The sequence below is a fragment of the Fervidobacterium islandicum genome, assembly GCF_000767275.3.
Taxonomy (GTDB): domain Bacteria; phylum Thermotogota; class Thermotogae; order Thermotogales; family Fervidobacteriaceae; genus Fervidobacterium; species Fervidobacterium islandicum.
On the sequence record NZ_CP014334.2, the window covers coordinates 1062230 to 1292915 of the forward strand.

At 40.7% G+C, this 230686-nt stretch carries 211 protein-coding genes, 9 tRNA genes and 1 other RNA gene (2 of these 221 cut by a window edge); 102 read left to right on the top strand and 119 right to left on the bottom strand.

From position 1 onward, the window contains the following. The 4 genes from gyrA to NA23_RS05030 form a co-directional block, all read right to left on the bottom strand. A protein-coding gene (gene gyrA, locus NA23_RS05015) for a DNA gyrase subunit A (protein WP_084384117.1) crosses the window boundary here: on the bottom strand, positions 1–968 show its beginning. The gene continues 1483 nt to the left of window position 1, outside the view; 968 of the gene's 2451 nt are visible here — the first part of the coding sequence; its start codon is at positions 966–968; the stop codon falls past the left edge of the window. Positions 969–1048: 80 nt separating this feature from the next. Further along, a complete protein-coding gene (gene metG / locus NA23_RS05020) occupies positions 1049–3016 on the bottom strand; it encodes a methionine--tRNA ligase (protein ID WP_033190865.1) in 1968 nt (655 codons plus the stop codon). A 174-nt stretch (positions 3017–3190) separates the two neighbouring features. Continuing rightward, entirely contained in the window at positions 3191–4993 is a 1803-nt protein-coding gene (locus NA23_RS05025) for a 5'-nucleotidase C-terminal domain-containing protein (protein WP_033190864.1), read from the bottom strand. Beyond that, positions 4990–5589 carry a thymidine kinase gene (locus tag NA23_RS05030; RefSeq protein WP_033190863.1) on the bottom strand — a complete coding sequence of 200 codons (600 nt, stop codon included), beginning with the start codon at positions 5587–5589 and terminating at the stop codon, positions 4990–4992. The genes NA23_RS05025 and NA23_RS05030 overlap by 4 nt, the downstream gene beginning before the upstream one ends. A 184-nt stretch (positions 5590–5773) precedes the next feature. On the opposite strand from NA23_RS05030, the gene NA23_RS05035 reads away from it, so the two are divergent. The 10 genes from NA23_RS05035 (at position 5774) to NA23_RS05080 (ending at position 14340) form a co-directional block, all read left to right on the top strand. Continuing rightward, positions 5774–6610, top strand: coding sequence for a TatD family hydrolase (locus NA23_RS05035; RefSeq protein WP_033190862.1), 837 nt, complete (start codon positions 5774–5776; stop codon positions 6608–6610). Further along, positions 6607–7170, top strand: a complete 564-nt coding sequence (gene ruvA, locus NA23_RS05040; protein ID WP_033190861.1) for a Holliday junction branch migration protein RuvA — start codon at positions 6607–6609, stop codon at positions 7168–7170. The genes NA23_RS05035 and ruvA overlap by 4 nt, the downstream gene beginning before the upstream one ends. Before the next feature lie 109 nt (positions 7171–7279). Further along, positions 7280–7762: a hypothetical protein gene (locus NA23_RS05045; protein WP_236938623.1), complete on the top strand. Its 483-nt coding sequence runs from the start codon at positions 7280–7282 to the stop codon at positions 7760–7762. A gap of 43 nt (positions 7763–7805) precedes the next feature. Then, the gene (locus NA23_RS05050; protein ID WP_033190859.1) at positions 7806–8135 is read left to right on the top strand and encodes an iron-sulfur-binding hydrogenase; all 330 of its coding nucleotides are present in this window, start codon (positions 7806–7808) and stop codon (positions 8133–8135) included. A gap of 21 nt (positions 8136–8156) precedes the next feature. Then, entirely contained in the window at positions 8157–8849 is a 693-nt protein-coding gene (locus NA23_RS05055; protein ID WP_052107017.1) for a PHP-associated domain-containing protein, read from the top strand. After that, positions 8837–9382: an ATP-binding protein gene (locus tag NA23_RS05060; RefSeq protein ID WP_033190858.1), complete on the top strand. Its 546-nt coding sequence runs from the start codon at positions 8837–8839 to the stop codon at positions 9380–9382. Before NA23_RS05055 ends, NA23_RS05060 begins: the two co-directional genes overlap by 13 nt. Before the next feature lie 32 nt (positions 9383–9414). Continuing rightward, entirely contained in the window at positions 9415–11625 is a 2211-nt protein-coding gene (locus NA23_RS05065) for a BamA/OMP85 family outer membrane protein (protein WP_033190857.1), read from the top strand. A gap of 23 nt (positions 11626–11648) precedes the next feature. Then, positions 11649–12272, top strand: coding sequence for an N-glycosylase/DNA lyase (locus NA23_RS05070; RefSeq protein ID WP_033190856.1), 624 nt, complete (start codon positions 11649–11651; stop codon positions 12270–12272). Between the two features lie 34 nt (positions 12273–12306). Further along, positions 12307–13218, top strand: a complete 912-nt coding sequence (gene ftcD / locus NA23_RS05075; protein WP_033190855.1) for a glutamate formimidoyltransferase — start codon at positions 12307–12309, stop codon at positions 13216–13218. A 168-nt stretch (positions 13219–13386) separates the two neighbouring features. Then, positions 13387–14340 (top strand): aldo/keto reductase, encoded by a 954-nt coding sequence (locus NA23_RS05080; protein ID WP_033190854.1) that lies wholly within the window; start codon positions 13387–13389, stop codon positions 14338–14340. Positions 14341–14392: 52 nt separating this feature from the next. Here the strand turns inward: NA23_RS05080 and NA23_RS05085 are convergent, their stop codons facing one another. Further along, on the bottom strand, positions 14393–17500 hold the full coding sequence (locus NA23_RS05085; protein WP_033190853.1) for an alpha-mannosidase: 3108 nt from the start codon (positions 17498–17500) through the stop codon (positions 14393–14395). A 273-nt stretch (positions 17501–17773) separates the two neighbouring features. Between NA23_RS05085 and NA23_RS05090 the strand changes: the two genes are divergently transcribed. Both NA23_RS05090 and NA23_RS05095 read left to right on the top strand, forming a co-directional pair. Next, entirely contained in the window at positions 17774–18460 is a 687-nt protein-coding gene (locus NA23_RS05090) for an N-acetylmannosamine-6-phosphate 2-epimerase (RefSeq protein WP_033190852.1), read from the top strand. Beyond that, positions 18457–19128, top strand: a complete 672-nt coding sequence (locus NA23_RS05095) for an FAD-dependent oxidoreductase (RefSeq protein ID WP_236938627.1) — start codon at positions 18457–18459, stop codon at positions 19126–19128. The genes NA23_RS05090 and NA23_RS05095 overlap by 4 nt, the downstream gene beginning before the upstream one ends. Here the strand turns inward: NA23_RS05095 and NA23_RS05100 are convergent. Further along, complete coding sequence (locus NA23_RS05100) at positions 19115–20314, bottom strand: IS110 family RNA-guided transposase (RefSeq protein WP_236938321.1); 1200 nt, start codon at positions 20312–20314, stop codon at positions 19115–19117. The genes NA23_RS05095 and NA23_RS05100 overlap by 14 nt on opposite strands. Before the next feature lie 204 nt (positions 20315–20518). On the opposite strand from NA23_RS05100, the gene NA23_RS05105 reads away from it, so the two are divergent. From NA23_RS05105 to NA23_RS05170, 14 genes are all read left to right on the top strand, one after another. Beyond that, a complete protein-coding gene (locus NA23_RS05105) occupies positions 20519–21166 on the top strand; it encodes an FAD-dependent oxidoreductase (RefSeq protein ID WP_084384045.1) in 648 nt (215 codons plus the stop codon). Continuing rightward, positions 21163–22410 (top strand): ABC transporter substrate-binding protein, encoded by a 1248-nt coding sequence (locus NA23_RS05110; RefSeq protein ID WP_033191741.1) that lies wholly within the window; start codon positions 21163–21165, stop codon positions 22408–22410. Before NA23_RS05105 ends, NA23_RS05110 begins: the two co-directional genes overlap by 4 nt. Before the next feature lie 229 nt (positions 22411–22639). Continuing rightward, positions 22640–23347, top strand: a complete 708-nt coding sequence (locus tag NA23_RS05115; protein ID WP_236938634.1) for a carbohydrate ABC transporter permease — start codon at positions 22640–22642, stop codon at positions 23345–23347. A 7-nt stretch (positions 23348–23354) separates the two neighbouring features. Next, positions 23355–24182, top strand: coding sequence for a carbohydrate ABC transporter permease (locus NA23_RS05120; RefSeq protein WP_033192770.1), 828 nt, complete (start codon positions 23355–23357; stop codon positions 24180–24182). Between the two features lie 42 nt (positions 24183–24224). Continuing rightward, the gene (locus NA23_RS05125; RefSeq protein WP_033192771.1) at positions 24225–27128 is read left to right on the top strand and encodes a family 10 glycosylhydrolase; all 2904 of its coding nucleotides are present in this window, start codon (positions 24225–24227) and stop codon (positions 27126–27128) included. A 110-nt stretch (positions 27129–27238) separates the two neighbouring features. Then, positions 27239–28741 carry a DUF4127 family protein gene (locus NA23_RS05130; RefSeq protein WP_033191746.1) on the top strand — a complete coding sequence of 501 codons (1503 nt, stop codon included), beginning with the start codon at positions 27239–27241 and terminating at the stop codon, positions 28739–28741. A 28-nt stretch (positions 28742–28769) separates the two neighbouring features. After that, entirely contained in the window at positions 28770–29666 is an 897-nt protein-coding gene (locus NA23_RS05135) for an ROK family protein (protein WP_033191747.1), read from the top strand. Then, on the top strand, positions 29659–30495 hold the full coding sequence (locus NA23_RS05140; protein ID WP_033191748.1) for a MurR/RpiR family transcriptional regulator: 837 nt from the start codon (positions 29659–29661) through the stop codon (positions 30493–30495). The genes NA23_RS05135 and NA23_RS05140 overlap by 8 nt, the downstream gene beginning before the upstream one ends. Before the next feature lie 668 nt (positions 30496–31163). Next, positions 31164–32612, top strand: coding sequence for a SpoIID/LytB domain-containing protein (locus NA23_RS05145; protein WP_052107151.1), 1449 nt, complete (start codon positions 31164–31166; stop codon positions 32610–32612). A gap of 306 nt (positions 32613–32918) precedes the next feature. Further along, the gene (locus NA23_RS05150; protein ID WP_033191749.1) at positions 32919–34508 is read left to right on the top strand and encodes an ABC transporter substrate-binding protein; all 1590 of its coding nucleotides are present in this window, start codon (positions 32919–32921) and stop codon (positions 34506–34508) included. Between the two features lie 157 nt (positions 34509–34665). Then, positions 34666–35649 (top strand): ABC transporter permease, encoded by a 984-nt coding sequence (locus tag NA23_RS05155; RefSeq protein WP_236938637.1) that lies wholly within the window; start codon positions 34666–34668, stop codon positions 35647–35649. A 5-nt stretch (positions 35650–35654) separates the two neighbouring features. After that, on the top strand, positions 35655–36461 hold the full coding sequence (locus NA23_RS05160; protein ID WP_033191751.1) for an ABC transporter permease: 807 nt from the start codon (positions 35655–35657) through the stop codon (positions 36459–36461). A gap of 36 nt (positions 36462–36497) precedes the next feature. Beyond that, positions 36498–37451, top strand: a complete 954-nt coding sequence (locus NA23_RS05165) for an ABC transporter ATP-binding protein (RefSeq protein ID WP_052107152.1) — start codon at positions 36498–36500, stop codon at positions 37449–37451. Next, positions 37436–38383 carry an ABC transporter ATP-binding protein gene (locus NA23_RS05170; RefSeq protein ID WP_033191753.1) on the top strand — a complete coding sequence of 316 codons (948 nt, stop codon included), beginning with the start codon at positions 37436–37438 and terminating at the stop codon, positions 38381–38383. Before NA23_RS05165 ends, NA23_RS05170 begins: the two co-directional genes overlap by 16 nt. Here NA23_RS05170 and NA23_RS05175 read toward each other — a convergent pair whose 3' ends face one another. Genes NA23_RS05175 through NA23_RS05195 form a run of 5 tightly spaced genes read right to left on the bottom strand, consistent with a single transcriptional unit; the run spans position 38384 to position 43603 of the window. After that, positions 38384–39259: a BadF/BadG/BcrA/BcrD ATPase family protein gene (locus tag NA23_RS05175; protein ID WP_033191754.1), complete on the bottom strand. Its 876-nt coding sequence runs from the start codon at positions 39257–39259 to the stop codon at positions 38384–38386. 21 nt (positions 39260–39280) lie between these two features. Then, a complete protein-coding gene (locus NA23_RS05180; protein WP_231882341.1) occupies positions 39281–40000 on the bottom strand; it encodes a GntR family transcriptional regulator in 720 nt (239 codons plus the stop codon). Next, positions 39997–40962 carry an N-acetylmuramic acid 6-phosphate etherase gene (gene murQ, locus NA23_RS05185; protein WP_052107154.1) on the bottom strand — a complete coding sequence of 322 codons (966 nt, stop codon included), beginning with the start codon at positions 40960–40962 and terminating at the stop codon, positions 39997–39999. Before murQ ends, NA23_RS05180 begins: the two co-directional genes overlap by 4 nt. Continuing rightward, positions 40959–42461, bottom strand: a complete 1503-nt coding sequence (gene nagZ, locus NA23_RS05190; RefSeq protein ID WP_033191755.1) for a beta-N-acetylhexosaminidase — start codon at positions 42459–42461, stop codon at positions 40959–40961. Before nagZ ends, murQ begins: the two co-directional genes overlap by 4 nt. 47 nt (positions 42462–42508) lie before the next feature. Further along, a complete protein-coding gene (locus tag NA23_RS05195; RefSeq protein WP_033191756.1) occupies positions 42509–43603 on the bottom strand; it encodes an exo-beta-N-acetylmuramidase NamZ family protein in 1095 nt (364 codons plus the stop codon). Between the two features lie 218 nt (positions 43604–43821). On the opposite strand from NA23_RS05195, the gene NA23_RS05200 reads away from it, so the two are divergent. The 11 genes from NA23_RS05200 to NA23_RS05250 all read left to right on the top strand — a co-directional run bounded on the left by NA23_RS05200 (position 43822) and on the right by NA23_RS05250 (position 55259). Next, a complete protein-coding gene (locus NA23_RS05200; protein ID WP_033191757.1) occupies positions 43822–45594 on the top strand; it encodes an ABC transporter substrate-binding protein in 1773 nt (590 codons plus the stop codon). 81 nt (positions 45595–45675) lie between these two features. Beyond that, positions 45676–46653, top strand: coding sequence for an ABC transporter permease (locus NA23_RS05205; RefSeq protein ID WP_231882343.1), 978 nt, complete (start codon positions 45676–45678; stop codon positions 46651–46653). 12 nt (positions 46654–46665) lie between these two features. Continuing rightward, on the top strand, positions 46666–47745 hold the full coding sequence (locus NA23_RS05210; RefSeq protein ID WP_033191758.1) for an ABC transporter permease: 1080 nt from the start codon (positions 46666–46668) through the stop codon (positions 47743–47745). Positions 47746–47757: 12 nt separating this feature from the next. Next, on the top strand, positions 47758–48756 hold the full coding sequence (locus NA23_RS05215; protein ID WP_084384047.1) for an ABC transporter ATP-binding protein: 999 nt from the start codon (positions 47758–47760) through the stop codon (positions 48754–48756). Positions 48757–48786: 30 nt separating this feature from the next. Then, on the top strand, positions 48787–49785 hold the full coding sequence (locus NA23_RS05220) for an ABC transporter ATP-binding protein (RefSeq protein ID WP_033191759.1): 999 nt from the start codon (positions 48787–48789) through the stop codon (positions 49783–49785). 37 nt (positions 49786–49822) lie between these two features. Then, the gene (locus NA23_RS05225) at positions 49823–50830 is read left to right on the top strand and encodes a serine hydrolase domain-containing protein (RefSeq protein ID WP_033191760.1); all 1008 of its coding nucleotides are present in this window, start codon (positions 49823–49825) and stop codon (positions 50828–50830) included. Between the two features lie 19 nt (positions 50831–50849). Continuing rightward, on the top strand, positions 50850–51986 hold the full coding sequence (locus tag NA23_RS05230; protein ID WP_231882349.1) for an anhydro-N-acetylmuramic acid kinase: 1137 nt from the start codon (positions 50850–50852) through the stop codon (positions 51984–51986). A 26-nt stretch (positions 51987–52012) separates the two neighbouring features. Further along, positions 52013–52948: an SIS domain-containing protein gene (locus tag NA23_RS05235; protein WP_033191761.1), complete on the top strand. Its 936-nt coding sequence runs from the start codon at positions 52013–52015 to the stop codon at positions 52946–52948. A 34-nt stretch (positions 52949–52982) separates the two neighbouring features. Beyond that, a complete protein-coding gene (nagA, locus tag NA23_RS05240) occupies positions 52983–54038 on the top strand; it encodes an N-acetylglucosamine-6-phosphate deacetylase (RefSeq protein WP_033191762.1) in 1056 nt (351 codons plus the stop codon). A 70-nt stretch (positions 54039–54108) separates the two neighbouring features. Beyond that, entirely contained in the window at positions 54109–54315 is a 207-nt protein-coding gene (locus NA23_RS05245) for a DUF6485 family protein (RefSeq protein WP_014451575.1), read from the top strand. After that, complete coding sequence (locus NA23_RS05250; RefSeq protein WP_145974449.1) at positions 54315–55259, top strand: AAA family ATPase; 945 nt, start codon at positions 54315–54317, stop codon at positions 55257–55259. Before NA23_RS05245 ends, NA23_RS05250 begins: the two co-directional genes overlap by 1 nt. Before the next feature lies 1 nt (position 55260). Here the strand turns inward: NA23_RS05250 and NA23_RS05255 are convergent, their stop codons facing one another. After that, positions 55261–56718, bottom strand: a complete 1458-nt coding sequence (locus NA23_RS05255) for a hypothetical protein (RefSeq protein ID WP_033191763.1) — start codon at positions 56716–56718, stop codon at positions 55261–55263. Between the two features lie 25 nt (positions 56719–56743). After that, complete coding sequence (locus NA23_RS05260) at positions 56744–58027, bottom strand: DUF58 domain-containing protein (RefSeq protein ID WP_033191764.1); 1284 nt, start codon at positions 58025–58027, stop codon at positions 56744–56746. A gap of 199 nt (positions 58028–58226) precedes the next feature. Between NA23_RS05260 and NA23_RS05265 the strand changes: the two genes are divergently transcribed. From NA23_RS05265 to NA23_RS05295, 7 genes are all read left to right on the top strand, one after another. Then, complete coding sequence (locus tag NA23_RS05265) at positions 58227–60818, top strand: WD40 repeat domain-containing protein (protein ID WP_033191765.1); 2592 nt, start codon at positions 58227–58229, stop codon at positions 60816–60818. Between the two features lie 32 nt (positions 60819–60850). Next, entirely contained in the window at positions 60851–61387 is a 537-nt protein-coding gene (locus tag NA23_RS05270; RefSeq protein WP_033191766.1) for an NUDIX domain-containing protein, read from the top strand. Further along, on the top strand, positions 61387–61980 hold the full coding sequence (locus NA23_RS05275; protein WP_033191767.1) for a hypothetical protein: 594 nt from the start codon (positions 61387–61389) through the stop codon (positions 61978–61980). Before NA23_RS05270 ends, NA23_RS05275 begins: the two co-directional genes overlap by 1 nt. 31 nt (positions 61981–62011) lie before the next feature. Continuing rightward, positions 62012–62419, top strand: a complete 408-nt coding sequence (gene fliS / locus NA23_RS05280; RefSeq protein ID WP_033191768.1) for a flagellar export chaperone FliS — start codon at positions 62012–62014, stop codon at positions 62417–62419. Positions 62420–62456: 37 nt separating this feature from the next. Then, positions 62457–62669 carry a hypothetical protein gene (locus tag NA23_RS05285; RefSeq protein ID WP_033191769.1) on the top strand — a complete coding sequence of 71 codons (213 nt, stop codon included), beginning with the start codon at positions 62457–62459 and terminating at the stop codon, positions 62667–62669. A 76-nt stretch (positions 62670–62745) separates the two neighbouring features. Beyond that, a complete protein-coding gene (locus NA23_RS05290; protein WP_033191770.1) occupies positions 62746–63201 on the top strand; it encodes a chemotaxis protein CheW in 456 nt (151 codons plus the stop codon). A gap of 95 nt (positions 63202–63296) precedes the next feature. Further along, positions 63297–63371: transfer RNA gene (locus tag NA23_RS05295), tRNA-Val, on the top strand. 38 nt (positions 63372–63409) lie between these two features. Here the strand turns inward: NA23_RS05295 and NA23_RS05300 are convergent. From NA23_RS05300 to fliF, 13 genes are all read right to left on the bottom strand, one after another. Further along, complete coding sequence (locus tag NA23_RS05300) at positions 63410–64678, bottom strand: DUF5693 family protein (protein WP_033191771.1); 1269 nt, start codon at positions 64676–64678, stop codon at positions 63410–63412. Positions 64679–64680: 2 nt separating this feature from the next. Next, positions 64681–65598: an RluA family pseudouridine synthase gene (locus NA23_RS05305; protein ID WP_249476968.1), complete on the bottom strand. Its 918-nt coding sequence runs from the start codon at positions 65596–65598 to the stop codon at positions 64681–64683. A 58-nt stretch (positions 65599–65656) separates the two neighbouring features. After that, a complete protein-coding gene (mtnN, locus tag NA23_RS05310; protein WP_033191772.1) occupies positions 65657–66304 on the bottom strand; it encodes a 5'-methylthioadenosine/S-adenosylhomocysteine nucleosidase in 648 nt (215 codons plus the stop codon). Between the two features lie 100 nt (positions 66305–66404). Next, entirely contained in the window at positions 66405–66872 is a 468-nt protein-coding gene (locus tag NA23_RS05315) for a chemotaxis protein CheX (protein WP_033191773.1), read from the bottom strand. Then, entirely contained in the window at positions 66865–67677 is an 813-nt protein-coding gene (locus tag NA23_RS05320) for a GTPase (protein WP_033191774.1), read from the bottom strand. The genes NA23_RS05315 and NA23_RS05320 overlap by 8 nt, the downstream gene beginning before the upstream one ends. A 29-nt stretch (positions 67678–67706) precedes the next feature. Then, on the bottom strand, positions 67707–68411 hold the full coding sequence (gene pyrH / locus NA23_RS05325; protein WP_033191775.1) for a UMP kinase: 705 nt from the start codon (positions 68409–68411) through the stop codon (positions 67707–67709). A gap of 3 nt (positions 68412–68414) precedes the next feature. Beyond that, entirely contained in the window at positions 68415–70874 is a 2460-nt protein-coding gene (locus NA23_RS05330) for an AAA family ATPase (protein ID WP_033191776.1), read from the bottom strand. Continuing rightward, positions 70865–71413 carry a hypothetical protein gene (locus NA23_RS05335; protein WP_033191777.1) on the bottom strand — a complete coding sequence of 183 codons (549 nt, stop codon included), beginning with the start codon at positions 71411–71413 and terminating at the stop codon, positions 70865–70867. The genes NA23_RS05330 and NA23_RS05335 overlap by 10 nt, the downstream gene beginning before the upstream one ends. Positions 71414–71584: 171 nt before the next feature. Continuing rightward, a complete protein-coding gene (locus NA23_RS05340; RefSeq protein ID WP_033190915.1) occupies positions 71585–72514 on the bottom strand; it encodes a DDE-type integrase/transposase/recombinase in 930 nt (309 codons plus the stop codon). Between the two features lie 89 nt (positions 72515–72603). Continuing rightward, complete coding sequence (locus NA23_RS05345) at positions 72604–73737, bottom strand: PhoH family protein (protein ID WP_084384049.1); 1134 nt, start codon at positions 73735–73737, stop codon at positions 72604–72606. Then, positions 73737–74306 carry a 3'-5' exonuclease gene (locus NA23_RS05350; RefSeq protein WP_033191778.1) on the bottom strand — a complete coding sequence of 190 codons (570 nt, stop codon included), beginning with the start codon at positions 74304–74306 and terminating at the stop codon, positions 73737–73739. The genes NA23_RS05345 and NA23_RS05350 overlap by 1 nt, the downstream gene beginning before the upstream one ends. 66 nt (positions 74307–74372) lie before the next feature. After that, positions 74373–75377, bottom strand: a complete 1005-nt coding sequence (gene fliG / locus NA23_RS05355; RefSeq protein ID WP_033191779.1) for a flagellar motor switch protein FliG — start codon at positions 75375–75377, stop codon at positions 74373–74375. Between the two features lie 4 nt (positions 75378–75381). Continuing rightward, positions 75382–76989 (bottom strand): flagellar basal-body MS-ring/collar protein FliF, encoded by a 1608-nt coding sequence (gene fliF, locus NA23_RS05360; protein ID WP_033191780.1) that lies wholly within the window; start codon positions 76987–76989, stop codon positions 75382–75384. Between the two features lie 127 nt (positions 76990–77116). Between fliF and NA23_RS05365 the strand changes: the two genes are divergently transcribed. The 9 genes from NA23_RS05365 (at position 77117) to NA23_RS05405 (ending at position 91156) form a co-directional block, all read left to right on the top strand. After that, complete coding sequence (locus NA23_RS05365) at positions 77117–77659, top strand: YceD family protein (RefSeq protein WP_033191781.1); 543 nt, start codon at positions 77117–77119, stop codon at positions 77657–77659. A gap of 2 nt (positions 77660–77661) precedes the next feature. Then, complete coding sequence (gene rpmF / locus NA23_RS05370; protein ID WP_014451598.1) at positions 77662–77844, top strand: 50S ribosomal protein L32; 183 nt, start codon at positions 77662–77664, stop codon at positions 77842–77844. After that, positions 77841–78842: a phosphate acyltransferase PlsX gene (gene plsX / locus NA23_RS05375; RefSeq protein ID WP_033191782.1), complete on the top strand. Its 1002-nt coding sequence runs from the start codon at positions 77841–77843 to the stop codon at positions 78840–78842. The genes rpmF and plsX overlap by 4 nt, the downstream gene beginning before the upstream one ends. A gap of 4 nt (positions 78843–78846) precedes the next feature. After that, a complete protein-coding gene (glmS, locus tag NA23_RS05380) occupies positions 78847–80658 on the top strand; it encodes a glutamine--fructose-6-phosphate transaminase (isomerizing) (protein WP_033191783.1) in 1812 nt (603 codons plus the stop codon). 220 nt (positions 80659–80878) lie between these two features. Continuing rightward, on the top strand, positions 80879–83983 hold the full coding sequence (locus NA23_RS05385) for a DUF499 family protein (RefSeq protein ID WP_033191784.1): 3105 nt from the start codon (positions 80879–80881) through the stop codon (positions 83981–83983). Then, positions 83980–84558, top strand: coding sequence for a DUF3780 domain-containing protein (locus NA23_RS05390; RefSeq protein ID WP_033191785.1), 579 nt, complete (start codon positions 83980–83982; stop codon positions 84556–84558). The genes NA23_RS05385 and NA23_RS05390 overlap by 4 nt, the downstream gene beginning before the upstream one ends. 20 nt (positions 84559–84578) lie before the next feature. Further along, the gene (locus tag NA23_RS05395) at positions 84579–87476 is read left to right on the top strand and encodes an anti-phage-associated DUF1156 domain-containing protein (protein WP_203225706.1); all 2898 of its coding nucleotides are present in this window, start codon (positions 84579–84581) and stop codon (positions 87474–87476) included. Between the two features lie 46 nt (positions 87477–87522). Next, entirely contained in the window at positions 87523–90246 is a 2724-nt protein-coding gene (locus NA23_RS05400) for a phospholipase D-like domain-containing anti-phage protein (protein WP_033191787.1), read from the top strand. A 70-nt stretch (positions 90247–90316) separates the two neighbouring features. Next, a complete protein-coding gene (locus NA23_RS05405) occupies positions 90317–91156 on the top strand; it encodes a hypothetical protein (protein WP_033191788.1) in 840 nt (279 codons plus the stop codon). A gap of 167 nt (positions 91157–91323) precedes the next feature. Here the strand turns inward: NA23_RS05405 and NA23_RS05410 are convergent, their stop codons facing one another. Next, positions 91324–92523: an IS110 family RNA-guided transposase gene (locus NA23_RS05410; protein ID WP_236938321.1), complete on the bottom strand. Its 1200-nt coding sequence runs from the start codon at positions 92521–92523 to the stop codon at positions 91324–91326. Positions 92524–92734: 211 nt separating this feature from the next. Here NA23_RS05410 and clpX point away from each other — a divergent pair, with 211 nt between their 5' ends. The 3 genes from clpX to NA23_RS05425 are packed head-to-tail and all read left to right on the top strand — an operon-like array spanning position 92735 to position 96168. Next, positions 92735–93967 carry an ATP-dependent Clp protease ATP-binding subunit ClpX gene (gene clpX, locus NA23_RS05415; RefSeq protein ID WP_033191789.1) on the top strand — a complete coding sequence of 411 codons (1233 nt, stop codon included), beginning with the start codon at positions 92735–92737 and terminating at the stop codon, positions 93965–93967. A gap of 41 nt (positions 93968–94008) precedes the next feature. After that, complete coding sequence (tsaD, locus tag NA23_RS05420; RefSeq protein ID WP_033191790.1) at positions 94009–95025, top strand: tRNA (adenosine(37)-N6)-threonylcarbamoyltransferase complex transferase subunit TsaD; 1017 nt, start codon at positions 94009–94011, stop codon at positions 95023–95025. Positions 95026–95052: 27 nt separating this feature from the next. After that, positions 95053–96168, top strand: a complete 1116-nt coding sequence (locus NA23_RS05425) for a hypothetical protein (protein ID WP_033191791.1) — start codon at positions 95053–95055, stop codon at positions 96166–96168. Here NA23_RS05425 and NA23_RS05430 read toward each other — a convergent pair. Then, positions 96124–96576 (bottom strand): rod-binding protein, encoded by a 453-nt coding sequence (locus NA23_RS05430; RefSeq protein WP_052107155.1) that lies wholly within the window; start codon positions 96574–96576, stop codon positions 96124–96126. The two genes, NA23_RS05425 and NA23_RS05430, sit on opposite strands and share 45 nt — an antisense overlap. Before the next feature lie 127 nt (positions 96577–96703). On the opposite strand from NA23_RS05430, the gene NA23_RS05435 reads away from it, so the two are divergent. Further along, complete coding sequence (locus NA23_RS05435) at positions 96704–97633, top strand: DDE-type integrase/transposase/recombinase (protein ID WP_033191792.1); 930 nt, start codon at positions 96704–96706, stop codon at positions 97631–97633. Positions 97634–97655: 22 nt separating this feature from the next. On the opposite strand, the gene NA23_RS05440 is transcribed toward NA23_RS05435, so the two are convergent. The 25 genes from NA23_RS05440 to rpe form a co-directional block, all read right to left on the bottom strand. Beyond that, entirely contained in the window at positions 97656–98651 is a 996-nt protein-coding gene (locus tag NA23_RS05440) for a flagellar basal body P-ring protein FlgI (protein WP_407918641.1), read from the bottom strand. Positions 98652–98716: 65 nt separating this feature from the next. Then, complete coding sequence (locus NA23_RS05445) at positions 98717–99340, bottom strand: flagellar basal body L-ring protein FlgH (RefSeq protein ID WP_236938322.1); 624 nt, start codon at positions 99338–99340, stop codon at positions 98717–98719. A 3-nt stretch (positions 99341–99343) separates the two neighbouring features. Beyond that, the gene (gene flgA / locus NA23_RS05450; RefSeq protein WP_249476971.1) at positions 99344–100273 is read right to left on the bottom strand and encodes a flagellar basal body P-ring formation chaperone FlgA; all 930 of its coding nucleotides are present in this window, start codon (positions 100271–100273) and stop codon (positions 99344–99346) included. A gap of 328 nt (positions 100274–100601) precedes the next feature. Further along, entirely contained in the window at positions 100602–102536 is a 1935-nt protein-coding gene (gyrB, locus tag NA23_RS05455) for a DNA topoisomerase (ATP-hydrolyzing) subunit B (RefSeq protein ID WP_275060683.1), read from the bottom strand. Between the two features lie 36 nt (positions 102537–102572). Beyond that, positions 102573–102863 (bottom strand): DciA family protein, encoded by a 291-nt coding sequence (locus NA23_RS05460; protein WP_033191794.1) that lies wholly within the window; start codon positions 102861–102863, stop codon positions 102573–102575. Further along, complete coding sequence (locus tag NA23_RS05465; protein ID WP_236938324.1) at positions 102851–103600, bottom strand: aminotransferase class IV; 750 nt, start codon at positions 103598–103600, stop codon at positions 102851–102853. Before NA23_RS05465 ends, NA23_RS05460 begins: the two co-directional genes overlap by 13 nt. After that, positions 103572–104870, bottom strand: coding sequence for a tRNA (N(6)-L-threonylcarbamoyladenosine(37)-C(2))-methylthiotransferase MtaB (gene mtaB / locus NA23_RS05470; RefSeq protein ID WP_033191796.1), 1299 nt, complete (start codon positions 104868–104870; stop codon positions 103572–103574). Before mtaB ends, NA23_RS05465 begins: the two co-directional genes overlap by 29 nt. A gap of 36 nt (positions 104871–104906) precedes the next feature. After that, complete coding sequence (locus NA23_RS05475; protein ID WP_033191797.1) at positions 104907–105377, bottom strand: CBS domain-containing protein; 471 nt, start codon at positions 105375–105377, stop codon at positions 104907–104909. A 2-nt stretch (positions 105378–105379) separates the two neighbouring features. Further along, positions 105380–106333 (bottom strand): 1-phosphofructokinase family hexose kinase, encoded by a 954-nt coding sequence (locus NA23_RS05480; protein ID WP_033191798.1) that lies wholly within the window; start codon positions 106331–106333, stop codon positions 105380–105382. 3 nt (positions 106334–106336) lie between these two features. Continuing rightward, positions 106337–107029, bottom strand: a complete 693-nt coding sequence (locus NA23_RS05485; RefSeq protein WP_249476973.1) for an ATP-binding cassette domain-containing protein — start codon at positions 107027–107029, stop codon at positions 106337–106339. Between the two features lie 10 nt (positions 107030–107039). Continuing rightward, on the bottom strand, positions 107040–107291 hold the full coding sequence (locus NA23_RS05490) for a hypothetical protein (RefSeq protein WP_249476976.1): 252 nt from the start codon (positions 107289–107291) through the stop codon (positions 107040–107042). A 94-nt stretch (positions 107292–107385) separates the two neighbouring features. After that, the gene (aspC, locus tag NA23_RS05495) at positions 107386–108516 is read right to left on the bottom strand and encodes an aspartate aminotransferase (RefSeq protein WP_033191801.1); all 1131 of its coding nucleotides are present in this window, start codon (positions 108514–108516) and stop codon (positions 107386–107388) included. A gap of 30 nt (positions 108517–108546) precedes the next feature. Then, a complete protein-coding gene (gene gcvPB, locus NA23_RS05500) occupies positions 108547–109980 on the bottom strand; it encodes an aminomethyl-transferring glycine dehydrogenase subunit GcvPB (RefSeq protein ID WP_033191802.1) in 1434 nt (477 codons plus the stop codon). Beyond that, positions 109977–111302 carry an aminomethyl-transferring glycine dehydrogenase subunit GcvPA gene (gene gcvPA, locus NA23_RS05505; RefSeq protein WP_033191803.1) on the bottom strand — a complete coding sequence of 442 codons (1326 nt, stop codon included), beginning with the start codon at positions 111300–111302 and terminating at the stop codon, positions 109977–109979. The genes gcvPB and gcvPA overlap by 4 nt, the downstream gene beginning before the upstream one ends. A 24-nt stretch (positions 111303–111326) precedes the next feature. After that, positions 111327–112619 carry a glycine cleavage system aminomethyltransferase GcvT gene (gene gcvT / locus NA23_RS05510; protein ID WP_084384050.1) on the bottom strand — a complete coding sequence of 431 codons (1293 nt, stop codon included), beginning with the start codon at positions 112617–112619 and terminating at the stop codon, positions 111327–111329. Positions 112620–112708: 89 nt separating this feature from the next. Continuing rightward, positions 112709–114001: a nicotinate phosphoribosyltransferase gene (locus NA23_RS05515; RefSeq protein ID WP_033192612.1), complete on the bottom strand. Its 1293-nt coding sequence runs from the start codon at positions 113999–114001 to the stop codon at positions 112709–112711. Between the two features lie 16 nt (positions 114002–114017). Beyond that, positions 114018–115811 carry a TIGR03960 family B12-binding radical SAM protein gene (locus NA23_RS05520; RefSeq protein WP_145974450.1) on the bottom strand — a complete coding sequence of 598 codons (1794 nt, stop codon included), beginning with the start codon at positions 115809–115811 and terminating at the stop codon, positions 114018–114020. A gap of 125 nt (positions 115812–115936) precedes the next feature. Further along, positions 115937–116929: a hypothetical protein gene (locus NA23_RS05525; RefSeq protein WP_033191804.1), complete on the bottom strand. Its 993-nt coding sequence runs from the start codon at positions 116927–116929 to the stop codon at positions 115937–115939. A 164-nt stretch (positions 116930–117093) separates the two neighbouring features. Further along, positions 117094–118206, bottom strand: coding sequence for a hypothetical protein (locus NA23_RS05530; protein WP_052107157.1), 1113 nt, complete (start codon positions 118204–118206; stop codon positions 117094–117096). 99 nt (positions 118207–118305) lie between these two features. Next, positions 118306–119019, bottom strand: a complete 714-nt coding sequence (locus NA23_RS05535; RefSeq protein ID WP_033191805.1) for a rhomboid family intramembrane serine protease — start codon at positions 119017–119019, stop codon at positions 118306–118308. Positions 119020–119061: 42 nt separating this feature from the next. Continuing rightward, a complete protein-coding gene (locus NA23_RS05540; protein ID WP_033191806.1) occupies positions 119062–119424 on the bottom strand; it encodes a YbaB/EbfC family nucleoid-associated protein in 363 nt (120 codons plus the stop codon). A gap of 36 nt (positions 119425–119460) precedes the next feature. After that, complete coding sequence (locus NA23_RS05545) at positions 119461–120528, bottom strand: FAD:protein FMN transferase (protein ID WP_033192615.1); 1068 nt, start codon at positions 120526–120528, stop codon at positions 119461–119463. Continuing rightward, positions 120498–121538, bottom strand: coding sequence for an AmmeMemoRadiSam system radical SAM enzyme (gene amrS / locus NA23_RS05550; protein ID WP_084384051.1), 1041 nt, complete (start codon positions 121536–121538; stop codon positions 120498–120500). Before amrS ends, NA23_RS05545 begins: the two co-directional genes overlap by 31 nt. A gap of 21 nt (positions 121539–121559) precedes the next feature. Further along, a complete protein-coding gene (locus tag NA23_RS05555; RefSeq protein WP_236938326.1) occupies positions 121560–124070 on the bottom strand; it encodes a DNA polymerase III subunit alpha in 2511 nt (836 codons plus the stop codon). Between the two features lie 129 nt (positions 124071–124199). Then, the gene (rpe, locus tag NA23_RS05560) at positions 124200–124856 is read right to left on the bottom strand and encodes a ribulose-phosphate 3-epimerase (protein WP_033191807.1); all 657 of its coding nucleotides are present in this window, start codon (positions 124854–124856) and stop codon (positions 124200–124202) included. A gap of 357 nt (positions 124857–125213) precedes the next feature. On the opposite strand from rpe, the gene NA23_RS05565 reads away from it, so the two are divergent. The 3 genes from NA23_RS05565 to ybeY are packed head-to-tail and all read left to right on the top strand — an operon-like array spanning position 125214 to position 128062. Beyond that, positions 125214–126140 carry a PhoH family protein gene (locus NA23_RS05565; protein ID WP_052107280.1) on the top strand — a complete coding sequence of 309 codons (927 nt, stop codon included), beginning with the start codon at positions 125214–125216 and terminating at the stop codon, positions 126138–126140. A gap of 42 nt (positions 126141–126182) precedes the next feature. Next, entirely contained in the window at positions 126183–127568 is a 1386-nt protein-coding gene (locus NA23_RS05570) for an HDIG domain-containing metalloprotein (RefSeq protein WP_052107158.1), read from the top strand. A gap of 29 nt (positions 127569–127597) precedes the next feature. After that, entirely contained in the window at positions 127598–128062 is a 465-nt protein-coding gene (ybeY, locus tag NA23_RS05575; protein ID WP_052107159.1) for an rRNA maturation RNase YbeY, read from the top strand. 7 nt (positions 128063–128069) lie between these two features. Here the strand turns inward: ybeY and NA23_RS05580 are convergent, their stop codons facing one another. Then, positions 128070–128810 carry an MBL fold metallo-hydrolase gene (locus NA23_RS05580; protein WP_033191809.1) on the bottom strand — a complete coding sequence of 247 codons (741 nt, stop codon included), beginning with the start codon at positions 128808–128810 and terminating at the stop codon, positions 128070–128072. 84 nt (positions 128811–128894) lie between these two features. Here NA23_RS05580 and NA23_RS05585 point away from each other — a divergent pair, with 84 nt between their 5' ends. Then, positions 128895–129875, top strand: coding sequence for a polysaccharide pyruvyl transferase family protein (locus tag NA23_RS05585; protein WP_033191810.1), 981 nt, complete (start codon positions 128895–128897; stop codon positions 129873–129875). Between the two features lie 68 nt (positions 129876–129943). On the opposite strand, the gene nuoF (NA23_RS05590) is transcribed toward NA23_RS05585, so the two are convergent. The 7 genes from nuoF (NA23_RS05590) to NA23_RS05620 all read right to left on the bottom strand — a co-directional run bounded on the left by nuoF (NA23_RS05590) (position 129944) and on the right by NA23_RS05620 (position 136345). Beyond that, positions 129944–131557 (bottom strand): NADH-quinone oxidoreductase subunit NuoF, encoded by a 1614-nt coding sequence (gene nuoF / locus NA23_RS05590; RefSeq protein ID WP_033191811.1) that lies wholly within the window; start codon positions 131555–131557, stop codon positions 129944–129946. After that, positions 131554–132039 (bottom strand): NADH-quinone oxidoreductase subunit NuoE family protein, encoded by a 486-nt coding sequence (locus tag NA23_RS05595; RefSeq protein WP_090221907.1) that lies wholly within the window; start codon positions 132037–132039, stop codon positions 131554–131556. Before NA23_RS05595 ends, nuoF (NA23_RS05590) begins: the two co-directional genes overlap by 4 nt. A gap of 99 nt (positions 132040–132138) precedes the next feature. Continuing rightward, complete coding sequence (gene nuoF, locus NA23_RS05600) at positions 132139–133968, bottom strand: NADH-quinone oxidoreductase subunit NuoF (RefSeq protein ID WP_033191812.1); 1830 nt, start codon at positions 133966–133968, stop codon at positions 132139–132141. A gap of 161 nt (positions 133969–134129) precedes the next feature. Further along, a complete protein-coding gene (locus NA23_RS05605; RefSeq protein ID WP_033191813.1) occupies positions 134130–134507 on the bottom strand; it encodes a (2Fe-2S) ferredoxin domain-containing protein in 378 nt (125 codons plus the stop codon). Next, the gene (locus tag NA23_RS05610) at positions 134504–134998 is read right to left on the bottom strand and encodes an NADH-quinone oxidoreductase subunit NuoE family protein (RefSeq protein ID WP_084384052.1); all 495 of its coding nucleotides are present in this window, start codon (positions 134996–134998) and stop codon (positions 134504–134506) included. Before NA23_RS05610 ends, NA23_RS05605 begins: the two co-directional genes overlap by 4 nt. A 196-nt stretch (positions 134999–135194) precedes the next feature. Next, positions 135195–136055: a DMT family transporter gene (locus NA23_RS05615; protein ID WP_052107160.1), complete on the bottom strand. Its 861-nt coding sequence runs from the start codon at positions 136053–136055 to the stop codon at positions 135195–135197. A gap of 23 nt (positions 136056–136078) precedes the next feature. Beyond that, positions 136079–136345, bottom strand: a complete 267-nt coding sequence (locus NA23_RS05620) for a cupin domain-containing protein (protein WP_033191815.1) — start codon at positions 136343–136345, stop codon at positions 136079–136081. 127 nt (positions 136346–136472) lie between these two features. On the opposite strand from NA23_RS05620, the gene NA23_RS05625 reads away from it, so the two are divergent. The 3 genes from NA23_RS05625 (at position 136473) to NA23_RS05635 (ending at position 139852) form a co-directional block, all read left to right on the top strand. Then, positions 136473–137402: a DDE-type integrase/transposase/recombinase gene (locus NA23_RS05625; RefSeq protein WP_033190915.1), complete on the top strand. Its 930-nt coding sequence runs from the start codon at positions 136473–136475 to the stop codon at positions 137400–137402. 278 nt (positions 137403–137680) lie between these two features. Next, positions 137681–139039, top strand: a complete 1359-nt coding sequence (locus tag NA23_RS05630) for an FAD-dependent oxidoreductase (protein WP_033191816.1) — start codon at positions 137681–137683, stop codon at positions 139037–139039. Between the two features lie 147 nt (positions 139040–139186). Then, complete coding sequence (locus NA23_RS05635; RefSeq protein WP_052107161.1) at positions 139187–139852, top strand: pyroglutamyl-peptidase I; 666 nt, start codon at positions 139187–139189, stop codon at positions 139850–139852. Here the strand turns inward: NA23_RS05635 and NA23_RS05640 are convergent. Next, on the bottom strand, positions 139845–141209 hold the full coding sequence (locus NA23_RS05640) for a response regulator (RefSeq protein WP_033191817.1): 1365 nt from the start codon (positions 141207–141209) through the stop codon (positions 139845–139847). The two genes, NA23_RS05635 and NA23_RS05640, sit on opposite strands and share 8 nt — an antisense overlap. 112 nt (positions 141210–141321) lie before the next feature. On the opposite strand from NA23_RS05640, the gene aglA reads away from it, so the two are divergent. After that, a complete protein-coding gene (gene aglA, locus NA23_RS05645; protein ID WP_033191818.1) occupies positions 141322–142731 on the top strand; it encodes an alpha-glucosidase AglA in 1410 nt (469 codons plus the stop codon). 35 nt (positions 142732–142766) lie between these two features. Here aglA and NA23_RS05650 read toward each other — a convergent pair whose 3' ends face one another. From NA23_RS05650 to NA23_RS05660, 3 genes are read right to left on the bottom strand one after another with little or no spacing between them, the layout of a single operon-like run. Beyond that, positions 142767–144311, bottom strand: a complete 1545-nt coding sequence (locus tag NA23_RS05650) for an AAA family ATPase (RefSeq protein ID WP_033191819.1) — start codon at positions 144309–144311, stop codon at positions 142767–142769. A 28-nt stretch (positions 144312–144339) separates the two neighbouring features. After that, a complete protein-coding gene (locus NA23_RS05655; protein WP_033191820.1) occupies positions 144340–144735 on the bottom strand; it encodes a cytidine deaminase in 396 nt (131 codons plus the stop codon). Beyond that, entirely contained in the window at positions 144725–146056 is a 1332-nt protein-coding gene (locus tag NA23_RS05660; RefSeq protein WP_033191821.1) for a hemolysin family protein, read from the bottom strand. Before NA23_RS05660 ends, NA23_RS05655 begins: the two co-directional genes overlap by 11 nt. A gap of 92 nt (positions 146057–146148) precedes the next feature. Here NA23_RS05660 and NA23_RS05665 point away from each other — a divergent pair, with 92 nt between their 5' ends. After that, positions 146149–147777, top strand: a complete 1629-nt coding sequence (locus NA23_RS05665) for a sensor domain-containing diguanylate cyclase (protein WP_236938327.1) — start codon at positions 146149–146151, stop codon at positions 147775–147777. 1 nt (position 147778) lies between these two features. Here NA23_RS05665 and NA23_RS05670 read toward each other — a convergent pair whose 3' ends face one another. From NA23_RS05670 to NA23_RS05700, 7 genes are all read right to left on the bottom strand, one after another. Then, a complete protein-coding gene (locus NA23_RS05670) occupies positions 147779–148858 on the bottom strand; it encodes an iron-containing alcohol dehydrogenase family protein (RefSeq protein WP_033191822.1) in 1080 nt (359 codons plus the stop codon). A 118-nt stretch (positions 148859–148976) separates the two neighbouring features. After that, on the bottom strand, positions 148977–150500 hold the full coding sequence (locus tag NA23_RS05675; protein ID WP_052107162.1) for an S-layer homology domain-containing protein: 1524 nt from the start codon (positions 150498–150500) through the stop codon (positions 148977–148979). Positions 150501–150568: 68 nt separating this feature from the next. Next, positions 150569–151606, bottom strand: a complete 1038-nt coding sequence (locus NA23_RS05680) for a protein-glutamate methylesterase/protein-glutamine glutaminase (protein ID WP_090222797.1) — start codon at positions 151604–151606, stop codon at positions 150569–150571. Continuing rightward, positions 151588–152103: a diacylglycerol kinase family protein gene (locus tag NA23_RS05685; RefSeq protein WP_236938328.1), complete on the bottom strand. Its 516-nt coding sequence runs from the start codon at positions 152101–152103 to the stop codon at positions 151588–151590. Before NA23_RS05685 ends, NA23_RS05680 begins: the two co-directional genes overlap by 19 nt. Beyond that, on the bottom strand, positions 152027–152623 hold the full coding sequence (locus NA23_RS05690) for a 2-oxoacid:ferredoxin oxidoreductase subunit gamma family protein (protein WP_033191824.1): 597 nt from the start codon (positions 152621–152623) through the stop codon (positions 152027–152029). The genes NA23_RS05685 and NA23_RS05690 overlap by 77 nt, the downstream gene beginning before the upstream one ends. 2 nt (positions 152624–152625) lie before the next feature. Beyond that, positions 152626–153450: a 2-oxoacid:ferredoxin oxidoreductase subunit beta gene (locus tag NA23_RS05695; protein ID WP_033191825.1), complete on the bottom strand. Its 825-nt coding sequence runs from the start codon at positions 153448–153450 to the stop codon at positions 152626–152628. Next, entirely contained in the window at positions 153440–153943 is a 504-nt protein-coding gene (locus NA23_RS05700; protein ID WP_033191826.1) for a deoxycytidylate deaminase, read from the bottom strand. Before NA23_RS05700 ends, NA23_RS05695 begins: the two co-directional genes overlap by 11 nt. Positions 153944–154053: 110 nt before the next feature. On the opposite strand from NA23_RS05700, the gene NA23_RS05705 reads away from it, so the two are divergent. Genes NA23_RS05705 through ndk form a run of 4 tightly spaced genes read left to right on the top strand, consistent with a single transcriptional unit; the run spans position 154054 to position 157554 of the window. Continuing rightward, positions 154054–154512, top strand: a complete 459-nt coding sequence (locus tag NA23_RS05705; protein ID WP_033191827.1) for a methylated-DNA--[protein]-cysteine S-methyltransferase — start codon at positions 154054–154056, stop codon at positions 154510–154512. After that, positions 154509–156572, top strand: a complete 2064-nt coding sequence (locus tag NA23_RS05710; RefSeq protein ID WP_033191828.1) for a transglycosylase domain-containing protein — start codon at positions 154509–154511, stop codon at positions 156570–156572. Before NA23_RS05705 ends, NA23_RS05710 begins: the two co-directional genes overlap by 4 nt. A 23-nt stretch (positions 156573–156595) precedes the next feature. Continuing rightward, on the top strand, positions 156596–157129 hold the full coding sequence (locus tag NA23_RS05715) for a hypothetical protein (RefSeq protein ID WP_033191829.1): 534 nt from the start codon (positions 156596–156598) through the stop codon (positions 157127–157129). Further along, entirely contained in the window at positions 157111–157554 is a 444-nt protein-coding gene (ndk, locus tag NA23_RS05720; protein ID WP_033191830.1) for a nucleoside-diphosphate kinase, read from the top strand. The genes NA23_RS05715 and ndk overlap by 19 nt, the downstream gene beginning before the upstream one ends. Before the next feature lie 257 nt (positions 157555–157811). On the opposite strand, the gene NA23_RS05725 is transcribed toward ndk, so the two are convergent. Further along, on the bottom strand, positions 157812–159317 hold the full coding sequence (locus NA23_RS05725) for a sensor domain-containing diguanylate cyclase (protein WP_052107164.1): 1506 nt from the start codon (positions 159315–159317) through the stop codon (positions 157812–157814). A 275-nt stretch (positions 159318–159592) separates the two neighbouring features. Beyond that, on the bottom strand, positions 159593–161209 hold the full coding sequence (locus NA23_RS05730) for a Na+/H+ antiporter NhaC family protein (RefSeq protein ID WP_033191831.1): 1617 nt from the start codon (positions 161207–161209) through the stop codon (positions 159593–159595). Positions 161210–161437: 228 nt separating this feature from the next. Here NA23_RS05730 and NA23_RS05735 point away from each other — a divergent pair, with 228 nt between their 5' ends. Both NA23_RS05735 and NA23_RS05740 read left to right on the top strand, forming a co-directional pair. Next, on the top strand, positions 161438–161917 hold the full coding sequence (locus NA23_RS05735; RefSeq protein ID WP_033191832.1) for a ferritin-like domain-containing protein: 480 nt from the start codon (positions 161438–161440) through the stop codon (positions 161915–161917). Positions 161918–161990: 73 nt separating this feature from the next. Continuing rightward, positions 161991–163052: a CapA family protein gene (locus NA23_RS05740; RefSeq protein WP_052107165.1), complete on the top strand. Its 1062-nt coding sequence runs from the start codon at positions 161991–161993 to the stop codon at positions 163050–163052. Between the two features lie 99 nt (positions 163053–163151). Here NA23_RS05740 and NA23_RS05745 read toward each other — a convergent pair. Next, a tRNA-Asn gene (locus tag NA23_RS05745) sits at positions 163152–163227 on the bottom strand. Positions 163228–163492: 265 nt separating this feature from the next. Here NA23_RS05745 and NA23_RS05750 point away from each other — a divergent pair. Next, on the top strand, positions 163493–163699 hold the full coding sequence (locus NA23_RS05750; RefSeq protein WP_033191833.1) for an FmdB family zinc ribbon protein: 207 nt from the start codon (positions 163493–163495) through the stop codon (positions 163697–163699). Positions 163700–163761: 62 nt separating this feature from the next. On the opposite strand, the gene NA23_RS05755 is transcribed toward NA23_RS05750, so the two are convergent. After that, a complete protein-coding gene (locus NA23_RS05755) occupies positions 163762–163962 on the bottom strand; it encodes a cold shock domain-containing protein (RefSeq protein WP_033191834.1) in 201 nt (66 codons plus the stop codon). Positions 163963–164141: 179 nt separating this feature from the next. Next, positions 164142–164342, bottom strand: a complete 201-nt coding sequence (locus NA23_RS05760) for a cold shock domain-containing protein (protein ID WP_014451689.1) — start codon at positions 164340–164342, stop codon at positions 164142–164144. Positions 164343–164563: 221 nt separating this feature from the next. On the opposite strand from NA23_RS05760, the gene NA23_RS05765 reads away from it, so the two are divergent. From NA23_RS05765 to NA23_RS05800, 8 genes are all read left to right on the top strand, one after another. Then, positions 164564–166444, top strand: a complete 1881-nt coding sequence (locus tag NA23_RS05765) for a putative glycoside hydrolase (protein WP_052107166.1) — start codon at positions 164564–164566, stop codon at positions 166442–166444. Positions 166445–166525: 81 nt separating this feature from the next. Further along, positions 166526–166774 carry a S4 domain-containing protein gene (locus NA23_RS05770; RefSeq protein WP_033191835.1) on the top strand — a complete coding sequence of 83 codons (249 nt, stop codon included), beginning with the start codon at positions 166526–166528 and terminating at the stop codon, positions 166772–166774. Continuing rightward, positions 166758–169082, top strand: coding sequence for a diguanylate cyclase domain-containing protein (locus NA23_RS05775; RefSeq protein ID WP_033191836.1), 2325 nt, complete (start codon positions 166758–166760; stop codon positions 169080–169082). Before NA23_RS05770 ends, NA23_RS05775 begins: the two co-directional genes overlap by 17 nt. A gap of 49 nt (positions 169083–169131) precedes the next feature. Further along, the gene (locus NA23_RS05780) at positions 169132–170910 is read left to right on the top strand and encodes an ABC transporter ATP-binding protein (protein ID WP_052107282.1); all 1779 of its coding nucleotides are present in this window, start codon (positions 169132–169134) and stop codon (positions 170908–170910) included. A gap of 2 nt (positions 170911–170912) precedes the next feature. Further along, entirely contained in the window at positions 170913–171809 is an 897-nt protein-coding gene (gene lipS2 / locus NA23_RS05785; RefSeq protein WP_033191837.1) for a LipS2 family lipoyl synthase, read from the top strand. A 70-nt stretch (positions 171810–171879) separates the two neighbouring features. Continuing rightward, positions 171880–172653, top strand: coding sequence for a flagellar biosynthetic protein FliR (locus tag NA23_RS05790; RefSeq protein WP_033192630.1), 774 nt, complete (start codon positions 171880–171882; stop codon positions 172651–172653). After that, complete coding sequence (gene flhB / locus NA23_RS05795; protein WP_033191838.1) at positions 172584–173741, top strand: flagellar biosynthesis protein FlhB; 1158 nt, start codon at positions 172584–172586, stop codon at positions 173739–173741. The genes NA23_RS05790 and flhB overlap by 70 nt, the downstream gene beginning before the upstream one ends. A 37-nt stretch (positions 173742–173778) precedes the next feature. Next, entirely contained in the window at positions 173779–174591 is an 813-nt protein-coding gene (locus NA23_RS05800; protein WP_145974452.1) for a hypothetical protein, read from the top strand. Between the two features lie 5 nt (positions 174592–174596). On the opposite strand, the gene NA23_RS05805 is transcribed toward NA23_RS05800, so the two are convergent. Genes NA23_RS05805 through NA23_RS05815 form a run of 3 tightly spaced genes read right to left on the bottom strand, consistent with a single transcriptional unit; the run spans position 174597 to position 178554 of the window. Then, positions 174597–175229 (bottom strand): lysoplasmalogenase, encoded by a 633-nt coding sequence (locus NA23_RS05805; protein WP_033191840.1) that lies wholly within the window; start codon positions 175227–175229, stop codon positions 174597–174599. 53 nt (positions 175230–175282) lie between these two features. After that, a complete protein-coding gene (locus NA23_RS05810) occupies positions 175283–177088 on the bottom strand; it encodes a 5'-nucleotidase C-terminal domain-containing protein (RefSeq protein ID WP_033191841.1) in 1806 nt (601 codons plus the stop codon). Between the two features lie 47 nt (positions 177089–177135). Continuing rightward, on the bottom strand, positions 177136–178554 hold the full coding sequence (locus NA23_RS05815; RefSeq protein WP_033191842.1) for a hypothetical protein: 1419 nt from the start codon (positions 178552–178554) through the stop codon (positions 177136–177138). Between the two features lie 331 nt (positions 178555–178885). Here NA23_RS05815 and NA23_RS05820 point away from each other — a divergent pair, with 331 nt between their 5' ends. Genes NA23_RS05820 through NA23_RS05830 form a run of 3 tightly spaced genes read left to right on the top strand, consistent with a single transcriptional unit; the run spans position 178886 to position 181862 of the window. Further along, complete coding sequence (locus NA23_RS05820; RefSeq protein ID WP_033191843.1) at positions 178886–180025, top strand: acyl-CoA dehydrogenase; 1140 nt, start codon at positions 178886–178888, stop codon at positions 180023–180025. A 9-nt stretch (positions 180026–180034) separates the two neighbouring features. After that, on the top strand, positions 180035–180826 hold the full coding sequence (locus tag NA23_RS05825; RefSeq protein WP_084384055.1) for an electron transfer flavoprotein subunit beta/FixA family protein: 792 nt from the start codon (positions 180035–180037) through the stop codon (positions 180824–180826). Between the two features lie 31 nt (positions 180827–180857). Continuing rightward, positions 180858–181862 (top strand): electron transfer flavoprotein subunit alpha/FixB family protein, encoded by a 1005-nt coding sequence (locus tag NA23_RS05830; protein ID WP_033191844.1) that lies wholly within the window; start codon positions 180858–180860, stop codon positions 181860–181862. Positions 181863–181914: 52 nt separating this feature from the next. Here the strand turns inward: NA23_RS05830 and NA23_RS05835 are convergent, their stop codons facing one another. Beyond that, the gene (locus NA23_RS05835; RefSeq protein WP_052107168.1) at positions 181915–183120 is read right to left on the bottom strand and encodes an MFS transporter; all 1206 of its coding nucleotides are present in this window, start codon (positions 183118–183120) and stop codon (positions 181915–181917) included. 186 nt (positions 183121–183306) lie between these two features. On the opposite strand from NA23_RS05835, the gene NA23_RS05840 reads away from it, so the two are divergent. Further along, positions 183307–184869, top strand: coding sequence for an FGGY-family carbohydrate kinase (locus tag NA23_RS05840; RefSeq protein WP_033191845.1), 1563 nt, complete (start codon positions 183307–183309; stop codon positions 184867–184869). Positions 184870–185014: 145 nt separating this feature from the next. Beyond that, the gene (locus NA23_RS05845) at positions 185015–186334 is read left to right on the top strand and encodes a S8 family peptidase (protein WP_033191846.1); all 1320 of its coding nucleotides are present in this window, start codon (positions 185015–185017) and stop codon (positions 186332–186334) included. Positions 186335–186379: 45 nt separating this feature from the next. On the opposite strand, the gene NA23_RS05850 is transcribed toward NA23_RS05845, so the two are convergent. Continuing rightward, entirely contained in the window at positions 186380–186625 is a 246-nt protein-coding gene (locus NA23_RS05850; RefSeq protein ID WP_033191847.1) for a DUF3783 domain-containing protein, read from the bottom strand. A gap of 116 nt (positions 186626–186741) precedes the next feature. On the opposite strand from NA23_RS05850, the gene NA23_RS05855 reads away from it, so the two are divergent. Beyond that, on the top strand, positions 186742–187818 hold the full coding sequence (locus NA23_RS05855) for a glycosyltransferase family 2 protein (protein ID WP_033191848.1): 1077 nt from the start codon (positions 186742–186744) through the stop codon (positions 187816–187818). Next, the gene (locus tag NA23_RS05860) at positions 187811–188458 is read left to right on the top strand and encodes a glycerol-3-phosphate acyltransferase (RefSeq protein WP_249476978.1); all 648 of its coding nucleotides are present in this window, start codon (positions 187811–187813) and stop codon (positions 188456–188458) included. Before NA23_RS05855 ends, NA23_RS05860 begins: the two co-directional genes overlap by 8 nt. Here the strand turns inward: NA23_RS05860 and NA23_RS05865 are convergent. Further along, complete coding sequence (locus NA23_RS05865; RefSeq protein ID WP_033190929.1) at positions 188448–189377, bottom strand: DDE-type integrase/transposase/recombinase; 930 nt, start codon at positions 189375–189377, stop codon at positions 188448–188450. The genes NA23_RS05860 and NA23_RS05865 overlap by 11 nt on opposite strands. 127 nt (positions 189378–189504) lie before the next feature. Between NA23_RS05865 and NA23_RS05870 the strand changes: the two genes are divergently transcribed. The 4 genes from NA23_RS05870 to NA23_RS05885 are packed head-to-tail and all read left to right on the top strand — an operon-like array spanning position 189505 to position 193593. Further along, positions 189505–190488, top strand: a complete 984-nt coding sequence (locus tag NA23_RS05870; RefSeq protein WP_033191851.1) for an aromatic ring-hydroxylating oxygenase subunit alpha — start codon at positions 189505–189507, stop codon at positions 190486–190488. 27 nt (positions 190489–190515) lie between these two features. Beyond that, a complete protein-coding gene (locus tag NA23_RS05875) occupies positions 190516–190998 on the top strand; it encodes a nuclear transport factor 2 family protein (RefSeq protein ID WP_052107170.1) in 483 nt (160 codons plus the stop codon). Continuing rightward, positions 190995–191975, top strand: coding sequence for an SDR family NAD(P)-dependent oxidoreductase (locus NA23_RS05880; RefSeq protein WP_033191852.1), 981 nt, complete (start codon positions 190995–190997; stop codon positions 191973–191975). Before NA23_RS05875 ends, NA23_RS05880 begins: the two co-directional genes overlap by 4 nt. Positions 191976–191988: 13 nt before the next feature. Continuing rightward, complete coding sequence (locus tag NA23_RS05885) at positions 191989–193593, top strand: phytoene desaturase family protein (RefSeq protein ID WP_033191853.1); 1605 nt, start codon at positions 191989–191991, stop codon at positions 193591–193593. 154 nt (positions 193594–193747) lie between these two features. On the opposite strand, the gene NA23_RS05890 is transcribed toward NA23_RS05885, so the two are convergent. Further along, the gene (locus NA23_RS05890; RefSeq protein WP_011994508.1) at positions 193748–194896 is read right to left on the bottom strand and encodes an IS110 family RNA-guided transposase; all 1149 of its coding nucleotides are present in this window, start codon (positions 194894–194896) and stop codon (positions 193748–193750) included. Positions 194897–195134: 238 nt separating this feature from the next. Between NA23_RS05890 and NA23_RS05895 the strand changes: the two genes are divergently transcribed. Beyond that, positions 195135–195962: an SDH family Clp fold serine proteinase gene (locus NA23_RS05895; protein WP_033191854.1), complete on the top strand. Its 828-nt coding sequence runs from the start codon at positions 195135–195137 to the stop codon at positions 195960–195962. 44 nt (positions 195963–196006) lie between these two features. On the opposite strand, the gene NA23_RS05900 is transcribed toward NA23_RS05895, so the two are convergent. The 21 genes from NA23_RS05900 to NA23_RS06000 all read right to left on the bottom strand — a co-directional run bounded on the left by NA23_RS05900 (position 196007) and on the right by NA23_RS06000 (position 211913). Beyond that, entirely contained in the window at positions 196007–198640 is a 2634-nt protein-coding gene (locus NA23_RS05900) for a hypothetical protein (RefSeq protein WP_033191855.1), read from the bottom strand. A 40-nt stretch (positions 198641–198680) separates the two neighbouring features. After that, positions 198681–199532 (bottom strand): ABC transporter ATP-binding protein, encoded by an 852-nt coding sequence (locus NA23_RS05905; RefSeq protein ID WP_236938329.1) that lies wholly within the window; start codon positions 199530–199532, stop codon positions 198681–198683. A 3-nt stretch (positions 199533–199535) separates the two neighbouring features. Further along, a complete protein-coding gene (locus tag NA23_RS05910; protein WP_052107171.1) occupies positions 199536–200126 on the bottom strand; it encodes a hypothetical protein in 591 nt (196 codons plus the stop codon). Then, the gene (locus tag NA23_RS05915; RefSeq protein WP_052107172.1) at positions 200119–200520 is read right to left on the bottom strand and encodes a GntR family transcriptional regulator; all 402 of its coding nucleotides are present in this window, start codon (positions 200518–200520) and stop codon (positions 200119–200121) included. Before NA23_RS05915 ends, NA23_RS05910 begins: the two co-directional genes overlap by 8 nt. Continuing rightward, positions 200517–201464 carry a hypothetical protein gene (locus NA23_RS05920; RefSeq protein ID WP_033191856.1) on the bottom strand — a complete coding sequence of 316 codons (948 nt, stop codon included), beginning with the start codon at positions 201462–201464 and terminating at the stop codon, positions 200517–200519. The genes NA23_RS05915 and NA23_RS05920 overlap by 4 nt, the downstream gene beginning before the upstream one ends. 252 nt (positions 201465–201716) lie before the next feature. After that, positions 201717–202424 carry a 50S ribosomal protein L1 gene (gene rplA / locus NA23_RS05925; RefSeq protein WP_033191857.1) on the bottom strand — a complete coding sequence of 236 codons (708 nt, stop codon included), beginning with the start codon at positions 202422–202424 and terminating at the stop codon, positions 201717–201719. A gap of 23 nt (positions 202425–202447) precedes the next feature. Beyond that, positions 202448–202873 (bottom strand): 50S ribosomal protein L11, encoded by a 426-nt coding sequence (gene rplK / locus NA23_RS05930; protein ID WP_033191858.1) that lies wholly within the window; start codon positions 202871–202873, stop codon positions 202448–202450. A 78-nt stretch (positions 202874–202951) separates the two neighbouring features. Next, positions 202952–204019 (bottom strand): transcription termination/antitermination protein NusG, encoded by a 1068-nt coding sequence (gene nusG, locus NA23_RS05935; protein WP_033191859.1) that lies wholly within the window; start codon positions 204017–204019, stop codon positions 202952–202954. 12 nt (positions 204020–204031) lie between these two features. Continuing rightward, the gene (gene secE / locus NA23_RS05940) at positions 204032–204220 is read right to left on the bottom strand and encodes a preprotein translocase subunit SecE (protein ID WP_033191860.1); all 189 of its coding nucleotides are present in this window, start codon (positions 204218–204220) and stop codon (positions 204032–204034) included. A gap of 72 nt (positions 204221–204292) precedes the next feature. Next, positions 204293–204368: transfer RNA gene (locus tag NA23_RS05945), tRNA-Trp, on the bottom strand. Positions 204369–204412: 44 nt separating this feature from the next. Then, positions 204413–204562 (bottom strand): 50S ribosomal protein L33, encoded by a 150-nt coding sequence (rpmG, locus tag NA23_RS05950; RefSeq protein WP_033191861.1) that lies wholly within the window; start codon positions 204560–204562, stop codon positions 204413–204415. A 29-nt stretch (positions 204563–204591) separates the two neighbouring features. Beyond that, positions 204592–204678 (bottom strand) — tRNA-Tyr (locus NA23_RS05955). Between the two features lie 14 nt (positions 204679–204692). Further along, positions 204693–204769 (bottom strand) — tRNA-Thr (locus NA23_RS05960). A gap of 514 nt (positions 204770–205283) precedes the next feature. Then, complete coding sequence (locus NA23_RS05965; RefSeq protein ID WP_176759509.1) at positions 205284–206735, bottom strand: outer membrane protein assembly factor BamB family protein; 1452 nt, start codon at positions 206733–206735, stop codon at positions 205284–205286. A 300-nt stretch (positions 206736–207035) separates the two neighbouring features. Beyond that, the gene (locus tag NA23_RS05970; RefSeq protein WP_033191862.1) at positions 207036–207461 is read right to left on the bottom strand and encodes an OsmC family protein; all 426 of its coding nucleotides are present in this window, start codon (positions 207459–207461) and stop codon (positions 207036–207038) included. Between the two features lie 27 nt (positions 207462–207488). Next, on the bottom strand, positions 207489–208136 hold the full coding sequence (locus NA23_RS05975; RefSeq protein WP_033191863.1) for a cytochrome c biogenesis CcdA family protein: 648 nt from the start codon (positions 208134–208136) through the stop codon (positions 207489–207491). Positions 208137–208156: 20 nt separating this feature from the next. Beyond that, positions 208157–208840, bottom strand: a complete 684-nt coding sequence (locus NA23_RS05980) for a thioredoxin family protein (RefSeq protein ID WP_090223166.1) — start codon at positions 208838–208840, stop codon at positions 208157–208159. A 179-nt stretch (positions 208841–209019) separates the two neighbouring features. Continuing rightward, positions 209020–209262 carry a glutaredoxin family protein gene (locus NA23_RS05985; RefSeq protein WP_014451717.1) on the bottom strand — a complete coding sequence of 81 codons (243 nt, stop codon included), beginning with the start codon at positions 209260–209262 and terminating at the stop codon, positions 209020–209022. Between the two features lie 41 nt (positions 209263–209303). Beyond that, positions 209304–210260, bottom strand: coding sequence for a thioredoxin-disulfide reductase (gene trxB, locus NA23_RS05990; protein WP_033191864.1), 957 nt, complete (start codon positions 210258–210260; stop codon positions 209304–209306). Between the two features lie 114 nt (positions 210261–210374). Then, on the bottom strand, positions 210375–211025 hold the full coding sequence (gene pdo / locus NA23_RS05995) for a protein disulfide oxidoreductase (protein WP_033191865.1): 651 nt from the start codon (positions 211023–211025) through the stop codon (positions 210375–210377). A 129-nt stretch (positions 211026–211154) separates the two neighbouring features. Further along, complete coding sequence (locus NA23_RS06000; RefSeq protein WP_033191866.1) at positions 211155–211913, bottom strand: alpha/beta hydrolase; 759 nt, start codon at positions 211911–211913, stop codon at positions 211155–211157. Between the two features lie 127 nt (positions 211914–212040). Between NA23_RS06000 and NA23_RS06005 the strand changes: the two genes are divergently transcribed. Further along, positions 212041–212970 carry a DDE-type integrase/transposase/recombinase gene (locus NA23_RS06005; RefSeq protein WP_033190913.1) on the top strand — a complete coding sequence of 310 codons (930 nt, stop codon included), beginning with the start codon at positions 212041–212043 and terminating at the stop codon, positions 212968–212970. A gap of 69 nt (positions 212971–213039) precedes the next feature. Here the strand turns inward: NA23_RS06005 and NA23_RS06010 are convergent, their stop codons facing one another. The 4 genes from NA23_RS06010 to NA23_RS06025 are packed head-to-tail and all read right to left on the bottom strand — an operon-like array spanning position 213040 to position 215933. After that, positions 213040–213858 carry a metal ABC transporter permease gene (locus NA23_RS06010; RefSeq protein WP_033191867.1) on the bottom strand — a complete coding sequence of 273 codons (819 nt, stop codon included), beginning with the start codon at positions 213856–213858 and terminating at the stop codon, positions 213040–213042. A 17-nt stretch (positions 213859–213875) separates the two neighbouring features. Beyond that, entirely contained in the window at positions 213876–214640 is a 765-nt protein-coding gene (locus NA23_RS06015; RefSeq protein WP_052107174.1) for a metal ABC transporter ATP-binding protein, read from the bottom strand. Beyond that, positions 214630–215517, bottom strand: coding sequence for a metal ABC transporter substrate-binding protein (locus tag NA23_RS06020; protein WP_052107175.1), 888 nt, complete (start codon positions 215515–215517; stop codon positions 214630–214632). The genes NA23_RS06015 and NA23_RS06020 overlap by 11 nt, the downstream gene beginning before the upstream one ends. A 20-nt stretch (positions 215518–215537) precedes the next feature. Then, positions 215538–215933, bottom strand: coding sequence for a Fur family transcriptional regulator (locus NA23_RS06025; RefSeq protein ID WP_052107176.1), 396 nt, complete (start codon positions 215931–215933; stop codon positions 215538–215540). A gap of 265 nt (positions 215934–216198) precedes the next feature. On the opposite strand from NA23_RS06025, the gene NA23_RS06030 reads away from it, so the two are divergent. From NA23_RS06030 to NA23_RS06060, 7 genes are all read left to right on the top strand, one after another. Then, positions 216199–216274, top strand: a tRNA-Lys gene (locus NA23_RS06030). Between the two features lie 10 nt (positions 216275–216284). Beyond that, a tRNA-Leu gene (locus tag NA23_RS06035) sits at positions 216285–216374 on the top strand. A gap of 16 nt (positions 216375–216390) precedes the next feature. Further along, a tRNA-Gly gene (locus tag NA23_RS06040) sits at positions 216391–216465 on the top strand. 148 nt (positions 216466–216613) lie between these two features. Then, positions 216614–216701, top strand: a tRNA-Leu gene (locus tag NA23_RS06045). A gap of 141 nt (positions 216702–216842) precedes the next feature. Beyond that, positions 216843–217203, top strand: a transfer-messenger RNA (tmRNA) gene (gene ssrA, locus NA23_RS06050). 144 nt (positions 217204–217347) lie between these two features. Then, a complete protein-coding gene (bglX, locus tag NA23_RS06055; RefSeq protein WP_275060697.1) occupies positions 217348–219564 on the top strand; it encodes a beta-glucosidase BglX in 2217 nt (738 codons plus the stop codon). Between the two features lie 43 nt (positions 219565–219607). Further along, positions 219608–220561 (top strand): radical SAM/SPASM domain-containing protein, encoded by a 954-nt coding sequence (locus tag NA23_RS06060; protein WP_052107177.1) that lies wholly within the window; start codon positions 219608–219610, stop codon positions 220559–220561. Between the two features lie 85 nt (positions 220562–220646). On the opposite strand, the gene NA23_RS06065 is transcribed toward NA23_RS06060, so the two are convergent. The 6 genes from NA23_RS06065 to NA23_RS06090 form a co-directional block, all read right to left on the bottom strand. Further along, complete coding sequence (locus tag NA23_RS06065) at positions 220647–221621, bottom strand: thiamine pyrophosphate-dependent enzyme (protein WP_033191869.1); 975 nt, start codon at positions 221619–221621, stop codon at positions 220647–220649. 13 nt (positions 221622–221634) lie between these two features. Beyond that, on the bottom strand, positions 221635–222804 hold the full coding sequence (gene porA, locus NA23_RS06070) for a pyruvate synthase subunit PorA (protein ID WP_033191870.1): 1170 nt from the start codon (positions 222802–222804) through the stop codon (positions 221635–221637). A gap of 12 nt (positions 222805–222816) precedes the next feature. Beyond that, on the bottom strand, positions 222817–223167 hold the full coding sequence (locus tag NA23_RS06075; protein WP_033191871.1) for a 4Fe-4S binding protein: 351 nt from the start codon (positions 223165–223167) through the stop codon (positions 222817–222819). Then, positions 223160–223735: a 2-oxoacid:acceptor oxidoreductase subunit gamma family protein gene (locus tag NA23_RS06080; protein ID WP_033191872.1), complete on the bottom strand. Its 576-nt coding sequence runs from the start codon at positions 223733–223735 to the stop codon at positions 223160–223162. The genes NA23_RS06075 and NA23_RS06080 overlap by 8 nt, the downstream gene beginning before the upstream one ends. Before the next feature lie 146 nt (positions 223736–223881). Next, a complete protein-coding gene (locus NA23_RS06085) occupies positions 223882–225483 on the bottom strand; it encodes a glycoside hydrolase family 57 protein (protein ID WP_033191873.1) in 1602 nt (533 codons plus the stop codon). Between the two features lie 2 nt (positions 225484–225485). Continuing rightward, positions 225486–226277 (bottom strand): DUF4912 domain-containing protein, encoded by a 792-nt coding sequence (locus NA23_RS06090; protein WP_033191874.1) that lies wholly within the window; start codon positions 226275–226277, stop codon positions 225486–225488. A gap of 128 nt (positions 226278–226405) precedes the next feature. Here NA23_RS06090 and NA23_RS06095 point away from each other — a divergent pair, with 128 nt between their 5' ends. After that, positions 226406–227335 (top strand): DDE-type integrase/transposase/recombinase, encoded by a 930-nt coding sequence (locus tag NA23_RS06095; protein ID WP_249476980.1) that lies wholly within the window; start codon positions 226406–226408, stop codon positions 227333–227335. 285 nt (positions 227336–227620) lie between these two features. Here NA23_RS06095 and NA23_RS06100 read toward each other — a convergent pair whose 3' ends face one another. The 4 genes from NA23_RS06100 to NA23_RS06115 all read right to left on the bottom strand — a co-directional run. Next, positions 227621–228403 carry an ATP-binding cassette domain-containing protein gene (locus tag NA23_RS06100; protein ID WP_084384059.1) on the bottom strand — a complete coding sequence of 261 codons (783 nt, stop codon included), beginning with the start codon at positions 228401–228403 and terminating at the stop codon, positions 227621–227623. Then, positions 228400–229050 carry an amino acid ABC transporter permease gene (locus tag NA23_RS06105; RefSeq protein WP_033191875.1) on the bottom strand — a complete coding sequence of 217 codons (651 nt, stop codon included), beginning with the start codon at positions 229048–229050 and terminating at the stop codon, positions 228400–228402. The genes NA23_RS06100 and NA23_RS06105 overlap by 4 nt, the downstream gene beginning before the upstream one ends. A gap of 109 nt (positions 229051–229159) precedes the next feature. After that, the gene (locus NA23_RS06110) at positions 229160–229912 is read right to left on the bottom strand and encodes a basic amino acid ABC transporter substrate-binding protein (RefSeq protein WP_033191876.1); all 753 of its coding nucleotides are present in this window, start codon (positions 229910–229912) and stop codon (positions 229160–229162) included. 144 nt (positions 229913–230056) lie between these two features. After that, positions 230057–230686 carry the 3' portion of a hypothetical protein gene (locus NA23_RS06115; protein WP_033191877.1) on the bottom strand. Its footprint extends 162 nt past the window's final position, so 630 of the gene's 792 nt are visible here — the last part of the coding sequence; its start codon lies off the right edge, out of view; the stop codon is at positions 230057–230059.

Here is a 230686-nt window from a genome sequence, read left to right on the forward strand (position 1 = left end):
AGATTGTTTAAGATGACATCCTCATTTATGTCTTCCGGAAATTCAATGACGATCCTAAGTCCTTCTTTATCACTTTCATCCCTCAAGTCCTTTACAGGAACTTCTTCTTCTTGCAGATAACTTGCAATCTGATTTATCAAGTCGGCTTTACTTACACCATAAGGAATCTCAGTGATGATAATAGACTTTTTCTTCTTGTCCTGTTTAATCTCTACCTTTCCCCTAACTGTGAAGCTTCCCTTTCCGGTAACGTACATTTCCCTAATACCGGACTTACCTATTATGATTCCACCTGTTGGGAAGTCCGGACCTTTTATCACGTCTATTAACTCTTCTATGGATATATCTGGTTTTTTAATAACTGCGATTATTGCATCAACTACGTCGTTTAGATTGTGCGTTGGTATGCTCGTTGCCATTCCGACTGCAATACCACTTGCGCCATTTAGAAGTAGATTTGGTATCTTTGATGGCAGCACTTCTGGTTCTTGCAGTGAACCATCGAAGTTATCAAGCATGCGCACCGTTGATTTATCAATGTCCTCAAGCATTTCTTCGGCAATCTTGTGTAGCCTCGCCTCGGTGTACCTCATCGCAGCGGGTGGATCGCGGTCAACAGAACCGAAATTTCCTTGACCTTCAACAAGAGGGTATCTCATTGACCAGGGCTGGGCCATTCTCACAAGAGCTTCGTATATCGCAGCATCACCATGCGGGTGGTACTTACCCATGACTTCACCAACGATACGCGCTGACTTCTTAAATGGCTTGTTATGGAGCAATCCAAGTTCATACATTGAGTACAGTATCCTTCGTTGAACCGGCTTAAGCCCATCCCTTACATCCGGTATGGCTCGACCGATGATAACGCTCATTGAGTAGCTCAAGTAAGACTTAACAAGCTCTTCTTCCAGTATGCGTTCTATCACGTTTGAATTGTTATTCTCGTTGGATTCATTGCTGGGCAACGTTTCTTTTACTTCTTTTTCGTCCACTGGAAATTACCTCCCTATAGTTTTACCTATTTAATTGAAAAATTTCATTTTAACTAAGAAATCTTTGCCCCCGGTTCTATTTCACTTGAGACTGTTAGCAATGTAAGCTTATCGTTTTTCTTCGCAGCAAGAAGCATACCTCTTGATTCAATTCCCATAAGCTTTGCTGGTTTTAAATTCGCAACGACAACTATCAATTTCCCTACGAGTTCTTCTGGTTTGTAGAACTGAGCAATCCCAGCAACAATCTGCCTTGTTCCAAGTTCACCAAGGTCAATCTGCAACTTGACTAATTTTTCAGATTTTTCAACTTTTTCTGCTGCTAACACCTTTGCAACTCTCAGGTCTACTTTTTTGAAATAATCTATATCTATAAGTTCCTCCACAGACACAACATTTTCACTTCCAACCTGACCGGCAACCTTTTCCTGTTTTTCCATAGTTTTCTCCCCCTGTTTTTGAGGTTGTTGTACTTTTTCAGGTTCTTTTTGCGTCTTTTCTATCTTCTTAAAAAGAGGTTCGCCGTGGATAACTTCGTTACCTTTAAGTATGTTCCAGCCTTCTAAGAGCTTTTCTGAGAACGCTTCACTTACTGAAAGTCTACTATAAATTTCCTTTGAAGAATTTGGCATCACGCAAGACACCAGAGTTGCTACTTTGAATATACTCTCGGTAACGAGCGAAAGAATCGTCCCAAGCCTTTCTTTATTACCTTCCTTAGCAAGTACCCACGGCTTTGTCTCATCGAAGTACTTGTTCAAATCGCCAATGAACTGCCATAGCACGTCGAGAGCTTCGGTAATTCTGTATTTATCCATAAGTTCGATGTACATTCGTTTTGTTTTCTCATAGTTTTCTACCAAATTCTTGTCTATTTCTTCCAGTTCGCCAATTCCTGGGATTTGTGAATCGAAATGTTTTACGATCATCGCCAAGGTTCGATGTAATAGATTTCCGTAATCGTTTGCAAGGTCTGAATTGAGCCTTTTGATCAGGTTTTCCTCTGAGAAATCGCCATCTTTACCGAACATAATGTCCCTGACAAGGTAGTACCTAACAACGTCATTACCATACTTTTTGACGTATTCCCTAGGATCTATCGCATTTCCAAGCGACTTACTTATCTTCTGACCATTTACTGTCAGCCAACCGTGTGCGAAAATTTTCTTTGGCAATGGTAGTCCAACAGACATAAGCATTGCAGGCCAAATCAGGCTATGAAACCTGTTGATCTCCTTACCAATAAGATGCACATCAGCAGGCCACCACTTGTTGAAAGATTCCATATCATCTGGATACCCTATTGCAGAGACGTAATTTATCAGAGCATCAACCCAAACATATATCACGTGCTCTGGATCATCTGGCATAGGAATGCCCCATTTCAATGTCGTACGTGTAATCGAAAGGTCTTTCAACCCGGATTCAAGAATCTTTAGCATCTCGTTTCGGCGGAAGTCAGGTTCGACAAAATCCGGATTTTCCCTGAAATGTTTTAAAAGTGCGTCATTGTATTTGGACAGTCTAAAGAAGTAATTTTCCTCTTTAATCAATTGCACCTCACGTTTACAAGATGGACATACGTGTTTACCATCTTCTGTGTGTTCGAGCTCGTCTTCATTCCAATATGTCTCACAAGGTACACAGTACCAGCCTTCATAGGTTCCTTTGTACACGTCTCCGTTTTCCATCATCTTGGCAACAAAGTACTGCACGGTTTTCATATGGTTTTCATCGGTTGTTCTGATGAAATAATCGTTGGTAATCTCGAGTTCTCTCCAAAGTTCTTTAAACTTTTGAGCTAGTTCATCGCACAGCTGTTGTGGTTCAACGCCTTTCTCCCTTGCAGCTTGTGCTATTTTCTGCCCATGTTCATCGGTTCCCGTTAAATAAAAAACATCGTAACCCATCATTCTCTTAAAACGAGCAAAGATGTCTCCGACAATAGTTGTATAAGAGCTTCCAATGTGCGGTTCTGCATTAACATAGTAAATAGGGGTGGTAATATAGAATTTCTTCACATCTGGCACCTCCAAAAAATTGGTTTTCTAAGATTCTTAAATTATTATACCACACCTTACGTAAACGTGTGTGAAGCTTGTGAAAACATACAAGGCTCTTCGTATTAAAAACGCGAGGTGGAAAAACCGTTGGCTCCACCTCGCGTCTGTTTGCTTTTTCTCGGAAATATTCGATTATTTCGCTTCAAATAGCTCCTTCAAAGGCGGTATAAGATCCAGATACTTCTTGTAGTAAACAATTTCCCAACCGGGTCGAATAAGGTTTGGGTTTTTGATAATAGGGTTGAGTGTCATGAGTTCAACAATAGCAAGCGGTAATTCTTCATCTGAAGTTGCGACGCCCAGTCTATAAGCTATCTGGGCTAATGTATCGCCCGGTTTCACAGTATAAGCAAGCTGTACTAATGAAACCCTGTTATTGTCTTCCTTGATGTTCAAAACGTTTCCATCCAAGATTTTCTTAATCTGTGCAAAAAGAATATTCTGAACAGGCACTTCAAGCTCGCTCAGCACTGTTCCATCAATAATCGCATTTTGACCATAGGTCCTTATCGTTGGAATGGAAACAACAAACACATCGTTATCATCAACTGGTTTACCCATGAATTCCAGTTTTCTCACATCTTTCTTGTTCAATACGACCTCGTAATTTATGTTCTCAAATATATCGTAAATCCATGGAGAACTTACAAGTGATTTTTCAAAAATAACCTTACCATCCTTAAATGAGAGCAAAGTTAAACCGTTCTTGATAATATCCTTTACTTGCTTCCCTGTTAACCGCAGTGTCTTCACCGTGGTTGTCTTACCAACAATGGCATAAAGATCCTTCCTTGTAATATCACCTTCAACAAAACCTTCGAAATTTGGGCTAAATACATTCCATATTCCTATGTGAGATTTTGTATATTCAATTATCGATTTATTAACAAGCTCTGTAATTAAAGAATCTTCTAAAATAGCCATGTATTTGTTGAATCCTATCGTTTCTGTTGAATTCAAAACAGGCTCGTTCAACCATTTTTCAACTTGTGGTTCAAACTGTTGAGCCCAGCTTAACACATTCTCTACTGGTTTTATTTTTCCTACGTTGACATTCTGTATTGATACCTTGCTGATTTTCCATTTACCAGCCTTTTGTGAAAGTGTTATATCTATTCGATTAACAGAGGCTCCTTCGCTACCCGGAAGCGAAAACACTTTGTTCTCTTTATTGACATTTGCATAGACAATCGCTTGATTACCAAAAAGGAAAATATCCACATCTTTGCCAAATTCCTTAATCAATACGTCACCGATGTTGAGTCTGCTTTGTAATGCTATTTGCTTTCCAGTAACTGGATCGTAGTTTATTCCACCGCTGGTTGCAAGGATGATAATATCTGGAGCAACTTCAGTTTTTAAGGTCTGTATTGTTGTTCTGATTTTACTGATGTAGTCTGAAGAGACCAAATTTCCATATGGTGGAACAACTCCAATCGTAGCAACCTTTACACCTTTTGAGAAAACTTTAACATAATAATTTTTGACAAAATCGAATTTATTAGTCAAATTAGCAGCAAGAACATACGGTTTTAGACTTTTTAAGGTGTTTTCAAATTGTTTTCGCTCAAGTCCTAGTTCAAATGTACCAGGGACAAACACATCGTACCCGATCTGGTTAAACAAAGAAACAACGGGATTCTCAAGGATATTTTTTTCCACAAAATAATCACCGAAAGGGCTACCATAAAACAAGTTTCCGGTATCGACTAGCAACAAATCTGAATTTGCCTGACGGAGCTGGTTAACGTAAGAGTATATCTGCACTAGACCTTTTGATTCATAAGTGTTTGTGAAGTAATTAAAAGGTAGGACATTTCCATAAACGTTCGCCGTATGGATAATGGATACCGTAGCTGAAGTGGTCTGGGCGAAAACAAAAACCGCAAAAAGTGTTAGGATCGACAGTATAACAATAATCCTACTTTTTCTCATGCTCTTCCCTCCTTGTTATCTCTGATTTCACCATTTTTCTCATACCTTTCGTAACACTCCTTACAAACGGCAATGTATTTATCCTTTCCACCTACATCGAAAACACCACCGTTACTTTTCAGCTTGTACGATAGTGTTGCTTTGTACTCACCACACACCTCGCAGACTGCCTTTTTCTTGATAACTTCGTCAGCCAAAGCCATTAATTTTGCTGTCGTCTCAAAAGGTTCCCACAAATAGCTCATGTCCAGTCCGGCACAATAAACATCCACTCCATCCAAGGCTATTTTCTTAACTATAACGGCCAGTTCTGCATCAAAAAAGTGGACCTCGTCTATAAAGACCGCATCCGGCTTGTCTTTCAGCGTCTGATAATACTCGAACAACTCCTTTGTGTCCTTCACAACTCGCGCAGGCATTTTGTGAAATTTGTGAGTTACAACATCATCCGCACTGTAACGTGTATCAATCGCCGGTTTGAAAATGAGCGTTTTTTTCCTACCAATTTCATAAATCTCAGCAAAATTAAGAAGTTCTGTCGTCTTACCAGAGTACATGGGACCTGTGATTACTGTTAATTTTCCTACAGCGGTCATAACTAATAAGGCACTCCCCCTGTTTTTGATAATCTACTTTTTGAATGGTTTTTATCGAGCTTCTTTAAATATATTACCATAAAATTTGATTTTTGTCGACAAAGTTACAAAGCCTCGTTTCTTAAAACTTATCAAACTAACTTTTTATCTGGTATAATTATAGCAGGAAAAGGAGGAATAACCAATGGATCAAGGAAGGAAAATAATTGATACGCATGCGCATTTACATATGCCCCACTTCAAAGCTGATTTTCGTGATGTTTTAACGAGAACTGCACAACTGCACTTTGTGCTTAATGTTTCAACAAGCTTGCAAGACATGGAACCATGTATCTCCATTTCAAACAGCTTACCAAATACCTACGTAGCAATAGGAATCCATCCTCATGATTCGAAAGAAGCACACGAAATCGGCACAAAGTATCTGGATATTCTTGAAGAAAAGGCAACAAAAATAAATAGGATCATCGCAATAGGCGAAATAGGATTAGATTATTTCAGGAATATTTCACCTGTCGATATTCAGAAAAAAGTTTTCGCAGACCAACTTGCACTGGCATTGGAGTTGCATTTACCGGTAATTTTGCATATCAGAGATGCGTACGAAGATACATATGATATCCTTAAGGCATTTTCTTCAGAAGATTTAAAAGGGATAGTACATGCGTTCGGTGCTGATGAAACTTGGGCAAAAAGGTTTGTGAAGCTTGGATTTAAACTTGGTATTGGAGGTCCCATTACATATCCAAAGAACGAAATGCTAAGAAACGTGGTCAAAATAATAGGAAGGGAAAATATTGTCCCCGAAACAGATTGTCCTTACTTACCACCGCAACAGTATCGAGGTAAGCGAAACGAACCAATTTATGTTTCATACGTATATGACGAACTTGAAAGGATATTTGGCTCCGATGTTTCGGAAACGATGTGGAGTAACGTAAAAGAAATCTTCCGTGATATTATAAGCGATAAATTGTTCAAGGTTGAACAACAAGAACCACTCGGAGATGATGCAAAATGATAGAGCAAATTCGAGGAAGGTTCTTAGGTCGTAGCGAAGGGAAGGTCCTTGTTGACGTAGGAAATATCGTACTGGGAATTATCTGCGATGCAGAAAGCTTTTCCGAAACTACCGAAGGTGAAGAAGTTGTTGTGTATACAAAACTGATAGTCTCACAGGAAGATATGAGTATATACGGGTTCAATTCAAAGGAAAAAAGAGATGTATTCGAAAAGCTCATAAAGGTATCTAAGTTGGGACCTAAGAGCGCAATAAAGATCCTTTCATCAGCAAGTATAGAACTTCTGTCAACTGCAATAGCAAACGGCGACATCGAAAGACTATCTTCGATCCCTGGAATTGGTAAAAAGACTGCTGAAAGGATAGTTGCCGAACTCAAAGATGAGTTTGAACCTATGCAGGTTGATGAGGTATCACTCGAAGCAATCGAAGCTCTTGTATCGCTTGGATATGCAAAATCACAAGCTCAAAATGCTGTAAAACATGCAAGGAAAGAATTTCCAGACGCTTCCTTATCCAAGCTGATAAAAGAGTCACTCAAGATTTTATCGAAGATGTGAAGAAAAATACTGTAGGCAAGAATGTCTAGAAGAAAGAAGGTATCGTTATGGGGTAAGTCCTGTTGGTGGAATTTCAGCTACAAATTCACCAAGTGTGGTCAACCCCGTTTTGGGTTATAAATTAGACCCTGGAGAACCAGGAGTTCCATTTGGCGCACCGGCAAGTCAAAGTTTTCTGAGAGTGATTAGTCAGGAATTTGCCAACTATATGGACTTTAAAAAGCAAGCTGCCGAACAAGGTGGATTCATTGTATACGGTGGCATATACCTTGATGTTCAAAAGCGTGGTTCGTTCCTTGCAGCAGTTGCCGGTAAAACCAAAGTACTTATCTATGTTCCGGGGCAGAGGGATAACGGCCATTCGAACGAAAATCAGCAAGGCAACATAGGTGAAGACTCCGATATAAAGAGAAGTGAAATCGAAAGGAAAATAGATGAATTGTATAGGAAACTCCAACAAACGGTTGACCCTACGGAGCGGGAAAAATTGTTCCAACAAATACTCTTACTCACGATGGCTATTAATGCACTTATGGCGGGCATGAGGATTCCTGAACTGCTCGTCGGAATGCTTTTAAACACAACGGTTTAGAGTAACGATATTCCGTGAAAAAACAACAGGGGGAGGGGCATTTGTGAAAATCTCAGAAATAGCAAAGGTCATAGGTTTAAGAGAGGTAGTTTTCTGCAATGATTATGAAATCGAACACTGTTACGTTGGTGACTTATTAAGCGTTGTTATGCGTTCAGCACAGCAAAACACTATTTGGCTTACAGTTCAGAGCCATGTGAACATTATAGCTGTAGCTGCACTGACGGGTATTAAGGCGATCGTACTGTGCGAAGGACTAGATTTTACTCCGGATACAATAGAAAAGGCTAAAGAAGAAGGTATCAACCTTTACTCTTCTTTAGAAAGTTCTTACATACTGGCTGGGAAGATTTACGAACTCGGCATTCGTTAATTGTGAATAGTGGTCGAAAAAATGTATAGAGCCGATCTGCATGTTCATTCTTGCTTATCTCCCTGTGCGGAACTTACAATGGTCCCTTCGGTAGTGTGCAACTCTGAATTGGAGGTATTTTCTATTACCGATCATAACTCCGCACGAAATGTTGCGGTTTTTACTTTTTTATGCAAAGACAAAATTATTGTTCCTGGTATTGAAATTCACACATTGGAAGACGTTCACTTATTGGGTTATTTCCCAAGCATCGAGGATGCATTAGCTGTTTCAGAATTTGTGGAAGATATGCTTCCAAAATTCGAATACGACCCAGAAAAATATGGTTACGAAATAGTTTTAGATAAGAACGAAACGTTCGTTGGAGCTCTGGATTATTACCTTGGTTTTCCTACGAATCTAACAATTGATGATGCCTTGGAACTGATTAAGCAACACAACGGGCTTGCAGTACTCGCACACGTTGACAGGAAGTTCGGTGCAATTCAGCAACTTGGAATGGTTCCGCCTAACGTTAAGTATGTGGAGGTACGAAAAAGAGAAGTAGCCTTAGAATTGAGAGCTCAGGGATTCGTTGTGTTAACTTCTTCTGATGCTCACACACCAGATGAAGTGGGTTCGAGGAAAGTGTACTTTGATGAAAAACCAAAGAGTGCAGAAGACGTGTTACAGTTAATCCGGGAAAGGAGGTTCAAAACAATTTGGGACTTATAACACTGTCTGACCACGTGCACGATATAGCTGAAAACTCGATAAATGCTGGAGCAAAGAATGTTAGATTGCTAATCAAAGAAACGGATGATACTTTTTATTTTTCCATCGAGGATGACGCAGGCGGAATCAGACCAGATATACTCGAAAAAATATTCGATCCGTTTGTCACAACACGAAAAAAAGAGATACGAAAGGTTGGACTTGGCTTACCGTTCTTAAAGCAGTCTGCAGAAGCAACGGGCGGATATGTTAAAGTGAGCTCAGAATACGGCAAAGGTACGAAAACTGAGGCACTGTTTTACAAGTCCCATATCGATTGTCAACCAGTTGGGAACTTGGTTGATACCTTTCTTGTACTTCTGCTCAACCAAGATATCAACTGGGACATCCAAAGATGTTACAACCAAGACTGCTACGAAATCTCTTCCAAGACTGTAAAAGAGTACTTTGGAATCTTGGATACACCAGAAAAGATAAAGACATTGTCGGAGCTGCTTGCAGAACTTGAAAATTCAATTATGAATTACCAATAACTTTACAAAACTCAAAAGGGGAGGAAAAAAACATGCGAAGAAAACTCGTTCTGATTGGTTTAACTCTACTTTTTATCTTCTTAAGTGCAACACTACTTGGTTTCGTATTAAACGACGTAAGGTTCGAAGGATTAAGGACCATCGAGAAAGATGAGCTTGCACAAGCTTACAGTACGTACATAGGAAAGGATATAAACATGTACGCGGTCGAAGATATAATCTCCAATCTCGAAGAACTCGGATATTTTGAAGATGTTCAATACAACCTTGAAAGCGTACAAGGTAAGGAAAATGAGAAGGTCCTTGTTATCAAAGTTGTGGAAAACGAACCTGTCACAAAAGTTTCGCTTGAAATCGCCGGCCCGGGAATTATATCAAAAGAAACGTTGCAAAGTTCAATAACGATCCAGGAAGGTAAGGCTTTTAGTTTCAACAAATTCTGGGAGAGTATAAACAATATAGCAAAAATATATTCTGACAATGGATACATAGTTGCAACACCAAAATCGGAAGATAAGACGTTTGCTTTTGTCTACGTTTCCGGTCGTATTGATGGTAAAAACGTCTTGTTCAAGGTGACCGAGTACGTACTTTACGATGTAAAATTTGAAATTCTAAGTGATGACGAACAATTCAAAGCAGAGTTTAAGAAAATTGAAAACCAAGTTAGCTTATCGAAGTACAAAGATTACACACAAAAGAACATACTTTTGAAAATCTTCGATAGCCCCAGGAATTATGTACCAAACCTACAAAAAAGGCAAGAATTTTTCCAATTTCTTTCTAAATACGTGTACTTTAAGGTAATTGACATTTCATCATCTGAGATAGAAACAGATACTCCTGCAAAGGAACTTGTAGTCACGGTAACAGACAACACCGTTGTAACTCAGCCAGTTCAACTGAAAGGAATCAGAACCAAGGGTAACACCATTTTTACTGAAAAGGAACTTGTTGGAGAACCAAAAGAAGGTGTGTACACAAACTTTCAAATTTTGAAAGCTATACAGGCCGTAAAAGACAAATATGACAAGGCAGGCTATTACGTCAACCTGAATTTGGAGGCAGGCAGTGACGGCTATTTGTACATAGTGGTAACCGAAACAAAGGTTAAGGACGTAAAGATACTTGGAAACGATCGAACTAAGACTTACGTCTTTGACGATCTCATTGCCGTTAAACCTGGGGATTATCTAAACCGCAACCAACTTCAAGCAACATACATCGAACTAAAGAAGAGTAATTTCTTTAAAGACGTGAACCTCAACATCGAGCCTTTAGACACATCTAATGTTAACGTAGTTGTGGCGGTTTTGGAAAAGGACAAGAAATTCGATTTTCAAGGTGGTATTACTTGGGGACCTGTGAATGATAGACCTTGGTATGAAGGATTTGCTGGTGTCCTCTCACTGTCCTCCACAAATCCTTTTGGTTACGGTGAAAACTTCTCTGTATCATTGATGAAAGCACTTTCTAATACAAATCTATCGTTAAGTTTTGGAATTAGAAAACCCTTTGAAATGCCTCTTGGCTTTACATCCTCTATATCGTTCAATCAAGAGACAGAGGAAGGAACAACTACGACAAAATGGAGCACTTCAGCAGGAATCAGTACGTTAAAACTTCCAATTGGTCAGTTTTCCTTAAGCACAAGCTATTCCGAAACAACGGTTTCGTCTGAAACAGTTCTCACAACAAAAACACTGAGTCTGACAGGAACTTACATCTATGAAACCCTTGATAATCTCTATGTTCCTATGAAAGGTTATTCGCTTACATTAAGTGGAACGAAATACTTCCCGTTCTCAGAACAAGGTTCGGATGCTGTTAGTTACTTCGCCGAAGTTACTTACCACTTCCCGTTATCAGAAACTATTTCATTAGCAACTCGAATTTACAACTCTCAGGTTTTCCAAACATCGGGAGCACCAATCAGTTTTAGCCTCGCAGGTCCGTACCAAGTAAGAGGAGCGAAAAGTGACGAGAAAGGGACAGTTCTTGTGCTGAACAACAACGAAATCCGATTCAAAGAAGCAGATCAGATATTCTATTTCTCACTCTTTTACGACATCGGTTTTGTTGGCCAAGACTATTCGTTCGACAATCTTAAATCATCCACCGGTTTAGAACTCGGATTGGTTTTGCCAATGTTTGGCTTGGTCCGAGTCGGCGTGGGATTACAAATCTTACCGACATTTTCTCCAAATTTCAACACGTACTTCATACTCGGCCAAACATTCTAAAATACCTTGGAGGTTTTCAAAGAATGAGTGTTAACGAATTGCTTAAGAACCTTGAGCGAATTAGAGAAGAAGCAAAGCCTCTTGTCGAGTCGAGATGGAGAGAGTTTGAAAAGCTGAGAAGGGAAGGATCTGAGGAAGACTTGTTTTCAGAGCTATGTTTTTGCATTCTAACAGCGAATTGGAGTGCCCAGGGTGGTATAAAGACTCAAAAAATCATCGGAAATGGATTTGTGTATATGTCAAAGGAAGAACTAGTCGCCAAATTACGTGAAGTTGGGCATAGGTACCCTGAAGCACGAGCAGAGTACATAGTCTCAAACAGATGGCTCTTTGGAAAACTCAAGGAATTGATACAACAAGAAGATCCAAGAGAATACATAGTAAAGAACGTAAAAGGACTTGGCTGGAAGGAAAGCTCGCACTTTCTACGTAACGTTGCGTACACCAACTATGCCATCCTTGATAAGCATGTCCTAAGGGTTATGAACAAGCACAGCTTAATCGAAGAGATACCAAAAGGATGGACGAAAAAACGATATTTAGATTACGAAGAACGTCTTAGAAAGGTTGCAGAGATGTTTGGAGAGCACTTAGGGAAGTTTGACCTCTACCTGTGGTATATGATAAAAAAGACAGTGGACAAGTAAACAATACTGTCTAATTAAAGAAGGGGGAATTTCGATGAAACTAATTGAGAGCGTTCCAAATTTCAGCGAGGGTAGAAGGGAAGAAATTGTAAGACAGATTATTGAAGAAGCAAGCAAATATCCAAAAGTAAAAGTACTCGACTGGTCGATGGACAAAGACCATAATAGGTCTGTTGTTACGCTCGTCGGTGAGCCCGAGCAAGTTCTTAACGCACTTTTTGATATGACAAAGAAAGCAGCCGAACTCATAGACCTGCGTTACCACAAAGGCGAACATCCAAGGATGGGAGCCACGGACGTTATTCCTCTTGTTCCACTAATTGGAACAACTATGCAAGAATGTGTGGAGTGGTCTAAGCAACTTGGCAAAAGAATAGGCGAAGAACTTGGGATCCCCGTTTATCTATACGAACGCAGTGCAACAAGACCAGAGAGGGAGAACCTTTCTGAAATCAGAAAAGGCGAATTTGAAGGTTTCTTTGAAAAAATCAAAGACCCAAAATGGAAACCAGATTTCGGACCAGATCGAGTTCATGAAACGGCAGGTGTCACTGCTGTTGGAGCAAGGGAATTCCTAATTGCGTTCAACGTAAATCTTGGAACAAACAACATAGAGATTGCCGACAAAATAGCAAAGGCAGTAAGACACATCAGCGGTGGATACAGATACGTTAAAGCGATGGGTGTGGAATTGAAAGAAAAGGGTATCGTACAGGTATCTATGAATTTAACAAATTACAAAAAATCACCAATCTTCAGAGTCTTCGAGACTATAAAACGTGAAGCAGCAAGGTACGGAGTCCCAGTTGTTGGAAGTGAAATTATAGGCATGGTCCCTTTACAAGCTATTGTTGACACATTCGCATGGTATTTGCAAATTGACGATTTTGGAACAAACAGGGTTATAGAAGAAAGGCTACTTAACGAATTAACAAAAGAAGAATAAAAGCACTAAACTGCGTTAATTCACAATCTCTAAAACCATATTTTTAACGGGAGATGCACTTGCATCTCCCGTTTGTTTTGTGATATAATATCACTGAAAGGTTCGTGATTCGAACTTTTTTCTTTGTATAATCTTAGTTTTTGCACAAAAGAGATGGAGGTGAGAATTATGGAGTACAGAAAAGTAGGCAAGTGGGGTTTGAGAATCAGCGAGGTTTCACTTGGAACATGGCTAACATTTGGTAGTCAACTGGATCTCAAAGCAACACGAGAAGTAGTTAGATACGCGGTCTCAAGCGGAATAAATTTTATCGACACCGCCGAAGCGTATGCAAATGGAATTGCTGAATCTATACTTGGGATAATACTAAAAGAGTACAAAAGAGAAGATTTAGTTGTTTCCACAAAAATTTTCTGGGGTGGAGATGGTCCAAATGATAAAGGACTTTCCAGAAAGCATCTACTAGAAGGTATTTGGAATTCTTTGAAGAGATTGCAGCTGGATTACGTAGATATAGTGTACTGCCACAGACCGGATCCAGAAGTTCCAATGGAAGAGGTTGTCTGGACAATGGATCAGATTTTGCGAAGTGGTCTTGCGTTTTACTGGGGCACAAGCGAATGGAGTGCTGAAGAAATAGAGAAAGCACATCAGGTTGCAAAAGAACTTAATTGCATACCACCAGTTGTTGAACAACCTCAGTACAACCTTATATTCAAAGATAGAGTCGAGAAAGAATACGCCCCAATTTACGAAAAATACGGAATGGGACTGACCACGTGGAGCCCACTTGCTTCAGGTGTACTTACCGGTAAGTATTTGGAGGGTATCCCGCAAGGTTCAAGACTTGACAGGTGGCCATGGCTAAAACAAGTCATGGAGGAACGCGGCATTTTTGGTGAAGAAACAACGAATAAGATTAAGAGACTCAAACAAATCGCTGACAACCTCGGTGTTACAATGTCTCAGCTCTCCATAGCTTGGTGTCTCAAAAATCCGCACGTAAGTAGTGTGATACTCGGTGTGAGCTCACTTGAGCAACTTAAAGAAAATATAAAAGCTGTAGAAGTTAAAGATAAGATAACTGATGAAATTTACAGAGAACTCTCGTCACTATTTTAATCACGAAAAATGATTAATCAAAGCAGTAAGGCCGCGCTAATGCGCGGCTTTTTTATTCAATCACCAAGGTATAAATCTTGAAAGGTTCATACTCAATCTTGACACTCCCACCACACACTTCCAAATCCTTTTTCGCGTTTTCCAAAATATCTGTTAGGTATGCTTTAGAGAAAAGAAACTTCGGAACTACTTCTAATTCACCTGATGAGCCAACTTGCTCGCATATCCTTACAATTTTCTTCTCGCCTATTTTTCTGTAAGAAAGCACTTTGAAATTATCTGACTTAATATCTAACAAATTCTTCGGTTGACTTAGCAAACCTTCAAATATAATTATTCGCTTATTGAATTTGTCCGCTCTCTGGACAATATCCTTGACATCGCAAGTACCATGAAGATATATAGCGTAGGAAAATTCTTGTTTTCCTTCATCATTGTAAAAATCGGGATATATTCCTGCCTTTAGGACCGTTAGCTCTATAGTCGAACCTTCAACAGAATGACCGTATTTACCATCGTTTATTATCGATACACCAAAATCGTACTGAGAAATATCTACCCATCTGTGCGCCAACACCTCAAAACGTGCTTTTTCAAAGTTCGTATTCCTATGCGTAGCCCTTTCAATGTATCCTCCATCGATATCAAATTTGGCAATTCTGGAAAGTACGTTTGTTGGGAATTTCACTTTCAGTACAGTCCTTCTTTGGTGCCAATCCACAAACGTTCTTATAACGACCTCTTCGTTATCATTTCCAATGATAAAGAATTGCTCAACTACTGAACCTTCAACGCTGTACGTTGCTTTCAAAACTTTCCTCAGCTCATTATCCTCAACTACAGAAACGTCGTCTGCTTTCAAAATCTTTTCTGAAAAACGAGAACGATAATCTATATCCCAGTTGTCCCAGTAAGCCGGAACATCCTTGTACAAAGCCATCAAATTGCCTTTCCCTTTAAATGCGGATTTTCTTAGATGTTTGTTGTAAATTTGCAAAGAACCGTCGTTGAATATATCAACCTTCAGATGCATATTTTCTACATGATAGCCCCTTTCGTTTCTTGAAATCATGAACGTCGTGTTGTTAGATGGAATTGATTCATTAGGATTTCTGACATTATCAAGGTTATCAACATTCAGCGTTGCAAATCCCAAAGGTTCAATAAACACGTCGTCACCAATCAGCTTGTAAAAATACTTACCGTCGTACGTACGAGCCTTTCTTAAAGGCTTACCGTTGAAATCGAGCTCCAGACTCCTTTCTAATTCAAATTCAATTCCTTGCTCAAAAGAAGAGGTATTGAAAAGTGTAATGTATCCACTGGATGATGCTTTATTTCCAGAAACTGTGCTTTCCTGAAGTTCTTTACAGCGTGAGATAATATAACTCAGCTCGTTATTAGTTGTCTCGTAGACCTCGTGTATTGCAGAACCTGGGAGAATGTCGTGAAACTCATTCCGAAGCAGTATTTTCCATAGCTTGTCAATCTCTTGTTGCAACTCACCATCGTATAAAGCATTCAAGATCTCAGTAATTCTTAAGTATTCTTCAGCAATTTTGTGCAAACGTTTTGTCCTGCTTTGTGAAGTCAGCGTACCACGATGGAGTTCCAAATAAAGTTCACCGTCCCATGTTGGCAAATTCTCGGCGGAAAAATCTTCTTTCAGTTTTTCAAAGAAATTCTCCGCTGTCGAGTACTCTACATCTGGTATCCCAGGGATCTCCTTCAGCGCATAGTAATTCTCACACATTTCTTCCGTCGGTCCACCACCACCATCACCGTAACCAAACGTTAAGAAGACCTTGTCGGTCAGTTCCTTCTGGCGAAAATTCTGCCAAGTGTTTATGATTGACTTTGCACTAATTCTTCCATTATAACCTTCCTCTAAGTTCTTGTAATTGTAATAGACTACCTCAGTCCCATCAATCCCACGCCATTTGCATATGTCGTAAGGGAAATCATTCGATTCATTCCAATTGAGTTTTGTCGTCACAAAAAATTCTATTCCTGATTCTTTCAAAACCTGGGGTAACACCCATGAAAATCCAAATACATCAGGCAACCAAGCCACTTTTGAAAACCTTCCAAAATGCTCTTCAAAGAACTTCTGACCGTAGTAGAACTGTCTGATAAGAGACTCTACGCTTGGGATATTGCAATCCGACTCAACCCACATACCTCCAACTGGTTCCCACTGACCCTTGTTTACTAAATCCTTTATTTGCTCAAAAAGTTCTGGATAACTTTCCTTCAAGTCTTCATACATCTGAGCAGACGACTGAATAAATACAAAATCTTTGTATCTTTTCGCCAGTTGAACAGCATTTGCAAATGTTCTGACGATCTTTCGTTTAGTTTCCTCAACAGGCCAAAGCCAAGCATAATCGATATGTGCGTGCCCAGCTAAGTAAACCTTTCCTATCATGGGAAATCTTATCGATGCATTCAAAAGCTTTGAAATTAACTCTTTGTAAGCATTTAACAGAGATTCCCTAACGTCTTTTCGCCACATTCGGTACAACGTTGGAATTATAGGTGGTTCCCAAACGCTAGAGACTATGTGTTTAGCTGACTCATTTCTATTTAGTCCGTGTAAGTAGTTTTCCGTGTCACGAGGAATCTCTATTGTATGTAGACATTTGTCTAACGAGTCTATTAAGAACGTAGCCAGACCTTCATCCGCACTTTCTTGTACTACTTCGACAACGTTTCTAAAAAATCTTACTGCTCCTAACATATCGGCATCGTAGAAAATTAAAAAGCCCTCACTAAATACGGGTTCCGATTTGGTTCCGAAAAGCCCCCTTGGCATTGTTTCAACAATTATTTCGTGCTTCTCACCATCGCAAAATTGAGTTAGGTTTACTTCTCTGTGGTATTCGTTTATCTCTCCAAAAGGTTTTCCATCAATTCTAACAAGAGATTCTCCACCAAACCAACCACGCAAGTAACACACATGGGAATTCTCTGATGGTTTTATCTGAAATTCCGTTGAGAAAACTGCAGGATAGCTCATATCATTCCACTCATAAGGAAGATTTATTGACTTCGTGTTGTGTTTCCAACTCAGTTCTTCAACTTTGACCACACAATACGGCATCAGCTCATCAAGTAGTTTGTAAAATCTTGAGCATTCGATTTGTCTTTTTCTGTACATAGCAATCGCTCCCCTTTCTTCAACAATTAAATCAGCTTCACTTTATCAAAATTATATACTTTTGGAAGAATAATTTCCCATAGCATGATTGGAAAGAAAAAAGAGATAACTTTAGACAAAGATTGATTTCAATTCTTTTATTCTTTTTTCACAGATTCCCACCTATTTTCTCAGAAAAAACAGATTTTTTGGAAATGATTTCCAATGATAAAATTTTTTTGGAGAATATTTCAATTTTGTCTTCGCAATTGCTCAAACGAAAGGGTGGTGCAGTTGGCAAAAATACAACGTGGGATTATCTTGAGTGTTCAATTGGAACCTACAGATCCCATTACGGACCCATGCTTTGTCCTAAGCATGGCGAAAATTGCTGAAAGCGTAGGAGCGGTAGCTATAAGAACCAATGGTAGGGAGCACGTCAAAATTTTGAAGGGAAAAATAAATATTCCCATTATAGGCTTGGTTAAGAACAGGGCGTATGAAGCATATATAACTCCAACTTTTGAGGACGTCAAAGAAGTAGTAAGCGCTGGTTGTGATGTAGTAGCTATAGATTGCACCCGTCGCAAGCGCCCTGTTTCTGTAGAAGATTTATTCAGCATGGTGAGAACTAGGTTTCCCCATGTAGAGATTATAGCTGATATAGCAGATGAATTTGATGCAGAACGAGTTCTACCTTTAAAGCCGGACTATCTGGCAACAACCCTCAGCGGATATACGGACTATACAAAAAACGTTAAACTGCCAAATATAGAGCTTGTAAAAAGGTTATCTTCGTTTTCTCCAGTTCCTGTAATTGCTGAAGGTGGTTATTCAAATGAAGAAGAGATTACACAAGCACTTATTGCTGGTGCGTACGCAGTTGTTGTTGGAACAGCAATAACAAGACCATGGATAATGTTGTCCAAACTCGTCGAAACATTCAGGAGTACCAATGGCTCGAGGAGTGAAAAGAGATGACACTTGAATATGATGTTACCGTGTTTGGTGCAGGCCTCGCAGGTGTAAGTGCAGCAGTAACGGCTCAGCGACTTGGGAAAAAGGTAATCTTAATCGAACAAAGCTCAGTCGTTGGTGGCAATGCAACTGCAGGACTTGTTAATCCATTCATGAGGTTCTGGCTTGATAACCAGTTGCTGTGTGGAGATTTCTTCGAAGAGTTAATTACAGATCTAAGAAAACGAGATGGAATAATCGAAAATTGTTTTGACTCTGAGGTACTGCGATTAGTATTGATGGAAAAACTGCAAAGTGTGGATATCCTTTTCAGAGCGATACCTATATCGGTAAGAGACAGCAAGGATGAAAAGTCCGGACTAAAAAGAATTGAAAAAGTTGTGGTTAAAACAGCGTTAGGAAACGAGTATGAAATTCATTCTAAGCTTTTTGTTGATGCGACAGGTGATGGTAGTTTTTCTTACCTTGCAGGCTGTTCATACGATTCTGGAGATGAGACAACACATGAAAACCAAGGGACAACTCTCATGTTCACATTAGCGAACGTAGACTTTGAGAAAGTACGTGAATATGTGAGAAGAGAGCCCGAAAACTTTTTCAAATGGGTTTCACCAAACTCGAAAGTTTTGTCCGTAGGAGGATACTTTAAGGAGTCAACTATGCAAAATTAAATTTTTGTTTTGAGTGTGAGATAGCATAATCAATATTGAACTTCTCTTTCTTTCTCAACATTGCGTACAACGTTCGCAATAACTTGTGTACTACTGACATTATCGCTTTTTTGTACGGTATACCTTGCTGCCTTTTTCGTTCATAGTATGTTCGGAAATATTCGTTGTGAATCACTACACTCACTGCCATTAGCCATAGTATTCGTCTTAGGTGGGCATTGCCCCTTTTCGATATGTGTCCTTCTACTTTGCTTTTGCCTGATTGGGCAATGCTTGGATCGAGTCCACAATACGCAATGAGTTTTTTGTATGTACTAAATCTTGAGATATCTCCAACTTCTGCCAAGAAATGCATCGCGCTGTTTTCACCAATACCTGGTATTGACGTGAGTATCTCGATATCAAGGTTTATCGCACTACATTCGCAATATTCTTTCATCATCTTGTCGTATTCTTCAAGCTGTTGCTGTAAAAATTGTAGTTCTTTGATATTTTGCACAAGAATCTTTTCTTTCATCGGCCAATATTGAGCAATCGAGTTATTAGCGAGTTCTTTAAGTTTTTGAGCATTAAGTTTTGTACTTCTGCCACGGTCTTTGGAAAAGAACACATCCAGATTACGAGCCTTTTGAATAGCCTTGGCAGAAGGGAAATGAGAAAGAAGATTGAGGATAGTGTCACTGTAGATATTGGTAACTCTTTCGAGTTCAGGGAAAAGAACGTTGAGCAGTTTTTCGATATTGTCTTTAACTTTTGCGATGCGGTGGATAATGTTTTCGCGTGCTCTGACAATATCACGAAGCTCAGAGTTGACAAAAGCAGAAGAAGGAATTTGATGTTGTAGGTAAAACAAAGCAGTAGCGATAATGCGAGCATCGATTTTGTCGGTTTTGGTCTTTCGAAGAGAAGCAAAGTTTTTAACAGTTAGAGGATTAAAAACAGCGCAAGCAAAGTCGTTGGAAGAAAGGAAAGCCAGAAGGTTGAGATGATAACAGCCAGTAGATTCCATAGCGATGATGATGGATTGTTTTGGGAAGGCAGAGAGTTTGTTTGCGAAGGAGGAAAAGCCTTGCTGGGACATATCGAAAGAAGATTCGAAGATGATGGAACTGGGATTAGAGATAGCGCAGACGTTGAACTTATCCTTGGAAACATCGATGCCGACGAAAACAGGGAAGTTATCCATGAAAAATCCTCCTTTCGAATGATGAGGGCAGGGAGCCTGCTGAACCAATCCTCCATGCTGACGAGGGCTGAAAGCCCAACCAACTAATCATGGTTAAAGGCAGGCAACAGACTCCTTAAATGGCTTAAAAGCCAAGGTGACATAAGTTGTCCTGCCCTCAATTTTTTTAAGCTAAATTATTTATACCATATTTTTATGTAGGAGGTGAGAAAAGCAAAGGAAGATGGACTCAACTATCCGGTTGACTATTTCTTCTTCAACCAACTACCTGGAACTGGTAGAGTAACAGTTAACACGACTCACGTATGGGTCAAAACAACTGATGATTTTGAAATCTCGAAAGCACTAAAGGATCTTCACAAACAGGTTGAAACAGTGTACACATTTGCAAAAAGATATGTGCCCGGATTTGAAAACTGTTACGTTGAAAAGATAGCCACTTATCTTGGCGTCAGGGAGAGTCGCCGTATTCGGGGTTTATATACCTTCTCCGAAGACGATGTTATTAGAAAAAGCAGATTTGAGGATGGGGTTGTTAAAGCTGTTTATGGCATCGATGTTCACAAAAAGATTCAAACCAGCAACTCAAAAAACACCTCTGAAGTTCCCAGATACGAAGACTATTACGAGATACCATTAAGATCACTGATTTCCAAAGATTTCGTGAACCTGGGTATAGTTGGTCGAAATTTCTCGGGAACATTTTTAGGTCAATCCGCAGCTCGAATAATGGCAACATGCACGGACATGGGTGAAGCAATCGGACGTGCGGCTGGTATGGTAAATACTAGTTTTCATGAAATTATAAGGTCAAGAATGCTAGACAATGAAAAAGGGAGGGGTTCGGAATGAAAAAGGTATTTTTGGTGCTGTTGGTTCTTATCACTGCAATTGGTTTTGCTAAAACTATCACGTTGGAATTCTGGACACTTTCTTTAAGTCCAACGTTTGACGAATACTTAAAAGCGATGATTGCTGATTTTGAAAAAAACAATCCTGGTATTAAAATCAATTGGCTTGATATACCTTATGCTTCAGCAGTTCAAAAGTTAACAGCGGCTATTGCGGCTGGGCAAGGTCCTGATGTTGTGAACTTGAACACAACTTGGGCTGTTGACTTTGCAATTCAAGGTGCAATATTGCCCATAGATAATTTAATTCCCCCAGTCACCATTAAACAATACTGGGAAAAGCTTTGGAACGCAACAGTAGTAAATGGTAAAGCTTATGCGTTTCCGTGGTATGCATCCATCCCGATATTAATGTACAATAAAGACTTGTTCAAAAAGGCAGGGCTCGATCCAAATAAACCTCCAAAGACTTGGGATGAAGTTTTGGAGTATTCGAGAATTATAAGGGCTAAATTGGATATATACGGTTTCGAGCCAAATATAATCGCCATTGATGAACTTCTCTTGGAAGGTGTTCCTATAGTAACACCAGACGGCAAAAAGGCAGCTTTCAACACTCCAGAAGCGGTTGCCCGACTGGAATGGTTCCAAAAAGCATACAGAGAGAATTTGATGCCAAGGTCGCTTGGCGGTTATGGTGAAGGTAGAGAGTTCTATCAGCAAGGTAAGATAGTTATGTATCCAGCAGGGTTGACAATGCTAAAACACATAGAAGTTAATAGTCCGAATATATTCAAGGTTACGGATGTGGCACCACACCCCGTTGGAAAAGCTGGGATAATAAAGGTCTCATTGATGAACCTTGTGATTCCCGTTACTTGCAAATATCCAAAGGAAGCGGCAAAATTTGCTGCTCATGTAACTTCACCGAAATGGCAGATAGAGTTTAGTAAGTACGCTACAGTATTACCTTCAACCGTGCAAGGCTTGGAAACAAGTGAATATTTCAGACAAAGAGTTAAAGCAGGCGACCTTAACGCTAAAGCTATGTACATGGCAAGTCTTTCCATGAAAAATGCAGTAGATCTTAATGCTCCAAGTGTTATAGGTGTTCCAGCTAGTAAACTCCCAGATGTCAGAAAGGTTCTTCAGGACTATTGGATGAAGGCAATTAAAGGCGAACTTACAGCAAAAGAAGCGCTGAGCTTGGCCGAAAAAGAAGTCAATGCAATATTAGCAAAATAAACGCAATCTCATGGCAATTTAGTGTGGGGGGTGCCCCCCACATTTGCTAAGTTTATGTGGGGTGATAAATTTGCGAGCAAGGAAGAGACAAACGATTATAATTGCTGTACTTTTTCTCTTCGTGCCTTTGACTCTTTTGTGTATATTTACCTATTATCCAATAATAAGAGGAATAATACTATCTTTTAGCGACTATAATATGTTTACTAAGAAGACAACCTGGGTAGGTTTGAGAAACTATAAAGAAATATTTCAAAACAAATACTTTTACGAAGCACTTCGAAATATCTTTAAATACCTGATCGTGGTTCCTCTTATACAGTTTACCGCAATACTTACAGCTGTACTTGTAAATCAAGACATTCCTGGAATCAAATTCTTTCGAACTCTTTTCTATGTTCCGGTGATAACTGGGTCAGTTATTGTTAGTATGACTTGGCGCTGGATCTACAACGTTGATGGCTTATTAAACAGTTTTCTGCTGTCCACAGGTGTAATAAAAGAACCAATTATGTGGTTAACTGACGAACGGTTCGCACTCTATAGTGTTATGTTTGTAACGTTTTGGAGGGGTATTGGTTACTACATGGTCATTTACCTCGCAGGTCTTCAAAATATACCAAGTGAGCTGTACGAAGCAGCAAGAATAGACGGAGCAAATGCTAGGCAGATTCTAGCAAGAATCACATTACCGCTTCTCAGACCTACCATGTTGTTCTGCTTCACGATTTCCAGCTTGGCTGCTCTTAAGGTATTTGAAGAAGTGTTCCTAATGACTCAAGGTGGTTCCGGAACAACAACGATGATGTATTTGATTTACGATTACGCTTTTGTCAGATTTAAATTTGGACTTTCGACCGCAACCTCCGTGGTTTTCGCAGGTATTCTAATAGTATTCACAGCTATCAATTTCAAATTCTTTGGACCAAAGAGGTGATATAACCATGACAGTGAAAAAAATAATTAGAGTGATTCTTAGTTATATCATTCTGATAGCTTTAGGTATATTTTTCACCTTCCCATTCATTTGGGTACTATCAACGTCATTTAAAGGTCCAGGTGAGAATCTGTTTACTTGGCCGCCAAAATTTATACCGCAAAATCCAACGTTAGAAAACTATGTAACCGTATTTAGGAAAGTTCCGATGATAAGATACTTTCTGAATACGATAATCATAACCTCCTTGGGTGTGATTTTTCAAGTCATTTTAGCAGCACTCGCTGCTTATCCCCTAGCACGACTTGAGTGGAAAGGGAAAGACCTTGTCTTTAAGTTCATCCTTCTTCCCCTTTTAATACCTATGGAAGGCGCTCTAATCGTTAACTTTATTACTATATTGAAAATGGGTTTGTATGACAGGTACTTGGCCGTTGTTCTTCCAAGTGCTGTATCAATTTTTGGTATATTTCTAATGCGACAACATTATCTGTCAGTACCAGCAGAACTTGAGGATGCTGCAAGAATTGATGGGTGTAATGAATTCCAAGTCTTTTGGAAGATAACATTTCCATTAGTTAGACCAGCAACTGCTGCCCTTGCAATATTTGCTTTCACTGCATATTGGAACTCCCTGCTCTGGCCACTCATCGTTCTCAGAACACCTACGAAGTATCCTATCCAAGTAGGATTGTCTCAGCTGAGTAGTACGTTCGAACCCAACTTCAGAACTGCATCAGCTGCGATGGTCATTGCAATGATACCTATTTTAACATTCTTCTACCTTACTCAGAGATACTTCATAGAAGGTTACAAGGGCGCAATAATTGAGTAATAAAACACCTAACTCAGTTAAGGTAGGGGGAGTGAACAGGATATGAAGTGGGCTTATAAGGTATTTGTACACTTGTTGCTTTGGTTAATTCCTGGAATAATTTTAGCTATTCCTTCTATCGGGATCCTCTACTCACCAACAACAGAAAGTTATTACACCAAACCTACTTACGACAATATAATCCGTGGGGTGCTTAGTGTATTAGACTACGGTAAGCTCGAATACGAGGTCATCAATACAAGCAAAGTTACAAGTATACCAGATAACATAAAGGTCCTTATAGACCCTTCAAATGGTGCCATTTCAGATAGCGAAATTAACCTTGTCGAATCTTACCTTATGAAAGGCGGAAAACTCATAGCCTGTTACGAAAGCGGTCTCAAAGACGCGCAGGCTAAGAACAGGAGTAACTTCGCATACTCAAAATTCTTAGGTGTTAAGTTCGTTTCTTGGGATAGCGGAAAGTACTTCGTCATGAAGCCTACGCAAACAGGGGTCTCTGTTTTTAAAACGGACAAGAATATACCTTTGTCGAGAGGCTTCACTTTTGTCATAGATCTGACACAAAATGCAACACCTCTGGCTATTTGGTATACAAAAGATGGAAAGATTTCAAACGAAAAGTATCCGGCTGCTGCGGTTCTTTCACCTTTTGGTGTTTATTTTGGCGAGAACATATTCCTTCAAACCTCGACCAACGATGAACTTAAATCTTTGGTGCTCAATACCATCGGTTACTTACTTGAAGAACCTATATCAAACGTTAATCCTGTGTTTTATCTTAAAGCCTCATTGGACGAAAAAATTGCGACATTTGAAACCAGACTATTGGAAAGTAGAAAAAAGATTCCAAAAACGCAACTATACAAGATGCAGGAAATGCTTTGGGAGATAAAAGATGCATCAAAAAAAGCATCTGATTTATCAGAGTTGAAAAAGCTCCAAAAGATGGTCGATTTGCTTGAGATACAACTCTTACCACAGTACAATGTCCAGTTAAGAGGTATCTGGTTTGATAGTTACGCAATCAGAGATTGTGAAACACCGGAAAAGTTGCGCAAACAGATTCGAGAACTCCACGAGCTTGGATTCAACGCTATCTTTCCTGAAGTTATCTACAAAGGAATGACAATTTCTCCGAAGATTTCCAGATTTCCTCAAGACCCAGCTTTTCAGGACTGGAAAGAAGACCCATTGCAGGTTATAGTTGACGAAGCCAAGAAACTAGGGATGGAGGTTCATGCGTGGTGTTGGATCTACGCTGTTGCGTCCGGAGGTATCAAAACTCCGTTCATGGATGCTCATCCAGAGTGGATTGAGAAGGACAAATATGGTAGTATCTTTTCAAAAAACAACACCGCATGGTTATCGCATGCAAATCCAGAAGTAAGAGACTACCTTATTAACACTTTGCTGGAAGTGATACAAAAATACGACGTAGACGGTATAAATCTGGATTACATACGGTACGATGGTGATGAATTTGGATACGACGAATTCGCTGTGAAAAGGTTTAAAGAAGAGACAGGAATAGATCCATTTACCATTGAGAAGTACAGTAAAGAAAGCGTTATATGGCAAATGTGGCGTGAGGAGAACGTAAATACATTTGTGAGAGAATTCTACAGTAAAGCTAAGAAAATTAAAAACAACTTAGTCATCAGTGCGGCAGTATACCCAACACTTAGTGGTGCTCGCATGGAGAAAAAACAAAACTGGGAATACTGGGTAAAGAGTGGATATTTAGATCTTCTCATCCCAATGGATTACAGAAATTCGGCCGAAGATCTCAAGATACTCTTTGATATGCAGTCTGAGTATAAAAAAGATGTTTACCTTTGCCCTGGTTTGCAACTGATATCTTTGGACGAACCTAAGAAAGTCATCGATCAAATCGCCTTAACAAACAACTACTTCAAATCCGGATTTGTTCTCTTTTCTGTCTCTCACATAAAGAAATTTTCAAATGACTATGAGTATTTCAGAGTGGTTATGTCAAAGCACGCCGTAACCCCATTCAAAGGTATAGATGTACTACTTGATTCATTTGCTGATACTTTGATGGATGATATTAGTATATTCACCGAAAACGACTCACTCAAAGAGGACATTAATTTCATCTTTTCAGAATTTGAAAAGATCAAGAAAAGCAGTAATTACGCCGACCTGGTCGAAAAAATATCAAATGGCATCTTCACAATATCGGACAACGTAAAGGATCCAACTCTGGCTCTAAGCGCTATAGATTCCCTAAGCTGGATGCTCGAAATCGCATACCCGGCTGCAAATAAATTAAAGCCAAAAAGCTCATTCATTCCCCAAAAACCTAAAGAAATGGTAGTAGTGGAAAACATTGTTCCAATACCGAAATTAGAAGTCAAACAAGGTAAAGCAACCCTTAGTAGAAATCTCGAAGAGTGGAAAGATGCTGAGACAAGCGGTCAATTCCTTATGTACGATACCGGCCAGAGAGCGGATGTATCAAGTTATGCTAAGGTCATGTACGATGATGAAAACCTGTACGTGCTTTTTGTTTGTAAAGAACCTGATTTTAGCTCAGTTAAAGTTGTTTCTGGTCCACGCGACACCCGCACTTACTTGGGGGATTCTGTAGAAGTGTTCATTCTCAAGGATGAAAGAACTAATTCCTACTACCACTTTGTCGTTGGTTTCGACGGTACCATCTATGACGAACTGGGATACGATAGTAAATGGAACGGTGATATTGTGGCAACAACTTGGAGAGAAATTGATGCGTGGTATGTGGAAATAAAAATTAACATGAATTATTTGGGAATGTCTTTGAAAGATACTTCCGAACTAAAGGCAAACTTCTGCAGAAACCGCTGGAAAGGCAATATTCCCTTTTATTATACTTGGAGTGTTACTTATGGTTCATTCCACACACCTGAAAGATTTGGGAAACTTATATTTCAAAGAAAGTAATGACTCCAAAATCTTCACTTAATAACTTTAGAAAGGAGGTGTTCGGTACACGTCCCAGTTTGTAAAACTTAAAACATAGACTAACGTGGGGGCCGTGTACAGCTCTATAAATGAGAGTATTATTTCTTCCACTAGATGAAAGATTTTGCACTAAAGACTACTTCATTCACCTTTGCTCGTCTGTTGGTATAGATGTAATTTTTCCCGAGCATTTTGGGTTAAAAAAAACACCGGCAGACGTTGAATATTTAGCTAACTGGTTGGTACAAAACTCTCTTGGTTGCGATTTTGCAGTGCTATCTTTGGATATGCTCTTGCATGGCGGACTGGTCCCATCGAGGTTGGATTATACCCAAGAAGAGACATTAATTAAACGCTTGAATGTTCTGTCACTTGTGAAAAAACAAAACGGCAATCTAAAAATATACGCAACGAAGACTGTTACAAGAATACCTACGTACAACTCTATGGAAGAAGAACCAGACTACTGGGTTTACTTTGGTAAAGCTCTATATGAGTATTCCACAAGCCTTGCCAGTGGGCATAATATTAAAGAGCACAATATTCCTCAATGGATAATTCAAGACTTTTTGTGGAGACGAAGGAGGAACTTACAGACCACCAAGGAAGCTATCAACCTTGTGAAAGCAGGTGTTATAGACTTCTTAAGCATAATGCTTGATGACAACTCCGAAGGTAGTCTTGTCTACAAAGAAGCGTGTGAACTCGAACAGCTGGTTGCACAATTGGGCTTAAACGAGAAGGTACAAATAAGAAACGGTGCAGACGAAGCTTCGTTAAGTCTAATTTCAAAATGTCTCTGCGACCATTTCCGCCTTCAGCCAAGGTTTAAAGTCATCTATCGAAAGCCAGAATATGCTTATCTTGTGCCCCCGTATCATAGCGATGAACTGGACACGTCTACCAAAAGCCACATTTTAGGAGCTGGTGGACATCCTGTCGACTTAGAATCTGAGTTTGATATTTTGCTTTACGTGAACAATTTTGAACCGGACGAACCAAGAGAAGCACCTTTTCAGAAAGAATCGATTCAGAATTTAGAACGCAGCGAACATGCTGAATTAGTAAAATGGATCGACCTTGCTTACGAACAAAACAAGATAATAGCAATTGCAGATGTAAGATACGCGAATGGTTCGGATAATTCTTTAGTTGAAAGGATATTGGAAAAACCAATAAATTGGGAACTTACAACTTACTACGGCTGGAACACTGCAGGTAACACGCTTGGCTCAACGTGTGCACATTCAGTATTGTTGTATCTCAGCAAAAAGGGTTTTCTTCAAATAGACAAAGAGAAACTGGAGAAATATCAGTCAATACTTCTATTAGAACACTGGGGCTACCAAGCTAATGTCCGAAAGATGCTCTATGAGGAGGTCAGAAGACGTAACCAAGATATAAATTCATGTCTTTCAATGATTAAAGATGAAGAATGGGCTAAGAGGTTCGTCGAGAAAAATCTCGAAGTGTACATGGACAGAATAAACCAATCTTTAAAAAAGAACTGGAAATACTCAGTCTTTTTCCCATGGCATCGTCCTTTTGAAATAGGCATAGTGCTTATCGATACTAAGCAGGTGGTTGGTTAGATGTTGACAAGGAAGGGGACATTAGTAAATGGAAAAGAAAATCATTGCAGTTGATATTGGCGGAACTACCGTTAAAGGCGCAGTATTTTCCAAAAATAAAATACAAAAAAAGGTTGTTAAGAACACATCTAGGGTAGATCCGCTAAACACGACAATAAAGATCATTGAACAGTTAATGGAAAATGACAAAGAGATATCAGCCATCGGTATTGCAACAGCAGGAAGAGTCAATTCAACGACAGGTGAAATCCTGTACGCTACACCAAACCTAGAGAACTGGATGGGTAGGAACATCAAACAAGAGCTGGAAACCCTCTTTGGTATACCAACTTATGTTATAAATGATGCTAAAGCAGCTACACTGGCAGAAGCCTTTACTCGTAAAGTGCGATCGCTAGTTTTTCTAACCATAGGAACAGGATTAGGCGGGGGAGTCTTTATTGATGGTAAATTGGTAAATGGAACTTTGTGGGAAGCTGGGGAAATTGGGCATACCATACTTTATCCAAATGGTCGAAAATGTAACTGTGGCAAGAGAGGTTGCGCAGAGCAGTACATATCTATGAAAGTTCTCCACAGGTACGCAAAAATCCCCTTAGCTGAAAGGAATCAGTTGCTTGCCGGTTTCATAAACAACGAAGAAAAAGTGTTAGCTGCAGTTGAAAAATTGTGCGGTAACCTGGCGATGTTGATTGATAAAATATTTCTCATCATAGACCCAGAAATTGTAGTCGTTGGCGGAGGATTTTCAGAGCTTGGAGAAATGGCCTTGCATATACTTAGGAACAAGCTGATAGAGTATTCGTCTAAATCTCTTTATCATCCAACTCAGGTCGAACTCAGCATCTTTCAAAACGACGCTGGGCTTATTGGTGCTTCTCTTTTCGCTGCAACGCAGTATGAGGAGGTAGTATATCATGGTTGAAGATATCTTGACGCGTTTAAGTTACCAACCCGGTGCTCTGACTAAAAAGGAAAAAATAATAGCACAGTACGTCATAGAGAACGGTGAAGAGGTTGTGCATATGAGCATCACAGAACTTTCTGATTTATTGAACGTTGGTGAAGGCACTATCGTTAGATTTTGTCAAAAACTCGGCTTTGAAGGATTTCATTCTTTCAAAATATTTCTTGCAAAAAGTTTACCAAATAACAAAAACGAGGCAGAATCCTTTTCTTCTGAGGACCTGCTTTTGCAAATAAAAACGAATCACATTAATACTATTGTACAAACGTACGAATTACTCAGTTCGTCCAAGGAAGTCCTAAGCAAGTGTGCCGAAATAATTTCGCAATGCAAAAAGCTTTACACAGTAGGTGTTGGTGCATCTGGAGCAACAGCATTGGATGCATACTACAAATTTATGCGAATAGGTATTGATACGTTCTTTTCCCAAGACACCCACTTAGTAGCTATGGCACTTGCCACCTCCACTTCGAATGATGTCCTTCTTGCCTTTTCTCAAAGCGGGTCAACATCTGTGATCGTAGATCTGGCGAAAATGGCAAAGGACAATAACACAAAAATTGTTGCCGTAACGGGACATAAGAGATCTCCTCTTGCAGAAGTCGCTGATTATGTTTTACTTACGCCTATTCGCGAAGCACCATTTGAAAGCGGTGCGATAAGATCGAAAATTTCTCAGCTACATGTCTTAGAAGCTCTATTTGAAATGACTAAGCGGAATATAAAAGAAAGGGCAAACCACTATATACAACAAACTGCTCGCGCTGTTGAAAGGTGGATTTACTAGCAGATTTACACATGCAGAGTATTTCCGAGGTTCTAAGTATCGTTTGTAGAAAACAAGTGAAAAATGTGCAAAACTAAAGAAATTTGTGATAACTGATTTTCTTGCAGTTTGTTTGCTAAAGGAAGATCTTATGAGCATTTTCTTATGATATGGTCTCTTGATAAAATGATATAGCAAATGGACATTATAGCACACATTTGCTATTAATGACATATCAAATTGGACGTGACGAAATGTAGTGTCTTCATTCTTTTAGCATTGGTATTATCTGCACTTACAAAACATGCTGAAACAAATTTTTATTTTAAACTAGGCACAAAGAAAAGTAGTTAATTAGATAATGTTTTAAGGTAAAAGCAATAGGCATATCAATAACTTAAAAACAGATTTTTAACCGTTGATTCTAAGGAAAATGAGATCATCTTAGCGTATCAGACGATGCTGATAGTAAACGCCACATGATTAAGGTAATAATAAGCACTTTGTATGTAGTTTGAATAGCTCGACATAGTACAACGTTTTGATCCGTAACGAATGAGAGAGGTATAACTGATTTCTTATGAAGCTACACCGGTCCAAAGAGTTCCAACCGTTTTGTGTTCTCGATTAATAAGCGACGCTTTATTGTAAAGGGTAAGAATATAACAATAAGAAAGGGGGTAGCGAGGATGACACGGTGTGTAAAGGTTTTATTTTTGTTTGCGATTCTTGTACAGGTAGTTTCGTTTGCTTCAACGTCTCCAACACGTATTTCGGTACTCTTAAGCGTCGAACTCGACTCATCCGGGGCTTCAAAAGGTTATCTTTTTAGCGTGGTAAAGTTCGAGTGTCTCAGTTCTGTCAAAGTAAACGATAGCGCGTTCTCAGCTGGGGACATAATTGAAATAACAACAAACCAAGGCGGTCTCATAGTAAATGGTAACGCTGTAGGAGTTGATACATTAGTTCTAAAAGGTACTGTGAAGTTACTATCAGCAAAGCGAGCACTCGGAGTACCACAGTACTCAGACACAATATATGTTAAATTTGTCAATGGAAAGATTGCGTTAATTAACGAACTGGAATTAGAGAATTATGTAGAGTTAGTTGTTCCAAGCGAGGTACCATCATGGTTTGAGAAGGAGGCGATTAAAGCTCAAGCTGTTTTGGCAAGAAGCAGAGCGGTGGCAGACGTTTTGAGCGGGCCGAAAGAAAAGTTCTTCGGAGCTCACTGTGATGACAGTACAAATAGCCAGGTTTTCAACAATCAGATAGTTAGCAATATAATTAAGGTTGCAGTTTCCGAAACGACTGGTGAAATTTTAGTTATCGACGGTAAACCAATGGATACGATAGTGTATTTTTCAACATCTGCTGGATTCACTTCAAACAGTGAGGAAGTTTGGAGCGACGCAAAGGGCAAATTCCCAGGTGAACCGATACCTTATCTAAGGTCAAAGCCACAGTTCTCAAAACTTATTGTAAATGAAGTAAACGAAGTATTTTGGGATAAATTCTTCAGATCTTTCTGGGGCCTTGAAAAAGAACTTTGCGATTTTTATGACCGAGAGTCTCCATGGTTTCGATGGAAAGTAACTATGACCAGAGAGGAACTCGAGGTTTCAATTAGTAAAGGTCTTGTTGCAAGGGAAAAGGCCGACCTTACCTTAGGGTTCGATGCCATTAGAACAGTTGAAGGAAGGCTAATAGACGTAAATGATCCAAACTTCTCCATAGGAGAGCTGAAAGACTTACAGGTCATGAAACGAGGGCAAGGTGGCGTCGTTATGACTCTCAGAATTATAGCAGAAAGCGGAATCTACGATGTCGACAAAGAATATAACATACGTTTCGTTATAAGACCTACAAAAGCAATAACCGGTATGCCAAAAGACATAAACCTTGAAAGGCACGACGGAAGTCTTGTTTCCAACTATTCCATTCTCCCCAGCGGGTATTTCACGTTTGTAATAGAGAAATTCGAAGGAAAGATAAAGCAGATCACATTTTACGGTGGTGGAAACGGCCATGGTGTTGGTATGAGTCAGTACGGCGCAAATTATCTCGCTAAAAATGGCAAGAACTATCAAGAGATCATTCGTACATTCTACGAAGGTGAAATAGAAAAAGCGTTTTAAGTTCAAAAGCTTTTCTTGAAAAGTAAGATTTCACAACAGTTTGTAAGGGGCTTCGGCCCCATTTTTTTACGGCGTGCACCTTTTATTTTCTGCTAGTTAGTTCTTCTTGTAATCAAAATTTTAAGAAATTTGGAAAAAATAGGAGACTTGAAGGTATAAATGGCAGAAAGTCCGCATTTTTCGATTTCAGGAATAGAAATAGTGAAAATTTGGAGATTGTATAATCTGGTCAAAATATGATAGTATATTATAACAAATTGTGCCGTACGAGTTATATGCCATATCATTTTTAAAGAGGTGAGAAGTATGAAAAGGTTTTATGCGATTCTGACACTGTTGGTACTGATGGTAACTATTTCACTTGGTGCAGAACTTTCCATGATAATTTCTGTCACAGGTCCATTCCAGAGGAACTTTAACCCGTATTTTGCAGGTGCTACCGGCTACGTTGCAGCAGGTTTCATTTACGAAACATTGATATATGCGAACACAAAAACAGGAGATTTTGTACCTTGGCTGGCATCAGAGTTTAAATGGGGTGCTGGCTACAAAGAAATTACTTTCAAATTGCGCAGAGGAGTCAAGTGGTCAGACGGAACATCTTTTACAGCAGATGACGTGATATTCACATTCGAAACGCTGAAAAAATTCCCTGCACTTGATGTTCCGGGCGTTTGGAAAGGTGGACTGGCTGAGGTTGTAAAAGTCGACGACTATACCGTGAAATTAAAACTCTCAACAGTAAACACACTCTATTTGTATAGCGTTGCGGGAGTTTACATACTTCCAAAGCACATTTGGAGCAAAGTTGAAGATCCATCAAAGTTCACCAATGAAAATCCTGTTGGAACAGGAGCTTATCTACTCGATAACTTTTCCACGCAGGTTATAACGTTGAAGAAGAACCCAAACTACTGGAATGCTGCAAACGTAAAAGTTGATTCGATAAGAATACCCGCGTTCAGCGGCAACGAAAGTGCACAGTTGGCAGTTGCAAACGGTGAAATCGACTGGGCTGGTATTAACTTCCCACAGATCGAGAAACTTGTTCAGCAGAGGAAAGAACTGAACTATTGGTTTGCAGAGGGTAATCCAGTGTTCTTGTTCTTTAATCTTGCAAAAGACCCATTCAAGGATGCGACCTTGAGGAAAGCATTTGCATATGCAATTAATACTGACATGTTGATCAAAATCGGAATGACCGGTTATGCTGCGCCAGTGAATCCGGTTGTTATTAAGTCTGGATACGAGTATCTGATAAGCGAAGATTTGAAGAATTTGTGGTGGAAGTATGACCCAAAGACTGCAGAGAAGCTTTTTGCTCAGGCCGGTTTCAAGAAAGGAAAAGATGGAATTCTTGCGAAGGGTAATATTAAGCTTAGTTACGAATTATTAGTTCCAGCAGGATGGACAGACTGGATCGCCGTCTGTGAGTTGCTATCACAACAAATGGCGAACTACGGAGTTGAGCTAAGAGTTACACCTATAGATTACGGTGAATATTTGCAAAGAATTCGGAACAAGAACTTCGACGTAGTTCTGAGCTGGTCAAATTACGGCGCTACTCCGTACAATTTTTACGATAACCATCTGAACTCTGCAAATGCATACGTTGGTAGTAACAGAGGCGGATGGATAGATAAGACAACCGACGAACTTTTGGCGAAGATAAAGGAAACAGCAGACATATCTGCAAGGAAGGTTATCATGTCAAGGTTACAAAGAATCCTTCTTGAAAACGTACCAGCTGTTCCTTTGTATTACAATCCAGTTTGGTTCATTTACTCGACGAAGAACTTTACAGGCTGGCCAAATGAAAAAAAGCCTTACGTAGAACCAAGAATTACCGGTATGGATAAAATTTACCTCATCATGAACTTGGAACCTGTTAAATAATAAAATGAGTTGATAATTTTTGAAATTCTAAAAGGATTTTCATCAAATTAACAGCAACGCACGATAATTACTTCCTGCTGTTGACTCAGGGATTTTGTAAGAAACTCGACAGTGCGTTGCTGTTTTTATAAAGAAATCTTGTCTTGAGGTAAGGAAGGTGAGAGGTTTGAAGTACGTTGCCAACAGATTGTTTTTCTTTGTTATAACTCTTTTCTTCGCTCTCACGATTAATTTTATTCTTCCCAGGCTTATGCCAGGTGACCCTGCAGAAAGGATCCTTTCACGCTTTGGTCCAAACGTGGACGAAAAAGCTATAGAGGCAATGAGAATAGCCCTTGGTGTAGAAAAAGATAAAAATTTATTATCACAGTTCGTTGATTACTTAAAAAACACGATCACAGGGAACTTCGGTATATCTTATCTTCACTATCCCGTCCCGGTGTCACAGGTTCTGAAAAGTTCCATCCCGTGGACTCTGGGATTAGTCGGAACCTCAACAATTTTGAGCTTCTTGCTTGGAACTTTTCTTGGTATATATGCAGGATGGAATAGAGATAAACTGAGTGGCTCTGCGTTACTGGTATTTTCACTTTCGTTAAGAGCAATTCCATACTTCTGGTTAGCGATGATAATATTGTACATTTTCGGCTATAAACTTGGATGGTTCCCGTTATCGAATGCTTACTCTACAACAGAGATTCTAACAGGTTTCAGTTTAGTCTTAAGTGTAATATACCACGCGATACTGCCTAGTATAACACTTATCGTTGCATCCCTTGGAAGCTGGATACTGACAATGAGAAACAACATGGTGTCTGTTCTTGCAGAAGATTTCATCACCCTAGCGGAAGCAAAAGGTTTGGACGAGAGATATATAATGGTGCACTACGCGGCAAGAAATGCAATATTGCCAAGTATTACTGCATTTGGTATATCACTCGGTTTCGTCGTCAGTGGAGCCCTATTAACAGAGATAGTGTATTCATATCCAGGTGTAGGTTATCAACTTTACAGAGCTGTCCTTAGCCAGGATTTCCCGTTAATACAGGCTATATTCTTCTTTATTTCTCTCTCTGTGCTTTTAGCGAACCTCATCATGGACTTTGTCTATGCCTTTTTGGATCCACGTGTTAGGGGGTAGTTACCGTGAAGTGGAAAATAGGGATTGCTATTATTCTCACGTTCATACTTATGGGAATCTTCGCACCTTTTCTTACAAAGTACGAGCCAAATAAAACGGTTGGAATGCCATACCAACCACCAACCCGGGAGCATCCGCTGGGAACTGACAGAATGGGGCGTGATATACTCTCTCAGGTCTTCTACGGTGCTCGCCTTTCTCTCACGATAGGCATTTCTACAGGTTTGATAATGACAACAATAGCAACTACCGTCGGTATGATAGCGGGTTATTACGGTGGTATTGTAGATAGAATCTTGTCAACTCTAACTGATATATTTCTTGTTATCCCAGGATTGCCGTTAATGATCGTAATAAGTTCGTACATGCGCGTGAGAGGACCTCTGATGGTGATTTTGGTCATAGCGTTCACAAGCTGGGGTTCTGGTGCAAGGATTATCAGGTCTCAAATGTTATCGCTCAAGAATAGGGAGTTCGCTCTTGCTTCAAAGGTTATCGGCGAGAATGATTTCTACACAATATTCGTTGAATTGCTTCCGAACATGCTTTCGCTCGTTGCCTCTATTTTTTTCAGTTCCGTTCTTTATGCGATAATCGGCGAAGCTTCTTTGTCTTTCTTGGGCCTCAGTGATGTGAGTAAAATTACGTGGGGGACGATGTTATATTGGGCGCAGAATGCAAACGCGTTGTTAAACGGCATGTGGTATTGGGTTCTTGCCCCTGGGCTTTGCATACTACTCCTTGGTACAGCGTTCGCACTTATCAGTTTTTCGATAGATGAAATCACAAATCCAAGGCTAAGGGCCAGATAAGGTGGAAAGAATAAAGAATTGAGTAGAGGTGATACTGTGTTTGAAATAAAAGAGCTCAACGCTGGATATGAGTTCAGGAATAGGTTCGTACACGCTGTTAGAAATGTCTCACTTACTGTCGAAGAAGGGGACTTCTATGGGATCGCAGGCGAGTCAGGTTGCGGAAAATCTACGTTAGTGCTTGCCGCACTGAAATTGCTAAAAAAACCTGGAAAAATACTGTCCGGTCAGGTTTTGCTGGATGGTGTAGACGTTCTGTCTTTACCGGACGAAACGTTAAGAAAAATACGATGGAAGAGGCTTTCACTGGTTACACAGAGTTCTATGAATTCGCTGAACCCTGTCAAAAGGATAAAAGACCAAATGGCGGATGTGCTAATTAGGAACCATGGTTTTTCGAAAAGTGATGCATATAACTTGGTAAAAGAGAAATTGCAGTTGGTTGGGATTACCGCTGACCGCATGGAAAGTTATCCGCACCAGTTGTCTGGTGGCATGAGGCAACGTGTAGTTATTGCCATGGCACTGCTCTTATCACCGAGCGTTGTTGTAATGGATGAGCCGACAACAGCTCTCGATGTTGTGGTGCAAAGGTCTATACTTCAGCAAATCGAAGAGCTTAGAAAAAAGGAAAATTTTTCAACAATTTTTATCACACATGATATATCTCTATTATTCGAGCTTGCGAGTAAGATATCAATCATGTACGCAGGAGAACTTGTCGAGATCGGCCTTGCCAGAGATGTTTACACAAGACCGATGCATCCCTACACAAAAGGGCTTATCGAAGCATTACCAAGCATTTCAAAAGATTTGGATTCCTACAAGAGCATACCTGGTCGACCTGTCGACCTAGCAATACCAATACAAGGATGCCCATTCAAGGAACGATGTCCTTACGCTTTCGAACGTTGTGCAGTTGAAAAACCGCAGATGAGATACATTGAACTCGACGGAAATGGCAGGTGGGTTTCGTGTCATCTGTACTGAAGGTAGAAAACCTAAAGAAAGAATTTTCAATTAGAAAGGGATTTAATATACTTACAGTAAAAGCACTTAGAGGTGTCGATCTGGACCTTAAAGAAAATGAGATAGTCTCAATAGTTGGGGAAAGTGGATGTGGCAAGACCACCCTACTAAGAGTTTTGGCAAGGATATATGAACCAACAGCTGGAAAGATTTTCCTATTTGGTAGAGAATTACCTAAAAAGTTTGGAAGGAAAGAGGAACTCGAATTCAGAAAGAACGTACAAATGGTTTTTCAAGATCCCTTTGCCTCTCTCAACCCCACAAAAACCATTGCACATATGTTGGAAAGGCCTCTGAAGATTCATAAGATACAAAATAAGCAGCAAGTTATCGAGGATGTACTCCACGAAGTTGAACTGACACCTGTTGAGAGCTACCTGGAAAAGTATCCACATGAGCTTTCTGGGGGGCAAAGGCAACGCGTTGTGTTTGCGCGAGCTATTATAACTAAACCGAGAATAATCTTGGCAGACGAACCAACTTCTATGTTAGATGTCTCCATAAAGTCAGGTATTTTAAATCTGATGTTGAAACTTAGGAATGACTATAAGATAGCATTCCTACATGTTACGCATGACCTAGCCGCAGCAAAATATGTATCCGATAGGATAATGGTTATGTACGCAGGTATCGTCGTTGAAGAAGGCAATGCAAAAGAAGTCGTGAATAACCCACTGCATCCTTACACAAAATTGTTGAAAGAGGCGGCACCCGACCCTGAAAAAGTTTCGGCCACCAATTTTATCGATGCAGGTGAACCTCCGAGTTTGATAAATCCCCCGCCTGGATGTCCTTTCGCACCACGATGTAAGTTCGCCAGACCTGAATGTAGCAAAGAGGTAGATTTTGTGGAAGTTGAAGGAAGAAAAGTTAGGTGTGTGCTTTATAGATAGTTAATGAGGTTCTTCCGCACAGAACTTCACGTTGAGTGCCAGCTCAACGTGAAGTTTTTTATCAACAACCTCGGTATTGAAATCTTCGAGCTTTTGCTGAAAAGTGTTTTTGAAATACTCATTCTTGAACATTCCACCGAAGAGGTATATATCCTTAATGTTCTCTTTCTTAGCAAGTTGACGTACTTTTAACGTAAAACGGTTTACCTGGGACTCGATAACGTGTTTTGTAAGATCAGTCAACGGTATCGAAGATGCAAACGATGCGATTTTCGATTTGAAGTCCTTTCTCAGTTGTAGATTCGTCAATTCATATGGTGACGAAAAACCGTAGAAAAACTTTAGGCTATCAAAAACAGGGTCGTAGTCGTGTATACCGTCGATATAATCACAGTATCGTTCTATTATTTCCAAGACAATTCTAAAAGCTCCCGCTTCGTCTCCGAATAGATGGCCCCATCCACCTACACGTGTTCCTCTATTCGAAATAGCAATGCTGCCTGTGCCGCAAATGACAATTATCCCTGGCTTTTCTCTCAACAACAAAAGTCTAAGCGCTTCTATATCGGATAATACAATAACATGCACTTTGAAAAGGGCTTTCACAAGATTTTCGAAATTTTTCTTTCTCTTCTCATTGCCCGCCCCTGATACCGAGCATATAACTGTGCTTATATCATTCTGCGTTTCAAAAAAATGATTAATTCGATTTTTTATTTCATTCAAAACAATCAACTGTTGCTTAATTGTAGTTGCAGTTAAGTTAAGACCATATTCAACAATGGATTCGTAAACAATTTTGTTGTTTTGACTTTCCAGTAAGCAAAACTTTGTGGTCGTTCCCCCACCGTCTATTGACAAGACCAGCTTTGACATTACTATCAAACCTCTTTTTCTTCATTTCCGGATAACTCTGAATTTGTATTCGTCTCCTCTGTATACTGACAGAACATATTCAACACATTTGCCTGTCTCGGTGTACGTGTATCTTTTTCTCAGTATCGCACACTCACCATGTTTGATGTTCAAAAGTTGTGCTTCCTCTTTTGAAACCTTAGTAACTTCAAGGATCTCTTCTGCGTAAGAAAGCATGATTGAAAGTTCGTCTTGCAAAAAGTGGTAAAGCGAAGAAGTTTCCATGTCTTTGTGGAGAATATTGAGTATCCTGAGATCTACAGAAGGGTTTAGATACGCCGATTCTATCGCTATAGGTTTACCATCGATGTACCTGACACGTTTTAACAGAACTACCAAGGTTCCGGCTGGTAAACCGAACTGCTCTTGAGCTTCCAGAGGAACACTCACGAGCTTGTTTTCCAAAACTTTCGAGCTTACTTTCTTTCCTTTCATCTCGTCCGTGAAACCCGTCAGCCTGGTCAATTCTTCTTCACTCTCTACTCTCTTGATAAAAGTACCACTGCCTTTGGAACGAACAATCAAACCTTCGCGTCTGAGCTGTTCTAACGCATTCCTTACCGTGATCCTACTTGCCTTGAACTCTTTGCACAACTCCATTTCAGGAGGTAGTTTTCCATCTTTATAATACCCGTTAAGAATCCTTGTTCTTAACTCGGAATAAATCTTGTAATACAAAGGAAGCGCAGGGTTGTTTATCAAGATCTCTCCTCCTTTTTAATATTTTGAGCTTCTTCTACTTGGCTTGTGCTTATGTGTCTCATCACATGTGTAATACTACCGTAGTTTTCCAAAAGAACTTCACATTCGTTTTTGGATTTTCCAGTTAATATCATTAAGATAGCTACTTTCGTATTATTATCGGCAATTTTCAGATGTTCAGAAGCAGTTCTGTAATCCACACCCGTTACTTTCACAATTATTCGGATCGCCCTTTCTTTCAGCTTTTCATTGAGAACAAGAACGTCAACCATCTGATTTTTGTAAACTTTCCCAAGCTTAACCATCGTTGTCGTACTAATCATATTCAAAACCATCTTCTGCGATGTTCCAGCCTTCATCCTTGTACTGCCGGCTATTACCTCTGGGCCTGTTTTAATTGAAATCACGATGTCCGCATACTCCGCTAAGGCTGGTTTTGAAACGTTGCAAATTAAAACCGTTCTGGCGCCATGTTCTCTTGCAACATCGAGCACACCTCCTACGTAAGGTGTTCTTCCACTTGCTGTAATACCTATGACTACATCTCTACTCGATATAGTAACTTTTCGAGCATCCTCCCTACCAAGTTCGAAGTTGTCCTCAACAGCTTCGACTGATCTTTTCAAAGCTTCCTCGCCTCCAGCAATTAATGGAACAAATACATCAGGTGGCATTCCGAAGGTGGGAACCACTTCAACTGCGTCGAGATAGCCTATCCGACCGCTTGTTCCCGCACCCGCGTATATTACTCTTCCCTTATCCTTTATCGCTTCAACGCAAAAGTCGACGACTTTCGCAATTTTATCAAGAACCTCCGAAACAGCCAATGCAACCTTCCTGTCCTCATCGTTTATTATCCTCAATATGCTGAGTGTGTCAAGTTGGTCTATGTTTTCTGTCAAAGGATTTGGTTTCTCTGTTTCCAGTTCTTCAAAGGATGACTTTTTTGAAAAATTTATCATAAAAGCACCTCTCTTTCTTTAAAAGGTAGAATTCCTGTAGCTTTTACTTTACCAGTTAAAACTTTCAGAAGAGCTTCTTGCTGTACCACAAGGTTTCCGTACGTAGCTATCGAATTTCTAACAAGCAGTGCATCGTAAGGATTTCTCAGAGCAACCAAAAGAACGTTGGCATATTTCTCCAGTTCCATAATAATCTGTTTGAGAACGTCGCTTCGATAGGCATCGTAAGTGAATAACAAAATATGTTTTCCTTTCATCTCCTCTAAACTTGGCAAATTTTTCTCAGAGAACCACGAATACCTTACAGTGAAGTGTTTTGCCAGTTCCAGAACAATCTTCGGTACATTGTCATCCGGATTATCGCTGACAGGCGAGAACGGTGGGTTGACCATTGTAAGTATAGCATCTACCTCATTCAAAGGAATCTCCAAATTCTCTTGTCGAACGAATGTAACCGACCTTTCTGCAACTGTTTTCATTAAACTTTGATGTTCCTCGCAATTTACAATCTCAATTGATGGACGGTTTATATTCTGGACAGACTCTATAACTCTTATAACCTTTTCAAGTGTTTTAGATAATTTTGTCCTTAATGTCTGGTCACGATTTACAATTTCTTTGAAACCTTTAAACGCACGCAGCTGTAACTCTGGTTCATGGCAGATGGCCAACACATCGTTTCCAGCATCAAATGCCAACTTTACCCTATCTTCAACAGAGAATTTGCTCACACCACCCATCAACAAATCGTCAGACACTATAAGGCCCTGAAAGTTTAGCACCTTTCTGGCAATTCCTTGTACAACCTCTTTTGACAACGATGCAGGAAGTGCGTCACTTTGGATCGAACGTACGTAAACGTGCGACGGCATTAGTGCATCAGCGTTTAATCTTTTAAAAGGTAATAAGTCGAAGCTGAAAAGTTCATCGTACGACTTGTCGAGAACTGGTAAATCGTAATGAGGATCGACAGAAACACTACCAAGCCCTGGAAAGTGTTTTAAGCAGGTCACGACATTTGCATTTCTTGAACCTTCTAAGAATGCTGAGGCAAAAGCTATTACAGTACTGGCATCGTCCCCGAAAGACCTCGTACCTATCACAGGATTGAACGGATCGGTGTTGATATCGACAACCGGTGCCAAGTTAAAATCGATACCTACCGCCTTTAATTCTAAGGACATTGCATTTACTGCACGCTCAACTAATTGAGGATCACCGGTTGCAGCACAAGCCATGGCACTTGGCAACGTTGAAAAACCGTCCTTGAGTCTGAGAACACTACCACCTTCCTGGTCTACGGCAAAAACAGGACGGTAACCGAGAAAATTTGAAATATCCTCCGTTAATTTCTTTACTTGTTCCGGCGTTGAGATATTTCTTGAAAAAAGAATAACAAATCCAGGTCTAATTTCATTCAGGAGCTTTTTTGTTTCTTTGGTTAGCTCTTTTCCGTATATTCCTATCATAAAAACCTTGCCTGCATCTGCTTCCAACATAGTTTTCCACCCACTACTCACGAGATTAATTTGTTCTTTTCCTTGTACTAATCTTCGTTTTTGTAGAGGAGCACATCAGATATGAATTCAAAATAGTCATTCAAATTAAAATTCAGTAACTGATCCTTGCTTTCCATAAAATTCTCGACACCAGCAAGCATGTCTATCCTCTTATTGTTCACCTCAAATTCTTCGTAGCCTTGCAAGTATTCAAGAATAGCAACTGCTACTTCGAAAAAATTATCTTCCGGACTGGGAACAAATTCCAAACCGTTACAAACTTGATACGCATACTCTCGGAACTGCGGAATGAATTGCCTTTTTCTAAAGAGCATATTCGGAAACTTACCCTTAAGATAAGTGTACATTTCATCTTCGTCCAACCAAGGAGCACCGATGAATTCAAAAGGTTTAGTTGTACCCCTACCAACACTGAGGTTGGTAGCCTCAAAAAGACACAACCCAGCATAACAAATAAGTGAAGAAAAAGTTGGTAAGTTTGGGGACGGAACATTCCAAAAAGTATCAATTTTTGAAAAGTCTTCTCCGCTCCAGCCGACACATTTGATAATATCGATTTCCACGTCAAGTCCAAAGAACTTTTTATAGTACAGTGCCAATTCACCTGTTGAAAGACCATATCTAACTGGCAGCTCATAAGCGCCTACAATAGAATTAAGTGTTTGTGGAATCCTTGGACCGAAAAACCTCCTGCCAAGCGGATTAAATCTATCGAGCACTACTAATTTCTTTCTACACTTTGCACACGCCTTAACAACCTCAGACAGCGCATAGATGAAAGTGTAGTATCGTAAACCTACGTCTTGAATGTCGTAAATAACCACATCTACATCGTGTAACAAATCACAGTCCAAGGTGAACCTGGAACCGTAAATACTTGTGACCGGGATCCTGTAGCGAGGATGTATGAAATCCTCTATCTTTTGCCCATCAGCATTTAAGAACAATCCGTGCTCTGGAGTAAAAATTCTAACAACTTTTATTGCAGAGCGCATCAGTATGTCAAGCAAATGTTCCCCTTTTTGATTTACTGATGAGTAGTTAATTACGAGCGCTATATTGGATGCTTTGAGTTTTTCAATGTCTAATACATCGATACCGTTTAAAACTCTTTTCTTCATGACATCACCCATTCGAAAGGACTTATTTAAGAAGCTATATAAATGATATAACAAAGAAGCATATGTACAATATGTTGTTTTTATGATATTACAGCAAATATTGGCAAATAATATTCCTTAAGTGATCTATTCTACAGCTTTCTCATTTTTTCTGATTTTGCAAAAAACAAACAAAGTTCTATAATTTTGGTGGACACTTCCAAGGGGGTGAGTAGAGTATGAGAAAGTTGCTTGTATGGTTTTTGGTAGTTCTATCGGTTGTATTACTTGCCACAGAATTCTTCACCGAAGACAAGATGCTATGCAGTTCCTCACAACCGAAGACCGGAGGAACACTTAGATTGGCTTTAGCTTCAACACCAGAGTCCTTCCTTCTGTATGGTTCGCTGGATAGCTCAGCGTACACTGTTATAATGGGACCTCTTATGTCGCCACTTGTCGAGTACCACCCAATAACAAACGAGATTAGACCCGGGCTTGCCAAGTCTTGGACAGTCTCCAGTGATGGTAAGCAGGTTTGGTTCTACTTAAGGGATGCGTTATGGTCTGACGGAAAACCAATCACAGCAGACGATGTCATATTCACCATGCAGTATTTTGTGATGAACAAATATGCGCGTGGTAACTCAGTTGACAGATTTACGATCCCCGACGAAAAAGGTGTAAACAAGCCAATCACATGGACAAAGATAAACAACAAGGTTGTCAGAGCTGAACTCCCATCACCATACGGTGCGTTTTTAACAGTTTTGACAGCTGTTTACATCTATCCAAAGCATAAACTCGAACCTCTGATTGATAAGAACGATTTAGCTTCTGTGAACAAACTCTGGCTAACTAACGTTTCGCCGTCTGAAATCGTTGTAAACGGTCCTTACAAGTTGTCGCAGGTAATTGTGGACCAAAAAATTGTTTTGGAAAGGAATCCGTATTTCTGGAAGAAGGATCCATATGGTAACCAGCTACCGTACTTCGACAAGCTCGAGTACTTAATCATTAAAGACCCAGAAATTAGGCTTGCTAAGTTTATAGCCGGCGAAATTGACTACATGGCCATATCTGCCGCAGACTACCCAAGACTCAAGCAAATTGAGGTTGCAGGGAATGCTCCTTATGTGACATTCGCTTCTAAACCAGTCGGTTCTACACCAAGCCCTGTACATATCTCGTTCAATTTTGACACAGCAAACCCCAAACTGAGAGAGATATTTAGGAAGCTTGAATTCAGAGAGGCTATGGAATATGCTCTGAACAGGAACAGAATAATTGAGGAAGTTTACAACGGGCTTGCTATTCCAGGCGGTGGTCTCATGCTGCCAACTAACAAGGCGTTCTACAACCCAAAAGTGGAACAGCTCATGAGACCGTTTGATTTGAAAAAAGCAGCCAGCATTCTTGACTCACTTGGACTTGTCGACAAGAACAAAGATGGCCTTAGAGACTTTCCAGATGGCACAACTTTCGAATTCACAATTTTGGTGCAGAATCAACCAAAGGATTATCAACAAATCGCGTACATATTTAGCGAAGAACTGAAGAAAATAGGTGTGAAAACAAATCTCCAGATACTTGATTCCTCGGTCGTTGGGCAGATGTTTGGAGCTGGTAACTTTGAATGCGGTATCAGGGCTTTCGGAAATCAACCAGATCCGCAGTTAAGAAAGGCTATATGGCAACCTGGCCAGCAACTGTACTACTGGCACTATTCTACAATGAACAGAAACACAAATCCTCCATCACCTGTTTTCTCGGAGATGTTTGATTGGGAGAAGCGGATTTGGGAAATCTTTGAAAAAGCCCAGATAGAAATGAATCCGAAGAAGCGAAAGGCGCTCTACGATGAATGGCAGGAATTATACTACAAATACTTGCCGGTCATATTCGTCGCGAGACAGATGAACTTCTTTGGTGCTCATAAATCTCTTGGAAACGTTGTTCAGTCACCCGAAGGACTACCTACTTTCACTGTCTGGACAACCTTCAGAAAATGATTACTCCTTGACAAAAATCATCACAAGCGAGTGGGAGCTTTGCTCCCCTCGCTTTTTAAAATTCCACACGGGGGGAACAAGATGGAGAACCTGGTTAGCTTTATCGTACGAAGGATATTGATAATGATACCAATGATGGTTATAGTGTCGATAATATGTTTCACGATCACCGAGCTCCAACCTGGAGATTTCCTTTCACAGTATCTCGATAACCCAAGAATTTCACCTGAACAGATCGAAGCTTTAAAGCGTGAACTCGGGCTTGATAAACCAGCGTATTACAGGTACTTTTTGTGGGTCAGGAACATCGTTACAAAGCTCGATTTTGGTTATAGTTTTTCCTATCAGCGACCTGTCTTTGAGTTAATTTGGGAGAGAATGGGTTGGACTGTAGGAATATCGCTAATGACCATTCTTCTTCAATGGCTTATCGCTATACCCCTTGGTATCTTTTCAGCATTTCGTCCTTACAGCTTCTGGGATTACACATTCGCTGTCATAGCCTTCATAGGTATATCAATACCGGAATTCTTTTTAGCCTTGATCTTGATGTACTTCGCTTTAAATGCAGGATATACGTACATAGGGGGCCTATTTTCTCCTGAATTTATCGGAGCACCCTGGTCGCTTGCCAAATTTATAGACTTGTTAAAGCATCTTTGGATACCGCTGATAGTGATAGGTGTGAGTGGTGTAGGTGGGTTATACCGCATCATGAGAGCGAACTTGCTGGACACCATCGGTTCACCTTTCATAACAGCACTAAGGGCAAGAGGTTTGGACGAAGCTGTGATAAAAAGACACGCAGTTAAGAACGCACTTAATCCATTGGTAAGTATTGCGGGTATGGAGCTGCCAAATGTTTTTAGTGGCACTATCATAGCCTCAATCGTCTTAAACCTTCCAACAATAGGTCCATTTTTTTACAACGCGCTTTTGAATCACGACCAATACTTGGTTATGTCGTTTCTGATGTTTATAGCGTTCATAACACAGATAGGCAATTTGTTGGCTGATATAGCTTTGGCGCTCCTGGATCCAAGAATAAGGATAGCGTAAGGGGTGGAAGTAATGATTTCGAAGAGGATCATAAGACAATTTAAAAAACATAGACTTGGCGTCTTTGGTTTTTGGGTGGTGGTGATACTTTATGTGGTAATGATATTCAGCGATTTCATAGCACCATATAGCTACCAAACAACACACTCGAAATTTTCCTACGCTCCTCCCTCAAAGATACATTTTTATCACGAAGGCAAGTTTGTAGGTCCATTCGTTTATGGAGTAAAAAAAGAACGCGATCCTGTGACGTTCCTCCTGAAATTTGAGGAAGACAAGACTCAGATGTATAGGATTAAACTCTTTGTAAGAGGGGAAGAATACAGCTTTTTTGGTATAAAAAGCAACATACATCTCTTTGGTTTGGAAGCAGATCCCCAGGAAGCGATGCTCCTTCTCTTTGGCGCAGACAGATTCGGACGTGACCTTTTTTCCCGCACACTTATAGGTTCGAAGGTTTCTCTCACTGCGTGTTTACTTGGAACTTTTATCAGTTTGGTTATCGGTGCAATAATTGGTGCAATTTCTGGGTACTACGGCGGATGGGTCGATATTATCATACAAAGGATAATTGAGGTATTACGGTCCTTCCCACGAATTCCACTGTGGCTCGCACTTTCTGTTATATTGCCACCAAATTGGCCTAGTACATGGGTTTATTTCGGAATAATAATCGTTTTGTCGTTTATAGGATGGATGGGTGTTGCGAGAGTAGTTCGCGGGATGACACTTAGTTTAAAAGAAAAGGAGTTCGTAGTAGCTGCAAAGGTATGCGGTGTTAAAGACTTTAAGATTATAACAAAGCACATAATACCTAACTTATCCAGTTATTTGATAGTTGTCGCAACCCTGTCAATTCCAGGAATGATACTTGGTGAAAGTACCATAAGTTTCCTCGGGCTTGGAATTAAAGAACCAATGACGAGCTGGGGTCTTCTTTTAAAGGATGCACAATCACTGTCAGAAATAGCGATTCACCCTTGGTTAATCATTCCAGGAGCTTTCATAATGATTTCCGTACTCGCATTCAACTTCATGGGTGACGGTTTAAGGGATGCTATTGATCCCTACAGAACCGTCGAAAAGGTGTAAGAGGTGTTCAGCATGGAGACTATCAACCAAAAAGCGGAAATGCTGGAAAATGTGCTTGAAGTTGAAAACTTAAAAGTTCATTTTCGAACCCCTGAGGGTATTGTGAGAGCAGTCAATGGAATATCTTTCACGCTCAAAAAGCAAGAAACGCTGGCCCTAGTTGGAGAATCTGGTTGTGGGAAAAGCGTTACCGCTCAGGCGATAATGGGATTACTAAAATCTCCGCCTGCGATAATTTCCGGAGAAATCAAATTTAGATCTAAACCAATCACCGAGACGATGTTAATCAGCAGCATACGGGGTAAAAATATAACAATGGTTTTCCAAGAACCTATGTCGTCTTTCGATCCTCTTTACACGATTGGATATCAAATCGCTGAAGTAGTCGAAAAACATCTTGGTATAAAGAAGAAGGACTCAAAAGAGCTTATTATTTCAATGCTGAGGAGGGTACATATCCCTGATGCAGAACGTCGTTACAATGAATATCCTCATCAAATGAGCGGAGGAATGCTTCAAAGAATAATGATAGCCTTGGCGCTTATAACAAACCCGGAGATCCTAATTGCAGACGAGCCAACCACAGCTTTAGATGTAACCATACAGGCGCAGGTACTAAAACTGATGAACGAACTGAAACAAGAGATGAAAATGTCCACGATATTTATTACGCACGACCTTGGAATTGTTGCGGAGATCGCAGACCGAGTGATTGTCATGTATGCTGGTAGGATTGTGGAGCAAGGAAGCGTCTACGACATATTTGAATCTCCGTTACATCCTTACACAAAAGGGTTGCTTGAGTCAAAAATCAAATCTGCCATAAGAGGTAGGGAATTACCCTACATCCCCGGATTTGTTCCGTCTTCAACGCAGATACCCGAAGGTTGTCCATTCCACCCAAGATGCAAATATGCAATGAATATTTGCAGAAAACAAGAACCTGGTACTTTCGAGCTGGGTTCTCATGTTGTTAGTTGTCATCTTTATGCTGAAGAAAACAGAGCTTAAAGCTTGCAGAGCTTCGCGAGGTGAAAACAAATGAATTTTGATAGTCCTCAAAACAAGATAATTGATTTGGTGAATCTCAAGAAGTATTTCCCAATAAGAGCGGGCGTTTTTTTACAAATAAAGGGTTGGGTAAAAGCTCTTGAAAATGTTTCTCTGTCAATTCAAAAAGATACAGTGATTGGAGTTGTGGGTGAATCAGGGTGTGGTAAGACAACTTTAGCAAAGCTGATCGTTAAAATCCATGAACCTACTGAGGGGAAGATTCTGTTCTTCAAAGACGAAAAAGAATACGATGTTACACGCAAACTTGGAGATGTGAGTTCCGCTTTCAGAAGAGACATTCAGATGATATACCAAAATCCGTTTGATTCACTTGATCCGAGAATGAGCATATATGAAGTCATCGCAGAACCACTGCGAGCACATCGCATTTTTGAAAACAGGAAAGAAGAGCAAGAGTACGTAAAAGAACTTATGCAAAAAGTAGGTTTAAACCCAGATATGTTGAGTCGATATCCTCACGAATTCTCAGGCGGTCAAAGACAGAGAATAGCCATCGCACGTGCTATTGCTTTAAAACCAAGACTGATAGTTTGCGATGAACCGACCTCCGCGCTGGATGTATCGGTTCAAAACCAGATAATCAATTTACTTGCCAGCCTGAGGTCCGAGTATCATATGAGCTACCTGTTCATCTCACATAACTTAGACGTTGTAAGATATTTGAGTGATCGGATTTACATTATGTACCTTGGGAATGTGGTTGAAGAGGGAAACTCAGACGAAGTATTTTCAAGACCTCTTCATCCCTACACCATCTCTTTGATGCAAGCTATTCCAGACTGGAACCCAAAAGCTCGGAAATTTCATAAATTGACACTCGAGGGAGAGCCACCAAGTCCAATAAATCCACCTTCCGGTTGTCCGTTCCATCCACGTTGTCCATACGCTCAAGACGTATGCAAAAAAGAAAAACCTCAACCAACAGGAGTCGAACACAAAGTGGCTTGTCATTTTCCACAAGGATAGATCTTGAAAACAGTTATAGTCAGAAGGAGTGTTAGAAATGAGTAAAACGAATTTTTGGAAGAGGGTTGACGAGATTATATACTCAGGCATTGACGAGAAAGTGTTTCCAGGTGCAGTTCTGTTAGTAGGAGATCTTAACGGTGTCATTTACGAAAAGGCTTACGGCACGTTAGATGAAGAAACTCCTGTGGAACTTTCAACCTTGTACGATTTGGCAAGCATTACAAAAGTCATAGCAACGACGACCGCTGTCATGAAACTTCTCGAAGAAGGTCGCCTTACATTAAGCGATAGTGTGGGACTTTTTCTCGATGTGCCTGAGGAAAAGGCAAAGGTCACGATATTTGAATTACTAACGCACACTTCAGGTATTCAGCCTTACAGTGACCTGTGGAGAATATTAAGAGGAGAGCAATTAAAGAATGAAGTGATACGCATACAGCCAACTTGTCGCGGTAAGATGCAGTACTCATGCTTGAACTTTATTACATTGATGGCCATCGTTGAACAGATAACCAGTCAAAGTTTTGATACCTATGTACTAAGTTTGCTCGACCTACCGAATACTTTGTTCAGACCTCGGGAAGTAGAGAGATGTGCCCCCACAAGTGTGAGAGACGGAAAAAGGTTAAGGGGCGAACCCGACGATGAGTTGGCTTATTACATGGGCGGTGTTAGTGGAAATGCTGGTTTATTTTCAACCGCAAGGGACATACACACATACGTTCTTCGACTCCTCAAAGGTGAGTATGTTACAAAAAACGTTTTAAAACTTTTCACTGAAACACTTGTCCAAGATCCATCCGATCCGAATACCAAAAGACACTTGGGATGGATGGCCCCAGTTAAAGGAGGAAGCTCAGGGGATTTTGGCAACGAGCGAATGTTTGGGCATACTGGCTTCACAGGTACCAGCCTCTGGATAACTCCAGAAGGTCTTCATGTAATCTTGTTAACAAACAAATGTTTTTACGATCGCTGGGACCAGCGTATACAAAGAATAAGGATGCTTGTACATAACGTTATCTTTGCAAATTTGTTGTGAGATTGCTGGGGGTGAATGGTTGGAAAAATTGGTCAAATTGTGGGATTGGAGTAAATTCTTGCAAGATTTAGAAAAACCAGAACACACAATTTTGGGTCTGATGTCCGGAACATCTGCTGATGGACTGGATATCGCCAACGTTACTTTTAAGTACGAGGATAATAACTTAACGTTTCAAATCAAGAAAGCGGTCACCGTTTCGTACGAAAAAGAATTTCAAAAGAGAATTTTGGAATCATACGACAAAAGATTGGCGGATGTTGAGTACGTTACCCGCATCAATTTTGAGTTGGCTAGACTTCATGCACGTATGGTGAAAGACTTAAATTTGAACTTTGATTTTATCGCATACCACGGTCAGACTGTGTACCACTTACCTTCGGAAGGTGCGACTCTTCAGTTAGGCGAAGCCGACGTGCTTGCCGTAGAGCTGGGTAAACCTGTGGTATTTGATTTTAGAAAGAAAGACGTGGCACTTGGTGGCCAAGGTGCGCCCATAAGCGCTTATTTCGATTCTTTGTTTTTAATAAGAGACGAACAGACTGCGGTCCTCAACGTTGGTGGGATTTCTAACATAACAACGCTTAACAGTGATGGAAACCTAATAGCTTTCGATACCGGACCGGGGAATTGTCTGGTGGACTTGGTCTGTCAAAAATATTTTAATGTGAAGTACGATGTGAACGGTGAAATATCAGGTCAAGGTAACCTTGACGAGAATTTACTCAAAATCTTTATGGAACAAGACAGAGTTTACGCGGAAAAGAAGCCCCCGAAAACAACGGGTCGTGAAGTTTACAACGACGAATTCTTAAATAACGCACTTGCCAAAGCAGGGAAAATTGATTACTTGGACTTACTAAGAACACTTGTAAGGTTTACCGCACAAAGCATCGAAAAAAACATTAGATTACATGCACTTCAAGTAAAAAGATTGGTTGTTGTTGGAGGAGGTGCTTACAATAGGACGCTAACAAATGATTTAAGAGACTTAGGTTTCGAAATCATCGTTCCAGATGAAACGCTGATCAACTTTAGAGAAGCAATCGCTATTGCACTACTTGGCGAACTCTTCTTGAGGGGACTTGCACACTATAGTACGGTCACCGGAGCTATCAAACCTTCGGTTCTTGGTAAGTTAGCACTTCCAGTTTAAATTTGAAACTTCGGAGGGATTTAAGCATGTCGAGTTTCAAGACTTACGATGAAATAACGAAAGTAGGCAAGCTCTTTGAAATCGTCGATGAGTTAACACCCCCACAGTTTGAAAGTGGAAAAAGATACATATTCATAGGCTGTGGTAGTTCGTATAACGCCGGACTAATAGTATCGGAAGTTATGACCAGGTACGGTTTCACTGCAAAAGCCATAACAGCCGGTGAGGTATTGATCAAAGAAATGGTCGAAGAGTTAGTTAGTAATTTTGACCATGCCATTTTGATTTCCCGAACAGGTTTTACAACCGAGACAGTAAAGGTTGCTGAAATGCTGAAGGGAAGGATTCGAACGCTTGGAGTCACATGCGATAAGAACACGCCGTTAGCTGCTGCTTGTGACTCAACGTACGAACTGGATTTCGCTCATGAAGAATCCGTAATCATGACCGCAAGTTTTTCGGCAATACTTAGGCTCTTTTTGAACGCTATTAAGCAAATTGACGTCAACCCTGAAGAATATCTTAAGAAATTCGATGAAAAGACCTCCGAGCAGATAGTTTCTAACAAGAGCCATTTTGTGTTCTTGGGTTATCGAGAACGTTACTATATGGCCAGAGAGAGTGCTTTGAAGGTCCAAGAGCTATCGCTTGATCACACCGAATTTCACGAAACACTCGAGTATCGTCACGGTCCGATCGCACTACTTTCCGAAAAATCCCACGTTGTGATTTTCTCCGAATTCCGAAATCCAAGTCCACTTGAAGAAGATTTAGCTAATGACATCATCAACCGTGGGGCGAGTGCTGAAATTATAACCTCATGCACGGACGAATCGCTTTTTGAAGTACAGGTTCTAAATTTATACAGCCAAATTCTAGGATACAAACGGGCCATACACAAAGGTCTGAACCCTGACAAACCTCACGGACTCACAAAGTTTGTCTCACTTGAAGACTTATGAATAAATCAAAAATTCGATGAAAAGGAGTGAACATATGATAATTGAAAACGTTCTGATAGTAGATCCGTTGGACGGTGAATACGTAGGCAGTGTGGAGTTTGAAGACGTAATTTTAGACGTTAAGAAATCAAATAAATCAACTTATGATAATATCCTCATGCCAGCGTTTGTTGACCCACATATACATGGGATAAAAGGTATCGACACGATGACGGCTTCACAAGAAGATTTCAAAAAGTTCAAAGAACTCGAAGCTCTGGAAGGAGTTTGGTATTTTCAACCAACAACAGTTACATGCCCTTTAACCAAATTGAGTGAAATTAACCTTCCTTCGGACTTGAAGCTGCACATAGAAGGCCCGTTCATAGCCAGTAAAAGAAAAGGCGCACACAACGAAGCGTATATTCAACCGCCACCAAGGGATGTTCATGAACTTGAAAGATATCTTCCTTTATCCTACATTGGAATGATAACCGTTGCTCCGGAATACGACACCTTTATGGAATTTGCCAGAAGCTGTGAAGTGAAAGGCATCAGAATATCGTTAGGGCATTCCGATGCGACTTTTGAGCAGGTCAAATCGGCGTTTGAGAATGGTTTCAAAAGGATCACACACTTTCCAAATGCACTCAGCCCGCTACATCACAGAGAACTCGGTGTGACAGGTGCAGGATTGTTGTTGGATTTCACACTAGAGATTATAGCAGACGGCATTCATTGTTCACCAGATTTTGTGAGATTGGTTTACAAAATCAAAGGTGCACAGCGAATAATACTTGTAACAGATAGCATAAGTGCAGCCGGACTAAAAGATGGCAGTTACATGCTTGGAGACCTGCATGTAAGAGTTGAGAACGGTATAGCTAAACTCCACGACGGAACGTTGGCTGGAAGCACTTTGAGATTTTCTCAGGCTATAAAGAACTTTGTGAAGTTCACGGATTGTTCGCTAAAAGAATTAGCCATGGTCAGTTCATACAACGCCTGCAAAGACCTGAATTTGAACGGTGGCAGGATAAAAAAAGGACACCCCGCAAAGCTAATCCTACTTGATAAAGATTTGAACATCAAGAAGGTCTGGAATTTCTGAGTGGTGTGAGTTATAATTTATTGTAGACTTGGTAAATAAATTGGAAAAACAGCAAACGGGGGGAATTTCGATGCCAGCAGGATGTCCATCTTTGGAAAAGAACCTCAAAAATTGTACCTGCACATACCTTTCGTGTGATAAACGAGGAAAGTGTTGCGAGTGCGTGGCATACCACAGAAGCCTCGGAGAAATCCCGGGTTGCTTTTTCACCAAAGAAGGAGAGCGCACTTGGGATAGGTCTATAGAAAACTTCATCAGGGATAGGGGAAGAAAATAATGGAGAAAACTCAAAAGAAGTTGCACGAAAGAGTTATCGAAAACGTTGAGAAAGTTATCAAGGGCAAAAGTGAGCAGATAAAAATCGTGCTCGCTGCCATGTATGCGGGCGGTCACGTTCTGTTGGAAGACGTTCCCGGTGTTGGTAAAACCATACTTGCCCGGTCACTTGCAATATCTCTTGGCCTTAACTTTAAGCGCGTACAATTCACACCAGATTTACTTCCCACGGATTTGACAGGTTTGTCAATTTACGACAGGAAGACGGAAACGTTTGTTTTTAGAGAAGGCCCTGTATTTACCGATATTCTTTTAGCTGATGAAATCAACCGTGCTACACCAAGAACGCAATCGGCACTATTAGAGGCTATGGCGGAAAGGCAGGTCACGGTGGATGGTGTAACACATAAATTGTCAAACAACTTCTTCGTAATAGCGACACAAAATCCAATAGAATACGAAGGAACTTTTCCGCTTCCGGAAGCCCAGCTAGATAGATTTACAATAAGAATAAGTCTTGGGTATCCTGACAAAGAAAGCGAGATGGAAATCCTTGAATCTCAAAAAGTGAGGCATCCCATTGATGAATTGAAAGCGGTTGGAACATCAGAAGAATTTTCGAACGAGAAACTTAGAGTTAGAGAAGTCAAGATAAGTCAAGAAGTCAAGGAATACATCGTAAATATCGTCGATGCAACAAGGCGTCATGAATCGCTTAAGTATGGTTCGAGTCCGAGAGGAAGCCTTGCATTAATGCATGTCAGCATGGCGTGGGCGTATATCAACGGAAGGGACTTCGTGCTTCCAGATGATGTGAAGAAAGTAGCCCCATATGTTTTGATTCATAGAATTATTCAAAACACGGAATCGAAGATTCTAAGAGAAGCAAAAGAAGACATTCTAAACGACATTCTTGAAAAAGTACCGGTTGTTGTGGAAAAATAAATCATTTGTCTTGCTTTGAAAGTATTCGTTGAAACAATTTATCTGCGTGTTCAACAAGCTTGATGAAGTCCGACTTTATGTTCTCTATATCTTTTTGCGTTACCTCTATCTTAAACGCATACTCCACATCGACGTACTTGACAGTTAAATCCCTGAGTTCTGGAATATCAAACTTATCCAAAAGTTCATAAGGCGTTAAATGGTCGAGACCTTTGAAGAGATTTTGCCTAACAAAATGGTACGCATGGTGCACAAACTCGGCCCCAGAAAGAGTGAGAATTTCGTCGTACGAAAGATGGGTTTGATAGACTACTGGTTGATTTACAAGCGTATTCTCGGTTTGTTCTTCCTCGGTAGTTTTTTGAATTAGGAAATCGTAGTACAGCTTTCCAAGAAGTAATACGGCAAAAAGGCCTGAAACAGTTGCCAAAATCTGGAAAATGAAAAGAGCGTCATCAAAATTGGTTTTAGGTGAGGTTGCTGATGTTCTTACTTCTTCTGGGATAACTACACTCGTTGCATGACCTTGTTGGTAAGACGAATTACCAGCCATAGATTCAGATTCCAATGTGCCTTGTGACTTTAGATTGCCGATGATATCAAAAATCGTGGGGGCAAGCACAAACATGAAAAAGAGCAAAACAACCACAGTAACCCAAAAACTGGAAATTATCGACCTTCTTTGGTCTTTCGGAGCCTTCATTGTGATAGTTAAAACATAGAGCAAACCTATCGTTATAGCTACCATCGACAAAGTTTCTAACAACTTGAATAATCTCTCTCTTGCTAAATTTTCTATTTTCTCAACGAAACTTGGATTGTTGCCCTCAGCAGTTTCAGATACTTGATTGGAAAGATTCTTACTACCGTTAACTGGAACTCTTATGGTGTACTCTTCTTTTTGCTGGGCAGAATTCTCAGATACAGCACCTTCTCTCGATTGCACTACCTTGACTATGTCAAATCTCACATCAGGGAGTGGTAGTAAAAGGAATACAACGAATATAACTATAATGAGACTCACCTTTTTCGCACGCAATTTGTCCTCGAAAATGTTCTTGAATTGCGGAAGGTCTGCAAAATTAAGTAGCACGAAGGAAATGACGAAGATGAAAGACAGATAATGGTTAAAAAATGCCAGCGCTGAAAAATAAAGTGCTATCGTCAACCATCTGTTTTGAATCCGCTCTTTAATGCTTAAAGCCAAAAGAACTATCACGAATAGATATTTTATGGAATCTGTTTTAAAAAAAGAAAGTGCGTACAGTGCTGAAAGAGCAAGAAAAATTCGAGAGATTATTTTAGATTTCAATAGAGCGTAAATAGCAAGCAACATGGTGAGGACCCAAAAATGCAAGTCCCCAAACAGTTCAGCACTTGGCATAGTTAACGAAAGGATTATCGAGGCCAAAATTAATATATTTCTTAGTGTTTCATTCATCTTCTTGTACTTTCCCATCATTTCACCTCAGTTAAGTTCTGAACTAAATCTGTGCACTGTCCGTGAGTTTCAACAAGCCTTCCATAAAGCTCGTATTTTCATGCCACACTTGAACGATAACATTTTCTTCCCGCAAGACCTTCGCGTACTGGTACAATTCCCTTATTTCAATCGGAACGTCAAAATACGACTTGAACTTCTTACTCGTTGCCTCTCTGTATCCATATGGCATAATCAAAACGATAACTCTTCCGCACCTTGTCCTTAATCTCAGCAGGCGGTCAACCTCAGACTTTGTTAAGAACATACCTATTAACAAGACCGTATCCGTTGGTTGAACAACATCTATGATGTGCTCTAAGAGTTCAGAAGTGTACTGTTCATTTTCGAGTGTTCCTTCGACTTCCGCCAAGTAATCGAAGTAAAGTACGTAATCTGCAAATGAAAGGTCGTACGTCCCCTTTGCATGAGATATCAGCAAATTTGTTTTTTCGTGCCTGTCAGAGAAGTACTTAAGTAGTCCTGCAGTCGCTTTTATTGCTTCTTCTTGGTACTTTTTGTGTATGAACTCCCAAGCCGCTTTTGAATATATGCCAGCAGGGAGGTTTAAATCAAGAAGAATGTAATTCCTTGTTGTTCCTACGTATTCGTACTCTTTAACCATCAATTCTCCCATCTTAGCACTTTGCTTCCAGTGGATCCTATTTAGTGGCTCACGTTCGTACTCTCGCACATTTCTGATATATGATATATCCTCAACAAGCTTGTGTTTGCTCTTCACAACAGGGAGCATTTCCAAAATCCTTTCCACCTCAGCTTCAGCGTGTTCAAGTCTTGGAAAGACCTTAACTTTGAAAGGTGTCGGTTCTGTGATTAGAATTTGGAACAAACCTGTGAAACTTTCAATTTTTATCGTGTAATACCCTAAGTCTTTCGTTCCACGTGTTCCAAAGAACGTGTCAAATGCAAGTGAAACGCGTTCATTAGAATTTATGACAAGACGCACAGGAGCTTTCTTAACAACTGCTGGCGGAACAACTTCTACGGTCAGTGCCTTTTTACTTTCGGAAGAGATTGTTATCACTACATCAAATCGTTCATTGATAAACACACGCGTTCTCCCAGCAACGTCGGTCTTCAGCGCTTTGGAATGGAATTTCAGGGCCAAGTAGTCGAAAATCACCCAACCTGATAAGATATCAAGTAACCACACGTATTTGTTGTAAACAAAAGCGCTCAGAATAACTGAAAGAATGATTATAACATAAAACGCCGGACTCACCTTTGACCATGTTCTTCGATTTTCCTTCTTTTCCGTGCTTTTCATATTCTCCGCAACCTCGCATCAAGTTATTGTTTGCGCACTTTTAATAATATTAAACCACGGTTTTTCCAAAGTTCAAACATACAAAATAGATAAGTTTTCGCCATAGATGGGAGTATAATAGTGATAAAGAATAGTTTGCGCAAATCACATTTCAACGTTGCGTGGCGACTCATATATTAGTCACAAAGGAAGTGAAAGTTTGAAAGCTATTCTCTTCTATATCGGATTATTCAGTGTCTTATTCTTTGAAATGTTCCAGAATGTAGTTTTTACATTAGACTTTACTCTTTACGGTCACAGCTCTGCGGTTTGGGATTTGAAAATCGATAACGACAAGCTTTATTCAGTTGGTGCAGATGGAACACTAAAAGTGTGGAACAAAGAGCTCCTGCCACTACAGAGTATCACAACTCACGGTAGTTGGGCAAGGTGCGTTACCGTTAACGACAAATACGTTGCTGTAGGAGGCTATAAGCCTGATAACACGATCAAGATTTACGATAAACATACGATGAAGCTACTCCACACTCTGAAAGGGCACGCTGGCTCGGTCTTTTCTCTCAATTTTCATAACACCATGCTTATCTCGGCTGGTTCTGACAATACAATAATCATCTGGAAGGATTTCAAATTGTTCAAATCTCTTAAAATCCACGACGGATGGATTAGAAAAATTGTCGTCTTCGGTAACTACCTCATCTCAGGTGATGAGAACGGAAGAATCGCTTTTTCTTCACTCGAAGACTTCAATCTCAAGCAGTCCTTCGAATTTGGTTCACAGGTGCTATCACTTCACGCGTTTAAAAATGTTTTGTATTCTGGGTTTTCTGATGGTTCAATGTACAGATTTCGTATAGAAAAGAACACAATAAGAGCTGAGAAGGTTTTATCTTTTCAATCCGCTGTTCAATCGATAGTTGATGATGGGAAATTTTTGTACGTATCAGTTGGAGGTAAAGTTATAGTTCTCAGCGGCGAGAAAAACATTCTAAAAGTAGTGAAAGATTTGGACGTTTCTGTTTCGGAGATCACAGCATTGCAGATAACTGACAACATGATATTTGCTTCGAACAGGGAAGGAGAAATACTCAAGTACTCAACTGACGGAAAATATATAAAAAAAGCTCCCAAGCATTTTTTGTCATCTGCGAAAATTCACGCAAACAAAGATACACTTGTTGCTGGTAGAGAAGATGGAACTATTGAAAGCTACAACGTATTCAGCGGTTTGATGAGGTGGAACTACAAGAATGACGGTAGTTTGAGATGTATCCTCGCACTGAATGAATCAGTTATCGTTGGAGATGCGCTTGGGAAATTGCTTGTATTAAGAAATGGCAAAGTCGAAGGCTCCTTTAGCAACGAAGATGCGATTATAAGTTGTGTCCCTGACCTTTCAGGAAAGAACGTAATCTACCTTGGCAGCCGTGGAAAGATCTTAACTTTGGAAAACATCAATGACAAATGGACACTGAAGACGATTTCGAAAATTCCAGAAGAATGGGCCACGTCAATATACGTTGATGGAGAAATCCTTTACTTTGGCACCAATATCGGTAATGTTTACGTGCTTGACAAAAAGAATTACCAAGCGAAATTGATAAAGTTTTATCCCAGCGCTGTTGTAAAGATCGCCAAAACTGGCAATCATATTTTTGTCTTCTATTTTGATGGGACATATGCTTTGTTTGATGGTAAGTCTTGGAACGTTCAAAGAAGTGACGTATTTCCTCTGTACAGCGGGTTGGTTGCAGATTCACAGATGTACTTAGGTGGTTCGAAATTGAGAATTGGCAACGACACTTTGGAATTCGAAGCCTTTGTAGTTGACCTTGCAAATTTACCGGGAACTCGTCACAGTTTCTTTGCAAGCTTATCAAACGGTGTTGTTCTTCAAATTGAAAATGGGAATGTAGTTCGAAGATTTTCAGGTCAATTAGGTGCAATTTCAACAATTTACGCAAATGGTGTGGTTGCTTGCGGTCATGAAGACGGAAAGGTGACATTGTGGACTTACAATGTTAAGCAAAACACATTTCAGTTAACGATGGTCCTTGATGACCACATTGATTCAGTGAAGAGTGTTGCAAGCTACAAAAACTATGTAATATCTGCTTCGAACGATAGAACTATTAAGATATGGGATTTCAAAACCGGAAAGCTGGTCAATATGCTTATAGGTCATAGTGGTTATGTGTGGAGTATATTAGTAGTTGGTGATATACTTGTAAGTGGTGGGTGGGATGGAAAAGTCATCTTGTGGGATTTGAAGACCTTTCAAAAGCTGAAAACTTACGAATTCCCAAAACTTTCTTTCACCGATATTTTTGCTCTGTCGGAAGAGGAGATATATTTAACAACACTGGAAGGTTTCGTTGTTAGGATTTACAAAGGTCAAACGAAGAAGGTTAAAATCTCCGAACAAACCTTATGGTCTATTGACAGTAACTACGTGGGCAATTTGGCATCATCTAAAGTCAGGATATACACTGCTGGTTGGGATGGCAGGGTGTATATTCTCGATAAGGAACTAAAGAAAATTGGTGAATTCAGATGTCATAACTCGACTATATTTAAAGTCATACATTTTGACCAAAAACTTTTCACAGCTGGGACTGACAATCTGATTAAAGTATGGGACTTGACTGGAGATGAACCAAAAAATATTGGTGTTCATTCGAAATTCCGGCAGTCGATACTCTCCGTTGCACTTTCGAAAACGCTTGGAAAATTGATAACAACCGATGGTAAGAATCTAGTTTCTGTGGATTTGGGAGACATTCCTAAATAAAAACAAATAAAGTATGGGAGGTAAAGACAGCTATGGAAAGGACGATAACAACAGAGGTGATTTTCAACGGCATGTTGCTTACAGTACTGAGAGATGAAGTAGTTTTAGAAAACGGTGCGATGAGTATTCGCGAACATGTTCTTCATCCCGGTGCGGTCGCGGTGGTTCCTGTAACAAGCGATGGAAAAGTTATTCTTGTTGAGCAATATCGGTATCCGATAAAGCAAAAGCTCTTGGAAATTCCCGCTGGAAAATTTGACAAACCAGGTGAAGATGTATTAGAATGCGCTAAGCGCGAGCTGGCAGAGGAGACTGGATATACGGCAAGAAAGTACACGTATTTGGGTTATATTTACACGACACCTGGTTTTTCAAACGAAATCATTCATCTTTACCTTGCACAAGACCTGGTTCCCGGAGATTCGAATCCAGACGAAGACGAAATTCTTGAAGTTCGAATTGAGGATTTGGAAGAGGTCGTGAAGAAATGTATAAATGGGGAGATAACGGATGCAAAAACAGTAGCTGGAGTACTGAGAGCATACTTCAAGTTAAGAGGTGAAAAGTGATGGTAAGAGTTGTTGTAAACGGTGAAGAGAAACTTTTCAGCGCACAGGATTTTGAGAATTTTGGTACACTTTTGAAAGTTCTCTTGTCGGAAGGTCAAGTTCTAAAGAGCCTAAAAATCAACGGTAAAGAAATACCTGTTGCTTATGTGGAAGAACTCAAAAACGCAAGATTGGATGAAGAATTGTTAATAGAAGTCGAAACGCAAGATGCGGTTTCTTTTTTGGAAGATACACTTCTAGATGTGTTAGGTTACATCCAGCATGTTAAAGAACTTCTGCCACAAGTAGCAAGTAGCATAATAACAGGAAGCGAAGCTGGTTGGAAAGCGATAAAAGACCTTTCGGAAGGTTTAGCGGCGATCGAAAACCTCCGGGGCTCAACGGTCCAAATAACGAAGCTCAACGAAACAGAATTAGCTCTTTCAACGGAAAGAACAGAAGTATCGAATATTCTCAGAGAACTTTTGGAAGCACTCGATAAAAGGGACGCATTTGAAATCTCTGATATTGTAGAGAACAAAATCCCCATTGTTTTAGATTACTACATAGAGTATTTCTCAAAAGTATTGGAGGCAATAGGGAAAGTAAACTAATTCTCAATACGTTTTGAAGGAGGTATCCTGAATGGATTACATGGAACAAATGGTTTTAACCGCAAGTCCTGCAAAGCTTATCGAATTGCTTTTACAAAAAGCAATAAGTGTAATTGATGAAGCAAAGAACTTCATAGACTCAAAAGACTACAACAACGCAAATGCCAAGATCGTCAGGGCGCAGGATATAATTATGGAACTCAATCTCTCGCTTGATATGGAAAAAGGTGGAGAGATAGCCAAGAACTTGAGAGCACTTTACAACTATATGTACAGAACACTTGTTGAAGCCAACATCAAAAAAGATAAGAAAATGCTCGATGATGTCAAAGTCTTGCTTGAAGACCTACTTTCAACCTGGCGAGAAGCTATGAAACTGGCCGGAAGTACTGCCAGCCAAATAGATGTCAATAAACCAAAGATAAACCTCACATATTAACCATTTTTGAAAAACCATAAAGAGAAAGGTGTGTCGAATGAAAATCTCGTACATCATTTCGAATGTACTTTTTATTGCTTTTGTTGTCAGTCTGCTGGTAGCCATAATATTTTTCGAAATAGGGCTAAGGGCTTTCAGAAAACAGAACGAAAGGAAGTCAAAAGAGAGCAATTCGCTAGGTTTTAGATGGCTTTTATACGCAGGAGTATTGCTCCTGTTATCTATTGTTTTTTCGTTGATAAAGTTTTAAGAATCCTTTGTTGGTGTTCACTGAAAGATGTAGTATAATAGATATACGACCAGAAAAATGAGTTGGGGGTGAGTTTATGGAACTCAAGTTCCTCACTTTTTATTTAGGTGAAGAAGTGTTCGCAATCAACATTATGAAGGTTGAACGTGTTAAGGAGTACGAAAAGACTACGAAAATACCGAACATTGCAGATTACGTTGAAGGAATAATAAATTTAATGGGCGAAATTGTTCCTATAATCAATCTAAGGAAGAAGTTTTTGATGGAGGATTTTGAAAACAAGGAGAAATCGAAAATTATAGTAGTTAAGCTTGAAAATGGTAAGAAGGTTGGCTTCCTAGTGGATGATGTGAGGGAAGTTCTAACCGTTACCGAAGATACGATAGATGAACCTCCAGCACATGTGGCAGGAATGGCAAATGCAAAATTCATCTCAGGTGTCATCAAATTGGAAAATGAAATGGTACTAACTCTCGAAGTTGATAATCTGCTAACTAGCGAAGAAAAGATTGCCTTGGCAAACATAGGCTGACAAAACCTTGTTGAAAGCAGTAGAGTATTTCAACCGGGGACTTGCAAAAATCCGAAGTTATGATAAAATCTATGTTGCGCTTAGCAATTACAAGTGGGTGTGTAGCTCAGTGGAAGAGCACTTCCCTCACGAGGAAGGGGTCGTAGGTTCAATTCCTACCACACCCACCAAAAAGAGCGGCTAAAAGAGCCGCTCTTTTTTCTTATTTTCATTTCTTGTTTGTCCAAACAAGCCAAAGACTTCTCATTACAGAGAAAAGCAGATATATGACCAAAGTAACAAGCACAGTTGTAATTTCCCTGTAAAACACAGTGTATATGGGCGTTTTAACATGACAGAACGAATTGAATATCGATATAAACCCAAATGTACCGAAAAATGTTAAAACTCCGCTTATGAATTCATTCTCAACATCGTTTGCAATAAAAAACATCGGTAGGAAGAAAAGTTCCTTGAACCTTGGTCGTATAATAAATATGTTTTCAAGAGTTAATCTTATTTTTTCTTCGAAATCAAGCACGTATCCGTAATTCCCACTACGCATAAGCATATAGGTTATAGCCACTGCGCCAAGTACGCCCGCTGTTATAACATGCCATCGTTTTATACTATGTTTCTGGTACATGTTTCTAAATATGAGAAGACCAACGATTAGCGGCAAAGTGACTAAAGAGATTTTAACCCCCCGATAGACTTCCAAATCGTTCAAATATTCGTACGAATATAGTGAAAAGTTGGTGAGCAGTCCTAATACGAAAATATTAGCAACCTTCGTGAACTTGTTGTTGGATGCAAAGTACGCGGCCAATGTACCTAAAATGCTCATAACGGAAACAAACAACCAGTAATTGTTGAAAAAGGCAAAAGCAAGTATACTGAACGGTGCTTGTAAGCCAACGTAGATTCCAAGCAACACTCCGAAGACTTTCGAATTCCAACTGGTATTATCCGGACTAGGAACTTCCGAGGAAACCTGGAAAAAGTCTTTGAACGATTTTAATGCCTCGTCAACAACTTTCGATCTTGGTAAGACTATGACCTCAATACTTCTTTCCACCACCGCACGCCAGAGACGTTTGAAAAGCGAGAACGAATCGTATCTTGGTAACTCTTTCGGTTTCACATAATGTACTTTCACTATTTTCTTGTAACCAGTAATCTTGTAGAAAGCTCGGACAAAATTGGGGTCTCCATAAAACTCCATTATTCCAACATACCGTTCGCCTATCTTTTTGTAAAATTCTTCAGGTTTTTCTTCGACCCCTTCCAAAGGTATCACGAGTCTCACATCGTCGTTAATCTTCTCATGACCTGTGTAAAACAGTATCGAAGGATCATCGGTGAAAAAAACGGAAACAGTCAAATTATTCTTATCGTTTGGTATTCTAAGAAGTACGAGAACTGAAACCAAGAGTGCGAAAACGGTGAGAACTATGTTGATATATTTCTCGTTCCTCGGAAAGAGGGGAAGCTTCAAAATTAATCACCTTCCGCTTCTAAGAGTTTCAAAACAAGCTTTAAATCCTGGCTCAGACTAGCTTCAAACCTGTAATGCTTCCCATGGAAATCAAAAGACATAGACTTGCAATGCAAAAAATGTCTTTTCAAGTTGTACTTTTTTGAAAAGGCTCTGTTCAGCCTAAAATCACCGTAGTCGTTGTCACAAACTATCGGGAATCCTTTTGCTGCTAGGTGTTTACGAATTTGATGCTTCCTCCCAGTTTCTATGCTCACGTCAAGCAATGTCAAACTTATATCTTTCCCGTCAAGTTTTGTTCTAAATTTCCGAACGGGTTTTATATGTGTTATTGCTTCCTGACCGTCAACAGGTATGTCTATTCTCTCCATTCTTGGGGAACCGAAAGCTAAAGCAACGTAGTTCTTTTCCACATCGCGTGAAGAAATTTTCTCGCTGAGTTCCCTTGCGACTTGTCTATTTTTCGCAACGATCAGAACACCTGATGTCTCCTTGTCGAGTCTGTGCACAAGAAAAGGTTCAAATCCCTTCTGTGAACCATAGTACTTTAACCCTTCTATAAGCGACGGTTTATTAATGTTTTTCCCCGGATGAACAGAGATACCAGCTGGTTTGTTAACGACTAGGATATCTTCATCTTCAAAAAGGATATCCAAGCTAATCTTTGCAGGTTTTATTTCTTTATATTCGCGAGTGTATTTCGAGAGGTCTTCATTTCTAACTTCAACCCTATCGCCAATTTCTAATTTCGCAGATGGTTCTTTAACACGCTTTTCGTTAAGATATACTTTCCCTGTTCTTATCAGTTTGTATATTACACTGAGCGGAACATTTTTCAAAGCATTTCTCAAAAACTTATCGATCCTTGAGAAGTAATTATCCTGGTCAACTATCCAAGAACTTTGCACTGTATTTTTCAAAGAATTTTCCTTGCTTTGAGGTGTTTTATCCATGCTTCACACTTGCTCCTTCCCAGTTTCACAACAAATGCTTATCGAGTAATTCTGAAATAATGGCAGAGGGCAAACTCGAGAATTTTCTGAAATTCTGCTCATATTCGATCTGAGCTTGCTCTTCACTTGTGTCAACTATAACCTTCAGTGCGCAAAACTCAACACCGTTTTGATAGCACACCTTCGCTATAGCTGCACTATCCATATCAACTGCGAACGCCCCGTACTTTTCGTACAACTTAGTCTTAGTCTCCCTATCACTTACTATGACGTCACCACTTACAATTGGTCCAAAGTTTATCTTATCGTAAACATCCGATATTTTTTCTAAGAGCTTAGACGAACTCTCTATCTTAAGTGTGGTGTAAGATTGAAAATCATGTTCGTAAAAAACCGTCCCACAGACTAAATCTCCAATCTTCAATTGTGGATGGATAGCCCCCGCCGAACCACAGTGTATAATGTAGCTTGGCCTAAACTTGTCGATTATGGCTTGTGCTATCATGGCACTCTCGACCTTACCAACAAAACCGTATATCGTAACCACTTCATTACCCCCAACTATGCCTCTCGAAAAGTTCCTTTTCACCAATTCACCATTTTCAAGTAGAGGTAACATTTCGCGGAAAACACCAATTATCTCCTCTTTTAGAACGCCAGTAACAACAACCATAAAATTCACCTCGATTAACTTTCGACGTGCACACAGACTCTATTCAAATAATTCAAAATCGGTATATCATACAACCACCTTTGTAGTGCACCTAAGATACCTACTTTCCACCTCTAATAGCGATGTGCAATTCCACATCTTCAGTAACAAACAAGCTAACTGGTAGCTTTATTATTAAACCTTCCGCAGTTATTTTCATGTCTCTACCGGTTATCACTGTAGGAGGTGTAATATCAATTTTATATCCAAGTTTTTCAAGATTCATCGCGATGCTTCCAGACGTCATGTTACCAAGTTCACCTATAGCGCTTAGTGAAAGTTCGTCAAGTGTGTTATATTCCATCATCATCATTTTTGAGACTATTTTTAACGCTGTTTCTTCATTGAACGAATAAACAAAGTTACCTTCGATATCTCCCATAAAACCTATCACGGTCACTATATTGTACTTTGGTGTGATGTCTTTAACAGCCTGAGGCTTTCCAAATTGCGCCTGCATTTGTAGAACGGACTCGTAAGTTCCTTGTGCCGCTGCCAGAACTGAGTTAACGATCCTCACATCAACCATCTCTTAACACCTCCCAAAATCTTTCAAATTGCGTATCATAAGTTAACTTCCCATGCTTTCCTTCTGAAACTTCTTTAAAGAAGAGGATTTTTGCTCTCTCGTAATCAATTTGCCCACCTTTCTTTAACAGTCCACGGGAACGTCCAAATTCTTCCAAGAATTGGTACAAATCTTTCTGGACTCCAGAAGCTAATGCGTAAACGCTGAATGCATGATCAAAAATTTCATCATCGATGTTCTCCAGAGGCAGCGAACCAATAAGCAAAAGCTTTGCTGCAATATCTTTTGAAAATATCTCAGAGAACAAAATTCCCGGAGAATCCAAAACTGTGAATCCCTCAACGTTAACCCACTGAACACCACGTGTGATACCGGGTTGTGCACCAGTTTTCGCTTTATGCTTACCCAGTATTTTATTTATTATCGTTGACTTTCCAACATTAGGAACACCAACAACCGCTATCCTCGGATTTGCGTACTTTGTAGGAATCGACTTTAGAAAGTTTAACAGTTCTCTTCTGTTCGTCTCTTTATTTACCAACAAAGTCGGGTAAGATTTCGATATTTCAGAAACCCATTCCTTGTTGTACTTTGGATCTGCTAAATCGGATTTATTGAGCAAAAAAACACACTGCTTGTCTTTAAAAATCTTCAGCTCAAAGCTCGTCGTTGCAACGGGGGCACGTGCATCAAGAACGATAATAACGATATCTATCTTCTTAAGATTCTCCTTGATCTGCCTTTTCGCCTTTTGAACATGACCTGGATACCATGCTTTGACGTGTTCATTTGGTTGATGTACCATTTAACCCTTCCTTCCTCTGCTCTCTTCTCTTATTTACTTGGTATAACAAGCGTTCCTACGTTCTCACCACGGATTGCTCTAAGTAAGTTGTTATCCTCAAAAAAGTTCATAACAAGAATTTTCATCTGGTACCTTTTGCAGATAGAAAACGCCTCTGTATCCATTATTTTCAAATTCTTCTCGATGGCTTCGTCGTAAGTGATAACATTGTATTTTACGGCATCGTTGTAAATTTTCGGATCCTTGTCGTAAATTCCGGAAACTTTTGTACCCTTTATCAACAGTTCCGCTTTCATCTCAACGGCCCTTAGCGCTGCACCAGTATCCGTTGTAAAGAACGGGTTGCTTGTCCCGCCTGCAAAAATAACAATGTATCCTGCATCGAAGTAGAGATCTATATCGTCGTAATTTATCAACTTCACACTTGGCAAAGTAACAATCTGAGAAACAACGACAGTTTTAATTCCTTCGTTCTCAAATCTATCCTTCAAATAAAGTGCATTGATAACCGTTCCGAGCATACCTATTTGGTCTGATATCGTTGGCCTCAATCCTTCGAAATCTCTACCTCTAAAAAGGTTACCCGCACCAATCACAATTCCCAGTTTCACACCGTACTCAGAAACGGACTTTATCTCCTTGATTAGATAATTGACGTGTTCCTCACTAAACCCTTTTTGCGCTTCCCCACTGAGTACCTCCCCACTAAGCTTTAAAAGAACCCGCTTGTACATCTATCATCCCTCCAAGAGTATGACGTTTTTCTTGTTACTGAAAAATTCAAGTATTCTTCTATCGCTTGTTAAAAGTATTATCTGCCTTAATTCAGCTTCTTCATCCAGATACTTGCACACCCTTTCTAACCTTTCATCATCTAAGCGAATCAACGTGTTATCTATAACTAACGGTAAGCCATCGTCGTAAAAGGCCTTATAAAGTGCGTTCTTTATACAGAACACCATAAGGTCTTTCGTAGAACCGCTCAAGAATTCCTCCGGATTCTTCATATCACCCTCAACAATCAGTCTCACGGACAGATCTGGTAGGACTAAGAATTTCTTTTCAGCACCGGCAAGCCTTGTAAATAATCGAGCAAACTCATCACTGAATAACTTATGGTAGTTTTCAACAAAGCTCATAAGTCTTTCGTTGAGGAATCTATTTACCTCCGGTATTTCGTTGATTATGCTGGACATTATCCATGCTTTCAACTTAAGCTCATCTAACTTTCGGAGTAACTGCTGAAGGTGGCTGGAATCAACATCAATGCTCTGGTAGAGTCCTTTAACTTCTTCAAGTTCTCTTAGGAGAGAATCCTTTAGTGAGGAAAGTTCACGAAGCGTTGCCTTCGTCTCGCTTATCGAAGGTTGAACGTCTTCGTTCTCTTTTTCTTCCAGTGCCTTTTGTAATTCAGTAGTTAACGTCTTTTTCGTACCTTTGAGTTCCTGATAACGCTCAAATTGAGACTTGAAGTTTTCGACATCTTCTTTGGTTATTCCAAACCTATTTAAAATCTCATCAAGCGCTTCTGCAATTGCTTTGTATTCTTTTTGAATCGATAGATACTCTCCGCGCAATTGTGAAAGTTTTCTTTCAAGTGATTCTTTCTCGTATACGATTTCCTGAACCTCACTAAATATTCTTTGCAGATTCTCAACAGCTGAAACTATCATCTGCGCCGCACCTGATACTCCAAATTTATTGAGCTCTCTTATGATCTCTTGTTCTATATCTTTCAGCTCATTGAGTTGCCTTTGCCTTTCTAAATTCTGCGCTCTCCATTCTAAGAACTCTGTGTATTTTTTTCTTAGTTGTCTGATATTCGTTATACCGTATCCAGAAAGTACCTTCCAGATGGATGGTTGCTGTGGCTGGTTCATCGAAATCTCGACTAAGCGTTCTTGAAGGATCTCCACAAGCGCTGTTTTTCTTTTCCAGTTCAACATAAGAAACACTGCAACTGCAAGGAAAACAGCTGCAGGGACATACATGAAAATAGAAATACTCTTGAAAAGAAGTCCAAGGACAAACAACACAACACCAGCACTGGCAGAAACTATCGACAAATCCTTCGAGTACTTAGATATCTGTTCATTCCTTTCTATTTCGTTCTGCAAACTCATTTTTGTAGATTCGATCTCACTAAGAGCTTCTCTGAATCTCTGCTCTTCTTCCTCTGCCCGTTCCAAGATGTTCTCATTTTCCAGGAAAAACCTCCAAAGTGGATCTTCATCGGTCATATTTCCAACTCGCTCACTATACATCTTAGCAAGTAGTGAAAGGTGCTTTAATCGAAGTCCGACGCTTTCCAAATCATCAATGGAAGAAGCTCCAAGTTGCCTAAGCCTTTCTTCTATATCCTTGTTCTTCTTCTGAATCACTTCGTTCACTTTCTTTTCCTCGAACTCCAATGTTTCCAGTTGAGCTTTGATGGAGTTCAACCTGTAAATGAGATTTTGAGCTTCCTCAACGGCACCAATATCAACTGATTCAATCCATGAATATTTCGACAATTCCAATTCAACAACCTCAATATTTCGCCTTAGTTGCGATATTTTAGCCTCAAGCTCTGATTTTCTGGTAGTTCTCAATTCTTCCAGTCTGTTCTCTAAGTTCACAATCTGCTGTTGAACATCTTTGATACGCCTCTGTAAATTTTGTACCTTCAGGAACAAGGAGTTCTTTCTTTTTATATTCTCCCCAATAATCGATATCTTTTCTTCTGTGTCCCTAATTTGTCCTGAAATAACATTAAGGCAGCTATTCATGTCAAGCGTTTGAATTCTCTTTATCGCTTCTCTCAGAATACGACCTTCAGAGGTTTTCTCGGTCTTTTTCTTAAGTCTGCTTTCCAAAATTCCCCTGTCTATTTTCACTGTTTCAAGTTCATCATCCTCCATTAAGAATGCCACGTTTTCAATTAAATTCAGGTCGTACTTTTGCACCTCTCCACTGTCTTCACCAAACACATAAGTCCCGTCAGAAGTTTCAAGATAACCACCGAAAACTTCATGCCCCCAGGGTTTAAATTTGATCGCCTCGTTTGTAGGCTTTGAGAGTGTGTATAGCAAAAACTTTGCCAGCGTGGTCTTCCCACTCTCATTTGGACCATACACAACATTCAATCCGGGTCCAAATTTGAATGCTGCATTGATAAACTTTCCAAAGCCATCTATGTGGGCTTTTTTTATAAGCATATTTCTTCACCCCTGATGAGCTTCAGGACAAAGTATCTCTGGTTAGTTGTTCTTAATGAGCTCGTAATTTCTGATTCAAAAAAGTTCCTTGGCATAATCTCAACTTTTAGTGCCTTAAATTTATCTTCCAGATCGCGCTCGGTAAGGTTTTCGAGCAAGTAAAAACATTTAGTGTATTCGCATTTAAGATTTTTCTCGTCTTCGACGTTTACCAATCCTATCGTTTCAACATTATCGACAACTGCAACCTTCCCATCAACTCGGATATGAGGTAGGTTATTAACAGGAGAACTATCGAATTCCACAGGTTCTTTTCCAAAGTCTAATTCAAAGTCCTCAAAGATATTCCCCAGAATTTTGTAGACTTCTTCCAGCACACCAAAACGTCCAAGTGCGTTGTAAAATACGAACTTGGAACCTGCGTACATCTTTGATAGCTGCACCAAGAAGTTCAGCTTGCACTGAAATATCTGTTCTTGAAAATCCGAAAATCCCTCGTAATATTCGAAAAGTGAAATGTTGTTGACCTCTACAACCACCGTTTATTCCTCCCAACGGAATATTTTCGTTAAAAACTACAGCAATTCAGCAGCAAGGCTTGCTAATTCTGACCTTTCACCTTTCTTCAAGAAAACGTGGGCAGCTATTGGCTTCCCTAGAAATCTCGAGGCTGCGTAAACTAAACCATTGCTACTTTCGTCCAGATGCTGTTAACTTGTAGTGATGGAAGACAATAGAACACTCATAACACGCGCAATATCATTCCCGTTCAGTTTCAAGAGATTTCTCACTACACAAAAGCTGTTTACGTACATTGGAAGATTGTCAATATTCTTAAATCCACGCTTGGCTCGTACAAAGTCTTGGAATAACGAAAATTTAGATTCACATTGATTGTTCTGCCCAAGTCTCACAACTATATGGTTGATATTCTTGTATAGTATCTTCACTGCACCATATGCACCAAGTCCATCTGTAATTAGTTCGATTGTTCTTTCGTTGTTACCAAAGAACTTCTCTAACAATATCTTCACTTGACCCATATCGCGATATTTGGATACATGCCAAGCAACAATGAGATTCGTCTCATGGTCAACTAAGAACCAAACATAGTACTTTTTGGATTTAAACAAAACGACAGTTTCATCACCATGGACTTTGAAAGCATCTACAGGAACGAGGATGGAAAAGAAACAAGACAACTTAAGGATCCACTTGTAGATAGCGACATGAGAGACTTTGATATTAAGTGAGTCTCTGATGGAACGCAAGGACACAGCTTTGAAATAAAGGACGAAGGCTTTAAGGACAATAAAGATAGGGAAACGGAAGAACTTGAAAGAGTCGAAAGGAAGAGGGACAAATTGAGGTAAGTTAGTTGGGATTTCGTCTCTGGTATGGCAAGAACGGCAACGGAACTTAACGAAGGCTTTTTTGATTTTGTGGATTTGCATAGTTTTTCCACAGACAGGGCATTTAGGATAAGGGAAAGAGAAGAGCTTGTGTTTTTTTGAATGAACAAGTCTGAAAGTGCGCTTACAGTCTTTGCAAAAGTATTGTTGGTTACCGTACTTATCATGACCGTTTTTGTAGATGTTGGTAGAGCCGCATTTGGGGCAAGAGACTACAGAATTTTGCATAGTGGAGTACCTCCTTTTTGTGAGAATTGATGGTGGGGGGTGTTCCACTAATAAGAAGATAATACGGTTTTTGGAAATTTTCAATACTTTTAGTTAACAGCATCTTCGTCCAAATAGGGAGTGTCTATTTGATACGGATCGCCTGTCAAAACAACTTTTGTACCTTCTCCAGCTCGTGTGAGTATTGTCTTGACTTCCAACGGAGTTAAATTTTGTGCTTCATCAATGATTATGAACTGCTTAGGTATAGACCTCCCTCTTATGTATGTTAAAGCCTCAAGTTCTATTATTTCCTTTTTCATCAAATCCTTTAAACTTACGCTGTTAAGTCTGCACAGATATTCGAGGTTGTCCATAACTCCACTCATCCAAGGCGAGATCTTCTCCTCAAGGGCACCTGGAAGGTATCCGATGTCCTTCCCTCCCATAGGGATGAGTGGCCTTGCAACAATCACGCGTTCGTACACACCTTCCACAAGCGTCTTTTCTAATGCTGCGGCAAGTGCAAGAAACGTTTTTCCAGTCCCGGCTATACCGATCAGAGAGACAAGTTTTAACTCATCGTTGATCAACGCATCTAACGCAAAGAGTTGTTCCTTGTTCCTGGGAGTAATACCAAAGATTTTCATCTTCGAATTTATCTCAACAAAGTCTTGCCCATCAAATCTGAAATATCCTTCGTTACACTCAATATACTCATTGACGTACAAACCGGGAATGTTCAGCTTTGATAAAGAATCAGCTGAGATGTAACCTACAGGCAACATAGAAAGGTCGCTTTTGTCTGTTAAATAGTCTTCTGCATCCAAACCGATTGCCAAAGCTTTCAAACGCAGGCTTATATCTTTTGAAACTATTATGGTAGGTTCTGTCCTGGTAGTTCTTAGAAACATTGCATAACTTAATATCCAGTTGTCAACGTACTTTTCAAATAAAAATTTTACCTGATGCCTATCAAAATCGCTCTCACTCAGTACTGGGATTATCAACCGTCCACCGTTGTTCAACTTAACACCGTCGTGCAAATTTCCCCTGTTTCGAAGCTCTTCCAAAACTCTTATCGCTGCCCTTGCACTTCTTCCAACTCGCCCTTGTTCCTTTTTCAGCTTATCCAACTCTTCAATAACAGGAAGTGGCACAAAAACGTTGTTATCCTCAAATGAATATATAGCCTCTGGATCGTGTATTAAAACATTTGTATCAAGCACGTAATTTTTCACCATCAATATTCCCTCCCCATCCACCGTCTTAGAAACTCGTGGATCCTTTCCCAACCAAAAATATCGAAAAACCTAATGAATACGCTTGCTGTCACCATTGCATCATCGTACGCTCGATGTGTAACCTTTTGTTGGATGCCCATCTCTAATGCCAACGTTTCAAGCTTTTTTCCTCTGCCGTACAACGTCTTTGAAATCTCCAAGGTATCTATGTAGTAAACATCCAACGGCAATTGCCCAACTTCTTTAGCCGCATAATCAAGAAATGTCAAATCAAAGCGCGCATTGTGGAAAACAAGTATAGTGTCCCTGGAATATTTTCTAACAACAGCCAGCACCTCGTCTAGTCCTGGTGCGCTTTGAATGTCCCTTGTAGAAATTTTGTGCACACTCTGCGCGTAAGTTTGTATACTTACTTTCGGGTTCACCAGGGATGTGTAAATCCACTCTTTTACAATCTTGCCCTTGTATATTGGAATTATTGCAATTTCAATAATACGATCCCCACCGGATGGATCAATACCTGTGGTCTCTATATCAACCGCGCAGTACACATTGTCATCCCATGTCACAACTCAGTTCTCCTCTTCTTTTTGATTCGAAGGTTTCTAGCATTCTTATTAACTCGGAAACACAAACTAAGTGATTAGCTCTTCTCCTCCACCTCTGGCAATCACGATTTCTCCAGCCTCTTCGAGTCTTCTTATTATGTTTATAATCTTTTGCTGCGCTTCCTCAACATCTTTCACTCGAACGGGACCCATGAACTCTATTTCGTCTTTGAGCAGCTGTTGAGCACGTTTAGACATGTTATTGAATATCTTTTGCTTTAGCTCTTCAGAAGCTCCTTTTAAAGCTACTGCAAGGTCTTGCATGTTCACTTCCCTCAAAACAAGCTGAACGGACCTATCGTCGAGTTTCAGTATGTCCTCGAAGACGAACATTCTTCTTCTGATCTCTTCGGCTAATTCAGGTGCCTCATAAGTAAGTCTCTCCATAATATTTTTCTCAGTCGACCTATCTAAGTTGTTCATAATCTCAGCTGCTGTGTCCAAACCGCCAACTGCACTGAGCGTTTGCGTCGCAACACCGGCAAACTTCTTCTCAAGCAACTTTTCCACTTCTTTAACAACGTCCGGAGACGCACGCTCCAAAAGTGATATCCTCTTAATAACTTCGAGCTGTAGATTTTCGGGAAGCGCACCTAAGACTTGAGCGGCAATTCGCGGGTCAAGGAAACTGAGAACAAGAGCAATTGTTTGTGGGTGCTCAGACTGTAGGAAGTTCACGATTTGAACAACATCAGCATTTCGCATGAATTCGAATGGCTTCACGGACAAATTCGATACAAGCCTTTCGATTATCTGCATAGCCTTTTCAGGTCCAAAAGCTTTTATAAGCATCTCCTTTGCGTAATCAATACCGCCACTTATTATCATTTCCCGTGCTTTGGTGAGGTTTTGGAATTCTTCCAAGACAGCTTTGCGTTCCTCGTTTGTCACCTTACCAAGATTGGCTATCTCTATGGTTAACATCTCAACTTCCGACTCATCAAGGTTCTTAAGCACTTTTGCCGCCCTTTCTGGTCCCATCGTCACCAATAGTATGGCTGCCTTACGCCTTCCTGTTAACTTTCCAGCCATAATCTCATCCTTTCTCCGCTATCCAGACTTTCAAAACCGTGGCCACATCTTCAGGTGTTGTCTCAGCAACTTGTTGTAAGTAGGCCTTGAGTTGTTCCAAAAGTGCTTCTTCCTCTGCACCTGCTGGTATTTCCTCTTCCGTAATTGCTTCCAAAGTTCGTTGTGCTTCTTCCTGAAGTGCCCTGTACCTTTGTTCCATCAATTTTCTTGCCTTTACTTTCTTGAGTTGTATCAGCCCAAGGTAGGTTGCAAAGAATATAAGAACAGACGCTAACAATATAAGAATAAGTCGAGTTCTCAGTTTCTGCAATTCTGTGGTGGTTTGAATTTGCTTGTAGAATTCCTCTTGAATTTCCCTGCTGAACGGTAAGAACGCAACTGCATATGTCACAGAACCTTCCGGTGTATTCGCATCTATGCTCTTTTGAATGATCGAGCTAATGAGCTTCTCAACTTGGTCTTTTGAAGCTTTCTCGAGGACGGTAGATGAGGAATCAATAATCACAGAAAGCGTAATATTTTCTATCTCTCCTTCCGAATTTTTCACAATATTTTCAACTATCTGGTTGAGTTCGTAGTTAATTATTTCATGGCTCTTTTGATAAGAAGTTTGACCTGAAGAAGAAGTTGTTTCATAGGTTGTTGGGGGGATATTCGATTCAGTTCCAACAGGTCCACCTGTTGTCGGCTGGTTCGTTGAGAATTCCTGCTCGGTTTCTTTACTTCTCACAAGTCCCTCTTTCTTGTTCGGTGCGGTATACGTAGTTATTTGTTTTTCTATCTTCTCCCAGTTCAACCTAATATCGGGAATAACCTCAACACGTCCTGGTCCAAAGACATTCTCCAGAGGGATTTTTATCTTTTGCTTGTAATAATTCTCTAAATTCACCTTCAACTCCATCTTCGTTGAGGCAAGCGCAGTAGAAGTATCCAAATTAACCAAACTCGTCAAATCTTGCCCTCTTTGGTCGATTACCTTGATATTCTCCGGTTTAATTCCCTCGACGGCTCCTTGAACCAGCGAAACAATTCCCCTTACTTGTTCTTTCGTCAAAGAGTAACCTGGCTTCATCACAACCATGACCGAAGCTCTTGGTTCGGACATCTCGCCACGGACGTAGTAAGTATACTTTGGTAAAGTCAGAACCACCCTTGCGCTGTCAACACCTTGAATTGTAGAAATCGTTCTTTCTAGTTCACCTTGAAGTGCAATTTGGTACCTGACCTGCTTATCAAAACTCGTTGCGCCAAGACTCGTCTGGTCTAAAATCTCAAACCCACGCGTCGTACCAGAAAGTACCCCGGCAGATGCAAGACGCATACGTACTTCGTAGACATTGTAATTTGAAGGTATCAATATCCTGTTGCCTGCTTCTACTTTATACGGAATTCCCAAAGATTCAAGTTGTTGCAGAACAGGTCCTGCATCTTCCTCGCTCTTAGCTGTAAGCAGTAGCACATACTTGGGAGCATTAATAATAGTAAGAAAAATTATGGCCATTATAACCGAAACGGCCACGATACCAATTATCAACTTTTGAGATTTTGGCAGTTCCTTCCACTTCTGAGGTAGCTTTGTAAACCAGTCCAAGAATTTCCTAAACCAATCCATAGACTCACCACCAAAAGATAATTATACCACACAATCGACGAAAATTTACACTAAAGTAAAGATTTTTGTATTAACAAAACGGAAAAAGGTACTATAATTATAGTACCAAAGTTTTGAGGTGATTGCAATGTGGAAAGTTAATTTGAAAGATCTGATAAAAGAACGCAGAAGAGTGATAGAAGGTATATACGCTCCAGAGTTCGTGGAGCTCCACACGGGGACATACAAAGTTCTACACGGTGGTTTCAAAGTGAAAATGGTCCTTACCTACGCCGATAACAAAGTACTGCTTGGTGGTTACGCTCGTGGTTATGTTGAGCGACCATGCGACCGATGTTTAAAACTTTCAGAAATGTACATTGACGGAATTATAGAAGCAGTGTATACTTTTGAGAAGAAACCTCTCCAAAAGAACGAGGAACTTAAAGATCTATCTAACGAAATCTTACTGGTTGGTGATATAATAGACCTTGAGGAACGAATCGTTGAAGGTATTGTCAGTAGTGCACCTGACGTTTTCGTTTGCAGTCCAGATTGTAAAGGTCTTTGTCCATATTGTGGTGCAGATTTGAATGAGGAACCGGAACATAAATGCAAAGCTTCTGAAGAAAAAAACATCGATCCAAGGTTTGAAATATTACTGAAAATAAAGCATACACAGGAGGGATAAGTATGGCAGTACCAAAGCAGAAGCGTTCAAGAAGCAGAACACATCACAAAAGAGCCAAGATTTACAGAGCTTTCAGCGTTGCAGTAACAACATGCCCAAACTGTGGAGCACCAAAACAACCACACAGAGTCTGTTTGAATTGCGGTTACTACGGAAAGAAGCAGGTGTTTGAGGTAGCGAAATGATTCGCGTAGCCTTGGATGTAATGGGTGGAGACAAAGCGCCGGAAGAAATAAAAGCCGGCGCTTTAATGTTTGCCGAAGAACTGAAAAAAGCTAAGAAAAACATCCATCTAATACTGATCGGTACAGAAAGCGCTTTATCCGATCTGAGAAATCACAGACTTTCAGACTACTTTACGCTGGAAATCGTAAGAGACTACCTCCCTATGGATATAAAGCCCACCGAAGCGCTTCGTAGAAAAGAAAGTTCCATGTACATTGGTGCTCAACTGCTCAAAGAACATAAAGTAGATGCATTTGTAAGTGCCGGTAATACAGGAGCACTACTTGCTTACGCAACACTTGTCGTTGGCAGATTGAGCGGAATAGACCGCCCGGCTTTGGCAGTTCCCATCCCATCTCTCAATGGCTTTACAGTTTTGATAGACGGCGGGGCGAATGCGGAAGTTCGTCCAGATTACTTAGTGCAGTTTGCTGCAATGGGTGTAGAATACGCAAGGACACTTGGAAAAAGTTCTCCCAAGGTTGGACTACTGAACGTTGGAACTGAAGAGAACAAAGGTACCGATATGCATAAATTAGCCTATCAGATGTTAAGAGAAAAACTCGGTCCCGCATTCCACGGAAACGTTGAAGGGAATGATATAAACCTTGGGACTGTTGATGTTGTTGTTACGGATGGATTCACTGGGAACGTTGCGCTGAAAACAATGGAAGGTGTGGCAAAGCTTATCTCTCACACAATAAAATCGGAAGCAAAGAAAGGCATTGATGGTTTGATTGGTGCTTTACTTTTTTCCCGAGTTTTGAAAAAACTAAAGCAAAAGTTGGATCCAAGAACCTACGGGGGAACATTTTTCTTGGGAGTAGATGGAATAGTAGTTAAGGCTCACGGGAATTCCGATAGAGTGGCTATAAAAAATGCACTGAAAGTTGCGGTGCAAGGTGTAGAAAAAGATTTAATTAAGAATTTGGAAGCTCAATTAGAGAGGTGGAAGTAATCCCATGTGTGGAATCGTTGGAATTATCGGCCACGAATTCAAAGTTTCTGAACTCATCGAAGGACTGAAAAAATTAGAATACAGAGGTTACGATTCAGCAGGTATAGCAGCAACAAACGGTAACCAAATGATAGTGACAAAAAGTGTTGGTCGAGTTGATGCTTTAAAAACCGTTATCGAAGAGGAGAAAGTAGTAAAAAGTGGTATAGCGCATACAAGATGGGCAACTCACGGAGCGCCAAACGATACAAACGCACATCCGCACACAGACTGTAGTGGAAAAATCGCCGTCGTGCATAACGGCATTATCGAAAACTACCAGGAACTCAAAACAGAACTCATCAAAAAAGGTCACAAATTCAGATCCGAAACTGACACAGAAGTAATAGGTCACTTAGTGGAAGAACATTTCAAAGGTGATTTATTCCAAGCTGTGCTTGATACCTTGAAAATACTTAAAGGTGCATTCGCAATCGCTGTTATTCATTCAGATATGCCCAACATCATGGTTGGTGCAAGAAAAGGTAGTCCTTTAGTAGTGGGATGTAACGATAAATACTGTGTATTGGCATCGGACGTCACACCAATAATCAAATACACACGCGACGTCATATTCCTCGAAGACGGAGATGTGGTCTACATCGAAGGAAATAAACTAAAAATCACGGACTTTTCCGGGAACACAGTTATCAGAAAGCACACGCACATCACTTGGGACGAATCAGCAGCGGAAAAAGGCGGATTCAAGCACTTCATGTTGAAAGAAATTAACGAAATTCCAGAAGCAATAGAAAGCGCTCTCGTTGGAAGAGTAGAATCAGACTACACTCCTTCCTTACACGAACTTGACGAGTTCAATTTAGAAAAGGTAAAGAGAATACTTCTGGTTGCGTGTGGAACGAGTTACCACGCCGGACTTGTCTTTAAGTACTTTGCTGAAAAATACTTGGATGTTGATGTTTTAATAGACGTAGCTTCAGAATTCAGATACAGACCTATTAGGCTTACCGAAGACACGATAACAATTGCCATATCCCAATCTGGAGAAACTGCAGACACCCTTGAAAGCATTAGGGCCGTTAAAAAGGCTGGTGGAAAGGTCATAGCCATTTCCAACGTAGTCGGTTCAACAATCACGAGAGAGAGTGACGTAACACTCTACATGAACGCAGGTCCTGAAATTGGTGTTGCCGCATCAAAGACATACGTGAATCAGCTCATAGTACTTTATCTCATAGGGCTCTACATGATAAAAAAACGCGGCTTGTGGCGGCAGGAACATGGCGAGATAGTCAAACAAATTGTTGAATCGCCGAAAACACTTAAAGGAATAATATCCAATAAAGGCATAGAGACTGTAGCAGACAATTACAAAAACTATCATCACTTCATGTACATAGGCAGAGGCATAAACACCGCAACAGCGCTCGAAGGAGCTCTTAAATTGAAAGAAATCAGTTACATAAACGCCGTTGGTTACCCCGCCGGTGAGTTAAAACATGGCCCAATCGCACTTTTGGATCCCAAGTTCCCCGTTTTCGCAGTGGCACCGAAAGATAGCCTGTATGAAAAAATGAGAAGCAACATAGAAGAAACTCGCGCAAGAAACGCAAGAATAGTGGCAGTTGCTACCCAAGGTGACGAAGAGATAAAGAAGATAGCACACGATGTTATCTACGTACCAGAAGCACACGAAGACCTTTATCCTTTGATTTTTGCTCCTGTCATTCAACTCTTTGCTTACTACATCGCCGACAAACGCGGATACGACCCAGACAAGCCGAGAAACCTTGCCAAGAGTGTGACTGTGGAGTAGAATTCTACACTGAAACGAATTAACTAAAAGATAGTAAAAAGGGATAAGACGGCTAAAGCCTCTTATCCCTTTTTGTTTTCAAGGTGCAAGGTACGTAGGTTGGAAAGAAAAAGAGCTACAACGACTTCTGACAAAAAATCTAAGGATCTTTAACGAATTTATTATGCTGATATGTTATAATTTGTTATAGAAAACCACACGAAAGGTGGTGGGTGGGACGATGAGAACTCTTTACGAACTTTGCGTACCGCGTGAGAGCGTCTTTGACGAAACTAAGCGAGACGACGTTTTGGATTTAAGTGACTTAATCGAAAACAGAATAGACCCCTACCGATTCTTCGAAGAAACTTACATAACGGATGGTATGAGGGTATTATTCGACACAGCATTTAAACGCTTCCACAGACAGACCGCGGCTGGTGTCATCAAACTGAGGCAGAGCATGGGTGGTGGTAAGACCCACAACATGATCGCTCTCGGTCTTTTAGCAAGATATCCTGATCTTAGAGAAAAAGTCCTGGGAGACAAATTCAAAGACAGCCCGCTTGGTAGGATAAAAGTTGTCGCTTTTACCGGTAGAGAAAGCGATGCTCCGTACGGCATTTGGGGTGCGATCGCTGAACAACTTGGAAAACGTGAGATGTTTAAAGATTACTACTCACCCTTACAGGCACCAGGTCAGAGTGCCTGGGTGAACCTCTTAAGAGGCGAGCCTCTTCTGATTCTTCTTGACGAACTGCCACCGTACTTGGAGAATGCCAAAGCAAAACTAATCGGTGAGTCGAATTTAGCAGTCGTCACCACCACGGCACTGGCAAACCTTTTCAATGCCTTGAACAAGGAAGAGCTTTCCAATGTGTGTCTTGTTATTTCAGACCTGCGAGCCGTCTATGAAAGCGGAAGTGAACTTTTACAATCCTCATTCAGAGAACTTGAAAACGAAGTTAACCGATTAGCCATAGAAATCGAGCCGGTTAGTTTGTCTACGGATGAAATCTATCACATCCTCAGAAAAAGACTTTTCAAACAACTACCTTCTGAAGAAGAAATAAACGAAGTAGCACTTGCTTACAAAAAGGCAGTGATAGAAGCAAAACAGATGGGTTATACCAACCTCGCGCCTGATCAAATCTACAATTGGATTAAAGAATCCTATCCCTTCCATCCCTCACTAAGAGACCTGTACGCAAGGTTCAAGGAAAACCCAGGATTCCAGCAAACAAGAGGCTTGCTAAGACTCATGCGTATAGTTGTCTCACAACTCTACAAGGGCGACAACCCAAAAGCCAAGTACAAATACCTTATACACCCTTACGATTTTGATTTGAACGACCACGAAATGCTAACCGCAATAACTCAGATTAAGCCCTCACTTGCCAATGCTATCGCCCACGACATCGCTTCAAACGGACACGCAATCGCTGAGGAAATAGATTCGACCATAGGAGAGACTCATATGCAAGACCTTGCCAAGCTAATTCTTGTCTCTTCCTTGGCAGACGTTCCGAATGCTCTTCTCGGCCTTTCGATTCAGGAAACGGTAGGATACCTTTGTGAGCCAGGTAAGGATATTACCCGTGTAAAGAAGGCTTTGGACGAGTTCGTCATGCGGGCTTGGTACCTTCACACAGACAGGGACGGCAAATTGTACTTCAAAAATACAAGGAACCTAATTGCTGAGCTTAATTCTCTGGTCGAGTCCTATGATAACGAAAGCGCAAAGAAAGAGCTTAGAAACTTCCTTGAGAAAATATTTGAGCCCAAAATCGGAGATTGCTACCAGAGAGTATTGGTTTTCCCAGCGGTTGATGAGATTAGACTATCCGAAGATAAGGTCACATTGGTAATCTTTGAACCGTATATAGGTGGAACCGGCTTACATCCTGACTTGAAAGAATTTTACGATAACGAGAGGTACAAAAATAGAGTCATGTTCCTATCAGGTTCCAGAAGCACTATGGAGAAACTTCTGCGAGCCGCCAAGGAACACAGAGCAATTAACGAGATAATCAGCAGAATGGAGAACGAAGAAAAAGTTCCCGCAAGTGACCCACAGTACCAAAGGGCTCTTGAAAAAAGGGACAGAATAGTCTTAGAGCTTCTGCAAGCAGCGAGAGAAACATTTACGCAAATCTATTATCCAACAAAAGAAGGCTTGATCAAGGCTGACTTCCTCATGGAATTCAGGAGCAATGAATACAACGGAGAGAAGCAGATAAGAGACCTTCTCGAAAAGCGTCAGAAATTCACTTACGACACCACAAGTGATATCTTTAGAAAGAAATGTGAAGACCGCTTGTTTACACAAAAAGAAATGCGATGGAGCGACGTAAAAGAAAGGGCAGCTACGAACCCCGCATGGCAGTGGCACCATCCCTCCGCACTTGACAAACTGAAAGATGAAATGCTCAGAAAAGGCATATGGCGTGAACACGGTGGTTACATCGAAAAAGGACCGTTCCCAAAGGAGAAGACCAGTGTCCAAATCAGAGAACTTCGCAGAGATGAGCAAACGGGCGAAGTAATTCTTAAAATCATCCCACTTCACGGAGATAAGGTCTATTACGAAGTGGGTTCTGTGGCTACCACGGCTTCAAATCTCGTGGAGAACCTGAATGAGTTCAGAACAAAAGAAGTGAAACTTTCCTTCTTGTGTGTTGACAGCACTGGCGAGCATGAAACAGGTGAACCAGTTCTATGGATCAACAAATTAGAACTGAAGTATCGAACCTACAACAAAGGTTCAGACGAGATTATTGAGTTAAAAGCTGTACCTCCAGCAACCATAAAGTACACAACCGACGGCTCCAATCCAAAGGAAAATGGTGGGATATACGAAGGTGAGTTTATCGTTCCTCAGAACTGCACATACGTGCTTGCCGTTGCAGAAAAAGAAGGAGTTTATTCAGACGTTCTTCAAATTAAGATAGATAGGGAACGGGGAGTAAAGGTAGATGCCTCAAAGCCTCTTACCCTGAAAAGGCGTATCAAGACAAGCGATACTCGAGAAACGTATGAAGAAATCGGATTATTGAAGAAGTGCAACGCAAAGATTAGTGATGCCTCAGTTCTCTTCTTCACGAAAGAAGACTCATCGGATAGAAGGCGCTATGTTGAGGTAACTCTGGACTTGGAAGTGGATATTGACAAGCTTGAAAGGAGCATAGAAAGCATAAGAGAAAACTTTATGAACGATAAGGAAGTAACTATCATCTTCGAATCTAACAGTATTCACTTTGCAACGGGGCAAGACTTTTTGGATTGGGTCGCAGGAAAGAAACTTGAACTAAAAAACTTTAAACAGGGAGAGATTGTTCAACAATGAGCAGGATGGCAGATAAAAAGAATGTTTACGGCTTTGGTTTCATCCCTGAGGAATCTCAACACCATTTCTTGGTAATCATTCCGCGTTCAACTAACGGAAAAGTTGTCATTTACGAACGTTTCAAATGGCAAGACGGTGTCGAAGAACAGACAATCGACCCAAGAGAAGACAAACCGAAGGTCGCACTCTCAAAGCACAAGTGGAGACTTATAGAAGACACTTTAAAGAACGAATTCAACGCACGATTGAGGAAAGAAAAGCTCCCTGCTGGTAAATGGACCGTAGGCCAAGTCCCTGTCCATCGTCTCTTTGGCAAAGAAATGGTACTTTTAGCCTGGGCGATAGAAGACTGCGATCCTTCGGTGATACCAACGGCAATCAAAAACTGGCTTGGCCTTTCACCCGAGGAACGCTGGTGGCTTTTCACCATGACTAACGCTGCAACAGGAGGTCTTAACGACAAAAGAGGTTGGAGAAAAGCTATAAGGTACGCACTAACCGAGAACCCTGTAGAAGAAACGAACAAACAGTTAGACATATTCGACCTATTAATTCAAAGAAAAATAGACGACTGATTAATTCAGCAACTGAAGGGGTGGTAACGTTGTTTGACTGGAACAAGTCTTTTATAGAACTGCAATTCCCCGTCTCGAAGCTGTCAAAAGAAAGCTATAAAGAAAGAAAATCAAATTTGGGACAAACATTAACAGGACTTGGCAAATGGTGGGGCAGAAAGCCCCTTATTCTTGTTAGAGCGGCGCTGCTCGGATTGTTAATGCCGGTAAGCGACAATCCAAAAAAAGACATGGAGATGTTCTTAAAAGTAATGATGATGGACGAAGAAGGTCTGTGGCTTCGTAAAAAGCAACCTATCCCTGTCGAAGAAATATACGAAAACTTGACCGATGAAGAAAGACAAAAATATTTCGAAACCAACGGTGGTAAACTTAAATACAAGGAAGGTATCACGAAAAGGGAAAGAGATGAGCTGCAAAAACTCGTATTTAGCAGGCTTTCGTACGATGAAAAACTGAAGTACTGCCTAAGACCAGAAGAGGTTGACAACCTACCGGAACCATCGTGGGAGGTAATAAACCAGTATTTTGGAACAAATGCAAAGAACTTTCAGGAGTTCTTTCGGGAACTTGGAATGAAGAGATTTGGGCAAATTCCGACAGTGGGAGATTGCTTCTGCGGAGGGGGGAGCGTTCCATTCGAAGCCGCGAGGATGGGGTTGAACGTCTTTGCTTCTGATTTGAACCCCATTGCGATGCTCCTCACATGGGCTGCGCTAAACATATTGGGGAGTTCAGAAGAAGAGATTGAAAACTTAAGAGAATTTCAAAAAAAGATATTTGATCTTGCCGATGAACAAGTCACCGAATGGGGAATAGAGCACAACGAACAGGGGCATAGGGCTGTTGCCTATCTATACTGCAACGAAACCATCTGTCCTGAATGCGGATGGAAAGTTCCGCTCGCACCTTCCTGGGTAATTGGAAAAGGGACAAAAACTGTTGCGATATTGAAAGAAAATCACCAGACCAAGAGCTTCGATATTGAGATAAAGTCGAACGCAACCGCTGAAGAGATGCAACTTGCAGAAAAAACAGGGACCGTGAAAGACGGAAATTTAGTATGTCCGCATTGTAAAGTCTCTACACCAATACCAGCCATTAGGAAAGACAGGATAAGAGAAGATGGCTCAGTAGAGTACGGCCTTCGCCAATGGGAACCTCACGAATTTCTACCCCGTCCAGACGATGTATTCCAAGAAAGACTCTACTGCATTAGATATGAAAAACCGGATGGGGAAAGGTACTACACAGCCCCCACAAAAAAGGACTTAGAAAGAGAGGCAAAGGTTGTAGAACTACTTAAAGAAAGATTCACATCGTGGCAAGAGAAAGGGTATATTCCAAGCAGCAGAATTGAAGAAGGAGAAAAGACTCTCGAGCCTATAAGAACAAGAGGTTGGTCTTATTGGCACCAATTGTTCAATCCGAGGCAACTTCTTTTGCACGGACTTCTGATGGAACTGATTGACAAGCATGCAAAGACGCAGAAAGAAAAGGTGGTAGGACTACTGGGAGTAAATAGGTGTTGCAACTGGAACAGTAAACTTTCTAAATGGAATCCTGCACCAGCTTCAGAAAAGGTTGAGGATACTTTTTACAATCAAGCCCTGAATACATTATATGTTTACGGAGCCAGAAGCATGAAGTACTTAGCAAACAGTTGGTTTTTCGAGATATCGAGCTTTGATATAGAGGGTAATTCTGTTTCAATGGTCAGTGATGCAAGAAATATTACGCATGTGTCAACAATTTGGCTCACCGATCCCCCTTACGCTGATGCAATCAATTATCACGAGCTTTCCGAATTCTTTCTTGCGTGGGATAAGAAATTGCTGCTCGATACTTTCCCAGATTGGTATGCCGATAGTAAGCGTGCCCTTGCTATAAAGGGAAGAGGGGAAGATTTTAAGCAGAGCATGGTGCAAGTCTACAAGAACCTTGCAAAACACATGCCGAACAACGGAATGCAGGTAATTATGTTCACTCACCAAGATGTCAGTGTGTGGGCAGACCTTGCCTTAATCTTATGGGCAGCAGGTCTCAGGGTCACAGCCGCTTGGAACATAGCAACGGAAACAGAATCTGCAGGTCTTAAGGAAGGCAACTATGTGAAAGGAACAGTCCTTCTTGTCCTTCGCAAGCAGACTTCTGAGCAGACAGCGTACCTTGACGAGCTTTATCCCGAAATCGAACGCGAGGTTCAAAGACAAATAGAGATTATGAGAGAACTGGACGATAAAGAGGACCCAAACTTCAGCGATCCGGATTACCTGCTTGCCGCTTACGCTGCTTCGCTCAAGGTGTTAACATCTTACAAGCGAATCGAAGACATTGATATCGAGTACGAGCTTTCAAGAAAGAGACTACCCGGAGAAGAATCGCCTATTGAGAAGATAATATATGAAGCTGTTAGGATTGCGTACGACTACATTGTTCCAAAAGGCTTTGATTCGTACACATGGAAAACACTCACGCCTGAAGAGAGGTTCTACATCAAAGGCTTAGACCTCGAGAAAGATGGGATTTATCAAATCGGAGCTTATCAAGAATTGGCAAAAGGCTTTGGAGTTAAAGAGTACAAGGAGCTTCTTGCATCTACGAAGGCCAACCATGCAAGATTGAAAACTGCACTGGAATTTGGAACACGAGGACTCAACAGTGACGATGGATTCAGTAATACCCTTCTAAGAAATGTGCTCGCAGCCTTGCATCAGGCTATAAAGGCAGAAGACCCGTCAAGGGGAAAGAACTGGCTCAGAAACGAAGTTCCCAATTATTGGGGCCAGCGAACCACCATTGTTGAGATACTGGAATACATATCTTCGTTGGGTAGCATAGACACCATGCCTCATTGGAAGGAAGAAGCAAAATACGCAAGACTCCTGGCAGAACTTGTGAAGAACGACGGAGTGTAATGGATAGTATTTTCCTTAAAAGATTTCAGAGAGTGGGGATTGATGGATGATTTACCGTTATTCGTCAAGAAGAACAAGGCTCGACTCGCACTTTTTAAACGAAAAGTTGAAAAACGCTGTCAGCTACGATCGAATAGCTGGTTATTTCAGTTCTTCCATCATCGAGGTTGCAGGGGAGGCAATTGAAAATATCGAAGGTGTCTGTAGGGTGGTGTGCAATTCTGAGCTTCAGAAGGACGACTTTGTAACAATAAGCGCAGCTGTTAACGGACTGCGCAGGGAATGGTGTGCGGCAAAACCAGAGGAAAAATACAACAACATTCCTGAAAGGCTGAAAAAGCTTTACGAACTTATAAGAAGTGGCAAACTGCAGATAAAGGTCGTCCCAAACGATGTTTTTGGACTAATCCATGGTAAAGCGGGTGTGATAACTTTTAAAGACGGTCGGAAAACAGCGTTTATCGGTAGTGTGAATGAAACTCTCACAGGATGGAAGTTGAATTATGAGATCCTCTGGGAAGATGATTCGCCAGAAGCTGTAGACTGGGTCCAGGAGGAATTCGACCATTTTTGGAACAGTCCATACGCTGTTGCACTTCCGGAATTCGTGGTGGAGGATATCAAAAGAATCTCCGAAAGAAAAGTGATTTACTCCGTAGACGAATGGAAACAATCCCCCGAGCCTGCGTCCACGGTAGTTGAATCACCGATTTATAGAGAAGAATTGGGATTGTGGGAACATCAAAAGTATTTCATAAGTCTTGCTTTTGAAAGTCATAAAAAGAACGGGGCAAGGTATGTGCTTGCAGATACAGTTGGGCTTGGAAAAACTATCCAGCTTGCGTTGGCTGCTCAGCTGATGGCTCTCTACGGTGATAAGCCAATCCTTGTAATTGCACCAAAGACTTTAATATGGCAGTGGCAGGATGAATTATACAACCTTTTGGATATGCCTTCAGCCGTTTGGGATGGTAAAGGTTGGGTTGATGAGAACGGTATAAAGTACCCTGCTAATGGCTATACAGCCATAAAGAAATGTCCAAGGCGTATTGGTATAGTTCCGCAAAGTCTGATAACAGCGAAATCTGAACAGGTTCAGGAACTTTTGAATCTTGATTACGAATGTGTAATTGTTGACGAAGCACACCGGGCAAGGCGAAAGAACTTGGGACCGGGAAGAGAGAATGAAAAGCCCATCCCTAATAATTTGATGAAGTTCTTGCTTGAGATTTCTAAGCGTACTAAGAGTATGCTTTTAGCAACCGCAACACCTGTGCAACTTTATCCAATTGAAGCCTGGGATTTACTATATATACTTGCTCAGGGTAGTGATGCTGTTTTAGGGAATGTTTACAGCATGTGGCAGAGGTATCCTCAAAGAGCGTTGGACTTAATCACTGGTAAAGAAGTAATTGACCGCGCTGATGTTTCGGAGTATTGGGAATGGATCAGAAACCCGTTTCCTCCTGCATCTGAGGATGAAACAACGTTTGGGTTTGTAAGGAAACAGCTAAGAATGGCGGACAATGAGTTCGTCATAAAACCGGATGCACTTGATAGATTGGATGAGCAAGACCGCTTGCGAATCGAAAAGCGAATTCGCAGGATTATCGATAACGATTTTTTGATGAATCACAATCCCTTTATCAGGCATATCGTAAGAAGGACGAGGAGTTATCTTGAAAACAATGTAAATCCCGAGACAGGAGAACCGTATCTGAAAAACATAGAAGTTGTTTTGATGGGCGAAAGAGACGACGAAGCCATTATCCTACCTCCGTATCTCCAAGAAGCCTATAATTACGCAGAAAAATTCTGCGAATTGCTAAAAGAACGTACGAAAATCGTTGGCTTTTTCAAAACTCTGCTTTTAAGAAGAATGGGAAGTACGATGATAGCAGGAAAGCTCACTGCTGAGAGAATATTGAGTAATTGGCACTATTTATTGGTAGAAGAGGACTATGAAGGTGAAGAGAACGAAGACGAACTGCAAAGTCCATCAGAAGAACTGAGCCTAACAAATGAAGAAAGAGAATGCCTCGAAAATTTAATTGAGACGCTCAATCTGAACCAAGAAAGAGACCCCAAATACAACCTTGCTTTAAAGTTACTGCTGGAAGATAAATGGATAGAGCGTGGATGCATTATCTTTTCTCAGTACTACGATTCTGCGTACTGGATAGCTGAGAGTCTATCCGAGGACATCCAAGGCATGAAAATAGGACTTTACGCAGGTGGTGAAAAGTCTGGAGTATTTGTTAACGGCGTTTTTGAGAGGAAAGATAAGGAAGATTTAAAACAAATGGTTAGAAGACATGAACTGAAAATTTTGGTTAGTACGGATGCCGCGAGCGAGGGATTGAATCTTCAAACATTAGGTACACTTATTAACCTTGACTTGCCCTGGAATCCAACAAGGCTCGAGCAGCGAAAGGGAAGAATCCAGCGCATAGGACAGGTTTACGATAAGGTGTACATTTACAATATGAGGTACAAAGGGTCGGTTGAAGATAGAGTCCATCAGTTGCTTAGTCAGAGGTTTGAGAATATCTACAACATGTTCGGACAAATCCCAGACGTTTTGGAAGATGTCTGGGTTCACGTAGCGCTGAATGAGATTGAGGAAGCGAAAAAGAAAATTGATGCTCTTCCAACAAAACACCCGTTTGAATTGCGTTACCACGATCACATCGGTAGAATTAGTTGGGAAAATTGCGCTGTTGTGCTCGATAACAAGGAAAGAAAGAAGCACTTGTTATCCGGATGGTAGTCGAGTGCGCGTACAAAGGAGCGAAAAATACTCATATAATAAGAGTCACATTTTTCCGGAGGCGAGGTCTATGGGAGATTGCATTTACTGTGGCAGACCTGCGGGGCTTTTAAGAAAGTTTCATCCAGAGTGTAAAGAGAGGTACGAAAATACTTGGAACACAATGATCTATAAAGCTAAGAGCTCAGCACTTGGCTTAAGTCAGATGGATAATCTGGAGAACGAACTTCGCAATCTGGCAAAGCAAGGCTACGTTCCAGAACATAAAATAAGAGAGGCTATCGTTTCAGGCTGGGAAGAAGCTGTGCAACATTTTCTGGAAGATGGGCAGCTGGACAAGCAGGAAGAAGAGAAACTACTCAAGTTCATACAGTATTTTGGATTGAGCCAGTATGAATTAGATAAGAACGGAATGTACACCCGTCTTGTTCAAGCTGCCGTACTGCGCGACGTGTTAGAAGGTAAGGTTCCACAGCGTCTCACGGTAGCTGGGACTTTGCCTTTTAACTTTCAAAAGAACGAAAGCTTGGTTTGGGTCTTTAAAAGTGTCAAGTATTATGAGCAAAGGACTCGAAGGGAATACGTCGGCGCAAGCCAAGGAGTGAGCATTCGAATTGCGAGGGGTGTCTACTACCGTGTTGGAGGTTTTAAAGGCTATCCTATCGAAAAAGTCGAGAAGGTCCACGTAGATACTGGGATGCTCGCAATCACTACGAAACATATATACTTTCACGGTTCTGTAAAAAGCTTCAGGATACCTTATTCCAAAATTGTTTCGTTCACACCTTACTCGGATGGATTTGGAATTAATAAGGACGCTGCAAGTGCTAAGCCCCAAATCTTTGAAACAGGAGATGGATGGTTTGTGTACAATCTTGTGGTGAATCTCGCAAGAGGAGATTTCAATTGATTTAATGAATATTCAGGGAATGGTGCAGCACGTAAAAAAGCCAAATTTTCACCAACTCTTAACTTGATAGAATTTGTAAAAAATAAGATTTTGGTCTATAATATCCTTAAGACTGTAAAAGCGACTACTGTTTTAAAAAAACGAACCGCATAAATGTAAGGAGTCAACTATGCAAAATTAAATTTTTGTTTTGAGTGTGAGATAGCATAATCAATATTGAACTTCTCTTTCTTTCTCAACATTGCGTACAACGTTCGCAATAACTTGTGTACTACTGACATTATCGCTTTTTTGTACGGTATACCTTGCTGCCTTTTTCGTTCATAGTATGTTCGGAAATATTCGTTGTGAATCACTACACTCACTGCCATTAGCCATAGTATTCGTCTTAGGTGGGCATTGCCCCTTTTCGATATGTGTCCTTCTACTTTGCTTTTGCCTGATTGGGCAATGCTTGGATCGAGTCCACAATACGCAATGAGTTTTTTGTATGTACTAAATCTTGAGATATCTCCAACTTCTGCCAAGAAATGCATCGCGCTGTTTTCACCAATACCTGGTATTGACGTGAGTATCTCGATATCAAGGTTTATCGCACTACATTCGCAATATTCTTTCATCATCTTGTCGTATTCTTCAAGCTGTTGCTGTAAAAATTGTAGTTCTTTGATATTTTGCACAAGAATCTTTTCTTTCATCGGCCAATATTGAGCAATCGAGTTATTAGCGAGTTCTTTAAGTTTTTGAGCATTAAGTTTTGTACTTCTGCCACGGTCTTTGGAAAAGAACACATCCAGATTACGAGCCTTTTGAATAGCCTTGGCAGAAGGGAAATGAGAAAGAAGATTGAGGATAGTGTCACTGTAGATATTGGTAACTCTTTCGAGTTCAGGGAAAAGAACGTTGAGCAGTTTTTCGATATTGTCTTTAACTTTTGCGATGCGGTGGATAATGTTTTCGCGTGCTCTGACAATATCACGAAGCTCAGAGTTGACAAAAGCAGAAGAAGGAATTTGATGTTGTAGGTAAAACAAAGCAGTAGCGATAATGCGAGCATCGATTTTGTCGGTTTTGGTCTTTCGAAGAGAAGCAAAGTTTTTAACAGTTAGAGGATTAAAAACAGCGCAAGCAAAGTCGTTGGAAGAAAGGAAAGCCAGAAGGTTGAGATGATAACAGCCAGTAGATTCCATAGCGATGATGATGGATTGTTTTGGGAAGGCAGAGAGTTTGTTTGCGAAGGAGGAAAAGCCTTGCTGGGACATATCGAAAGAAGATTCGAAGATGATGGAACTGGGATTAGAGATAGCGCAGACGTTGAACTTATCCTTGGAAACATCGATGCCGACGAAAACAGGGAAGTTATCCATGAAAAATCCTCCTTTCGAATGATGAGGGCAGGGAGCCTACTGAACCAATCCTCCATGCTGACGAGGGCTGAAAGCCCAACCAACTTATCATGGTTAAAGGCAGGCAACAGACTCCCAAAATGGCTTAAAAGCCAAGGTGACATAAGTTGTCCTGCCCTCAATTTTTTTAAGCTAAATTATTTATACCATATTTTTATGTAGGAGGTAAAGCATGGCACAAAAGTTCTGTTCATTTTGTGGAAGAGCTGCGGATAAGGTAGAAAAGCTCATCGCAGGACCCGGAAATGTGTATATTTGTAGCGAGTGTGTGGAGTTGTTCCACGATATTCTTCAAAGCGACAAGAAGATAAAACCAACGAAGTTCGGAACAAGAGACAGAAAAGAGCTTCCAACACCATCGCAGATAAAAAGCGAGCTTGACAAGTACGTTATAGGGCAAGAACGCGTGAAAAGGATTCTTTCCGTGGCAGTCTATAACCACTACAAGCGAGTGTTCTTCGGAAAAGATACCTCTGATGTCGAAATTGAGAAATCAAATATCATACTCATTGGACCAACTGGAAGTGGGAAGACACTCATGGCAAGGATTCTTGCAAAGATCTTAGATGTACCTTTTGCAATAGCCGATGCCACACCACTGACAGAAGCCGGATACGTCGGTGAAGACGTCGAAAACGTCGTTTTGAGGCTCCTTGAAGTGACAAACTTTGATGTCGAGCGTGCACAGTACGGTATCATATACATAGATGAAATCGACAAGATAGCAAGGAAATCTCCAAATCCGTCTATCACCAGGGATGTTAGTGGCGAAGGCGTTCAAAAAGGTTTACTCAAAATCGTGGAAGGAACTATAGCCAACGTTCCACCACAAGGTGGTAGAAAGCATCCATACCAAGAATTCATCAAGGTTGACACCACAAATATATTATTCATCGTTGGCGGTGCATTCGATGGGTTGGATGAAATAATCAAAAGAAGGATAGAAGGCAGTGCGATCGGATTCAACGCACCAGTGAAGAGCAAAGAACAGATGCGACTCGGTGAAATCTTGAAACACGTTACTCCCGACGACTTGGTCCAATACGGTCTCATGCCAGAGTTTGTAGGCAGGTTCCCCGTAATTGGTACACTCGATGATCTTAGTGTCGATGACTTGGTCAGGATTTTAAAAGAGCCCAAAAACGCAGTCTTAAAACAGTACAAGAAACTTTTTGAAATAGACGGTGTTGAACTCGAAGTTGAGGAAAGAGCGCTTTACGCAATAGCCAAGGAGGCTTTGAGGCGAGGAACAGGAGCAAGGGCTCTGAAGAGCGTCTTTGAAGAAGTGATGATTGATATCATGTTTGATATTCCCGATTTGAAAGCTGTTGAAAAGGTTGTCGTCACGGAAGAGTGTGTCACAAAGCGTGAGCGTCCGAAAATATACATGAAAGAAACAGCTTGACGTAGTTGTAAAACTGCTTACAGAAGACGAAGGTGTTGTAGATGATAGTGCTTGGAATAGAGACAAGCTGTGATGAAACGTCTGTGGCTTTGGTTGAAGATAACAAGGTTTTAGCAAACCTTGTCTACTCCCAGATATCAACGCACAAAAAATTCGGTGGTGTGGTACCAGAAATAGCAGCGAGGGAGCATTTGAAAAAGCTCCCCGCTCTTTTTAATCAATTACTTACAGAAACGCAAGTCGATATGATGCAAGTGGATGGAATCGCCGTTACAAAAGGTCCCGGACTTATAGGAGCTCTACTCGTTGGTGTGTCATTTGCGAAGGGATTAGCACTGAGGTATCGAAAAAAACTCGTTGGAGTAAACCACATAGTTGGCCATGTCTACGCAAACCACCTGGTCTACCCTGAACTAAAACCTCCGTACGTTGTACTTATGGTTTCAGGTGGTCATACTCTAATACTAAAAACTGAAGATGATTTCAGTGTAAAATTGCTTGGTAGAAGCGTCGATGATGCCGTAGGAGAGGCGTTTGATAAAATCGCAAGACTTTTGGGATTGGGCTATCCTGGAGGTCCAGAGATAGACAAGATAGCCAAGACAGGCAATCCAAAAGCTTTCAATTTTCCAAGACCAAAAATGCACGATAGCGACTACGATTTCAGTTTTTCAGGACTGAAAACATCTGTGCTGTACGAAATCAAAAGGCTTCAAGCGAGCAACGTTTCTGAGCTTCCTATAAGTGACCTTGCCGCGAGTGCACAGGAAGCTATGATAGATGTTTTGCTTTACAAAGTCACGAAAGCTGCAAAGGACAACAATGTCCGCAAAATCGTACTGGCAGGTGGCGTTGCAGCAAACAGCAGGTTGAGAGAAAAATTGAACGAATATACCTCGGAATTTGAGTTTTACATTCCTCCGCTTGAATTCTGTTCTGACAATGCAGCGATGATAGCAAGAGCCGGGCTGGAGTTACTAAAAAATGGTGTGGACCACGGCTTGATGCTCGAACCTGTTCCGAACTTATTTGAGATGGATGAAATAGCGATAGGTTAATAAACTAAAAGATGTGGTGAATGAGTCGTGAATTACATCGTCGATGTTGAAGCCGAAGTGCTGAAAACTGTAATCAAAAAAGCTGATAAGGTGTGCGGAACATTGGAACCATCCATGAGAAAACTGGTCTTCCTTTCGGAAGACGAAAGGCTGTATATCATCGCCTCGGACGGATGTTTGAACGGATACTTTCCCGTTTGTTCTTTTTATTCTAAGATATCGGTCCCTTTCGAAATCCCTCTTGATGTCGTAAGACATTTCGTTTCAGAGCTCACTGGAAAAATTAGCCTCCATTTCCAAGATGGTGTGCTCAGTTTGAAATCTCAAAACGAAACATTACGACTCAGGATCTCACCACTTCAAAAAGACAGGGAAGAGAAAATATACGTTCCAGTAAACGCACAAGGAACGGCATTCTCAAAAAGGAAACTTCTGGCTGAATTAGATTTCGCATCATCATTTCTTGAAGAAGGAAGCTACGTAGATCTTTATTTCATCCGAAACACATTGGAGATGATTTCACAGCACTATGGACTTGTCGCTTATTCTCAAGTGGAAGTTGAGAAGAACAGTGAGGACCCAGGTGCAAAAAACGAGCAGGATATAAACAATTTTTCCATTCGCATACCGTACGTGTCTGCAAGACATCTGATCAAGGTTTTGGAAATTGAAGAAACCAATCAAGTGCAGATTTCGTTTGACCCAATCACCAACAAGATTCTTATTTTCTCTGGTGATATATTTACACTATGCACGGATGTACCTGATGAATCACCTGATTTGGTCAGAAACCTATGTAGCCGGTTCGAACCGAGAATCAGGATCCTTTCTTCATTACTTCAGAGATTGTTGAGAAGGTCGTTAATAGCAGGAAGGTTCTCAGATGTGGAGATTTATTCACGACACGGAGAGCTCGTTGTCGTTTCCCAACACGGTGCGGTTGCCTATAAGGCTTCGATTCCTGTTCAGAATGAGATGCAAGTTGTTGAATTTTCTTTTCAAACCAAGGCCTACATGTTGCGGAGTGCAATAAACCGAATAGGTAGTCAGTACATCAATATTGGTACAGTGAGCGAATATGTTCTTTTGACACCACCATCACTCTCCAGATTCCTGATTGTTCGAAATCAGAGAATTCAGTAATTGCAACGTTTCGAGTCTTTTCGCCATGTTGTTTTCCGACTTGACCTCTTGCGTCATCATCTTCCCGCCGAGTCCTTTGTAAATCATCTCAGATAAATCTTTCAGATCAGTTCTTGCAGCTTTCAGAGCGTACTGTTGCAGTAACATTTCTCTAAACCAACGCTCTCCAAAGCTCTCTTGGATGAGCCCACTCTTTTGAACTGTATTGTACATCTTCTTGAAAATCTCATATATGTACCACGCAGCAAACTCCTCGGAAACCTTTCTGAGCTGTTTCTGGTACTCTTCCGATTCTGTGTCAATATTAACCTTTTTCTCCGCATTTAAGTTCTTGTTGACGCCTGCACGATTATTAGATCCGATGTTGTGATTCAGGTTCCCGTTGACCTTATTGAGCTCAATTCCCATATTCCACACCTCGAAGTGCGTATGATGCTGTTAACTAAAAGTATTGAAAATTTCCAAAAACCGTATTATCTTCTTATTAGTGGAACACCCCCCACCATCAATTCTCACAAAAAGGAGGTACTCCACTATGCAAAATTCTGTAGTCTCTTGCCCCAAATGCGGCTCTACCAACATCTACAAAAACGGTCATGATAAGTACGGTAACCAACAATACTTTTGCAAAGACTGTAAGCGCACTTTCAGACTTGTTCATTCAAAAAAACACAAGTTCTTCTCTTTCCCTTATCCTAAATGCCCTGTCTGTGGAAAAACTATGCAAATCCACAAAATCAAAAAAGCCTTCGTTAAGTTCCGTTGCCGTTCTTGCCATACCAGAGACGAAATCCCAACTAACTTACCTCAATTTGTCCCTCTTCCTTTCGACTCTTTCAAGTTCTTCCGTTTCCCTATCTTTATTGTCCTTAAAGCCTTCGTCCTTTATTTCAAAGCTGTGTCCTTGCGTTCCATCAGAGACTCACTTAATATCAAAGTCTCTCATGTCGCTATCTACAAGTGGATCCTTAAGTTGTCTTGTTTCTTTTCCATCCTCGTTCCTGTAGATGCTTTCAAAGTCCATGGTGATGAAACTGTCGTTTTGTTTAAATCCAAAAAGTACTACGTTTGGTTCTTAGTTGAGCACGATTCGAATCTTATTGTTGCTTGGCATGTATCCAAATATCGCGATATGGGTCAAGTGAAGATATTGTTAGAGAAGTTCTTTGGTAACAACGAAAGAACAATCGAACTAATTACAGATGGACTTGGTGCATATGGTGCAGTGAAGATACTATACAAGAATATCAATCATATTGTTGTGAGACTTGGGCAAAACAATCAATGTGAATCGAAGTTTTCGTTATTCCAAGACTTTGTACGAGCCAAGCGTGGATTTAAGAATATTGACAATCTTCCAATGTACGTGAACAGCTTTTGTGTAGTGAGAAATCTCTTGAAACTGAACAACAATGATATTGCGCGTGTTATCTGTGTTCTATTGTCTTCCATCACTACAAGTTAACAGGATCGTGCGTATTACGGTATTACATTATCCTCAGCTGTGCGTATATGACACCTGCTTTGTGCAACTCTTGAATGATTGCGATAATATCCTGTGGAGTTGCACCGACAGACCTTAATGCCGTTATCAAGTTGCCAATGGTTGCTTGTTTATCACCGATCTGTCCGTTGGATATTACAACGACAAAATTGCCGTACGAAAGTACAAAGTCGGAAATCTTCACATCGCCACCGAAAACGACAGTTCCCGTTCTCTCGTTTATAACCACCTGTGCAGGCGTGTCTACCGGTACTTCTATCTCTTCAAGTAATGCAAGGAACGATATCACATCGTCGGCAAATGCATTTGGAATGGTCACTTTGATACTTGCACCATCGATTGCCTTCGCTATGTTTGTTTTAAACGTGGTATTTATCGCAGCAGCTGTTCTGGCAGCCGTCGTAAAGTCAGGCCTATCTAAGAGAATTGTTACGCTATTTCCGTCTACAATGCTCATCGGTATTTCCTTTTCAATAAGCGCACCGTTTGGAATGTAACCAACTACGGTAAATCGCTTTTGCAAACTCGCAGAGCCTTTTGCATCTTCACCACCAACTGAAACCGGGCCTTGGGCAACTGCATAAATATTACCATCGGCACCGTAAAGTGGTGTTTGCAAGAGTATACCATTTCTTAAGCTCTTTGCGTCGTTTATACTTGCTACCACCACGTCTAATCTCATGCCTGGTTTATAGAACGCAGGTATGTCAGCAACAACCATAACAAGAGCAACGTTGCGTGACTTCAAATCGTTTGGATTGACTGAAACACCGAAATTCTTCAACATATTCGCCAAAAGTGAGGAGTTCAGATTTCCGCTGTCACCGGTGCCATTCAAACCAACAACCAGCCCGATTCCAAACAACTGGTTGTCCCTTGCACCACGGAACTTTGCAAAATCTTTGATTCTTACATTTGCTGAGAATAGGTTCGATGAAATCAGCAAGGCAATTAAGAAAAATAACAGACCCGCTGAAATCTTTGATTCATTTGCTCTCCTTAGCACATTCCTCATACTCCATGCCTCCAGAAATTTACGTTTATTTAGAATTTAAACAAGTTCGCAATTGCCGAAAGCAGAAGACCCAGCCAAGAACTTTCTTGTGGGTCGTCTTGGAAGACGATCTTCCCGTTTTCCCATATTTGCGCGTTGATAAGGTCCGTTGAATTGACGATATTTCCTGGTTTTATCGCATCTGGATGAACCCATCCTGTGATAATAATCTCCCTGAGATCGTTCCCTACTTTAATTTGCTTGCGCCCCTCAAGGAAGAGTTTGCCTTGCTGATCCACTTCCTTCACAACTGCCGTAAGTTCAAGCACTGCATTAGCCTGACTCTTATTGTCCCGCTTATCTGTTGAAGAGCCACTTGATGGAAGGTACTTACTCAAATCGAGCCCCACCAACTTTGTGCCTGTGTTTATAGCGTTGATGAATGCGTTAGTCAGTGTATTAACTTGCGAGGAAGTTGAAATCCTTGGGGACTCGTAAACAACTACGGTGACATAATCTCCGACCCTTGAAGGCTTGTATGTACCAAGAATATTCTTAAATTGCGGATTTGTAGAAGATGTGTAAAGTGAAGTGGCGAATGTCAAAGAAGAAATACTAACAAATAGTAGCACCGATGCGATACTGAGATTTAACAAAGTTCTTTTCATCTCCATATCTTACTCCACCTCCAGAACGATAACTGTCCCATTTTCTTGCACTGTTCCTTTTACAATGCTGCCATTATCTATGTTTTTAATACTTATGACACTTCCCACGTATCCATGTTCTAACGCCTGTGCAAGTATCGAAACAGTAACACCCCCCACACGACTGTATGCCTTTACAAACTGACCTTTGATGACAATAGGTACATCCTTTGTGTTTCTCATATCAATAATCTCACCTTTTGAAAAGACCTTATCAGCAAGTAATGGGAGGTCATCTTCGAAAACGGGAACTTTGTTGAGTGCTAAAACATTGTACTCTACGTATTCTACGTCCTTAATACCAATTATCTCTCCCTTCTCTATCTTTCTACTCGCAACTGCGATATTCCTTAACAGAATCGCTTCATATTGGAACAAAAGATAACCAACGATTCTACCTGCCTTCCTTAACGTAACTTTTACGAAGGGAGATGATTTGTTAGCTATCTGTACCGATACGGAATAACTGTCATGATCGAGCAATTGTCCAACCTGGCTTTTTAACTTGAACTCGGTTCCTTGTGGGTACCGTCCTTTGAGCTCTTCCAATATAATCTCTCTCAACTTTTCATTTGTCAAAGTCTGGTGCTCAGAGCCCTTTGTTGTGCTTTCTACAGGTTTGGCTTCTATAACGACAGGGACATCGTCTATCCGTGCTTGAACATCCCCAATTCTCCTTTTAACCAAATTAAGCAGGTATTTCTTATTAAGTGAAAGAGAACTGTTGACAGGAACGTATGCAACGATGATTTTCTCCAGCACTTCAATGGGAACATCTGTTTCGGATGCCTCCACGAGTTCAAGCATAGTGACAGGCCCACCGGAGGTGGTTAATGAAGATTTGAAAACAACACTGTATGAAAATAGCATTGAAGCATAAACAACGGCTACAAATATCAACAAGCTCAGCCGAAGATTATTTGTAAAAGCCATAAACTTACATCACCTTTCCGCGCTGCTGTCTTATTTGTCTGTCCACAGTTCATTATACTATACGAATAATTTGATCTCCTTGTTAGCGATTTTTGCATGAGTTGAAAGTCAAATAGTAGAAATCTTTTTTACAGGTGTATAAATCTCTATCGAGATTTTATATGAAAAGTTGCGGTAGGTTGCATTAAACTAAAGAACATGTGATACGCGTGCACACTCATACATGTAGTCTATGGTTGACAGAAAAGCAAAAAAGCGCACCTGCGGGTGCGCTTTTTCAACAAATTCCGCATTTTCACACATCCAGATCAACTAAGCTGAGTTGTCTTGCATGCCTCATTATATAACCTCTTCGTTCTTCTGGGTCTTTTCCCATCAAGATCTCAAAGAGGTTGTCCGCTTCTTCGGCGTCTTCTATCGTTATTTTGATTATCTTCCTTGTTACTGGGTTCATCGTCGTTTCCCAAAGTTGTTCTGGGTTCATTTCGCCAAGACCTTTGTACCTTTGGATTTCGTAACGTTTACCATTTATGCCTGCAAGCCTTTCTTTTAGTTCTTCATCTGAATACAGGTATACGGGCTTTTCACCACTGACGGTGAGCTTGTAAAGTGGTGGCATAGCTACGTATATTCGTCCATTTTCAAGTAATGGACGCATGTACCTGTAAAAGAGAGCTAAAAGCAACGTTCTTATGTGCGCACCGTCAACGTCCGCATCGGTCATTATTATGATTTTTCCATACCTAAGTTTCGACTCATCGAAATTGTCCCCTGTTCCAGTCCCTATGGCAGTTATTATGTCCCTAATCTGCTCATTTTTGAGTAATTTGAGTTCGTTGCTTTTTTCAACGTTAAGTATCTTTCCTCTAAGTGGCAAAATGGCTTGGAAGTTTCTATCTCTTGCTTGTTTTGCACTCCCACCTGCAGAATCACCCTCAACGATGAAGAGTTCGGATTCCTCTAAGTTCTTGGTAATGCAATCCGCGAGTTTTCCAGGAAGTGTTGAGGCACCAAGACTGCTCTTTCGTTTCACAGCTTCTCTTGCGCGTTTCGCTGCTTCTCTTGCTTCCCTTGTCTGCTGAGCTTTTTGAATTATAACTTTCAGTACAGATTCGTTGACCTCAAAGTAGTCCGTCAGTTTGTCTCTGACAACTTTAGCAACGGCGTCCTGGACTTCTTCGTTACCAAGCTTGGATTTTGTCTGTCCTTCGAATTGTGGTGTTCCCATCATGAGCACGGATATAACAGCCGTCATTCCCTCACGCAAATCTTCGCCTCTGAATGGTTCACCTTTTATTAAGTTCTTCTTCTTCCCAAGTTCGTTTACAACCCTCGTAAAAGCTGTTTTGAAGCCAGTGACATGAGTTCCACCGTCAACAGTCTTTATGTTGTTCACAAACGAAATGATTTCTTCAATGTCATTATCCGTGTACTGAAATGCTACTTGAACTTGAACGTCTTGTACTCCTCCTTCTATATAAACTATATCGTGGAGAGTCTTTTCACCTCTGTTCAGGTAGGATACGAATTCTTTCAAACCTCCGGAGTAGTGGAGTGTTCTCTGGATATTGTTCCTCTCGTCGATAAATTCTATTGTCACATTCGGATTCAGAAATGCTAAGTCTCTCAACCTTGTTAGTATCGTGTCAGAATCGAATTCAACGGTTGTGAATATGGTCTTATCGGGCTTGAATCGAACTATTGTTCCGCGATTTGTGGTCTCACCTACAACTTCCACTTCCGTAACTTTTACTCCACGAGAATAGCGCTGCCTGTAAATTTTACCGTCCCTATGAACCTCAACTTCCATCCACTCCGAAAGTGCGTTCACAACAGAAGCACCAACACCGTGCAAACCACCACTAACTTTGTAGCTTTCTTTTGAGAACTTACCACCAGCATGGAGTGTTGTCATCACAACTTCAAGGGCACTTGTCCCCGTTTCCGGGTGTATATCGACTGGTATTCCTCGACCATTGTCTTCAACCTCAACTGACCCATCTGCTTTAATCCTTACGGTAATCCTATCACAATAACCTTGGATAGCCTCGTCTATGCTGTTATCAACGATTTCATATACGAGGTGATGTAATCCCGTCTTACCCGTCGAACCAATGTACATACCTGGCCTTTCTCGAACAGGTTCCAGACCTTTCAAAACCTTTATGTTCTGAGCAGTGTATTGATTTGTTATTCCGTTCTCTTTCTCTTTATTCACTACGTTGTCCACAAACCACACCTCCGATTTGCTTTTCTTACGCTCTTGCTATCTCTTTCGCTCAACTTCAATTTTTATGTCTGAAAATGTTATGCCTAAGTATTGTTCGATTTTCTTCTTAATTTGTCGCTTCATCTTCTTGAGTTCGTTGCTCCATATTATATCGTCACATGTTATAGTTACTATACCTGATTCAAAGCTTTTGAAAGTGCAGTGCTTTGAAACCGCACTTCCAAGTATTTGAACCGTTTCATCCTGCAGTGAAGACAAGACAAGCAGCTTCCTGAAGAATTCGTTGCTTTTCGCCAAGTCTTCAAATGCTTTTTTCAGAGTAAACATTTTATATACTCCTCGAATTCTTTGGCGAGTTTTTCAGAAAGGCTTGTACTGATGGTTTTAAGAGTACCCACTTGATGAACAGGGACAATACCTCTGCTTGTATGTGTTAGAAATACCTCATCTGCGTAGAACACTTCGCAAGGTTCTACAAACCTCTCTTCAACGGTGTAACCTTTCTCTTTTAAAAATCTTATCACGTACATTCGTGTGATACCGTCCAATATGCCTGAATCCAGAGATGGTGTTACGAATCTGCCGCCTTTTAAAAGAAATACATTACTGAAAGTTCCTTCGCACAATTGACCTTTGCTTCCCAATAAAAGCACATCGTAATTGTCGCCCTTTGTGAGTCTTGCGAGGTATATGTCAGGTCTTCCAAGAGACTTTAAGTCAGGCGGAATGCTACTTGGACCTGCTCGTCGTACGTTAGTGAAATCTATCTTAACATAATCAACGGTAAAATTTTCGGTAGACTCTTGGAAAACATAGCTGAGTAGCCTACCATCGTACACATACACTACTCTGATTCGCTCTGAAAGGTTATCGTAGATGAGCTTTTCAAACTCTTCGTAAGTTGGCGGGTTTATCTTAAGGTATCCAAGTGACTTGCAGAGCCTACGGTAGTGCTCTTCTATCGCAAATGGTTTCCCGTTGTAAGTTCTGAGAGTTTCGTAAACAGCTATTCCCTTGGTCAAAGCATCTATGATCTCATTCGTTTGATGCCTGCTTTTGAACAACTTTCGACACCACACCTTCATTCGTGACTGAACATATCTTCACTTTTGAAAATTCTCCGATAATGCCCGTATTGATTTCGTGGAAGAGGTAATATTCATCGTATCCGTAAGCAATTCCGTTCTGCACGCCTTCGACCAGTACAACCGTTGTTTTACCAACAAGCTGTTTTCTGTACTCGTTGGCAACGTTATCGGCATGCTTTATAAGTATCTCAGCGCGATCTTTTTTCACATTCCCAGGTACTTGGTTTTCAAAACGTGCTGCAGGTGTATTCGGTCGTTGAGAATATCTAAAAGTATGGACTTTACTGAATTGGATAGTTCTAACAAAATCTAACGTTTCTTTGAATTCTTCTTCCGTTTCACCAGGGAAACCGACCATGATGTCCGTAGTTATGGAAAAGAACGGATCGATCTGCCTAAGTTTGTTAACTCGCTCTATGAAATACTCGGCGCTGTAGTTTCTCCCCATCCTTCTCAGCACACTCGTGCTTCCGCTTTGAGCGGGTATGTGCAAGTGGTTGCAAATTCGCTCTTCTTGTGTAATAACCTTTATCAGTTCGTCGGTCAAGTCCTCGGGATTTATTGAGCTCAACCTTATTCTGAAATCACCTTCGATACTTGCAATCTTCTGCAGCAGTTCCGCAAGGTTAACCCCCAAGTCCACACCATACTTTCCCAAATTCAAGCCAGTTATCACTATCTCTTTATGCCTTTTACTGACGAGCTTTTCGATTTCTTTGACCACCACTTCTATTGGCTTACTTCTTATTCTGGTACCTCTCAACGAACGAATCACGCAGTAAGTACATCCGTTATTACATCCATCTTCAACTTTTACAAACGCTCTGGAACGCTCGGTCACAGAGTTTTCGACGATTTCGAATGATATATCGTCTTCTTCCCAATACCGAGAGTTGAAATATCCACCAACTTCGTTTATGAAATTCAGTATGCGCTTTTTTTCAAGATTACCAAGTACTAAATCCACACCTAACGAACTGTACTCTTCGATAGCTCTTGGAACTTGGACATAGCATCCTGTAAGTATGATCTTCGCGTCTGGATTGAGTTTTCTCAAGTGTCTAACTGCCTGCCTTACCTTTCTTTCTGCCTCGCCAGTTACCGCACAGCTATTGAGTATGTAAACCTCCGCACCTTGATCTTCACCGTAAAGTACCACATATCCAGCATTCTCAAGCATCTCTATTATCAGTTCACTTTCGTATTGATTCATCTTACACCCGTGAGTAATCACCGAAACTCTCATCCGCGTTTCACCACTCTCCTAAATTAACTCTAAACCTTACTTTATTTCTTCTACTGTATTGGCGTTTATAGCACTTTGTAAAATCGCAACTCTTGTAACGTACCCCAGCAAAACGTTGTTTTCATCAACAACAGGGACCATTTTAAAGCCTTTTCTCATTATCATATCCGCAACGTAGAGCAACGTGTCATCTTGTTTCACCGTAAAAACAGGCTTTGTAGCGTATTTTCCTATAGGATTGTGTGCAATGCTCTTCAAATTCTTTATGAATAAGTTTGTATCTGGTAGAAAAGCCGCAGTTTGAAGCAGGTTGAAGTAGCTTGGCAAACATGCTTTTATTATATCGTCTTCGCTAACAAATCCGACCACTCTCAATTCTGAATCGACAACGCAGAGACCCGAAAGTCCAGTTTTGTGGAGTATATCAACTACGTCCTCAACGGTATCGTTCTCGAATACGAATGTTAAATCGTAGGTCATAAAGTCTTTAACCTTGAGATTTCGCATACTTACTCCACCCTCTCAGTCGTTATATGACCTAAAAATTCTTCTATCTGTTCCACGGATGGTGGCTCCTTACCTAAGTAGGATGTCTTTGCAACAGCAGCCGCATACCCGTACCTTGCCATGTCGATGCAACATTTATTCTTAAGATTTGCGTACACCATTGCTGCAACGAATGTGTCACCGCTACCTAACAAGTAAGAATGGTCTATTTGAATTTTTGGGGAGAACTTCCAAACACCGTCTTCGTTCGCAACAAAGTCGTACACCGTTTTGTAAGACAGAATGGTGAGCTTCACTCCCTGTTTGACAAATTCTTTCGCCGCTTGTGTGTACTCTTGCTCCGTGTTCAGAATGTTTCCAAGCACTTTTTCACTTCTTCTCATGTCGTATTTTAAAACATCTGGATAAGCAATCTTTATAGATTCGGTTATAATTTCATCACGTGCCTCCCAAAAGACGGTTTTATTGTACTTCTTTGCTATTTTCGTCAATTCGCCGTATATGTTGTTTGGAACACCCTTCGGAACGCTTCCCGATATGACAACCACTTTTACTTTTTGAACAAGAACCTCGAATCGTTTGATGAACTTTTTGATGTCTTCCTCATTTACCCTTGGACCTTCTGAATTTATCTCGGTCAGTGTGTGGTTCACCGTATCTACAATAGCTATATTTTCACGTGTCTCATCGTTTATCCGCATAAAGCTCGTCGTTATCAGTGAACTTTTCTTTCTCAGCTCTGAAAGGAGCACGTTTCCAACGTAGCCTCCGAGGAAACCCGTGACAACAGACTTCACACCGTAATTCGATAAGATAACGGCAACGTTTACTCCCTTTCCACCGGGACTCATCTTGTTCTTTTCATTAGGGACGATGTTCAACTTATCAATTTTGAAATTGTCGACCACAAACTCGCGGTCCAGAGCCGGGTTAAGACATACGGTCAAAACTTCCATGGTTTATACCCCCAATACGTATTCTTTGGGATCACCGAAAAACTTCACCTGTCCGCTCTTCATGACGATAAGCACATCTCCCAAACCTATGAATCTCTTCAGTGTTCTTGTTGCCAGTATAACTACCTTGTATTCCGAAAGTTCTCTGAGCATTTTTGTAACTGACTCGACGTGCTCATCATCAAGATGGTCAAGCAAACAATCAAGCACGAGAACAGAAGACTGCCTCACCGTAGAAACAAAAAGTAAAAGTCCTATTTTCTCAAGAACGTACAACGAAGAAAGTGGTGTCTTTTCAAACTTATAGAGTGCTTTCAACACACCGAAATTATCAAGTTCCGTGGCATGGTCTTCAATTTTGAATTTATTGTGCGAACCAAATACTAGCCTGACAAGGTCTTTGAACGTCAAGTAATCGAGTGATTCGAGGAAATTGGTATCCAGGTAAGTAACGATCTGTCTTACTTCCTTCTCATCGATTTGGAAAAGGCTTGTGTCGTCAAGATATACGTTTCCTGAGTACTCTATGTTTGGATAAACTTCACGATTAAGAAGTGCAAAACTTCTGAGAAAAGCAGATTTTCCAGAACCTCTCGGACCGTATAAGACAGCAAACTGGCCTACGTTGAGAGATAGGTTCACGTTTTCGAACAATATACTTTCCTGAACTTTTGCACCGAAATTCTCACACCTCAAATGATTTATTCTACTTTGTATCTTTCTTTTTCTCATCCTTTTTCACCGTGTCCTTTAACCGTTCCTCCAACTCGGATTTTGCTTTTTCATCACCCATGTTCGCAAGCTTTATCAACTCGTACTGGGAAAGTGTCTTTTCTTTTTTCAATTTAACTACCTTCTGCACTATACCAGCCCCTTTTTTCAATTTTTTCTTTTCATTTGTATTATACCACAAACCTGACCTCCCTGCATTGCCCGTTAGATTAATATTCTTAGCCATAAGTTAAGAAAATTGAACAAAAAACAAAAAAATGGGCTACACAGACAGTAGCCCATTTTGGGTTGTTAGATTGTATGTTATATTTTCAGAGCTCTTAATTCCCGCTTCTAATAAATTCGCCCAACCTTTTCATCCCTTCTTCTATCTTTTCGATGGATGTAGCAAAACTGATTCTCACAAACCCCGGCATCTCAAACGCACTACCGGGCACGGTTGCAACCAATTTTTCTGAGAGCAGTTGTTTGCAGAATTCTTCATCGTTGCCACTGACTTTAAAGAAGAGATAGAACGCTCCTTTTGGCTCTATAAATTCCAATCCATACTCCTTAGCTTTGTTCATTATGAATTCCCTGCGCTTTTTGAACTCCTCAATCATCGGTTTGTTATCCGTGTTACACGCTTCTATTGCCGCGTACTGAGCTGGGGTATTTATATTTGAACTGACATGGCTTTGGATTTTGGAAATTCTTTTCTTAATTTCTTTATTCTTCGTCGCGGTGTAACCCACACGCCAACCAGTCATCGCATGAGATTTGCTGAATGCGTTAACGTAAATAAGAAGTTCATCCTTCACAAGACCGTACATTGAGATATGAGTTCCATCGTACACCAAGTCATCGTACACTTCATCACTAACAACGAAGACGTTTCTTTCGTTGGCTATTTTCGCAATTGTTTCAAGTGTTTCTCTGTCGTAGATACCTCCAGTTGGATTGTTCGGCGAGTTTACAAGTATCACTTTTGTCCGATCGGTTATGTTATTTAGTATCTCATCCTTAGTTGGCACAAAGTTGTTCTCGAATTTTGTCTTAACCACAACCGGTTTTCCCCGGGCAAGTAGGACCTGTGGAATGTAGCTTACCCAAAGCGGTGCGAACATCAAAACTTCGTCGCCTTCATCCAATATGGCAGAAAATGCGTTAAAAAGTGCCTGCTTGCCACCATTACTAACAACGATATCATCTGGTGTATAGAAGACCTTTTTCTTTTCTGCTAAGTATTTAGATATAGCTTCACGAAGTTGGGGAATGCCGTTGCTGTCTACGTATTTCGTGTAGCCTTTTCTGATCGCTTCTATGGCCTTTTCGGCTATGTTACTTGGTGTAGGAAAATCGGGCTCACCAACCGTGAAGTTTATTACATCTTTCCCTTCTGATAACAGCTTCTTGGCCAGTGCATCGATTTCCAATGTTTTCGACGGTGCTATAGATTCTGTGGGATGCATTGTCCAACACCACCCAACTCTATCGTTTGCTCACTTTTTGAATCGGAATACCGGGAACTTAGTGGCTGTTACGTCGTCTAACCTTCTAATAGGTGTAGTGTACGGTGCTTTTTTAACAAGCTCTGGGTCGGAGTGCGCTTCATTGTAAATCTTTTCCATTATCTCAACGAATTTATCAAGTGTCATCTTGCTTTCTGTTTCAGTCGGTTCTATCATCATTGCTTCGTGGACTATGAGTGGGAAATAAACAGTTGGTGCGTGCATTCCATAATCAAGTATTCTCTTGGCGATATCTAGGGTCTTCACACCGGTTTTCTTTGCGAATTCTTCGTTGTCAATTACAAATTCGTGCATACATATCCTATCGTAGGCAACTTGGTAGAGCTTCGAGAGTTTCTTTCTCAGATAATTTGCATTGAGGACCGCCATATCACTTACGTGTTTGAGTCCTTTATTGCCCATCGTCAAGATGTATGTGTACGCCTTGACCATTACCAAGAAGTTACCGTAGAAGCTACGCACCATGCCTATCGATTTCGGTAAGTTGTAATCCAAATCGTAACCACTTTCTGTTTTTCTCACAACAGGTACGGGCAAGTACGGTGCGAGGTGTTTCTTAACTCCGATTGGTCCACTTCCTGGTCCGCCCATTCCGTGTGGCGTACTGAATGTTTTGTGCAGGTTCAGGTGTACGATATCAAATCCCATATCACCAGGTCTTGTTCTTCCCATGATTGCATTTAGGTTCGCTCCGTCGTAGTAAAGTAGTGCTCCAACTTCGTGTGCCATCTGGGCTATTTTAAGTATATCTTTTTCAAAAAGTCCCAACGTATTTGGATTGGTGAGCATTATAACCGCAACGCTTTCATCCAGATGCGTCTTTAATTCATCAAGGTTAACACAACCATCTTCTCCGGATTTCAGTTCTACAACCTCGAAACCTGCCATCGCAGCAGATGCTGGGTTTGTACCGTGTGCACTATCAGGCACAAGTACTTTCCTTCTTTTTTCCAATTCGCCTTTATCTTCAAAATACGCCCTTGCGACAAGCAATCCCGTCAACTCTCCATGCGCTCCTGCTGCTGGTTGTAGCGTCATATCATCGGTCCCTGTTATCTCGCACAATAACTCTTTGAGATGTCCCATCAGCTTTACGGCCCCTGTTATTGTTTCTCTTGGTTGGAACGGATGAATGTCAGTAAAAAGTGCTGCCATATCTTCGTTGATTTTCGGATTGTACTTCATTGTACATGAACCGAGCGGATAGAACCCTCTGTCAACTGAGTAGTTCTTCATTGCAAGGTCTGTGTAGTGTCTCACAACATCGACTTCTGAAACTTCTGGAAGCATCGGTGGTTCTTTTCTTACAAGATGCTGTGGAATTTCGCACGTTAACTCTTCAACATCGTAAACGGGCAGTTCGTAACCTTTTCTTCCTGCTACACTTTTTTCGAAGATTGTCATTTTGACATCACCTCGACAAGCTTTTTCATCGACTCTTTCGTGTTGACTTCCGTTGCACAAGCGAGAGCACTCGGTCCGAGCGTTTTGTAAACTCTATCAACCGGTATTGGACCAAGGATACCTTCTTTCACCATATTGTGCCATTTTTCCCTGTAATTATCAGGTACTCTGATTACGAACTCGTTGAAGAACTCCCCTTTGAAAATTCTTTCAAATCCTTTTTCTTCAAGCATCTTAGCAAGTACATGGGCGTTGTTGTAAGACCTCCAAGCGACTTCTTTTAACCCCTGAGGTCCCATTGTTGAAAGGTAAATAGCGTTTATTAATGCTATGTACGCTTGGTTAGAGCAGATATTTGACGTTGCTTTTTCTCTTCTGATGTGTTGTTCCCTTGTTTGGAGTATCATCACATAACCCTTCTTGCCTTCCAAATCTTTCGTTTCACCTATGATTCTGCCAGGCATCTTTCTCACATGCTTTTCAAGTGTCGTGAAAAAGCCTATTCCTGGTCCTCCAAAGTTTGGAGTGACACCGAGTGATTGTCCTTCGCCCACAACGATATCAGCACCGAACTTTCCTGGAGCTTCTAAGAGAGCCAAAGACACTGGTTCCGCCACGACTATAAATACGATGTTTTGTGGTATGACTTCCCTTACAGCCTTTAAATCTTCGATAACACCAAAGAAGTTCGGATAAGCAACCGCCACAGCGGCAATTTCTTCGGAAAGTGAACTTCTAAGGATGTTCAAATCTATTCTCCCCGTTTCATCGTACTTAATTTCAACAATTTCTATACCTTGAGGTTTTGTATAAGTTTTGGCGACCGTTCTATATTCTGGATTTATCGACTCGGCGACAAGCATTTTAGTCTTTCCTGTTATCCTTGTTGCCATGAGCAAACTTTCTGCAAACGCGCTTGCACCATCGTACATGGAAGAATTGGCAACTTCCATACCTGTTAGCTCGCACATCATCGTTTGATATTCGAATAGCATCTGAAGAGTGCCTTGTGAAACTTCGGCTTGGTAGGGCGTGTAAGCGGTTACGAAATTCGGGTTTGAAGCCATATGTCTTACAACTGATGGAATATAGTGGTAGTAAACCCCTGCACCTAAGAAGACATTAGTTGGTTCAAAGTGCACGTTTTCTTTTGCCAAACCTTCGACTATCTTCTTTACGGTGAATTCATCTCTGCCTTCAGGTATGTTGTATCCATCTATCGTTTTTGGGACATCCACGAATAAGTCGTCGATACTGCTGACCCCTATTTCTTGGAGCATCTGTTTTATCTCTTCTTCGGTGTGCGGTATGTACCTGTGCACTTAACTCACTCCCTTCTGTCGGTATTACTTCTTTGACCTTACACTACCGCGGTAGAACGGTGTTTTCACAACCGTTCCATCCACATACTTGTCCCTTATCAGCACCTGAACAACGTCGCCGAGCTTGATGTTCGCATCGACAAGCGCGAAGGCTATCGATTTATTCAGCGTCGGCGAGAATGTTCCGCTTGTTACGTGTCCAATTCTTTGACCATCTTTATAAACCTCCATCCCGTGTCTTGGGACAAGTTTCGATTCAAACGTTAAGCCCCTCAATCTTCGCTTAAGTCCTTCTTCTTTCTGCTTCAGCAATGCGTCTTTTCCAAAGAAATCACCTTTCTCAAACTTCACTGCCCAGGAGATACCTGCTTCAAGTGGAGTTACTGTATCGTCCATGTCGTTTCCGTAAAGCAAGAGTCCTGCTTCCAATCTCAGCACGTCTCTTGCGCCAAGTCCTGCTGGTTTTATGCCAATTTCAAGTAATTTGCGCCAAACAAACGTAGTTTCGTTTGCAGGAAGGTAGAGCTCGAATCCATCTTCTCCCGTGTAGCCTGTTCTTGAAATGATACCTTTTACTCCAAATATCTCACCTTCGGCAAAAGAATAAAAACCAATATCTTCAAGGTTCAAATTAGTATGAGGCTGGAGCTTTTCTTGTGCTTTTGGACCCTGAACGGCGATGAGTCCTGTTTCATCTGAGATATCCTTTAGAGTAACTTTGAATTTTTGTGCGAGTTTCGACAAGTGGTTGAAATCCTTGGTGATATTTGCAGCGTTAACAACGAACATGACCTTCTCAGGAGCTATTTTGTAAACAAGCAAATCGTCTACAAAACCGCCATTTTCGTTGCACATAGCTGTGTAGATGACATCTCCAAATCTTATCGAACCAAAATCATTCGTCACCGCATAGTTTGCAAAGCTTATCGCATCTGGTCCTTCGCACAAAAATTCACCCATGTGGGAAACATCGAACATTCCGACTTCTTTTCTTACCAAGTTTACTTCAGCGACTATTCCTTCGTACTGCAACGGCATGTAATAGCCCGCGAATTCAACCATCTTTGCTCCTAACTTTACATGGTCTTCGTACAGCGGTGTGTATTTCACCTTGGTTCCCTCCTTCTGAAGTAGATTGCACGCTTCTTCGTAGTATTCTTCAGGGACTAGCACTTCACATTGTGCACTGCTTCCAAAAATTGGATGAACAAAAACATCCGTCTTTTGGATTACGACGGGGATACCATATGCCTCCAGGAACTTCTGAATAAGCTGCGCTTCCAACTCACCAATCGTACTTTTAATTATTTTCCACATCGGTTTTAGTCATCTCCCAAGAACCGAATGCTGTACATTTTGTCTTCAAATCTATTCTATTGCGCAATGCGAACTTTTTCAAAAGATTCTTACTCTTCCCAATAACGTTTAGGAACGATTTTCAAGTGTGATGCGTCTTTTTTGTATCTTCCCACCTTCGCACACGGTCTTCCGTTGACTTCCACTATGTCAGCTGTTATATCTATCTTTTTCTTCAGCAATTTCGAACCTACGCCGTACACATCAGCTGGCACTCCTAGAGATTCGAAAAGTTTTATCTTTTCTTCGTCGAATCCTCCTGAAACGACGATTTTCAAGTCTTTTAACCCCACTTTATCGAATTCGTTTCTCGCCTTCCAAACAAGTTCTGGACACACGCCAAACGACTGAGGACCGATGGGTGTGACCGACTTGTCCCTTAGATTTCCAGATGTATCGAACCTTACGCCCCAGATTTTATTCTTTCCAGGTCCGATAATCGGCGATGGGTCTGTCTCACCAAGGATGAAAGGTTTACCCATTACGTATTCGTAATGTTTCTTCACAACCCTGAACGTTGTGCCGATAACATCGTTGTCCCAATCCACGAGCACGATTCTGTTGACGTTCTCTGGCATGTACTTGTCAAACGCAATTGCCGCATCTTCCGTGCTTCCATCGTATGCAGCGATGAGTGCATGTGGGATGGTACCCATCGATTCTACACCCCAGTAGTCCGCATTTGCATCTGTTGAAACACCGAAGGCACCAGCTTTGAGTGCTGCATAACCGTCTGTTGCCTGCACCCAGTAGTGGTCAAATCGTGCACTGAAAAAGAGGATTGGTTTTCCATTAGCAGCGTCAACGACTTTCTTCACAGCTGTTGCTGTACTTGTTGCCCTTGCGATAACCCCGAGCAAAACGGTTTCCAAATATCCGAAGTAAATCGGGTCACCTTCGATCGTCATCAATGGCTCGCCTTCAGGAACATACTCTCCATCGTACACAGCTCTAACTTCTATCTCGTCCCATTTGTCAACCCAGAGGTCGTTGAGTTTCAATCTTATGTCCCACTTTTTCCTCGTAAGTTCAACAATTTCCTCAACGTTCCCTTCAACAGCTAGACTTTGCATCGCCTTATCCAGTCTGAGGATATCGTTGTAGAGCTCTTTCGCACGCTCTTCATCTTTGTAATACCCCGTGCAGTATCTTAATATGGCCAGTGCTTCATCAACCCCGCAGACAATTGCGTTGTCTCGTGGAAAGAACTGGTAGTACACCCTTGGGTGACGGTTATCCTTTTTCAGAACCTCAACGTATCTTGTAAAGTATTTATCCGAATAATACCCCATCCTTATTCTATCGATTGGAACTTTGAAAACCTTTGGATGGAGCCTTTTCATATTTGCACTCATCGTCTTACCTCCCCTTCATCACGTTGGTAACTTTGTAATCAAAACAAACTCTACAAGCTGTGCAGCGTTCACGACAATCTATAGTGGTCTGACCGGAGAAATATTTTTGGTATTCGTTCCAGAGGAAGTTCTTATCTACACCACTATCAAGATGGTCCCATGGAAAGTCCTCAAGTCCATAAGGACCTGTGTAACGATTGATATCTACCTCTTCAAAAAGCTTCGACCACTTTTCGTATGAAAAATACTCTCCCCACTCATCATAGTAACCAATTTTGTAGGCCTTTTCAATTATGGGCAAGAGCAACCTATCACCGCGAGAGAGGATACCTTCGACAAAGCTCTTTTTTCCGTCGTTTATGTCCAGTTTTCCAAATTTTTTGTATGGATTCAATATCTTCTTCACTGTATCCATATATTCCGGTGGTTGCAATTTCGCAAACTCGAACGCTGTATGCGGTTTTGGAATTAGCAGATTAATCGATGCCGTTATATCCATGAACCCGATTTTTTTAATTGCTTTCACAAGCTCACCTATCTCACGGATGTCCTCTTCGGTTTCGTCAGGAAAACCTACCATGAAGTAAAGTTTTATTCTCCTCCAACCAGCTTTTTTGGCTTCCTGAGCAGTTTTTAGTATTTCATCGTACGAAATCTGCTTATTTATCGCGTCCCTCATCTTTTGACTACCTGCTTCCGGGGCGAACGTTAAACCCGTTTTACGAACTGTAGAGATCTTCTCAGCCAACTGTATGTTAAAAGCATCAACTCGTGTTGAAGGAATGGAGATGGAAATATTCTTCTCCTTCACATAAGGCAGGAATTTATCAACTATTTCATTTATCTGCGAATGATCCAATGCGGAAAGCGATAGGAGCGAAACCTCGTCGTATCCAGTATTTTCAAGAAGCCTTTTTGCAATCTCAACAATCTTATCAGCACTTCTTTCCCTAACTGGTCTGTAAACGTAACCAGCATGGCAGAATCTACAGCCTCGAGTGCAGCCTCTACTTATTTCAACAACAACTCTATCGTGCACACTTTCAACGTGCGGAACTATCTTCTTTTCAAAATGTCGGACACTGTCCAAGTCTTTAACGATGTTTCTTTTAACCTTTTGTGGAACAAAATCGTACTTTGGAACAATCTTTCTACCCACCTGTGTGTAAAACATGGGAATGTACACACCGTTTATCTTTGCAAGTTCCTTTAAACGTTCTTCTCGGTTTAAACCCTTGGTCTTTTGTACAACTCTCAGAAAGTTCTGAAAATTGACCTCTCCATCACCAAGGTAAATTGCATCGAAAGCTTCGGCGATGGGTTCACAGTTGAAAGCAACAGGCCCCCCACCAACAACGATAGGGTCATTTTCCCTTCTTTCGTAGCATCGAATCGGAATACGGGCAAGTTCAAGTAACTTAAGCACGTTTGTGTAGGATAGTTCGTATTCAAGAGAAATTCCCAGTACGTCCATTTCGTAGACGGGCGTCTTAGTTTCCAATGTGAAGAGCGGTACATCGTGCTCTTCCATCTTTTCAATCATATCAGGCCAGGGAAGAAACGTGCGTTCTGCGTAGACAAAATCAAGTTCGTTTGCAAGCCAATACAATATCTCCAATCCGTAATGCGACATCCCAACTTCGTAGACGTCGGGGAACGCTAACGCTACCCGGAGTGTGTTACTCTTGACTTCTTTAAAGACAGCATTGTACTCTCCACCGATGTAACGTGCAGGCTTTGAAACACGATTTAGGTTTTCCGAGAGAAATTTGATGATTCTGCTGCTCTCTTGTTTCACAATATACCTCCTATAGTCTTGTGAAATCTTTTACAATCCACAATTGGAAAATGTGTTATGTGTGTTGTACGAGCATTTCAAACTAAAACCACTGTTTTTACGAAGGCTCAGCTTTGCTCAGTGTATTAGAAGATATCCTCTAATACTCTATCTAAGTAATCGAAAGATATAGACACCGTTTCGCTATCCGACACGTTCACCACGATTTCAACAACATCTGAGGCCTGATGGACAATGGTGCCCTTTGAGCAAGCAAAGTTAGAAATATCTTTCGCTTCTATAACTATCCTTGTAGATCCATTTCCTTTTAATTTTAAATCGCCGGTTACATATGTTCTTTCATTGGCTTTAGACATTTTAGTTAGTACCCACGAATGGTACACTTGCCAACTTTTTGAAACGAATACTGTACCTTCTCCGGTTATATCGGGCATATTTATAACTTTGATAGGTACGTTGTAGCCAAAGATGTCACCGTAGATGTACAGTTTTCCGGAGGGAAGTTCTTGATCCGTTTTCAGTTCGATAATGTAATCAGCAGGCTTCCAGTCGTAGCTTGAACGATATGTCAATCGGATCCTGTTGAAATCTTTTCTATCAACCTTTATAGTTTTATTTTTAATGTTAATGTCCTTATCCAAACCTTCTACATCACCAAACAAAAACATCTTCATACCGGCATAGGACGTCTCTTCGTATAGTGCTTCGGGTGAAGTTGATTTTACTCGGGTTGTTAATCTGTACAGCGTAATGTACATGCTTGCGCGTTCTACCTCTTCGTACGGTGCCGTTGAGATAATTACATGAGCCTTGTCGACAGGTGCCTGCAGTCGGAAAAATTGTTCGAGAACATCACCCTTTAAAATGTAGTACACCACTACAGAAGCGGGAACCTTGAATAGCACATCCGATTCTTCGCTGAGTCTTAGTACGTATTCTGCTTTTCCCTCTTCAAGTACTTTCGTAAGTCCGAATGGTGTGTTTGCAAATGTATCTCCATTTTCTGAGACAAGATGATCCTTGATCATCTTGTATGTTCCAGTTTGCAAAGTTGCAGGCAATTCGTATCTTGTTTTCGTCTCTTTGATTTCTAAGTAACCACTTAGATGCCGATGCATACACGACATTCCAATCTTGAGGGACTGAAAAACCATCTTTAACTTTCTTTATAAACCAACCGTAATTGGCAAACAAAATAAGTACATCATCGTACGGTGCAGTCGTTCTCTTAGCAGATGAGGTTTTTTTTCTGGTCATCCTGAACACTTCCGCCAATCTCAGTTCACTCAATCAGGTAATTAAACGATATAGCTACCTTCGCAACACCGGACACGTTCAATTCTATTTCGGCATAGTCAGATGCTTGTTTAACTATGGTACCTGATGAAATGGTAAGATTAGCAATACCTCTTGCCTGTATAACTATCTTCGCAATGCCATTTCCTTTCAAGTTTAAATCCCCGGTTATATAAATCCTTCCGCCAGCTTTTGTCAGTTTAGTAAGCGTCCAAGAATGGAAAACTTGCCAGCTCTTTGAGACAAAGATGTTTCCCTCTTTGTTCAGATCCGGCATCTGTGTGTATCCAATAGGAACTGTGTAGCCTAAGATGTTGCCGTAAACGTACAATTCTCCGGAAGGCAGTTCTTCGCCTGTTTTCAATTCGACAACGTAATCAGCTGGCTGCCAGTCGTAGCTGTAACTGTAATTCAATGTGATCCTGTTGACATCTCTTCTGACAACTTTAATAACCTTGTTTCTGATATTGATGCCCTTGTCCAAGCCTTCCATGTTTCCCAAGATAAAGATCTTCCTACCCGCTGCAGAGGTCTCCACTGCCTCAACCGATTGCGCCACTGCCATCTTGCTGAAAGCGACTCTGCTTTCTTCGGGGGCTGTCGAAAGAATTACGTAAGCATTCTCCACAGGTGCTCTTAACTCGAAGAATTGTTCAAGCATGTCACCTTTCAAACTGTAGTAAATCCTGTAAAAGCCGGGGATTCTGAAAAGTACATCTGCCTTTTCGCTAAGTTTAAGAACATTTTGCACCTTTCCTTTTTCAAGCACTTTTGCAAGTCCGAAAGGTGTGTTTGCGAAGACCTCCCCGGTTTCAGAAACGAGGTAGTTCTCAGTTATTGTGTATGTACCAAGTGGTAAAGTTGATGGCAATTCGTACTTTGTGTCTGTTTTTTTGGACTCAACGTACCATCTGGATGCCGATACCTGAAGCACCTGCCAATCTTGTGGGACAACGAAACCGTCGTCAACGTTTTTGATCAACCAACCGTAGTTGTTAAATAGTACAAGTATGTTAGCAAACGCAGTGGCTGAAAAGATGATCGACAGAGCGACGAAAAATCCGAGTATCTTCACAAACAACAAAATTGTTCGGGACATACCGAACCACCTCTTTTGTTTTTGATGGATTCCAACCTAACCTGTACCCTAGTTAATAATTAATTGGTTCACTTACGCAAACATACGATGTCCAATAACTCAGCGAGTTGCCAATTTGAGCAGTGTAAAGTCAGAGTAAACCAGCATTCCAAAGCTAATTACAACCAGTATTAAAAGCAGAGTCGCTAACGTTTTCCAAAATCTCTCCGCTCGGTACGATGAGTAAACAGGAATTGCATATCCAAGAAGCATGCCCGTTAACAACCCACCTATGTGTGCCGCGTTGTTTATACCTGAACCTGGGATAAATCCCAGTGCGATGTTTATTATTATCATTGGAAGCAGTGCGCTACCTGTTATGGGCTTTAAAAAGAAAGGTGTATCTTTCCTAAAACCCGATGCAAAGAGTGCGCCGACTAATCCAAATATCGCACCGCTGGCACCTACTGACAGAGAGTCGTGATAGAAATAGTGAGTCGCAACGTTACCTGCGATGCCTGTTATAATAAAATAGGAGAGGAAACGGTACGAACCGTAAATCCCCTCCGCGTAGCTTCCAAGTATGTATAAAGCGTACATATTAAATGCCAAATGCAGAAATCCACCATGCATGAACATCGCAGTTACGATTCTCCACCATTCACCTTGGTCAACAAAAGGGCCATACTGCGCACCGAAAAGCAAGTAAGCGGTATCACCTACTCTGTAAAACGTTTGAGCCACGTAGAATGCAAGTAAAATCAGCGAATCAATCAATATTATGTACATGTAAAACTGCCTTCGCGACGCTATATTATCCAAAAATCTGAACATCCCATACCTCCGTACGATTTAGTAAAATTTGCCAAGGAAGAACTAACCAAGTGGATTATACTTCGCAATTATTTCGTTTGTTTTTTCTTCTCTGATATTTTCTACTTTTTGCCATATCTCATTCATAGCCGTTTTCAGCATATCGTTGAACATCTCCAAGTCTTCGAGTAAGTCCTTTTCGTAAATGATATCTCGTATCTGCCTGTCGCATGTTGCCACTACCTTAAGTGCTCCTCCTCCAACTTCCACTTCCACTTGCTCTTGTGCGAACGATTCTTCGAGGTTTTTAAGTTCTTCCTCCATCTTCATCTGCAACCTTTGCAATTCCGCAAAGTTCTTAGGTAGTCCAGGAGCTCCACTTGCCCCACCGAGGTTTCTTCCGCCAAAACTTTTCAACTTTTTCATCTGAGTACTCCTCCTTTTACTGTTAATTTCCAAAAATTACCTATCGGCTATTTCGTAAATTTTGAAGTTATCGGTTCTCAAAAGTTGCTTTTTCGGAGTTACCAAAAGCACCTCCGCACCGTATTTTGGGAAGACCGTTCGAGTAAACAACCACCTATCTTCACCAAGTACGAATGCAGCTGTTGAAAATGCGTCTGCAATGACGGGATCATTTGAGATCACAGTTGCGCTAACTGCCTTGTTTGCAGGATAACCTGTTCTCGGATCAAGAATGTGGTGGTATCTGACGTTGTCAACTATGAAGAATCTCTCGTAATCACCGCTTGTGGCTACGGAACCTTCGCTTAAATATACTATGTCTATGTTCTCACCAGGTTGGCCGCGTGGATCTCTTACACCTATAACCCACTTTGTTCTGTTGTACTTCGGACCAAGGATCATGATCTGACCGCCGGTTTCTATGAACCCATGGCACGACTTATCAAATTCTTTCGCGATTTGATAAGCCCTCTTCAGAGCGTATCCCTTTAGCATCCCACCGAGGTCTATCCAGGCACCGTTTGTCCTGATTTTCTTATTCACATAGTCAATTGCTACCTTCTGGTAACCTGATTTTGAAGCAGCTTCTGCGATCTCACTAGCACTAGGGATGTTGAATGTTCCATTCGCCTGCCTTTCTGTAAATTTGCTGAATCCCCAAAGGTCTATGAGGCGTCCTAATGCAGGGTCAAAGGCACCTTCCGTATCCCGCGCAATCTTTAGAGCCAAGTCTATCACAGACAAAGTTTCATCGTCGACCTCTACCCAGTCTTCTGAATGGTTCAGCTTGTAGAGAACGGATGCTTTATCGTACGGATCGAACTTCTTCTCGAGCCGTTTCATTTCAGCAAAAATGGCTTTAGCGATGGTTGAAGGATTCACCCTGGAAGAAATCTTCATTCTGACGTACGTTCCGAATATGTAATCCTCAAAATCCGAGTACTGGCCCGTCTTTCCGGAGACAAAGAGTAAATAAATAGCGGCGATAACTATGAAGAAAACAATTACCGAAAATACAACAATCTTGTTGAGTATCATAATTTCTTTAGGATCTGGTTGTTGCACACCTTGCACCGCCCTTCCTCATCCAAATTTACGATTCGCACATCGTAACCTCTTCTAATTATAACAACATTTCCGCACTTTGGACAATATGTACTTTCATACCGTTCATCCCAAACATTGCCTAAATAGACATAGTTCAAATATTTTCTCGCAAGTTTGTAAGCTTCTAATAGAAAATCTACTCTTGTAGCAGGCACGCTGTATCTGTAAGCAGGATGGTAGCGCGAAAGGTGTAGAGGGATGTCTTTGGATATCTCTGCTAACGCCTTAAATTCCTCTTCAAGTTCATCCAACTTATCGTTACCACCGGGAACAACGAGTGTGGTCACTTCCACATGAACACCTGCCTTGTAAGCTTTTTCAATGGTCCTCAAAACATGCTCATACCTTCCACCACATACTTTTTGATAGAACTCGTTGTTAAATGCCTTAAGGTCAATATTCATCGCATCGATGTAGGGAATTAGTTCGTCAAATGGTTCATCGTTTATATAGCCATTTGTGACAAGTACATTCTTAAGATTCCTAACTTTTGCCAACTTCGCTGCGTCGTACACAAATTCATACCACACTATCGGTTCACTGTAGGTGTACGCAATGCCTAGATTTCCTTCATGCATGTACTCAAGAGCTATATCAACCAAGTCGTCTGGTGTAATTCTTTTCACGTACGGTGGTCTTTGTTGCGAAATCTCCCAGTTTTGGCAAAATTGACATTTGAAGTTACAGCCCCAAGTGCCAACAGATATTATCGAACTTCCCGGATAGAAATGAAAGAGTGGCTTTTTCTCTATCGGATCAAGTGCTATGGAACTTATCTCTCCGTAATTCATCGTGTATAATCTTCCGCCTATGTTTCTCCTAACCTTGCAGACGCCAACGCCATTTTCTTTTATCACGCAGTTGTGAGGACAAAGCCCGCACTGGACTGTATTGTCACCAAGTTGTTTGTAAAACATCGCCTCTTTCAACTTTATGAACTCTTCCATGCTATCTTCGGGCTTACTCATTTCACCCACCACCTTCTGCATTTATGCATTTACACTTCTATCTACTTCTTTAACAAACAACGTTTTAAAAGAGTTTTTGATTGGTCTGGCGTTCTGTATTACTTCTTTGCTTGGTAAAACTATCCTTTCGTAACCTCTGCCAGATGTGGACTTTGAAATCTCGCTTTTCAGAGGCTCTTCATCGAGCACGTAGTCGACCCTCAGCTTACCCAGTTCGTAGGTGTTCGGATAAATCAGTGTGTACTCACCGTCAGGCATGTGCGCTTTAAAGACACTTTTCCCGTCGGTTCCAAAACCCGCCTTTACGGTAACATGAACACCAAGTGGTAATTCTAAAGCATAAGCAAGTGAATATGGGGCTAAGAAGTTTTCAGCTTTCGTAGGGATAGTGAACGCTATTTTCAATATATCGTATTCCATCTGTGTGCGTTCCCAGTCATCTTCTGTCTTTACTTCCTCTTTTTGCAAAACTTTTCCGAAAAGTTTGCTACCGATTTTAACAACCTCCGGATTTATTCCGCTCCTCAAAGAGCGCAACTTCTGAATAGCCTTCCTCCTACTTTCGAACAATCCGTCGAACGCACCAATTTTGATGAGCACCTCGACTGTTGAAAGTGAGAGTCCGGATTTCTCCACAAATTCCTCAAACGATTCGAAGGTCTGGGATTGTAAGTTTCTTGATTTTTCCAAAGACATACCGGGAACAACGTAGAGTGGTAGCGTGTATATATGCTCTCGAAGCTGTTTGTTCTTTCTATCAACTATCGCTCCAATGTTCAGTTTCGGCGGACTAACGGTGTATCCAAGAGCTTGCAGATTGTAAACTGCAGTAGGAAGAATTGTTGTGTCGTACTTTAAATAGACATCGTAGAAGAGCGTCGGATAGTTGACTTTGAAGTAGGCCATGAAATATGTGATGTGTGCATAAGCAACCGCATGCGATTTGTTGAACGCGTATTCTCCAAGAGTGAGAATTACCCTTGAAAGTTCCTTACCCTCACTACCGTAAAGTTCCGTCAGCTTCCTTGTAAGCATTTCATAGGTTTCTTTGACCTTCCCCATGTCCTTTTTAGCTATAGCCTTTCGCAGTTCATCTGCTTGAACACTCGTCAGACCTGCTAACTCCATTGCGATTTTCATTACCTGTTCTTGATAAATCGGGAAACCGTAAGTCTCTTTCAGCTGTGGGATGTTGAACTTGAACGTTTTGTGCAATTTTAATTGCCTTATTTCTTTGGTGATACCCGCCTTTATAGGTCCAGGTCTGTTAAGCGATATTGCCATTACGAGCTCTTCAAATGTCGCTGGTTTCAAATCGCGAACTACTTGTTTGGCTATAAAACTATCGAGCTGGAAGATGTTGTCTGTGAAGCCAGCGGAAATGTACTTGTAGGTCTTCTTTCCTTCTTCCGAGTTCTGGAGTTCAAGCAACATCTGGTAAAAAAGATCAGGATTAACATTCAGAATCCTTGTTAGATGTGGATTTTGTGCTATCTTTTTCGATTCCTTTGATTCTTCCCTCAGTTCTTTTAATACAGTTAACGTCTTTAAACCAAGGATGTCGAATTTTGTGTACCCAAGCTTTTCCAAGTCTTTCATATCCCACTCTATCGTTTCTGTACCGGGAACGAGGGGAACTTTCAACGGTGTGGTCGAAATTATAACGCCCGCTGCATGTGTCGTTCTCTGAACAGGGATATCGGAAAGATAATCCGCCAAGGGACCGTACTGTTTTAGTATCTTTTCAGGCATTGTGGCGAAGGCACTAATGTTGTAAACATTCCCGAACTCGTTTCTCAGAACGTTTATCAATCTCTGGCGTTGAATATCTTCAACATCAAGGTCGATATCCGGATAATCTCTCCTGCCTTCGTTCAAAAACCTCTCGAAAAGTAGTCCAAATTTCGCAGGGTCTACCTTTGTGATTCCAAGCCTGTAAGCAAGTAAACTACCAACAACACTTCCCCTTCCAGGGCCAATCTCTACACCATTCCGCTTGGCTATGTCCACTATACGCTTTACTGTGTGAAAATAACTCTCAAACTTGAACTTCTTGACGAGCTCAATTTCGTGCTTCAGCCTTGCATAGTACTCTTTCTCATTTTCCAAAAGCTTTACAAAGAAATCATCCGAGCCGTTGTACAACGTTTGAGAACTCCGCAAATCGTAGGTGAAATTTCCATTGGTTTTTAACTCAAATCCTTTGAAATCGCTTGCAGTGGCTATGGTTTCTGGGGATTTCCCAAAGTATTGAACCATCGCTTGAAAGTACTCTTTTTGTCCCGGCAAATAGTAAATTGGAGGATGAGATATGGATTCGAATTCTTGGTTTAAAAGCTCTTCAATTCTCGCTGATTGTGTCTGTGATTTGGCATACCTGTTGTAGATGATAAACATCCTGCCCAATTCGTTTGAATCTTTTGCGATGTAGGTCTTTTCACCGACTCTGAGTCCTATTATTGCCCGTACTCTATAGTTTTTCGCTGTCTCCAAAAACTTAACGATTCCGGAGAACGTTGTATCAGAAAGCACGACCTGGCTAACCCCGTTTTCCAGGCACCATCGGAAAAGCTCTTCGAATTTTATTACTGAACCCTCGAACGAATAAGGTGAAGCAACACAGATAGTGATAATCAACCACCTCAGAACATGAGTTTAACATCACATATCAGCAGAAGCATTTAAGATTTCTTCTCTTAACTGTGCCAGCCTTGGATTTCTGAAAACTCCGTATCCCATTACCAATATATCGACACCTATCTTGACAAGTTCCACGGCATTCTCGTTACCTACTCCTCCATCAACCGCTATCTTGAATTGGTAATTTTTGTGCTTTCTGATGTCACTCAACCTCTTTATCTTTTCTATCATCGTTGGTATGAACTTTTGGCCGGAAAATCCTGGATTGACTGTCATTACTAGTATTCCGTCCACGTAGGGCAATATCTCTTCGAGTGTGGACAATGGAGTTGCTGGGTTAATCGCAACGAAGGCTTCCGGTCCCAAAGATTTTATATACTCAACGGTTCTATGCAAGTGATAACACACTTCCTGATGGACTGTGACCCTTGTTGCTCCTTTTTCTACGAAACCTTTGATGAGATCTGTAGGATTTGTGACCATAAGGTGTGCATCGATAGGAAGATTCGTAAATGTTCTCAATGCTTCTATCATAGGAAATCCGAACGTCAAATTCGGAACGAAATGCCCGTCCATGACATCGAGGTGTATCTCGTCAATCATGTTCTCAACCCTTTTAACCTCTTCGCTAAGACTTGCCAAATTGGCAGCAAGAATCGAAGCACTTATGATAGCCATAATTTATCCTCCTTTTTCGACATTTACTCACATTAAGTTTCCTAAATCTAAATTGAACTTTTACGATACACATTGGCAAAGAAGAAACTCATATTTTAATAGAAATCTTTTCTCTTTTCTGATATAATTATACACGTGGAAACTAAAAATACAAATATGCTGCGAGGTCAACCACCCACCACTTAAGTGGCGGGTTTGAGAAAGTCTTGGTTGACCAGCCTGAGCAAAGGCCAACGGTTGGCAATTAAGATAAGAACAAGCTATTCTATTTCTCACACGACTGAAGTCGCATACCTCTAAATTGAGGAAGGTGAAGATGTGGCGGTAAGGAGAATCGTTGTACCGGACGATGTTGCGATGATAGAAGTACTGGGACAGTACGATAATAAGGCAAGGTACTTAAGGAGGCGATACAACGTAGAGATTTCGGTCGTGGATAACGAGATCAGAGTAAAGGGAGAAGATGAAAGGTCACTTGATATTGTGGAAAAGGTCTTGAAGGAAGTTATAAATATAACGCGTGATGGTCATCTGCTTGACTGGACGGAGTTCGAATACATTGTAGAAGAGAATGAAAAGATTGAAAATCCAAGGGAAGTCTACAAGAAGTCTGTCGGAAAGGTAAAAGCCAAGACGGAAGGTCAGAAGAAATATCTGGAAGCCATAGAAAAGAACGATATAGTCTTTGCGATTGGACCGGCTGGAACGGGAAAGACCTATCTTGCATCAGCTGTCGCGGTTGATTATCTAAAATCAGGTAGAGTGCAGAGAATCGTGCTCACAAGACCGGCTGTTGAGGCTGGTGAAAAGCTCGGGTTTTTACCCGGAGATTTGACAGAAAAAGTAGACCCTTACCTGAGACCTTTGTACGATGCGCTAATAGACATGTTGGGAATAGAAAAGTTCATCTCTCTACGCGAGAAAAACGTTATCGAGATCGCACCACTTGCGTATATGCGAGGTCGAACACTTAACAACGCTTTCATTATATTAGACGAAGCACAAAATACGACATATGAACAAATGAAGATGTTCTTAACGCGTATGGGTTTTGGTTCAAAGGTTATAGTTACCGGTGACATTACTCAGATAGACATTGAGGAAAGGTCAGGATTAGTTGTAGCACAAGAGATACTCAAGGATATAGATGGTATCGCCTTTGTTTACCTAACCGATGCGGATGTTGTGAGACATCCCCTTGTTAAGAAAATTATAAGGGCATACGATAGTTTCGAGAGAATGGAAAAACAAGAAAAGCAAGAAAAACAAAGAAGGAATCATTAAGTCACCAGAATTCAAAGTCCTCACGAGGAGAGAACGACGAAGATGGAGCAACATCGAAGTCAAAGGTCAGAAGTGATGCTAAGTGAATCTTTCATGTACGATGGTGTGATAATAGCGCTTATCATAAGCGTAGCAAATAATTTGTACGACCTCGGAGTACTTGACCTTGCAAACGAGTTCATTCTCATCCTCATCATATGGTACGGAATCGTCGAGCACTTCATTCGGAACTCTAACGTTATAAACTTCGATATCAGATACAGGTTGTTCTTCTATACCGCGTTACTTGGTGGGGCAGCCCTAAATACAACAGTTTACAAAACGTACGGACTGAGCTACATACCGATTATCATTGCGCCGATGATCATCACACTACTTGTTGATTACGAATTCGGTGCAAGTGCAGGACTCATTCTTTCGCTTTCAACGGCATTTCACCACCACGATTTCTTTATGTTTCTTCACCTATTCCCCCAAGTCTTCCTCTCAACTTATATGCTAAGAAACACAAAGAGTCGCATTCAAGTAGCAAAAGCTGGTTTGATATCTGGTATAGCCAGCTTACTGATGATTTTTTTACAAGAACCAGTCAGGCATTTTTACTTCTCACTGAAAGATTACGTTGTCATATTCCTCAACCCGATATTTTCTTCTATAGCAGTAGTTGGCATTTTGCCTTATATTGAGATAATTACTCGTATTTACTCGAACATAGGTCTTGCAGAGATAGCAACGATCAATCATCCTCTGCTTAAAACACTTTCGTTGCACGCGCCTGGGACTTATCAACACAGCTTAAGAGTTGCAGAGCTTGCGGAGCACGCCGCAGAAAGTATAGGTGCCAATTCTGTACTTGTCAGGGCATGTGCACTCTACCACGATATTGGAAAAGTGAGAAACCCCGATTTCTTTGTGGAAAACTTGAAGTCACCTGAAGAAAACCCACACAATATCCTACCTCCAGATGTAAGTAAGAGTATCATCATGAAACACGTGACAGATGGCATCGAGATTGCCCGTAAATACAGGCTACCGATCCAAATTGAATTGGCGATTCCCCAACACCATGGAACGAGAGTGCAAAAGTACTTCTACATAAAAGCTTTATCGGAAAATTCAAACGTCAGTATTGATGAATACCGTTACAGCGGTCCTAAACCAAAGAGCAAGGAAATGGGCATACTGATGCTGGCTGATATCGTTGAAGCAACATCCAGAAGCAAGAATCAAATATCTTTGGAAGAAATGGAAAAGGTTATCGAAAAGACGATAATTGAACTTTTTGAAGAAAACCAGCTTGATGAAACTGGACTTACCCTCGCAGAATTAAGAACAATCATGGATAGCTTCTTAAACGTTTTCCAAAGCTTGTTGACACGCAGGATAGAATATCCGACTATAAATGAAGAAATAGAAAGCATTGGTTAGGTTAGAAAAAAATCGAGGATGGTGGTTTTATGAGCGCATTAGTCAGATACTTTGAAGCGTCGGAAGATATTCAGGGCTTTCTTGCCCAGAGCAACGATAAACTTTCTGAAATCGTAGAAAAGGAAATTGGCGATGTGGTTATACATTTTATTTTTGTTGATAGTGAGATAATTTCTGAAATGAATAAAACTTACAGGGGTAAGGAAGGTCCAACGGATGTACTGACCTTCGTCTACGGAGATTCGCGTGATATTGAGGAAGAAGAACAAGAAGCTCAAGAAGCAACATCTCCATATGCTGAGGGCTATATATGTTTGGATGTGGTTAGAAAAAATGCCGAGGAATTCAGAAACTCTTTTGAAAAAGAGCTCTTAACAGTGCTTGTTCACTCAATTCTTCATATGGCTGGGTACGACCATGAGTACGATACCACGAATGCAGCCGAGATGTTCCAAAAGCAAGACGCGTATCTTAAAGACTTGATTAACGAATAATCACTCATTACTCGGTCATTAGATTCTTGATACCCCATTCGAGCATTTCGGCATGTTTTCGATTGATAAAGTTCGGATCGCTTTCAAGCTCGTACGGATTGAGTTCTCCGTTCATGAGTTTTCTTATTTTTTCGATGTAGTCTCTCATTTTTTCGATACTTTCATATGAACCGAAATCACCGTGACCAGGAATGACGTGCTTAGCATGTGGCATAGTGTCCAGAGTTTTCATCCAGACATTTAAATTGCTATCGGAAACTATTTCAGGGTGTATATCGTTAATCACCGTATCACCTGTGATTAAAACCGATTCGCTCGGGATATATACATAAGACGAATCAGGTGTATGACCTGGTCCGTGTACGAATAGGATTTTCAGTCCATCTTCGTATTCGAATTGGTCTTCGAAAAGAACGTCTGGAAGTTTTGGTTCTGTATATTCGATTCCAAGACTTCTAAAATAGGAAGAGTCAAACTGCTCCATTTTTCTTCTTGTTAACTCATGAGCTAAAATAGGAACGTCAAAAACGACATTCCCGAACGTGTGGTCAGGATGGTAATGCGTATTGAAAACCAATGTGATGTTCTTCATGGTGAATTCTCGAACGAACTTTGCGATGCTTTTGGCTTTCTCCGGGAAAAGGGAGGTATCGACCAGGACTACTCCCTTTTTTCCGATGATTATAACGTTGTTTGCCGCTTCCTCATGCTCGATAAGATAGACATTTTCAGTAACTTTCTTTACCACATTCAAACACCTCGGACCAATTCGAAGTGATATTCTTATAAGTTATCTTTCACATCATTTTTCTGTAAAGGGGTTGGTAATTCCTTGAAAGTCTTGTTATCTGGCTACTATGGATACGGTAATTTTGGCGACGAATTGATGAGATTGGGAATGGAAGACTTTTTTAGCAAATTCAAAATAGACTACACGTTAGCGTTACCAAAGAGAGTAAGCAAAGACACCATTTCTCGATTTAATCTGTTGGAAGTCATCGGTGCTCTCTTCGATTCTGAAGCGCTCATATACGGTGGTGGAGGCTTGCTACAAGATATAACAAGCTCCAGAAGTTTTCTCTATTACATTTCAACTGTCCGGTTAAGTTTGAACCTCGGAAAGCCTGTAATCCTATTTGGAAACAGCCTCGGACCTGTTCGAAAAGGTTTCAATAGATGGCTTCTAAGAACCACTCTTAAAAATGAAAAAGTCTACGTGTTTGCAAGAGATATCGTCTCTTACCGTTATGCGAAATGCCTTAACAAAAATGCCGAACTTTCTTGTGATCCAGCTGTTCGGTATTTGGCAAAGTTCCAAGTCCTGCCCGATAAACAATTTGATTTGGTCCTTGTACCACGTAAAGTTCAAAATGTTGAAAAATACGATATCCTGAAACATTATTTCAATAATATAATTGTTTGTCCGGCTCAGAGTTCTGATATCGATGTTGCCATGAAAATCAGTAGACGGCTTGGAGCAGAATGTATAGAACAAATAGACGACATTAACATTGTTCTCTCAACAATATTATCGGCAAAGTTTGTTGTTTCTGAAAGATTCCATCCAACGCTTGTCGCTGCTTACTTTGGAATTCCTTTTGTTTCTTTGGAGAATTCAAAATCAGAGAGGTTTTTCAGAAAATACACAAATAGAAGAGAGTTTTTTGCCAAGGATACGGTAGATTTCCCGAAGCGTTTTGAACAAGTCATCTCAAATCCACTTTTTCTAAAAGAAAAGATGGACACAGAATGTGATGACTCGTTCAAGAAGTTGTACAAACTTCTCATACGCATAAAATCCTCCACGACGTGAACTCCATAAATAAAGCCGTCTCACTTGGAGACGGCTTTTTTGTTGTAAGAATTATTCAACTTATCATTTTATTTAATGATAGCTCTTTTCGGTTTAACTTCTTTACACAACCCCACACTGCACACCTTGTCTTTTACATGGGCGAGGAATTCGTCTCTGAAATTGTTGATAAGAGATAACAATGGAACGTTTATGCTCTGCCCAAGTCCACAGAAGGACGCATCTGCGGTCACGTAAGCTATCTGCTCTAAATACTTCAAATCCTCTTCGGATGCTTGGAATTTTGTCATCTTTTCGAGTATATCACATGCAACTTTTGTTCCTTCCCTACACGGTGTACACTTCCCACATGATTCGTGTCTGAAGAATTCCATAACATTCAAAGCAATATCGACCACACAGTGTGTGTCATCGATGGCAAGTATAACTCCAGAACCAAGGCTGACACCGTAATTTTTCATGGAATCATAATCAAGTGGAGTATCGAGTTTATCAGGTCCGATGAAAGTTCCTGCAAGGCCACCGGTTTGAACCATTTTCAGTTCTCTTCCGCCTTTGATTCCTCCACCAAAACCGTAGAGCACCTCTCTAACGGTTACCCCCATCGGTAGTTCCACCATTCCACGCCTATTAACATCTCCAACAAGACAGAAAACCTTTGTTCCTGGGGAATTAGGCGTTCCTATACTTCTGAACCACTCGGCTCCGTTTAGTATAATCTGTGGAACATTAGCGAGCGTTTCAACGTTGTTTATCACTGTGGGCTTCCCAAAGAGTCCAACCTGAGGCGGGTAAGGCGGCTTAAGCCTTGGACGTCCGGATTTGCCTTCTATAGATTCAAGCAATGCAGTTTCCTCACCACAGACATAGGCACCGGCACCGAGTCTCACCGTTAAATCAAAGTTGAAACCACTTCCGAGTATGTTTTCGCCAAGGAACCCGTACTCGTATGCATCTTTAATTGCCTTTCTCAAGTTTTCTACAGAATTGTAATACTCACCTCGTATGTAAATATACCCTTTTGTTGCACCAACAGCGTAACCTGCAATAATCATCGCTTCAATGACAGAGTGTGGGTCGCCTTCCATTATCAACCTATCTTTGAATGTCCCTGGCTCGCCTTCGTCTGCGTTACAAACTATATACTTCTGATCAGCATTTGCTTTCGCAGTGAATTCCCATTTCAAACCTGTTGGGAAACCTGCACCACCGCGTCCACGCAGTCCACTTGCCTTTATCTCGTTTATAACCTCCTCAGGTTTCATCTTCAGTGCCTTTGAAAGTGCGAAATATCCATCCCTTGCGATGTACTCTTCTATATTCCTTGGGTCAATAACCCCTATGTTTCTTGTGACAATTCTGTATTCTTTGACTTTAAATTTTTCGCCTGGTTTCAGCTGGGATTTGTCCACTGTCAGGTCCCAGACCTGTCTTCCTTTGAGCAGGTGTTCCTCAACTATCTTCTTAACATCTTCCTTTTTCTTGACAACATAGTAAACATCATCTGGTAAAACATGGAACACAACTCCGTCGTACGTACCTATTGCCACTGTTTCCAGCACACTAACAAGAGGATCAAGATTGTATTCGCTTATCAGTGCTCTTAGATAATTTGCAAGTTCCTTCGCACCTAAAAGGATACTGTTGCTATCGACAGAGACCAGAACGGTAATTGGTGTCATTGTGCATCACCGCCCTTAAGGCTTTCGATAATCTCTTCAACTTTTTCTACCGTCAAGTCACCGTAGTATTGGTCGTTTATCATTATCACGGGTGACACACCACACAAACCAAGACATCCCGTCTCTTCGAGTGTGAAGAGTCCATCCTTTGTCGTCTCGCCAAAGTCTACACCGAGTTTTTTCTTCAAATATTCAACTATCTCGCGCCCGCCAGGAACATGGCAAGGCAAACTAGTACATACGCGGATGATGTACTTACCCCTCGGTTTTGTGGAGAACATCGTGTAGAAGGTTAGCACTTCGTAAACTTTTGAAGGTGGGATATTCAGCTCTTCGGCTATCATTTCACCTACTTCAGGTGGTATGTAATGACTTTCATAGTAATCTTGGACTTTGTGGAGCAGGTAGATGAGAATATCTTGCTGTTCAAGTTGTTCGGTTTTTAACTCACTAATGATGTTCCTCAAAATTGCGCGATCCACACACCTTCCCTCCCCGAAAAAGATTCCAAAGATTAGAAAAATAAGCAGATAGATAAACAAAGGTGAGCCTCCCTCTGACTGGGGGCTCACCTTTGATTTTTACCTTGAAATGCTTCCTACTACAGCTGGTGTTACTTTGCTTATCGCACCGAATCTACAGACCTCGATACAACTACCACACCTTACACAAGCATCTTGATCGATTTCGTGAACTTTTCTAACTTCGCCGTGTATTGCATTTGTCGGACATACCCTTGCACACGCTGTACAGCCTACACACTTTTCTGGATTAATCACATAGCTAATGAACGCCTTACACTTCTTAGCCGGACACACACCATCTTTAACGTGTGCTTCGTATTCGTGTCTGTAATATTTCAGCGTAGACAAAACTGGATTTGGAGCAGTCTGACCAAGACCGCACAATGAAGAATCTTTTATGACCTGCGCTAATTGTTCAAGTTTCTCAATATCTTCCATCGTTCCTTCGCCTTTTGTAATCTTATCGAGTATATCGTACATTACTTTTGTACCCTCACGACACGGTGTACATTTACCACACGACTCATCGACTGTGAATTCCAAGAAGAATTTTGCGACATCCACCATACAGTCGTCTTCGTCAAGTACGATCATACCACCGGAACCCATGATGGCTCCGAGTTTACCAAGCGACTCGTAATCAACGGGTGTATCGAAGTATTCCGCAGGTATCACTCCACCGCTTGGTCCACCAGTTTGTACCGCTTTAATTTGCTTACCTTGCGGGTGCCCTCCACCAATATCGTAGAGCAATTCTCTAAGTGTAATTCCCATCGGAACTTCGACAAGCCCCGTGTTCTTAATTTTTCCAGCCAGCGCAAAGACCTTTGTTCCAGGCGACTTCTCAGTTCCGTACTGTCTGAACCATGCAGCACCTTTGTGTATGATAGGTGGAACCAAAGAGAGTGTTTCAACGTTGTTTATAACCGTAGGTTTACCCCAAAGCCCCTTTTGGACAGGGAACGGTGGTTTAACCCTCGGCTGACCTCTCTTACCCTCTATCGAGTGCATAAGCGCGGTCTCTTCACCACATACAAAAGCACCGGCACCTATCCTTATCTCAATATCGAATGAAAAGTCCGTTCCAAAGATGTTTTCGCCAAGGAAACCATATTCATGAGCTGTTTCGATAGCTTTTTGCAACCTTTCAATCGCAAGTGGATATTCAGCCCTGACGTAAACAAAGCCCTTCTGCGCACCAATTGCGTAGCCTGCTATAGTCATGGCCTCAACGATAGAATGGGGGTCCCCTTCGAGTATTGACCTGTCCATGAACGCACCAGGGTCGCCCTCATCGGCGTTACAAATCATGTATTTGATGTCAGACTTTTGCTGCCTTGCAAGTTCCCACTTCAAACCCGTTGGGAATCCAGCTCCTCCTCTACCTCTCAGACCACTGTCCTTAATTTCCTTTATAACCTCTTCCGGTGTCATCTGCGTGAGTGCCTTATGCAGTGCAAAGTAACCGTCCCTTGCGATGTATTCTTCAATGCTCAACGGGTCGATAACTCCGACATTCCTCAAAGCAATCTTGACTTGCTTAGCAAAGAACGGTATTTCTGCAGGTTCCTTTTCTTTTATCGTAAGCTTTTCCTTTTCTCCTTCAAAAAGGTACTCAGGAACAACGCGACCTTTTAAAATGTGCTCTTCGACTATCTTCTCAGCTGCTTTTGGCGTGAGCTTTTGATAATACACGCCATCGGGGTAAACCACTGCAAGCGGTCCCAAGCTACAGGCGCCCATACATCCAGTTTCGACAACTGACACTACTGTATCAAGACCGTATTCTTTTAGCTTCCTTTCAAATGCCTGCTTCACACTCTCTTCGCCTGCGGATATACAGCCACCACCAGCACAGATAAGAATTGTATTAGTTTTCAAAGCCACGCTCTTCGCCTCCTTAACCTAAGGAAAACTTCACTTCAACATGTCTACAAAGCTTTTACAAGATGCATTTTCTTCGCGCTGTGTTCCATAGTCTTAAGTATCTTAAAACCGCCACCACCATTGCAACGGAGACAATCCGAACATAAACAGTGGATTTCTCGTCAGACTTCTCCTCTCTTTACCACTAAGTCGGAAACTACTTTTCCTTCAAGGATGTGAGACTGAATTATTCTCTTTGCATTTTCTGGAGTGACGTTTCCATAAACTACAGGTTCCTGCCCTTCAAGTGCCACCTCTATCGTCGGCTCAACTTCGCAAAGCCCCATGCAACCTGACTGTACAACAGCGATATCGTCTATTTTCATCTCATTCATATACTCAACTATAGCCTTTAATGTGTCCTTTGCACCTGCTGCAATCCCACATGTTCCCATTGCAACGACGATCTTTCCTCTTTTTCCTGCTTCTCTCATCTTGATGTTCTGCAGTGCCTGTTCTTTGATCTTCATTAATTCTTCCAAGCTTTTCACTTTACTCATTGCGACCCACCCCTCCTGTACGCAGCGATGATTTTGCTAACCATATCGGGAGTTACCTTTCCATAGAAATCTTTCTCACCAATCAAAACAACTGGTGCCATACTACAAGCACCCAAACACCTCACCGCATGGACAGAGAACAAACCGTCCTCGGTTACCTCCTCTGGTTTTACTCCCAGCTCCTCTAAGAATCTTTCCATCACTCTATCTCCACCCTTGACGTAACAAGCTGTTCCCAAACAGACCTTTATCTGGTGTTTGCCCTTCGGCTTAGTGGAGAAGAAGTTGTAGAACGTGACAACTCCATAAACCTCGGATACTGGGATGTTCAACTTCTCTGCGATATGTTCTTGTACTTCCTGCGGTAGCCACCCAAAAAGTTCCTGGGCTTTATGCAACACACCGATAAGGATACCAGGTTTATCCTTCACCTGTTCGATATACGAATCCAGCTCTTCGTAAAGTTCTTTGTGCTGCTCACACACGGCCACACACATCCCTCCTTCATACTTCGTGATTATTATAACATGATAATGCAGAAAGTTCACCATTACAAAACACTATCTAACTGTCGCCTTTTGTCAATTTCTTTATTTTTCGTAACCTATTCAGCTTTTTCTATTGTTTATGCTTTTTTTCACAAAGTTCCAAAAATAAAAAATAGCCTCTATTTTTAAGCCTTTGGATTTATAGACTTAGTGAAATAAAAACGATAATCATCCCAATGATTTTGAAAACGCTTAGACTTTCACCGAGGAGTACCATTGCGAAAATTGTCGCAACGATAGGTTTTAAGAAAAATACTTTACTGGATTGCGTCGCTCCCAACGTTTCCATAGCTTTGAAATACGTCAGATAGGCTACTCCCGTGACGATAAGTCCCAAGTAGATAAGGATAAGCCAACCTGAGAAACCAAGTCTTACGGGAACCTCAAATCTGCCAAACATAACAAGCAGAGCAACGTATATCAAACTTGAACAGAGCGATGAATAAGCGGTTACAAGAACTGGGCTGTATTTCTTCGTGTATTTTCTCATAAGCACTGTGTACAGTCCAAACGTCAATGCGGCAAGTACCCCAAAAAATATTCCAGTCCACGAATCACCGCTGATTTTTCCTAAACTGAAAACAATTATGCCAACAAAACCGAGACCGATACCAACGTACTTCCTCAGTCGATACTTCTCGTTCAACATAATTGCAGCAAATAGTGAAACAAAGATCGGGTTGCTGGCAACAAGCGTTGCAGCCGTGGAAGCATTAGAATATTTTACAGCTAACTGCAACGATGTCATGGAAACAACGCTATTAAGTGTCCCAACAAGTGTGATAGGTAGTAAATCACTTAGCTCAACATCTTGCTTAACAAAGACCATCAAAAAAAGGCCACCTATCAGAAAGCGAAAAGCGGTCATGAAGAAAGGATCTACCTTTCCCATCAAAGGTTTGGATATAACCTCGATACTCGAAAAAGCAAGTAGAGTAAACAACAAAAACAGGTAAGCAAAAACCATCTTTCTCTTAGTTGGCTTATTTTCGTTCGTCATAAGAAACTCCTATATCAAAACAATTATCCCATCCTGTAGTGCTTGAAAATCCTCTTTTTCACATGCCAAGTGCAAGACACTCCGCCCTCAAAACGCACCATATCGCCAGCGCCAAACCTGACCTTTGTTCCATCATCAAGTACAACTTCTACTTCACCTTCAACAACATAAAACTGCTCAGGTTCGTCGTAGTACCAATCAAAAATGCTTTCTTCCTTGCTCCAGGTGCTCCATGTCTTTGCTTGCTTTATTTCCTCTTCCGTAGGTTTCCAAATTCTTACTTTTTCCACAGCAAACCCCTCCCTTTCACACTGATGCTGTTAACTAAAAGTATTGAAAATTTCCAAAAACCGTATTATCTTCTTATTAGTGGAACACCCCCCACCATCAATTCTCACAAAAAGGAGGTACTCCACTATGCAAAATTCTGTAGTCTCTTGCCCCAAATGCGGTTCTACCAACATCTACAAAAACGGTCATGATAAGTACGGTAACCAACAATACTTTTGCAAAGACTGTAAGCGCACTTTCAGACTTGTTCATTCAAAAAAACACAAGCTCTTCTCTTTCCCTTATCCTAAATGCCCTGTCTGTGGAAAAACTATGCAAATCCACAAAATCAAAAAAGCCTTCGTTAAGTTCCGTTGCCGTTCTTGCCATACCAGAGACGAAATCCCAACTAACTTACCTCAATTTGTCCCTCTTCCTTTCGACTCTTTCAAGTTCTTCCGTTTCCCTATCTTTATTGTCCTTAAAGCCTTCGTCCTTTATTTCAAAGCTGTGTCCTTGCGTTCCATCAGAGACTCACTTAATATCAAAGTCTCTCATGTCGCTATCTACAAGTGGATCCTTAAGTTGTCTTGTTTCTTTTCCATCCTCGTTCCTGTAGATGCTTTCAAAGTCCATGGTGATGAAACTGTCGTTTTGTTTAAATCCAAAAAGTACTATGTTTGGTTCTTAGTTGACCATGAGACGAATCTCATTGTTGCTTGGCATGTATCCAAATATCGCGATATGGGTCAAGTGAAGATATTGTTAGAGAAGTTCTTTGGTAACAACGAAAGAACAATCGAACTAATTACAGATGGACTTGGTGCATATGGTGCAGTGAAGATACTATACAAGAATATCAATCATATTGTTGTGAGACTTGGGCAAAACAATCAATGTGAATCGAAGTTTTCGTTATTCCAAGACTTTGTACGAGCCAAGCGTGGATTTAAGAATATTGACAATCTTCCAATGTACGTAAACAGTTTTTGTGTAGTGAGAAATCTCTTGAAACTGAATGGCAATGATATTGCGCGTGTTATGAGTGTTCTATTGTCTTCCATCACTACAAGTTAACAGCATCTTCACACTTGCTTTCCAGTACCCTCCACCAAATATTTTAAACCAAACAAAGTATTCTGTTAATCAAGAAAATGTTACTTTTTGAGAAAGTTCTCACAACACAGGGCAATTCGGCAAAAATCATTGATTAATCTTACTTCCACGTACGTATTTAATCAAATATAAAAATTTACTTGACTATTTAGGTAAGACTAAGTATAATATAAGTGTTGATATAAGTTATTTTTATCACAAATCAAAAATGTTTATCCGACAAAGGAGGGTGCTCACACATGGATCAAAAGAAAGTAATAGTTATTGGATGTACGCATGCGGGAACGGCTTTTATAACCACGGCAAAAAGACTCTACAAAGACAATGTAAAAATCATCACGTATGAACGCAACGATACGGTATCTTTTCTTTCTTGTGGAATTGCACTCCACGTCGGTGGAGTTGTTAAAGACCCAATGAAGCTTTTCTACTCGTCTCCGAAAGTGCTCAGCGACCTTGGAGCTGAAATGAAGATGAGACACGAGGTTATAGATGTGGACCTCGAGCAAAAATACGTTAGAGTTAAGAATCTTGAAACAGGAGAGATTTTTGAAGATAACTACGATACACTTGTCGTAACAAGTGGTTCCTGGCCGATAATTCCCCGTGTACCAGGAAACGATTTACGTGGAATTCTCTTGTCTAAAAATTTCTATCACGCGCAGGATATCGTTCGCTATTCGAAAGATGCAAAAACCATAGTCATCGTAGGAGCAGGTTACATCGGTGTTGAACTTGCCGAGGCATTTAGGAAGAACGGGAAAGACGTTGTGTTAATAGATATAGCAGATAGAGTTCTTGCGAAGTACCTTGACAAAGAATTTACCGATGTATTGGAGCAGGAATTAACTAAAGAAGGTATAAAACTTGTCTTGAACGAGAAGGTCGAAAGGTTCGAGGGAGAAAATGGTAGGGTCAAGAAGGTAATAACGAATAAATCTGAGATACAGGCAGATTTGGTAATACTCGCCACTGGTTTTAGACCGAATACTGAACTTTTCAATGGTAAGCTGAAAACACTTGAAAATGGAGCGCTAATAGTTGATGAATACCTACGTACATCAAATCCTGATGTCTTTGCAGCCGGAGATTGTGCAGCTGTATGGTACACCCCAACGGAGAGTTATGAATACATTCCACTTGCAACAAACGCAGTCCGTATGGGAACACTCATTGCGTACAATCTCTTTAAAAACAGGCTGAAGTACAAAGGTACACAGGGCACTTCTGGAGTAAAGGTGTTCTCGTACAACGTCGCCACTTCAGGCCTCAACGAGTTACTTGCAAGAGAAAAAGGTATTCAGTACGAAGTTATCTACGCAATCGAAAACAACAGACCCGAATTCATGCCCGATTACGAACCCGTCCACGTGAAAATACTTTATAGAAAAGATGATAAAAGAATCATCGGTGGTCAAGTGATGTCGAAAGCAGACGTCACAGAAAGCGCAAACACACTCTCTCTTGCTATTGCAAACAAAATGACGATCTATGACCTTGCATTCGCAGATTTCTTCTTCCAACCGTACTTCAACAAACCGTGGAATTTCTTAAACACTGTAGCACTCAAAGCTATCGAAAGGGATAGTTTAGTCTGATTTTTGAAGGAATTAAAACCTTAACCACAAACACCCCCTGACTTTTCGCAACAGCAGGGGGTGTTTTGGCTTACTTATTGCTTGACAATGTTTATTAGCTGGAGATAGAATGTCATCAAGATACAAAAAGAATAGGGGGTACTCCTGATGGAAAAGACAGAAAAAAGTGGACTCAGCGATTCAAAAAAGCTGAGCGTTTTGCTAACGGGATTTGAACCGTTCGGTGGCGAGAAGGTCAATCCAAGCATGCGCATAGTGAAACGGCTTTCAAAGGCTGTTTTTCCACATATCTCACTACATACTTTAATACTGCCTGTGAGTTATCAAAAAAGTACTGAGGTGCTTGAGGAATATTATAAAACCAATAATATTGACATTGCCTTGCATTTGGGTCAAGCTGGTGGAAGTGCCGGAATTAGGTTAGAAAGAGTGGCAATAAATCTACTTGATTCAAAGCACCCTGACAACGATGGTCAGGTGAAGGAAGATGTTTCCATCATCGATAATGGGCCTGATGCTTACATGACGCGTGTTAAGATCAAAGCGGTTGCCGAGTTATTGAAGAAAAAGAAGATTCCCGCTTTTGTCTCGTACACCGCGGGGCAGTACATTTGTAATGAAGTGTATTATTACTCACTGCACCGCTCAAACGTAACGGGAACCCCAAAACACGCCCTATTTGTGCACCTACCATTCTTGCCAGAGCAAGTGGCAACAAAAGAAGGAAAGTTGGAGAAATTGCCTTCGATGACACTTGAACTTCAAACAAAAGCTGTTCGACTCATACTGGAAAACTTGAAAGAATTCATCTGAGGTTTTTGAAGACTTTTATGCATTCTACAGTATCAAAGCTTATAGTTATACTCATCGGTAGCTTTCTCAAAATTGGCCCGATTTCGACATTTTTGGTTGCTATCGACCAGAATTTTCCGTGGTCGTTGATCAAAACAGCGTAATGGTCCGCTGCACGGAGAATAATATCATCCACCAAGCTTTTCAAAGTTCGTTCGAAAGGTATCATTTCGTACTTTGAATTTTCTGAGTAGTAAGCTGAACCAAAGCTGCGACCAAATGCGATGAAAGAGTAGTCATCAGGTATTTCATAATATCTTCTTCTTAGCGCGTTAGCCGTGGCAAATGGCAAGGCTTCTGGCATTATTCCTGAAATTTCTTTGTTAAGGAACTCCAATAGTAGCTGCATCGAATCCTCTGAAGCTCGTATACGCTCAAATATAGAGTACAGACCATCCGAATAAGCGACAAACGTTAGACCCTCCTGCATTTCAAAACTTCCACAGTCTCCTGGTGTGTACCGGTAATCTAACAATCCTATTGGAAAGACGGATTTTAAATTCATAGTCGTGAAGTTCGCACCATCGTAAATTATCAACGGCGGATGACCGCAGTTTATATATTCAACTTTGCTGCCCCTTATTTTTAAGAAAAGCCCTGTAACATAGTTGTGCCCTAAAACAGTCTTCATACTATCTTGGAGTTCGTTAACTACTTCTGAGATGTGTAATCCCCTTTGCGCAGCTGAACGTATTACGGATTTTACAGCAGAACATAAAAGTGCGGACTGAACACCGTGTCCTGAAATATCTGCTGTGTAGAGGTAAACATCTTCATTTAAGGAGAAGTAATCGTAAATATCTCCCCCTACTATCTGAGAAGGCATGTAGTTTGAGGTTATCCATATCCCGTTACACATTTCAATGGGTTCGGGCAGCATCAACGTCTGCAATGAACTAGCAAGGTCGAGACTCTCTCGAAGTTCCTTGTACAAACTCTCTATCTTTTCTCTGTTTTTCTTCAGTTCGATGTGCAATGCTATTTTCGATATGAGTTCCACATCAATTATCGGGAATTCTATGTAATCAGATATACCTATTTGATACAATTCCAAAAGCGTAACGTAATTCTTTTCTTGGATAAGCACAATAACGGGAATGTCTTTAGTTGACTGCGTTGTTTTAATATATCTAACAACCTCCTGTGCGTTCTTCAGTAGTTGGTAGTAGACAAGCACAACCTGAATATTGTTGTTTTTGAGGAAAGTACTAACATCTGATTCTATACTGACATCGTAACCAACAAATTCAAGTAACTGCACAATATCTTGGATGTTGTCAGGACTGTCGGTGAAAATTACAACCCTATCACTCGGCATTTCATACACCTCTCACCAAATTTCCATTGAGCTTTTTTTCCAAACTTATTATACAATATTTCTTAGACGAAATAGACATTTTCCATCCATCAAATAAAAAGAGGTGATATCTGTGGGCGGCACAGGACTAAGAATTGGCATCATAGGTGCAGGAAGCGCGGTTTTTTCAATGAAGATTGTATCAGACCTTTGCAAATTTCCAAGCCTTTCTGATTCACATGTAGTACTTATGGATGTCAATAGAACAAGGGTCGAAAATGTTCTGGTACTTGCAAAAGAACTAACTAAGTATTTCAACGCAAAGCTCAAATTCAGCATTGTTGAAACTATCAAAAACGCAGTTGAGGGTTCTGATTTTGTTATCAATACAGCCTTAGCAGGAGGGCACGGATATCTCGACCTTGTTAGGTCAATAGGTGAAAAGCACGGTTACTATCGTGGAATTGACGCTCAGAATTTCAATTTCGTTTCCGATTATCTCAATCTCACGAACTGGAACCAGTTGACACTTTTTTTGAAAATAGCAAGAACAATAGAGAAATACGCACCAAACGCGTGGTACCTTCAAGCAGCTAACCCGGTTATGGAAGGAACTACACTTGTTTCTACACAAACGGGGATAAAGATGGTTGGATTCTGTCATGGGCATCACGCGGTTGAGGCCATTGCAAAATTCTTGGGTGTATCAGAATACGAATGGCAGGTTGGTGGTGTGAACCACGGAATCTGGCTGACAAAATTCAGAACAAAAGATGGCAAGGACCTTTACAAAGAAGTTGAAAAGGCACTTCAAAAGACCAGATACGAGGAATTCAAACCGTCCAATCCTTTCGATGACCAACTTTCACCTGTTGCCTGGGAGATGTACAAACTCTATGGATTATTTCCAATAGGGGACACCGTTAGAAATTCCACGTGGAAATACCACAGAGACCTTCAAACAAAGATAAAGTGGTACGGTGCACCTTGGGGAGGTGCAGATTCCGAAATTGGTTGGAAGTGGTATGTGGAAGAGCTCTCTCGGGTGGTTGGCGTAATAGACATGTTTGCAAAAATGGTACGCGAAGGGGCAAAAATAAACGAACTCAAAACGGGAACACAGATTGATGATTACTTGAAAGAGATCCTCAGCGAGAAACTCAGCGGAGAACAACATGTTCCGTTCATAAACAGTGTAGTCTCAAAAGTTCCGGGAAGGTTTGTCGTAAATGTTCTGAACAAGGGGAAGATAAAAAACCTGGAGGATGATGTGGCGGTTGAAATCTGTGCAACGGTGTGCGGTGAGAAGTTTGAATACGAAGAGACGCACATCCCAGAGCGTGTTGTGAACTGGTATTTGAAACCAAGAATTCTACTTGCAAAGCAAGCGATAGATGCCTTCTTAAACAAAAATGTTAGACTAATAGCAGATATTCTAGAGAGAGACCCAAGGACTAAGAGCACCGAGCAAGTCGAAAAATTAATAGCTGAGCTCTACACTGTCGTAAGGCAAGAAGCAGAAAAAGTAGAACAGCAGGAATAATCTTCTAAAACAGGGCTGGGAAGCAACTCCCAGCCTTATTTTCCTTTTCTTTTATTCTCTTTAGACGCAAAGTCTCCAAGTAATTCGATGAATTCTTCCCCACCAAACATCCTCTTTATCTCTTCGTCCCTTGCCCTCTCATCCAACTCTACTACAGTCCCTGTGTCCCCAGTTCTTCTTAGGGACAAGTGCTTATCGGCTTTTAAAGCAATTTGTGGCAAGTGTGTAACTACTATGACCTGATGTTTTTTCGAAAGTTCGCTGAGTTTGTCTGCCAGTTTGACAGCTGTTACACCACCTATGCCAGCATCGATCTCATCGTACACCAAAACATCAGTACTTGCCAGACTGAGTTCCAAAGCAAGCATCAAACGTGATAACTCACCACCTGAGGCTATCTTACGCAATGGATAGAGTGGACCCGTTGACAAAGTACTCCCAACAAGTTCAACATCATCAATACCATCCCTTGCCATATCTTTCTGATTAAAATAGAAGTCTATTCGTGCGTTCATGTTTAAATCTTTCAAGTGCCTTTCTATGGATTTTACAATATTCCTCGCCGCGTTTTTTCGCCTTTCACTAATCTGAATAGCAAGACTGCGAAGCTCACTTTCCAGTCTTAACCGCTCTTCTTCTGCGTTTTCAAGTATTTTGATGGTTTTTTCGATCTGTTTGATCTCTTCTAACCACTTCTGGAGATTTGCTATTACATCTTCAGTCGTAGGACCGTATTTCCTGCGCAACTTTTTGTATACCCACAAACGATTTTCTATCTCTTCGAGGTTCATTTCCTCTATCTTCGATAGTTCCTTGCTAATTTGATTACTCAACTCGGCAACTGACTCGACGGCGGTATCAAGAAATTCATAGTACTTGTCCTCTATGAGTGAGTAGATTTTCCTAAGTGCGTTCTCGATCTCTTCTAAGTGCTGAGACACACTGCTATAATTTTGCAGCAATGTTTGGAGGTTAAGAGCCTTTTTGTATTTTTCTTCCAATTCCTGCTCTTCTTCTTCGCTCAGATGGGCACTCTCTATTTCGTTGACTTTTTCTCTTAATTCCTCAAGCTTTTTCAATTCTGAATCTTTGTTCGCGCCTGCGATAATCTTCAAAACATGTTGGTAGTTTTCGTAAAGTTCTTTGTACTTTTCGAGTAGTTCATAGTTGTCTGCCACAGTATCCAAAACCTCGAGGATGAAGTCCTTATCCAACAACTTCATGTGTGAATTTTGTTTGTGGATCGTTATGATGTTTGAAAGAATATTCTGAACTTGCTCACGTCCGATGAGTCGACCGTCTACTTTGTAAAACAACCTCTTGTTCTTTCTTTCAACACTGAATATGTGCTGTCCTCTTCTAATCCCAATCTCATCAAAATCCATGTCGAGGTTCAGAACCATATCTGCAGAAAAAGTTTCACTCCGTATGTTTTGGTAATCTAAGAACGAACCGATTACATCCAATATCAAGCTCTTTCCAGTTCCAGTCTCACCGGTGATTACGTTGAGTCCCTCAGAGAAATATATATCGACATCTTTCAAGTAAACATATTCGTTGATATGTATCAGTTCTATCAAGAAGCGCTCACCTCAACAAATCCATCTCTCACTTTTTGTGTAAGTCTTCTTTATCAAACGAGTACGGTAGCAGCTCAGCAACGGTTGTTTGCAAAATCTCGCCTTTCAAATTTGTCAAGACAACATTGAAATTCCCAAACTCTGCCATAACTTGTCTACAAGCCCCGCAGGGCGATACAGGTTTGTCGGTGTCCGCAACAACAACTAATGTGTCAAACTCCCTCTCACCATTTGCCACCGCGGAAAAAATAGCAGTTCTTTCAGCACAATTTGTTAAACCATATGAAGCATTTTCCACATTCGCACCTATGTAAACATTTCCATTTTTTGTCAAAAGGGCTGCACCAACATGAAAGTGAGAATACGGTGCATACGCATTCTTCATAGCCTTAACAGCTTCTTGTATGAGTTCTTCAATCTTCATCATTTCCATCCCCCTTGTCATTACTTTTCTGAGTATTTTCTTCCATCTCGTGTTTTATTGTTACCAATACTTTTTCTATTTTGTTTCTCGAAGCTGCGACAACTTTGAAAGATATTCTCTCGTCCTCGTATGTTTCTCCTACTTTTGGAATGTGCTTGAACTTCTCAAGAAGGTAGCCTGCCAAGGTATCAAATTCACCTTCCGGAAATTCTATTCTCAGCTCTCTTTCTATATCATTCAATGAAAGTGTAGCGTCAACCAAGTAGGAGTTTTCCGTAACTTTCTTTATTCCAATATGTTCTCCTTCATCGTATTCGTCCATTATCTCACCAAAAATCTCTTCGAGGATATCCTCCATCGTTACAATTCCAGCAGTTCCACCGTACTCATCGACAACTATTGCCATGTGCATCTTCTTTGCTTTGAATTCCTTCAGCAATTCTGACACTGGCATGAACTCGGGCACAAAAAGTGGAGCTCTCATCAACTCTTTGACCAGTACCTTGTCTACGATATCCATGCCTCTCTGTGCGATGAAACTGAGCACATCTTTTGCATAGCAAATTCCAACAATATTATCTATTGTCTCACGGTAAACAGGTATCCTCGAATATTCTTCCTCAACAATAATCTCCATCGCTTCTCTCAATGTTTGACTTTCCTCAACAGCTACTATATCTATCCTTGGTATCATTATTTCTTTTACGAGAGTTTCATCCATTTCGATTGTACGTTCAATCATCAATCCTTCCTCATGGGTTATGGACCCTTCCTCGCGTCCCATTTCCAAGTAAGAAGCTATATCATCCATCGTGATGAATGGAGTTTCCTGGACCACATGTCCCCCGAAAAGTTTGACTACCGAATTGGCGATTGTAATAAACATGGTAATTACGGGCGATAATATCTTGGAGAGAAAAACAATAACTTTGATACTTGCCTCGAAAAGACGTTCACTGTTTTGCCGTGCCAAAATCTTTGGGGTAATTTCTCCAAAAATCAGCAAAATGAAAGTCATTACTAGTGTTGAAAGTATCGCTGAAAGTGATTGTGAGCTGATGATTCGGGAAAACATCACCGCAGCTAATGAAGATGCTAAAATATTCACCATGTTGTTCGATATCAGCAGTGCGGTGAGTAGTTTGTTAAAAAAGTGGACCTCGCTTTCCTCTTCTTCCTCTTCTTTGCTTTTCGCAAGAAGTTTAAGTCTGTGACGGCTAACGGACGTAAGTGCCGTTTCGGATGCTGAGAAAAATCCAGACAACACGATCAGTACCGCAATGAAAAGTGTGTTCCATAAATAACTCAGTGGATCTTCCACGAAAACTTCACCTCCAAAGAGAAGCTGTAACGACACATCGATACATATTATACCACAACGCAAAATCACATCCAATTTCAAAGTTTCGAAATTTGTGTGATATAATTAAAAAAAGGGTTGAGAAAAGAGGTGAGATTATCCAAGAAAGTGGTTTAGTTTTAGATTTCGAAACGCTCAAGTCCGCACTTGAAAAATCAAAGATCTTCGTTATCACTTTTAACGAACAGGGAGACATTGTTGCACACTCTGAGAATATACCTAACTTCCTAAAGGGAAGAAAAAATATCTTCCAAAGTATCCCGAATTTCTTAGAAATCATCAAGCTTGTTAACAAAGCCGGCTTTTCACAAGACATTGTGACCATTTATGAGCCCAGAGTAGAAAGGGTAAGACTAATAACTTTGAAAAGTAAAGACTATTATTGGATATTAGGTGAAATAATCACCGAACAGTTGCTTATTGACGAACTAATCTCTGAAAGGCTTGAGACTTTAACAATGTACCTTGAATTTGCACCTGTTTTCTTTGTTGTCTTAAATGAAAAAGGAGAGATTACCTACATTAACAACTGGGCTTTGGAAAAAACCGGATACTCTTTGCCAGAAGTTTTAGGAAAAAACTGGTTCGATATCTTTATTCCAGAAGAGATTAGACCAACTGTAAAAAGAGTTTTTGAAGACATAATGAACAAGAATATTGAGGTGAGAAAAACTTTCGAAAACGACATACTAACAAAAGATGGAAGACTAATCACGATCCTTTGGGAAAACAAACTTCTTGTTAAAGACGGAAAACCGTCGGGAGCAATAAGTGTAGGTGTAGATGTCACAGAGCAGAAAGCGAAAGATTTTGAGGAACAAGCAATGCTGTCCATTTTGACTGTTACTGCAGAAAGCAATTATCATGTTGGGATAAGTAAATTAGCAAATGTCTTAGAGGAAATGTGTAATATAAAAAGGGCTGTCGGGATAATTCAAACGCACGAGGAAACAAAGCCAATCGAGATTTTGAACAAGATCGAAATAGATGACCTTAACAAATTTACCACGCTACATTTCAAGCGTAATTTAGATGATAGGATTTTAAAATTAGAAATTGCCTATGAGACGCTACCCAGATATGCATCAAACAGGTTTTTCGAGAACATAGCCACCATTGTTCTAAGTTTCATAGACCGAGTTTACTATATTCAAAAGCTTGAAGAGGCTTCTTTCAGAGACCCGTTAACTAATCTCTTCAACAGAAGGTACTTTTTGATGATACTCCAAGCTGAAATCAGAAGGGTAAAACGCTACGGTGGTGATACATGTGTTGTAATGATAGACCTCGACGGGTTAAAACAAATTAACGATACATTCGGCCATGATAAAGGTGACTTTGCAATTATCACATTAGCCCAGGTGATGAGAGAAAATACACGTAGCAGTGATATACCTGCAAGGTTTGGTGGTGATGAATTTGCATTGCTGCTCCCAAACACTGCTCTGAATAATGCCGAGATCATCATCCAAAGGATAATTAAAACACTTGATGCTCTTAATGTAAAAGGATTCCGCATATCGATAAGCGCCGGCATAACGAAGATCTTGCCAACCGATGATGACGAAGGTATAAGCGTGCTGAAAAGAGCCGATGAACTACTTTATCAAGCAAAAAAGAGGGGAAAGCACACCATCTGTGTCGATACATTTGACGAAAGAGATGCTTCCGTCTCAGATTAGGTCAGCAACAAAAGTGTTCTCTAGCTTCATTATAAGCCTGCATGATTGTTTCTAAATCGTATTTCCCGGGTGTTGCGCTGAGGTGTGAAGCGTTTACTACAACTTGAGTCCAAGAGTTTATTTCCTCGTCAGATATTTTGATATTCAATCCTACATTTAAAGAGCGGAAAAACTCGTACAGAGAATCATCGAAGATTTCAAGAACACGGTTAGCTTTCTCATAGCCGTGTTTTTTTGCAACCTTCAATTCGAATGGCAAGAATACAGCGGTAGCGAGCCCGTGTTTAACTCCTTTCTCAGTTGTCAATGGATAACCAAGCGCATGCGCAACAGTTGTACCTGTTTGAGCTATTACCATTCCTGCCAGTGTCGAGGCAAACATCATGCGTTCTCTGTAGAATTCGTTATCCAAATCATCCATCAACCTTGGAAGGTATTCCTTGATTATCTTCATGCTCTCAACTGCCAATGTATCACTGAAAGGCGTAGCCTTCGTTGATAAGAAACCCTCAACTGCATGTGATAATGCATCGAGTGCTGTTGAAAGAGTCAGTGCCTCGTTGAGTGTAATTGTGTATTTGTAATCGACAAACGAGAGCTTTGGGAATGCACAGTCATGGGAAAATCCACGCTTTCTACCGTTTACAGTCAGGACTGAGTACTGGGTTACCTCGCTTCCAGTTCCAGCCGTGGTGGGGACACATATTATCGTCTTTGCACTCTTGTACTTCGACTTATCGTACAGTTCCTCAGGTTTTAGATGCTTGTTTTCCATTAAAACAGCGACCGCTTTCGCTGTGTCCATTGGACTCCCACCACCAAGTCCGATGACCACATCCACATCTTCGCAATTTTCCGCTACCTCTTTCACAACTTCAAGTGGTGGATTCTCAGGCGTTTCATCGTATACGTACACATGCTTTCCTTCGAGCACGTCTAATAAATCATCGAGGCTTCCGTTTTGCTTCGAACTTTTACCCGTTACAATGAGAAATGATTCACCGGTTGATTGAAAAACGTCCCTATTTTTCAAAATTACATCCTTACCGTACAATACTTTCGTCGGCATAAAAAAGCCCATACAATTGCCTCCCTTCGACCATCATAAATCGGTGGTTGAATAGTCAAGAAACTCGAAGAAAAAGCTGGTCCAACAGGACCAGCTCTTGAAATTTATTCTCAGCAGAACTGAGGTGAAACTATTGCTGCTGTAAAGCAAACCAAAGTGCTGCTCCACCAAGTATCACACCAATGATACTTAGAATTAGGCTTATATTCCCCATCTGGTTCGTTTCAAGCGCTGAAACTTTTGATTTCAAACTATCATTTTCCTTTTCTAGCTTCTCAACTTTGCTCTCCAACTGTTTTGCATCATTTTTCACGCTGTCCACGTCACTCTTAACGCTGTTGACTTCAGACTTGTTTGCGTACTGCGTACTTTGTTGTTGCAATGTTTGAACTTTTGCTGAAAGTGATTGGAGTTCATTGTTTACGTTCAGAATATCTGACTTGAGCTTTTCCACATCTTGTTTTGTTTGATTGTTTAGACTTGCTTGCTGTTGCACTTGCTTTTCAAGATTTGCTACCATGCCTGTGACTGTCGAAAGATTCTCATTAATCTTTACATCCGCTTGTTTTAAATTGATAATCTCGACTTTTAGATCGTTTACATCAACTTTTAAGTCACTTACGTCACTCTTCAGGCTGCTCACATCACTTTTCGCATTCTTTACGTCGACTTTCAAGCTATCCACATCACTCTTAAGGTTGTTCAAACTGGTCTTGAAACTCTCGAGCTGCTCTTTCAAAGCAGAATCTGCCTGTTTAAGACCAAGTATTTCGTTGTTAAGAGCATCAAGTCTGTTTTTGAGCGTCGTAACATCTGATTTGATGGTGTTGACATCGCTTGAAATCTTTGTTGTCGAGCTCGAAATCGTTGACACCTGTGTGTTAAGCCCGCTTACGGTGTCCTGCAAATCTTTAACGTTTTTCTCAACGCCTGTGACTCGCGAAGCAAGAGCTGATACACTATCAGCAGTCGCGAACGTGGACACTTTCTGATTCAGCGAAGTCACTGTTTGCTCGAGACTTGTCAATCGTTTCTTTAAACTCTCCACATCAGCTTTGACATCATCTATGCTTTTTGATAATTCATTAAGATTTTGCCCAGTCGGAGTAGTTGAAACCAGACCTCTCATCTCGGTTACTTTTTGCACTAAAGCATCGTACATTGCTTTGAGCCCAGCCAAGTCAGTCTTTACACTGTCCAAGTCCCTTGAAGCAGAATCAACTCTTGAAGACAATGAACCAACCTGGGCCGATAAGTTGTCGATTCTTGTGCTTATGTTTCTATCTGCAGTTGCAAGGTCCAGTATCTTGTTCGAAAGGTCTTTAAGTTGCGCGTCAATATTGGCCGGAATCGTTACCTGCTGTGTTTGCTGAGTTGTAGTAGTTGTAGGTACGGATACCTTTTTTTCTACTGCAGATATTCTGTCGTTGAGTATATTCAGCATTCTGTAAAGTGCAACAGCAAGTTGGTACCTGGTCAGAGGCTGATTTCCCTGAAACGTTCCATCCGGCATACCACTTAAGATGCCCAATTTTGTAAGTTGGTCAACAGCTTCGTATGCCCAGTGGTTTGCTGGAACATCTTTAAATGTTGCAGCGTAGATACTTGTGAACACCACGAAGATAAAAGAAAATACCAAAAGTGCTTTCTTCATCTTTATACACCCTCCCTGTTATTATAGTCTTAGTCCTCTCGAAAGAAATTGTATCATATGAGGAGAACTTACACAAGCTCAACAAGTTTTTCAGGAATCTTATCTGCTGGGAGTACGTAGTCAGCATATCCTTCTTCTATAACCGACTTAGGCATACCGAAAACAACACACGTTTCCTGACTTTCAGCTATTACAGTACCTTTGAAGAATTTCACCTTGAAAGCACCTTTCGTTCCGTCTTTTCCCATGCCAGTGAGTATAACTGCGATAGTGTTTTCCTTGTAAATCTCTGCAACCTTATCAAGCGTGTAATCAACCGCTGGTCTAACATTGTTTATCTTATCGGTGTTCTTGTCAAGATAAATAATGCCTTTTCTGTCTTGATATTTTATGCCCATATGATGGTCCCCTGGTGCTACGTAAACCCAGCCAGGTTTAAGAACGTCTCCATCTTCCGCTTCTTTAACAGACAAGTTTGAAATCCTGTCAAGTCTTTGCGCTAATGATTTTGTAAAGCCCGGCGGCATATGTTGTACCAACAAAATAGGGGCAGGGAAGTCCTTTGGAAGCGGTGGGATAACAAGGTCCAGTGACCTTGGACCTCCTGTTGAGGAACCTATAACAACAACTTTACCAGAAACAACAGATTTCACTCGTAAGTTAGCTAAAGGTCTTCTCTTTAAGAGAATTTGTGAAACATTTATTTTCATCGCATCCCTGATTTTCTGAACCAGATCAGGTCCCATCCTTCTGAAATCCATGGATACGCTTCCAGAAGGTTTAGTTACAAAATCCACGGCTCCAAGCTCGAGAGCTAAGAGTGTAATCTCAGCGCCTTCCTCCGTCAAGCTACTAACCATTATGATTCGAGCAGGTGCTCTCTTCATTATTTCCTTAAGTGCTTCTATACCGTTCAATTTTGGCATTTCAACATCCATTGTTATTACGTCCGGTTTAAGCTTTATGGCAAGTTCAACAGCCTCCATTCCATCCTTTGCCACACCGACAACTTGCATGTCAGGTTCTTTGTCAATTATATCTTTGAGGATCATCCTCATGAATGGAGAATCATCAACAATCATTACTTTTATCTTTTCCTTTTCCAATTTCTCACCACCCTGATACTAAGTAATGGGAATGCTATTGTAGATATTATAGCAAAAATTTTCGCTATCTCCAAACTCCAGTCGAAGAGAATACCTCCAAAGACCATTATTCCAACTGTTACGGAGAAGAGCGTTGCCCAAAGAACAACGCCAGCGCTGACGTCCTTAACTATCTTAATTACCGGATGGTATTCTTTGCTGTACAAATTCATGAGGTGTTCGATAATGGTGTTTACAAGCTCTGACCAAATAACAAAAAAGACAGCAAATATGATCCATAATGTATCTTCTCTTTTTACAGGAAGAAAGAACGTTGCGGTAATAACCAACAAACCCACAAAGAAGTGGATTCTTAAATTTCTTTCCGATAATATTGATTCAACAATACCCTCGATTGCGTGTTCAAAAGATTCTATAAGATTATTCGAACCCAATTGTTCTCTTTCTCTTTCGTTCAATTCTTGGTTTGTAGACTTTATCTGTAAGCGACGCTCCAAACTTGATCGCCTCCACGTTGAGTTCGTAGTACTTTGGATTTACTTCTTCCTTTACCGCATCAAAGAGCGTTTCAAAATCAACCAATGCTGTACTCTTCACCAACGCTCCAAGTAATATCATGTTGGAAACCATTACGTTTCCGAACTTCTCAATGGCCAATCGACTTGCAGGGATTTCAATTATCCTCTTTGTTATGCGTTTGAATTCACTCGGAATGTCTTTTATGTACGTACTGTCGTATACAATTATACCATTAGTTGCAACGAATTTTGCATGTCCAACCATTGAAGGATGCATTATTATCAAAGAGTCAAATACCACTGCTTTAGGATAAAGTATCGGTTCGCTTGAAACAAGCACATCGCAATAGCTCGGGCCTCCACGAACCTGCTCGCTGTAATTTTGCGTTTGTACGACGTACTTATCAGCAAAGACAAAAGCTCTTGAAAGGATATATCCTGCAAGCAAATTACCTTGTCCACCAATTCCTGCAATTCTTATAGAGAATGGTCTGTTCATAACTATTCCCCCTTAATGTGATTGGCGTAGGTGAGTCTATACCTTGTGTAGAAATCGGGCTTAGATTCGTCTTTCCTAAATAGTCCGATGACAATCTTGCCTTTTAGCTCGTCTTCAGACATCTGATCAGCTTTTTCTTTCATAATAGTGTTGTTTTTGAAGAAATCCATCATTTGCCACGGTTCCCTAAGTCCATTGTATCTACCATAGTAGGTGTGGCAGTTGCTAAGAACCTCAACTACCGAAATGCCTTTGTGCAAGAGTGCTTCTTTTATGTACTTCACTGTGAGCGCATAATGGTATACCGTTGACCTTGCAACATACGTTGCGCCAGCTGAAAGTGCAAGTCTTACAACGTCAAATTGCTCTTCTACATTTCCTAAGGGCATCGTTCCTGCAACTTTCCCTGCCGGAGTTGTTGGTGAGTGCTGTCCTCCTGTCATTCCGTATATCATGTTGTTATAGATTATCACTGTTAAATTAATGTTCCTTCTACAAGCGTGAATAAAATGGTTACCACCTATAGCTGTTATATCTCCGTCACCACCCATCACAACGACCTTAAAATCCGGCCTTGCAAGTGCAACACCAGTTGCAAAGGCTATAGCTCTGCCATGCAACGTGTGCATCGTATTAAAATCGAGGTAACCTGTTGACCTTGATGAACAACCTATACCAGAAACAACGGCTGTTTGATCTGGGTTCAAACTGGTTTGATCGTAAGCTTCTAAAAAGCTTTTCAATATTATTCCATTTCCGCATCCCGGGCACCAGACCGTGGGCCATCTATCTTCCCTTATGTACTTAAGCAGTCTATCAACCTTCACCTTGTTCACCTCCACATAGTTCTATTCCACACGTTTGGAAGAAGAAATCAGTTAAAGGGTCTGGATAGCCTTCAATGTAAACAACCCTTTTGATCCCTGCGTTGATTATAAGTCGTGCACAAACGGAACATGGTTTGTGAGTTACGTAAATCGTGGCACCATCAGTTGAGATTCCAAATTTCGCAGCTTGCATAAGGGCATTCTGTTCAGCGTGTAAACCGTAACAAACTTCCTGGTTTTTACCAGATGGGATATTCAGGTCATCCCTAATACAGCCAATTTGATCGCAGTGAGGAAACCCAGATGGTGGTTGGTTGTATCCGGTTGCCAGTATTCGTTTATCCTTTACTATTAAAGCACCAACCTTCCTGTGAACACAAGTAGATCTTTCTGCAATTAACTTTGCCAACCTTTTGAAATAATCGTCCCAACTTTCCCTTTCACTTTTCACATCTTTTATGGTAACATTTTTCAGATAGGCTTCTAAGTCCATATGTTCACCTCTTTTAAAAGAATTGAACTTCCCAAGTTATATTCTAAACTATTTAGGAACTAATATCAACCAGCAACAAAATCTACGAACACAAGAAAGGAGATGGAAAGATGGGAAACTTTGAAATTTCAGTTGTTAGAGCTGAAATTGGTAGTATTTTGATATATACAATAAATGACGTCTGTGAACAAATACAACTAACAGATGAATTCTTACCAGAACAAGGAGATAATACCTTCACAAAGCAGATTAAAGAATATTTAAGTGGGTATCGAAAGATCTTGGATTTCCCTGCCAAGTATTCCTCTGGACCTGTTTTTGAGAAAATTTGGTCTTATTTGAAAGAAAACGTTGGATATGGTAAAATCATAACGTATGGTGACTTAGCAAAGGCTTGTAAGACGAGTCCAAAAGTTGTTGGATATGCAATGGCCTCGAATCCTTTGCCATTATATATCCCGTGTCATAGGGTTGTTGGGAAAAACTCTATTGGTGGGTTTACAGCAAAGGATGGAAAAAGTATGATCACATGGAAGATATATCTTTTAGAGCTGGAGGGATCACTTTGAAAAAGTTTCTTTTCTTGTTGTTTTTAGCCTTCTTCATTTTATCGTTCACCATCCCACTTATGATTTACAACAGATACACGGTGAATCTCCCTGCACCGCAAAACAGAATTCCCACAAGCTTAGTCGTTGAATACTCTGATGGTACACCGTTATACAGTCCAAAGACAGTATGGATCGATTTCGAGGACATTCCAGCATTGGTGAAAGACAGTATCATAGTATCTGAAGACAAGAGATTCTACACCCACAGCGGTGTTGATCTCATAGGGATTGCCAGGGCACTTTTTACAATACTCACCACCGATGAGATCCAAGGTGGTAGTACAATAACTCAGCAGTTAGCCAGGACTCTGTACCTTACTCAAGAGAGGACTTGGAAGCGCAAGATTAAAGAAGCTTTCATTGCGATCTGGTTGGAACAAAATTACTCGAAAAATGAGATTTTAGAAATGTACATAAATTCCGTTTACTTAGGAAACGGAGTTTACGGCTTTCCTGCGGCAGCTAAATTCTATTTTAACAAAACACTTGAGCAACTTACTCCACTTGAAGTTGCAATGCTTACAGCTACTTTGAGGTCTCCTGAGAAAGCGAATCCACTTATGGAGTTAAATAAAGATTTCACCAAAAATGTATTAAGAAAGATGAAAGAAGCAGGCTTTCTAACTGAGTTAGAATATTCTAGAGCACTGGAAGAGCTGAAAAATATAAACATAAGATCCACAAACAATTTTGCTCGCTCATTTGACCAAGATCTTTTCTGGATGATTGTTACCGAACTTAAAGAACTCGGATTCGAGCTTGGAGATTTAAGGAGTGGATTCCGAGTTAGAACAACCATCGATAAAAAACTACAGGAACTCTTAATGTCCAACATAACAAAAGACCAGTGGGCAGGATTAATAGTCGAACATTCAACTGGAAAAATAAGAGCAGCGTACGGTCTTGGTATCATAAATGGTCGTAGGCAAGTCGGTTCCGCGATCAAACCTTTCTATTATTATCTTGCCTTCATGGCCGGTTACAATCTTGACGATACTCTTCCAGACGAACCTATAAAAATTGGCCGATGGGAACCTGAGAACTTTGACAAAAAATTCCGCGGGAAAGTTACTATCGAATACGCTCTTGCACATTCTTTAAACATACCATCCATAAACTTATTCTTAAAGCTCGGGCAAGGAACTGTTATGAACTTTCTCAAGAATACTTTGATGATCTCTGGATTCTATCCGAACGATGCCACATTAGCACTCGGAACATTAGAAACTTCTCTAGTTGACATAGCACAAGGCTATTCAGCAATATTCACCGGTGGATTGGTCGTAAAACCAAGAATTGTTGAATATGTTAAAGATAAAAATGGATACCTCTATTATTCTTATACCCCGGCGTTGTTAAACGTTGTTAAAGCTCCAAAAGGTTTAGACAAAAGATCCCCAGTTGAAGCTTCGGTCCTTATGCTAAGAGCTATGGAAAAAGTAGTTACAGAGGGAACTTCACGGTCTGCACAAATGCCTGGAAGGAAGATATACGGCAAATCTGGTTCGGCAGAGAATTACGCATGGTTCGTTGGTGGCGATGGGAAGTATTTGTTCATATTGGCGAGAGACAATGTAAAAGAAGTTAGTGGACTTGTTGTTACACCAAAATGGAGGGAAATCGCCATAAGAACAGAGATCGGATACACACCTATTTCTTTACCGATCAATAGCAAGATCACGAGGTTCAATGTTATGGACAAATCGGAAAGTCCTACTCAACCAGAATCTATGGCAGATGAAACATCCCAAATAGAAAATCAGAAAGCTGCTACTCAAACAGAGACCGTGGTAAAACAAACACAATCAGAAAATCCAAATCCGCAGAAAGCTCTATCAAGAGAAGAAATTCTTACTCGAGTTCAGAATTCTAACATCTCAGCAAACGAAATCATCGAAAGTTTAAAATCATTTAGTCCTGACGAAAGAAGATCGGTACTTGCCGAAATAAATTCAATTGCGCCGGATCTGGCCGCCGAAATATATCAAAAGCTCTTAGATCAAGGTATTGAGTTCTAAAAGACGGTGGAGGTGTATGGTAAATGAAATTTTTCTACAACTTGGAGAGAAAGGATAACTTTGAATACATAGTCCTGAGAGTTGAGGAAAACAACATATCTGGAACTGGAGCTATCCTTCCGATTCGAAGAAACGGTGAAAATTATAAAATATTCATGGGTGTGATTGAAGAATACAGAAGCATCGTCGAGAAATTGCACAGTGAAGATGTCTTTGTTATAACCAACATACTTGAAGAGCACTTCCCAAACCACCCGAAGGTAAAATTCGCTATCCAAGCTGCAGTTCTTGAATTGTTTTCTAAGAAATACAACCTTGATATCAACAAACTCTTAGGTGGTTTAAAATCCACCAAAAATGAGTTGTGTGGTGAAAGGTTATTTCCTGAGTACTTGGGCGATGTATTCCATGCCAAGTACTATCCAAAGGATAACAAAGAAAAGAACACAACTTTTGTTTTAACAAAGTATCCGAACAACGAGATGGATGCTATATTGAGTGCACTCTCTTCCAATTATGATTATCTGGAGGTGAGCTCTTGGAAAGAACTTTTATAATACTTAAACCAAATGCAGTTAGAAGGGGACTCATCGGTGAGATAGTAAAGAGATTCGAGCAGAGGGGAATAAAAATCATCGGACTAAAGTTTCTTTGGATGACACAAGAACAATGTGAGAGACTCTACGAGCCACACAAAGGGAAGCCGTTTTACCAAGAGCTTGTGGAATTTATGATGAGCGGTCCTGTAGTAGCGATAGTATTGGAGGCTCCAAGAGTAATAGAAATGGTAAGGCACATAGTCGGAGCAACAGACCCTCTCAAAGCTGAGGCTGGAACAATAAGGGGGGAATTTGCTTTAACAGTCACCAAAAACCTTATTCACGCGAGTGATTCTGTTGAAAATGCCGAAAGAGAGATGTCTATATTCTTTAGGCCTGATGAGCTAATTGACTATAAACTTGACATACAAGACGATATTTGATAAATTGAAATTTTCGTGTTCCATACGAACTATATTGATAGTTGGTCTTCAGGACAACAGTATAGCTAGTTTGAGTAAAAAAGCAAATCAAACTTTTTTAAGACGGTGCGGTAAGAAGAACAAGAAGTTCTAGTGACACTCTTGATCTTCCTACCGCACTTTTTGGCGAATATCAACCAACAAGCAAAACATATTATTTGGCAGTTCAGGAGCGCAAAGTAGTTTTCAGACCTCGATAATTGTAAATTTTGAAAAAGTCAATATTGATTCGTAGACTTGTTATTCTTATTTCTTGATTTCTTCGCTTCGTAAAGCCTCTCATCTGCTATTTTGATGAGTTCCAAAATCTTGTTCCCATCTTCCAAAGAATTCGAAATTCCTGAAGAAAATGTTATCTTAATATTTTTCCCTTCTACTTCCAAAGGTTGGTCCAACCTTTCTTGCAACCTTTCAACGATACTTATCGCAGCACTTTTACCTTGTTTTGTGATAATTAAGAATTCATCACCACCGTATCTAATCAAGAATTCGTCCTTTCTTATAGAATTCCTTAAAATTTTAGTAAAAGCCTTGAGGACCTCATCACCAAAAGGATGACCGTACTCATCATTTAGTTGTTTGAAATTATCTAAGTCAAGCATTATTATAGAAAAATTGTCCCCAAGGTCTGGAAATTTTTCAATAAAATTATCGAGTAGATTTCTGTTAGCCACACCAGTTAACGGGTCTTGATAAGCCTTATCCTGCCAAAACAGTATCTGCAGCTTTTGATCTGTTATATCGTGCATAACTACGATAGAACCTTCATACGTATTTTCATAATCTGAAATCCGCTTGATTTCTAACCTAAACCACCTTGTCCCCGATGAGGTTTTAACAGTCAGTTCTTTGTTGAATTCCTCTGCCGCTTTTGATAATTCAGCTAAAATGTTTTGACTCAAATCACCAACTTCCAATACTAAACGCTCGTAGCTTTGGTTGTACACTTCTATCTGTTTTGATCGACCAAAAAGTGCCACAGGTTCGGGTATTGAGTTAATGAGCTTTTTGAGTATATCTCTTTCGAACGATAACTGCTTTAACATCTTCGTTCTTTCTACGTTGTTCTTGATGTACTGAAAGACAAAAGAGGAATAGATAACCAAAATGATAGCGAAGACCAAGTAAAAACTTTTCTGAACCTCTTTCCTAGCTTTCTTTACTTGTTCAAGTATGGACGTCCTGTAAAAACCTGTACCAACAATCCAACCCCATGGCTCAAAAATGGTTATGGCTGAAATCTTACTCTCAGTTTCACGGGAGCCGTATTTGTAGAATGAATACTCAGCGTACCTCATTCCGGATCTGGCTGCTTTTAGAATACTCTCAGCAGCTGTTCTCAATATTTCATCATCCACTTTCATATAGTGAAGACCCACGTATTCTTTCTCATAAGGGTGAGCTATAAGTACTCCGTCAGTACTTAGTATCCAAAAATAATCGAGATTTTCTGGACCAAAAAATGAAGTTTCGACGTACTCTCTTACTAATCTCTGAGCAGTTTGCTCATTTATGTCTCCAGCAAGGTATTTTTGGTAAATCTTTTCAATGTTATCAACCGCTACATTTAACGCAAGATGTGCCTGGTCGATTATACTGTTCTTCACAATTGTCTCGACGCTTTTGAAAAGATGCAAGTTGGCAATTAATGATAAGTGCAGTACAGTTACGCCTATTAAAACTAGAAGAATTTCCGCAGAGTACTTCATAAGTTTCCTTTGCATATCGCCAATACCCCACTTCATAAGACAGAAAATTGGCTAATCCAACTTACTTAATTCAATTATATCAAAAATTTATCGCATATAAATGATTGCTAGAAGCTTTCTGAAAACATCCTTTTCTACGAAAGAGGGGAACATCAGTATGTCGCTCCCAAATAGTCCCTATAGCACGCTTTTATCTAATTGGTCAGACGTTTGCACAACTCGTAAATACAAAAGAAAAACCCAGGGAAAGACCCCCGGGTTTTTGTTTTTATGTTTTATGTTTCATGTTTTTATTCTTGTTCCCTTACCTTACTCCTTCTCACCATAACTTCAAAAGCTACAAAGAAAACAATGAGAGCAGAAACCAATCCTGCCAATGCGTTGTTAAGCAACCCTGCAACAAAGTAACCAATTGCGGCCATTACCATAGTAAAGACAGCGTAAGGTATCTGCGTTGCCACATGTTCAAGATGTGGACAACTTGCTCCTGTTGAAGAAAGAATCGTGGTGTCTGATATCGGAGAGCAGTGGTCTCCAAATATAGCACCTCCAACTGCAGCACCAACAGAAATAAGTGCACTGTTCAGAAGGTTAGCACCTGTTTTTTCAGCAAGCGCAACTGCGATAGGCAAGGTAATTGGTATCATTATCGAAAACGTTCCCCAACTTGTTCCCGTTGCAAACGAAATCGCCGCTGCAATCAAGAATACAACGACGGGCAACGCCCACAGTGGGAAACCTCCAGTTGTAACAATATGAGCGAGGTATTTAGACAAACCAAGTCCGCCATCCTCTGGTGAAGCTTTAATAACCGTACCGATCGTCCAAGCAAGCGTTAGTATAACCAATGCAGGCACCATCGACTTAATACCACTTATAATCGCCTCTCCAACCTTTTGGATAGTGAGTAAACCTCTGAGTATAAAGTAAAGCGACGAGAAGACAAGTGTGAATACTGATGCGTAAAAAAGCGCTTTTGAGGCATCTGTGTTATTGAATGCTTCTTTGAGACTCATCGACTTAACAGCTTCAGAGAACGTGTGGATATTTTCCCCATCTATTGCTCCAAGATAAGTTGTGACTGGGAAGAAAACAACCGCAAGACCAACAAGAACAAGTATAGGTAGTATCATGTCAATGGCCCTGGCATGTTCTTTAACAACTATGCCTTCCTTTATCTCACCTGTAGGTTGTCCAAACTCTTCGTTGTATAAGCCCAAACCTTTAATAGCTCTCTCTTCACTTTTTGCCATAGGTCCAAAGTCTTTACGGAAAGACGTTTGGAGAACCATCAATATCGCGAGTATTGCATAAAGATTAATAGGAATAAGCATTATGAAAAATGTAAACTCACTCACTCCAAGTTTTGAAAATCCGTCCGAACCTTTGATAATACTCATTATCGTTACAACCCAACTCGAAATCGGTGCAAGAACACTAACAGGTGCTGCAGTTGAGTCAAGTATGTACGCAAGCTTTGCACGGGAAATTTTTTGCTCGTCGGTAACAGGACGCATAACTGTTCCAATAGTCAGTGAGTTGAAATAGTCGTCTATGAATATAATTATCCCGAAGAGCCAAGTTATGAAAAGAGTCCCTTTTCTACTTTTAACCTTTGATGCCATCGCTTTTCCAAACGCGTGTGCAGCCCCTGTAGCCTGCATTAATCCAACAAACGCTCCTAACAGTGCACAGAATAGGATGATTCGAATGTTCCAAGAATCGTTCAGTGAGTTGGCAATCCCGTCTGTCACACCTATCAACGCTGTAAGGGGGTTCCAGTTGCTAACGATAAGGTAACCCACAAAAATACCTGTGAATAGTGAAAAAACAACTTCTTTCGTTACAAGTGCGAGTACCACAGTCACAACAGGCGGTAAAATACTTAGCCAACCGTAATGTTCCATCTTTCATCCCCTCCCACATGCAAACTAAGAAACCAACCGTTTTCTAAGATTATACCATTTAATCGTTACAAAACAAAACATAAAAAGAAAGCCGTTGTGAAATTTATGAAATCCTACTATTAATTCGAACATATGTGCCCCTGAAACTTTTTGTTTAAACTTACAAATATGGTATAATAAATTTTGAGCCGAGGCTCAATACATTCTGAATCTTTGGGAGGTGTGAACATGACAGGAAGAGAGTTATTAAACATCGCTATTAAAGTGGAATCGGCAGGTTACAGCTATTATTCTAAACTTGCAGAGAAAACACAAGGTCAACTCAAAGTCTTCTTCAACGAACTTGCGCAACAAGAGAGAGACCATGCAAAAAGGTTCGAGGAGATAATGAAGAAGTACCAAGAAGACCCATCGCTGGCTACTTGGCAAAATGAAGAAGTAAGTGGTTACGCTGAAACCTATGCAAAGGCTTTCATCTTCCCTGAAATTGAAAACGAAAACATTCCAGAAACAGTGCTTGGTGCTCTTAGAAGAGCCATCGAAGTTGAAAAAGATTCCATAATATACTATAACGAGATTAAACAACTAATCCCCGATCCAAAGCCGGTGGAAGAGATAATAAACGAAGAAAAGGAACACTTAAGGAAACTTTCTGAAAAGATGCTAAGCGAAGACCTGTCAACATACAGTGAAGGAAGCATGATTTAAGCAATGATAATAATAAACCAAGAACCCGGTTTCTCCGGGTTCTTGTTTATATAGTTAGGGGGACGCATTTGACATGTCGAACCCATCCAAATTCTGCAAAAGCTTTGCTTGTTTTTTCTTCTTGCTAATTTTCATATTAAAATCATCGATCTTCTCTACACAAATAACATTTTCGTTTGTCGGAGACGTTATGTTCCACATGCCTACTATAAACTCCGCTTACTCAAATGGCAGATACGATTTTAAAAATATCTTCTCATATGTAAAGAAATACATTGAAAAAAGCGATATTGCTTTCTGTAACCTTGAAACAACTCTTGGTGGACAACCATACACTGGATACCCACAGTTCTCCTCACCCGATGAAGTGCTCGACGCACTAAAGTTCGCAGGTTTTGACATTATCAATGTGGCAAATAACCACATGCTTGACAGAAGTGTGCAAGGACTTAAACAAACCATAACAAAGGTTTCAAAGTACGGTCTTACCTACGTTGGTGCGCGGTTGACACCTCTTGAAAAACTCTTCAAGGTAGTTGAGGTGAAAGGTTTCAAAATATCCTTTGCATCTTTCACTTATTCAACAAACGGTATCTCGACTGACGAAAAGCACAAATACATGTTCATGTATATATCAAAACCTGCCATTCTTTCGGTGCTTGACGAAATGAAAAAGGCGTCTGATATAGTCATAATCTATTTCCACTACGGGAACGAATATCAAACAAGGCCAACAAAAGAACAAATAGAACTTGCGTACTTTGCACTGGACAATGGTGCAGATATGGTAATAGCAAGTCATCCGCATGTTCTTCAACGCATCGAACTTGTGAAATGTGGTTTAAAAACAAAGCTCATAGCCTACTCGCTTGGCAACTTCCTTTCAAACATGACAACCTCTGGTACTGATGAAGGTGTAATACTAGATGTAGCATACCATCCTGTAAAAGGTGTAATTGATGTGAATCCCATCCTCACATGGGTCCACAGATACAAAATTGGGAACAAGATTGCTTATAGAATATTGCCTGTGAAAGATTTCTTCGAATCTCCAGATAGGTTCCTTACCGAATCGGATGTTAGAAGACTATCACAGATAGCTCAGAAAAAATTGCTCCAAGATGAGACAAAATAACAATGGAAATCAAGGCGGGATCTAGGAAGGAGCTTCTGTAAACCAAATAGGTATGCTCAGAATGATGGAAAAAAGGACGACTTTTCGTCGTCCTTTTTTTGGCTCCGGCGGAGGGACTCGAACCCCCAGCCTAGTGGTTAACAGCCACCCGCTCTACCGATTGAGCTACGCCGGAACACTCACACATCATTTTCTATTATATCACACTCGGAAAACTTGTCAAGTCCTAACTTTTTGAAACTTTTTGTTTTTACATTGCGATAAAAATGATATTATAAAACCTTCTTCTTGTCAAGTCCCAAAATTTAGCTGTGCCATAAATGAATTCATAATGAGGTTAAACGACTATTTAACCTAATTGCAGTTGAATTTTCACAAGCTGAACGCTATAATATTTTGTGAAAGTTTACGACAATCTTTCTAGCATTGGAGGTGATAACATGCCAATGTACAGATACGTATGTGAGAACTGTGGAAACGAAGAAGTTCACATGCACGGCATAAATGAGTCTCCGGCGGTTGTTTGTTCTTCATGCGGTGGCAGGATGACGAAGGCGATAGGAAGAGTAGGAATTGTCTTCAAAGGTAGTGGGTTCTACATTACAGACAGCAGAAACTCAGGAAAGGCCAAGACAGAAAGCGAATAACAGCGAGTAATTAAAAAAGTTAAAGCCCCCATGAAGGGGGCTGATTTTTATCCTCTACAGGCTTACTTAATAATTCTAACGTTGGCTGCCTGAGGACCTTTTGCACCATTCTGAACGTCGAATTCGACTTTGTCGCCTTCTTTGAGTGTTTTGAATCCTTCAACCTGAATCGCACTGTAGTGAACGAAGATGTCTTCTCCGTCTTCCTTAGTGATAAAACCGTAGCCTTTCTTTGCATCAAACCACTTAACTGTACCTTTCATGAAACAACGCCTCCTAAAATCTTATTTACTCACCGCTTTTTTACAGCGGTTGATTTATTATACACCCGCACGACAAAAAAGTCAATATATTCTATCTGTCTTTTTGAAAAATCAAATTTGATAATTGATTCAATGAAAAAAGCCCCCATTTGGGGGCTTATTGTGTCATCCTCTAAAGCTTACTTTGAAAGCCTTACATTGGCTGCCTGAGGACCTTTTGCACCATTCTGAACGTCGAATTCGACTTTGTCGCCTTCTTTGAGTGTCTTAAAACCGTCAACTTGAATAGCGCTGAAGTGAACGAAAATGTCTTCTCCGTCTTCTTTGGTGATGAAACCGTAGCCTTTTTTTGCATCGAACCACTTAACTGTACCTTTCATGCGATAACGCCTCCTAAAATCTTTCTGACTTGCCGCTGTTCCATTTTTCAGCGGATGATTCATTATACACCCCTAAGGAAAAAAGTCAATACCTTTTTGAAAAAATACTTACCGAAATAACAATTAGTCTTCAAATTCCCAGTATTAATGCTATAATTGATTATTGCAAATCCAAAATGCTTTCTACTTTAATCATTCGGATGGGGATGAGGAGGAAGAACATGGGGAGAGACAGACAAACCAAGAGAACAGAAAAAGAGTACAAGAAACTCAACAAGATTTACAGACTTAGCCAGAGCGGGAAGCTCATGTTAGAGAGGATCCGCAAAACTAAATTTAAAATTGGGTTGGTTGCACTCGCTGTTTTTTTCGTAACCTTTGTTATCTTCTTCTCTTTGATATTCTCTGAAAGCAATGTTCTGAACACAAAGCAAGTCAGCGATTCAAATCATCCTACCAACGTCACTGTTACTACTACACCAACTACTCAGGATACTCTTTTAACTACAGACAAGACGCAAATTTTGGAACAAGATCCTACACAAACAGCTCTGGACACAGAGTTCTCCTCTTCTACAAAGCTCGAGTTGTCTAATGATTCTGTGACTCTTATCCCTCTGCAACTATCAACTGACGCGACATTATTACCCAAGCACGAAAATGTACAACCGGCTACCAATAACGAAGCAACCATTAAGATTGACAAGAGTACACCGACTAATTTGTCAGACGAACGAGCCGAATCAAAAAAAGATAACACAAAGTCTTTCGAACAGACAAAGGTTTTAGAAAATGAGCTTGAGAGTGAACCTGAAACCCTGGTTTCCACACGCAAGTATCATTACGTTATCGCGTTTAATGTAAGTGTTTTTGATACTCCTGAGAGTGGTAAAGTTGTTGATACGCTTAAATACGCGAGTTATGTGGAGAAACTGGATGAAACAATTTACAATAACACTAAGTTTGCAAAGGTAAGGTACAACACCCCAAAAGGTTTTGCAGAAGGATGGATTCGTTCAACCTTTTTAAGTGATTCTTTAAAGCCGATAACCGGTGAAGATTACGACGAATTATCGTTTGAACCATTCAAGAAGATCAAAGCAAGGATAGAAAATGTAAGAGCTATATATCTTACAAGATGGTCATTTAACAATATTCAGAAGATCCAGCAATGGGTGTCTTTTGCAAAATCAGCCAATATTAATGCATTTGTCGTAGATGTAAAAGATGACGATGGATTTATGCTTTTTGAAACAGAAGCCGCAGCGAAGTTTGTTCCCGAAGCGAATTCAAGAGCATTCTTTAAAAAGGACGAAATGAAGCAGATTGTGAAAGAACTTAAAGACCAAGGATTTTACATGATCGCGAGAATCGTTTGTTTTAAAGACCCCTCCTACGCACGAGCCCACAAAGACCGGTCTATAGTCTACAAAGACACAGGTGAGCCTTACATGGGAATATACAAAGTACCGTGGGCATCGGCATATGATAGACAGTTATGGGAATACAATGTAAAAGTGGCCATGGAAGCTGCCGAAGTGGGATTTGAGGAAATACAGTACGACTATGTGAGGTTCCCCGAACTTACCAAGGAAACTCAACGAAGAGTTAATTTAAGACAGGTTGGAAACGAATCTTTTGCAGAGGCAATTCAAAAATTCCTCATTTACTCAAAGAAGAAATTAGAACCTTACAATATTCCACTGGCAGCCGATGTTTTCGGTCTTGTTTCTACGGCAGTTGACGATGTGGGTATTGGACAGTACTGGGAAGCTGTCTCAAACGTTGTTGATTACATATGCCCTATGGTGTACCCAAGCCACTATGCAAACGGTTCCTTTGGCCTCAGCGTACCTGATGCATATCCATATGAAACAGTATACAATGCAATCAGAGATGGACTTAGGAGAAATCTCCACATTCCTACACCGGCGAGAATCAGGCCTTGGCTCCAATCATTCACTGCAACATGGGTGAAAGGACATATTGTGTATGATGAAGAGGCTATTAGAAAGCAAATAAAAGCCGTCAAAGACCTCGGGATAAAAGAGTACATGCTATGGAATGCCGCAAATAATTACAAGAAAATGTGGTACGAATAAGTTTCTGTTCGTATTGCGAACCATTTGGTTTTTGTGGTATAATATTTCTGGTGTTGCCGAAATATCTCAGGTGGTGGTATCATGCGTTTAGATAAATTTCTCAAAACCAACAGGATAATAAAGAGAAGAACAATAGCCCAGGAAGTAGCAAAGGCTGGTCTTGTGAAAAAAGACGGACGAATTCTGAAACCTTCTTACGAGGTAAAGCCCGGGGATATTTTAGAAGTGTCTTACGGCAAACGCACTCTAAAAATTTTGGTTACGGAGGATATGAAGTATCAAGTTTTAGAAGAACTCTACCGAGGTGACGAAGATGAGGAGTCTTATTGAGAACCACATTGATGACTTTCTGGAAATTTTGACGTACGAAAAGAGATTCTGGAAGGATTTTTGGGACAGACTTCCGTTTAAACCAATAACCGAAAATTACGCAAAGCGTTTTGAAAACTTCTACGACAAACTTTCCAAGATATCACGGAACGAGTTGACCGAATTTTCGCACGTTTATGAAGAACAGAAAGAAAAGCTCAAGGAAGAACTATCCATAAGGATTCGAAAGAATGCTCGGGATTTGGAATTATCACGTGAAGATTTTGTTGTCTATCTCATTGCCGGAATTGGAGAAAAGGATTGGGTAGTCGTTGACGGCAAACACGAAAAAGTTATAGTTTTCGATGTATTCTCACTTTGGAAGAAGGGAAAGTTTTCGCAGCTTTCTGATGCTGTGTATCAAGCAGTTGTTCATTTTAGACACGGGGATATGGAAGGAGATTATTACGATAAATCCGAGATTTTCTCAAAACTGAAAGAAGAAATCACAAAGCTTGATAACGAAAACCTTCTGCAAAATATTTGCAAGTTACTGGATAAGAATGTTCCGTACTACAACTGGACGGGGTTTTATTTGATGGATGAGAAAGAGGATGGCATCCTTGTTCTGGGACCGTACGTTGGTGAACCTACAGAGCACGTGCGAATACCCGTTGGAAGAGGAATTTGCGGACAGGCTGCTGCGACGAAATTAACCTTTGTTGTTCAAGACGTGAGCTCAGAGACCAATTACCTTTCCTGTAGCCCTCATGTAAAAAGCGAGATCGTGGTTCCAATACTAAGAAACGATGGAAGCGTTTTCGGGGAAATCGACATAGATAGCCACTTCAAGGCACCGTTTGATGAGAGGGATACGGAGTTCTTGGAATGGATAGCTAAACAGCTGCTCGTGAGGGTAGTGCATTGGAAAGATTTTGAAAGAAAAATCAAAATTGCGTACCTAGATAGTTATCTCTCGTTTATACTCAATGAAATAGTTAAATACAATATACCTTTCGACGTAAGCCTTTACGTTCACCATGATCCCGAAAAAGTTCCAGAGAATCTCTACAAAATTTGGAGAATAGCTAGAAAGCTACGCAACGCCAAAGTCCATAAAATAGTGGTAGTTGATAATGTTGATGAACAAAAAGCAGAAATGAGAGCAAACCTTGGAGGTTTCTTGTTAAGTTACCAAGATTTGCAACGGCCCGTTCCAGAAATCATACGGAAGATGATCGTTGAAGGAGTTGAAGAGATCTCAAGAGTGCTCTTTTTCATACACCATAACGCAACGAGATTAGCTCAAAGCTTTGTGAACACAAGGATAATCACAGAGTACGTTTTAAAACCTGAGAGCAATGTTAACACGATTCTTTACGCATTCCTAACTGGCATAACCGCAGGTTACTCAGGTTCTTTTAATAGAGCGATGTTCTTCTACTACACCGATGGTCAATTCGTCTTTCAAAAAGCCCTTGGTCCTCGAAGTGAAGAGGAGGCACACGGGATTTGGGAAGCGATTGAGGATATAGAACTGAATATGTCAGACTTTTTGGAGACGGTTTCAAAAGATTTTAGGTCGGCATTGGAATTGGTCTACGAAGGAAAAATCATAAGGCAGGATGAAATAACACAATACCTTGATGGTGAACCTCACATAGTTGCAAAAGGCGATTTACCAAAAATCGCTGAGGAGTTCGATATTGTAAATGAGTTCGCAGTTATGGCCCTCAAAAGTGGCAACAAGTTCGTCGGGTTGCTTTTAGCTGACAATAATTTCGACCGAAAGCCTATTTCCGACTACCAACTCGCAGTGCTCAAAGACCTTGGTAATCAGATGGTGCTGGTTCTTGAAAACAAAAGGTTCCTTGAAGCCATAAAAGAAAAGGCAGAAATAGATGCTTTAACAGGTCTGAGGACCCGCAGGTCGTTGGAGGAGTTCATTGCAAGTTCTCCCGTAGGACAGTTTTCAGTCGCATTTTTGGACTTGAATGAATTTATGCTCATTAACGATATGTACGGGCACGAAAGAGGGGACGAGGTACTTAAGAAGTTAGGAAAGTGCATAAATTTGAATATAAGAAAAGAAGATTTGGCGTTCAGATACGGTGGGGACGAAATCGTACTGATTATCAAGTCTGTTGAAAAAGAGGTTGTCCGAAAGGTTATTGAGAGAATTTCCGAGTGTTTCGCTAGAGCAACCGAATTGTCTTTCTCAACAGGTGTGGCACTTTATCCTGAAGAAGGGGATATTTACAAGGTTTTGAAACTCGCAGATGAAAGAAGTTACAAATCCAAAATCACAGGAAAAATAGAGTTTGAGTAATCGGAGTTTAAACATTTCTCAGGGAGTGAACGATGTGAAGACAAAAGATATGTCGGAAGAGAAGGAAAGAAAGAAAAAATCAAGTGTGTTCTTAAGGCTACTAAAATATGCCCTCCCCTATTGGCATCTTTTGGCACTGGCAATAGTTGTGGTGCTTGTTCTCACGTACCTATCACTTCTGCCTCCACAAATTGTAAGGAAGGCTATAAACACTTACATACTATCAGATACGCTACAAACAGCTGAAAAAATAACGGGAATATCTAAGCAGGCGCTCCTGTTCTTGATGGTTTCTGGGGGAATATTCCTCTTTGAGTACCTTTCCATACTCGTAACTACGTACATTGGCGGCCGTGTAGTTTACGATGTTAGAAGGCAGCTTTACGACCATGTTCTGAAACTCCCGATGTCCTTTTTCGATAGACATCCCAGCGGGCAGATAACAACAAGAATAACAAGCGATACACAAAATGTGCAAGAATTCTTTACTTCGGTGATAACAAGCATCGTTAACGACGTTTTTTTGCTCGTCGGTGTAATTATCATGATGTGGAGCATCAGTTCACGGCTCTTTCTTGACATTATCTACGTCTTCCCCATTATCATCGTTGCAATGGCAGTTTTCAGATACTTCGATATTCGAGCATACCGTGCAGTAAGAACAAACATCGCTCGAATTAATGCGTACATCGCTGAGAATTTAGCCGGAATGCCTGTAACAAAATTGTTCAACGCGGAAGGATACAAAAGAAAAGAGTTTGACCAAATAAACAGAGAACTCTACAAAGCCCGTATGAACCAATTGTATGTGTTTGGTATATTCAGACCGCTGATTAACTTTTTGTACTATCTCACTCTCTCCCTCATCATCTGGTTTGGCTCAAAGTACATCTTAGGTAAGATTCTTAATTTTGGAGACCTCTACGCTTTCGTGTCTTATATCGACACATTCATGAGACCTATCGAAGACTTGTCTGAAAAGTACGATATCATACAAAACACTATCGCAAGTGGTGAAAAGATCTTCGCACTACTGGACGAACCCCAAGAGGAACAAGGTAGTTCGGATGGGAAAAAGACCATAGAAAAAGGAACGATAGAATTTCAAAATGTGTGGTTCAGTTACGACAACAAACGCTGGATTTTGCAAGATGTGAACCTTTCTTTTATCCCTGGAGAGCTTGTTGCAATCGTTGGGGAAACAGGAGCAGGTAAAACTACAATAATGAACCTCATAAATGGAATGTATAGACCTCAAAAAGGAAGGATTTTAATCGACGACTTGCCGCTGGAAGAATACGATATTCACGCTCTGAGAAAGCAGGTCTCCGCTGTTCCTCAGGATGTTGTGCTGTTCAGTGGAACGCTCTTAGATAACATCCGCCTCTTCCACGATGAAATATCCGAGAAAGAAGTGTACAAGGCTCTTGAGAAGGTTGAAGCGCTGGAGATTATACAGAGGTTGCCAAAGGGCATATACACTGAAATCGTTGAGAGGGGAAAAGGTATCTCCGCTGGTGAAAGGCAGTTGATAGCACTTGCCAGGTCTGTGCTTTTTGGTGCTAAGATTTTCATACTCGACGAAGCGACAAGTAATATCGATGTGGAAACAGAGCACAGAATTCAGAAAGCAGTAAGGGAACTGTCCAAAGATAACACTGTAATAATGATTGCGCACCGACTTTCTACAGTAGTCAACGCAGACAGAATTGTTGTCGTTGCCGACGGGAGGATTGCAGAGGAAGGAAGACATTTCGAGCTTTTGAAAAAGAAAGGTGCTTACTACAAGCTTTATGAAATCCAATTCGCTAAAGAGGAGACAGCGTAAAGATGCTCCTGAGGGCTTCTTACTGGACATGGAAATTGCTTAACGGGGAGTCAATCCCTGATGAAATGCCAACTGCCTATCTTATGCTTGATGGAAAATGCATGTACAACTGTGCTTACTGTACACATGCAAAAGATTCCGAAAGTGACAACTCTTATTTATCAAGAATAGTGTGGAAAATAGTAAACGTGGATAGTTTGAATTCAGTTAGTTCCAAGTTCAAGCGAGTTTGTATCCAAACGGTCAATTACAAAGGATATCTTGATGATATAATTGAAGTGATTAAACATCTCAGGTCTTCAAATGAAAACAACGATTTACTCATATCCGTGTCTACACGAGTTAAGAACGAAGAAGAAATCGATACACTCATGAACTCAGGAGTAGACGATTTAGGGATGGCCATCGACGTTGCTTCTAAAGGGTTTCATATGCTATATCGCTCATGGCCTCTGGAATATACGTTATCTTTGATTCGATACGGTGCAAGTAGGTATCCAGGAAGAATAACTACACACATTATCGTCGGGCTTGGCGAAACGGACAGAGAGCTTTATGAAATATTTAAACTGATGAAATCTTACAACGTCAAAATTGCGCTCTTTGCTTTTACACCTGTCAGAGGCACGAAATTGGCTCATCTGTCGCCACCATCTATTGAAAGATACAGAAATATACAGCTGCTTAGATTCCTTATCTTCGAGGCAAATCAAAAACCAGATGTCGATTTCGATGAATTTGGAAATTTGAAGTCTGTAAGATTTGACAGTTCTATCGATGTATCCAAGGCATTTCTAACATCCGGATGCACGCACTGTACAAGACCATATTACAACGACAGCCCGAGAAGCAAGGTACTGTACAATTATCACGTTTTCAAAAACTCGGAAAGTAGATAGTCCTCCTACTTATTATTGACAGTTTCTTTTATAAAATTTAGCCTAATTAGGCGAGGCGATTTTTTTGAACATGAACCAGATATATGACCTGCTTCAAAGGTATGCCCTGAGTTACGGACTCATCCTTTCACGGTTAACCGGGATGATGGTAGTAGCTCCATTTTTTGCGGGCTTTTCTTTACCACTGGAAGTCATGATAATCCTACTTTTGGCACTCGGCTATGTCACTCTTCCTAACGTTGCAATTCCCGTTTTACTGCCATTACCAGTGGTAACAATCGTGGCTTCTGTGTTGTATAATTTCTTCATAGGCTTTATTATCGGTTTAATAGCTTACACTATCGTCAGCTCTGTTTACGTTGGTAGCGAGATTTTCGGTATTCAGTCGGGATTTAACGTTAGCGGTTCACTAGACCCAACGATGGAAGAGTCACCCTTAACAAGTGAATTCATCTACCTAATATCGGTCTACATATTTGTTTCATTAAAAGGACATTTGATACTATATAAAGCCGTTGTTGAATCATTTCAAAAATATCCCCTTTTGCTTTCGGAAGTCCCGTTCAAAGAAGTCAGCAGCCTGTATGTAAAGATTTTCGTTGATGCCTTTTTATTTTCTTTACAGATAGCATTACCAATAATAGGTCTGATGTTCCTGATAAACGTACTCTTTGGGATTCTGTCTCGGCTTGTGCCACAAATGAACGTTTTTATGGTTGCCATGCCAGCTTCAACGTTGATACTCTTTGTACTGTTTGTGGGGATGATACCGGTATGGATAGAACTGATATCGAGGATGGTTTACAAGTTGGAGCCTTACCTCAACCAACTCTTAGCAAGATAGCCACAATAAATCTGCAGCTGTTTGCAGATCCCGATAAAACAGAAAAGGCGACCCCACGAAAGAGGCAAAAAGCACGCGAGGAAGGTCAAGTACCGGTTTCTCGTGAGTTTATCTCCGGACTTGGATTTTTGTTCGTAGCTGCCTTATTTCTATTTACTGGGAAGACGCTTTTGAATGCGTTAATAGATGGTACTACAGCTACTTTTGAGATTTCGGACACCGATATAAGAACGTTTGAAGATTTTCTGATTTATGGTTTTAAACCTTTTACATCCGCTTTTATGTCAGTTTCCATTCTGGTCCTCAGTGCAGCGTTTTTCTCGCTCATCATCGGGCTACTGCAAACCCGCTTTCTCTTCACACTTAAGCCTCTAAAACTCGACCTCAACCGACTTAATCCAATAACAGGACTTAAAAGAATGTTTTCGCTGAGGTCTCTCTTTGAATTGGCGAAAGCTATTGTCAAACTCTTGATAGTTGGTTTTGTCGGATACAGTGTACTGAAGGGCAATTTCCAGAAAATAATGGTCACTGCTGACTCGAGCTTAATTGACGGTGCATTACTTGTCTGGAGTACTTTCACCGAACTCATAATCAAGTGTTCAATAGCTTTATTGGTTGTTTCCATAGCTGACTACTATTTTTCGCGCTACGAATACGAGCAGAGTATAAAAATGACTAAGCAAGAAGTAAAAGAAGAATTCAAAGAAATAGAAGGGAACCCTGAAGTAAAAAGACGTCAAAGGCAGATAATGATGCAATATGCGATGCACAGAATGATGCAGGAAGTACCGGAAGCAAGTGTGGTTATAACCAACCCAACACACTTTGCTTGTGCGTTGCGGTATGACCCGGAAAAAGACTTCGCACCCGTTTTGGTTGCAAAGGGGGTTGACAGAGTCGCACTGAGAATAATTGAAATAGCAAGGGAAAACGATGTTCCAATAGTTAGAAATCCGAAACTCGCGAGGGAGATATACTACACAACCGAACTTGGTGATGCCATACCGGAAAAACTTTACAAAGCGGTAGCAGAAATTCTCGCGTACGTCTTTACACTGAGAGAAAAAAGAGAGTCACTTAAATAAATACGCTTTTAAGATTGCTCGTTCTTACTGGCATCGTTTGCTCATAATAAATCAAGGGTGGAATCTTCTGAAGGTCTATTATGACCCTAACTTCACGTTCCAAGAACTTCTTGATTATTATGCACCACTAATTGTGGATATAAACGACGAAAAGTTCATTGACCTGCACTCACTTAACATAGTGAATCTTCTGGGATTGCAACCTGTGAGACGATATCATGAAGAGCTCAATGGGTGGCTATTTAACGTGAACGAATACGAGACGAATGAACTCCTACCTCTTGAAAATCTGATTACGTTCAACGCAGAAAACTTTGAGAAATTTAAAATTTCCAATGCATTGTCGCTGGAACACTTAAAGTACAACGAAATCTACAATAACAGCTTTCTTAAAGTAGAAAACACACTTAACAACCTTGAATGTGTAATATCTCTAAACAGTAACTTTCTAACAAAGAACTTGGAGATTTTTGCAGACAAAGAATTCGAATTTCTTCTTGAGATCTACGTTGCCCTTTCCATTAAGCGCCTGGTGAGTAAACACTCTCTTAATTCGTCTTTCAATCATCCTTGCATTTTCCGGATAGAACTTTTCAACAGTTCATATGTGCAAGTGTACAAACTTTTAGAAGAGTTTAGGAACTTCAATTTAAAATTCTCCGAGCAGATATCAAAATTGTATGACGAATTCAAGAGGCAACCAAAATCACCTGAGCTCGAACGTCTCCTACAAAACACTCTACTTGACGACTTCACAAGAACAATCTACAACTACGGAAACATAATCCTTCTAATAGAAGATTTAAAAAAACTGGATGAGTTGACTTCATTATTCAACAAGAGTACGTGACTAAATCAAAGAACACTAAGTGCTATCAACAACTGGCCAGCGAAATATGTCGATAGAACGAGCAAATCTCTGCTTGGCACTTTCCGGACATATTTATCAAACGCGAGTATGGCATCGGACAGAAAGAAAAGAACTGCACCCGAAAAGGTTAGGACATTCACCGAAGAAGAGAACGCAACCATTGTGCAGATAGCTAAAACGTACAAAAATACTGCAAACTTATCCTTGCCTAAGAACTTCTTAATAAAAAGAAAATAAACAACACCAGTTGCCAAAACCAAAATCAGCAAACTTAAAGACAGCAATCCTCCCATCATATAAAACCCAAACACATAGAACATGTGCCCCAATAAAAATGCCACCATACCGTATATGAAAAACCTCTCAAATTCCAAAAAGAAATCCCCTAAAACCCCCGCTAAAAGACCAAAAGAAACTAAGACTCCGGCTTTGCCATTGGAATATGAAAACACAGCATCACTGAAAACAGCCAAAAACAACATGAGAGTTGTTAGAACTTTGAAGACCACAGAAGCTTTCCAAAAAATTCCCAATTGTTTTAGAGTTATGGTTACCAACGCACATGCAATTGATACGATAACGAAAAACAACAGCACGTTTCTCACCACCCTTTTCATTTTATCAAAAACAAACCAGGGGCGTTTAGCCCCCGGTTTTTGGTACTGCTATGTTATGATGCTTTTTGCATAAGTTCCAGATACTCAAAGTACGGAACATAATGTTTCAGCACATCTCCCGGTTTGACTTCTTGCACGTTGTTCCATCTCTTCAAATCTTCTACCGAAACTCCAAGCTTTGATGCAACTGTTTCAATTGTTTCTTCTGATTGGACGGTGTAATTCATCTCAACATATGCACCCCAGTTGTTGTCAAGCGTTGCTTCGATTTCTTTCTTCTCAAGTACGTAATTGGACATCAGTTCCGCCATCTCTATTAAGATTTCTCTAACAACCGGTTTGCCCTTGAACATCTCGTATCCTCCACCGCCACCTGCCCTGTAGTTGTTCAAAACTATTTCGTATTCAGCGTCCATGTCGATAGGCTTTCCTTCGAACATAAGGTCTACAATCCTATCACCTTTTGGTCTATTCAACACTATTTTGTAAGATATCCCTTCCCACATATCGTAATTGTACCGCTGAACCTTTGGTTCTATCCAAGCCTTATTCTCCTTTGCTACTCCATCTTCAAAAACGAAGTAATCTGCACTCCTCTCGAGGGCATCCTTGATATCTTTTCCTTTGACTTTCAATACCTTTAAAGTGTTTGCATAAATATAAACGGCGTTTATGTCTCTCAACGTTATTGGCCCTTCTTTCCAACCCTTAACATCATTCGTGAAGAGAGCAGTAGAAGAAATTTTCGCACCCGTGTAGTACATCTGAACTTTATTGACAAACTCGATCAATGGGTTATCCCAAAGTCTTGCAGCAAATGGATCGGAAATCCAGAAGTTCCCTTTTGCCATTCCAACAGGTGTATCTAACCACTTTTGGGTCTTCTCTTCGTACGGTTTTGCAAGTTCCAGCACCTCGGGATCGGCAGGATACTTTGACGTATCTATTAATTCTGGTATGACTTCCTTAACAATCCATCTTTCATCGTCTTCATTCTTCTCGAGCTTTATCGTTACCTTACCTACCATCTTTCCCCAATTGGACGGCTGAGTGACCGCAACATTACCAATTTTCGTTGCAATTGATCGATGCTGATGGCCTGTCAACAAGACATCCACACCCGGAACCTGAGTTGCAAGCTCATAACCTTGGTTTTCTCCAACAAGTGGCTCAGTTGGTTCACCTGTAACTGGATCTCGCTCCAGCCCACCATGGTACGCAATCACAACCACATCTGCAATATCTCTCAGTGCCTCTACATAGAGCTTTGCTATTTCTACGGGGTCTTTAAAATTCAGCCCGGAGATGTTTCTGGGGTCCTCCCAGTTTGGAATGAACTTTGTGGTCAAGCCAAGGATAAGTACCGTAACGCCGTTTAAATCAACAATATGGTATGGCATGAAATACGGGGAATCAAATTCGTCTGTTATATTTGCACTCAAAAATGGGAACTCTGCTTCATTTATCGCCTTGTTCAATACGTCTAATCCGTAGTTAAATTCATGGTTCCCAATGGTGCTTGCTGCAAATTTGAGATGGTTCATCACAAGTACCATAGGGTCAACATCAGAATTGTCGAACTTGGCATGATAGTATTCCAAAGGACTTCCCTGAATAAGGTCTCCTGTATCAACAACTATAACGTTCTCCTCGCCGTACTTTTCCCTTTGCTCTTTGATCACCGATGCAACCTTCGCTAAACCTTGGTTTGCAGGTCTGTTTGTTGCATAATCAATTGGATAGATGTACCCGTGCAGGTCACTTGTTTGAAGAATGACAATCTGCCTTGTCTCAGCAAATACAAATACAACCGCAAGAAGTACGAACAGCCATATCCAAACTTTCCTAAACCATGCCATACACAGCGCCCCCCTTTATCAAAGTGTGGTATTATTAACCCTGCAATTTATTCATAGTTCAAATGCTCTTTTAGTATTATCATTGCCTTGTTCAGCATGGTATCCTCTATGCCCTTAAGATAGTTAATTCGCTCTTCGGTACTTAATTCTATTTTAAAATCTGGTTCCAAAACCTCGTCAGCTGCTACGTCCTCGTCTATAGCAGCTTCCGGGAACATAAATGTTGTCTTGACTGCATCGTCGAACTTGTAATCTACTTCTGTTGTGTGATTTATCCTCATCAACGTGGGTTCACCTATGGTTCTGTTCTTGTAGAGCTTTTTAAAGGTGTATATGAAATCCAGAGCAGCGTTTGATGTGTATCTATCGAACAAAATCCAAACCTGCGCCTTTATGGTTGGTTCTCTTGCTTCGAACGTGTGGAAATACTTTATCCTGAGAAGCTCATTCGTTGTCTTGGTGAATTCCACGCCGTATTTGTTAAGCACACTCATATTGTAAGCCGTATTGACAATTGAAATCCACCTTTCGACAGATGTTTTCTTCTCAACAAAGTGGTCAAAAAATTCTTTAAATATAGTAAAATCTCTGCTTGCAACTCCTCGTAAATCAAGTAAAACTATCTTCAAATCTTTGTTTTGAGCAAGCGTATTTATAACGAACTCTCTGTAACTATTGTACGTTGTCCCTGATAGCGAGAAAGTGCCGAATTTGAATATTCCAATATCATTCTCTCTGTAGAACTCGAAAGGCCTTCTGCTTGGTAATGCCGGATATTGTGAACTTTCACGAGGATAGCTCATTGCTGTTAGCGTTTTGACGACCACGTTTCTTTCATTGGAATCACCTCTGACCTTTATATTATACTCCCTTTGTCTATAAAAGATGCCGACGCTTCTTTTTTCCTTGTCCAAAAGCTCGGGAATTAGCTGAATCAGTGTTGTTAGTTGTTGTTCTCGAATAGCATAATTCTCACCAGAAGTGTATGGTAATAGCAGGTGGATTAAATCTTTCATTTTCCTACCGTTTATCTCAAGCACTTCATCGCCAGCCTTAATATGTGAGACGGCGCTGGATGAAACGATCGCTCTACCATCGATTACAACCACTGTAAACGGAAGCACACTGTAGACAGGTTCAACAGGTGGGTAAAGTCGGAAGTTTTGATCGTCAACAACGGAAATAGCAGGTTGGATCACCTTAAAAGCATCAATTGGCAGCATCTTACGTCCACTTGGCCTGTATTTCTTGTACTCTTCCAAGATCCTTACGGCAATTTCCCCTCTATTTTCAAATGGATAAACCTCTTTAGCTATCCGCACAGCATTCTCCAATAATCTCTCAACTCTCTCTGCAGGAACTAAGCGTTTCTCGAATTTATAGAATTCGATAATCCAAGAAAGTGAAAATGTTACTACCACTCCAGCAATCAAAAACATCAAAAATAGTTTTACCCCTACTTTCAATGCAATCCCCTCCGTTTTCTATATTCTTTCTCAACTTATTATATCATTCACCCCCAGATTTAGACAGCGGAACATCTCTTTGTTTAACAATACGCTATTAAACATGAAAGAAATATCGAAGAAAACATTAGAAATTCCACGTATACTTAAGGTTTTTCTTTACTTCTATTGAAAACTTCCAGCTTAACACGTTCTTTACGTGATTTTATTCACAATTAAACTTAACATTTCTTTAATTAGTGGTATAATCATGGTGATATGTGAATAATTTCACGCAAAGTGGAAAGTAGTAACCAAGCCAAAAATATGCGATGAACTGGAGGTATATAGGATGGATTATCTGTTGACAAAGGAACAACTTCTTGCAAGGGAACTGTTTCGGCAGTTTGCTGAAGCGGAGGTCAAACCCATTGCACAGAAGGTTGACGAAGAAGAGTACTTTCCAACTGAAACGATAAAGAAGATGGCAGAGATTGGGATGATGGGTATACCATTTCCGAAAGAAGTTGGTGGCGCAGGCGGTGACTATCTGACGTACGTGATGGCTGTAGAGGAAATCGCAAAAGTTTGCGCGACAACGGCTATTATTCTTTCTGCACACACATCTCTATGTTGTTACCCCATATACACATGGGGTACAGACTATCAGAAAGAAAAGTACCTTAGACCATTACTCAAAGGGGAATACCTTGGTGCTTTTGCTTTAACAGAACCAAATGCAGGTAGTGATGCGGGGAACCAGCAAACTACTGCAAAGCTTGTAGGGGACTACTACATACTTAACGGTTCAAAGATATTTATCACCAACGGTGGAACAGCCGATGTGTTTATCGTCTTTGCGATGACAGACAAATCCAAAGGAACGAGAGGTATTAGTGCCTTTATTGTAGAAAAAGGCTTCGAGGGGTTTAAAGTTGGAAAGCCCGAAAAAAAGCTTGGTATCAGAGGTTCATCAACAACGGAGTTAATCTTTGAGGACTGTAAGGTTCCAAAGGAAAACCTCCTTGGAAGCGAAGGGATGGGGTTCAAAATTGCATTGCAGACGCTCGATGGAGGCCGCATCGGTGTTGGAGCACAAGCCCTTGGAATTGCAGAAGGAGCAATCTCAGAAGTTCTGAAATACGTAAAAGAAAGAAGACAGTTCTCAAAACCGATCGGTTCTTTCCAGGGAATTCAGTGGTACATCGCCGATATGATAACAAAGACAGAAGCTGCGAAATTGCTTGTCTACAACGCTGCGATAAAAAAGGACAAAGGGGTCCTCACAAGTGCGGATGCCGCAATGGCCAAGAAATATGCATCCGACGTTGCAATGGAAGTAACAACCCAAGCAGTCCAGATATTCGGAGGTTACGGCTACACAAAAGATTATCCAGTGGAACGTATGATGCGGGATGCAAAGATTACACAAATATACGAAGGAACAAACGAAGTTCAGAAGATGGTAATAGCAGCCCAGTACATAAAGTGAGGTGTAGTCATGAGCTTGAGAATTATAGTTTTCGCAAAGCAAGTCCCGGACACAACAGAGGTTAAAGTTGACCCGGTAAAAGGAACTCTTATCAGAGATGGTGTTAAATCAATAATGAACCCAGAAGATAAAAACGCACTTGAAGCAGCACTACAGCTCAAAGATAAATATGGTGCGAAAGTCTCAGTGATAACAATGGGACCACCTTCAGCGGAAGCTATTCTCAGAGAGAGCTATGCGATGGGTGCAGATGAAGCTGTACTAATAACAGACCCGCTATACGCAGGTGCAGATACATGGGTTACCAGTATGATATTAGCAAGAGCTGCACAAATGATAGGATTTGACTTGATTTTAACTGGTCGACAAGCAATAGATGGTGACACTGCACAGGTCGGTATTGAAATAGCGGAACACTTGAAGATCCCAGTAATAGCCTACGCCGTTGATTTGAAACTTGAGGGTGAACGGGTAATCGTCACGCGAGAACTGGATAACACATATGAGGTTATCACAACGAAACTCCCATGCTTAATAACGTGCACAAAGGAACTCAATAAACCGAGATACATGAGGATTGCAAACATCTTCGGTTGTTTCGACAAGCCAATAACGATTTTCAATAACTCCGTTTTAAACTTCGACAAGAACGAGGTAGGGCTTGTAGGTTCTCCAACGAAAGTTCGAAGAACGTTCACAAAAGGGCCGAAGGGAGAAGGAGTAACGTTTAACGGCACTCCAGAAGAGGCAGCGGAAATGATCATATCAAAGCTGAGAGCCGAAAAGCTCATCAATTTGTGATAAGTCTACTTACCAAAGGGGCGTGGAAAAAATGATAATGGTCTATTGTGAACAAAGAAATGGTGAGTTATTAAACGTTGGATTGGAATTAATTGGAAAAGCGGCTCAATTATCAAAAGACCTTGATAGAGAAGTGGTCGCGGTTGTCTGTGGCAACAAGATCACACATCTGGCTGAGAAACTCGCCAACTACGGCGCTACAAGAGTTATTGCGCTCCAGCATCCACTCTTAGAAAAATACACCGTTGATGGCTACACAGAAGCCTTGTACCAGGTCGTTCAATCTGAAAACCCAGATATCCTGCTTATTGGGGCAACACTTACAGGCCGAGAACTTGGTCCAAGGCTTGCAGCACGGTTAAAAACAGGTCTCACCGCAGACTGTACTAATTTGGAGATAGACCCTGAATCTAAATTGCTACTCATGACTCGTCCAGCGTTTGGTGGAAATCTCATGGCAACTATTATTTGTCCTAACAAGAAACCACAGATGGCAACGATTAGGCCCGGTGTTTTCCCAATACCACAAGCTGATACGCAAAGGACGTCAGAGGTGTACGTCTTCACACCGAAATTGAGAGAAGAAGACATAAAGGTGAAAGTTGAGCAGGTTATCGCAAAGGTTCGCAGGCACAAAGATATAAGCGCTGAAAAGATAATAGTGGCCGGTGGAAGAGGTGTAGGTTCTAAAGAGAATTTCGATTTGCTCGAAGAGCTTGCGGAATTGCTTGGTGGTGGAATTGCAGGTTCGAGAGCCGCTGTTGATGAAGGATGGTTACCGAAAGATTTACAAGTGGGACAAACTGGAAAAGTTGTCAGACCGAAACTGTACATAGCCATTGGAATAAGTGGTGCTATCCAACACCTCGCTGGTATGCAAGAAAGCGAATATATCATCGCTATAAACAAAGATCCGGAAGCACCAATAATGAAAGTTGCGGACCTTGCTATTGTAGGCGACTGGAAGCCAATCGTTAAAAGGCTCATTCAACAGCTAAAACAAAACATGGCTATTCAGGAAGAAGAAATTTCCTAAATCAGTTACAAGAAAGCAGGTCGCAAACCTGCTTTCTTATTTTTACACTTAATCAAACAACTTCTCCTGAACTCTTGGAAATAAACAAACTGTACTTCGGCACAAAAACAAGGTAGAAAATTAGGCCACTTATCGAAACTACAAGTCCTTCAAATACACCAAGCAACGATGGACCAAGGTACTGTATGATAGCCGCTCCCAAAACAGGACTGATTATCCTCATGAGACTATCAACGGAATTGAACACTCCCAGCGTTCCGCCAAGTTTTTCCCTCTGGACAGACTTTGTGACAAGTGAGCTTAAAGATACACCAATCAACGCAGAAGTCATGGCAAGAGGACCTAAAAACAACAAAAGTGTAAAAACATTAGCAGAAAGCGAGTATAAGAGCAAGAAGAGAGATGCTATGAATATCAGCGCCTTAATAACGTTATCCTCACTGTACTTCTTGGTGACCTTACCAACTAAAAACCCTTGAGTGAACACGATAACCAAACCAACGTAAGCCAACACATAGCTTGTTGTAGAAAGCGGAAGGTTCAATTTCTTCATTGCAAAGAGCGAAAAGGACGATTCAAACATCGTAAAACCAAGTGAGTAGAAGAGTTTAACAAGGACTAAAGAACCTAAGTGCGGCATAGATATAGTTTTTTTGAGCTCTTCAAAAGTGAATGGGACTCTCTTTGAATCTTGGGCTGGTTTCGAATCAGGCAAAAGAAAAATGATATTCAGCAAATTGACAAAAGAGAGTCCAGCGGCAAAGAATGCAGGTACCGAAAATCCCCATCTGCTCAAGAAACCACCTAAAGCTGGGCCCAATATGAAACCCAGTCCAAAGGCAGCTCCTATTAAACCCAAACTTTTCGCCCTGCTCTTTTCATCTGTGAAATCTCCGATGTACGACTGCGCAACGGTAATATTTCCTCCGGTCAGACCATCGATCAGTCTCGAAATCAAAACAACAAGCACCGATCGGGCAAGTCCGAGTGTTATCAAGGACAAAAACGTACCACCCACACTTAAAAGTAGCGCTTTTTTTCTTCCCACCTTATCGGAAAATCTTCCAATCAATGGTGCTGCAAAAACTTGTCCAAGTGGATAAACCATTGCTAACAACCCTATCATTAGATCACTTGCACCAAATTGCTTAACATAATACGGCAGCAGAGGGATTATGAGTCCAAAGCCAAGCATGTCCGCTAAGACGATGAAAAACAGTGTCGTTATAACCTTTCTCTTTTGTAGTTCGCCTTCCATTTTCCATCGCTCCTTAGATGCAAATTAGTTTTACCTAATTATATAACCGTTCCATATATTTGTCAATGTACACTGTCTAAAGTTATATACGATTTTCTTGCCAAAGATATTATTGAGTTAGGTAGTGTTAGAAAAAGTGGTATAATAAGGATTGTGTATCGCTACAAGAATTTGGGAGGAAAAGATATGAGTGTTCTTGCAATTGATTGTGGTACGCAGAGTTTGAGAGCGATCATCTTTTCAGACAAAGGGGATGTTCTTGCAGGTGAAAAGGTGGACTTTGAACCATACTATTCACGTGAAAGTGGCTGGGCTGAGCAATCACCTGAAGTGTACTGGGAAAGTCTTGCAAAGGCTACAAACAGACTGAAAGAAAAATCGCCAAAAGAGTTTCAATCAATTGAGGCAGTTACTTTAACAACCCAGAGAGCTACAATTGTAGTTGTGGACAAAAACGGCACACCGTTGAGAGACGCGTTTGTTTGGCTCGACGAACGCGAGGCGTTCGGGAAACCTAAGCTGTATTTCCATGAGCAACTTGCGTTTTGGTTGATCAAGAAACTTCCGACAGCACGCATGGCATATAGAAGGAGTAAGGCTAACTGGATAAAGCAAAACGAACCTGAAATCTGGAACAAAGTTCACAAATACCTTCTTCTCTCCGGATATCTGACTTACAAACTCGTTGGAGAATTTGTCGACTCAATCGCTTCACAAGTTGGATATATTCCATTTGACTACAAAAAGAAGGACTGGATTAAAAGTGATTTTCATTACAAATGGAGACTTTTCGGAATTGAAAGAGATAAACTGCCAAGGCTTGTTGAACCAACTGCAATACTTGGTTACATTACCAAATCAGTCGCTCAATTCACTGGTCTTAAGGAAGGATTACCATTAATCTCTGCTGGTGCGGACAAACAATGTGAAACTTTGGGTGTTGGATGCTTTTCTCCGAATGTAGGAAGTATAAGTCTTGGAACAACCGCGAAAATTCAAACAACCACGCCGAAATATGTAGAAGTTATACCGTTCATACCACCTTATCCTTCGATACTTTCGAATGCCTACAACCCAGAATTTGGTGTGTCCAGGGGTTTTTGGTTGGTTACTTGGTTTAAAAAAGAATTCGCACACAGTGAAGTTAGGGAAGCCGAAGAATTAAACACGTTCCCAGAAAAAATTCTCGATAGATACCTGCGTGAAATCCCAGATGGAAGCGATGGGCTAATCATACAACCTACATGGACCGCTGGACCCGAACGTCCTTTCTCAAGAGGAGCAATCGTCGGATTTTCAGACAGACACACACGGTTGCATGTTTATAAGGCGATTATAGAAGGCATCGGCTACGCATTATTGGAAGGGAAAATGAGGATAGAAAGAAAAACTGGTGTTAAGCTGGAAAGGATAGGGCTTTCAGGTGGAGGCTCCAAGAGCGAAGAGGTGTGCCAGATTACGACAAACATACTTGGCGTACCAACTTATAAAGTGCAGACTAATGAAACCGCATCTCTTGGCGCTGCTATTGCAGGATATGTTGGAATTGGAAGGTATAAGACCTTTGAAGAAGCCGTTCAAAATATGGTAAGGATCGAAAAAATTTTTTATCCTGACACTGAGAAGAGCAGAGTTTACAGTGAGTATTTCAACAAGGTATACGCAAAGATGTGGAAACGTATGGAAAAATTGTACTATGAACTTGGGAAGATAACGAGCAAAATCAACAATCCTCAAAATAGAATTTGAAGTTGCTTTCTGGTAGTATTTAAAAGCTTTTATCACATTTTTATAGTGAAACCACCACTTTTTCTTGACAAAGGCATCAGAAATTTTGTATAATCTCTTCATCGATTTCGGAAGTTTCACACTCTTGGATAGGAGGGGTTGTTTGATGAAAAAGCTAGCCTTATTTGCTGCCGTTTTCGTGATTTTGTTAGTAACGTTCAGCTGTACAAACACATTTGAACCAAGATTTGAACCTCGGGCTCAAGGAGAGCTCAAAGTCTTTGACAAACTTGGAGTATCGGGAACAGAAGAAGATTTCGTTCCAGGCGAATACGTTCTCCAATTTGAACCAAGAGAAAACGTTATCAAAGCACTGTCAAGCGTTGGGGCAGAAATAGTCAGAACCTACTCATTTGAAGATGTCCAGATCGTCACCGTTCGTACGGAAAAACCCGAGCTTCTTAGCTCCGTTCCCGGCGTCAAATCAGTTGATAAGAACTATATATACAGAGCGCTTGCAACACCAAACGATACGTATTACAGATATCAATGGCACTACAACAACATCAAACTTCCTCAAGCATGGGATATAATGAAATCTGCTAATATTGTCGTAGCAGTTGTAGACACTGGTGTTAGTTTTACACACCCAGACCTTCAAGGCATATTTGTCACTGGTAAAGATTTCGTAGATGGTGACAACAATCCCACAGACCCAGCACAAGATGTCAGCCACGGTACTCACTGTATAGGTACAGTTGCAGCTGTTACAAACAACAGCTTAGGTGTGGCTGGTGTGAACTGGGGCGGATACGGAATAAAGATAATGCCAATCAGGGTGCTCGGTGCAGACGGTTCAGGAACACTTGACAATGTAGCAGCTGGAATCAGATGGGCAGTAGACAACGGAGCGAAAATTGTTAGTATGAGCCTTGGTGGCAGTGGTGCCCAGGTACTTATGGATGCAGTTAAATATGCTTACGGTAAAAACGTTACATTGGTGTGCGCTGCAGGAAATGAAAATAGACCTTCACTCTCATATCCAGCAGCTTACGTTGAAACAATAGCTGTTGGTGCAACAAGGTACGATAACAAACGCGCACCGTATTCTAATTACAACTACACAAGATATTACGATCCTTACAAAAAAGCTTACGTCTATCACTACCTCGACGTTGTTGCGCCTGGTGGAGACACAAGCGTTGATCAAAATAGCGATGGATATGCAGACGGCGTGCTGAGTACCACATGGACACCAACAAATGGTGACATATATATGTTCTTGCAAGGCACATCCATGGCAACACCACATGTTGCAGCTCTTGCGGCAATGCTCTATGCAAAAGGATACACAACACCGGAAGCCATCAGAAACAGATTGATAAAGACAGCCTACAAGATTCCCGGTTACACGTACGACTCTACGGGCTGGAATAAGTACGTTGGATACGGATTGATTGATGCTTACAAAGCTTTAACGTACTAAGAACACTAACAAAACAAAGAGGGAGGCCAAAGCCTCCCTCTTTTCTTATTCCTTCGGTGATTCGTTTTCTCTCTTAGTTTGCCTAATTCTCTTAAATTCCTCATGTTCTTGCTTGAGTTCGGTGATCAGGTCTTCAACTTTCCAGGTCAAACTCGTCGGAGTTGTGCTTGCAAAGATCAAGTCTTCACCTTGAAAATTTTCTTTGAGAAGTTTCATAACCTTAAGGATTTCCGGCTTCTCAAAGCCGTGCAGTATTACTATCTTCTGTTCTTTTCTGTTCTCTTCACTCATTCTATGCATCTCCTTTTGCAAGTATTTATACCACGTCTAATTGTATACAGAAATTAACCAGTTGTCAATATTTTTATGATATAATCCTTCCAGAAAGCGTTAAGGAGGAATCGACTTTGAGATTCATCGTATTTGGACTTTTCATACTGATTTCAATTGCGTACGTTATCTCCGGAAGAAAGAGAATTTTACATTCGAAAAACGATTATGAAGACTTAGTCAACGATACAAAGATTTCTGTTATTATACCAGCCCGCAACGAAGAGCAGAACTTGAAAAAGCTTTTACCGCTGATATTAAATCAAACGATAAAACCGTTCGAATTAATCGTTGTTGACGATAACTCCACAGATGGAACATATTCAGTTGCGTCAAGCTTTGAGAACGTGAAGGTTATTAGACTAACCGAAGAACCACCTAAAGGATGGGTAGGAAAATCCTGGGCTATATGGAACGGGTTTTCCAATTCTTCTGGCAATTATTTATTGTTTCTTGATGCTGATGTTGAACCTGAGCCAGTCCTAATTAGCTCTCTTATCCAGCGTTACAGGGAAAAGAGTGGTTTGATAACAGTATGGCCATACCAACGGTTCGAAAGATTTTACGAGCATTTGACACTACCATTCAACTTGCTTGTCATTTACGCAAGTAATAATCTTGGATTTCCTTCAAAGGAACCTTCCGGAGCATTTGGACCTGTAATTTTTACATCAAGAAAAGACTACGAGATGGTCGGAGGACACGAAGCGATCAGAGATAGTGTTCTTGAGGATATAAAACTTGGGAAATTGTACCTGAGGAGTGGATTGAAAGTCACAAATTTTCTTGGAAACAACACTGTCAAATTCAGAATGTATCCGAATGGGATAAGACAGCTTTTCGAAGGTTTTTCGAAAAATATGTCATCTGGGGCAATAACGGCAGGTATTCTTCCATTTGCTTTATCTATTATATGGATGTCGGGGGTGTATTCATCCATAAGTACTGCTTTTAGTATAGAAGGGGCCGTGCGTTATATGGTGACCGCTTTAGCTATTTATGTAATGGCTAAGCCTACCGGTGATTACAAATGGTATGACGCTATCTTATACCCCGTGCATTTTTTGTTTTTCCTAATCGTGTTTTTCTACTCCCTTTATCTGACAATTTTCAAAAAGCAAGTATCATGGAAAGGGAGGAAGATAAATGTTTGATAAGACTTTTTTATCTTACTTAACAATAATATTTGTCCAGTTTCTTTCTGGAAGCATCATGTATTCTTACATAATTGCCCGTTTATTAAAGATTGACCTCAGAAAGGTTCGCGATGGTAACCCTGGTTCTACAAATCTTTGGAGGGCGGCAGGTTGGAAATGGGGCTTTCTTGCGCTTGCACTTGATTATTTCAAAGGTGTCTTTCCACTTGCATTGTTTGCTTGGAATGCCCGGGTAGAGATTAATCCCTACGTGGTTAGCGTAGCTGCGTTGGCTGGTGTTGCCGGACATGCTTTCTCACCAATGCTCCGGTTCAAAGGAGGAAAAGCGATAGCAACAACTTTCGGTGCTTGGTCTGTATTGACCAAATGGGAAGGTCCGATGGTGCTTGGTATTACGTTTACATTGTTCTCTGTGGTAAATAAGCTCAGAGGAAAAAGAGGGACAACACCAGAAGAAGATACCTTGCGTGTTTTTATAGGTTTTTTCTTTTTGTTCATATATACAATATGGAAAGTTTTCAACGGGTCCCCAGAATTAATAGTACTTTATTTTGGGAACCTAATAATTGTTGCTTACAAACATAGAAGGGAGATATTTAAACTTATCGAAAAGAGGGGAGATGCTGTTAACTTGTAGTGATGGAAGACAATAGAACACAGATAACACGCGCAATATCATTGTTGTTCAGTTTCAAGAGATTTCTCACTACACAAAAGCTGTTCACGTACATTGGAAGATTGTCAATATTCTTAAATCCACGCTTGGCTCGTACAAAGTCTTGGAATAACGAAAACTTCGATTCACATTGATTGTTCTGCCCAAGTCTCACAACTATATGGTTGATATTCTTGTATAGTATCTTCACTGCACCATACGCACCAAGTCCATCAGTGATTAGTTCGATTTCTCTTTCGTTGTTACCAAAGAACTTCTCTAACAATATCTTCACTTGACCCATATCGCGATATTTGGATACATGCCAAGCAACAATAAGATTCGAATCGTGCTCAACTAAGAACCAAACGTAGTACTTTTTGGATTTAAACAAAACGACAGTTTCATCACCATGGACTTTGAAAGCATCTACAGGAACGAGGATGGAAAAGAAACAAGACAACTTAAGGATCCACTTGTAGATAGCGACATGAGAGACTTTGATATTAAGTGAGTCTCTGATGGAACGCAAGGACACAGCTTTGAAATAAAGGACGAAGGCTTTAAGGACAATAAAGATAGGGAAACGGAAGAACTTGAAAGAGTCGAAAGGAAGAGGGACAAATTGAGGTAAGTTAGTTGGGATTTCGTCTCTGGTATGGCAAGAACGGCAACGGAACTTAACGAAGGCTTTTTTGATTTTGTGGATTTGCATAGTTTTTCCACAGACAGGGCATTTAGGATAAGGGAAAGAGAAGAGCTTGTGTTTTTTTGAATGAACAAGTCTGAAAGTGCGCTTACAGTCTTTGCAAAAGTATTGTTGGTTACCGTACTTATCATGACCGTTTTTGTAGATGTTGGTAGAGCCGCATTTGGGGCAAGAGACTACAGAATTTTGCATAGTGGAGTACCTCCTTTTTGTGAGAATTGATGGTGGGGGGTGTTCCACTAATAAGAAGATAATACGGTTTTTGGAAATTTTCAATACTTTTAGTTAACAGCATCGTTCATATAAAGGGGGGAGCATTATGATAAAAAATCAATGGTACGTTGTAATGTCTTCACGTGAGATAAGAAAAGGGCAATTAGTTGGTGTTACAAGATTTGGCGAGAAGCTCGCATTTTGGAGAGATAACAAAGGTGCTGTACACTGCATATCGGATATTTGTTGCCATAGAGGAGCTTCTATATCGCATGGTAAGTTACTTCACAACGGACACGTTGCGATGTGCCCGTTTCACGGTTTTGAGTACGACCCAACAGGCAAAGTGGTCGCTATCCCCGCAAACGGTAGAAAAACCCCTGTTCCTGAGAATTTCAAAGTAAAGTCTTACAGAGTGCATGAGACGGCAGACTTTATTTGGCTATGGTACGGCGATGATGAACCAAAAACTTTTCCGAAGTATTTCGATGATATAGGTGATGACTTATCCTACAGTGAATTTAGTGAAGTATGGAGCGTCCATTACAGTAGGGCTGTTGAGAATCAGTTAGACCCCGTCCATGTGCCCTTTGTACACTACAACACTATCGGAAGAGGTAACAGAACTGTTGTAGATGGGCCTATCGTTAGGTGGATTGATGATACGATGTTTTATTTCTACGTTTTTAACAGAGTAGACGATGGGACACCGGCCAAAAGACCCGATGAACTTAAGATAAGCAATGCAAGTAAAGTCTACTTAGAGTTCAAGTTTCCTAATATTTGGCAAAATCACATTGACGAAAAGCTACGAGTGACCGCAGCATTTGTGCCGATAGATGATGAACATACCAGAATTTACCTTAGATTCTACGTTGGATTCACCAAGGTAAAGTTTCTTGATAAACTCATCGCCATCTTAGGAACACCGTTTAATAAAAAGGTGTTACACCAAGACAAAGCCGTTGTTGAAACTCAAATACCAAAGAGGTCTGAACTCAAGATGTCGGAAAACCTCATCAACGGAGACCTGCCGATAATTGAATATAGAAAGAAGAGAGAAGAACTGAAAAAAATTAATAACGTTTAACCAGTAAAAAACTTTAGGAGTGATTGTATGTCTGAAGAAAGAAAACAGAAACTTGGTGCTCAAAATGATTCAGAATATGCGATAACCTCGTTGGAGCAACTAATACAACTCTGGACAAAAACATACAACCACGAAGGCAAACCCGACTGGTCCCACCTTTTGCCGTATTACGATGAAAACATACACTTTAGGGACTCTGTTCAAGAAATATATGGGATTGAAGAGTTTAGAGCCATGGTGGAGCGTTTAACAAAGCGTTCCCAAGAGCTACATATGAATATTCTAAATGCGGTTATGGAAGGTAATGTTATCTTCGTCGAATGGGATATGATAATTAACTTCAGAAAAACAAAGACGTCGGTGGTACACGGTGCAAGCAGGCTTATTCTGAACGAGAAAGGTAAGATAATAGACCAAAGAGATTACTACGACCTCTGGGGTGATATATTCGACAACATCCCTGGATTCGGCAAGTTGTACAGAAAGTTCATGAAGAAGGTGTTTGGATGAGCAAAGAGTTTAACGGCTGTTCAGTAAGAAGGTATTGGCCGCAATACAGATGGTCAAATATATTTGAAATGATACGAAATATGTCGAGTCGGCCAAAAACTTGCAAGCAGCGATTTGACGACAAGCTCGTTGTAATTACCGGAGCTACTTCTGGCATAGGGTATGAAACAGCTAAGAAATATGCAGCGGGCGGTGCCCGTTTGATAACAATAAACCGAAATAAAGAAAAGTCGGAAAAACTGTGCCGAGAAATTGCTGAAGAATACAACACCGATTGTGAATACATTTTAGCTGACCTCAGCAAGCTAAAAGATATCTTAAACGTTGCAGAAAAATTGAACTCTTTGAATTCAAATATCGACGTGTTAATTCACAACGCAGGTCTTTATCTTAACAAGAAAGTTTTAACTGAAGATGGGCTTGAGATGAACTTTGTTGTTCATTACCTTGCACCTTTCATAATAAATTACTCACTAATGGAAAAGTTGAAGAGAGACAACTCCACCCGAATAATACTTGTCAGCTCCGAAGGCTACAGATTCGCAGCTTGGGGAATTTGCTTGGATGATTTGAATTGGGAGAAGAGAAAGTATTCTGGTTTAAAAGCTTACGGAACAGCCAAACTCGCTCAAATCTTGAGTATGCACATTTTTGCACAGATATTTAGTTCAGAGAAACTTAAAATCACCATAAACGCTATGCACCCGGGGTTTGTAAAAACTAACACGGGACAGGATAACGGACCAGTGTACAAGTTTTTCAAAAAGCATCTACTTGATAGACTCTCCAGAGAACCAGCAGAATCAGCAGAAGCTCTTTATTATCTGGGAGTTTCCAAAGAAGTGAGTAATGTGAGTGATGAATTTTTTCACTACACCACCATCGAAGAACTCGCTCCACCTGCCAAAGACATGGAATTAGCTCAGATGCTTTGGGATAAGACTCTTCAAATAATAAAAGAAAAGTGTGGGTTTTAGAGAGGTGAAAAAGATGCCTAAAAAACGAGAAAAAAAGGTTTTAGTAGTTGGTGGTGGAATAGCTGGTCTTACAGCAGGTGTATACCTCGCAAAGAAAGGTTACGCTGTTAAGGTGATTGAGAAATACGAGAAATGTGGAGGATTGGTCAACACCTTCGAATACGAAGGTTTTAAACTGGAAGGTGGTGCTCGCGCACTTGTAAATGCTGGTGTAATTATCCCTATGATTGAAGACCTTGGCTTGGACATAGAGATTTTAAGAAATCCAATCTCTGTAGGTGTCGAAGACAAGATAATGCGTGTTACTGACACCAGAAGCTTGGAAGAGTACGGACAACTTTTGAAACAGTTATACCCTCAAGCAGAAAAGGAAGTAGATGAGCTGATAAAGGTTGAGAAAGAGATACTTGAATATATGAAAATACTCTACGGAGTTGACAATCCGCTGTTTTCTTTCAATAAAATAAAGGAAGAAGGTAAGTTACTCGAAATGATGCCAAGATACCTTCTTTGGTTTTTTAAATTCTTGAAGACCGTTAAGAAAATCAACGAATTAAACGACCCTGTGGAAGAATATATATCAAGATTTGTCAAAAATCCTTCGTTGAGGGATATTGTGATTCAACATTTCTTCAGGGGAACTCCTTCGTTCTTTGCATTAAGCTATTTCTATCTGTATCTCGATTACATATACCCAAAAGGTGGCGTTGGCACCTTCCCACAAAAACTTGCCGAAAAAATTACTGAACTCGGAGGACAAATCCTTACCAGCACTGCAGTCACAAAAGTTATTCCGTCGAAGAATATAGTTATCGATGATAAAGATAATTCACATGAATACGATTCAATGATATGGGCTACAGATCTTAAAACGTTCTACAAAATCCTCGATACAACAGCGCTATCAAATTCTTTGGTAAGTAAATTAGAAAAAGAAAAACAACGTGTACTAAAGGCCCGAGGTGCAGAGTCGGTACTAACTTTTTACTTAGGTGTAGATGAACCCGTCGAAACGTTCGCTAAAATCTCAACTGGACATTTCTTTTATACGCCTCTTAGACAAGGTCTTGGCGAACTTAATCGCTCAAAAGTTAAATACATAGTGAAAAACTACGAAAATCTGAGCAAAAAGGAAATACTAAATTGGCTCGAAGATTTTATCAAATTCAATACTTATGAAATATCGATCCCGGCGTTGCGAGACTTATCGATGGTACCCGAAAACAAGACCGGTTTGATCGTGAGTATGTTATTTGATTACGGCGTTGTTAAGAAGATAAGGGACGATGGTTGGTACGAAGAATTCAAACAAAAAGCGGAGGAAATGATTATCGATAATCTCGCCAGCACGATATATCCATTCTTAAAAAACAAAATACTTTTCAAATTCACCTCGACGCCTTTGACAATTGAACGAATTTACGGAACTTCGGATGGCTCGATTGTAGGATGGTCTTTCGAGGATCCCATTCCCGTACCTTCCGGTATGTTTAGCATGAAATCAGCTATAAGAACACCGATTGACAACATATACAAAGCGGGAAAATGGGCATACGCACCAGCAGGCGTGCCAACTGCAATAATTACGGGGAAATTGGCAGCGGATGTGATAAAATAGACTTTTAGAAAGGATTATCATCAAACCAAAAGATTTCCGGTAATAAGTCAAGAGGAGAAAAAATAGAAAAATAAAAAACCTAGTCAACACTTTGACTTTCAATAACTTAATATTTCACTTTCATTCTTCACATACTTGATTTCGTTCTTTTTACCTATTTCATCGGTACATACGGTACGTTGTTCTTTAGTAAATAATACACTAAATTTACTAATTTCCTTGCAGTTAATATTAGCGCTCTCATGTGTTTGTGTGTTGTTGCTTCTGCGTACTTTTTGCGATAATATTCTTTGTATACAGGATCGTATGTCTTTACTCCGTTCGCTGCCATTACTAGGTATGTTCTTAGATACTTGTTCCCTTTTTTCGTTAGTTGGTTGTTTTCTGATTTGTAATTTCCACTTTGATTGATTGTCCATACAAGCCCTGCGTATGATGCTAACGCTGAGGCTTTTTCGAAACGATTGATGTCTCCTATTTCGGCTATAATTCCAGCTGCAGTTATTTCTCCTATCCCTTTGACTGTTGTTAGTGTGTTCGAAATTACTTTAAGTAATTTACTTATTTCTTTCTTTACTAGTTCGATTTGTTTTTCATAGTGCTGTATCAAATCGATAGTGGAAACAATAGATATTCTCAGAGTGTTTGAAGGATTAACAGACAACCTCAAGGCATCTTTAGCAAGAGTTTGGAGTTTTTCTGCTAAGACTTGTGAAGAGACATTGTGTCTGGAAATTTTCGCAATATATTCAAATAACTCTTCAATTGGCATGTTTGCGATTTCTTCGATTGTATAATCTTTAAGCAGGCATTCGAAAGTCTTATTTAGTTTAAAGTCAAGTTTAGGGAAATAAAGAGAAACATACGAATAGAGCCTAAGTTTCAATCGAGCGATATCTTCGTTGAACTTTAAATAAAGTCTGGTGAGATTACGAAGCTCAGAGATGATATATGAGTTATTGACAAAAGGGACTAAAGACTCAGGAAATTTAGAAGCGATAGAGAAAATAAGTTCAGCATCGATTTTGTCAGTTTTAGGACGATTGAGAATTTTGCGATAGAGCTTAATGTTATCAGTTTTAACCCAAAAGACAGGTACGTTGTTTTGAAAGAAGAAGTTAGCGACATTAAAAGAAAAAACACCAGTTGATTCAAGGACAAGAGAAAAATCGGAAGAAGAAGCAAAAGCTTTGTTAAAAAGTTCAACAATACCTTGAGGAGAGTTCTCAACAGTCCCACTACCGATGAAATCAGAAAAGAAAGAAAGATAGTTCTTTGAGACATCAATAGCTAAAATAGCCAAAGGAATCACCTCCGGATTGAGTACAGCCTTACAACCTCGCGGTACATAAGAAAACGAGGCAAAACATTTTCCGGCAAGTAAAAAGCTGTACTCTAGTTAGGCAATCTTATTTAAGAGAACAAAGTCTCAAGGAGGGGCAACCTGAAACTATTTTACCAGAGGTGTTAAAAAATATGCATTCAATTTTCAAAGACCAATTTTAATTTTTACCGAACTTATTATACGAGGAGGGAAAGGTATGCTTGATATCTTCACGATTATTTTCCAGATATTTTGGATGGTTCTCATATTCTCCTCATTTGCACCACTTTTTAAGAACTTTTCTTTGCATTCTGCACGCGAGGCGATTATAAGACAGATTGAACAGAAAAGAAAGAGCAGAGTCATAACGCTCATTCATAGGCAAGAATCATTGAGTTTCTTCGGTTTTGGTATAAGGAAGTTCATCGATATCGAAGATTCCGAGGAAGTTTTGAGGGCAATCAAGATGACTCCGGATGATATGCCTATCGATTTCATCATCCACACTCCGGGCGGGCTTGTGCTCGCAGCAGAGCAAATTGCCAACGCACTTAGAAAACACAAAGGAAAGGTCACCGTTTTTGTTCCACATTATGCGATGTCTGGAGGAACGTTGATAGCGCTTGCTGCCGATGAAATTGTTATGGATGAAAACGCCGTGCTTGGTCCTGTAGACCCGCAGTTGGGACAATATCCAGCAGCTTCTATTTTGTCGGTTCTTGAAAAGAAGAACATAAACGATATCGATGACCAGACTTTGATACTGGCTGATATCGCTCAGAAAGCGATGAAACAGATGAAGGAATACGTGACTGACCTGCTAAAGGAAAAATACCCCGACAAAGCCGAAAAGCTCGCCGAAGACCTTGTAAGTGGAAAGTGGACGCACGATTATCCTATCACTGTTGAGAAAGCCAGAGAGCTTGGGATAAAGGTCTCCACCGACATGCCAAAAGAAATCTACGCTCTGATGAGCCTTTACAAAAATCCAACCTCAGGAAAGCCATCGGTCAACTATGTTCCTATAAACTACAAAAACGAATAACTGAAAATTTTCCATAAAAACAGCGGCCTTCCAGCCGCTGTTTTTCATTGATTACCTGTTTCCAGCACAAAGGAAAGTAAAGGTACCGGAAATCCATGCGGTGAAGAATTGAGACCTATGTAGAATATATACTGCTGATTTTCATCAACTGGTTTAGTCATTTCAGAAAAAGGAACAAACATACCAACCGATGGATATACTTTGAGCCCCTGAACGTAGGTCTCGACAAAGAAGTGCGTATAAATTCCTGCCGACAATAAACCTTCAGTCGAAGGATTCATCACTCCAACTGTAATTCCGCTGTTTCTTACATATAGCAGATTCCCGAACAGGAAAGCATTATCCGTAAACAATGTCGAGGCTAACGACATATCATAAGATGTCTTATCAATAGAACTTAACTTTGTTGCCAGTCTTCCTTCGAACGTGACATCGTTCGTTAGTGCCAGTCCCAAATAGCCATATCCATAAAGATTTGATAGCAGGTTATTCGAATTAAACAAATCTTCAATTTTGTCGTTGCTCAAAAGCATGAATAACTGCGCCTTATACGGAAAACCAAAAGCATACGAAGTAATTAGAGCGCCTAATCCAACATTGTTTTTTAACACTGTTGGCACATTCACCGTAAAAAGGCTGAACAAGGAATCAATAAGACCGATATTTTGGGTTTTGAAACTAAACGTTAGATAACCATACAAATCTGTAATTGGGCTGAGAGTAAATCCACCCAGTCTAAATACACCAGAAAGGTTGTAGTCGTTTGTTGGATAAAAATAACTTGCAAAAGTTTCATAGAAATCCTTTGACGTATACCAAGCTATATACTGTGAGTAATCCACACTGTAATCGTACTCTGACATTCTTAAATCAAATATTGGTGTTAAAATCAAGAAACTATCATTCTCAACGTTTCCAAAAGTAAAAATCATATATGCTCTGTGCACTTCTGCATCAGTCTCATAGCCGTACTCGTACATCGGTATCCAAGTCAACGGTTGCATCATTTTTTGAAGTCTGAACGTCAATTCTGAGCCATATTTGAACTGCTTTTCAGTAAATTCAAACTTGAACTCGCGCTTAACAAGTTCTGCAGAATCCTTGGAAACTTTAACCTTATATACACCTGTACCTGTGTTGAGCGAATATGGAATGTAACTGACGTAGTAAATATCTTCACCATCTATATAAAAATCGTACACGAGCATATCTTCACCGAGTTTGTACAGTTTACTTTCCAACAAATCATAGTAATACGGATTAACGTACTTTCCATCAACTCTTGTAAAAATCAGTCCATTATTCCAAAATCTAAGGTACGGTCCTTTCATTGCATCATCGTCAATTACTATTCTTTCTTTTGATAAGGTATCGTACACTATTATCTGATAATCGGACGTAAGGATTGCCAACTTACCATCTTTTGCATCCATGTAGGCAACGTACTTATCAAGCGTTATATCGAACCCTTCTGCCCGAATTGTCGTTTGCATTTTCCTTGTATCGTATCGAGCAGTATACAACTTGCCCTTATCAATTGCGAATGCAGAAATCTTACCTGTAGCAAGCAATTTGCCAGAAGAAATATCCCAGATTTGGTTTTCGTAGTTTCCAAAGCTTTCAGCCTTTGTCAATACGTAGGTTGTTTTATCGACGTACTTTATATCAACGGCTATCAAGTTTTTGCTCGACTGAATTTTTCCTTTTTTATCGATCACAATCAACCTTGGATTGACGGTACCGATATATGATGTTGCAGGTCCGTATTCATTTAGATAGACAGCCAATTTACCATCAACCAAATCGAGCTTATAAATCTTCGAATTTGGTGCTTTGTACACCAAACTTCCTTCCGTGTAATTCAACTTCGTTAGAGATCTTATCCAGTCTGTGTAAAGCTCATCAAACGGTTTTCCGAACACCTTTTCAAACACATCCTTGTACTTAGTGCCTACTTCAAAATCAGGAATAATTGTTGAGGTAAGCTCTATATATTTCTTAACCTTTTCTATTCCATAACTATCAACAAGGTACTTGTAGAAGCCCGCCGTATAGTTGTAGTAAAGTTGCCCACCACGATAGTCATCCCAAGGCATCAATTCCTTGTAAGTAAATGATGGAAAGTTCTGTATAGAATAATAGTACAGTCCGTCAGATACGTACGGATTATTTAACCTGCCGGAGTTTTTCGAGAACGAGCTCTCAGCAAAAACTGTTGTACCTTCTACAAAAGGCCCATACAGCTGAGGTAGATATGGAAATCCTGTGAGTATACTGAAAATCTTAGTAAAAATATCCTGATATGTGAGATGAACCATGTGAGTAAACTCATGTATAATCAAGTAGGTATACCAATCTTCAAGCGGTAGTTCGAAGGCAATCCAACTTTCCGGTGGCCACATGTAGAGCGTTATCGTTCTGTGGAAAAGTGGCATCGTGTATCCGTTGCTTATCGTACCTTTGTCCTCCAAAACAATGGTAATCCTTCCAGGATCGTTTCCAATTAAATCGATTACCTGCTGCCTGATATTTTCGAATATCTTTCCAACGAGTTTGGCGTTCTCTTCATATCCTTCGGGATAAACAACGTCCGCATGTTCAAAGTGTAGAACTCCGGAAAACAGGTTTGAAGAAAAAATCAACAAAAGAAACACCCAAATTAAGAACGACCTATTCACCCAGTCCACCCCCCAAAACTTTGTTGAATGAATACAAACATCACTTCTTTCCTGTTAAGTATCCCACGACGATTTCTTGGAACTTAGGGAATCTTCCACTTTCGGTAACTTCACCACTCACTCTCACTAATATTTCATCCCCGACAATACCAATTATATCACCAGTACCAATGCTTTCACCTGCTCTAAAAACCCTGTGCTTTTCTTTGGCACTGTCAATCGAATCCGTATAAATTACCTTGCCCGCATTGATTATCGCAAATTCTGTAGCATATTCTTCCAATTCAAACATTTCGTGTGATGAAACAATGCAGCTTTTCCCACTGGAAGCGTACTCTTTAATGAGTCTCATCACCTCATACCTTACCGTTGGGTCAAGATGTTGGGTAGGTTCATCAAGTATCAGTAATTCAGCATTTGTTGATATGGCTAACACAACAAGAAAAAGCGTCTTCATTCCAATGGAATAAGTTTCCACGCGCTGCGAAAAGTCGAAATTGTACTTTGCAACGAGTCTATTAAACACTTCCCCATCCCATTGCGGATAAACCGAAGAGTACAACCTTTCATAATCGTATGCGGTGAAATTTCGGAAGACCTGTCTATCTTCAGAAACAGCAGCTATTTTTCGTTTCGTAACGGCGTTTATTTTCTCACCCATGAATTCGACAATTCCAGAATCAGCATCGATAGCCTTGAGGATACACCTAATCGTCGTTGTTTTCCCAGCCCCGTTTGGACCTATAAGTGCAAAAATACTACCTTTCTTTACATCAAACGAAACATCTGCTAACACCTGCTTATTATTAAACCTCTTGCTGATTTTTCTCACAGAAAGCATAACTTCAGAATCACTCTTAAGACTATCCAGTTCAGTATTTAAATATTCCATAAATCACTCGCCCCCTTTCTTGGTAACAGAAAGATATCCAATGTACAGACAGATTGCGGCAAAAATTGCCGAAGCTAAAACACTTTCCTGTCTAATGGGACTGATGAGCCTGTAGGGATTGTATAAATGCTTCGTTGAATAACTGCCTATCGAACCAAGCACGACATCTACAAGAAGAATTAGGAACAAACTTCCAAACGGATCAAAAGATAAATAATTAACGAACACAAAAGAAAGTCCCAAGTAAGCACTGAGGAATATGAGTGAAGATAAAACATCTTTAAGAAACAGCGAAAGACTATCGTAAAAAGGCATACCAACAAGGCTTGTAATTACCGTTATTAATACCAGAAAACCAAACCCAAACCAGTAAACAAGTTCCTTCGTATACGGCAAGAATAACAAGAGGTCTAAGCGTCTATTCTTAAGGTCTGATAGGATTGCAAATAGTATCCCGAAGAAAAGTCCAACCAATTTCCACGAATTTCCAGGCAGTAACATTAGAACAAAAAAAATAAGCAAAGCTCCGAATTTTTCTTTGAACTGCTTGTGTAAATACTCGTTGAACAACGCCAAATAGTATTTGTCAAACATTCTTCCACACCTCCTCAATTATCGTCAAAAGCGTCAGCATATCAATTCCACTCTCTTTTACCTTTTTTATCACGTTGCAAAGTTCCGAAATAGCCTCTTTGTCTATCTTTAGCTCTCCTGATATAAAGTATCCGACACCTTGTTCTGATTCAACTAATCTCTCGTACTTTAACCTTTCTAACGCTTTAAGTACCGTGTTAACATTCACGTCGAATATCCTTTCGAGGTCTCTTACCGCAGGTAACTGCATCCCCAATCTCAGCTCTCCAAGAATTATCTTTGCTTTTATCTGATTAACTATTTGTAAATACGCCGGTACGCCGCTGTGTTTGTCGATCTTTCTAAAAGTTACATGGACACTCTCCAAACTTTCAAAGTTTTCCGATTTGCTCATTCTCTCACAACCTTCACACCAGAAGAATTTATCTGAATGTCGTTGTTTGAACTATTCTTGACACGCAGCGTACCTCCAGTTCCATCAATCTCCAACCTCAAATCGCTTCCGCCAACAAAATCAATCTTACCGTTCACGCCTGTTGCAGATATATCCACAAAACCACAATCTCTAAGCCTTATGTTTAAATTAACACCTACGCTTTGGATGGTAATTCTCTCAGCTGCGAGTTCACCATCGATTTCCACACCAACTGAGTCTATATCTAATTCCTCTGCTGATAGCCTTCCGTTTAAATTAACACCTGTACCATCGAGTTTGATCTTATCAGCGCTGAGTTCGCCATTCATCGACATCCCAACCGTAGAAGCTTCAAACTTTTTCAAACGTTTCCCAAGACTTCCTGATACATCAAGTCTTACGGATGAAATATCAATCTTTTCAACATCTCTTCCACCTAATCTGACAACGTACGTAGATTTCTTGTCACCACCAGTTATCTCAAGAACATCTTCTTTCGGCCTTACCTTCAGCTCTGAAGGAACAACAATACCAGAGTCACCAACGAACTCCAATCGCAATCCGCCATCGATGTTTATAACCAATTCTTCTGGCTCTTCGTAACTTACACTCGGATTGTAAACTCTGCCTGATTGACTTGTAAGCACCTCTGTGAAATTCATTAACCTTCTCAAACCACTTTCACCGGTGGTTGCCAGATACTTAAAACTCTCAGCACTTGCCATAGGAATAAGAAAAAGCAGAACAGCAAGCACTATAAAACCCGTCATCTTGCCTGTGTAAGTCTTGATTATGTAGCCTACAACAACTATCGAAAAAAACGCAAAAACCACCTTAAGTGGTACGTATACTGTAAAAAACCCCAACACACTAAGAACAAGAAGTGCTACCACCAAGTAAAGAACCTTCACAAAATCCTTCATACCGCTACCTCCTTATCGTGCCATTATAATTGTCTTACTGTTATAGTTAAATAGAACATTCAAATTATACTCTTTTACCTCTATGAAATGTGTTTCTTTCCTGTAACTTTTACTGTGATATTATGTTTCCTTTGTGAATTACGATAAAATAACGTTAAGAACTCGGCTTCATCCGTTCACATTTAGTGATATTCAAAGCAAATAAAAAAAGCGGCTCTTTCGAGCCGCCTTTATTAGCTGTAGATTATTTTATTACTTCTTACCTTCTGCAAGCGTGTTCAAGTCAAGCTTAATTCCAGGTCCCATTGTAGAAGCGACAACTGCTTTCTTTATAAAGTTACCCTTCACACCTGCTGGTCTGAGTGCGAGTATCTGTTCGTAAGCAGATTTGATGTTTTCCTTGAGTTTTTCTGGATCGAATGAAGCCTTTCCAACTGGAATGTGGATGTTTCCTGTTTTGTCTGTTCTAACTTCAACTTTACCCTTTTTGAATTCTTGAACTGCCGCTGCAACATCATCTGTAACTGTTCCGGTTTTCGGGTTTGGCATCAAACCTCTTGGACCGAGGACTTTACCAAGCTTACCGATAACCTTCATCATATCTGGTGTTGCAATTGCAACGTCAAAATCAAAGAATCCTTCGTTGGCAATCTTATCGACAAGTTCTTCTCCACCAACGTAGTCTGCTCCAGCCTGCTTTGCCTCTTCCGCTTTTTCGCCTTTTGCGAAGACCAAAACTCTAACGGTTTTACCAGTTCCGTGTGGAAGGCTAATAGTACTTCTTATGTTCTGCTCACTTTTTCTGTAGTCGATGTTTGTCTTTACGTGGAATTCAACTGTTTCGTCAAATTTTGCTGTTGCGGTCTTCTTTGCCAGTTCCACTGCTTCATCAAGAGAATAAGCTTTTTCTCTATCAACAAGTTTCCTTATTTCATTGTATCTCTTGGAGTGCTTAGGCATATTCTAGCCTCCTCCCTTCCGCTTCAGTCTACGACTTCCAGACCCATGCTGCGAGCGGTTCCTTCGATTATTCTCATCGCAGCTTCGATGTCGTTTGCATTGAGGTCTGGCATCTTGAGTTCAGCAATTTCTCTGATTTGCTGTCTTGTCACTTTTCCAACGATCTTTCTCTTCGGTTCCGATGAACCCGAGTTGAGCTTTGCCGCTCTCTTCAGCAAGAAGCTGGCAGGAGGAGTCTTTGTAACGAATGTGAACGACCTGTCATCGTAGACCGTAACGATAACTGGTATAAGCAATCCAGCCTTATCCGCTGTGACTGCGTTGAACTTCTTACAAAATTCCATCAAGTTAACTCCTCTTTGACCCAGGGCAGGACCTACTGGAGGAGCTGGTGTTGCTTTTCCGGCTTCGAGCACAAGCCTAACCTGTGCCACTACTTTCTTTGCCATACAACTTACCTCCCTTTTGTGGTATTTTCGGGCTCTTTGCCCTCCCACTGCGCACAACGCGCACAATTTTTTTGAGCTTTAAATCTTTTCTACTTCACTAACATGTACACTAACCGGTGTTTCTCTTCCAAATATCGTGATATTAACCTTAAGTTCTTGCTTTTCTTCGTCAACTTCTTTAACGACACCAACAAACCCTTCAAACGGACCTGTTATGATCTTCACAGAGTCTCCAGGTTGTATTTCCAGTTCCACCTTTGTAACTTGCGGTTTTGCTTCGTGACGTATTTCCTCAAGACCAGCTAACCTCTTTATATAGTGCACTTCCTGTGTTTTTAGCGGCAGAGGTCTACCACCCGCCGAAACAAATCCCATCACAAATGGTGTACTTCTAACAAATTCCCATGTATGATCGTTCATTATCATCTCAACAAAAAGATACCCTGGATAAAGCTTCTTCTTCTTCGTCTTTTGGATTACTATTTCCCTTCTCGTTGGATACTCAACTATCGCAACACGCCCGGAACTTTTTGCATAAATCTTTCTACCTTCAGCAAGTACCTGACCAGCTTTGACTACAACGCCCTTCTTGCACACGTTGGGATTGAAAACATCAACATGTATTACGTAAACATCTTCATCACCAAGAACCGTTCGAACAACAACACGCTTAACCTTTTCATTTATAGCTACCTTACCATCTATATCACATATATACTCATCGGATGCCGCCAGGAACGTACCTTGGAAGACATTCGTTCCCACACGTAACCCTGATATTGGCTTCGCCGATTCTGGGATAACGTAGGTTTTTGAAAACTTCTTGTCCGTTGTCTCAATAACTATCCTTCTGGCATTTGTTATTTCAACAATCGTTCCATCTCTTCTAACCTTTATTGCCGGTTCTTCTGCCAGCAAGTCACCTTTCTCAACATCCATGCCATTGCTGACATGAAGTTTTGCTTCGTGACTTACGATATGTCGCTCGAGCGATTTACTCGACGTATCAATTACCGTTTCTTCCAAAACGACAACATTAGGGATAATAGATTCGTATCCCTGAGCTTTAATTTTCGCTTCAAGGTTTTCTTTAACTTTGTTTTCATACCCGGTAATGGTATGAATTATATACCATTCTTTTTTCATTATTTATTCACCTCAGAATTTCTGCAACAACACGCCGAGTGTTCCTGAGAAGAGCAGGTCAACTAAGAAAAGATAAACTGAAGAAACTGCTAGAATAAACAAAACTACCCCTGTCGATGCCAGGAGTTCTTCTCTGTTTGGCCACGATGTCTTTTTTGCTTCGCTCTTAACTTCTGCAAAGAACTTCTTAAGCTTTTCCATCGTTATCTCCCCCGATAGCGTTCTGGTTTGAATGCAGATGTTTTGCTCTTATACACTTAGTATTATAAAATTTGGCAGGGGCGGCAGGACTTGAACCCGCAACACCCGATTTTGGAGACCGGTGCTCTGCCAGTTGAGCTACGCCCCTGCGAATAATAAACAATTCAACTGATTTTCTTTAATCGAAAAACATTAAACCTTAGTTTCTGTGTGGAATGTGTGCTTATTGCACTTCGGACAGTATTTCTTAAGTCTGAGTTTGTCCTTTTTGCTCTTTTCTTTCGTCGTGTAGTAATTTCTTGTACCGCACTCTTCGCACTTGAGACCTATCTGAACTCTCATCCCTATTCAGCCTCCTATAAAAAAATATCTGGTGGTGAGGGAAGGATTTGAACCTTCGAAGGCATTCTGCCAGCGGATTTACAGTCCGCCCCCTTTGGCCACTCGGGCACCTCACCACACATCCGTGGTCTGGAGCCAACGGAGGGACTTGAACCCTCAACCTGCTGATTACAAGTCAGCCGCTCTAGCCGGTTGAGCTACGTTGGCTCGCTCATGCGTTAGTTATTATACCTGAGGGGGCATATTTTGTCAATGTTTCAACTGCGTTTAGCTATGTTACATTTTTTCAAAGACGATACTTGAACAAGTGCCAGAAAATATGATACCATACCACGAGAAAAATTCAAGTAGATTTTTAGTTTCAGTAAGCTTTAGCGGTAGTTCTCAAATTCATATATTTCATGCCACTTATCTTGAACCTTCTCTTACCCCATAATGTGTACTAAGCGGACAACCGGGTAGTTTCCTTGTTTGTTTGAAGTGCATATTACACTAACAGTATACCGACTTAAGAAAACTGTTCTTTGGAGATTGTAGCAGAACGTCTATTCGTTATAGCTTTATGAGAGATAAGATGCTGCTTTTTCAGCAATGGCCCTTTATAAATTTTCTTCAGTTCTTCTAAGTTCTTTCCTCTGGTGTAGTATCATTTAATCTCTGAATTCGCTTGCGACATTTATCGATTTTTCATTTTATTAATCTTAGATAAAAGTAAAGTGTTTTAGTTCCTCGTATCCATTTCTGCTCGCAATCCTGTTTTCCACTGCCTGACGTTACCAGTATTTTTTAGATTCCGCCTAAATTTTGGCCATGAGCTGTTTGCTAATCCAAGCGAACTGCTGTATACTGCATACAAATATCCATCTACGCTCCCTATATAGATTATTCCATCTGGCCCCACTGTAGCTGAAGAGGTAATTGAGCTGTCTGTTCTAAACATCCACTTAAGCGAGCCATCCGGGTTTATCGCATATAGATAACCATCATCGCTCCCCACATAAATTGTTCCATCCGATCCTACTGCGGGTGAAGATTGAACATACCATCCTGTTAGAAATCGCCACTTGAGCGTTCCATTCGGGTTTATTGCGTAAAGATAGTTATCCCTAGCTCCCACATATATTGTTCCGTCTCTCCCTATCGCGGGGGAAGAGGTAATACCCCCACCAGTTTCGAACTTCCATTTCTGCGTTCCTTCCGGGTTTACTGCGTACAGATAACCAAGAGAATCTTTATAAGTTCCTATATAAACTGTTCCATCTGCCCCAATCGCTGGCGAGGAGGTGATATAAACCAATTCACCCACGTAAAACTTCCACTTAAGTGTTCCATTTGGGTTTATAGCATATAGATAATCAAATATAGCTCCTACATAAATCGTTCCATCGATCCCCACTGCTGGAGAAGACGTGATAAATGTAGGAGCTATATTTGCGTCAAACCTCCACTTCTCCGTTCCATCCTGATTTATTGCGTACAGATAACCGTTTTCACTTCCTACATAAATCGTTCCATCGTCCGCTATCGCTGGGGAGGAGTAAATACGCCAACCAGTTTCAAACCTCCACTTCTCCGTTCCATCCGGGTTTACTGCATACAGACAATGGTCTTCACTTCCTACATAAATCGTTCCATCTGGTCCTACTGCAGGCGAGGAAAAAACAGAGGACCAAGTTCTGAACCTCCAACTAGGTGTTCCATTCGGATTTACTGCGTACAGATAACCGTCTCCACTTCCTACATAAATCGTTCCATCGTTCCCTATCGCGGGGGAGGAGAAATAGATACCGTTTGTTTGAAACTTCCACTTCGGTGTTCCTTCATTAAGAATGTACACAGTTACGTGCGCTTCGTTTTTATTTCCTGCAACATCATAAGCAATTACTCTCAACGTATAGAACCCATCATTAAGACTGGTTGTATTTAGTATAAACGTACATGGTGACTGTGTATTCTCTGATACTTTTGTTGAATTCACATAAAGCTCTATTCTTGCTATTCCACTTTCATCACTGGCATTTACATTCACACTTATTGTTCCTGAAACTTGCGAGTTGTTTGTTGGTGATGTTATTGTCACTCTTGGTGCTAAGTTGTCTATCGTTTGCGAACATGACACGAGGAAAACTAATGCGAATGCCATTAACGTTCCTGCTATCGCTTTCTTTTTCATAATTTTATGGTTTAAAACGTCACACATGTTAGTATTCGGTAACTCTCCTATTTGTCGATGTGTCGTATACTAAGAACAAGACTTGCATACTATTTGATTTATTGTACCGCGACTACCTTAATTTACAAACTATCTATTTCATTATCCACAAGTTAACCAACACGAATTATTCGAGTATTCCTTTACGTATCGACCTTTCGCAAGACTTTTCTTACAAAATCACGTACTGCCGTGTACTAACCAGTATAAGAAAAAAGCCACCCTTTTTCAAGGATGGCTTTTTTAAAGCTGTTATTCTTTTCACTCGTAGATTATTTCCCAAGTAAATTCAGGAACAGCCTTTTTTAACATTGCAGATACACCACAGTATTTGTCTTGTGAGAGATTAACGGCTTTTTCTACCTGTTCTTTTGGTGGTTCTCCATTGAATTTGAAGAAGTATTTAAGGTGAATCTTCGTGTAGACTTTCGGATGTTCCTGGGATTGTTCGTATTCGACTTCCATCCTAAAGCTTTCTAGCTTATCAATCACCTTCATTTTTCTAAGCAGAGAAACAACATCCATTCCTGTGCAGCCCATTAGCGAATACAGAATTAGTTCCTTAGGTCTTGGACCTGCGTCTCGACCACCAACCGAAGGATCAGAATCGATTATCAAATCATGTCCTGACAGGGTTTTCGAATAAAAAAGCATGCCAGAATAGTAATCCATACGTGCTATTGCCATCAAAATACACCTCCAAAACTTATTTTGTTAGACTTTCATTTTACCTAATATTATTAAGAGCCCAAGTACTATCATAAAAGCTCCACCGATGTATTTAATCCATCTTTCCCAAGAAGGTTTGCCAAATCCCATTGTCAGTGCTTTTGAAATACCAGCTCCTATTGTAAGGAACGGTACTGAAATGCCAAGAGAATATATAAAGAGTAACCATATGCCTTTTGCTACACTTTGCTGGGATGCTATTAATAAAATCGAGGCGAGTATTGGACTACTGCAAGGTATCCAAACAAAACCGATTGCACCACCGAGGACAAACCCACCAACTAAACCTGCGTTCTTGAACTTCCAAACATTTGCCTTCGTACCTTTAAAAAGCTGGAATTCCGCAATGTACATTATTCCAAATATTATTATACCAATTCCTATGATTTTCTCCAAAATGCCCGAGTATTTAGCCAAGAAGCCACCTATGAACGATGACAATCCACCAAGAAGACTGAAGACTATCGAAAAACCCAAAAAGAACCCTATCAATCTCTGTGCTCTCCTTTGCCCTCCGAGCACTATCCCAATGAAACCAGGTATGAGAGGTAAAACGCAAGGGCTAAAAAACGAAAGAAACCCGTGAGCTAAAGCAAGCCACACACTTACGTCTGTAGGTGTTAAGGAAATCATACAATCACCTCAGAGAGAAATCATTTTGACGAAATGAGAAGAACCCTGATTACGCCCATACTGTTGAGCTTTTTCGCAACATCCGTACTCGTCGTCACATACACCGTATTTATATCAACTTTACTTGGTACTGTCTCAACACTTTGAGCGTTTTTATCATTTTTCAGAACAAAATCGGCATCTTCTTTCTTAACATTCACTATCGTAGGTTTACCTTTGTAGTTGTCCTCTTTTTTTGAGTACTCTTCGAAGCTTCCTTTATAGTTATCATCGACAACTTTGACAATAAATCGCAGTGCTTTGAGAAAATCCGGAGCAGGCATGAAACCAGGAACTTGCGTTACTTGTCCTTGATCTTTTATAAACACAAACGTTGGTGTACCCCTAACACCAAATGCACCAAAGAGTTGGTCATTCGTATAAGTTTTTCCCAAAAAAGTAGTTTTGTAGGAGCCCGGCTCTATTTTTACATATACATAATTCCCTCTTAGAAATTCTTGAACATCTTTGTTTGAAAGGACCTCACTTTCAAACCGTCTGCAGTAATAGCATGTCGGTGAAGAAAAATTGACCAAGAGCAGTTTCTTTTCTATCTGTGATACTTTATGAGATATACCCAAATCCGTAAATGTGTATTCATAGCCAAAGCTAAGTGTTGTAATCAGAACAAGAAGCATGGAAAGAAGTCTAATTAGGTTCCTCATTTTCATCATTCCTTTCCAATCTTAAGATTTCGCACTTTGAATTTTTTCATAAACAACCTTGAGAAAAACCTAAGGATCGGACAACTGAACTTCATACATTCTCACCTCTCCAGATTCCAAATTTCTTTATTGTGAAAAATAACACGGAAGGCTTTCGCCTTCCGTATTACACCCAATTCTTAGCTAATTCCAAGGATTCTGTCGATTCTTGCTTTGTCAAATCCAACGATGATTTGATTACCTATCTCGATAACTGGAACACCCATCTGTCCGGATTTTCTAATCATCTCTTCCGCACCTTTTCTGTCTTTCGATACATCTACTTCAGTAAATGGTATTCCAAGCTGTCTGAAGTACTCTTTTGCCCTTCTGCACCACGGACAGGTTGGCGTTGTGTAGATTTTAACTTTGACATGTGCCATACTCTCACCTCCATCGCTGCACATTTTTTATTTTTATGATATTAGAAGTATTTCTTTGCAGCGTGTTCAACGGCTATAGCACCGTCTGCAGCTGCGGTGACTATTTGTCTCAAATTCTTGGTCCTGATGTCACCAACTGCGTAGATTCCTGGTACGTTTGTTTCCATATTCTCATCAGTGATTATGTATCCGTAGTCGTTCATATCAACAAGACCTTTGAATATTTGCGTTTGTGGAACTAATCCAACGTATATGAACACACCTTCTGCTTTTATAACCTGTTCTTCTTTCGTATCGTTGTTTACTATAACGACCTCTTCAACCTTGCTTGTTCCTCTAATCTCTTTCACAATGTGATTTGTGATAACCTTAATTTTTGGATTATTGAGCACCCTCTCTTGTAAGACCTTCGCCGCTGTTAAATACGGTAAATTCTGAACCATGGTGATGCTTTTAACAATCTTTGAAAGGAAGTGCGATTCATCGCAAGCGCTATCTCCGCCACCTACAACTACTACATCCTTATCTTTGAAAAGATAACCATCACAAGCAGCGCAGTAGGTGACTCCTCTACCTCTGAACTCTGCTTCGCCAGGTACGCCAAGTTTCCTTGGTTCTGTACCAGTGGCAAGAATTACAACCTTGGCTTTTACTTTATTTCCGTCGTCAAGTTCAACAACTTTGTAATCACCTTCAACATACACTTTTTGTGCAAAAGCATAGTGGAATTCAGCCCCAAAGTGTTTTGCATGGTCGGCGAATTTTTGTCCTAAAGCTTGCCCTTCAATACTTATCTCACCAGGCCAGTTTTCAACAACATGTGTTTGAGTAACCGCACCACCTTCGATGGCCTTTTCTATAACGAGAGCTGTTAAACCAGCCCTTCTTGCGTAAATAGCAGCCGTAAGTCCTGCTGGACCACCACCGATGATAGCTATGTCGTAATATTCCTTTAGATTTCCACCAAAGCTTCCCATGTCGAATTCAAATCCGCTCATACAAACACCTCCCATGTAAAATTATTCGCTTTTTTAAAAACTCAGGGCACAAGTGATTGTGCCCTGAAGTAGTAAGATTCTCTTCTAAAATTCTAACGTTCGATTAGTCTTTACTTACTCTGCAAGGTCAAGAACTTGCTGTAAGAACTGTGGTTCCGGATATGCACCTATAAAGAACTTGTCTGGATTTCTGTTGATCGCTATATGCGGTACTGACGAAACTCCAAATTGCTCACTCAGGTCAAAGAATTCGTTGGCTTCTATAACTTCTGCCGTTACCATATCACTTGCAAGAGCCATGTTAAATGCTGTAAGTGCAGCCCTTGGACAGTATGGACACGTTGGCGTTACAAAAACACTTATCTTCACTGGCTTATCAAGATTCTTAAGTGTTTCGACTGTCGATGGTGAGAGCTGTGGCGTTGCATTGTTTCCAAAAGTCGTCATGATTTGAATAAGCGTTCCAAACTCATGTCCTGACGGTATACCGTAGAATCTAACGCCTCTATCTTTGCCGTCTTCAAGTGTCACAATAAGTGCTGGAACAAATTCAACGTTGTATTCCTTTGCTTTCTCACTATCTTTGTGGTATTTTTCTACCGTTATCTTATCTGAAAGTTCTTTTACTTCGTCCAACAGTTGACTTTCCAAGTCGCAGTACTCGCAGTCTTCTCCATGGAAGAAAACCAGCTTAACACTATTCTTGAGTTCCTTCGCGAACAAGTCCTGTAAATACTTTCTGTCTTTTTCTTGTAATAATCCCATCTAAAAACACCTCCACTTTTACTTTGCGCTCTTATTATACACCATTAATACCAAGTTAGGATTAACTAATTGTAAAAAGTAGACAAAATTTGTCTACATTTATAATATCATACATTTTTAACTTGTCAACTATCCTTTCAACCACTCAATAACAGCTTTGGTAACTTCTTCCTTTTCTACATCATTGCTAAGAACATGACCAGATTTTTCAAAAATGAGCAATTTCCTTTTTTCAGACCTGATGTTCTTGTATATAAACTCAGCTGCTGACAAAGGAACCGTGTTATCGTTCCTTGCAGCTACAACAAGAGTATCACTTGTAATCTCTGAAACTTTCTTTCTTGCTTCTTTCATAAGTCTGTACAGCTCAGCAGCCTGCTTAGGCCAGTTATACGACCAATACTCGTTTTTCAAATACTGCAACTCCGGATCATCATAACGTTCGTCATTCTGCCTAATCATTTTTTTCTTAAAGAGAGCTAATAGCGGTGTCAAAGCGATTCTGTTATCAAATACGTGTGTTGCTGCTGCAAGAGTCACCAGTTTTTTAGGTTTCAAGTTGGCTGCCATGATGAGCGCAATAACTCCACCCATCGATAGACCCACTATATAGACTTCTTTGCACAGACCTTGAAGGTCGTAGTAAGCATCGTAAGCTCTTCTAAGCCAGTCGTGCCGCGTTGTTGTTAGGAAGTCTTCTCCACAAGTTCCATGTCCTGGCAATCTTGGAACAGAGACCGTGAATCCAGCTTTGTTTAGTTCGCTTGCCATGTACTCAAAATCATGGGGCGAACCAGTGTAACCGTGGACCACAAGAACTCCTGTTTCCCCTCCATGAAGAAATATGGGCAAGGATTTTCTTACTGTACGACAGTTAACGAATTCCATGACAATCCCCCTATCTTTGGCCTGATGCTGTTAACTAAAAGTATTGAAAATTTCCAAAAACCGTATTATCTTCTTATTAGTGGAACACCCCCCACCATCAATTCTCACAAAAAGGAGGTACTCCACTATGCAAAATTCTGTAGTCTCTTGCCCCAAATGCGGCTCTACCAACATCTACAAAAACGGTCATGATAAGTACGGTAACCAACAATACTTTTGCAAAGACTGTAAGCGCACTTTCAGACTTGTTCATTCAAAAAAACACAAGCTCTTCTCTTTCCCTTATCCTAAATGCCCTGTCTGTGGAAAAACTATGCAAATCCACAAAATCAAAAAAGCCTTCGTTAAGTTCCGTTGCCGTTCTTGCCATACCAGAGACGAAATCCCAACTAACTTACCTCAATTTGTCCCTCTTCCTTTCGACTCTTTCAAGTTCTTCCGTTTCCCTATCTTTATTGTCCTTAAAGCCTTCGTCCTTTATTTCAAAGCTGTGTCCTTGCGTTCCATCAGAGACTCACTTAATATCAAAGTCTCTCATGTCGCTATCTACAAGTGGATCCTTAAGTTGTCTTGTTTCTTTTCCATCCTCGTTCCTGTAGATGCTTTCAAAGTCCATGGTGATGAAACTGTCGTTTTGTTTAAATCCAAAAAGTACTACGTTTGGTTCTTAGTTGAGCACGATTCGAATCTTATTGTTGCTTGGCATGTATCCAAATATCGCGATATGGGTCAAGTGAAGATATTGTTAGAGAAGTTCTTTGGTAACAACGAAAGAGAAATCGAACTAATCACTGATGGACTTGGTGCGTATGGTGCAGTGAAGATACTATACAAGAATATCAACCATATAGTTGTGAGACTTGGGCAGAACAATCAATGTGAATCTAAATTTTCGTTATTCCAAGACTTTGTACGAGCCAAGCGTGGATTTAAGAATATTGACAATCTTCCAATGTACGTAAACAGCTTTTGTGTAGTGAGAAATCTCTTGAAACTGAACGGGAATGATATTGCGCGTGTTATGAGTGTTCTATTGTCTTCCATCACTACAAGTTAACAGCATCTTTGGCCTTGGTAATCGTGTTTTGTTAGACCGTTCTGATTATACCACACAACGTTAAGTTTTTCATTGCCCGTTCTTAGATTTTGCAAAAAGTGTTGAAATCAAGAATGCCGTAAACAAAAACAAAACTATCGTCGGACCAGGTGGCAAATCAAAGTAGTAAGCGGTTACAAACCCCAATAAGGAGAGCATAAAGTTGAATACTACTGACCGAAGTATTGCAGAAGTCAGTGACTTAGCATAGTTCTTAGAAAACGCACCTGGAAGCACTAAGAAAGCTCCCATGACAATTACACCAGCAAGCTTTAGAGCTGCAACCACAACAGTTGAGACAAGGACAAGAACTAGGAATCTTATAACATTTGTTTTTATCCCGTAGAATTTAGCCATCGTTTCATCGGCAAGCCAGTAAGAAATCTCATAGTGTTTCCACAGTAAAATCAGAATGGAAAACACAAGCACCGCAGCGATGAAGTAGATATCATGTTTTGAAATAAGCAAGATATTCCCAAAAAGATAAGACGTCACATCAGTTGTGTAGCGCTCAGACTTTGAGAATAATATTACACCTAAAGACATAAAGACCGGTAGTAGCATTCCAATTGCGGTGCTTTCCGCAATTTGTGTATCGTTGCTCAAAACATATACAAGGTATGCGAAGAGCAGAGTCGCAAGAACGGAACCGAGTAATATGTTGAAATTGAATATGACAGCAAATGCTACACCAGCAAAAATCGCATGCGCCAGACCGTCACCTATAAATTCTAACCTTTTGTACACTATAACAGGAGAAACCATACCTGTCACAAACGCAATCAGCACATTTGCAATCAAGGCATCTCTTAGAAATTCGTAATTAAGCAAATCAGTTATAAAAGCCATTATCTCACGTCCTATCTCTAGTCAGGTGTCTTATGAGAATTGCTATTTTCATGTGTATGCTCTATCTCGTAGTGCGAGTGTGCCCGTATCCAGATATCGAACTCGCCAAAGAGTTTTTTAACATCCTCTGGTCTGATTTCTCGTGTTGGTCCATGACAATGTAAAGTTTTGTTGAGGCACATGACCGTTTTGCACTTTTCGAAAACCATACCTATGTCATGACTCACCATCAGTATTGTAATTCCCCATTTTTCGTTCATTTCGTAGAGTAAATCGTAAAATCGGGCCTTCCCCATTTCGTCTACACCTGACTCAGGTTCATCGAGTATAACGATATCTGGTTTTGACACAATCGCCCTTGCCAAAGATACCCTTTGATACTGACCCCCGGAGAGTGTACCAACGAGTCTTTCTCCAAAGCACTCCAAACCAACTTTAGTCAGTGCTTCATCGACCAACTTTCTCCAGTTCTTTTCTTTTCTAATGGAAACTCTAACGAAATCGTATACACTGATGGGAAACTCTCTGTTGAATGACGAAAGTTGAGGTACGTAGCCAACCTTTCCATTTAATACAATCTCGCCTTCGTAGGGTATCATTCCCAAGAGTGCCTTTATCAAAGTAGACTTTCCGGCACCGTTGGGACCAATTATTCCAACAAAATCTTTCTTAAATACTTTGAAACTCACGTTCCTTAAGACCTCAATTTGCCCGTACCTAACGGAAAGGTTCCTTACAGTAATCACCGATTCAAGGTTTCGTTCAGCTATACTATTTACCATATGCTGCCTCCCGTATTGATTTGTACGCGTTTTCAAAAAGCTCTGTTACTGTCTTAACGTTGTATCCAAGTGGATCAAGAATTTTGAAATCCCTTCCCAGTTCCTTAGCCACAACTTTTATCGATTCCGTTTTAAACTGAGGCCCAACAAAGATTCCCAATAAGTTGCCCTTCTTAGCTTGCGCAATGATATTCTTGATATGCTGTGCAGATGGCTCTTTACCATGTCCTTCCTCAACAGCCAGAACTTTTACGTTGTACTTTTTGAAGAAATAAAGATAAGACGGATGTTCCAGAATGACGGTGAGCTCCTGTTTATTCTTTGATACATCGGCAAATAGTTTGTCGAACTTCTGAGAAATTTCCTTGAGTGATACGATGATTTTATTCGCATTTTGCGAATAGATGCGAGCGTTTTGTGGATCAACCTTGACAAGTTCATCCCTTATTGCAGGAATTATGTAGTCTGTGAGAAAGTCTATAGAAAGCCATACGTGAGGGTTATACGTGATTTCGTTGTTTTCCGCGTGTTCATCATGCTCATCGCTTTTGGATAAATACTTTTTCGGCACCTTTTCACCGACGAATAAGACATTCTTGTAATTCTTCAAATAGCTGTTATCGAGCCCTAAACCGTTTGCGACGATTAAATCAGCCTTTGATAAGGTCTTAACATCGCTAACTGTTGGATTAAATACATGTGGGTTACTTCCTGGTTTTATAAGCAAGTTAACATCCGCCTTGTCACCAACAATTTCTTTTACAATAAGATAGTACGGATTGATTGTTGCAACGATATTTACCGCATAGACCTGAATGAAAAAGACCAGTAATAAAACCGCTATTACGAATTTTCCCAATCTGCCTGAGAATTCCATACTTTCTACCTCCTTACGAGTTATGCATTCGCATTTTCTGTCTTATCTATTAAGCTATCTTGATAACACTTTTCACACAGTCCTGTGAAAAGCACGAAGTGTTCATAAACTTTGAAATTAAAATGTGTAGAGACGTATTTTTCATATTCTTCCATAAAGCATGTCTCAATGGGGTAAAGCTTCCCGCACTGAACACAGCGGAAAAAGTGCCTGTGGGATTCTGAAGAATAATAATAAGTACATTCGTCCAACGAGAAGCGCTTCAAATAACCGTTTTGGTAGAGATATTCGAGTGCGCGATAAATTGTCGTTAAACTCATTTCCTTTAACCGATTACTGACTTCGTACGCGGTCAGCGGGACTGCTGAGTTCAGTATTTCCTTGTAGACAAGCTCCCTATTCTTTGTCATCCTCATTTTTCCTACCTCCAATCTTCAAAAATTGAATCACACAATGGATGGTTAGCCAGATTTTTTGCAAATGATTTTCATTTTCATATTAAATATACCACTCCGTTTCAAAAAGTCAAGAGCGACTAATCATCTTTGATTTTCAAGTCAAGACTACTATAGACACTTTGGAAATGCATATTTTAAAAATTTCATTCCAAACTACTTGACACCTAAAATCCCTTGTGGTATTATGTTTAACGGCACGTCTAACAAAAGACGCCACAAAGGTGACCTGGTAGCTCAGCAGGTAGAGCACCTGACTTTTAATCAGGGGGTCGCGGGTTCGAATCCCGCCCGGGTCACCAGAAGATAGGTGCGAGAGTGGCGGAATTGGCAGACGCGCTGGACTTAGAATCCAGTGGGACTGATAATCCCGTGAGGGTTCAAATCCCTCCTCTCGCACCAAAAGGAAAGTTATCGAGCGGGTGTAGCTCAGCGGTAGAGCACTTGCTTGCCAAGCAAGGGGTCGCGGGTTCGAAACCCGTCACCCGCTCCAGAAATCGATAGTGCGAGCGCACATGCGCTCGTTTTTTATCGAATGATATACTTCAGAGGTTTCGTTTATCATATTAAAAACGAGTATGGATCTTGACGAAAGTTTAGTTGTGTGGTATAATATTTACTGGCTAAAGTAAAAAATTGATGCCGAGGTGGCGGAATTGGCAGACGCACATGGTTGAGGGCCATGCGGTCATTGGGACCGTGCGGGTTCAAATCCCGCCCTCGGCACCAGAATGAGTAAGCGCCCTTTACAGGGCGTTGTTTTTTCGGTAATGTATAACAAAATGTATAACAAAAATATTTGAACGAACCGACGTGACACGAGGTCTAAATAATTGGAGAGTTAATGAAAGAAAGTTTTTAATATTCAAAGGGGGCGAACGGTCTCGACGGGGGTAAGCCCTCTTTGGAAGCGAGCCGAGGTTGCCTGCCGTCCTCGTAAAAAAACGGCAGGGAAAAAGATAAGTGCCAACGAATACGTTCCTCTCGCTGCCTAATTAACAGGTAGCCGTCCACTACGAGGTTTGGCCAGCGCCTCGTAGCTGGGCGTGACCCAGCTGGCCAGGTAGCTCAGATGCGCCTCACATCTGAGACTACCTTACCTAGTGAGGCTGGTCAACCAGTAGCCTGTCTGTGGGCGACTGGTTGACGAGAAACAAAACACAGACTGCGCTCGGAGATGCCAAAGAGGGTTTACTTTCGGACGCGGGTTCGATTCCCGCCGCCTCCACCAGATTAAAAAGTGAAGAAATCAAAAAGGCCCTGATTTATCAGGGCTTTTTTGATTTTATAAGCTGATAAGCAAATACCAGAAAATGATTAGATGTGTTGCATTTTGTGATTTCAAGCGTTAACATAGATAGGAGAGAATCTAAGAATAGCTAACCGTGAAGATGCTTTCAATGAGGAGGAGCTTGCAATGGCACAAAAAGTCAACATTGAAGAGCTTTTGAAATCGATGACACTAAAAGAAAAGATAGGGCAGCTAACGCAGTTGGCACCGTTTTTCTTTAAGGACAGTGCAAAAGGAATAGTAACAGGTCCTATGGAAGCTTTGGGTATTAAGGATTCAGATATTTGGAACGCTGGCTCTGTCTTAGGAACGGCTGGTGCAGAGGAAACAATTGAGATACAGAAATTGTATTTGGAAAGAAACGAGAAGAAAATCCCTTTGATGTTCATGGCAGATATAATTCACGGGTACAGAACGATTTTTCCAATTCCTCTTGCTTTGGGATGCACATGGGATGAGAATTTGGTCGAAAAGGTTGCAAGGGTGTCTGCAATTGAGGCCTCTGCTGGTGGTGTTCACGTTACTTTTTCCCCTATGGTCGACCTTGTCAGAGACCCAAGATGGGGACGAGTGATGGAATCGACGGGCGAAGATCCTTACTTGAATAGCGTCATGGCACGTGCTTTTGTAAGGGGTTACCAAGGCGGTGACATTTCAAAAGAGGGAAATATCGCATCGTGTGTAAAACATTTTGCTGCTTATGGTGCAGTAGAAGGTGGAAGGGAATACAATACTGTCGATGTCTCTGAAAGGATGCTCAGAGAATTCTATTTGCCATCGTATAAGGCGGCCATAGATGAAGGCTGTAAAATGGTTATGACTTCATTTAACATCGTCAACAGCATCCCTTCGTCCGGTAACAAGTGGCTCCTCAGAGGAATATTAAGAGGCGAGTGGGGATTCGATGGCGTAACTATATCCGACTGGGGTGCTATAAAGGAATTGATTCCCCATGGTGTTGCGGAAGATGAGAAAGAAGCTGCGAGGAAGGCTATACAAGCTGGTGTTGACATCGACATGATGTCTGGATGCTATGCCAAACACTTGGAGGAACTAGTAGAGGAAGGACAGGTTGACATTAAACTCATCGATGAGGCAGTTTACAGAGTGCTGAAGTTAAAAGAAGAGCTCGGCTTGTTTGAAAATCCATTCAAAGGTGTGGACAAGGAAAAAGAAAAGAGAGTTGTGTTGTGCGAAGAACATAGAAGGATAGCCCGTGAAGTTGCAGCAGCGTCTATTGTTTTGTTAAAAAACGAAAATGTATTGCCATTCAACAAAGACATAAAGAAATTGGCCATAATAGGTCCTTATGCCGATGAGCATGCGATACTCGGTCCTTGGTCTTGGCAAGGAAGATGGGAAGAAACAGTCTCTCTAAAAGAGGGAATAATCAACAAGATAGGTGAAAGTAAAGTGTTAGTCGAAAAGGGTTGTGAGACAGAAGGAGAAAGCGATGCGCAATATAAAGAATCTCTTAAGAAAGCTTTAAAGGCAGCAAGTGAAGCAGACGCAGTGATATTAGCCCTTGGTGAGCACTACGATATGAGTGGAGAAGCAAGGAGCAGAGCGTTTATAACACTGCCGGGTAGACAAGAAGATTTGGCAAGGGAAATCATAAAGCTTCGAAAACCAACGGTTGTTATACTTTTCAATGGAAGACCTTTAGAAATCAGAGAATTATATAAAATTGCACCTGCAGTGCTTGAAGCATGGTTCCCCGGCACTGAGGGTGGTAACGCAATTGCCGATATTCTTTTCGCTGATAAAATCCCTTCAGCAAAACTGACCATGAGCTTCCCATATACAGTCGGCCAAATACCTGTATACTACAATCACTTCAACACTGGTAGGCCAAAACCAAGTGAAGATAGCACCGAAAGGTTTTGTTCCCATTACGTCGATATCCCAAACGCTCCTTTGTTGCCCTTCGGTTTTGGATTGAGCTATACGCAATACGAATATTCCAAAATTGAATTAGATAAAAACATACTACACGGAAATGATTCCATTAAGGCAACAGTGAAAATCAAGAATGTTGGAAAGTATCCCGGAGACGAAATTGTCCAATTATATATACGTGACTTAACTGCAAGTGTAGTTAGGCCCGTTAAAGAACTGAAAGGGTTCAAGAAAATACATTTAGAGGTCGGAGAGGAAAAAGAAGCTGTCTTTGAAATCACCGAAGATATGCTTAGATTCTATAACGAGAACATGGAATACATTTCAGAAAAAGGTAAGTTTTTGCTCATGATAGGGCCAAATTCACGGGATTTGCAGACGGTAGAATTCGAGTACAGATAACATCTTCTCGGTATCAAAATTAGGTCGTCTTGGAGGTGCCGAAATGATGCATCGAACCAGACCTCGTCCAAAGAACATTGAATTTGAGATAACTACTGCCTGTAACTACAGATGTCTGCACTGCTATTGTAACGCTGGAAGTAGGTCAAGGTACGAGTTATTAACAGAGCAGATAAAATCAGTCATAGACCAGCTTGTTGAAGCTGACGCTGAGCTGCTTGATATAGTCGGTGGTGAACCGCTTGTGCGCTCAGATATTTATGAAATACTCTCCTACGGTCACGAAAAGGGTCTGCAAATGATGATGAACACGAACGCATCTTTGGTAACGAAAGAAGTTGCGAAAAAACTCAAAAGCGTTTGCCCAGATTTATTAATTGGCGTTTCCGTTGATGGCCCAACTCCAGATGTGCATGAAGCAGTGAGAGGAAAAGGAACGTTTGAAAAAACCATGAATGGCCTAAGAAACCTCCTTGATGAAGGTTTTGATGTTACAATGCTTTTCGTCGTAAACGCATTAAATTACAAATATATCGACGATATGTTAGAGCTGGCAGCATCTTTGGGCACGCACTTGTACGTTGATCGTTTTGTACCAGTGGGGAGAGGATTGTTACACAAAGGCCTGCTTACGCCCACAAGTGAGCAGATAGAATCTGTTGCAAGGAAGCTTGAAGCTTACGAAGGACCAGTAACATTATTCATTGAAGAGAATATTTCTGGCGGTGAGTGTACGGCTGGCAGGACCCACGCTTCTATACTGGTTGACGGAACGGTTGTCCCATGTGGGCACTTCAGGTACAATCCTGAATTCTACATGGGAAATGTGAATGAAAAACCATTTAAAGAAATTTGGTATAGCTATAATCCTGACGTTCTTGTTCCAGAAAAATGTACAATCTGTCCGCTATATAAAACAAGTTGTAATGCAGGTTGCCTTGCGTATTCTCATTTGATTTACAAAGACACCGATAAACTCGTTTGTAAAACGTACTAGAGTTATTGAAAAATTTGGCTAAAAGGTCAAAAATGAAGGCTCCGGCAACAACCGGAGCCTTTTGTATAAGCTTCTCAATTTCCAACTATCTGACTGGTTTATCTTTAGTCACTTCTTCAAGTGCAAGTAGCCTTTCGTACCTTGTATTAACGTATTCTTGGAGTTCGTCGATGATTTCTTGAGCATCTGGCCTGGAAAGTAATGGTTTGAATCTGCCTTGCGATTTGATGTATTCGGCCACTGGTTTTGGATTCGTTACCTTCTTTGTTACACGGTAGACTCCTCTTTCTACTTCGTAAAGTGGCCAGTAAAGTGTTTCGATTGCGAGTTTACTTACTTCGACTGACTTGTCGTCAGCAACGCGCCAGAACCTTACACATGGTGAGTAGGCAGCAATGAACGATGGTCCGTCGAATTCAAGTGCTTTTTCTATTTTCTTCATGAAATCCATGGGCTCTGCAATAGATACCGTTGCAACGTACACGTTTTCGTGAGCTGCCATTATTTCAACGATGTTCTTTTTAAGTTGTAGCTTTCCGGGGAGCTTCTTCCCAACGGGAGCCGTTGTTGTATCAGAACCCGGAGGTGTTGCACCAGACCTTTGGTTACCGGTGTTCATGTATCCCTCGTTGTCGTAAACAATGTATATGAACTTGTGGCCTCTTTCAACAGCACCGGAGAGTGACTGCAATCCGATATCGTACGTTCCGCCGTCACCACCAAAGGCGAAGAATGCATATTTCTTATCCTTGTCGAGTTCTCCTTTTTTTAGCAAAGCCCTGTACGCGGTCTCAACACCGCTTATCGTAGCAGCAACGTTTTCAAATGCGTTGTGAATGTAAGGAATGTTCCAAGATGTGTAAGGATAAATTGTCGTTGAGACTTCCAAACAACCGGTTGCAAGACCAATAACGGGTTCATAACCTTTTGCGATTGCTGTCATGAGTGCGAATCTGACTACGTTTGGTGCAGCACAACCCGGACACATTCTGTGTCCCTGAGTCATTCCAGGGTTCTTGTCGTGGAACAACTTCGCAAGTTCTATAGCATTTAGTGGCATCTATTACACCTCCTTATTCTCTCAATCCAAGGTATCTTTCTTCATCGGCGATAAGATTGCCTTTGAAGGCATCTTCGAATGCTTGTCTAATGTGTTCTGGTGTTATATCCCTACCACCGAGACCATAGACATAACTACCCATTTGAGGTCTTAGTGCTACCTCATAGAGTGCAGATTTGACTGCCTCATAAAGTGGAGCTTCCGCACCGAATGATGCTGCCCTATCAAGTACGATAACACCTTTTCTTGCGTTAAGTATTCTCTGTAGCTCGGCTTTAACAAACGGTCTGAATACCCAGGGTTTGACCAAGCCAACCTTCTTACCTTCGGCTCTGAGTTCGTTGATCGTATGTTTAATCGTTCCAGCCGTAGAGCCAAGTGCAACCATTATGTATTCTGCATCGTCAACCATGTATTCATCGAACAAGTCGTACTTTCTCCCTGAAATCTTCGCAAACTCTTCTGCTACTTCTTTGAATACCTTCGGAACATGCTTCATCGCTTCGATTTGCTGTCTTTTGTGTTCAAAGTAGTAATCGTAAAGGTCAAGGGGACCGTAAGTTACGGGTTTAGATGTATCGAGTAATGGGTACATCTTTATTGGCTTTCCGACAAAGTTCTTTACAACTTCATCATCGAGTGTTTCAACTACTTCAACACCATGTGAGATAATGAATCCGTCGAAATTGACCATTACCGGCAGCCTTACATCTGGATGCTCCGCAATTCTGTATGCCATAACGGTAAAGTCGTAGGCTTCCTGAGCGTTCTCCGCCCACAGTTGAATCCAACCGCTATCTCTTTCAGCCATTGCATCGCTGTGGTCACAGTGGATGTTGATAGGACCTGAGAGTGCCCTGTTGGCAACTGCCATTACTATCGGCAGCCTCAAGGATGCTGCGATAAAGACCACTTCGTGCATAAGCGCAAGACCAACGGAAGCGGTTGCTGTAAACGCTCTTGCACCTGCAGCAGCTGCACCAACAACAGCACTCATTGCAGAGTGTTCACTTTCAACAGGAATCATTTCCGTATCGACAACACCATCGGCTACGTATTTTGCAAAATATTCAACAACAGGTGTTTGCGGTGTGATCGGATATGCCGCAACGACATCTGGATTTATCTGTTTCATCGCGTAAGCTATCGCTTCCGCACCCGTAATTGCTTGTTTTAAAGGCATTTTCGCACCTCCTTACTCTTCCGCAAAGTCTGTTTCTGGCTTCATTACTATAGCTCTCTTGTCTTCTGGAGCTGGCTGTTTCGTTTTCGGATCTATGCTCTTTGGACAGACATTTGCACAAAGGCCGCAACCTTTACAGTAGTAGTAGTTGTAACCTCTCATCTTCGGTTTCCCGTCAACAATCTCAACAACTATTGCTTGATCTGGACAATACAACCAGCACTGCATACAGTGTATACAGTTTTCTGCTTGATAAACAGGTCTCATTACCCTCCATGTCCCTGTTTTGTAGGCTTTCGCGTTTCCTGGTTCAACTATCAAACCACCGATTGGTATTTCCTTCCATCCTTTGAGTTCAGGCACTGCAGGTCACCTCCTCGTATCCTCTGTGAAGCGCCCTTATGTTCTTATTGACAACTTCTTCACCGAACTTTTTAAGGAACATGTCCCTAATCTTGTCCTCTACGTATTTGAGATCTATGACACTCGTTACTCTTGCAATAGCGCCAAGCATGACAGTGTTTGGTGTTCCTCTGCCGAGTTCTTCAAGAGCGATATCTGTCGCTTTAACGACGCAAATCTTACCTTGGAATCCTGTTTTTGCTCTCACCCACTCCGTACTTCTTACAGTGTTAACGATAAGTATCGTTTCAGGGGTTGTCCCTGCCAATATATCAGGATTGCCCAAAAGTGTGTCATCGATAACAACAACAAGGTGAGGTTTCTCAACGGAGGAGTGAAGTAGAATAGGTTCGTCAGAGATTCTGTTGAAAGCTTTCATAGGAGCTCCTGTTCGTTCCGCACCGTATTCAGGAAATGCCTGTACATATTTTCCCATGTCAAGTGCGGCTTCTGCAAGCATCTGCGATGCACTTTTTGCACCTTGACCAGCTCGTCCATGCCATCTGATTTCAAATATCTTTGCTGGCACGTTCTTTACCTCCTTTCGAATTTAAGGGTTTAGGAACTGCAAACTTGCTAAAATATTCACATTTCAAAATTAAAGCTTTTCCAACACATAACCCCCGAGACGTTCAACATCTCGGGGGAGTCATTTACAACCAGAAGGCTCTTGAGTTATATCTTTAAATACATTTTGTAATCCGCATCGGGGAATATATCATCAACGTACTCGAGCCTCTGTAACTCCCCGATATCTATATTACCACTTTTTAGCATATCGTACAAGTTTAAGAATCGTTTAATATGCGTTTTGGTTCTGTTAACTGCGTATTCCACACTTGTTCCGGTTGTCATTATAAATGCCCAGTCACTTGATTGGGCAAGCAACAACTCCCTTACCATCTGGTTCAAAACGCGAATTTTCAACGGATCTGTTTCATTTGCATGCTCTTTTGCTGCTTCTGTCATTCTTTCTACCATCTCGTGAAGGTGCGGATAAATCCAATCGTTTGTTCCATTCAACCACACTTCATTGTAACCATTGGCTCCCCAACTCGAAGCAGCCGGGGTAAGTATCTGCACCTTTTCAACCCAATCTACAACATCGCAAGCCCTTGTTACTCTAAGTTTTTGACTCTTAGCTGCTTCCCTCATGAAGTACTCTAAGAAGAACGGACCTTCAAACCACCAATGCCCAAATAGTTCAGCATCAAACGGGGCCACAATGATGGGTTCAAGACCTTCGAATAGGTTGAGCAAATAATCCACCTGGGCTTCTTTTTTCTTCAAAAAGTCTTTCGCATGTTCGTATGCTGTTGCTTTAGCTTCATCGATATCGTAATAGTCTTTCTTATCCAAAGGAGTATCCTTAGAAGTTATCTTGTGGTATTTGATACCGGTATTCATTCTGACGCCACTTGGATCGATATATGGTCTTATGTACTCGTACTCTCTATCAAAACCAATGTCCCTATAGAATTCCCTGTATCTTGAATCGCCCGGATATCCAATCTGCGCACTCCACACCTGCTCGGAACTTTCTGGATCCCTTGCGAATGCAAACACGTTATTCGGTGTAATAATCGGCCTATAGACTCCATACCTCGGTCTTTCATCAGCGTACCAAAAAGCATGAGAATCAACAAAGAAATATTCGATACCGTATTCCGCTAAGTACCTGTCAAGACCCGGGAAGTAAGCACACTCTGCCAACCATATACCACGCGGTTTAACACCTATGTGTCTCTCGTATGTTTTGACAGCCTGTTCTAACTGCGCACGAATCGCCTGCGGGTATTGCTCCATAAATGGCAAATAACCGTGCGTTGCATTACAGGTGATTATGTCTAAATAACCCCTTGCCATGTATTCTTTGAAGCCATTAAGAATGTTCTTCTTATATTGTTCCTTGAATATGTAAAGTGTGTCTTCAAACAGTTGTAGATAATATTGTGCCATTTTATGTTTCTTCGGATGTTCGTTCGTAGTTCTTGTTACTTCTTTTCGTGAAAGTTCTATCAATTTTTCCAAATGTCTTTCATACTTATTCTGTAGATCTGGATTTGCAAGCATTTCCATCAACGGCGGAGTTATTGACATCGTGAGTTTTACAGGTACTTTGTCTTGCTCCAAGTTTTTGAACATCCTTAAGAGTGGAATGTATGTTTCGGTGATGGCTTCAAACAGCCAGTGCTCTTCCAAGAAAAACGGATACTCTGGATGGTGTACGTATGGTAGATGGGCATGTAGCACGAACATCATTTGTCCACGTGGCATATTTACATCCCCTTCCCACTAAGTCGTATAACGCTGATGCTTCCGGCACTCGAAATCCGAAAAAGATGCTCCAGACCTTGGATAGAGCCCCCGATTCTTTCAACAATAGGTGTTAGCATACCTTCAGATGGCATCACTATCCTTCTTCTCTTCCTAAGGTCTAGCCACCTTTCTCTTGTCGATTGACTTGGCGAGTTCACAGGAACCCTACACAGATTCGATCTGAGCAGATGTTTGTAATTACCATTTGAATCGTAGTACCCAAGTTCAGCTAAATAGTGTGCTCCGGGCATTGGAACATTCATGTAATAATTTTTCAAGGAAGAAACATCTATGTTTACCTCGAATGTTCTGTGCGCATTTGTCCCATCAAATTCTATGAATGTAACATCGTAAACTCTCAACACTACTTTTCTCACTTCGTGTGACCTAAGGAATTCTCTATTAGCGGGACTGAGGTCCCAGTAAACGTGAATCCAGAACGGATTAACTGGCATGGCAACAAGTTTGTCCTTGTTATAATTTTCAGGAATGCTGATATCTTCTCGAACTGGCTGGGAAGTCAACGAAGGCTGACCCGATGAGGACGTAGAAGAGGAAGGTCTTGATTGACTTGGTTCTTCTGGTTGCACCGTTTTAACTCTCTCGACATACCTTTCAATCAGTTTTCGCACATCGTTCTTTGTCATCTGCTTTTTAACTGCCAAACCGAGTTCTTTTGCCTTCGCTTTCAGTTCTTGGATCGTCCGCTCCTGACTTAACCATTCTTCCAAGTGCTTTACTATGTTTATCATAGGTTCACCCCCCAGGCTGTGGTGGATGCTGTTAACTAAAAGTATTGAAAATTTCCAAAAACCGTATTATCTTCTTATTAGTGGAACACCCCCCACCATCAATTCTCACAAAAAGGAGGTACTCCACTATGCAAAATTCTGTAGTCTCTTGCCCCAAATGCGGCTCTACCAACATCTACAAAAACGGTCATGATAAGTACGGTAACCAACAATACTTTTGCAAAGACTGTAAGCGCACTTTCAGACTTGTTCATTCAAAAAAACACAAGCTCTTCTCTTTCCCTTATCCTAAATGCCCTGTCTGTGGAAAAACTATGCAAATCCACAAAATCAAAAAAGCCTTCGTTAAGTTCCGTTGCCGTTCTTGCCATACCAGAGACGAAATCCCAACTAACTTACCTCAATTTGTCCCTCTTCCTTTCGACTCTTTCAAGTTCTTCCGTTTCCCTATCTTTATTGTCCTTAAAGCCTTCGTCCTTTATTTCAAAGCTGTGTCCTTGCGTTCCATCAGAGACTCACTTAATATCAAAGTCTCTCATGTCGCTATCTACAAGTGGATCCTTAAGTTGTCTTGTTTCTTTTCCATCCTCGTTCCTGTAGATGCTTTCAAAGTCCATGGTGATGAAACTGTCGTTTTGTTTAAATCCAAAAAGTACTACGTTTGGTTCTTAGTTGAGCACGAGACGAATCTTATTGTTGCTTGGCATGTATCCAAATATCGCGATATGGGTCAAGTGAAGATATTGTTAGAGAAGTTCTTTGGTAACAACGAAAGAACAATCGAACTAATTACAGATGGACTTGGTGCATATGGTGCAGTGAAGATACTATACAAGAATATCAATCATATTGTTGTGAGACTTGGGCAAAACAATCAATGTGAATCGAAGTTTTCGTTATTCCAAGACTTTGTACGAGCCAAGCGTGGATTTAAGAATATTGACAATCTTCCAATGTACGTAAACAGTTTTTGTGTAGTGAGAAATCTCTTGAAACTGAATGGCAATGATATTGCGCGTGTTATGAGTGTTCTATTGTCTTCCATCACTACAAGTTAACAGCATCCTGTGGTGTGGTTTTGCTTTTCACGTAGAATGTTACTACAAGTGAGCGGAGTTGTAAAATGTTGTAATGAATCAAAATGTACATATATTTTTCTATAAATCGATACAGTTACAAATATATAGTTATAATTATAAGATTACAACTAACGAACGCAGTTTAAAAATATGTTTCCACTTCTAAAGTTGACTATTTATCAATAAAAAAGAGCCCGAATGAGGGCTCTTTTAAAAAACCGAGTGAAAAAATTTATTTAAGATTGTTTGAACCAGGAGCATCAACTATTCCAGTATTCTTCTTAGAAATTCCCTTGTTCGTTGCTTTTTCGGATTTTTCAAAATCTCCTCAGGAGGACCTTCCTCCTCGACAACACCTTCTGAAATAAAGATAATGCGGTCGGTGACGTCCCTTGCAAATCCCATCTCATGCGTAACAACAAGCATGGTCATCCCACTGCGAGCAAGATTTTTCATAACGTCTAGAACCTCACCTACAAGCTCAGGGTCGAGTGCAGATGTAGGTTCGTCAAAGAGCATAATTTCGGGATCCATCATCAAAGCTCTCGCAATTGCAACTCTTTGTTTCTGACCACCTGAAAGTTGTTCCGGGTAAGCCTCTATTTTATCAAGGAGTCCTACTCTACTTAACAGTACCTTTGCTTTCTTTACTGCTTCATCTCTCGGCATATTCTTAACCTTAGTTGGTGCAAGGATGAGGTTATCGAGCACATTCATGTGCGGAAACAAGTTGAACTGTTGAAAAACCATACCTATCCTTGCTCTGAGCTGATTTACATCGTATTCATTAATATCTACACCGTCCAAGTATATTTGTCCGCCCTGATATTCTTCAAGTTTATTTATACACCTCAAAAGGGTGCTTTTCCCTCCGCCACTAGGTCCGATGATTACGATAGTTTCACCCTTCTTGACTTGAAGATTAATACCTCTCAGAACTTCCAGCTTTCCAAAACGTTTTACCAAATTCTCTATTTTAATAATGATTTTTTCCGAATTCTCGTTGAACTGGTTCACTCCACTCTCCACGGTGTTAAAAACACTCATGCTGTAGCCATCCTCCTTTCAATGTACCTGACAATACGAGAAATAACAAATGTCATTATGAAGTATATGAAAGCTATCCCGAAGTAAATGGAGAACGTTTGAAATGTTCGAGATATTATGAACTGTCCGCTTCTCATTAACTCCGAAACACCTATAACGGACGCTAAAGAGCTATCTTTTGTGAGGGTTATAAATTCATTGCCAAGTGCCGGTAAAATGTTTCTAAAAGCCTGTGGAAGTATGATATATCTCATCGCCTGCCAGTGAGTCAAACCAAGCGATCGCGCAGCTTCGTACTGACCACGTGGGATTGATTGAATTCCGGCACGAACTATCTCCGCAATATATGCACCACTGTTCAAACCAAGCGCTGTAATCGCTGCAGGGTATGGAGCAAGCTGAATACCAAGTTGCGGTAAACCAAAGTAGATGATAGAAATCTGAACTAAGAGTGGTGTACCCCGAAGGAACTCCACGTATGCAGTACAAGGATAGTTTATTAGTTTGACCTTCGATAGTCTGCCCATACCGATGAACGTCCCGAGTATTAAACCAATTCCAACGGAAAAAGCAGTGAGCTTAAGAGTTTCCCATGCACCAACCAAAAGGAACGGAAAACTTCTCAGTAGTTCAACCAACGCTTCCACAACCTTCCCTCCCGCAAAAAACCTAAAATCACATCCAAAAACCTATACTATAATCAAGAAAACAAAGAAGCCCCCTTTATGCTTCGCACATAAAGGGGGCATTCAGTACTTATTCAAACCATTTTTGAAGTAATTTGTTGTATGTTCCGCTGGATTTCAGAATATCGAGTGTTTGGTTTACAAAATTAAGCAACTCTTTGTTTCCCTTTCTGACAGCAATTCCGTACGTCTCACCAGTGTCAATCACAGAGCTTATTACAAACTTTGGAAACTTCTTTACATATGCCTTTGCCGGAGCTTCATCGAGCACAACCGCATCAACGCGTGCATTTTGCAATTCTAAGAAGGCATCGGTGAATTTCTGGAATCTCACTACTTGTATGCCATTGATCTCGCTAACAACGAGGTCTCCAGTTGTTCCTAATTGGACAGCTACTTTCTTTCCGACAAGTTCCTCTAGTTTCTTTGGCTCGAATTTTCCGTCTTTCCTCACTACAATAGCCTGGTTCGCTTCGAAATATGGTTTCGAAAAATCAACGACTTTTGCCCTTTCTTCAGTGATAGTCATACCTGCAATAGCCAAATCGATCTTACCCTGCAAAAGGGCTGGTATCAGACTATCAAATGGTAGACTTACGATTTCAAGCTTTACTCCGAGCCTTTTTGCAAGTTCGTTAGCAATGTCGATATCAAACCCAACAATTTGGTTTTTCTCGTCAACGAATTCGAATGGTGGGAATGTTGGCTCAGTACCTACGATCAATTTTCCTCTTTTCTTAATCTCCGTTAGACTCTGAGCAAAGCTCAGGGAAATCGAAAGTACTAAAATACTGACAAGCAAAAGCCCAAGAACTTTTTTCATGATCCATCCCTCCCCTAGAATAAGAGTATTGACAAAAAAACGAAAACATTTACCAACCGTATTAGCCTCGTTTTAGTTGCAAGGATGCAAAAACGTCTAATAAGACTATAACGTTTTGATGGTTACTAATATTGGTAACTTCCCCTACATCTGTGCCGAAACTATCCAGCTAAATTCCCCGCTTTGGAGATTGTATTTCCCAAGTGTATTGAAGAAATTGGTTGCAAACCCCAATCCAACAACCCAGTCGCAACTGTACGGCTGCCCGACGTATATGTAGAATAATTGCACCGGCAGTGCCAACTCCCATGTGTAATTAAACTCCCCGTTAACTACCTCTTTAATATTAGGGACAGTAAACCTAAACAAGAAATATCCGAGACTGTTGTCCTCTATTCTGAAGTTTGCGCTTGCATCTAAAAGGTCTACTTGGTCGTTGATTATAAGCTTGCCTGATTGGTCTTTTGTTAAAATTTTGGCATTCGTGTAAGAAATTTCCACTCTCGACCACGAAGGAAAGAGGAAAGAAGTTTTCTTGTAGCTTGCGATTCCAGCAGATACTACAGGTATTTCGTAAGCATCAAGTTGTGTTATTTGTTCTAAACTTGGGACATTGGAGCTAAACGCAAAGAAAAGGCCTCCAAAAGAAATCCCCGCGCCCAAGTAAATAGGACGGCCAAGTGTAAATTCTGTAAAACCTTTTGTAGAACCGATAGTTCCTACGGAGAGATTAAGGCCGAAGAGCTCCAGATGTGCCTCAATACCTATTCCGTA

Excerpts from the sequence above, each read along its gene's own strand:
- NA23_RS05025 (WP_033190864.1), bottom strand. The coding sequence starts at position 4,993 with ATGAGAAAAAGTAGGATTATTGTTATACTGTCGATCCTAACACTTTTT.
- NA23_RS05030 (WP_033190863.1), bottom strand. The coding sequence starts at position 5,589 with ATGACCGCTGTAGGAAAATTAACAGTAATCACAGGTCCCATGTACTCT.
- NA23_RS05035 (WP_033190862.1), top strand. The coding sequence starts at position 5,774 with ATGGATCAAGGAAGGAAAATAATTGATACGCATGCGCATTTACATATG.
- ruvA (WP_033190861.1), top strand. The coding sequence starts at position 6,607 with ATGATAGAGCAAATTCGAGGAAGGTTCTTAGGTCGTAGCGAAGGGAAG.
- NA23_RS05055 (WP_052107017.1), top strand. The coding sequence starts at position 8,157 with ATGTATAGAGCCGATCTGCATGTTCATTCTTGCTTATCTCCCTGTGCG.
- NA23_RS05065 (WP_033190857.1), top strand. The coding sequence starts at position 9,415 with ATGCGAAGAAAACTCGTTCTGATTGGTTTAACTCTACTTTTTATCTTC.
- NA23_RS05070 (WP_033190856.1), top strand. The coding sequence starts at position 11,649 with ATGAGTGTTAACGAATTGCTTAAGAACCTTGAGCGAATTAGAGAAGAA.
- ftcD (WP_033190855.1), top strand. The coding sequence starts at position 12,307 with ATGAAACTAATTGAGAGCGTTCCAAATTTCAGCGAGGGTAGAAGGGAA.
- NA23_RS05080 (WP_033190854.1), top strand. The coding sequence starts at position 13,387 with ATGGAGTACAGAAAAGTAGGCAAGTGGGGTTTGAGAATCAGCGAGGTT.
- NA23_RS05085 (WP_033190853.1), bottom strand. The coding sequence starts at position 17,500 with ATGTACAGAAAAAGACAAATCGAATGCTCAAGATTTTACAAACTACTT.
- NA23_RS05095 (WP_236938627.1), top strand. The coding sequence starts at position 18,457 with ATGACACTTGAATATGATGTTACCGTGTTTGGTGCAGGCCTCGCAGGT.
- NA23_RS05100 (WP_236938321.1), bottom strand. The coding sequence starts at position 20,314 with ATGGATAACTTCCCTGTTTTCGTCGGCATCGATGTTTCCAAGGATAAG.
- NA23_RS05110 (WP_033191741.1), top strand. The coding sequence starts at position 21,163 with ATGAAAAAGGTATTTTTGGTGCTGTTGGTTCTTATCACTGCAATTGGT.
- NA23_RS05120 (WP_033192770.1), top strand. The coding sequence starts at position 23,355 with ATGACAGTGAAAAAAATAATTAGAGTGATTCTTAGTTATATCATTCTG.
- NA23_RS05125 (WP_033192771.1), top strand. The coding sequence starts at position 24,225 with ATGAAGTGGGCTTATAAGGTATTTGTACACTTGTTGCTTTGGTTAATT.
- NA23_RS05130 (WP_033191746.1), top strand. The coding sequence starts at position 27,239 with ATGAGAGTATTATTTCTTCCACTAGATGAAAGATTTTGCACTAAAGAC.
- NA23_RS05135 (WP_033191747.1), top strand. The coding sequence starts at position 28,770 with ATGGAAAAGAAAATCATTGCAGTTGATATTGGCGGAACTACCGTTAAA.
- NA23_RS05140 (WP_033191748.1), top strand. The coding sequence starts at position 29,659 with ATGGTTGAAGATATCTTGACGCGTTTAAGTTACCAACCCGGTGCTCTG.
- NA23_RS05145 (WP_052107151.1), top strand. The coding sequence starts at position 31,164 with ATGACACGGTGTGTAAAGGTTTTATTTTTGTTTGCGATTCTTGTACAG.
- NA23_RS05150 (WP_033191749.1), top strand. The coding sequence starts at position 32,919 with ATGAAAAGGTTTTATGCGATTCTGACACTGTTGGTACTGATGGTAACT.
- NA23_RS05175 (WP_033191754.1), bottom strand. The coding sequence starts at position 39,259 with ATGTCAAAGCTGGTCTTGTCAATAGACGGTGGGGGAACGACCACAAAG.
- murQ (WP_052107154.1), bottom strand. The coding sequence starts at position 40,962 with ATGATAAATTTTTCAAAAAAGTCATCCTTTGAAGAACTGGAAACAGAG.
- nagZ (WP_033191755.1), bottom strand. The coding sequence starts at position 42,461 with ATGTTGGAAGCAGATGCAGGCAAGGTTTTTATGATAGGAATATACGGA.
- NA23_RS05195 (WP_033191756.1), bottom strand. The coding sequence starts at position 43,603 with ATGAAGAAAAGAGTTTTAAACGGTATCGATGTATTAGACATTGAAAAA.
- NA23_RS05200 (WP_033191757.1), top strand. The coding sequence starts at position 43,822 with ATGAGAAAGTTGCTTGTATGGTTTTTGGTAGTTCTATCGGTTGTATTA.
- NA23_RS05205 (WP_231882343.1), top strand. The coding sequence starts at position 45,676 with ATGGAGAACCTGGTTAGCTTTATCGTACGAAGGATATTGATAATGATA.
- NA23_RS05210 (WP_033191758.1), top strand. The coding sequence starts at position 46,666 with ATGATTTCGAAGAGGATCATAAGACAATTTAAAAAACATAGACTTGGC.
- NA23_RS05215 (WP_084384047.1), top strand. The coding sequence starts at position 47,758 with ATGGAGACTATCAACCAAAAAGCGGAAATGCTGGAAAATGTGCTTGAA.
- NA23_RS05220 (WP_033191759.1), top strand. The coding sequence starts at position 48,787 with ATGAATTTTGATAGTCCTCAAAACAAGATAATTGATTTGGTGAATCTC.
- NA23_RS05225 (WP_033191760.1), top strand. The coding sequence starts at position 49,823 with ATGAGTAAAACGAATTTTTGGAAGAGGGTTGACGAGATTATATACTCA.
- NA23_RS05235 (WP_033191761.1), top strand. The coding sequence starts at position 52,013 with ATGTCGAGTTTCAAGACTTACGATGAAATAACGAAAGTAGGCAAGCTC.
- nagA (WP_033191762.1), top strand. The coding sequence starts at position 52,983 with ATGATAATTGAAAACGTTCTGATAGTAGATCCGTTGGACGGTGAATAC.
- NA23_RS05245 (WP_014451575.1), top strand. The coding sequence starts at position 54,109 with ATGCCAGCAGGATGTCCATCTTTGGAAAAGAACCTCAAAAATTGTACC.
- NA23_RS05250 (WP_145974449.1), top strand. The coding sequence starts at position 54,315 with ATGGAGAAAACTCAAAAGAAGTTGCACGAAAGAGTTATCGAAAACGTT.
- NA23_RS05255 (WP_033191763.1), bottom strand. The coding sequence starts at position 56,718 with ATGGGAAAGTACAAGAAGATGAATGAAACACTAAGAAATATATTAATT.
- NA23_RS05260 (WP_033191764.1), bottom strand. The coding sequence starts at position 58,027 with ATGAAAAGCACGGAAAAGAAGGAAAATCGAAGAACATGGTCAAAGGTG.
- NA23_RS05270 (WP_033191766.1), top strand. The coding sequence starts at position 60,851 with ATGGAAAGGACGATAACAACAGAGGTGATTTTCAACGGCATGTTGCTT.
- NA23_RS05275 (WP_033191767.1), top strand. The coding sequence starts at position 61,387 with ATGGTAAGAGTTGTTGTAAACGGTGAAGAGAAACTTTTCAGCGCACAG.
- fliS (WP_033191768.1), top strand. The coding sequence starts at position 62,012 with ATGGATTACATGGAACAAATGGTTTTAACCGCAAGTCCTGCAAAGCTT.
- NA23_RS05285 (WP_033191769.1), top strand. The coding sequence starts at position 62,457 with ATGAAAATCTCGTACATCATTTCGAATGTACTTTTTATTGCTTTTGTT.
- NA23_RS05290 (WP_033191770.1), top strand. The coding sequence starts at position 62,746 with ATGGAACTCAAGTTCCTCACTTTTTATTTAGGTGAAGAAGTGTTCGCA.
- mtnN (WP_033191772.1), bottom strand. The coding sequence starts at position 66,304 with ATGGTTGTTGTTACTGGCGTTCTAAAAGAGGAGATAATTGGTGTTTTC.
- NA23_RS05315 (WP_033191773.1), bottom strand. The coding sequence starts at position 66,872 with ATGGTTGATGTGAGGATCGTTAACTCAGTTCTGGCAGCGGCACAAGGA.
- NA23_RS05320 (WP_033191774.1), bottom strand. The coding sequence starts at position 67,677 with ATGGTACATCAACCAAATGAACACGTCAAAGCATGGTATCCAGGTCAT.
- pyrH (WP_033191775.1), bottom strand. The coding sequence starts at position 68,411 with ATGTACAAGCGGGTTCTTTTAAAGCTTAGTGGGGAGGTACTCAGTGGG.
- NA23_RS05330 (WP_033191776.1), bottom strand. The coding sequence starts at position 70,874 with ATGCTTATAAAAAAAGCCCACATAGATGGCTTTGGAAAGTTTATCAAT.
- NA23_RS05340 (WP_033190915.1), bottom strand. The coding sequence starts at position 72,514 with ATGCAAAATTCTGTAGTCTCTTGCCCCAAATGCGGCTCTACCAACATC.
- NA23_RS05345 (WP_084384049.1), bottom strand. The coding sequence starts at position 73,737 with ATGGTGAAAAATTACGTGCTTGATACAAATGTTTTAATACACGATCCA.
- fliG (WP_033191779.1), bottom strand. The coding sequence starts at position 75,377 with ATGGCTGGAAAGTTAACAGGAAGGCGTAAGGCAGCCATACTATTGGTG.
- fliF (WP_033191780.1), bottom strand. The coding sequence starts at position 76,989 with ATGGATTGGTTTAGGAAATTCTTGGACTGGTTTACAAAGCTACCTCAG.
- NA23_RS05365 (WP_033191781.1), top strand. The coding sequence starts at position 77,117 with ATGTGGAAAGTTAATTTGAAAGATCTGATAAAAGAACGCAGAAGAGTG.
- rpmF (WP_014451598.1), top strand. The coding sequence starts at position 77,662 with ATGGCAGTACCAAAGCAGAAGCGTTCAAGAAGCAGAACACATCACAAA.
- plsX (WP_033191782.1), top strand. The coding sequence starts at position 77,841 with ATGATTCGCGTAGCCTTGGATGTAATGGGTGGAGACAAAGCGCCGGAA.
- glmS (WP_033191783.1), top strand. The coding sequence starts at position 78,847 with ATGTGTGGAATCGTTGGAATTATCGGCCACGAATTCAAAGTTTCTGAA.
- NA23_RS05385 (WP_033191784.1), top strand. The coding sequence starts at position 80,879 with ATGAGAACTCTTTACGAACTTTGCGTACCGCGTGAGAGCGTCTTTGAC.
- NA23_RS05390 (WP_033191785.1), top strand. The coding sequence starts at position 83,980 with ATGAGCAGGATGGCAGATAAAAAGAATGTTTACGGCTTTGGTTTCATC.
- NA23_RS05400 (WP_033191787.1), top strand. The coding sequence starts at position 87,523 with ATGATTTACCGTTATTCGTCAAGAAGAACAAGGCTCGACTCGCACTTT.
- NA23_RS05405 (WP_033191788.1), top strand. The coding sequence starts at position 90,317 with ATGGGAGATTGCATTTACTGTGGCAGACCTGCGGGGCTTTTAAGAAAG.
- NA23_RS05410 (WP_236938321.1), bottom strand. The coding sequence starts at position 92,523 with ATGGATAACTTCCCTGTTTTCGTCGGCATCGATGTTTCCAAGGATAAG.
- clpX (WP_033191789.1), top strand. The coding sequence starts at position 92,735 with ATGGCACAAAAGTTCTGTTCATTTTGTGGAAGAGCTGCGGATAAGGTA.
- tsaD (WP_033191790.1), top strand. The coding sequence starts at position 94,009 with ATGATAGTGCTTGGAATAGAGACAAGCTGTGATGAAACGTCTGTGGCT.
- NA23_RS05430 (WP_052107155.1), bottom strand. The coding sequence starts at position 96,576 with ATGGGAATTGAGCTCAATAAGGTCAACGGGAACCTGAATCACAACATC.
- NA23_RS05435 (WP_033191792.1), top strand. The coding sequence starts at position 96,704 with ATGCAAAATTCTGTAGTCTCTTGCCCCAAATGCGGCTCTACCAACATC.
- NA23_RS05445 (WP_236938322.1), bottom strand. The coding sequence starts at position 99,340 with ATGGAGATGAAAAGAACTTTGTTAAATCTCAGTATCGCATCGGTGCTA.
- NA23_RS05460 (WP_033191794.1), bottom strand. The coding sequence starts at position 102,863 with ATGTTTACTCTGAAAAAAGCATTTGAAGACTTGGCGAAAAGCAACGAA.
- mtaB (WP_033191796.1), bottom strand. The coding sequence starts at position 104,870 with ATGAGAGTTTCGGTGATTACTCACGGGTGTAAGATGAATCAATACGAA.
- NA23_RS05475 (WP_033191797.1), bottom strand. The coding sequence starts at position 105,377 with ATGCGAAATCTCAAGGTTAAAGACTTTATGACCTACGATTTAACATTC.
- NA23_RS05480 (WP_033191798.1), bottom strand. The coding sequence starts at position 106,333 with ATGGAAGTTTTGACCGTATGTCTTAACCCGGCTCTGGACCGCGAGTTT.
- NA23_RS05490 (WP_249476976.1), bottom strand. The coding sequence starts at position 107,291 with ATGGCTAAGAATATTAATCTAACGGGCAATGCAGGGAGGTCAGGTTTG.
- aspC (WP_033191801.1), bottom strand. The coding sequence starts at position 108,516 with ATGCATCCCACAGAATCTATAGCACCGTCGAAAACATTGGAAATCGAT.
- gcvPB (WP_033191802.1), bottom strand. The coding sequence starts at position 109,980 with ATGACAATCTTCGAAAAAAGTGTAGCAGGAAGAAAAGGTTACGAACTG.
- gcvT (WP_084384050.1), bottom strand. The coding sequence starts at position 112,619 with ATGTGGAAAATAATTAAAAGTACGATTGGTGAGTTGGAAGCGCAGCTT.
- NA23_RS05515 (WP_033192612.1), bottom strand. The coding sequence starts at position 114,001 with ATGAAAAGGCTCCATCCAAAGGTTTTCAAAGTTCCAATCGATAGAATA.
- NA23_RS05525 (WP_033191804.1), bottom strand. The coding sequence starts at position 116,929 with ATGCATCGGCATCTAAGTGGTTACTTAGAAATCAAAGAGACGAAAACA.
- NA23_RS05530 (WP_052107157.1), bottom strand. The coding sequence starts at position 118,206 with ATGTCCCGAACAATTTTGTTGTTTGTGAAGATACTCGGATTTTTCGTC.
- NA23_RS05535 (WP_033191805.1), bottom strand. The coding sequence starts at position 119,019 with ATGTTCAGATTTTTGGATAATATAGCGTCGCGAAGGCAGTTTTACATG.
- NA23_RS05540 (WP_033191806.1), bottom strand. The coding sequence starts at position 119,424 with ATGAAAAAGTTGAAAAGTTTTGGCGGAAGAAACCTCGGTGGGGCAAGT.
- amrS (WP_084384051.1), bottom strand. The coding sequence starts at position 121,538 with ATGAGTAAGCCCGAAGATAGCATGGAAGAGTTCATAAAGTTGAAAGAG.
- rpe (WP_033191807.1), bottom strand. The coding sequence starts at position 124,856 with ATGGCTATCATAAGTGCTTCGATTCTTGCTGCCAATTTGGCAAGTCTT.
- NA23_RS05565 (WP_052107280.1), top strand. The coding sequence starts at position 125,214 with ATGATAGAAGTACTGGGACAGTACGATAATAAGGCAAGGTACTTAAGG.
- NA23_RS05570 (WP_052107158.1), top strand. The coding sequence starts at position 126,183 with ATGGAGCAACATCGAAGTCAAAGGTCAGAAGTGATGCTAAGTGAATCT.
- ybeY (WP_052107159.1), top strand. The coding sequence starts at position 127,598 with ATGAGCGCATTAGTCAGATACTTTGAAGCGTCGGAAGATATTCAGGGC.
- nuoF (WP_033191811.1), bottom strand. The coding sequence starts at position 131,557 with ATGACACCAATTACCGTTCTGGTCTCTGTCGATAGCAACAGTATCCTT.
- NA23_RS05605 (WP_033191813.1), bottom strand. The coding sequence starts at position 134,507 with ATGAGTAAAGTGAAAAGCTTGGAAGAATTAATGAAGATCAAAGAACAG.
- NA23_RS05615 (WP_052107160.1), bottom strand. The coding sequence starts at position 136,055 with ATGACGAACGAAAATAAGCCAACTAAGAGAAAGATGGTTTTTGCTTAC.
- NA23_RS05625 (WP_033190915.1), top strand. The coding sequence starts at position 136,473 with ATGCAAAATTCTGTAGTCTCTTGCCCCAAATGCGGTTCTACCAACATC.
- NA23_RS05630 (WP_033191816.1), top strand. The coding sequence starts at position 137,681 with ATGGATCAAAAGAAAGTAATAGTTATTGGATGTACGCATGCGGGAACG.
- NA23_RS05635 (WP_052107161.1), top strand. The coding sequence starts at position 139,187 with ATGGAAAAGACAGAAAAAAGTGGACTCAGCGATTCAAAAAAGCTGAGC.
- NA23_RS05640 (WP_033191817.1), bottom strand. The coding sequence starts at position 141,209 with ATGCCGAGTGATAGGGTTGTAATTTTCACCGACAGTCCTGACAACATC.
- NA23_RS05655 (WP_033191820.1), bottom strand. The coding sequence starts at position 144,735 with ATGAAGATTGAAGAACTCATACAAGAAGCTGTTAAGGCTATGAAGAAT.
- NA23_RS05670 (WP_033191822.1), bottom strand. The coding sequence starts at position 148,858 with ATGGGCTTTTTTATGCCGACGAAAGTATTGTACGGTAAGGATGTAATT.
- NA23_RS05675 (WP_052107162.1), bottom strand. The coding sequence starts at position 150,500 with ATGAAGAAAGCACTTTTGGTATTTTCTTTTATCTTCGTGGTGTTCACA.
- NA23_RS05690 (WP_033191824.1), bottom strand. The coding sequence starts at position 152,623 with ATGAACAGACCATTCTCTATAAGAATTGCAGGAATTGGTGGACAAGGT.
- NA23_RS05700 (WP_033191826.1), bottom strand. The coding sequence starts at position 153,943 with ATGGACTTAGAAGCCTATCTGAAAAATGTTACCATAAAAGATGTGAAA.
- NA23_RS05705 (WP_033191827.1), top strand. The coding sequence starts at position 154,054 with ATGGGAAACTTTGAAATTTCAGTTGTTAGAGCTGAAATTGGTAGTATT.
- NA23_RS05715 (WP_033191829.1), top strand. The coding sequence starts at position 156,596 with ATGAAATTTTTCTACAACTTGGAGAGAAAGGATAACTTTGAATACATA.
- NA23_RS05725 (WP_052107164.1), bottom strand. The coding sequence starts at position 159,317 with ATGCAAAGGAAACTTATGAAGTACTCTGCGGAAATTCTTCTAGTTTTA.
- NA23_RS05730 (WP_033191831.1), bottom strand. The coding sequence starts at position 161,209 with ATGGAACATTACGGTTGGCTAAGTATTTTACCGCCTGTTGTGACTGTG.
- NA23_RS05735 (WP_033191832.1), top strand. The coding sequence starts at position 161,438 with ATGACAGGAAGAGAGTTATTAAACATCGCTATTAAAGTGGAATCGGCA.
- NA23_RS05740 (WP_052107165.1), top strand. The coding sequence starts at position 161,991 with ATGTCGAACCCATCCAAATTCTGCAAAAGCTTTGCTTGTTTTTTCTTC.
- NA23_RS05750 (WP_033191833.1), top strand. The coding sequence starts at position 163,493 with ATGCCAATGTACAGATACGTATGTGAGAACTGTGGAAACGAAGAAGTT.
- NA23_RS05755 (WP_033191834.1), bottom strand. The coding sequence starts at position 163,962 with ATGAAAGGTACAGTTAAGTGGTTTGATGCAAAGAAAGGCTACGGTTTT.
- NA23_RS05760 (WP_014451689.1), bottom strand. The coding sequence starts at position 164,342 with ATGAAAGGTACAGTTAAGTGGTTCGATGCAAAAAAAGGCTACGGTTTC.
- NA23_RS05765 (WP_052107166.1), top strand. The coding sequence starts at position 164,564 with ATGGGGAGAGACAGACAAACCAAGAGAACAGAAAAAGAGTACAAGAAA.
- NA23_RS05770 (WP_033191835.1), top strand. The coding sequence starts at position 166,526 with ATGCGTTTAGATAAATTTCTCAAAACCAACAGGATAATAAAGAGAAGA.
- NA23_RS05775 (WP_033191836.1), top strand. The coding sequence starts at position 166,758 with ATGAGGAGTCTTATTGAGAACCACATTGATGACTTTCTGGAAATTTTG.
- NA23_RS05780 (WP_052107282.1), top strand. The coding sequence starts at position 169,132 with ATGTCGGAAGAGAAGGAAAGAAAGAAAAAATCAAGTGTGTTCTTAAGG.
- lipS2 (WP_033191837.1), top strand. The coding sequence starts at position 170,913 with ATGCTCCTGAGGGCTTCTTACTGGACATGGAAATTGCTTAACGGGGAG.
- NA23_RS05790 (WP_033192630.1), top strand. The coding sequence starts at position 171,880 with ATGAACCAGATATATGACCTGCTTCAAAGGTATGCCCTGAGTTACGGA.
- flhB (WP_033191838.1), top strand. The coding sequence starts at position 172,584 with ATGGATAGAACTGATATCGAGGATGGTTTACAAGTTGGAGCCTTACCT.
- NA23_RS05805 (WP_033191840.1), bottom strand. The coding sequence starts at position 175,229 with ATGAAAAGGGTGGTGAGAAACGTGCTGTTGTTTTTCGTTATCGTATCA.
- NA23_RS05810 (WP_033191841.1), bottom strand. The coding sequence starts at position 177,088 with ATGGCATGGTTTAGGAAAGTTTGGATATGGCTGTTCGTACTTCTTGCG.
- NA23_RS05820 (WP_033191843.1), top strand. The coding sequence starts at position 178,886 with ATGGATTATCTGTTGACAAAGGAACAACTTCTTGCAAGGGAACTGTTT.
- NA23_RS05825 (WP_084384055.1), top strand. The coding sequence starts at position 180,035 with ATGAGCTTGAGAATTATAGTTTTCGCAAAGCAAGTCCCGGACACAACA.
- NA23_RS05830 (WP_033191844.1), top strand. The coding sequence starts at position 180,858 with ATGATAATGGTCTATTGTGAACAAAGAAATGGTGAGTTATTAAACGTT.
- NA23_RS05835 (WP_052107168.1), bottom strand. The coding sequence starts at position 183,120 with ATGGAAGGCGAACTACAAAAGAGAAAGGTTATAACGACACTGTTTTTC.
- NA23_RS05840 (WP_033191845.1), top strand. The coding sequence starts at position 183,307 with ATGAGTGTTCTTGCAATTGATTGTGGTACGCAGAGTTTGAGAGCGATC.
- NA23_RS05845 (WP_033191846.1), top strand. The coding sequence starts at position 185,015 with ATGAAAAAGCTAGCCTTATTTGCTGCCGTTTTCGTGATTTTGTTAGTA.
- NA23_RS05850 (WP_033191847.1), bottom strand. The coding sequence starts at position 186,625 with ATGAGTGAAGAGAACAGAAAAGAACAGAAGATAGTAATACTGCACGGC.
- NA23_RS05860 (WP_249476978.1), top strand. The coding sequence starts at position 187,811 with ATGTTTGATAAGACTTTTTTATCTTACTTAACAATAATATTTGTCCAG.
- NA23_RS05865 (WP_033190929.1), bottom strand. The coding sequence starts at position 189,377 with ATGCAAAATTCTGTAGTCTCTTGCCCCAAATGCGGCTCTACCAACATC.
- NA23_RS05870 (WP_033191851.1), top strand. The coding sequence starts at position 189,505 with ATGATAAAAAATCAATGGTACGTTGTAATGTCTTCACGTGAGATAAGA.
- NA23_RS05875 (WP_052107170.1), top strand. The coding sequence starts at position 190,516 with ATGTCTGAAGAAAGAAAACAGAAACTTGGTGCTCAAAATGATTCAGAA.
- NA23_RS05880 (WP_033191852.1), top strand. The coding sequence starts at position 190,995 with ATGAGCAAAGAGTTTAACGGCTGTTCAGTAAGAAGGTATTGGCCGCAA.
- NA23_RS05885 (WP_033191853.1), top strand. The coding sequence starts at position 191,989 with ATGCCTAAAAAACGAGAAAAAAAGGTTTTAGTAGTTGGTGGTGGAATA.
- NA23_RS05895 (WP_033191854.1), top strand. The coding sequence starts at position 195,135 with ATGCTTGATATCTTCACGATTATTTTCCAGATATTTTGGATGGTTCTC.
- NA23_RS05905 (WP_236938329.1), bottom strand. The coding sequence starts at position 199,532 with ATGGAATATTTAAATACTGAACTGGATAGTCTTAAGAGTGATTCTGAA.
- NA23_RS05910 (WP_052107171.1), bottom strand. The coding sequence starts at position 200,126 with ATGTTTGACAAATACTATTTGGCGTTGTTCAACGAGTATTTACACAAG.
- NA23_RS05915 (WP_052107172.1), bottom strand. The coding sequence starts at position 200,520 with ATGAGCAAATCGGAAAACTTTGAAAGTTTGGAGAGTGTCCATGTAACT.
- NA23_RS05920 (WP_033191856.1), bottom strand. The coding sequence starts at position 201,464 with ATGAAGGATTTTGTGAAGGTTCTTTACTTGGTGGTAGCACTTCTTGTT.
- rplA (WP_033191857.1), bottom strand. The coding sequence starts at position 202,424 with ATGCCTAAGCACTCCAAGAGATACAATGAAATAAGGAAACTTGTTGAT.
- rplK (WP_033191858.1), bottom strand. The coding sequence starts at position 202,873 with ATGGCAAAGAAAGTAGTGGCACAGGTTAGGCTTGTGCTCGAAGCCGGA.
- nusG (WP_033191859.1), bottom strand. The coding sequence starts at position 204,019 with ATGAAAAAAGAATGGTATATAATTCATACCATTACCGGGTATGAAAAC.
- secE (WP_033191860.1), bottom strand. The coding sequence starts at position 204,220 with ATGGAAAAGCTTAAGAAGTTCTTTGCAGAAGTTAAGAGCGAAGCAAAA.
- rpmG (WP_033191861.1), bottom strand. The coding sequence starts at position 204,562 with ATGAGAGTTCAGATAGGTCTCAAGTGCGAAGAGTGCGGTACAAGAAAT.
- NA23_RS05965 (WP_176759509.1), bottom strand. The coding sequence starts at position 206,735 with ATGAAAAAGAAAGCGATAGCAGGAACGTTAATGGCATTCGCATTAGTT.
- NA23_RS05970 (WP_033191862.1), bottom strand. The coding sequence starts at position 207,461 with ATGGCAATAGCACGTATGGATTACTATTCTGGCATGCTTTTTTATTCG.
- NA23_RS05975 (WP_033191863.1), bottom strand. The coding sequence starts at position 208,136 with ATGATTTCCTTAACACCTACAGACGTAAGTGTGTGGCTTGCTTTAGCT.
- NA23_RS05980 (WP_090223166.1), bottom strand. The coding sequence starts at position 208,840 with ATGAGGAACCTAATTAGACTTCTTTCCATGCTTCTTGTTCTGATTACA.
- NA23_RS05985 (WP_014451717.1), bottom strand. The coding sequence starts at position 209,262 with ATGGCACATGTCAAAGTTAAAATCTACACAACGCCAACCTGTCCGTGG.
- trxB (WP_033191864.1), bottom strand. The coding sequence starts at position 210,260 with ATGAGCGGATTTGAATTCGACATGGGAAGCTTTGGTGGAAATCTAAAG.
- pdo (WP_033191865.1), bottom strand. The coding sequence starts at position 211,025 with ATGGGATTATTACAAGAAAAAGACAGAAAGTATTTACAGGACTTGTTC.
- NA23_RS06000 (WP_033191866.1), bottom strand. The coding sequence starts at position 211,913 with ATGGAATTCGTTAACTGTCGTACAGTAAGAAAATCCTTGCCCATATTT.
- NA23_RS06005 (WP_033190913.1), top strand. The coding sequence starts at position 212,041 with ATGCAAAATTCTGTAGTCTCTTGCCCCAAATGCGGCTCTACCAACATC.
- NA23_RS06010 (WP_033191867.1), bottom strand. The coding sequence starts at position 213,858 with ATGGCTTTTATAACTGATTTGCTTAATTACGAATTTCTAAGAGATGCC.
- NA23_RS06015 (WP_052107174.1), bottom strand. The coding sequence starts at position 214,640 with ATGGTAAATAGTATAGCTGAACGAAACCTTGAATCGGTGATTACTGTA.
- NA23_RS06020 (WP_052107175.1), bottom strand. The coding sequence starts at position 215,517 with ATGGAATTCTCAGGCAGATTGGGAAAATTCGTAATAGCGGTTTTATTA.
- NA23_RS06025 (WP_052107176.1), bottom strand. The coding sequence starts at position 215,933 with ATGAGGATGACAAAGAATAGGGAGCTTGTCTACAAGGAAATACTGAAC.
- NA23_RS06060 (WP_052107177.1), top strand. The coding sequence starts at position 219,608 with ATGATGCATCGAACCAGACCTCGTCCAAAGAACATTGAATTTGAGATA.
- NA23_RS06065 (WP_033191869.1), bottom strand. The coding sequence starts at position 221,621 with ATGCCACTAAATGCTATAGAACTTGCGAAGTTGTTCCACGACAAGAAC.
- porA (WP_033191870.1), bottom strand. The coding sequence starts at position 222,804 with ATGCCTTTAAAACAAGCAATTACGGGTGCGGAAGCGATAGCTTACGCG.
- NA23_RS06085 (WP_033191873.1), bottom strand. The coding sequence starts at position 225,483 with ATGCCACGTGGACAAATGATGTTCGTGCTACATGCCCATCTACCATAC.
- NA23_RS06090 (WP_033191874.1), bottom strand. The coding sequence starts at position 226,277 with ATGATAAACATAGTAAAGCACTTGGAAGAATGGTTAAGTCAGGAGCGG.
- NA23_RS06095 (WP_249476980.1), top strand. The coding sequence starts at position 226,406 with ATGCAAAATTCTGTAGTCTCTTGCCCCAAATGCGGCTCTACCAACATC.
- NA23_RS06100 (WP_084384059.1), bottom strand. The coding sequence starts at position 228,403 with ATGAGTGTTTTTAACACCGTGGAGAGTGGAGTGAACCAGTTCAACGAG.
- NA23_RS06110 (WP_033191876.1), bottom strand. The coding sequence starts at position 229,912 with ATGAAAAAAGTTCTTGGGCTTTTGCTTGTCAGTATTTTAGTACTTTCG.